Annotated in this window: 190 protein-coding genes, 1 tRNA gene and 4 pseudogenes (1 of these 195 running past the window's edge); 112 read left to right on the top strand and 83 right to left on the bottom strand. The window is 68.5% G+C overall.

All coding sequences use genetic code 11. From position 1 onward, the window contains the following. The first annotated feature begins 231 nt into the window (after window positions 1-231). Both JHL17_RS23060 and JHL17_RS23055 read left to right on the top strand, forming a co-directional pair. Window positions 232-510 carry a hypothetical protein gene (locus JHL17_RS23060; RefSeq protein WP_200196735.1) on the top strand — a complete coding sequence of 93 codons (279 nt, stop codon included), beginning with the start codon at window positions 232-234 and terminating at the stop codon, window positions 508-510. Continuing rightward, window positions 492-953, top strand: a complete 462-nt coding sequence (locus tag JHL17_RS23055) for a hypothetical protein (protein ID WP_200196734.1) — start codon at window positions 492-494, stop codon at window positions 951-953. The genes JHL17_RS23060 and JHL17_RS23055 overlap by 19 nt, the downstream gene beginning before the upstream one ends. 646 nt (window positions 954-1,599) lie before the next feature. On the opposite strand, the gene JHL17_RS23050 is transcribed toward JHL17_RS23055, so the two are convergent. Further along, the gene (locus JHL17_RS23050; RefSeq protein WP_200196733.1) at window positions 1,600-2,556 is read right to left on the bottom strand and encodes an alpha/beta hydrolase family protein; all 957 of its coding nucleotides are present in this window, start codon (window positions 2,554-2,556) and stop codon (window positions 1,600-1,602) included. A gap of 138 nt (window positions 2,557-2,694) precedes the next feature. Between JHL17_RS23050 and JHL17_RS23045 the strand changes: the two genes are divergently transcribed. Continuing rightward, entirely contained in the window at window positions 2,695-3,306 is a 612-nt protein-coding gene (locus JHL17_RS23045) for a TetR/AcrR family transcriptional regulator (RefSeq protein WP_200196732.1), read from the top strand. Between the two features lie 210 nt (window positions 3,307-3,516). On the opposite strand, the gene JHL17_RS23040 is transcribed toward JHL17_RS23045, so the two are convergent. The 3 genes from JHL17_RS23040 to JHL17_RS23030 form a co-directional block, all read right to left on the bottom strand. After that, window positions 3,517-4,650 carry a glycosyltransferase family 9 protein gene (locus JHL17_RS23040; RefSeq protein WP_200196730.1) on the bottom strand — a complete coding sequence of 378 codons (1,134 nt, stop codon included), beginning with the start codon at window positions 4,648-4,650 and terminating at the stop codon, window positions 3,517-3,519. Further along, a complete protein-coding gene (locus JHL17_RS23035) occupies window positions 4,647-7,313 on the bottom strand; it encodes a tetratricopeptide repeat protein (RefSeq protein WP_247893745.1) in 2,667 nt (888 codons plus the stop codon). The genes JHL17_RS23040 and JHL17_RS23035 overlap by 4 nt, the downstream gene beginning before the upstream one ends. 581 nt (window positions 7,314-7,894) lie before the next feature. Next, the gene (locus JHL17_RS23030) at window positions 7,895-8,731 is read right to left on the bottom strand and encodes a MarR family transcriptional regulator (protein ID WP_200196727.1); all 837 of its coding nucleotides are present in this window, start codon (window positions 8,729-8,731) and stop codon (window positions 7,895-7,897) included. 1,084 nt (window positions 8,732-9,815) lie between these two features. Here JHL17_RS23030 and JHL17_RS23025 point away from each other — a divergent pair. From JHL17_RS23025 to JHL17_RS23010, 4 genes are all read left to right on the top strand, one after another. Then, window positions 9,816-10,763, top strand: coding sequence for a replication initiator protein A (locus JHL17_RS23025; protein WP_200196726.1), 948 nt, complete (start codon window positions 9,816-9,818; stop codon window positions 10,761-10,763). A gap of 255 nt (window positions 10,764-11,018) precedes the next feature. Continuing rightward, window positions 11,019-12,041, top strand: a complete 1,023-nt coding sequence (locus JHL17_RS23020; RefSeq protein ID WP_200196725.1) for an AAA family ATPase — start codon at window positions 11,019-11,021, stop codon at window positions 12,039-12,041. Next, the gene (locus tag JHL17_RS23015; protein ID WP_200196724.1) at window positions 12,031-12,885 is read left to right on the top strand and encodes a ParB/RepB/Spo0J family partition protein; all 855 of its coding nucleotides are present in this window, start codon (window positions 12,031-12,033) and stop codon (window positions 12,883-12,885) included. The genes JHL17_RS23020 and JHL17_RS23015 overlap by 11 nt, the downstream gene beginning before the upstream one ends. Before the next feature lie 170 nt (window positions 12,886-13,055). After that, entirely contained in the window at window positions 13,056-14,594 is a 1,539-nt protein-coding gene (locus JHL17_RS23010; RefSeq protein WP_200196723.1) for an ABC transporter substrate-binding protein, read from the top strand. An 89-nt stretch (window positions 14,595-14,683) separates the two neighbouring features. On the opposite strand, the gene JHL17_RS23005 is transcribed toward JHL17_RS23010, so the two are convergent. Then, complete coding sequence (locus JHL17_RS23005; RefSeq protein WP_200196722.1) at window positions 14,684-15,379, bottom strand: glycine-rich domain-containing protein; 696 nt, start codon at window positions 15,377-15,379, stop codon at window positions 14,684-14,686. 142 nt (window positions 15,380-15,521) lie between these two features. Beyond that, window positions 15,522-17,561: an ATP-binding response regulator gene (locus JHL17_RS23000; protein WP_200196721.1), complete on the bottom strand. Its 2,040-nt coding sequence runs from the start codon at window positions 17,559-17,561 to the stop codon at window positions 15,522-15,524. 250 nt (window positions 17,562-17,811) lie between these two features. On the opposite strand from JHL17_RS23000, the gene JHL17_RS22995 reads away from it, so the two are divergent. Further along, window positions 17,812-20,928 (top strand): response regulator, encoded by a 3,117-nt coding sequence (locus tag JHL17_RS22995; protein ID WP_200196719.1) that lies wholly within the window; start codon window positions 17,812-17,814, stop codon window positions 20,926-20,928. A 372-nt stretch (window positions 20,929-21,300) separates the two neighbouring features. Here the strand turns inward: JHL17_RS22995 and JHL17_RS22990 are convergent, their stop codons facing one another. The 7 genes from JHL17_RS22990 to JHL17_RS22960 all read right to left on the bottom strand — a co-directional run bounded on the left by JHL17_RS22990 (window position 21,301) and on the right by JHL17_RS22960 (window position 28,694). Then, a complete protein-coding gene (locus JHL17_RS22990) occupies window positions 21,301-22,656 on the bottom strand; it encodes an AAA domain-containing protein (RefSeq protein WP_200196717.1) in 1,356 nt (451 codons plus the stop codon). Then, window positions 22,653-24,083, bottom strand: a complete 1,431-nt coding sequence (locus JHL17_RS22985) for a hypothetical protein (protein WP_200196715.1) — start codon at window positions 24,081-24,083, stop codon at window positions 22,653-22,655. Before JHL17_RS22985 ends, JHL17_RS22990 begins: the two co-directional genes overlap by 4 nt. Continuing rightward, window positions 24,076-25,185, bottom strand: coding sequence for a hypothetical protein (locus JHL17_RS22980; RefSeq protein WP_200196712.1), 1,110 nt, complete (start codon window positions 25,183-25,185; stop codon window positions 24,076-24,078). Before JHL17_RS22980 ends, JHL17_RS22985 begins: the two co-directional genes overlap by 8 nt. Continuing rightward, the gene (locus tag JHL17_RS22975; RefSeq protein ID WP_200196711.1) at window positions 25,182-26,021 is read right to left on the bottom strand and encodes a hypothetical protein; all 840 of its coding nucleotides are present in this window, start codon (window positions 26,019-26,021) and stop codon (window positions 25,182-25,184) included. The genes JHL17_RS22980 and JHL17_RS22975 overlap by 4 nt, the downstream gene beginning before the upstream one ends. A gap of 111 nt (window positions 26,022-26,132) precedes the next feature. Next, entirely contained in the window at window positions 26,133-27,437 is a 1,305-nt protein-coding gene (locus tag JHL17_RS22970) for a DNA methyltransferase (protein ID WP_200196709.1), read from the bottom strand. 43 nt (window positions 27,438-27,480) lie between these two features. Then, the gene (locus JHL17_RS22965; RefSeq protein ID WP_200196707.1) at window positions 27,481-28,077 is read right to left on the bottom strand and encodes an RES domain-containing protein; all 597 of its coding nucleotides are present in this window, start codon (window positions 28,075-28,077) and stop codon (window positions 27,481-27,483) included. Beyond that, a complete protein-coding gene (locus tag JHL17_RS22960) occupies window positions 28,074-28,694 on the bottom strand; it encodes an antitoxin Xre/MbcA/ParS-like domain-containing protein (protein ID WP_200196705.1) in 621 nt (206 codons plus the stop codon). Before JHL17_RS22960 ends, JHL17_RS22965 begins: the two co-directional genes overlap by 4 nt. A 317-nt stretch (window positions 28,695-29,011) precedes the next feature. On the opposite strand from JHL17_RS22960, the gene JHL17_RS22955 reads away from it, so the two are divergent. From JHL17_RS22955 to JHL17_RS22945, 3 genes are all read left to right on the top strand, one after another. After that, window positions 29,012-29,707: a hypothetical protein gene (locus JHL17_RS22955; RefSeq protein ID WP_200196704.1), complete on the top strand. Its 696-nt coding sequence runs from the start codon at window positions 29,012-29,014 to the stop codon at window positions 29,705-29,707. A gap of 166 nt (window positions 29,708-29,873) precedes the next feature. Continuing rightward, entirely contained in the window at window positions 29,874-30,767 is an 894-nt protein-coding gene (locus JHL17_RS22950) for an SMP-30/gluconolactonase/LRE family protein (protein WP_200196702.1), read from the top strand. 39 nt (window positions 30,768-30,806) lie between these two features. Then, the gene (locus JHL17_RS22945; RefSeq protein ID WP_200196700.1) at window positions 30,807-31,757 is read left to right on the top strand and encodes a LysR family transcriptional regulator; all 951 of its coding nucleotides are present in this window, start codon (window positions 30,807-30,809) and stop codon (window positions 31,755-31,757) included. A gap of 26 nt (window positions 31,758-31,783) precedes the next feature. Here JHL17_RS22945 and JHL17_RS22940 read toward each other — a convergent pair whose 3' ends face one another. Beyond that, window positions 31,784-32,863 (bottom strand): tartrate dehydrogenase, encoded by a 1,080-nt coding sequence (locus tag JHL17_RS22940; protein WP_200196698.1) that lies wholly within the window; start codon window positions 32,861-32,863, stop codon window positions 31,784-31,786. 128 nt (window positions 32,864-32,991) lie between these two features. Here JHL17_RS22940 and JHL17_RS22935 point away from each other — a divergent pair, with 128 nt between their 5' ends. The 6 genes from JHL17_RS22935 to JHL17_RS22910 all read left to right on the top strand — a co-directional run bounded on the left by JHL17_RS22935 (window position 32,992) and on the right by JHL17_RS22910 (window position 40,169). Then, a complete protein-coding gene (locus JHL17_RS22935; protein ID WP_200196696.1) occupies window positions 32,992-33,906 on the top strand; it encodes a LysR substrate-binding domain-containing protein in 915 nt (304 codons plus the stop codon). A 169-nt stretch (window positions 33,907-34,075) separates the two neighbouring features. Then, window positions 34,076-34,612, top strand: a complete 537-nt coding sequence (locus JHL17_RS22930) for a formate dehydrogenase subunit gamma (protein ID WP_200196694.1) — start codon at window positions 34,076-34,078, stop codon at window positions 34,610-34,612. After that, the gene (locus tag JHL17_RS22925) at window positions 34,609-36,189 is read left to right on the top strand and encodes a formate dehydrogenase beta subunit (RefSeq protein ID WP_200196692.1); all 1,581 of its coding nucleotides are present in this window, start codon (window positions 34,609-34,611) and stop codon (window positions 36,187-36,189) included. The genes JHL17_RS22930 and JHL17_RS22925 overlap by 4 nt, the downstream gene beginning before the upstream one ends. A 24-nt stretch (window positions 36,190-36,213) precedes the next feature. After that, on the top strand, window positions 36,214-39,069 hold the full coding sequence (gene fdhF / locus JHL17_RS22920) for a formate dehydrogenase subunit alpha (RefSeq protein WP_200196690.1): 2,856 nt from the start codon (window positions 36,214-36,216) through the stop codon (window positions 39,067-39,069). Window positions 39,070-39,089: 20 nt separating this feature from the next. Beyond that, window positions 39,090-39,917: a formate dehydrogenase accessory sulfurtransferase FdhD gene (gene fdhD / locus JHL17_RS22915; RefSeq protein WP_200196688.1), complete on the top strand. Its 828-nt coding sequence runs from the start codon at window positions 39,090-39,092 to the stop codon at window positions 39,915-39,917. 24 nt (window positions 39,918-39,941) lie between these two features. Further along, window positions 39,942-40,169: a formate dehydrogenase subunit delta gene (locus tag JHL17_RS22910; RefSeq protein ID WP_109446480.1), complete on the top strand. Its 228-nt coding sequence runs from the start codon at window positions 39,942-39,944 to the stop codon at window positions 40,167-40,169. A gap of 5 nt (window positions 40,170-40,174) precedes the next feature. Here JHL17_RS22910 and JHL17_RS22905 read toward each other — a convergent pair whose 3' ends face one another. Further along, a complete protein-coding gene (locus tag JHL17_RS22905) occupies window positions 40,175-40,924 on the bottom strand; it encodes an SDR family oxidoreductase (protein ID WP_200196686.1) in 750 nt (249 codons plus the stop codon). 160 nt (window positions 40,925-41,084) lie between these two features. On the opposite strand from JHL17_RS22905, the gene JHL17_RS22900 reads away from it, so the two are divergent. Next, the gene (locus JHL17_RS22900; RefSeq protein ID WP_200196684.1) at window positions 41,085-41,825 is read left to right on the top strand and encodes an HAD-IA family hydrolase; all 741 of its coding nucleotides are present in this window, start codon (window positions 41,085-41,087) and stop codon (window positions 41,823-41,825) included. Here JHL17_RS22900 and JHL17_RS22895 read toward each other — a convergent pair. The 3 genes from JHL17_RS22895 to JHL17_RS22885 are packed head-to-tail and all read right to left on the bottom strand — an operon-like array spanning window position 41,792 to window position 45,073. After that, the gene (locus tag JHL17_RS22895; RefSeq protein ID WP_200196682.1) at window positions 41,792-42,736 is read right to left on the bottom strand and encodes an AraC family transcriptional regulator; all 945 of its coding nucleotides are present in this window, start codon (window positions 42,734-42,736) and stop codon (window positions 41,792-41,794) included. The genes JHL17_RS22900 and JHL17_RS22895 overlap by 34 nt on opposite strands. A 26-nt stretch (window positions 42,737-42,762) precedes the next feature. Then, window positions 42,763-43,524, bottom strand: a complete 762-nt coding sequence (locus JHL17_RS22890) for a class I SAM-dependent methyltransferase (protein ID WP_200196680.1) — start codon at window positions 43,522-43,524, stop codon at window positions 42,763-42,765. Window positions 43,525-43,564: 40 nt separating this feature from the next. After that, complete coding sequence (locus JHL17_RS22885) at window positions 43,565-45,073, bottom strand: L,D-transpeptidase family protein (RefSeq protein ID WP_247893744.1); 1,509 nt, start codon at window positions 45,071-45,073, stop codon at window positions 43,565-43,567. A 369-nt stretch (window positions 45,074-45,442) separates the two neighbouring features. Between JHL17_RS22885 and urtA the strand changes: the two genes are divergently transcribed. The 7 genes from urtA to JHL17_RS22850 all read left to right on the top strand — a co-directional run bounded on the left by urtA (window position 45,443) and on the right by JHL17_RS22850 (window position 52,007). Then, window positions 45,443-46,753 carry an urea ABC transporter substrate-binding protein gene (gene urtA / locus JHL17_RS22880; RefSeq protein ID WP_200196676.1) on the top strand — a complete coding sequence of 437 codons (1,311 nt, stop codon included), beginning with the start codon at window positions 45,443-45,445 and terminating at the stop codon, window positions 46,751-46,753. Between the two features lie 166 nt (window positions 46,754-46,919). Then, a complete protein-coding gene (urtB, locus tag JHL17_RS22875) occupies window positions 46,920-48,542 on the top strand; it encodes an urea ABC transporter permease subunit UrtB (protein ID WP_200196674.1) in 1,623 nt (540 codons plus the stop codon). Between the two features lie 3 nt (window positions 48,543-48,545). Beyond that, complete coding sequence (gene urtC, locus JHL17_RS22870) at window positions 48,546-49,694, top strand: urea ABC transporter permease subunit UrtC (protein WP_200196672.1); 1,149 nt, start codon at window positions 48,546-48,548, stop codon at window positions 49,692-49,694. A gap of 3 nt (window positions 49,695-49,697) precedes the next feature. Further along, window positions 49,698-50,444 carry an urea ABC transporter ATP-binding protein UrtD gene (gene urtD, locus JHL17_RS22865; RefSeq protein WP_200196670.1) on the top strand — a complete coding sequence of 249 codons (747 nt, stop codon included), beginning with the start codon at window positions 49,698-49,700 and terminating at the stop codon, window positions 50,442-50,444. A gap of 14 nt (window positions 50,445-50,458) precedes the next feature. Next, window positions 50,459-51,154: an urea ABC transporter ATP-binding subunit UrtE gene (gene urtE / locus JHL17_RS22860; RefSeq protein ID WP_200196669.1), complete on the top strand. Its 696-nt coding sequence runs from the start codon at window positions 50,459-50,461 to the stop codon at window positions 51,152-51,154. Between the two features lie 115 nt (window positions 51,155-51,269). After that, window positions 51,270-51,665, top strand: a complete 396-nt coding sequence (locus JHL17_RS22855; protein ID WP_200196667.1) for a COG4315 family predicted lipoprotein — start codon at window positions 51,270-51,272, stop codon at window positions 51,663-51,665. A 189-nt stretch (window positions 51,666-51,854) separates the two neighbouring features. Next, a complete protein-coding gene (locus JHL17_RS22850; RefSeq protein WP_200196665.1) occupies window positions 51,855-52,007 on the top strand; it encodes a hypothetical protein in 153 nt (50 codons plus the stop codon). Between the two features lie 26 nt (window positions 52,008-52,033). On the opposite strand, the gene JHL17_RS22845 is transcribed toward JHL17_RS22850, so the two are convergent. Together JHL17_RS22845 and JHL17_RS22840 are read right to left on the bottom strand one after the other, a co-directional pair. Then, the gene (locus JHL17_RS22845; RefSeq protein ID WP_200196663.1) at window positions 52,034-52,915 is read right to left on the bottom strand and encodes a 5'-nucleotidase, lipoprotein e(P4) family; all 882 of its coding nucleotides are present in this window, start codon (window positions 52,913-52,915) and stop codon (window positions 52,034-52,036) included. A 154-nt stretch (window positions 52,916-53,069) separates the two neighbouring features. Continuing rightward, window positions 53,070-53,702, bottom strand: coding sequence for a glutathione S-transferase family protein (locus JHL17_RS22840; protein WP_200196661.1), 633 nt, complete (start codon window positions 53,700-53,702; stop codon window positions 53,070-53,072). A 110-nt stretch (window positions 53,703-53,812) separates the two neighbouring features. Here JHL17_RS22840 and JHL17_RS37230 point away from each other — a divergent pair. The 4 genes and pseudogenes from JHL17_RS37230 to JHL17_RS22830 all read left to right on the top strand — a co-directional run. Continuing rightward, window positions 53,813-53,941, top strand: a pseudogene (locus tag JHL17_RS37230) (helix-turn-helix domain-containing protein); the annotation flags it as partial. Window positions 53,942-54,109: 168 nt separating this feature from the next. Continuing rightward, window positions 54,110-54,211, top strand: a pseudogene (locus JHL17_RS37225) (LysR family transcriptional regulator); the annotation flags it as partial. Between the two features lie 97 nt (window positions 54,212-54,308). Further along, window positions 54,309-54,719, top strand: a complete 411-nt coding sequence (locus tag JHL17_RS37220) for a LysR substrate-binding domain-containing protein (RefSeq protein WP_247893753.1) — start codon at window positions 54,309-54,311, stop codon at window positions 54,717-54,719. 154 nt (window positions 54,720-54,873) lie between these two features. Beyond that, window positions 54,874-55,662, top strand: coding sequence for a transporter substrate-binding domain-containing protein (locus JHL17_RS22830; RefSeq protein ID WP_200196659.1), 789 nt, complete (start codon window positions 54,874-54,876; stop codon window positions 55,660-55,662). A 49-nt stretch (window positions 55,663-55,711) separates the two neighbouring features. Here JHL17_RS22830 and JHL17_RS22825 read toward each other — a convergent pair whose 3' ends face one another. After that, window positions 55,712-56,707 (bottom strand): formylglycine-generating enzyme family protein, encoded by a 996-nt coding sequence (locus JHL17_RS22825; protein WP_200196657.1) that lies wholly within the window; start codon window positions 56,705-56,707, stop codon window positions 55,712-55,714. Between the two features lie 265 nt (window positions 56,708-56,972). Here JHL17_RS22825 and JHL17_RS22820 point away from each other — a divergent pair, with 265 nt between their 5' ends. From JHL17_RS22820 to JHL17_RS22785, 8 genes are all read left to right on the top strand, one after another. After that, window positions 56,973-57,494, top strand: coding sequence for a ferritin-like domain-containing protein (locus tag JHL17_RS22820; RefSeq protein WP_200196656.1), 522 nt, complete (start codon window positions 56,973-56,975; stop codon window positions 57,492-57,494). Window positions 57,495-57,764: 270 nt separating this feature from the next. Next, the gene (locus tag JHL17_RS22815) at window positions 57,765-58,550 is read left to right on the top strand and encodes a hypothetical protein (protein WP_200196655.1); all 786 of its coding nucleotides are present in this window, start codon (window positions 57,765-57,767) and stop codon (window positions 58,548-58,550) included. Between the two features lie 72 nt (window positions 58,551-58,622). Further along, window positions 58,623-59,123, top strand: a complete 501-nt coding sequence (locus JHL17_RS22810) for a PaaI family thioesterase (RefSeq protein WP_247893743.1) — start codon at window positions 58,623-58,625, stop codon at window positions 59,121-59,123. Between the two features lie 182 nt (window positions 59,124-59,305). After that, window positions 59,306-59,770, top strand: coding sequence for a 50S ribosomal protein L13 (rplM, locus tag JHL17_RS22805; RefSeq protein ID WP_200196653.1), 465 nt, complete (start codon window positions 59,306-59,308; stop codon window positions 59,768-59,770). Window positions 59,771-59,772: 2 nt separating this feature from the next. Continuing rightward, window positions 59,773-60,261 (top strand): 30S ribosomal protein S9, encoded by a 489-nt coding sequence (gene rpsI, locus JHL17_RS22800; protein ID WP_247893742.1) that lies wholly within the window; start codon window positions 59,773-59,775, stop codon window positions 60,259-60,261. 133 nt (window positions 60,262-60,394) lie between these two features. Continuing rightward, window positions 60,395-61,459: an N-acetyl-gamma-glutamyl-phosphate reductase gene (gene argC / locus JHL17_RS22795; RefSeq protein ID WP_200196651.1), complete on the top strand. Its 1,065-nt coding sequence runs from the start codon at window positions 60,395-60,397 to the stop codon at window positions 61,457-61,459. Between the two features lie 177 nt (window positions 61,460-61,636). Beyond that, entirely contained in the window at window positions 61,637-62,173 is a 537-nt protein-coding gene (locus tag JHL17_RS22790; protein ID WP_200196650.1) for a gamma carbonic anhydrase family protein, read from the top strand. 170 nt (window positions 62,174-62,343) lie between these two features. Then, a complete protein-coding gene (locus JHL17_RS22785; RefSeq protein ID WP_200196649.1) occupies window positions 62,344-62,955 on the top strand; it encodes an OmpA family protein in 612 nt (203 codons plus the stop codon). 129 nt (window positions 62,956-63,084) lie between these two features. Here the strand turns inward: JHL17_RS22785 and JHL17_RS22780 are convergent, their stop codons facing one another. Then, window positions 63,085-63,774 carry a pyridoxamine 5'-phosphate oxidase family protein gene (locus JHL17_RS22780; RefSeq protein WP_200196648.1) on the bottom strand — a complete coding sequence of 230 codons (690 nt, stop codon included), beginning with the start codon at window positions 63,772-63,774 and terminating at the stop codon, window positions 63,085-63,087. A 121-nt stretch (window positions 63,775-63,895) separates the two neighbouring features. Here JHL17_RS22780 and pdxR point away from each other — a divergent pair, with 121 nt between their 5' ends. The 3 genes from pdxR (at window position 63,896) to JHL17_RS22765 (ending at window position 68,439) form a co-directional block, all read left to right on the top strand. Then, the gene (pdxR, locus tag JHL17_RS22775; protein ID WP_247893741.1) at window positions 63,896-65,482 is read left to right on the top strand and encodes a MocR-like pyridoxine biosynthesis transcription factor PdxR; all 1,587 of its coding nucleotides are present in this window, start codon (window positions 63,896-63,898) and stop codon (window positions 65,480-65,482) included. A 168-nt stretch (window positions 65,483-65,650) separates the two neighbouring features. Next, window positions 65,651-66,079: a DUF2946 family protein gene (locus JHL17_RS22770; RefSeq protein ID WP_247893740.1), complete on the top strand. Its 429-nt coding sequence runs from the start codon at window positions 65,651-65,653 to the stop codon at window positions 66,077-66,079. 164 nt (window positions 66,080-66,243) lie between these two features. Further along, the gene (locus tag JHL17_RS22765; protein WP_247893739.1) at window positions 66,244-68,439 is read left to right on the top strand and encodes a TonB-dependent receptor; all 2,196 of its coding nucleotides are present in this window, start codon (window positions 66,244-66,246) and stop codon (window positions 68,437-68,439) included. A 71-nt stretch (window positions 68,440-68,510) separates the two neighbouring features. Here the strand turns inward: JHL17_RS22765 and JHL17_RS22760 are convergent, their stop codons facing one another. The 5 genes from JHL17_RS22760 to JHL17_RS22740 all read right to left on the bottom strand — a co-directional run bounded on the left by JHL17_RS22760 (window position 68,511) and on the right by JHL17_RS22740 (window position 74,979). After that, a complete protein-coding gene (locus JHL17_RS22760) occupies window positions 68,511-70,046 on the bottom strand; it encodes an AMP-binding protein (RefSeq protein ID WP_200196646.1) in 1,536 nt (511 codons plus the stop codon). A gap of 51 nt (window positions 70,047-70,097) precedes the next feature. Further along, on the bottom strand, window positions 70,098-71,861 hold the full coding sequence (locus tag JHL17_RS22755; protein WP_200196645.1) for an ABC transporter permease subunit: 1,764 nt from the start codon (window positions 71,859-71,861) through the stop codon (window positions 70,098-70,100). Beyond that, entirely contained in the window at window positions 71,858-72,955 is a 1,098-nt protein-coding gene (locus JHL17_RS22750) for an ABC transporter ATP-binding protein (protein ID WP_200196644.1), read from the bottom strand. Before JHL17_RS22750 ends, JHL17_RS22755 begins: the two co-directional genes overlap by 4 nt. Window positions 72,956-72,980: 25 nt before the next feature. Then, window positions 72,981-74,093 (bottom strand): ABC transporter substrate-binding protein, encoded by a 1,113-nt coding sequence (locus JHL17_RS22745; protein WP_200196642.1) that lies wholly within the window; start codon window positions 74,091-74,093, stop codon window positions 72,981-72,983. 109 nt (window positions 74,094-74,202) lie between these two features. Continuing rightward, entirely contained in the window at window positions 74,203-74,979 is a 777-nt protein-coding gene (locus JHL17_RS22740; protein ID WP_200196640.1) for an enoyl-CoA hydratase-related protein, read from the bottom strand. Window positions 74,980-75,179: 200 nt separating this feature from the next. Here JHL17_RS22740 and JHL17_RS22735 point away from each other — a divergent pair, with 200 nt between their 5' ends. The 16 genes and pseudogenes from JHL17_RS22735 to JHL17_RS22665 form a co-directional block, all read left to right on the top strand. After that, complete coding sequence (locus JHL17_RS22735) at window positions 75,180-76,064, top strand: IclR family transcriptional regulator (protein WP_200196639.1); 885 nt, start codon at window positions 75,180-75,182, stop codon at window positions 76,062-76,064. A gap of 104 nt (window positions 76,065-76,168) precedes the next feature. Continuing rightward, window positions 76,169-76,627: pseudogene (locus tag JHL17_RS38020) on the top strand (extracellular solute-binding protein); the annotation flags it as partial. Then, window positions 76,596-77,675, top strand: coding sequence for an ABC transporter substrate-binding protein (locus tag JHL17_RS22730; protein ID WP_345773863.1), 1,080 nt, complete (start codon window positions 76,596-76,598; stop codon window positions 77,673-77,675). The pseudogene JHL17_RS38020 and the gene JHL17_RS22730, both read left to right, overlap by 32 nt. Beyond that, window positions 77,672-80,140, top strand: a complete 2,469-nt coding sequence (locus tag JHL17_RS22725) for an ATP-binding protein (protein ID WP_200196638.1) — start codon at window positions 77,672-77,674, stop codon at window positions 80,138-80,140. The genes JHL17_RS22730 and JHL17_RS22725 overlap by 4 nt, the downstream gene beginning before the upstream one ends. Window positions 80,141-80,150: 10 nt before the next feature. Beyond that, a complete protein-coding gene (locus JHL17_RS22720; RefSeq protein WP_200196636.1) occupies window positions 80,151-81,503 on the top strand; it encodes a sigma-54-dependent transcriptional regulator in 1,353 nt (450 codons plus the stop codon). A gap of 178 nt (window positions 81,504-81,681) precedes the next feature. Next, on the top strand, window positions 81,682-83,037 hold the full coding sequence (locus JHL17_RS22715) for an extracellular solute-binding protein (protein WP_200196634.1): 1,356 nt from the start codon (window positions 81,682-81,684) through the stop codon (window positions 83,035-83,037). An 86-nt stretch (window positions 83,038-83,123) separates the two neighbouring features. Beyond that, complete coding sequence (locus JHL17_RS22710) at window positions 83,124-84,836, top strand: ABC transporter permease (RefSeq protein WP_200196633.1); 1,713 nt, start codon at window positions 83,124-83,126, stop codon at window positions 84,834-84,836. Window positions 84,837-84,850: 14 nt separating this feature from the next. Beyond that, window positions 84,851-85,972: an ABC transporter ATP-binding protein gene (locus JHL17_RS22705; RefSeq protein WP_247893738.1), complete on the top strand. Its 1,122-nt coding sequence runs from the start codon at window positions 84,851-84,853 to the stop codon at window positions 85,970-85,972. A gap of 12 nt (window positions 85,973-85,984) precedes the next feature. After that, window positions 85,985-86,677 (top strand): phosphoglycolate phosphatase, encoded by a 693-nt coding sequence (gene gph / locus JHL17_RS22700; protein ID WP_200196631.1) that lies wholly within the window; start codon window positions 85,985-85,987, stop codon window positions 86,675-86,677. Further along, window positions 86,671-87,243 (top strand): histidine phosphatase family protein, encoded by a 573-nt coding sequence (locus JHL17_RS22695; RefSeq protein ID WP_200196630.1) that lies wholly within the window; start codon window positions 86,671-86,673, stop codon window positions 87,241-87,243. The genes gph and JHL17_RS22695 overlap by 7 nt, the downstream gene beginning before the upstream one ends. A gap of 486 nt (window positions 87,244-87,729) precedes the next feature. Continuing rightward, window positions 87,730-89,958 (top strand): TonB-dependent receptor plug domain-containing protein, encoded by a 2,229-nt coding sequence (locus tag JHL17_RS22690; protein WP_200196629.1) that lies wholly within the window; start codon window positions 87,730-87,732, stop codon window positions 89,956-89,958. Window positions 89,959-90,192: 234 nt separating this feature from the next. Beyond that, window positions 90,193-91,857, top strand: coding sequence for a hypothetical protein (locus tag JHL17_RS22685; protein ID WP_200196628.1), 1,665 nt, complete (start codon window positions 90,193-90,195; stop codon window positions 91,855-91,857). A gap of 20 nt (window positions 91,858-91,877) precedes the next feature. Then, entirely contained in the window at window positions 91,878-93,554 is a 1,677-nt protein-coding gene (locus tag JHL17_RS22680) for a hypothetical protein (RefSeq protein ID WP_200196627.1), read from the top strand. Between the two features lie 188 nt (window positions 93,555-93,742). Further along, the gene (locus JHL17_RS22675; RefSeq protein ID WP_200196626.1) at window positions 93,743-94,612 is read left to right on the top strand and encodes a hypothetical protein; all 870 of its coding nucleotides are present in this window, start codon (window positions 93,743-93,745) and stop codon (window positions 94,610-94,612) included. Window positions 94,613-94,642: 30 nt separating this feature from the next. Beyond that, window positions 94,643-94,978 (top strand): DMT family protein, encoded by a 336-nt coding sequence (locus tag JHL17_RS22670; protein WP_200196625.1) that lies wholly within the window; start codon window positions 94,643-94,645, stop codon window positions 94,976-94,978. Window positions 94,979-95,150: 172 nt separating this feature from the next. Then, window positions 95,151-95,372 (top strand): annotated as a pseudogene (locus JHL17_RS22665) (transposase); the annotation flags it as partial. Between the two features lie 10 nt (window positions 95,373-95,382). Here the strand turns inward: JHL17_RS22665 and JHL17_RS22660 are convergent. Continuing rightward, a complete protein-coding gene (locus tag JHL17_RS22660) occupies window positions 95,383-96,072 on the bottom strand; it encodes a GntR family transcriptional regulator (protein WP_200196623.1) in 690 nt (229 codons plus the stop codon). A 223-nt stretch (window positions 96,073-96,295) separates the two neighbouring features. Between JHL17_RS22660 and JHL17_RS22655 the strand changes: the two genes are divergently transcribed. Genes JHL17_RS22655 through hydA form a run of 6 tightly spaced genes read left to right on the top strand, consistent with a single transcriptional unit; the run spans window position 96,296 to window position 102,613 of the window. Continuing rightward, window positions 96,296-97,312, top strand: coding sequence for an ABC transporter substrate-binding protein (locus tag JHL17_RS22655; protein ID WP_200196621.1), 1,017 nt, complete (start codon window positions 96,296-96,298; stop codon window positions 97,310-97,312). 45 nt (window positions 97,313-97,357) lie between these two features. Next, window positions 97,358-98,164 (top strand): ABC transporter permease, encoded by an 807-nt coding sequence (locus JHL17_RS22650; protein WP_200196620.1) that lies wholly within the window; start codon window positions 97,358-97,360, stop codon window positions 98,162-98,164. 4 nt (window positions 98,165-98,168) lie between these two features. After that, window positions 98,169-98,987, top strand: coding sequence for an ABC transporter ATP-binding protein (locus JHL17_RS22645; RefSeq protein ID WP_200196619.1), 819 nt, complete (start codon window positions 98,169-98,171; stop codon window positions 98,985-98,987). Continuing rightward, window positions 98,984-100,342: an amidohydrolase family protein gene (locus tag JHL17_RS22640; RefSeq protein WP_247893737.1), complete on the top strand. Its 1,359-nt coding sequence runs from the start codon at window positions 98,984-98,986 to the stop codon at window positions 100,340-100,342. The genes JHL17_RS22645 and JHL17_RS22640 overlap by 4 nt, the downstream gene beginning before the upstream one ends. A 57-nt stretch (window positions 100,343-100,399) precedes the next feature. Continuing rightward, on the top strand, window positions 100,400-101,146 hold the full coding sequence (locus JHL17_RS22635) for a maleate cis-trans isomerase family protein (RefSeq protein WP_247893736.1): 747 nt from the start codon (window positions 100,400-100,402) through the stop codon (window positions 101,144-101,146). Between the two features lie 30 nt (window positions 101,147-101,176). Beyond that, the gene (hydA, locus tag JHL17_RS22630) at window positions 101,177-102,613 is read left to right on the top strand and encodes a dihydropyrimidinase (RefSeq protein WP_200196617.1); all 1,437 of its coding nucleotides are present in this window, start codon (window positions 101,177-101,179) and stop codon (window positions 102,611-102,613) included. Between the two features lie 87 nt (window positions 102,614-102,700). On the opposite strand, the gene JHL17_RS22625 is transcribed toward hydA, so the two are convergent. Genes JHL17_RS22625 through JHL17_RS22615 form a run of 3 tightly spaced genes read right to left on the bottom strand, consistent with a single transcriptional unit; the run spans window position 102,701 to window position 106,028 of the window. Then, window positions 102,701-103,444, bottom strand: a complete 744-nt coding sequence (locus JHL17_RS22625; RefSeq protein WP_247893735.1) for a GntR family transcriptional regulator — start codon at window positions 103,442-103,444, stop codon at window positions 102,701-102,703. Continuing rightward, window positions 103,441-104,832: an amidase gene (locus tag JHL17_RS22620; protein ID WP_200196615.1), complete on the bottom strand. Its 1,392-nt coding sequence runs from the start codon at window positions 104,830-104,832 to the stop codon at window positions 103,441-103,443. The genes JHL17_RS22625 and JHL17_RS22620 overlap by 4 nt, the downstream gene beginning before the upstream one ends. After that, window positions 104,829-106,028, bottom strand: coding sequence for an MFS transporter (locus tag JHL17_RS22615; protein ID WP_200196613.1), 1,200 nt, complete (start codon window positions 106,026-106,028; stop codon window positions 104,829-104,831). Before JHL17_RS22615 ends, JHL17_RS22620 begins: the two co-directional genes overlap by 4 nt. A gap of 26 nt (window positions 106,029-106,054) precedes the next feature. Between JHL17_RS22615 and JHL17_RS22610 the strand changes: the two genes are divergently transcribed. After that, entirely contained in the window at window positions 106,055-106,408 is a 354-nt protein-coding gene (locus tag JHL17_RS22610; RefSeq protein ID WP_200196611.1) for a hydroxyisourate hydrolase, read from the top strand. 6 nt (window positions 106,409-106,414) lie between these two features. On the opposite strand, the gene JHL17_RS22605 is transcribed toward JHL17_RS22610, so the two are convergent. The 4 genes from JHL17_RS22605 to JHL17_RS22590 form a co-directional block, all read right to left on the bottom strand. Continuing rightward, the gene (locus JHL17_RS22605; RefSeq protein ID WP_200196609.1) at window positions 106,415-107,251 is read right to left on the bottom strand and encodes an ABC transporter permease; all 837 of its coding nucleotides are present in this window, start codon (window positions 107,249-107,251) and stop codon (window positions 106,415-106,417) included. Between the two features lie 15 nt (window positions 107,252-107,266). Further along, window positions 107,267-108,124, bottom strand: a complete 858-nt coding sequence (locus tag JHL17_RS22600) for an ABC transporter permease (protein WP_200196607.1) — start codon at window positions 108,122-108,124, stop codon at window positions 107,267-107,269. A 207-nt stretch (window positions 108,125-108,331) separates the two neighbouring features. Beyond that, a complete protein-coding gene (locus JHL17_RS22595; protein ID WP_200196605.1) occupies window positions 108,332-109,378 on the bottom strand; it encodes an ABC transporter substrate-binding protein in 1,047 nt (348 codons plus the stop codon). A gap of 46 nt (window positions 109,379-109,424) precedes the next feature. Next, window positions 109,425-110,543, bottom strand: coding sequence for an ABC transporter ATP-binding protein (locus JHL17_RS22590; RefSeq protein WP_200196603.1), 1,119 nt, complete (start codon window positions 110,541-110,543; stop codon window positions 109,425-109,427). Window positions 110,544-110,747: 204 nt separating this feature from the next. On the opposite strand from JHL17_RS22590, the gene JHL17_RS22585 reads away from it, so the two are divergent. Continuing rightward, on the top strand, window positions 110,748-112,199 hold the full coding sequence (locus JHL17_RS22585; RefSeq protein WP_200196601.1) for an amidase: 1,452 nt from the start codon (window positions 110,748-110,750) through the stop codon (window positions 112,197-112,199). Window positions 112,200-112,381: 182 nt separating this feature from the next. Here JHL17_RS22585 and JHL17_RS22580 read toward each other — a convergent pair whose 3' ends face one another. Then, window positions 112,382-113,032 (bottom strand): DsbA family oxidoreductase, encoded by a 651-nt coding sequence (locus JHL17_RS22580; RefSeq protein WP_200196599.1) that lies wholly within the window; start codon window positions 113,030-113,032, stop codon window positions 112,382-112,384. Between the two features lie 342 nt (window positions 113,033-113,374). Beyond that, window positions 113,375-113,995 (bottom strand): FMN-dependent NADH-azoreductase, encoded by a 621-nt coding sequence (locus JHL17_RS22575; RefSeq protein WP_200196597.1) that lies wholly within the window; start codon window positions 113,993-113,995, stop codon window positions 113,375-113,377. A gap of 140 nt (window positions 113,996-114,135) precedes the next feature. On the opposite strand from JHL17_RS22575, the gene JHL17_RS22570 reads away from it, so the two are divergent. Then, on the top strand, window positions 114,136-114,480 hold the full coding sequence (locus JHL17_RS22570; protein ID WP_345773860.1) for a winged helix-turn-helix transcriptional regulator: 345 nt from the start codon (window positions 114,136-114,138) through the stop codon (window positions 114,478-114,480). 80 nt (window positions 114,481-114,560) lie between these two features. Here JHL17_RS22570 and JHL17_RS22565 read toward each other — a convergent pair whose 3' ends face one another. After that, entirely contained in the window at window positions 114,561-115,514 is a 954-nt protein-coding gene (locus JHL17_RS22565) for a LysR family transcriptional regulator (RefSeq protein WP_247893734.1), read from the bottom strand. A 106-nt stretch (window positions 115,515-115,620) separates the two neighbouring features. Between JHL17_RS22565 and JHL17_RS22560 the strand changes: the two genes are divergently transcribed. The 4 genes from JHL17_RS22560 to JHL17_RS22550 all read left to right on the top strand — a co-directional run bounded on the left by JHL17_RS22560 (window position 115,621) and on the right by JHL17_RS22550 (window position 118,328). After that, a complete protein-coding gene (locus tag JHL17_RS22560; protein ID WP_200196594.1) occupies window positions 115,621-116,385 on the top strand; it encodes an SDR family oxidoreductase in 765 nt (254 codons plus the stop codon). 63 nt (window positions 116,386-116,448) lie between these two features. After that, on the top strand, window positions 116,449-116,904 hold the full coding sequence (locus JHL17_RS38015) for an oxidoreductase (RefSeq protein WP_425599643.1): 456 nt from the start codon (window positions 116,449-116,451) through the stop codon (window positions 116,902-116,904). Further along, window positions 116,874-117,548 (top strand): oxidoreductase, encoded by a 675-nt coding sequence (locus JHL17_RS38010; RefSeq protein WP_425599644.1) that lies wholly within the window; start codon window positions 116,874-116,876, stop codon window positions 117,546-117,548. Before JHL17_RS38015 ends, JHL17_RS38010 begins: the two co-directional genes overlap by 31 nt. 27 nt (window positions 117,549-117,575) lie before the next feature. Then, window positions 117,576-118,328, top strand: coding sequence for an SDR family NAD(P)-dependent oxidoreductase (locus tag JHL17_RS22550; RefSeq protein ID WP_200196593.1), 753 nt, complete (start codon window positions 117,576-117,578; stop codon window positions 118,326-118,328). Between the two features lie 420 nt (window positions 118,329-118,748). Here JHL17_RS22550 and JHL17_RS22545 read toward each other — a convergent pair whose 3' ends face one another. After that, window positions 118,749-119,054 (bottom strand): helix-turn-helix transcriptional regulator, encoded by a 306-nt coding sequence (locus JHL17_RS22545; protein ID WP_200196591.1) that lies wholly within the window; start codon window positions 119,052-119,054, stop codon window positions 118,749-118,751. Window positions 119,055-119,434: 380 nt separating this feature from the next. Between JHL17_RS22545 and JHL17_RS22540 the strand changes: the two genes are divergently transcribed. After that, entirely contained in the window at window positions 119,435-120,661 is a 1,227-nt protein-coding gene (locus JHL17_RS22540; protein WP_200196589.1) for an efflux RND transporter periplasmic adaptor subunit, read from the top strand. Between the two features lie 12 nt (window positions 120,662-120,673). Further along, entirely contained in the window at window positions 120,674-123,871 is a 3,198-nt protein-coding gene (locus tag JHL17_RS22535) for an efflux RND transporter permease subunit (RefSeq protein WP_200196587.1), read from the top strand. 124 nt (window positions 123,872-123,995) lie between these two features. Here JHL17_RS22535 and JHL17_RS22530 read toward each other — a convergent pair whose 3' ends face one another. Then, complete coding sequence (locus tag JHL17_RS22530; protein ID WP_200196585.1) at window positions 123,996-124,448, bottom strand: DMT family transporter; 453 nt, start codon at window positions 124,446-124,448, stop codon at window positions 123,996-123,998. Between the two features lie 198 nt (window positions 124,449-124,646). Here JHL17_RS22530 and JHL17_RS22525 point away from each other — a divergent pair, with 198 nt between their 5' ends. Both JHL17_RS22525 and JHL17_RS22520 read left to right on the top strand, forming a co-directional pair. Continuing rightward, window positions 124,647-125,375 carry a helix-turn-helix domain-containing protein gene (locus tag JHL17_RS22525; protein WP_200196583.1) on the top strand — a complete coding sequence of 243 codons (729 nt, stop codon included), beginning with the start codon at window positions 124,647-124,649 and terminating at the stop codon, window positions 125,373-125,375. 150 nt (window positions 125,376-125,525) lie between these two features. Next, window positions 125,526-125,966, top strand: coding sequence for a response regulator (locus tag JHL17_RS22520; RefSeq protein WP_200196581.1), 441 nt, complete (start codon window positions 125,526-125,528; stop codon window positions 125,964-125,966). 49 nt (window positions 125,967-126,015) lie between these two features. Here the strand turns inward: JHL17_RS22520 and JHL17_RS22515 are convergent, their stop codons facing one another. Continuing rightward, window positions 126,016-126,810, bottom strand: a complete 795-nt coding sequence (locus JHL17_RS22515) for an aldo/keto reductase (protein WP_200196580.1) — start codon at window positions 126,808-126,810, stop codon at window positions 126,016-126,018. A 4-nt stretch (window positions 126,811-126,814) separates the two neighbouring features. After that, complete coding sequence (locus tag JHL17_RS22510) at window positions 126,815-127,444, bottom strand: hypothetical protein (protein WP_200196578.1); 630 nt, start codon at window positions 127,442-127,444, stop codon at window positions 126,815-126,817. 335 nt (window positions 127,445-127,779) lie between these two features. Between JHL17_RS22510 and JHL17_RS22505 the strand changes: the two genes are divergently transcribed. After that, window positions 127,780-128,796: an ABC transporter substrate-binding protein gene (locus tag JHL17_RS22505; protein ID WP_200196577.1), complete on the top strand. Its 1,017-nt coding sequence runs from the start codon at window positions 127,780-127,782 to the stop codon at window positions 128,794-128,796. A gap of 245 nt (window positions 128,797-129,041) precedes the next feature. Here JHL17_RS22505 and JHL17_RS22500 read toward each other — a convergent pair whose 3' ends face one another. The 9 genes from JHL17_RS22500 to JHL17_RS22460 form a co-directional block, all read right to left on the bottom strand. Further along, window positions 129,042-131,780 (bottom strand): ATP-binding protein, encoded by a 2,739-nt coding sequence (locus tag JHL17_RS22500; RefSeq protein ID WP_200196575.1) that lies wholly within the window; start codon window positions 131,778-131,780, stop codon window positions 129,042-129,044. 93 nt (window positions 131,781-131,873) lie between these two features. Then, window positions 131,874-133,850, bottom strand: a complete 1,977-nt coding sequence (locus tag JHL17_RS37215; RefSeq protein WP_200196573.1) for a methyl-accepting chemotaxis protein — start codon at window positions 133,848-133,850, stop codon at window positions 131,874-131,876. 53 nt (window positions 133,851-133,903) lie between these two features. Next, window positions 133,904-134,980 carry an ABC transporter ATP-binding protein gene (locus JHL17_RS22490; protein WP_200196572.1) on the bottom strand — a complete coding sequence of 359 codons (1,077 nt, stop codon included), beginning with the start codon at window positions 134,978-134,980 and terminating at the stop codon, window positions 133,904-133,906. Then, window positions 134,977-137,166 carry an ABC transporter permease gene (locus JHL17_RS22485; RefSeq protein ID WP_200196570.1) on the bottom strand — a complete coding sequence of 730 codons (2,190 nt, stop codon included), beginning with the start codon at window positions 137,164-137,166 and terminating at the stop codon, window positions 134,977-134,979. Before JHL17_RS22485 ends, JHL17_RS22490 begins: the two co-directional genes overlap by 4 nt. Before the next feature lie 300 nt (window positions 137,167-137,466). Further along, on the bottom strand, window positions 137,467-138,522 hold the full coding sequence (locus tag JHL17_RS22480) for an ABC transporter substrate-binding protein (RefSeq protein WP_200196568.1): 1,056 nt from the start codon (window positions 138,520-138,522) through the stop codon (window positions 137,467-137,469). A 155-nt stretch (window positions 138,523-138,677) separates the two neighbouring features. Then, complete coding sequence (locus JHL17_RS22475; RefSeq protein WP_247893733.1) at window positions 138,678-139,427, bottom strand: response regulator; 750 nt, start codon at window positions 139,425-139,427, stop codon at window positions 138,678-138,680. Between the two features lie 220 nt (window positions 139,428-139,647). After that, entirely contained in the window at window positions 139,648-140,553 is a 906-nt protein-coding gene (locus JHL17_RS22470) for an SDR family oxidoreductase (protein ID WP_200196567.1), read from the bottom strand. Window positions 140,554-140,566: 13 nt separating this feature from the next. Beyond that, window positions 140,567-141,307 carry an SDR family oxidoreductase gene (locus tag JHL17_RS22465; RefSeq protein WP_200196565.1) on the bottom strand — a complete coding sequence of 247 codons (741 nt, stop codon included), beginning with the start codon at window positions 141,305-141,307 and terminating at the stop codon, window positions 140,567-140,569. Window positions 141,308-141,341: 34 nt separating this feature from the next. Further along, window positions 141,342-141,554, bottom strand: a complete 213-nt coding sequence (locus JHL17_RS22460; protein WP_200196564.1) for a tautomerase family protein — start codon at window positions 141,552-141,554, stop codon at window positions 141,342-141,344. A gap of 242 nt (window positions 141,555-141,796) precedes the next feature. Here JHL17_RS22460 and JHL17_RS22455 point away from each other — a divergent pair, with 242 nt between their 5' ends. The 8 genes from JHL17_RS22455 to JHL17_RS22420 all read left to right on the top strand — a co-directional run bounded on the left by JHL17_RS22455 (window position 141,797) and on the right by JHL17_RS22420 (window position 149,742). Beyond that, window positions 141,797-142,717, top strand: coding sequence for a LysR family transcriptional regulator (locus tag JHL17_RS22455; RefSeq protein ID WP_200196563.1), 921 nt, complete (start codon window positions 141,797-141,799; stop codon window positions 142,715-142,717). Window positions 142,718-142,901: 184 nt separating this feature from the next. Then, window positions 142,902-143,567 carry a GntR family transcriptional regulator gene (locus JHL17_RS22450; RefSeq protein WP_345773862.1) on the top strand — a complete coding sequence of 222 codons (666 nt, stop codon included), beginning with the start codon at window positions 142,902-142,904 and terminating at the stop codon, window positions 143,565-143,567. Between the two features lie 66 nt (window positions 143,568-143,633). After that, complete coding sequence (locus JHL17_RS22445; RefSeq protein ID WP_200196560.1) at window positions 143,634-144,500, top strand: transporter substrate-binding domain-containing protein; 867 nt, start codon at window positions 143,634-143,636, stop codon at window positions 144,498-144,500. A gap of 301 nt (window positions 144,501-144,801) precedes the next feature. Continuing rightward, the gene (locus JHL17_RS22440; RefSeq protein ID WP_200196558.1) at window positions 144,802-145,467 is read left to right on the top strand and encodes an amino acid ABC transporter permease; all 666 of its coding nucleotides are present in this window, start codon (window positions 144,802-144,804) and stop codon (window positions 145,465-145,467) included. Between the two features lie 12 nt (window positions 145,468-145,479). Then, a complete protein-coding gene (locus JHL17_RS22435; RefSeq protein ID WP_200196557.1) occupies window positions 145,480-146,145 on the top strand; it encodes an amino acid ABC transporter permease in 666 nt (221 codons plus the stop codon). A 26-nt stretch (window positions 146,146-146,171) separates the two neighbouring features. Further along, entirely contained in the window at window positions 146,172-146,951 is a 780-nt protein-coding gene (locus JHL17_RS22430; protein WP_211113520.1) for an amino acid ABC transporter ATP-binding protein, read from the top strand. 34 nt (window positions 146,952-146,985) lie between these two features. Next, window positions 146,986-147,909 (top strand): aminotransferase class IV, encoded by a 924-nt coding sequence (locus JHL17_RS22425; protein WP_200196555.1) that lies wholly within the window; start codon window positions 146,986-146,988, stop codon window positions 147,907-147,909. Window positions 147,910-147,966: 57 nt separating this feature from the next. Further along, window positions 147,967-149,742 (top strand): chloride channel protein, encoded by a 1,776-nt coding sequence (locus JHL17_RS22420; protein ID WP_200196553.1) that lies wholly within the window; start codon window positions 147,967-147,969, stop codon window positions 149,740-149,742. 57 nt (window positions 149,743-149,799) lie between these two features. Here the strand turns inward: JHL17_RS22420 and JHL17_RS22415 are convergent, their stop codons facing one another. Further along, entirely contained in the window at window positions 149,800-150,822 is a 1,023-nt protein-coding gene (locus tag JHL17_RS22415) for a CorA family divalent cation transporter (RefSeq protein ID WP_345773859.1), read from the bottom strand. A 186-nt stretch (window positions 150,823-151,008) separates the two neighbouring features. Further along, on the bottom strand, window positions 151,009-152,685 hold the full coding sequence (locus tag JHL17_RS22410; protein WP_200196551.1) for an FAD-dependent oxidoreductase: 1,677 nt from the start codon (window positions 152,683-152,685) through the stop codon (window positions 151,009-151,011). A gap of 334 nt (window positions 152,686-153,019) precedes the next feature. On the opposite strand from JHL17_RS22410, the gene JHL17_RS22405 reads away from it, so the two are divergent. From JHL17_RS22405 to JHL17_RS22390, 4 genes are all read left to right on the top strand, one after another. Then, window positions 153,020-153,799 (top strand): amino acid ABC transporter substrate-binding protein, encoded by a 780-nt coding sequence (locus JHL17_RS22405; RefSeq protein ID WP_200196549.1) that lies wholly within the window; start codon window positions 153,020-153,022, stop codon window positions 153,797-153,799. A gap of 128 nt (window positions 153,800-153,927) precedes the next feature. After that, window positions 153,928-154,587 (top strand): amino acid ABC transporter permease, encoded by a 660-nt coding sequence (locus JHL17_RS22400; RefSeq protein WP_211113518.1) that lies wholly within the window; start codon window positions 153,928-153,930, stop codon window positions 154,585-154,587. Next, a complete protein-coding gene (locus JHL17_RS22395; protein WP_200196544.1) occupies window positions 154,584-155,351 on the top strand; it encodes an amino acid ABC transporter ATP-binding protein in 768 nt (255 codons plus the stop codon). Before JHL17_RS22400 ends, JHL17_RS22395 begins: the two co-directional genes overlap by 4 nt. Window positions 155,352-155,515: 164 nt before the next feature. Beyond that, window positions 155,516-158,890 carry a PAS domain S-box protein gene (locus JHL17_RS22390; protein ID WP_200196542.1) on the top strand — a complete coding sequence of 1,125 codons (3,375 nt, stop codon included), beginning with the start codon at window positions 155,516-155,518 and terminating at the stop codon, window positions 158,888-158,890. 9 nt (window positions 158,891-158,899) lie between these two features. On the opposite strand, the gene JHL17_RS22385 is transcribed toward JHL17_RS22390, so the two are convergent. Then, a complete protein-coding gene (locus JHL17_RS22385; RefSeq protein WP_200196540.1) occupies window positions 158,900-160,324 on the bottom strand; it encodes an aminotransferase-like domain-containing protein in 1,425 nt (474 codons plus the stop codon). A gap of 208 nt (window positions 160,325-160,532) precedes the next feature. Between JHL17_RS22385 and JHL17_RS22380 the strand changes: the two genes are divergently transcribed. Then, complete coding sequence (locus JHL17_RS22380) at window positions 160,533-161,351, top strand: DMT family transporter (RefSeq protein ID WP_486598859.1); 819 nt, start codon at window positions 160,533-160,535, stop codon at window positions 161,349-161,351. Window positions 161,352-161,360: 9 nt separating this feature from the next. Here JHL17_RS22380 and JHL17_RS22375 read toward each other — a convergent pair whose 3' ends face one another. Beyond that, window positions 161,361-162,833 (bottom strand): L-lactate permease, encoded by a 1,473-nt coding sequence (locus tag JHL17_RS22375; RefSeq protein ID WP_200196536.1) that lies wholly within the window; start codon window positions 162,831-162,833, stop codon window positions 161,361-161,363. Between the two features lie 171 nt (window positions 162,834-163,004). Then, window positions 163,005-163,226, bottom strand: a complete 222-nt coding sequence (locus tag JHL17_RS22370) for a hypothetical protein (RefSeq protein WP_200196534.1) — start codon at window positions 163,224-163,226, stop codon at window positions 163,005-163,007. A 78-nt stretch (window positions 163,227-163,304) separates the two neighbouring features. Here JHL17_RS22370 and JHL17_RS22365 point away from each other — a divergent pair, with 78 nt between their 5' ends. From JHL17_RS22365 to JHL17_RS22355, 3 genes are read left to right on the top strand one after another with little or no spacing between them, the layout of a single operon-like run. Further along, the gene (locus JHL17_RS22365; protein ID WP_200196532.1) at window positions 163,305-163,628 is read left to right on the top strand and encodes a hypothetical protein; all 324 of its coding nucleotides are present in this window, start codon (window positions 163,305-163,307) and stop codon (window positions 163,626-163,628) included. Next, window positions 163,625-163,864, top strand: a complete 240-nt coding sequence (locus JHL17_RS22360) for a hypothetical protein (protein ID WP_200196530.1) — start codon at window positions 163,625-163,627, stop codon at window positions 163,862-163,864. The genes JHL17_RS22365 and JHL17_RS22360 overlap by 4 nt, the downstream gene beginning before the upstream one ends. 4 nt (window positions 163,865-163,868) lie before the next feature. Further along, complete coding sequence (locus tag JHL17_RS22355; protein WP_200196528.1) at window positions 163,869-164,225, top strand: hypothetical protein; 357 nt, start codon at window positions 163,869-163,871, stop codon at window positions 164,223-164,225. A gap of 30 nt (window positions 164,226-164,255) precedes the next feature. Here JHL17_RS22355 and JHL17_RS22350 read toward each other — a convergent pair whose 3' ends face one another. The 7 genes from JHL17_RS22350 to tauA all read right to left on the bottom strand — a co-directional run bounded on the left by JHL17_RS22350 (window position 164,256) and on the right by tauA (window position 171,404). Continuing rightward, window positions 164,256-165,065 (bottom strand): transglutaminase-like domain-containing protein, encoded by an 810-nt coding sequence (locus JHL17_RS22350; RefSeq protein ID WP_200196526.1) that lies wholly within the window; start codon window positions 165,063-165,065, stop codon window positions 164,256-164,258. Window positions 165,066-165,225: 160 nt separating this feature from the next. Next, window positions 165,226-166,623, bottom strand: a complete 1,398-nt coding sequence (locus tag JHL17_RS22345; protein WP_200196524.1) for an aminotransferase family protein — start codon at window positions 166,621-166,623, stop codon at window positions 165,226-165,228. Window positions 166,624-166,850: 227 nt separating this feature from the next. After that, entirely contained in the window at window positions 166,851-167,639 is a 789-nt protein-coding gene (locus JHL17_RS22340) for an SDR family NAD(P)-dependent oxidoreductase (RefSeq protein ID WP_200196522.1), read from the bottom strand. 14 nt (window positions 167,640-167,653) lie between these two features. Next, window positions 167,654-168,421: a sulfite exporter TauE/SafE family protein gene (locus tag JHL17_RS22335; protein WP_200196520.1), complete on the bottom strand. Its 768-nt coding sequence runs from the start codon at window positions 168,419-168,421 to the stop codon at window positions 167,654-167,656. A gap of 22 nt (window positions 168,422-168,443) precedes the next feature. Beyond that, window positions 168,444-169,325 (bottom strand): ABC transporter permease subunit, encoded by an 882-nt coding sequence (locus JHL17_RS22330; RefSeq protein ID WP_247893732.1) that lies wholly within the window; start codon window positions 169,323-169,325, stop codon window positions 168,444-168,446. Continuing rightward, window positions 169,322-170,146 (bottom strand): taurine ABC transporter ATP-binding subunit, encoded by an 825-nt coding sequence (gene tauB, locus JHL17_RS22325; protein WP_200196518.1) that lies wholly within the window; start codon window positions 170,144-170,146, stop codon window positions 169,322-169,324. Before tauB ends, JHL17_RS22330 begins: the two co-directional genes overlap by 4 nt. Before the next feature lie 250 nt (window positions 170,147-170,396). Next, window positions 170,397-171,404: a taurine ABC transporter substrate-binding protein gene (gene tauA / locus JHL17_RS22320; RefSeq protein WP_200196516.1), complete on the bottom strand. Its 1,008-nt coding sequence runs from the start codon at window positions 171,402-171,404 to the stop codon at window positions 170,397-170,399. A gap of 292 nt (window positions 171,405-171,696) precedes the next feature. On the opposite strand from tauA, the gene JHL17_RS22315 reads away from it, so the two are divergent. Further along, window positions 171,697-173,196 carry an aminotransferase-like domain-containing protein gene (locus JHL17_RS22315; RefSeq protein WP_211113517.1) on the top strand — a complete coding sequence of 500 codons (1,500 nt, stop codon included), beginning with the start codon at window positions 171,697-171,699 and terminating at the stop codon, window positions 173,194-173,196. 117 nt (window positions 173,197-173,313) lie between these two features. Continuing rightward, a complete protein-coding gene (locus JHL17_RS22310) occupies window positions 173,314-173,784 on the top strand; it encodes a cupin domain-containing protein (protein WP_200196514.1) in 471 nt (156 codons plus the stop codon). Between the two features lie 15 nt (window positions 173,785-173,799). Here JHL17_RS22310 and JHL17_RS22305 read toward each other — a convergent pair whose 3' ends face one another. The 12 genes from JHL17_RS22305 to glmU form a co-directional block, all read right to left on the bottom strand. Continuing rightward, entirely contained in the window at window positions 173,800-174,504 is a 705-nt protein-coding gene (locus tag JHL17_RS22305) for an SDR family NAD(P)-dependent oxidoreductase (RefSeq protein WP_200196512.1), read from the bottom strand. Between the two features lie 15 nt (window positions 174,505-174,519). Then, window positions 174,520-175,284 (bottom strand): 2-keto-4-pentenoate hydratase, encoded by a 765-nt coding sequence (locus tag JHL17_RS22300; RefSeq protein ID WP_200196510.1) that lies wholly within the window; start codon window positions 175,282-175,284, stop codon window positions 174,520-174,522. A 66-nt stretch (window positions 175,285-175,350) separates the two neighbouring features. Further along, window positions 175,351-176,580, bottom strand: a complete 1,230-nt coding sequence (locus tag JHL17_RS22295; protein ID WP_211113516.1) for a sialidase family protein — start codon at window positions 176,578-176,580, stop codon at window positions 175,351-175,353. Window positions 176,581-176,617: 37 nt separating this feature from the next. Then, window positions 176,618-178,033 (bottom strand): sodium:solute symporter family protein, encoded by a 1,416-nt coding sequence (locus JHL17_RS22290; protein WP_200196507.1) that lies wholly within the window; start codon window positions 178,031-178,033, stop codon window positions 176,618-176,620. Between the two features lie 116 nt (window positions 178,034-178,149). Next, window positions 178,150-179,052: a dihydrodipicolinate synthase family protein gene (locus JHL17_RS22285; protein ID WP_200196506.1), complete on the bottom strand. Its 903-nt coding sequence runs from the start codon at window positions 179,050-179,052 to the stop codon at window positions 178,150-178,152. A gap of 45 nt (window positions 179,053-179,097) precedes the next feature. Then, window positions 179,098-180,234: an iron-containing alcohol dehydrogenase gene (locus JHL17_RS22280; RefSeq protein ID WP_200196505.1), complete on the bottom strand. Its 1,137-nt coding sequence runs from the start codon at window positions 180,232-180,234 to the stop codon at window positions 179,098-179,100. Between the two features lie 12 nt (window positions 180,235-180,246). Then, complete coding sequence (gene pdxA, locus JHL17_RS22275; RefSeq protein ID WP_200196504.1) at window positions 180,247-181,281, bottom strand: 4-hydroxythreonine-4-phosphate dehydrogenase PdxA; 1,035 nt, start codon at window positions 181,279-181,281, stop codon at window positions 180,247-180,249. Then, window positions 181,278-182,477, bottom strand: a complete 1,200-nt coding sequence (locus JHL17_RS22270; RefSeq protein WP_247893731.1) for a four-carbon acid sugar kinase family protein — start codon at window positions 182,475-182,477, stop codon at window positions 181,278-181,280. Before JHL17_RS22270 ends, pdxA begins: the two co-directional genes overlap by 4 nt. A gap of 299 nt (window positions 182,478-182,776) precedes the next feature. Beyond that, entirely contained in the window at window positions 182,777-183,565 is a 789-nt protein-coding gene (locus JHL17_RS22265; protein WP_200196503.1) for a FadR/GntR family transcriptional regulator, read from the bottom strand. Window positions 183,566-183,807: 242 nt separating this feature from the next. Beyond that, window positions 183,808-184,548, bottom strand: a complete 741-nt coding sequence (locus JHL17_RS22260) for a DUF6683 family protein (protein WP_200196502.1) — start codon at window positions 184,546-184,548, stop codon at window positions 183,808-183,810. 181 nt (window positions 184,549-184,729) lie between these two features. Further along, window positions 184,730-186,556 (bottom strand): glutamine--fructose-6-phosphate transaminase (isomerizing), encoded by a 1,827-nt coding sequence (gene glmS, locus JHL17_RS22255; protein ID WP_200196500.1) that lies wholly within the window; start codon window positions 186,554-186,556, stop codon window positions 184,730-184,732. 56 nt (window positions 186,557-186,612) lie between these two features. Continuing rightward, window positions 186,613-187,965: a bifunctional UDP-N-acetylglucosamine diphosphorylase/glucosamine-1-phosphate N-acetyltransferase GlmU gene (gene glmU / locus JHL17_RS22250; RefSeq protein ID WP_200196498.1), complete on the bottom strand. Its 1,353-nt coding sequence runs from the start codon at window positions 187,963-187,965 to the stop codon at window positions 186,613-186,615. 763 nt (window positions 187,966-188,728) lie between these two features. On the opposite strand from glmU, the gene JHL17_RS22245 reads away from it, so the two are divergent. Next, window positions 188,729-190,081: an FkbM family methyltransferase gene (locus JHL17_RS22245; protein ID WP_200196496.1), complete on the top strand. Its 1,353-nt coding sequence runs from the start codon at window positions 188,729-188,731 to the stop codon at window positions 190,079-190,081. An 8-nt stretch (window positions 190,082-190,089) separates the two neighbouring features. On the opposite strand, the gene JHL17_RS22240 is transcribed toward JHL17_RS22245, so the two are convergent. After that, window positions 190,090-190,983: a DUF3108 domain-containing protein gene (locus JHL17_RS22240; RefSeq protein ID WP_345773858.1), complete on the bottom strand. Its 894-nt coding sequence runs from the start codon at window positions 190,981-190,983 to the stop codon at window positions 190,090-190,092. Between the two features lie 204 nt (window positions 190,984-191,187). On the opposite strand from JHL17_RS22240, the gene JHL17_RS22235 reads away from it, so the two are divergent. The 4 genes from JHL17_RS22235 to JHL17_RS22220 all read left to right on the top strand — a co-directional run bounded on the left by JHL17_RS22235 (window position 191,188) and on the right by JHL17_RS22220 (window position 193,311). Then, window positions 191,188-191,262: transfer RNA gene (locus tag JHL17_RS22235), tRNA-Val, on the top strand. 197 nt (window positions 191,263-191,459) lie between these two features. Further along, window positions 191,460-191,624 (top strand): sugar tyrosine-protein kinase, encoded by a 165-nt coding sequence (locus JHL17_RS22230; RefSeq protein ID WP_200196494.1) that lies wholly within the window; start codon window positions 191,460-191,462, stop codon window positions 191,622-191,624. A 195-nt stretch (window positions 191,625-191,819) separates the two neighbouring features. Then, window positions 191,820-192,704 (top strand): pantoate--beta-alanine ligase, encoded by an 885-nt coding sequence (panC, locus tag JHL17_RS22225; protein WP_200196492.1) that lies wholly within the window; start codon window positions 191,820-191,822, stop codon window positions 192,702-192,704. Window positions 192,705-192,855: 151 nt separating this feature from the next. Then, window positions 192,856-193,311 carry a flagellar basal body-associated FliL family protein gene (locus tag JHL17_RS22220; RefSeq protein ID WP_247893730.1) on the top strand — a complete coding sequence of 152 codons (456 nt, stop codon included), beginning with the start codon at window positions 192,856-192,858 and terminating at the stop codon, window positions 193,309-193,311. Between the two features lie 76 nt (window positions 193,312-193,387). Here JHL17_RS22220 and oxlT (JHL17_RS22215) read toward each other — a convergent pair whose 3' ends face one another. Continuing rightward, the gene (gene oxlT / locus JHL17_RS22215; RefSeq protein ID WP_200196490.1) at window positions 193,388-194,695 is read right to left on the bottom strand and encodes an oxalate/formate MFS antiporter; all 1,308 of its coding nucleotides are present in this window, start codon (window positions 194,693-194,695) and stop codon (window positions 193,388-193,390) included. Between the two features lie 364 nt (window positions 194,696-195,059). Here oxlT (JHL17_RS22215) and JHL17_RS22210 point away from each other — a divergent pair, with 364 nt between their 5' ends. Next, window positions 195,060-195,704: a thiamine phosphate synthase gene (locus JHL17_RS22210; RefSeq protein ID WP_200196488.1), complete on the top strand. Its 645-nt coding sequence runs from the start codon at window positions 195,060-195,062 to the stop codon at window positions 195,702-195,704. 163 nt (window positions 195,705-195,867) lie between these two features. Next, window positions 195,868-196,557, top strand: a complete 690-nt coding sequence (locus JHL17_RS22205; RefSeq protein WP_200196486.1) for a GntR family transcriptional regulator — start codon at window positions 195,868-195,870, stop codon at window positions 196,555-196,557. 51 nt (window positions 196,558-196,608) lie between these two features. Here the strand turns inward: JHL17_RS22205 and pyk are convergent, their stop codons facing one another. After that, entirely contained in the window at window positions 196,609-198,072 is a 1,464-nt protein-coding gene (pyk, locus tag JHL17_RS22200; protein WP_200196484.1) for a pyruvate kinase, read from the bottom strand. Window positions 198,073-198,271: 199 nt separating this feature from the next. Here pyk and JHL17_RS22195 point away from each other — a divergent pair, with 199 nt between their 5' ends. The 3 genes from JHL17_RS22195 to JHL17_RS22185 all read left to right on the top strand — a co-directional run bounded on the left by JHL17_RS22195 (window position 198,272) and on the right by JHL17_RS22185 (window position 201,501). Continuing rightward, window positions 198,272-199,066: an NUDIX hydrolase gene (locus JHL17_RS22195; protein WP_200196482.1), complete on the top strand. Its 795-nt coding sequence runs from the start codon at window positions 198,272-198,274 to the stop codon at window positions 199,064-199,066. A gap of 142 nt (window positions 199,067-199,208) precedes the next feature. Then, on the top strand, window positions 199,209-199,775 hold the full coding sequence (locus tag JHL17_RS22190) for an NAD(P)-binding domain-containing protein (RefSeq protein ID WP_200196480.1): 567 nt from the start codon (window positions 199,209-199,211) through the stop codon (window positions 199,773-199,775). Window positions 199,776-199,782: 7 nt separating this feature from the next. Beyond that, on the top strand, window positions 199,783-201,501 hold the full coding sequence (locus JHL17_RS22185) for a pyruvate, phosphate dikinase (RefSeq protein ID WP_200196478.1): 1,719 nt from the start codon (window positions 199,783-199,785) through the stop codon (window positions 201,499-201,501). Between the two features lie 199 nt (window positions 201,502-201,700). Here JHL17_RS22185 and JHL17_RS22180 read toward each other — a convergent pair whose 3' ends face one another. Then, a complete protein-coding gene (locus JHL17_RS22180) occupies window positions 201,701-202,630 on the bottom strand; it encodes an arginase family protein (protein WP_200196476.1) in 930 nt (309 codons plus the stop codon). A 73-nt stretch (window positions 202,631-202,703) separates the two neighbouring features. Then, window positions 202,704-203,159: a CBS domain-containing protein gene (locus JHL17_RS22175; protein WP_200196474.1), complete on the bottom strand. Its 456-nt coding sequence runs from the start codon at window positions 203,157-203,159 to the stop codon at window positions 202,704-202,706. 381 nt (window positions 203,160-203,540) lie between these two features. On the opposite strand from JHL17_RS22175, the gene JHL17_RS22170 reads away from it, so the two are divergent. Continuing rightward, window positions 203,541-203,762 carry a hypothetical protein gene (locus JHL17_RS22170; protein ID WP_200196472.1) on the top strand — a complete coding sequence of 74 codons (222 nt, stop codon included), beginning with the start codon at window positions 203,541-203,543 and terminating at the stop codon, window positions 203,760-203,762. A gap of 90 nt (window positions 203,763-203,852) precedes the next feature. Here the strand turns inward: JHL17_RS22170 and JHL17_RS22165 are convergent, their stop codons facing one another. Continuing rightward, window positions 203,853-204,296 (bottom strand): GNAT family N-acetyltransferase, encoded by a 444-nt coding sequence (locus tag JHL17_RS22165; RefSeq protein ID WP_200196470.1) that lies wholly within the window; start codon window positions 204,294-204,296, stop codon window positions 203,853-203,855. 475 nt (window positions 204,297-204,771) lie between these two features. On the opposite strand from JHL17_RS22165, the gene oxlT (JHL17_RS22160) reads away from it, so the two are divergent. The 7 genes from oxlT (JHL17_RS22160) to JHL17_RS22130 all read left to right on the top strand — a co-directional run bounded on the left by oxlT (JHL17_RS22160) (window position 204,772) and on the right by JHL17_RS22130 (window position 212,067). Beyond that, a complete protein-coding gene (gene oxlT, locus JHL17_RS22160) occupies window positions 204,772-206,076 on the top strand; it encodes an oxalate/formate MFS antiporter (protein WP_200196469.1) in 1,305 nt (434 codons plus the stop codon). Between the two features lie 278 nt (window positions 206,077-206,354). Further along, window positions 206,355-207,098: a sulfite exporter TauE/SafE family protein gene (locus JHL17_RS22155; protein ID WP_200196467.1), complete on the top strand. Its 744-nt coding sequence runs from the start codon at window positions 206,355-206,357 to the stop codon at window positions 207,096-207,098. 226 nt (window positions 207,099-207,324) lie between these two features. After that, complete coding sequence (locus tag JHL17_RS22150) at window positions 207,325-208,356, top strand: 2-dehydropantoate 2-reductase (RefSeq protein ID WP_200196466.1); 1,032 nt, start codon at window positions 207,325-207,327, stop codon at window positions 208,354-208,356. 76 nt (window positions 208,357-208,432) lie between these two features. Further along, window positions 208,433-208,915, top strand: a complete 483-nt coding sequence (locus JHL17_RS22145; RefSeq protein ID WP_200196464.1) for a CBS domain-containing protein — start codon at window positions 208,433-208,435, stop codon at window positions 208,913-208,915. Window positions 208,916-209,065: 150 nt separating this feature from the next. Continuing rightward, window positions 209,066-210,235 (top strand): Re/Si-specific NAD(P)(+) transhydrogenase subunit alpha, encoded by a 1,170-nt coding sequence (locus JHL17_RS22140; RefSeq protein WP_200196462.1) that lies wholly within the window; start codon window positions 209,066-209,068, stop codon window positions 210,233-210,235. A 13-nt stretch (window positions 210,236-210,248) separates the two neighbouring features. Next, window positions 210,249-210,668 (top strand): NAD(P) transhydrogenase subunit alpha part 2, encoded by a 420-nt coding sequence (locus JHL17_RS22135; RefSeq protein WP_042704241.1) that lies wholly within the window; start codon window positions 210,249-210,251, stop codon window positions 210,666-210,668. A 4-nt stretch (window positions 210,669-210,672) separates the two neighbouring features. Then, complete coding sequence (locus tag JHL17_RS22130; protein WP_200196460.1) at window positions 210,673-212,067, top strand: NAD(P)(+) transhydrogenase (Re/Si-specific) subunit beta; 1,395 nt, start codon at window positions 210,673-210,675, stop codon at window positions 212,065-212,067. Between the two features lie 199 nt (window positions 212,068-212,266). Here JHL17_RS22130 and uraD read toward each other — a convergent pair whose 3' ends face one another. Then, window positions 212,267-212,779 (bottom strand): 2-oxo-4-hydroxy-4-carboxy-5-ureidoimidazoline decarboxylase, encoded by a 513-nt coding sequence (gene uraD, locus JHL17_RS22125; RefSeq protein ID WP_200196458.1) that lies wholly within the window; start codon window positions 212,777-212,779, stop codon window positions 212,267-212,269. 8 nt (window positions 212,780-212,787) lie between these two features. After that, window positions 212,788-213,705, bottom strand: a complete 918-nt coding sequence (gene puuE / locus JHL17_RS22120; RefSeq protein ID WP_200196456.1) for an allantoinase PuuE — start codon at window positions 213,703-213,705, stop codon at window positions 212,788-212,790. 383 nt (window positions 213,706-214,088) lie between these two features. Here puuE and uraH point away from each other — a divergent pair, with 383 nt between their 5' ends. Next, window positions 214,089-214,439 carry a hydroxyisourate hydrolase gene (gene uraH, locus JHL17_RS22115; protein WP_200196454.1) on the top strand — a complete coding sequence of 117 codons (351 nt, stop codon included), beginning with the start codon at window positions 214,089-214,091 and terminating at the stop codon, window positions 214,437-214,439. Between the two features lie 123 nt (window positions 214,440-214,562). Next, window positions 214,563-215,393, top strand: the 5' portion of a protein-coding gene (gene gcl / locus JHL17_RS22110) for a glyoxylate carboligase (protein WP_200196452.1). 939 nt of this gene lie beyond the right edge of the window; only the first 831 of its 1,770 coding nucleotides appear in the window; its start codon is at window positions 214,563-214,565; its stop codon lies off the right edge, out of view.

Raw genomic sequence — 215,393 nt, 5'->3', positions numbered from 1 at the left:
GCAACTTGAACGAATCACAGGTCGGCGAAATTACGCAACTTTATTTCCGGTCAGCCTCTTAGGGCGCGATCAAAATTGCCACCTTTTGAACAACCAGACTTCGCTAGCGATTGGGAATCCGCAGCCCACGAAAAGGTTGAGGCTGCCATTCACCTATTGCAAATCAAGAAGTTCTCGGCAGCATACGAGTCGGCAGGAGTTGCAATAGAGTGTGCATTGAAAGCTCGCATCATGAAGCACGAGCGCCTAAATTGCTGGCCAGATAAGAGTTCCAGGCGCGATTTATACATTCATGATCTGAACGGGTTACTAAAGAAAGCAGGGCTTGATGCAGAAATCCTAAGAGAAATATCAAATGCGGCGCCACTTGGTGTTGCATGGATGATCGTCAAAGATTGGACAATCGATGTTCGTTACGCAAAAAATGTGCGCCTACGAGACGCACGTGATATTGTGGAAGCGGTTTCGTCGAGAGAATCGGGGCTGGTGAAATGGATTATCGGACCGTAACACTCGATAAGGATCGGGAGGCTGCCGGCCGCACCATCCTTAAGCTTGCTGATGAAGTCGGCTTTGAAACTCAAGCAGCGGCTTGGCTGCATCTTGCCGAACCCAATGCTTGGCGGTTTTACCTCATAACTTCAATGATAGATGAGAAGGGGCCGAAGTGGATTTATGAAAGGCTTCTAAAATTTTTCGCTAAAGTAGGTCTGCCGAAAGGAATAACTCCTCTTGATATTTACATAGGAAGTCCGAGCGACAAGTTATTTTCGCAACTTCCTTTTTCCCTCGATTTTGAGGATGAGGAGGGAGGCCTATGTGAAATCTCTGATCCTTCCGGAAACCCAGATTTTCTATTGGATAAGGGATTCTTCTACAGGCTGCGCAAACAGAAGATTATCGCCCGCCCCAACCAGTTCGACCTTAGGGTCAGACAACGTCTCGCAGCATAGCAGTGATATACTCTGATACGGCCGCCCTTAGGGCGGCCGTTTCCATTTGCGTACTGAGTGCGTCAGCACGCGCCACGGCCCATGTAGCGGGTGGCTGGAGGGGTGTGGATGGTAGAGGGATCGGCGCTCGTGACTTCTGTAGAAATTTACCGGGATGGCGAGCGCCCGCCTTATGTTCCAGGCGGTTCGCCCCTCGGTGGGGCATCGGCATGGTCGTAATAGCCATCCAAAGATCATAAACTACATTCATTGGACCGATCCCCTTCAAGATCCTCTGCTTTGCCATCTTCCATGTGAAGGTGATCCGGGTCAAAGGACGGTTTTTCTGAAAAGCGACAGGGTCGGCCTGTTCGGGGGTGAGGGATCCGATGTCCGCCCGGCGTTCGGCGTGGCGCCGCTTTCCACGGTTCGATCGCCGCTTCGCTGACCTGGAGTGTGAGGCTGCCACGCTGGCGCAGGACAGCGTCATACTCGGTTCAATTCGTCACTTTGCACTTCGGCCGGGGAATAGGATGGCGACGGGTGGCATTGGCCTTGTGCATCATAGCCGGCAACCGGATTGGGATGGCGGCTTTGACCTACGACACCCACCCCATTCGTGCAACAGGGCGGCGGGCGCCGCACCCCGCATTTCTGGAAGAAGTCGTTATCGGGTCTCGACGTGACCGAGCCGTCCTGCCTCACCATTGAGCGAGGCCTGAGCCTTCTCCCAGGCATCGCTGCCCGGATGAAGTGCCGACCACAGCCAAGCCCAGGTCATGCGCTGCACGAAGGCAACCCGCTCCGGGTTCTCGTCGGTCGTCTCGCCCGCGTCATAGCCGGCAACGCCGCCATAGCCGTGCTCGGCGTCGGTTACCGCCAAGAGGCTCTTGGGAGCCGGGCTCAGGCGGTAGGCATCGCTGCGCCAGTCCGCGTGGGTTGAGAAGTTGGGGTTGAAGTCCCTGTCCCCCGCCACGACGAGAGCGGGTGCCTTCATCGCGTCAAAGCTATTCTTCGTCAGTGCCGGGTAGCGCTGCCCGACTGGCCCGTCCAGGCGGGCGCCGAGACCGGGGGCACCGATGAGGACGCCCACCTTGATGCGGTCGTCCCGCAAGTCCAGCGTTTCTTCCCCATCGATGTCATGAAGTTGCATGCCGAGCAGCATGCCTGCGGTGAAACCGCCCAACGAGTAGCCGGCGACGGCGACCTTCTCCCGATCGAGACGTCCGGCCAGGCCGGGTACCGCCTTATCGATCAGGGCGAGCCGATCGAGGATGAGAGCCATATCCTGCGCCCGCGAGCGGTAGAACAGAGGGGCTTCGGGCGTATCCGGACTCAATGTCGTGGAGTTGAGGTGCGTCGGCTGGATAACGACAAATCCATGCGAGGCCCAGAATTCCGAAAGTGGAAGCATGCCCCGGTTGGACGACAGATAGTTCGATGCTCCGTGGCCATGCGACAGGAGGATAATAGGCAACTTGTCTCCCGTCGTCGGGGCGGACACCCGCAGTTCGATATCGGCATAGCGCTGAGGTGCCGGGATCGTAATCGGCGTCACGGCCATGAATGGGGTTTGCGCGGCGACCGGGATGAGGGCGGCATCCTTGATGAGTTTGTCGGCCATGATTGTTCCTTTCGATCTGGAGGCCGCGTCGCGATCGCGTTGGGGCCTGTTCAACATCGTGCCGTTCGGCTAAAGATAAGCGGAACGTTCTTCCGCTTTATACGGACGACCGTTCCGTTTAGCAAGGGGATTCCGGATATGAGCGTCAAGAAAAGCGAACTGGAGGTCTCGGCGACGGCCGAACGCCCTATGCGCGCGGACGCACGGCGCAATCTGGCGCTGGTCGTGGAGACAGCGCGCGATGTGTTCGCGAGCGCCGGAGTGGATGCTCCGATGCGCGAGATCGCTGAGAAGGCGGGCGTGGGTGTCGGGACGATCTACCGGCATTTTCCGCAACGCTCCGACCTGATTGCCGCGGTATTCCGCCACGAGGTCGATGCCTGCGCCGACGCAGCGTCGGACCTTCTCCAGCAGCATCGACCCGGGGAAGCGCTTGACCGCTGGATGCAGCGTTATGTCGACTTCCTGATCGCCAAACGCGGTCTGGCTTCAGCACTCTACTCCGGCGGACCGTCGTTCGAATCCTTGCCCGCCTATTTCGACAGTCGCTTCGAACCCGCGCTGCAATCGCTTCTGGATGCGGCCGCCGCTTCGGGCGAGGTGAGCGCCGATGCCCGACCCTACGATCTGCTTCGAGCTGCAGCCAGCCTCTGCGCGCCATCCAATAAGGGTGATCCCACCATGGCGCGTTGGCTGGTGGCGCTCCTTATCGATGGTCTGCGCTACCGTGCGCCGACACGCACCACCTGACGCTCAAGTAACACCGAACTGCCTACTCGAGATACACGCCAACGCAAGACATGCTTGAGCCGGACAGTCCCGTTTCCCTCTCTCGGCTTTCCAATTCGAAAGCAACTTTTGCGTTTTATCGCTGCGCCACAAGATCAACCGTTGATGCCGCCGGGATGCGTCTTCGAATAGGCATCCGGCGACCGCGGAAGACGTGGTTGATCGGGCCGGTCATCCCCGCCCTCCTCTGTTCGCGGCCAGCAGGGCCACGATCCGCCAGGCGGCGTCGGCCGGGTCGATGGCGGCGATGCAGTGGGCGTCGGCCGCCAGACAGGACGTGGCACAGGGCGCCACCGCCGCCTCGGGCCGCAGGACCAGCGCCCGCTCCTCCCGTCCGCCGGTCCAGGGACGAAAGCGCTCGGGCGCATGGATGTGGTTGGGATCGCCGCCTGGGGGATGGCAGGAGAACACCGCCACCGGCACCCCGGCCGCCGCCGCGAGATGGGCGGGGGCGGAATCCATGGTGATCGCCAGCGCCGCTTCCGTCATCACCGCGGCGGCGACGCGCAGCGGGGTGGCGCCGGTCAGGTCGATGGTCCGCCCCGGCAGCGCCGCCGCCAGCAGGTTGGCCGCCGGCCGCTCCGCCAGGGTGCCCAGCACGGCGATCCGCGCGTCGAGCGTGCCGGCGACGGCGGAGACCACGGCGGCCAGCCGCTCGGCCGGATAGTTGCGGCGCGGGCTGGCCGCTCCCGGCGCCACCGCGATCAGCGGCCGGCCATCCGCGGACCCGAGAAGCCGGCGCGCCTCCTCCCGATCCTCCGCCGTCAGCGTCAGCTCCAGCGGCCCCAGATCCGGCGCGGCGCCGAGCGCATCCAGCAAGGCGCCGTTCTGCTCCACTTCGTGCCGGCCGGGCGGCGGGTCCAGCGCCAGCCCATAGGCGCGGTCGAAGCCCCGGTTGCCGTCGGCCTTCCACGGCGTGACCCGCTCGGAGAAGCCGGCGACCAGCCGCGCCCGGCTGTTGGCGGCGAGCGTCGTCGCGCCATGCCGGTCGAAGTCGTAGCGCGGCACCAGCGCCAGATCGAAGCCGGCGCGATAGCACTCGGCGAACAGCTTCAGCCCGTCGGGGGTGATGCCGCGGAAGTCGATGCCGCCGCCTTCCTTCGGCCGCGCCGCCACCACCCCGTCGACCCAGCGGCAGGTGACCGCCAGATCCGCCACCGCCTCGCGCACCGCCAGCAGGATGCGCGCCTGGGGGGCGGCGGCGCGCAGGCCGCGCAGGAAGGGGGTCGCCATCACGAAGTCGCCGGCCTCGTCCAGCTTGACGACCAGGATGCTGCGGACGGCGGCGAGATCGCGGACGCTCATGCCCGCCCCTCCCCTTCCCCGGCATCGATGGCCGCCACATCGAAGGCAACCGGCGGCAAGCCGGCGCACCAGCGGCGCCACGCGGTGCGATAGCCGGCCTCGACCGCGCGGGCATAGCCGGGCTCGTCCATCAGGGCCGACCGCCGCATCCGCCCGCGCAAGTTCTCCCGCTGCTCAGCGAGGAACGCGCGGTCGGTCGCCAGCCGGAGACCCTGCGCCAGATACGCCTCGTCGTCCGCCGTCACCAGTTCCCCCATGCCGACGGCAGCGAGCAGGGTCGCGCCCCACCGGCCGATCTTGGTCGGCCCGGTCTGGTTCAACACCGGCACCCCCATCCACAGCGCGTCGCAGATCGTCGTCCCGCCATTGGCGAAGACGGGGTCCAGCGCCACGTCGATGGTGACGTAATCCTGATAGGGGTCGGGCGTGATGCCGCGCAGCTCCAGCCGCTCCGCCTCGATGCCTTGGTCGGCGAAGCCGGCCAGCAGGCGGCGGTCGGCGCCGCCGCCGCTGCCCAGTCCCCGCCATTTCAGCACCAGCCGGGCGGTCGGCACCGCCGCCAGCAGCCGCGCCCACAGGGCGATGGTGGCGCCGTTCACCTTGGTGATGTTGTTGAAGGAACCGAAGGTGACATGGCCGTTGCGCTCGAGCGGCGGCCGGTCGGGCGGCGCGAAGCCGGACTCCGCCGGGCGGTAGCACAGCACGCAGCCCGGCAGCCGGATCAGCCTCTCCACATGCAGCGCGTCCGCCCCCGGCGGCGCCAAGCGGGGATCGGCGATCTGGTAATCGACGGCGCCCAGCCCCGTCGTGTTGGGATAGAGCGGCAGGCTGACCTGCAACGGCGCCGGACGGCGCGCCACCAGCGGCATGCGGTTGCGCGACATGTGGCCGCCGGCATCGACCAGGATGTCGATGCCATCCTCCCGGATCCGCCGGTCGAGGTCCTCGTCCGACAGCGCCGCCACGTCGCGCCAGCGGTCGGCCGCCGCCTGGAAGCGCCCGGTGGTCGCGTCGCGGCTGCGGTCGTTGTGATAGCAGGTGACCTCCACCGCCCGGCGGTCGTGCCCCTCGATCAGCGGCAGCAGGAAATGATAGCCGGGCCCCGGATAGCGCTGGAAATCCGGCGACAGATAGCCGATGCGCAGGCGCCGCTCCGGATCGCGGCTCCTCCCCCTGTGCGGCACGGCGGCGACGGCCGGCAGATGCCGTTCGAAGGCGCGATGCTCGCGGAAGACCTCCACCGGATCGGCCTGATCGTCGAAGCACAGGCAGAACAGCAGGTTGGAACGGATCGCCGCATCGCCCGGCGCCTGGTCGAGCGCGGCGCGGAAGGCCGCCACCGCTTTCCCGTGCAGCCCCAGCGCCATCCAGGCGACGCCGAGGTTGGAGTTGGCGAGCGCCAACTGCCCCGGATCCTGGTCCCCACCCGTCAGCCGCCGCGCCCGCTCGAGCGGCGGGATCGCCTCTTCCGCCGCGTTGGCATCCAGCCGGTGGGTGCCGACATTGACCCAGGCGGCCATGTCGTCGGGCTTCAGAACCAGCGCCCGCCGGTGCCAGGACAGCGCCGCGTCCGGCTGCAAGGCCAGTTGGAAGGCCGATCCGGTATTGGCGGCCAGCGCCGCATCGTCGGGCGCGACCCGCACCGCGCGCAGGACCGCCGGCACCGCTCCCTCCAGCCCCAAGGTTGCCCGCGCCAGTCCCAGCCCCGACAGGGCGAGCCCCGATGCAGGAACCAGGACCAGGGCATGGCGGTACAGCCGCTCCGCCGCCGCCGTCCGCCGGCCATAGAGCCGGCCGGCCAAGGCCAGCACCACCTCCGCCGCCATCGGATCCAGCCGCGCCAACCGCGCCAGCCACAGCGGATCCGCCGTCGGACGGGTCTCCGCGATGCCCAGACTCCGCACCGCCGCCATATGGCCGGGGACCAGCGCCAGCAGCCGGCGGGCCACCGTCAGGGCACCCGCATCGTCGCCTGACCCCTGACGGATTTGCATGCATTGTTCCAGCGGCTCCGCCATCTGCGGCGCCAGGTCGGCCAGCGCGCGGAAGGCCGCCACGGCCCCATCCGCCCGGCCGGCGTCGCGCAGGGCGGCCCCCCGGTTGAAGGCCGCCAGGATCCGCTGCGGCTCCGTCACCGCCGCCCGCCCATACCAGGCCGCCGCGGGCAGGAACAGCCCGCCATCGTACAGGGCGTCGCCCAAGGCCGCCGCGCTCTCGGCGTCCGCCGGCTCCAGCAGCATCGCACGGCGGAGCGCCTGCGCCGCCTGACCATGTTGGCAGAGCCGCGTCCGCGCCGCCGCCTCCATCCGCGGCAGGGACGGGTCGAGCGGCGCCAGACGGGCGGCGTCGCGGAAGGCCGTCGCCGCCGCCTCCCACCGCTCCGCCGCGTCCAGCAGCCGGCCCAGATTGGCATGGAAGATCGGCTGGCGCGGGTCGGCCTTCACCGCCCGCCGGATCCGTTCGATCCCCTCCTCCACCGCTCCCGTCTGCGCCTTGATCAGGCCCGACAGATGCAAGGCGTCCGCCTGCTTCGGCAGCCGCTTCAGCACCTGGTCGTAAAGTGTCGCCGCTTCGGCCAGCTGCCCGGTCTGATGAAGGGTGACGGCACGGGTCAGCAGCGCCTGTGCATCGGCGGGTCCCGTCGGGCGATGGTTCGGTTTCATCCGCTGTCGGCGCTTTCTGATGGTCCGGCGGATAATGCTGGCCGGTCGGTGCCGATTGCAACAGCGGCGGTCGTCCAGCCGGCGCCCGGGCTGTCGCTGCCTGGGCAAGCGCCAGGTCGCGCTGCCGCCCCGCCAATGCCGCTTCGCGGGCACGGGTGCGGCGGCGCTGCTCTTCGGTGCGGGCGCGCAGGGTCTGTTCCTGGCGCAGCCGGGCGGCCAGCCGGCGCAGATCGTCGGCGGCGCGGCTTTCCGCTGCCGGCGGCAGGGCGCCCAGCGCCTCGCGGAAGTCGCCCAGCGTCGGAAAGCGGCTCCAGCCGCTGCGGAAACCCGCCCACACCGCATCGAAGGCGGCCAGCCAGCGGTCGGCCGGCCACTCCGCCATCGCCCGCACGTCGGCTTCCAGCAGGTCGGCGTCGGGCAGTTCCAGCGTGAAGCGGTCGGCGAGCTTCTCCAGCCCGATCAGCACATTCTCGATGCCGATCGGCGGGGTCAGCGCGCCGATCGCCTGCTCGACCCGGTCGGCCAGCGCACCGATCTCGCCGGGCGCCAGATCCTGCGTCTCGAAGCGCAGGTCGGCGGCCTCAAGCCTGGCCAGCGAGGCGAAGGCGCAGGGCAGCGAGGGTTTCACGGTTGCGTCCGACGGCATCGGACGCGGGGCCGGCACGCAAGGGGCTTGAGCGACGGTCATGGCGGGGTTCCCGGCGGTGTTGGGGTGCGGTGGAATGGACGGACGGCTGAGCGGCAGCTGGTTTGCCGGCCTGTTCGGCGGCCGGTTCGGCGGGGGCCACCAGCTCACGGGCGATCCAGCGCCGCCAGGCGGCCCCCGGATCCGGCGGACGATAGCCGTTGCGCCGATGCGCCTTGCGGCACCAGGACACGAACTTGGCGGTCACCCGGGCGGCATCGACCTCCGGACGCTCCGCCACCGCCCAGGCCAGATCGGCGGCCTCCGGCTGCCAGTCGGCCGGCAAGGCCTCGTCCTGCCGCTTCATGCTTCCGTCGGCCATGCTCCCGACCACCATGCCCCCACCCGGCGAGGAGAAGGAGGATTCAGGATTCTGAGAGTCCAAGGAGAAGCCGGCTGGCGAACCGCTGCTGTCAGCCGGCTGACAGGACAGGACGGCGGTGACGCCCTCCATTCCCGCCAGCTGATAGGCGAAGCCGCGCAGGCCACGCCGCGGCTTGGCGCAGACCAGCGCCGCCGCCGAATCCTGCAGGGCTTTCTCCTGCAGGCCCTTCAGCACGGCATTGAACCAGGCGCGGCTTTGCCCCAGCTCCTCGGCCAGCTCGCCTTGCGTGGCGGTGCAGACACCGTCGCGATCGGCATGGGCGTAGAGCGCGGACAACACCGCGATGTCGGCGGCCTGGATTCCGGATACGGCGATCCAGCGCCTGTACATGTCGATGTATGGCTTCATTGCGATACCCGTCTGTCGGTCGATCCGTGGACGGGCGGAGACAAGGGGCGAGCGTCAACGGATTCGCTGTGAATCCGCTTGGCTTTGCGGGCCTGCCCTGCCATCATGGAGTCGCCAAACAGCCAGATGTGGGGTGCCCGGGTTTCCCTCGGTCTCCTCCGTCCGACACGAAGGGCCCGGAGCAATCCGGGCCTTTTGTGTTTGCGGAGGTCGGTCCTCCGTTACGTCATGCCGCTCTCCTCAGTGAAGCACGGGTGCAGAATCCCGTGGCGCCAGCCGGAAACCGGCAAGGGCGCGTGTCGATGGCGTGAGGGCGGTTTTCGCCCTTTTTTGAAATGTGTACGTGCCGTTGCGCGTCTGTCCATGGTCTTGGGAAAATGGCCGGCCGACGGCATTTCGAGGACGCAAGCCGGGATTCCCATGGCGGAATCAAGCACTTGCCACGAAGCTCCGTCGGCCGGCCGGGTGCAAGTGTCGCCGTTATGCCGAGAGATTCGGGTCCGAACGTCGTCGTTGTGCCGAAAGATTCTTGAGGTCCGCCTGCTTGCGGCTGCCGGGTCGCGGCGTCGAACGTCGCCGTTCTGCCGAATGATGGAGCGAATCCTCCCCCTCCCCCACCGCGGCCAGGGTGGAATCGGCAGGGAATCGGGCGAGAATCGGCCCTTCGACGGATCGTCCGAACGTCGCCGTTCTGCCAGTCGAAGGCCATCCTAGGGGGTATCGGGCCGGGAATCGGGCGGGAACGGAGAGTGAAATCCCATGGAAAACAATGGGTTGGTCAGGATGACTCCTGCCCCGTCCTCCTCCGGCACGGCAGAACGCAGACGTTGGCGCCGCCATCGAGCGTTGGTCGGGCCGCCAGACTGCCGTCTTGAGCCGGCTCCGCGATCTTTGGCCGCCACCGCCCGCCGCAGGCCGGTCGAACTGGCAGAACGGCGACGTTCGGCCGGTCAATCCGCCACGTCCGCGAGAATCTTTCGGCAGAACGGCGACGTTTGGCCCGGCAGTGTGGAACGGAGCGGCGGGCTCGTGGATTATGGGTTCGAACCATTTGGAGCCGCACAGGACCCGCGGGAGAGATCGTATGACCCAGACCATCAACGCCGAGCTGCTCGACCGGCCGCTGCAATTGGCTCTGCGGCTCGATTCCCCGCTGACCGGCGATGTCCAGAACGACCGCCACATGATGGTCTACAGCCTGTTCGGCCTGTCGAAGGACAAGGCGGAATCGCTGCCGACCTATGATGACGGCAAGGTGCGGATTGAGGTGCGGGCGCCGAAGAATGTCGGCGTCGCCACGATCTGGGACAAGGCGGTGCTGCTCTACGCCATCTCGCTGCTGCGCGAGAAGATGGAATCCGGCAAGGGCCCGTCCAAGCTGGGCGAACTGCACTTCACCACCAGCGACCTGCAGCGCATCGTCGGCAAGACCGCCGGGGGCAGCGCCTACGACAAGATCGAAGGGGCGCTGGAGCGGCTGCAGGGCACGCAGATCAAGACCAACCTGGAAACCGGCGGCGAGGGCGAGAGCGGCGCCTTCTCGTGGATTTCCGACTACAAGCTGCTCTACCAGCGCAAGAAGGATGGCGAGCGGGCGGTGCGCGGGCTGAAGCTGACGCTGTCGGGCTGGGTCACCCGCGCGGCGCTGGGCCACAATCTGCTGAGCTACGACGACCAGTATTTCGCGCTGAAGCCGGTGGAGAAGCGCCTCTACGAGATCGCGCGCGCCCACCTTGCCCGCGGCCATGCCTTCTGGATGGCGCTGGAGCCGCTGCGCAAGCGCGTCGGCTCCGACAACGACCTGCGCAAGTTCAAGAACGCGCTGAATCCCGTCCTGGCTGCCGACCGCATCCCCGGCTACGGCGTGCGCATCGTCGAGACGGCGGAGTACAAGGAGACGATGAAGGCGCGCGGCGCCGTTCTCGGCCGCGTGCTGAACGCCGACCTGCCGGTCCTGTTCTGGAAGAAGAGCCAGGGCCAGCCGGAGAACTGGATCGACGCCCCCAAGGTGGAGTACGACGAGACGGTGTGAGAATCGCCCTCTCCCGCCTCGGGAGAGGGAGGGGACCCACGAAGTGGGGAGGGTGAGGGGAAGCCCAAGAATCCTGAACCGCATGGTTCCTTGCAATACCCCTCACCCTCCCCACCGCTTTGCGGCGGGCCCCTTCCCTCTCCCGGGGCGGGAGCAATATGCCGCGTCCCTGCCCGTTCGGTAGACACCCGTTGCCGGAGTCGCGACGACTTGATAGGGTCGCTGCCGACCGGTGCCGGGGCAGGAGGACGGGGCGTGACAGGGGAACAGTTGAAGGCGTTGCGGGAACGGCGCGGCCTGACCCAGACGCAGATGGCGGCGTTCGTCAACGAGTTGACCGGCCGCAAATACGACAAGCAGCGGCTCAGCAAATGGGAAACCGGCAAGGAGGCCCTGCCCCGCGACGTGCTGGGCCGGCTGCTGCTGCTCGATCTGGAACGGCCGGAAAGTCCCCTGCCCCGCCGCGGCACCACCGTCGCCGTCGGCCTGCAGAAGGGCGGCACCGCCAAGACCGCGACCTCGATCAACCTCGCCTTCATCCTGGCGCGGGCCGGCAACCGCGTGCTGCTGGTCGATGCCGACCCGCAGGGCAACGCCACCGTCCATGTCGGCGTGCCGCAGGCTGACATCGTCGCGCTGACCGAACAGGGCAAGGTCCTCTACCACGCGCTGATGGGCAAGACGCCGCTCGACGCGGTGATCCGCCCCACCGGCGTCGAGGGGCTGGACGTCGTCCCCTCCAGCATCGCGCTGGCGAGCGCCGACACCGAGTTGCCGGGCAATCTGACCAACGCGCAGACCGCGCTGGCCGAGATGCTGGACGGCGTGCGCGAGCGCTACGACGTGATCGTCATCGACTGCGCCCCCAACCTGGGCGCGGTGACGATCAACGCCCTGACCGCCGCCGACTATGTGCTGGTGCCCTGTCAGGCGGAACCGCACGCCATCCTCGGCGTCAGCGCCTTCCTCGACACCGTCGCCAAGATCCAGCGCCGCCTCAACCCGCGGCTGGAGGTGCTGGGCATCCTGCCGACCATGGTCAACCCGCGCCAGACCCAGGACCGCTCCTCGCTCGACGACATCCAGCGCCTGTGGGGCGACAGCCGCCGCGTGTTCCCGCCGGTGCCGCGCGCCACCATCTACGCCCAGGCGGCCGGCGCCAACGTCATCACGCTGGATGCCGACATCGGCGCGCCGGGGGTGGAGAGCTATGCCGCCATCGCCTCGGCTCTGCTGACCGCGATGGGCCGTTTGCAGGAGACCGTCGATGCCGCCTAAGAAGCTGACCCGGCAGACCGCCGCCACCGTGCTCCAGGCCAAGGAGGCCGGCTTCGCCGCCGAGACCGACCGCATGTTCGGGCTGAGCGGCATGCTGCCCCGGCTGGTCGAGGTCGACCTCGATGCCGTCGAGACCAATCCCGGCCAGCCGCGCACGGTGTTCGACGACGAGTCCCTGCGCTCGCTGGCGGATTCGATCGCCCGCCACGGGTTGCAGCAACCTGTCCTCGTCCAGGAAGCCGCGGAGAAGGGCCGCTACCGTCTGGTCGCCGGCGAGCGGCGGCTGCGCGCCCACCGGCTGCTCGGCCGCGGCACCATCGCCGCGATCATCACCAAGGGCCGTCCGGAAGAGATTGCGCTGATCGAGAATGTCCAGCGCGTCGACCTTGACGCCATCGACCTCGCCCGCGGCCTGTCGCAGCTGATCGAGGCGCATGGCTATACCCAGGCCGAGGTGGCGGCGGCTCTCGGTTGTTCGGAGGCCGAGGTGTCCAAGCGCCTGAAGGTGCTGCGCCTGCCCGACGACATCCTGGCCGACTACCGCGCCAACCCCGAGGCGGTGTCGCGCTCCGCCCTGGTCGAGCTGGCCTTCGTTGAGGACGAGGCGGAGCTGCGCCGGCTCTGGCAGACGGCGCGCACCGGCGGGCTGACCGTCGGCGCGGTGCGGGCCGCCCGTCCGGCGGCGTCCAGTTCGGCGGAACCGATGCGGGTGCTGGGCAAGGCGATCAACCGCATGGACAAGGACCTGGCCGCCATCGACACCGTCGCCCGGGCCTTGCAGCGCGAGCACCGCGAGCGGCTGCAGGCGCTGCGCGACCGCATCGACGCCCTGCTGAACGCCTGACCACCGGCTGCGGCTTTCGAACGCGAAAGCCCGCCCCGGTTGCACTGCAATGAAAACGCATCCACGGGTTGCTTTCGAACGCGAAAGTGTTTGGCGGTCGGGCAGGGTGACCGCCTGCCCCGCCGCGTGTTAAGGATGATCGGCAAGATCATCGAGGTTACGGATCAGCGATGCCGGCGGTGCAGAGACGACATTTCCTTGGCCTGCTCGGTGTGGCCGGTCTGGCCGGGGCGCTGCCGCGGCCGGCGGCGGCGGCCGGCGCGCTCAGGATCGGGCTGAAGTCCCTGCCCGGCATGCTCAACCCGCTGACCGTCAGCGATCTGGTCGCCCGTCAGGTCCTCGGCTCGATGTATGAGAGCCTGACCGCGGTCGATTCCAAGGGCAGCATCCTGCCCGGCCTCGCCACCGCCTGGGAAGCGTCGGACGACGCCCGGCGCTGGCGGCTGACCATCCGCGACGGCGTCGTCTTCCACACCGGCCGTCCCCTGACCGCCGCCGCCGTCAAGCGCAGTTTCGAAGCGGCGCTGGGCGGCGACGGCGCCAATTTCGCGGTGCTGGCCCTGTCCAAGGTGCGGGGCTTCCGCGAGCTGCGGGCGAAGACCGCGACCGAGCTGTCCGGCATCACCGTGATCGACGACCGGACGCTGGAGGTGGTCTGCGACGAGCCCTGCGCCATCTTTCCCTTCGCCCGCCTCAACATCGTCGACGTGGAGGCGGCGGAGCAGGCCGGGCCCGACTGGTTCCGCCGCCTGTCGGCCGGAACCGGGCCCTACCGGCTGGCCCAGTCGAACGACGGCATCCGCATCGATGTGGAGGCCGATCCTGGCTGGCGTGGCGGTACGCTGCCGTTCGACCGCGTGTCCTTCCTCGCCACCGGCATCGGCAACGACGGCATCACGCTGTTCAACGACAGCCAGGTCGACTTCACCTTCGTCGATACCGACGCGCTGCGCGGGGTGATGGACGATCCCGGCTTCAAGCGGTCGCTGTCGAACGTGCCGCGCATGCAGATGCGGGTGGTGGCGCTCGACCCGCGCCGGGTGAAGGCCTTCGCCGATCTGCGGGTGCGCCGGGCGATGTCGCTGCTGATCGACCGCGCCGCCATGGCGGAACGCTTCTTCCGCGGGGTGGCGACCGTTCACAACGGCATCGTGCCGCCGGCCCTGTTGGCGAACGAGAGGCTGGAGCCGCTGGCCTACGACCCGGCATTGGCGAAGCGGCTGCTGGAGGAGGCGGGCTATCCGGAGGGGCGCGGCATCGAGCCCTTCCAGGTCACGGTCGTGCCGGAATACCGGCGGGAGTTCGTCTATTACGTCTCGCAATGGAACAACGCCGGCATCCCGGCCAAGCTGGTGATGGCGCCGCGGCAGGAGTTCATCGCCCGCTCCCGCCGGCGCGATTACGACGCCTTCCTCTTCGGCTGGACCGCCACCTACCCCGACCCGATGAACTTCCTGGACGAGCTGTTCAGCAGCCGCAGCCGCTTCAATCCCGTCGGCTGGTCCAGCGCGCCGTTCGACGGCCTGATCGAACAGGCGATGGCCAGCCCGGAGCCCGGCCGCCGCGCCGAGCTCTACAAGGACGCCGAGTGCCTGGTGATGAAGGATCTGCCGGTGATCCCGCTGGTGGTGCCGGACTATGTGGCGCTGCGCGGCAATGTGCTGAGCGACAACTTCATCACCCCGTTCGGCGGCCTGAATTTCGCTTGAGCCGGCGGCCGGGCAGGGTGGGTCTGGCATGAAAAAAGCCCCTGTCCGTTGCCGGACAGGGGCTTTTCGTCACGACCGACGCGTTGGTGTCAGGCGGCGCCCTGCGACCGTGCTTCCCGCAGGCAATCGGCCGGCTTGGCTTCGCGGAGGCAATCGGCCTTCGCGGCCTCGCGCAGGCAGTCGGCGGCCTTCGCCTCGCGCAGGCAATCGGCCGGCTTGGCTTCCCGGAGGCAGTCAGCCTTCGCGGCCTCCCTCAGGCAATCGGCAGCCTTCGCCTCGCGCAAGCAATCCGCCGGCTTGGCTTCACGGAGGCAGTCAGCCTTTGCGGCCTCGCGCAGGCAATCGGCAGCCTTCGCCTCACGCAGGCAGTCGGCCTTCACGGCTTCCCGCAGGCAATCCGCCTTCGCGGCCTCGCGCAGGCAGTCGGCGGCGGCGAACAGGCCGGCGCTGTCGGTGCGGGCGGCGGCCATGCGTTCGGCCGGGACCGTGACGCCGTTGTGATGGAGGTATTCGCCATAGACCGCCTCGCAGAAGCGGAAATAGGCGCGGGTGTCGGCGACGATGAATTCGTGCCACAGGTCGTCGCAGGCGGCGGATTGCGGGACGATGTCGCGCTCCGGATGCTCGGCACAGGCCAGAAGGAAGGCCTTCAGCTGGCCGAGCGCGATCTCGGACGTGCGGCGGGTCATCCCCGCGGCGATCGCGCGGTCGACCACATAGCCGAAATCGAAACCGGCGATGATGTCACGGGCACGCAGGGTGTCGGTCGTGTTGGCGCCGCGCATGGGATCCTCCGAGGTTGGCTCTTTTCGCCCCGGGACGGGGTTGCAGGACGGTCCGTGGGCGATGCCCGTATGTTGTGCCACAGCACAGCGGGATATGTGAGATTATTTTAGGTCCTAAGCATTGGCTCCCGGACCGATGACCTCAGTCGGTCGCCGTCTTATGCGGAGCGGCGGCATCGCCCCGGACCGCCGCCGGAACCGCCGCCGGCCGCGCCGCCGTCATCTGCTCCACCAGCACCGACAGGCGGTCCGGCATGATCGGCTTGGCGGCGACGACGACGCCCATCTCCGCCGCGCGGGCGGTCACCGCGCCGTCGAGCCGGCCGGAGATCAGCACGGCGGGAATGCGCAGGCCGAGCCGCCGCCAGACCGTCTCGATGAAATCCAAGCCGTTCTCGGTGGCGGACAGATGGTAATCGGCGATCACCGCATCGGGCCGGACGGTGCCGTCCTCGACCGCGCGCAGACCCTGGGCGACGGTGGAGGCGCCGGCGACGCGATGCCCGGCGCTGGTGAGGAACATCGAGATGGCCGACAGCACGAACTGGTCGTCGTCGATCACCAGGATCGCGATCTCGGCCTCCCGCGCCGGCGCGTCCGCCAGCGTCGCCACCGCCGCGCGGTCGGCAAGGGGAGGGGCAACGGGAGCGGAGGGGGCAGGGGCGGCGACCGGAGCCGGCACCACCGCCGGCCGCGGCTGGCGCCCAGGCGGCGGCGCAGGCGGCGGCACGGAAGGCAGCGACGGCACGGCCTCGGCCGCCGCCGCGACCCCCGGCAGGGCCGGCTCCACCGGCGCCAGCGGCACGGTGACCGAGAAGACCGAGCCCTTGCCCGGCGTGGAGCGCACCTTGACCGGGTGGTCCAGCACCGTCGCCAGCCGCCGGACGATCGACAGGCCGAGCCCGATGCCGTTGTCGCGGTTGCGCTCCGGGTTGCCGATCTGGTGGAACTCCTCCCAGATGGCGTCGAGACGGTCCTCGGGAATGCCGATGCCGGTGTCGCGCACCTCGACGATCAGGGTGCCGGCCGATTCCAGGCAGGCGACCTGCACCTGTCCGGCCGGCGTGTAGCGGATGGCGTTGTCGATCAGGTTGCCCAGCAGCCGCAGCAGCAGCACCCGGTCGGTCAGGACCGGCGCGCGGTATTGCGGCACGAAGAAGGACAGCCCCTTGTTGCGGGCGACCGGGCCGTACTGCGAATCCAGCGCGTCGAACAGGTCGGCGACCTCATGCACCGCCATGTTGGCGGCGACGCCGCCGGCATCCAGCCGCGACACCTCCAGCAGCTCGTCCAGCAGCTGCTTCAGCGTCATCACCACCTGTTCGATCTTGCGCGCGGAGTCCGCCACCTTGGGATTGGGGGCGGTGGCGCGCAGCATGGCGGTCAGCATCAGCAGCGACTGGGCCGGCTGGCGCAGGTCGTGGCTGGCGGCGGCCATGAACTTGGCCTTCGACGCCACCGCCTGCTCCGCCCGCTCCTTGGCGACCTGCAGGTCGATGGCGTTCTGGCGGAAGGTGTCGAGCGCCTTGGCCATGCGGCCGATCTCGTCGTCGCGGTGACGCACCGGCACCGTCACCGTCACGTCGCCGGCCGCCAGATCGGCCATGGCGCGGGTCATGCCGGCGATGGGCAGCGTCACGCCGCGCGTCGCCCAGATGACGCCCAGCACCACCAGCAGCAGCGTCACGGCGCCGACCCCGCCCAGCACCAGCACATGGTGGCGGATGGCCGCGTCGGTCGGCGCGGTGTCCAGCCTGACCAGCAGGGTGCCGATGTTGCGGGCGGTGCCGTTGCGGTCCTGGCGGGTCAGCGGCACCGCCGCGGCGGTGGCGGCCGCGTCGTCCTCTCCCTTGGCGCCCGCACCGGCCCCCGGCTTGCGGTAGGTGATGAAGCGTTCGCCATGCGTGCCCAGGATCACCGCCTCGGCGAAGCTGTCGATCGACCGCAGCGGGGTCAGCGCCGTCATCGCCTCTTCCGGGTCGAGATCCCACAGGGCGTTGGTCACGTCGTCCAGCACGATGCGGGTCGCCATCTCCGCCCGGATCGCCAGCTCGGCCCGCGTGCTGCGCACGTCGGCCTGGATCAGCACGACCAGCGGCACGGCGACCAGCACCGACACCAGCAGCACCGCCGATGCCGTGGTCCGGGCGACCAGGTTCCGTGAGAAGATCTTCAAGACCATGCCGAAGCCTGCGAGAACACGACGACCACGAACAATTCGCCCCGGCATCCTAGCCGAATCGCCCGGCAAACACGACAGCCGCGTAATGCCGCCGTTCCCGCCGCCGCCGGGGACAGTAGTAGGAAAAAAGGCGGTATGGCTGATTCGAATCGTTTCTTCTTCTTGTTTGATTGCCTGTGTAAAACTTCGCGCGGGATGTCGGCGTGACGGGGTTGAAGCGGAACCGGTACTGCTGCTGGGGGGCGGATCCATGGGAACGGGTATCATCATCGCCCTGACGCACGGCATCGGACTGATGGCGCTGGTCCTGCTTGCCTACCGCTACGTGCTGCGGCGGTTCGGATCCCGGCGCACCGCCTTCGCCCTGCTGTCCGGCCTGCTGTTCGGGGCGGCGGCTGCGGTTTCGATGCTGGACGCCTATCCGGTGTCCGGCGGCATCCTGATCGACCTGCGCAACGCGATGATCGGCTTGGCCGCACTGTTCGGCGGTTGGCCGGCCGCCCTGCTGTCGGCGGCGCTGGCCGGCGCGGTCCGGCTGTGGCTGGGGGGCGTGGGCGCGCCGACCGGCATCGCCGGCATCCTGCTGACCGCGCTGGTGGCGCCGCTGCTCGCCCGTCCGATGGAGCGCCTCGCGTCCCGCGACCGGGGCCGCGGCCGGGGACAGGCGACGAGGCAGGGCGCCGGGCCCAGGACGGAGCCAAGGACGGGAAGGGGTGCCTTCGGCTTCGGGCTGCTGGCGCTGTTCGGGCTGGCGCTCGCCCCGCTTCCGCTGCTCGCCACCCTGCTGCTGCCCGACCTGGACCTCGCCCTGCGGGTGCTGGAGGAGGCGGCGCTGCCGATGGTCGTCTTCCTCTCGCTCGGCATCGGCCTGCTCGGCACCATGCTGGCGCGCGAGCACCGGCGCTTCGCCGACGAAGCCGCGCTGGAGGAGAACGGGGCGCTGTTCCGTGCCGTGTTCGACAGCTCCGCCGACGGCCTCGCCATCATCCGGGTCGGCGCCGACGGCGGGTTCACCCTGCATCGCGCCAACGATGCCGCCGTCCGGATGATGGGCGACCGGGCGGCGGAGGCGGAGGGCCGGCCGGTCGACGCGCTGCTGCCGCCGGACCTCGCCGCCAAGGTGATGGCGGACCTGCAATCCTGCATCGATGCCGGCGCGCCCACCCGCTTCGAGGAGCAGCACACCCACGGCGGCGTCACCCGCTGGTGGGAGGTGTCGCAGGTGCCGATCCGCGACGAGGCCGGCGCCGTCGTCATGCTGTCGGTCGGCGCCCGCGACATCACCCGGCGCCACGAGGCCGAACGGGCGATCCGCGCCAGCGAGGCGCGCTACCGCCTGCTGGCCCGCAGCGTCACCGACATCATCGGCCGCATCGGGCTGGACGGGGTGCGGCGCTTCTGTTCGGAGGCGACGCGCGACGGGCTGGGTTGCCCGCCGGCCGAGCTGGTCGGCCGGCCGCTGGTGGAGCGGGTGCATCCCGACGACCGCGACGCGGTGGCCGCCGGGCTGGCGCGGCTGACGCCGGAGCGTCCGACCCTGAAGACGACCTACCGGCTGCGCCATGCCGACGGCCGCTGGGTGTGGATCGAGGCGGCGGTGCGGCTGGTCACCGACGACTGGGGGGCGCCGCAGGATTACGTCAGCGTCGAGCGCGACGTCACCGCCCGCAAGTTCATGGAGGCGGAGCTGCAGGACGCCCGCCAGGCGGCGGAGGCGGCCAGCCGCAGCAAGACCGAGTTCCTGGCGAGCCTGAGCCACGAGCTGCGCACGCCGATGAACGCCGTCATCGGCTTCGCCGACCTGATCGCGCGCGAGGCGGAGGGGCCGGTCGGCAACGCCCAGTACCGCGACTTCGCTGTCAACATCCGCGACAGCGGCCAGCATCTGCTGGAGCTGATCAACGAGATCCTCGACAATGTCCGGGCCGAGGCCGGGCAGCTGGTTCTCGACGACGAGCCGGTCGACCTCGACGCGGTCGCCACCTTCGCCGTCCGGCTGCTGACCCCGCGGGCCGCCCGCGCCGGCATCGCGCTGGACGCGCGGGTGGAGCCCGCCGCCCGGCACCTGCGCGGCGACGAGCGGCGCATCCGCCAGATCCTGCTGAACCTGCTGTCCAACGCGGTGAAATACACCCCCTCCGGCGGAACGGTGTCGCTGACCGCCGGCCCGGCGCCGGACGGCGGCCTGCTGCTGGAGGTGCGCGACACCGGCGTCGGCATCCCCGAACAGGATCTCGACCGCGTCCTGCTGGCCTACGCCCGCGTCGCCACCCCCGAGAACCGCCAGACCGAGGGGGCCGGGCTGGGCCTGCCGCTGACCCGCCGTCTGGTGGAGCTGCATGGCGGCACGCTGACCCTGGCGAGCCGGGTGGGGCAGGGCACCACCGTCACCATCCATTTCCCGCCCGAGCGGGTCGCCAACGGGATCGAGGGCGGGATCGATGACGGGATGGACAGCCCCGCCCGGTCGCCGGCCGGCCGGTCGGGCCTGTCGATCCTGATGGTGGATGACGACCACAATATCCGGGAGAACGGCACCGCCCTGCTGCGCAGCTGGGGCCACCGGGTGATCGCCGCCTCGGGCGCCGGCGAGGCGCTGGTGGTGCTGCGCGGGCCGGAGCCGCTGGACCTGCTGTTCAGCGACATCGTGATGCCGCCGGGCATGAACGGCGCCGAGCTGGCGCGCGAGGCGCGGCGCCTGCGCCCCGACCTGCCGGTTCTGCTGGCCTCGGGCTTCGCCGCCCATGCGGTGGTGGCCGACGACGTGGCGATGGGTGGCTACGACCTGATCGCCAAGCCCTACGAGCCGGCCGAGCTGCGCGACCGGCTGTCCCGCCTGCACCCGCCGGCGCCGCCCGCCGCCGGGGCGGCAGCGGAGCCAGCGCCGGCCGTCGCCGCCGCGGTGCTCCCGCCTCCATCACCGCCCCCGCCGCCGCCGCCCGCCTCCGCCTCGCCGGATTCCCTGCGTGTCCTGGTGGTGGAGGATGTCGAGATGAACCGCCTGCTGGCCGTCACGCTGCTGAAGCAGGCCGGCCACAGCGTCGCCGCGGTCGAGGACGGCGCCCAGGCGGTGGAGGCGGTGAAGCGCGAGGCTTTCGACGCCATCCTGATGGACCTCAACATGCCGGTGATGGACGGGCTGGAGGCGACGCGGATCATCCGCGCCATGCCCGGCCCGGCCGGCCGTGTCGCCATCATCGCGCTGACCGCCAACACCTTCCCGGACGACATCGCCCGCTGCTACGAGGCCGGCATGGACTGCCATGTGCCGAAGCCCATCGACCGCGCCCTGCTGCTGAGCGAGGTCGTCCGCTGCGTCGCTTCGCGCCGCGCGGTGGGGGCGATGGGGGGCGGGGTGGAGGGGTAGGGGGTGAGAGAGGAGGCTCCACCCTTTTTTCGATCTTGGTGTGGCCGTGGATTCCGATGGGAAAAGATGAGCGGGGCACAGACGCGGGGTGGTGCTCTCTCCTATTTCGCACGACAAATTCCCGAGTGGTGATTCTCTGGCGACAATCAGTGGGATCGAATGGCTATGATCGGCTCAAGCCTCCCCAGATAACCAGAAATTTTAATGATTGGCGAACTTTAAGGGAGCTATACATTTTGCCGGAGCGAGCATCAGAAAGCTCTATTGAGTAATTGTAGTTAGCGCATCCATGACTTTGTGAAGCTATGCTTGGATGCCGTCATGCTCTGGCTGGAGCGCCGCATGAGATACGGCTCATTTCCAGGCTGCAGATTAAGCAGCGTTAGATGGCGCGAGTCCGTGAACAGCGGGGAACATCCGGTTAGCCCCCGATAGTGCTGCCAAAAGGGTTAAGTGGGCGCGCCACCCTTGGTACTCAGGGTCCTCGTCGATCCCGAGGGCACGATTACCGGCGGGAGCAAACCGGGTCAGCTGCTCGATGATGCCTTGGCGACCAAAAATCCAGCAGCCGATCCGGTGGCGCGACAGCATCACACATAGGCGCCCAGCGTCCAGATGGAAGGCTGTCGCATCAGCACGCCCCGACAAGGGATGGTGCACGAACATGAAGGGCCGTTCGATTCCCTGGAAGCGGTTAGCGGTTTCAACGAAGACGTCCGCCATTCCATATCCCAGGCGCTCGCGGACCGCATTGACCTGACTAACATGAGCGCAGACGACGCCGATATCTCTAGGCGTCACCTCTGAGACGCGTCCGTCGTCACTCTTCTGGGCGCGGCGCTGGAGCAGACGCCGGATCGACTCGACAAGCTCCTGGGCCAGTTCGCTGTCCGCCTCTCCTGTGATCTGTGGTGGCAGTTCTACCATGACGATGGAGGCGCCGGCTGCGACCCCATCCAAGGCGGCGTCGAAAGGCATGATACCGGCTATATCGAAGCGGACCGACCGATCCCGGCTCATCGCGCGGAATGGCATGTCGGGATAAAACGCCGGCTGGATGATGCTGACCGTATCTTCGTTTAGCCGGCGCGAGACTGGCAAGGCGAGTTGCAAGATCGTAGGGTGGCGCTTGATCAATGCCGCGGGGCATGAGACCTGCGGGCCGGCCGGATCGCAGCGCCAGCGCTCAATCTCGCAATTCACAAACGGATCGATCTGGCCGGGATCGCCGATCAGTACGTGGCGTGGAGCCAAGTTCGAAATTAGCTGAAATTTGTAGTCTGGCAACTGGAAAGCTTCGTCGACGATCTGAATGTCGAAAAGTGGTTCCTCAGTGTCGGTCCATGACCACTTTGACGCATTGCCGATGGTGATAGAGGGCCCCTGCGGCAGATCCTCAATTTTATGGATCACTACAAGCCTCGCTTGCTGACGTAGATCATCCGGCAGGTTGAGCCCCTCTTTGGCGAACATGTGGATGGGTACGCCTCGGGCGTTCGTGACCAGCCGGCGTGTCAGGTCAAAGGCTTGTTCGTTCGTCTGGGTGACAACCATGCAACGCTCATGCAATAGCGCTGCACTCTGCAGCGCTACCCGCTGGGCCACACCGGTCTTGCCCGCCCCAGGCGGGCTGCGAAGGATAAGGGCGGGGACGCCCTGCCATTGGCTGGCGAGGACGTCGTCGAGGGCCGTATTGGCGGCGGCTTCAGGATCGGGCGTCACGCTCATGTCAGGTCCTCGACGGCCGCACGCAGGTTCGCCGGCATCGCGCGCCGGCTGGGGGTCGCCGCCGGAAGGACGTCGCTGTGGGTCCATGGCGCATGCGTCAGCCGCGTTTTCATCTGGCCGAGCGCACGCCCCAGGCCCCGCCAGTCCGGCCCGCCCGGCCCAAAGTCCAGGGTCGGGCCCGCCGACATCTTCTTGGCGGCGTTTTTCCCCTCGCCGACCCGGCCCGTCACCCAGGTGAACGGCCCGTTCCTTTCGATTCCGGTGATCTGCAGCGAGAGTTTGCGCCCGTCCATCAGCCAGAGCTTATCGCCAGGACGCAAGTGCAGGCCGTCCTGGCGGCTGGTGAGCACCAGGTCGTATTCGAACCACCTCGGCCCGAGGTGGTGTTCGCGAACATCGGCCAGTTGACCGCGCAAGACGCCGCCTTTCACGACGCCGCGTTCGCGGGCGGCACGATCATGGCGCAGCATCCCGGCTTTGACGTTCTCGATGGCGCGCTCGCGGGCGGCAATCTTCATGGCGCCGACTTTGGGGGAATCGCGGTAGGGCAGGCGGTGGCCCTGGTCGCGAGCGAGCATGAACCGGGCGAACTCGCCGCTTTCCTGCTCTGCCAATTCTTCCAGCGCCGGGTTCGCCTGCCAGCGCGGCGCGCTCAGCAAGGCCATCGCCCGCTGGGTCGCCGTGTAGATCGGTCGAATGACCCCTTCGAGCATCTGCTGGATGCGGGTCTGGTGGAACGCGCGCTCTGCGTCGGAACCGGCATTGTGGAAGTCGGTGATTGCCGGCTGCAGGTGCAAACGGTCGAACTGCGGGTCGGTTTTCACCCCCATCGGCGTCGCCTCGGCCGTGGCGACCGCGGCATAGATGTCCCGCCCCGGTGGCGGCTCGATCCAGGTCAGGAGGGCCAAGAGGTGCTCGTCTTCGGCTTCCTGCTGGCCGGTGGCATAGTGCAGACGCAGCGCGCCCGACGCGCTGATCAAAGCCTGCTGGCCGGCAACTGGTGAACGCTCACCGGCATAGGTCCAGAGGTTGCCGAGCCGCTGGATGTCGGCCTCGTCGGTAAAGCGCAGGCGATCGGCCAAGGTGTCCAGGTGGCCGAGCGCGCCAGCCGACGAGACCCAGATCTGCGGGAACGTGCCCTCCGCGCGGCACTGCGCGTAGTATTCTTCGAAGAATGGCAGCAACCAGCGCAGTAGGGCGTACTGGTCATCGCGGCGGCGGGGATCGGCGACGACGCGGATCCGGGCGGGCTCGCCGAAGCGGCCGAGGGCGGCCGCATGGACAGACGTGTCTTCGCCGGCCATCGACAGCAGGGTAAGGATCCGGGCGTGCGGCTGGATCACCATTTGGCGTTGGGAGACGATCGGCACGGCTTGGCCGTTCTGAAGGGCGCGCAGGCGGGCGGCGACGTGGAGAAGGTCAGCCATTGGCAATCCGATCGAGCACGAGGCCGGCGTCCCGCAGGCCTGCCGCCAAGCGGGCTTCGGCCTCGTTGTCCGGCGGACGGCCGCGGCCGTCCATAAGGTCGATCGCCCGCGAGATGGAGCCCGCTGCGGCCAGCTGTTCAGCGGCGAGGTCGCCCAGGATGATCGGCTGGCCGGCCGCCAGCGCCTGGGCACGGCATCGCTCCCAGAGCGCACAGTGCTCCTTGCAGTTGGAGCGATAGTTGTTGGGTAGGCGATCGATGACGCGGGGATCGGCCAAGGTCGCACCGACCGGTAGCAGGCGCTCCACCTCTTCCAGGTCCGCCGGCGCGGTCGAGAGCGCGCGCACGAGCGAGGCCAGCTCAGATTCCGCCCGCATCGCCGGGAAGAGCCGCGGATTGAACGAACCCGGCGCGCGCAGGACCATGTCTACACGGTCTTCCGCCATCTCCGGGTCGCCGCCGCGGCGAGCGATGTGCTGCCGAAGCGCCAGGGTCCCGACCGCGGCTTCGCGGCAGGCCGAGCGGATATCGGACTTGTCGGTCTTGCCGCCACGGTCGGCGAAGGATTTGATCACGCCAATCCGATAGGAGCGCTCGGCGTCACTCGCGACCATGTAGGCGAGCTCAACAGGATGAGAGACCCCAACGATATCGAGTGGCATCCGCGGGTTAAGGATAAGGTTCGGCGCGCGCGGATCGCCATTGTGTTTCATGTCGATCAGCCGCTGCGTTTCACTCACGCGGCGGTTTCGCGCCACGGGGTCTTTTGTGCCGGGGGCCATGTCCTCCACCGAGGTGATCTTCACCTCGGCTTGGGTCAACAATCCCTTTTCGCGATAGGCCGTCAGGAGGGAGGAGCCGCCGTTGCCCAGCAGGCGCCGCTCGTAGCCCTGGGTCACCGTCATGGCGAAGGGCGACATGATGTCGGGTTCGGCCTTGAAGACCGACTTGATCACCTCGCTCGGGGTGAGCCCGACAATGACTATCGCCCGCAAGCGGGTGCAGGCCGTGTTACGCGCCACGCTCTCGATACCCCGCGCACCGACCTCCACGGCCGCAAGGCCGCCGCGCAGGTTGGCCAGGCGAACGTTCTCCGGCGTCACCGAATGGACCTTTCAGCGACCGCTGTATCGATCACCACCGGACGGCCCCACAGGCGGATCTGCGGGCCACTAGCCGCCAGCTTAGCGGCGGCCTCGCGCCGTTCCTCCAGGTCGGGGGCCTCGATCAACATTAGCTCCGCCTGGGCGGCGTCGACGGTGCGCGCAGGATCGATTGGCTTGCCGTAGTCGATCGATCCTGGGATCGAACGGGCGAAGGGGAAGAGCAGGCGCTCGACCAGCTTGGCCTCACCGGCGCCGACTTCGCGAAGGTGCGCCAAGCGGCCGGCAAGGCTGATGGCGATCCGCAGATTGTCGGTCCGGATGCTGCGCGCACCGATAATGCGACGCTCAAGATCCCAGGACGAACTAGAGAGCAGTCGCGGGATGGCCGTCAGCTGTTGGGCGCTGATCGCTGGCACAACCCAGGCGGGGCGCGCGGCGATGTTGCGACGCGCGGCGTTCTCCTCGTCGCGCCGGAGGCTGGCGAACCGCGACGGCGACGGTCGGACCCCGGTCAGCGCCGCCGCCAAGTCGGCAATCAGCGCAGGCGCCGCCGGCACGCCGAGATCATCGAGCGCATCCAGCGCCAGTTCGCGCAGGGGCTTGCCCGGCTTGCGCGCCCGCGGGGTGGCGATTTCGCGAGCCTCGAGCTCACTGAAGCGCAGCGCCTCTGTGAGCCTCTGATATTCTGCGGTGAGCTCGGCGATCTTCTCCTGGGCGCGTTCACGTGCAGCCGTATTGCCCGCCGCTAAGGCCTTCGTCAGTTCGGCATAAGCCGCCTGCGAGCGCGAGGCGTTCCGCGCAAGCCGTTCAGCGATGGGCACCGTGCGAGACATGATTCACATATAGCATTCCACGCTTTTCCATGCAATACCACGCTTGCCCGCGGTCGTCCGTGCCTAGCCGCCGCAGGATATCCACGCCTTCCCAGCCGCCCGAGCTATGGTCTATTTGGTGAAGCAGAGCACCGATTCGGTGGCACCAGACGGGCGCACATAGGACCGCCGGCCCGGGTTGATGTCGGACATGGAGCGCAGGTGGAAGGCCTTGCTCTGTCCAAGCGTCAGGCCGTGATACGCGCCGATCTCAGCGATGATCTTGGGCAGATCGTTGTGGATGTCCTTGTAGTAGGAATCTTGCACCACCAGGACCCCACGTCCGCCCGGCTTGAGGCCAAAGGCCAGCCGCTTCATCGAGCGAGACATCTTGTCGAAGTAGTCGAGATGGGTGCGATAATAGTAGCCGCCCGAGGCCTTCGAGGGGTGGGACTTCAAGGCGTCGAGGAAGCTGAGGCACGTCTCGCCCCAGCCCTCGTCAACCTCGATTTCCACGCCTGGGACCTGCGTCGAACCAATCATTTGGCGACCCAGGGCGCGCTCTGTCGTCTTCAGCAACGGCGCCAGCACTGCGAGTTCGATGCGCGTCGCGGCAGTGTAATCGATCCGCGTGCAGTACGGCGGCGATGTCAGCACGAAATCGACGCTGTTGGCGGCGAGATCCATGGAGACTGTATCCGACAAGCTGACCCGACAATCCCCGGAGTGAGGAACCTTTTTCAGGCGCAGGTCCGCTTCGCGCTTCTCCGCCAGGGCCGCGGTCATGCCGCGGACATTGCCGCCGAAGCCGCGTGCGATAGTGGCCTGGGTTGCTGAAATCCGGGCCTCATCAGCCTTGGGCGCGCGCAGCCAAGTGGGGTTTGACGACCGGAAGGGCGCCACCAGCCGGCGGCAGGCGGCGAACAAGGCCACATAGAGCGTCGCCGCCGTTCCCGAGATCCGATCGAGGTGAACCCCGTCCGGCGACTTGGTCATGCTGCCGATCAGGCTGCGGCGGATATTCTGTTCGATGCCCCGGACAAACGCGGCGGTCGCAGGATCGAACCAGCCGAGGAGCGCATCATCAGGCTGCAGCGCTGGAGGCGCCGAGCGGGTGTGGGACAGGATCGTCGCGGCCAGGGGCCGAAGGTGGTCGGCCTCGCTAGGGGGCAGCAGGCGGGCGCGCGCGACGATGATCATTACTGGGTTTAGATCGATCCCGATGGAGTTCAGGCCGAGCGACGTCGCCGTATAGGTCGTGGTGCCGCTGCCGTTCCACGGATCCAGCACGACGGCGCTGCGTGGCAGCTTGGCGCTCTGCAACAGCTCGCGCGCAAACAGCTCCGAGTAACCGGCGTAGTAGGGGAAGAAGCCCTCCCAGCCAGTCTGAAGGCGCTTGTTGCGCTTTGGCGAAACGATGCGAAGCCGCTTGACCATCAGCAGGCTCCGGGATGGGCGGGAGGGCAGTGAGATCGCCTGATCATGGCGCATAGCCCCGTTGGCGGCGTAGCGTGATTCCCAGTCGGGTGATCTCGGCCGGCAGCAATGCGGCCTGCAGCAGGCCGATCGGGACCGTTCCCGATAATGCGGAAAAGGCGCGATCGTAGATGGCGACGCAGGCGCCGGTAGTCAGGCGCGAGTTGAACAGGATAGCGTCGACGTCCGTCATCTGATCATGGACAGCTTGAGAGAAGGTCTGGCCGACCGCGTGGTCGCGAGCCCGACTTGCGTCGGTGTCGACGCCCAGTTCGTAGGCCGCCGCCCCTCGCAGGTCGAGCAGCGTGAGGTCACGGCTGGAGCTGATGGCGGTTAGGCACATCTGCTCCAGGTGAGGTCGATAGAGATAGCGCCGTGACTTGCCTTCAAAGCGGTCCCGTACGACGGCCTCGGCGAACGCAGTGGGGAAGTTGTCCGCCGCGTAGAGCACGCGGAAGGAGTCGGTCGGGCTGGAGTAACGGCTCGAGCCGAACCCGGCGCCAGCCGGCGTCGCCCGGTGCCTTGTGGGCAGGATACGCGGCCAGTCGGAGAGACGCGCGGTGATCACCCGGTCACGAAGTTTGGACGCAACGAGCTTCACGTGTAATCAAAGGCGCCTGCCGCCGCGCTCACGACGCCACGAACGTTGCCGGCATGCAGGGCGTCGATTGGGGCCTTGCCGTCCGTTATCCGATTGGGCGCGATCAACCACTCCCACGTCTCTTCAGCTGAGGCGAAATGCTCCGCCACCTCGGCGAGACCTTCCACAGGCCGGCACCGATCAAACTGCCGAAGGGGATATACGAAGTTCCGCAACCCCTTTCGCAGGGCGATGACCTTTCCGGCCTTACGCCAGTTGTCAAGGGTGCCCCGCGCGATGCTGAGCCTCTGGACTAAATCTCCAGCCCCGACGAGTTCGCTCTCGACCCAGTCGGCCGTTTCATCGTCGACGGTGATTGCGTCCAGAAGCCTGCCGCCCTCCGCCGCCGAGACGACCGGGCCGACACCGTCGCCCTGTAGTACACTGTCTTCGGAAGAGGTCGACGACGACAATGATTTCGATTCTCGCCGACGGATCGCCTTCGCGACGGCCGGCACAGCCACCTTCAGCGTCGAAGCCAATTCGACAAGGTCATGCATGGGCATGCGCTCGACCTTGCTTTCAATCGCCTTGGTCAGGGCGGCCCGCGTAAGATGGGATGGCTTCGATGGTCTCATTACGTGCCTCCTGGTACAATGTAAGCGGATTAGGCAGAATAGGCAACTCCTGCACTGCAAATTAGCTTCGTTGAAGGTGGTTGGCTGAGGGGATTATCGATACCCGCCACTATCTCGTCCTATAGCTCTGAACGTCCAATTCCTACCGGAGCCTGATAGTTAGGTCTCCATAGGAAGCGGCCTTGGCCAAAATTCCAATTCGGGCCAAAAACGGGTACTCACATATCCCTTCTGCACCCGAAATTCTAAAAAACTCCCAAAAAGGATCAAAATCCTATATTCTCTCCGCAATGTCCACCCTCTTGCGGAGCCACCCCATGCCGATCGACACCCGCACCCTCGCCAACGACCATTTCCCCTGCTGGGCGAAGGAGCCCCCGGTTCCCTCCGAAGGCGCGCTGGTCCCCGGTTCGCAGTTCCATGAGGAGCAGTGGATCATGGCCGCCGGCATGCTGTCCCGCGGCAGTTCCTTCCTTCATGTCTCCCGCGCCATGGGCTGCAGCCGCACCACCCTGTGGCGCGCCTATTACGGATCCAAGGATTTCCGTCACAGGGTGTGGTGGGAGCGGCAAGCCTTGAACCGCGAGGCCGAGCTGCGGCTGTCCTCGCTACGCATCCTGGTCGCCGAGCAGATCGAGCGGCTGGTCGCCGCCGGCGATCCCTCCACCGTCCGCTGGCTGGCCGAACGCCTCGGCCTCTTCGCCGCCCTCGACCTGCCGGCAACCACCCGGCAAGCCGCCCAGCCGGACCATCCGCCCGCCCCGAAGCCGGCCCCCAGGCCCGACGATCCTCCCGCCGTCACCGTCCCCGAACTCGACGACGACATCCCCGGCGCGCTGCGCGAGCGCACGCCGCCCGATCCGCGCGCCGTCGCCGCCATCGTTGCCAGCCCGGAAGGCGAAGGCCCCAAGGGCGTCTTCCCCTGGACCCTCAACCAGCATGAGCCCTATCCCAACCTCAACCCCGGCCCGGTGAGCCGCCGCGCCGCCGGTCCCTTCACCCGTCCCCGGTAAGAGGCCGGCCGGCAGATGCAACATCCGCCGGGATCTGTTCCACGCCGTTCCATCCCCCTGTCGGCCATCCCACCACCAGACGAGGCCACCGAACGCACCAGCACGCTTGATCGCACGGCCGAACTGTCCGACCCTGCGGGGCCATTCGCCTGTCGAGGATCCCGCGATGACCGCCGGCCCAGCCTTTACCTGTGTGCTCGATGCCCGTGCCAAGCTGGGGGAGGGGCCGGTCTGGTCGGTGGACGAGCAGGCGCTCTATTGGGTCGACATCAAGGGCCGGGCGCTGAACCGCTTCGATCCGGCCACCGGCGCCAATCGTGCGATGGCGCTGCCGGAGGAGATCGGCTGCGTCGCCCCGCGCAAGGGTGGCGGCTTCATCGCCGGCCTGCGCTCCGGCCTGTGGCAGCTGGACGGGGAGGGCCGGCCGGTGACCTGCCTCGCCGCCAATCCGGAGGGTCAGGGCGCCAGCCGCTTCAACGACGGCAAGACCGACCCCGCCGGCCGCTATCTCGCCGGCACGCTGGACGAGCCGAAAGCCGGCGGCAAGGCGCATCTCTACCGCTACGACCGCCACGGGCTGGCGGTGCTGGCCGGCGGGCTGCTGACCTCCAACGGGCTGGCCTTCAGCCCGGACGGGCGCACGCTCTACCATGCCGACACCCCGACCTTCACCGTCCGCCGCTACCGCTACGACCCGGCGACCGGCGCGATCTCCGACGGCGAGGTCTTTTTCCGGCTGGAGCCGAAGGACGGCGACCGCGGCCGGCCGGACGGGGCGGCGGTGGATGCGCAGGGCTGCTACTGGTCGGCGCTCTACGAGGGCGGGCGGGTCGCGCGTTTCTCGCCGGACGGGGGGCTGCTGTCGGAACACCCGGTGCCGGCGCGCTGCCCGACCATGGTGGCCTTCGGCGGCCCCGACCTGCGCACGCTCTACGTCACCACCGCCAGCGCCGGCCGGCCGGCGGACGAGCTGGAGCGGCTGCCGCAATCCGGCGGCCTGTTCGCCATGACGGTCGAGGTGCCGGGCCTGCCGGTGCCGCCCTTCGATCCGGCGGCCTGACGGGCGGGAAGGGGAGCCGGGGCAGGGGAGAGGTCATCGATGTTCCGCAAGTTCGTCTATCTGCTGGCGCTGGCGCGCGAGAAGCATTTCGGCCGGGCGGCGGAGAGCTGCCACGTCTCGCAGCCGACCCTGTCCAACGCCATCCGCCAGCTGGAGGAGGAGCTGCAGGTCCCCATCGTCGAGCGCGGCCAGAAGTTCGAGGGCTTCACCCCGGAAGGGCTGAAGGTGCTGGAATACGCCCGCCGCATCGTCGGCGAGCGCGACAATTTGCGGCACGAGCTGCTGGCGCTGGCCCAGGGCGTCACCGGCCATCTGCGGCTCGGCGCCATCCCCACCGCCTTGCCGGCGGTGCCCCATGTGCTGACGCCCTTCACCACCCGCTTCCCGCATATCCGCTCCACCGTCGTCTCGCTCAGTTCGCGCGAGATCCAGCGCGGGCTGGACGAGTTCGAGCTGGACGCCGCCGTCACCTATCTCGACAACGAACCGCTGAACAACGTCCGCACCCTGCCGCTCTACACCGAGCGCTACCACCTTCTGGCCCGCCGCGACGAGCTGGCGGACGCGCTGATCGCGCAAGGGGCGGTGCCGTGGGAGAAGGCGGCGGCCCTGCGGCTCTGCCTGCTGACTCCGGACATGCAGAACCGCCGCATCGCCGACACCGCCTTCCGCATGACCGGGCGGACGGTCGAGCCGGCGATGGAGACCAACTCCATCGTCACCCTCTACACCCTGGTGCGCGCCGGCACCTGCGCCAGCATCGTCCCCGGCCAGCTGCTGACCTTCGTGCCGCCGCATCCGGACATCGTCGCCCTGCCGCTGGTCGACCCGGATCTGAGCCATGTCGTCGGGCTGGCCTATGCCGACCGCGACCCGCCGCCGCCGCTGGCCAAGGCGCTGGCGGTGGCGGCGGCGGACGCCGACATCGCCCAGCGCATGGCGATCAGCGTGGCCGACGCCATGATCCCCTGGCGGGTGGCGATCCGTTGAGCGGCGGCCGGCGGGCGGAGCGCAGCCTACAGCGCCGCGGCGATGGCCTGTCCGACCTCGCCGGTCCGCGCCGTTCCGCCGACGTCGGGCGTGCGCGGCCCGTCGGCCAGCACCGTCTCGATGGCGGCCATGATCGCGTCATGGGCGGCGGTGAAGGCGGCGTCGCCATTGCCGAGGAAGTCGAGCATCATGGCGCCCGACCAGATCATCGCGACCGGGTTGGCGATCTGCCGGCCGTAGATGTCCGGCGCCGAGCCGTGCACCGGCTCGAACAGCGAGGGGAAGCGGCGCTCGGGGTTCAGGTTGGCGGATGCCGCCAGCCCCATCGTGCCGGTGCAGGCCGGCCCCAGGTCCGACAGGATGTCGCCGAACAGGTTGGAGGCGACCACGACGTCGAAGCGGTCGGGCTGCATGACGAAGCGCGCCGACAGGATGTCGATGTGCTGCTTGTCCCAGGCGACCTCCGGATAGGCCTTGCCCATCTCCGCCACCCGCTCGTCCCAATAGGGCATGCTGATCGAGATGCCGTTGGACTTGGTGGCGGCGGTCAGCTTGCGGCGCGGCCGGCTTTGGGCCAGCTCGAAGGCGAATTTCAGGATGCGGTCGACGCCGTGGCGGGTGAACACCGCCTCCTGCAGGACGAACTCGCGCTCGGTTCCTTCGAACATCCGGCCGCCGACCGAGGAATATTCGCCCTCGGTGTTCTCGCGCACCACGAAGAAGTCGATGTCGCCGGGCTTGCGGCCGGCGAGCGGGCAGGGCACGCCGGGCAGCAGCCGGACCGGGCGCAGGTTCACATACTGGTCGAACTCCCGGCGGAACTTGATCAGCGATCCCCACAGCGAGATGTGGTCGGGCACCTTGTCCGGCCAGCCGACCGCGCCGAAGAAGATGGCGTCGAAGCCCTTCAGCGTCTCGAACCAGTCGTCCGGCATCATCCGGCCATGGTCGAGGTAATAGTCGCAGCTGGCCCAGTCGAAATGGGTGAATTCGATCGACAGCCCGAACTTCGCCGCCGCCGCCTGCACCACCCGGATGCCTTCCGGCAGCACTTCCTTGCCGATGCCGTCGCCGGCGATCGCGGCGATCCTGTAGGTCCTGCTCATTCGTCCCTCCCATCGATTGCGGCCCGCCCCCGCTCCCGCTCTGGGCATGATCGGACCGGCGGCATCCAGCATAGCCGCTGCCGCGGCGTTGATAATGCCCCGCTCCATGCACCCGGAATTCACGGATCGTGAACGACGAGCCGCACATCCGCGACCTGCGCGTCTTCTGCCTCGTGCTCCGCCGCAACGGCTTCGCCGCCGCCGCCGAGGCGCTGGGGGCGTCCCCGGCCTATGTCAGCAAGCGCATCCAGGTGCTGGAAGCCAGCCTGGGGGTGAAGCTCCTGCACCGCAGCACCCGGCGCATCGCCGCGACCGAGGCGGGGGAGCGGGTCCACCGCTGGGCGCAGACCATCCTCGCCGACATGGACGGGCTGGTGGAGGAGGTGGCGGCGACCAAGCTCAACCCGCGCGGGCTGGTCCGCATCAGCAGCAGCCTGGGCTTCGGCCGCGTCCATGTCGCCCCGGCCCTGGCGGCGCTGGCCGATCTCTATCCAGAGCTGGAGCTCCGCTTCGACGTCTCGGACCGCCTGACCGACCTCGTCGGCGAGGGCATCGACCTCGACATCCGCATCGGCAACACGATCGCGCCGCAGCTGATCGCCCGCCGGCTCGCCGGCAACCGCCGCATCCTCTGCGCCGCCCCGGCCTATCTCGAACGGCGCGGCGTTCCGCTCCGGCCGGACGATTTGACGGAGCACGACTGCCTCGTCATCAAGGAACGCGACCATCCCTTCGGCCTCTGGCGGCTGAGCGGCCCGGAGGGCGACGTTTCCGTCCGCGTCGCCGGGTCGCTCTCGTCCAACCATGGCGAGATCGTCCACCAATGGGCGATGGCCGGGCGCGGCATCATGCTGCGGTCCCTGTGGGATGTCCGCACCGCGCTGTCCAGCGGCGCGCTGGTGCCGCTGCTGCCCGCCTACAGCCAGCCGGCCGACATCTGGGCCGTCTATCCCGCCCGCCTGACGAACTCCGCGAAGCTGCGGGTCTGCGTCGAATTCTTCGAGCGGCATTTCCGCGGCATCGGGCTGGAGGGCGCTTCTTGATAGCCAAAAGCTATCAGCCAATCAGAAAATACAATTTGCTGGTATACCGTATCCTCCGCCACTGTGACGGTACCGGACGACGAGAGACGGCCGGAAAAAACCCAGCAGTACCAAGCCAGAACGACGCCGACCCCAAGTGCGGCGCGGACGATCGCAAGGAGGGACACCCGTGAACGCTTGCCATCCGTGGAGCGCTGAGCGCGCCATGACGATTGTCGAAGACAATCGGCATCTGCGCGGCGCCCTGCTGCCGATCCTCCACGCCCTGCAGGAAGAATTCGGCTACATCGACGAACAGGCCATCCCCCTGCTGGCGACGGAGCTGAACCTCTCGCGCGCCGACGTGCATGGCGTGGTGTCCTTCTACCATGAATTCCGCCGCGAGAAGCCCGGCCGCCACATCATCAAGGTCTGCCGGGCCGAGGCCTGCCAGTCGATGGGCGCCAACGCGCTGGTCGACCACATCAAGACCCGGCTGCAGGTCGATTTCCACGGCACCACCGCCGACGGCGCCTTCACGCTGGAACCGGTCTTCTGCCTCGGCAACTGCGCCCTGTCCCCCGCGGTGATGATCGACGAGAACCTGCACGGCCGGGTCTCGCTCGACCGCTTCGACGAACTGGCGGCCGAGACGCGGGCCAACCCGACGGCCCATCAGCAAATCCCCCGTGCCCTGAGCCACTCCCATAAGGGTCACGCGCAATGAGCGGCCATCTGATCACCGTCTTCGTCCCGCGCGATTCCGCCGCCCTGTCGGTCGGCGCCGACGCCGTGGCCGCCGCCATCCGGGCCGAGGCCTCCTCGCGCGGGCTGCCGCTGCGCATCGTCCGCAACGGCTCGCGCGGCATGCTCTACCTGGAACCGCTGGTCGAGGTGGAAACGCCGGAAGGCCGCGTCGCCTATGGCCCGGTCACCCCGGCCGACGTCCCCGGCCTGTTCGACGCCGGTTTCCTGACCGGCGGAACCCATGCGCTGGGCCATGGCCTGACCGAGGAAATCCCCTATTTCAAGAAGCAGGAACGGCTGACCTTCGCGCGCTGCGGCATCATCGACCCGCTGTCGGTCGAGGACTACCGCGCCCATGGCGGCTTCCGCGGCCTTGAGAACGCGCTGGCGATGACCCAGGCGGACATCGTCAAGATGGTGACCGACAGCGGCCTGCGCGGCCGCGGTGGTGCCGGCTTCCCCACCGGCATCAAGTGGAACACGGTGATGCAGGCCAAGGCGGACGAGAAGTTCGTCTGCTGCAACGCCGACGAGGGCGACAGCGGCACCTTCGCCGACCGCATGATCATCGAAGGCGACCCCTTCTGCCTGATCGAGGGCATGACCATCGCCGCCATCGCGGTGGGGGCGACCTCCGGCTACGTCTACATGCGCTCGGAATACCCGCACGCCACGGCGACCCTGCGCCACGCCATCAAGCTCGCCTATGACGAGGGCTGGCTCGGCGACAACATCCACGGCACCGACCGCACCTTCCACCTCGACGTCCGCGTCGGCGCCGGCGCCTACATCTGCGGCGAAGAGACCGCGATGCTGGAAAGCCTGGAAGGCAAGCGCGGCATGGTGCGCGCCAAGCCGCCGCTGCCGGCGCTCGAAGGCCTGTTCGGCAAGCCGACCGTGGTCAACAACGTGCTGTCGCTCTGCTCGGTGCCGATCATCCTCGACAAGGGCGGCGCGTATTACCGCGACTTCGGCGTCGGCCGGTCGCGCGGCACGCTGCCCTTCCAGCTGGCCGGCAACCTCCGCCAAGGCGGCATCGTCGAGAAGGCCTTCGGCATCACCCTGCACGAACTGCTCTATGATTTCGGCGGCGGCACCATCACCGGCCGGCCGATCCGCGCCGTGCAGGTCGGCGGCCCGCTCGGCGCCTACCTGCCGCCCTCGCAGTTCGACCTGCCCAAGGATTACGAGGCCTTCGCCGCGCAGGACGCGATGGTCGGCCACGGCGGCATCGTCGTCTTCGACGACAGCGTCGACATGGCCCAGCAGGCCCGCTTCGCCATGGAGTTCTGCGTGGCGGAATCCTGCGGCAAATGCACCCCCTGCCGCATCGGCTCGACCCGCGGCATGGAGACGCTGGACAAGATCATCGCCGGCAAGAACGTCGACGCGAACCTGGACCTGCTCGCCGACCTCTGCGACGTCATGGTGGACGGCTCGCTCTGCGCCATGGGCGGCATGACGCCCTATCCGGTGCGCAGCGCGGTGAAGCACTTCCCGGAAGACTTCCGCAAGAAGCAGCACGCCGTCCGCGTCACCCACATCGCCGCCGAATAACGAGCGACCCCAGGAGCACCCGAGATGACCCTCATCCACGAGACCGACTACGGCACTCCCGCCCGCGTCTCCGAGACCCTGGTGACGCTGGAGATCGACGGCCGCAGCATCACCGTTCCCGACGGCACCTCCGTGATGCGCGCCGCGATGGACGCCGGCATCACCGTGCCCAAGCTGTGCGCCACCGACAGCCTGGAGCCCTTCGGTTCCTGCCGCCTCTGCGCGGTCGAGATCGAGGGGCGCCGCGGCACCCCGGCGTCCTGCACCACCCCCGTCGCCCCCGGCATGAAGGTCTACACCCAGACCGACAAGCTGGCGAAGCTGCGCCGCGGCGTGATGGAGCTGTACATCTCCGACCATCCGCTCGACTGCCTGACCTGCGCCGCCAACGGTGATTGCGAGTTGCAGGACATGGCGGGAGCGGTGGGTCTGCGCAACGTCCGGTACGGTTTCGACGGCGAAAACCATCGCGCCGCCGCCAAGGACGAGAGCAACCCGTACTTCACCTTCGACGCCTCCAAGTGCATCGTCTGCTCGCGCTGCGTCCGCGCCTGCCAGGAGACCCAGGGCACCTTCGCGCTGACCATCGACGGCCGCGGCTTCGCCTCGTCGGTGTCGCCGGGCGCCAACGAGAGCTTCATGGACAGCGAGTGCGTGTCCTGCGGCGCCTGCGTCCAGGCCTGCCCGACCGCGACCCTGACCGAGAAGTCGATCATCGAGCACGGCCAGCCCGAGCACAGCGTCATCACCACCTGCGCCTATTGCGGCGTTGGCTGCTCCTTCAAGGCCGAGCTGCAGGGCACCACGGTGGTGCGCATGACCCCGTGGAAGGACGGCGGCGCCAACGAGGGCCACTCCTGCGTCAAGGGCCGCTTCGCCTGGGGCTACGCCACCCACAAGGACCGCATCATGAAGCCCATGGTGCGCGAGAAGATCACCGACCCGTGGCGCGAAGTGTCGTGGGAGGAGGCGATCGCCTACGCCGCCGAGCGTCTGAAGGCGGTGCAGGCCAAGTATGGCCGCGGCTCCATCGGCGGCATCACCTCGTCGCGCTGCACCAATGAAGAGGTCTATGTCGTCCAGAAGATGATCCGGGCGGCTTTCGGCACCAACAACATCGACACCTGCGCCCGCGTCTGCCATTCGCCGACCGGCTACGGCCTGTCGCAGACCTTCGGCACCTCGGCCGGCACCCAGGATTTCCGCAGCGTCGACAAGTCCGACGTCATCCTGGTCATCGGCGCCAACCCGACCGACGGCCACCCGGTGTTCGGCTCGCGCATGAAGAAGCGCCTGCGCGCCGGGGCCAAGCTGATCGTCGTCGATCCGCGCCGCATCGATCTGGTGCGCAGCCCGCACGTCCAGGCCGAATACCACCTCCAGCTCCAGCCCGGCACCAACGTCGCCGTGGTCAACGCCATCGCCCACACCATCGTCACCGAGGGGCTGGTCAACCGCGCCTTCGTCGAGGGCCGTTGCGATCCCAAGGAGTTCGCGAAGTGGGAGGCGTTCATCGCCGAGCACCGCAACTCGCCGGAATATCTGCAATCGCGCACCGGCGTCCCGGCCGATCAGGTCCGCGCCGCCGCCCGCCTCTACGCCACCGGCGGCAACGCCGCGATCTATTACGGGCTGGGCGTGACCGAGCACAGCCAGGGTTCCAGCACGGTGATGGCGATCGCCAACCTCGCGATGGCGACCGGCAACATCGGCCGCGAGGGCGTCGGCGTGAACCCGCTGCGCGGCCAGAACAACGTGCAGGGCTCCTGCGACATGGGCTCCTTCCCGCACGAGCTGCCGGGCTACCGCCACGTCTCCGACGACGTCGTCCGCCACGAGTTCGAAACCGCCTGGGGCGTCACGCTGGATCCGGAACCCGGCCTGCGCATTCCCAACATGTTCGACAGCGCGCATGACGGCAGCTTCCGCGGCCTGTTCGTCCAGGGCGAGGACATCGTCCAGTCCGACCCCAACACCAACCACGTCACCTCGGCGCTGGAAGCGCTGGACATCGTCATCGTCCAGGACCTGTTCCTGAACGAGACGGCGGCCTTCGCCCATGTCTTCTTCCCCGGCACCTCCTTCCTGGAAAAGGACGGCACCTTCACCAACGCCGAGCGCCGCATCAACCGTGTCCGCAAGGCGATGCCGTCGAAGGTGGGCCGGGACGAGCATTGGGTCGCCTGTGCGCTGGCGACGGCGATGGGCTACCCGATGCACTACGAGACCACCGCGCAGATCATGGACGAGATCGCCCGGCTGACCCCGACCTTCCGCGGTGTCAGCTTCGAGAAGCTCGACCGTGTCGGTAGTGTCCAGTGGCCCTGCACCGGCTTCGAGGACGACGACACCGGCATGGCGATCATGCATGAGGAGAGCTTCGCCCGCGGTCTCGGCCGCTTCGTGATCACCGAATATGTCCCGACCGACGAGCGGACCACGCGGATGTACCCGCTGGTGCTGACCACCGGCCGCATCCTCGCCCACTACAATGTCGGCGCCCAGACCCGGCGCACCGCCAACGTGGCTTGGCATCCGGAGGACGTGCTGGAGATCAACCCGGTGGACGCCGAGATCCGGGGCGTCAAGGACGGCGACATGGTGTCGCTCGCCAGCCGCATGGGGGCGACGACGTTGCGCGCCGTCATCTCCGACCGCATGCCGGCCGGCGTCGTCTACACCACCTTCCACCACCCGGTGACCGGTGCCAACGTCATCACCACCGAGAATTCGGACTGGGCGACCAACTGCCCCGAATACAAAGTGACGGCGGTGCAGGTCGCCCGCAGCAACCAACCGTCGGACTGGCAGGTTGACTATGCGAAGAACGACGTCGAGCGCAAGCGCATCGCCGCCGCCAACGTGATCGCCGCCGAGTGACGGCCTGAGGAGTGGGAAGCATGACCGCGATGCCTTCTGGGTCCATCCGTCCTGACGATACCGCCATGTGCTCCATCGCCGTCACCGGCACCGGCTTTTCCGCCGGTGTCGGGGTGGAGGAGGGCGCGGATGTCGAATGGCAGGTGCCGGAGGAGACCGCGGTCGCTTTCGAATACAACGGCCGCTCCCATGCCGTGATGATGGCGACCCCCGCCGATCTGGAAGACTTCGCGCTGGGCTTCAGCCTGGCCGAGGAGATCGTCGGGACCGCCGCCGACATCGAGAACATCGCCGTGCGGGAAACCCCGCTGGGCTTCGTCGTCAACCTGACGGTCGATCCCCTGCGGCTCCTGCGCGGAAGTCTGCGCAGCCGCTCCATGGAGGGGCGGAGCGGCTGTGGCCTGTGCGGCGTGGACAGTCTTGTCCACGCCGTTCGGGAGCCCCGCAAGATCGAGACCGCGCTGGAGGTCGAGCCGGCCGCCGTGGCCGCCGCCTTCCGCGCCCTGCCGGACCACCAGCCGATGAACCGGGCCAACCGCTCGGTCCATGCCGCGGCGTGGTGCGCGCCGGACGGCGCCATCCGTCTGGCCCGCGAGGATGTCGGCCGCCACAACGCGCTGGACAAGCTGATCGGTGCCGTCGTCCGCTCGGGCGCCGACCCGGCCACCGGCTTCGTGGTGATGACCAGCCGCTGCAGCTTCGAACTGGTGCAGAAGACCGCCGCGGTGGGCATTCCGCTGCTGGCGACCATCTCGGCCCCGACGGCGCTGGCGCTGGAACTGGCGCGCAACGCCAACCTGACCCTGGGTGCCTTGTCGCGCCGCGACACCGTCATCCTATTCCGCTGATTTAACCCCCTTCCGGAGACACCGATGAGCCACACGAACCACGCCAAGGATCTGGTCCGGATGGCGAACCAGATCGCCGTCCATTTCGCCACCTACCCGCATGAGGAGGCGGTGACGGAGACGGCGACCCACATCCGCAAGTTCTGGGATCCGCGCATGCGCGCCGGCCTGTTCGCCCATGTCCAGTCCGGCGGCGAAGCCGACCTGCACGAGGTGGCGCGCGGGGCGGTCGGGGTGCTCCAGGCCCGCTGAGGCCGTCAGCCGAAGCGGGCATTGTACAGGGCGACCGCATCGGCCCCCGCCGGGAAGTGGAGCCGGCCGGTTGTGTCGTCGATGGCGGCCGACACCGCTTCGGCGACATCGGTTTCCGTCGTCGTCGCCGCCGGGCTGGCATAGGCGTCGAAGATCGGCGCCGCGAAGTCCCGATAGGCCGGCGGGATCAGATCCTGGATGACGATGCCGGCATTCCGGCTGAAGGCGGTGGTCGGGCTGTATCCCGGCTCCACCAGTTTCGCCCGGACGCCGAAATGGCCGAGTTCATGGGCAAGCGAACCGGTGAAGCCCTCGATCGCCTGCTTGCTGGCGGTGTAGGCCGCCGCCAGGGGCAGGGCGGCCAGGGTGACCGACGAGGTCACGTTCACGATGACGCCGGACCGGCGCTCGCGCATCTGCGGGATGACCGCATGGCACATCGCCATCACGCCGAAGGTGTTGGTCTCGAACACCTTGCGGACATGGGCCATCGGCGTCGCCTCGAAGGCGCCGACCACGCCGATGCCGGCATTGTTGACCAGCACGTCGATCGGACCGGCGGCCTCGACGGCGGCGGCGATGCTCTCCTCGCTGGTGACGTCGAGCGGCAGGATGCGCAGCGCGTCCGACGCTGGCAGAAGCTCCGGGTCCGGCCGGCGCATGGTGGCGACCACCCGCCAGTTCCTCGCCAGGAAATGCCGCGCCATCTCCAGGCCGAAGCCGGAGGACGTGCCGGTGATCAGGATCGTTTGCATGGGGACCTCCCGTCGTTTCGAACGGTCCCTTGAATAGGCGCAGCGGCCCGCACACTCCATAAGCGGTCGTCCGGGATCCTTTTCCAACTGTCCATACCATGCACCCGATGATAGTCATGCCGACCGGGCCAACCAGCATGGGCATGACCGGATGCGGACGATGGACGAGGTTCTTTTCGACGCCATTCTCTTCGACATGGACGGGACGGTCCTGAACTCGATCAAGGCGGCGGAGCGCATCTGGACCGCCTGGGCGCTGCGCCACGGCATCGACGTCGAAGCCTTCCTGCCGACCATCCATGGCGTCCGGGCGGTCGAGACCATCCGGCGGCTCGCTCTCCCCGGCATCGATCCGGAGGCGGAGGCCGAGGCGATCACCCTGGCCGAGATCGAGGATGTCGAGGGGATCGAGGAAATCGCCGGTGCCGCCGGATTCCTCGCGGCACTGCCGGCGGAGCGCTGGGCAATCGTGACGTCGGCGCCGCGCACCCTCGCCTTGCGCAGGATCGCCGCGGCCGGCTTGCCCGTACCGCCGCTCCTGGTCGGCGCCGAGGATGTCGAGCGCGGCAAGCCGGCCCCCGACTGCTTCCAACTGGCGGCCGAGAGGCTCGGCACGACGGCGGACCGTTGCCTCGTGGTGGAGGATTCCCCGGCCGGGATCGCCGCGGCGGTCAGTGCCGGCGCCTCGGTGCTGGTGATCACGGCGACCCACCATGCCGCGGCGGGTGCCGCAGCCGTGGATGCCGGACATGCCGCCATCCGGGACTATCGCGATCTCGCCGTGGACCGGCTGCCGGACGGATCGCTTTCCATTCGTCCCGCCGGGGAAAGCGTCCTGCCGTCCAACGCCTCCCCGGTCGGGTTCTCCTACGGATTGCCGGCGTCGTCGGCGAGGGCCTGACCGGTGCCGCCCGCGGCACCGCTGCGGGCGAACTGGCCGGGCGGGCAGCCCTGCCGCTTGCGGAACGCCGTGCTGAAGGCGCTGGCGGATTCGTAGCCGACCTCCTCGGCGATCCGGTCGAGGGATTTCGCGCCGCGGACCAGGGCGTCCTTCGCCAGCGCCATCCGCCAGCGCGCCAGATACTCGATCGGGCCGCAGCCGAGCACCTCGCCGAAACGGGCGGCGAACGCCGACCGGGACTGTCCGGCGATCTTGGCGAGGCCGGCGACCGTCCAGTTCTCCCGCACGTCCCCGTGCAGGGTGCGAAGGACGCGGGCAAGGGCCGGGTCGCGCAGACCGCTGAGCAGGCCGCTTCGCACCCCGTCCGCCGCGAGGCCGCGCCAGCGTAGCGCCTCGACCAGCAGAACCTCGAGCATGCGCTGGAGGATCAACTCCCTGCCGGGGTCCTGCTGCCCGCATTCCTCGACGATGAGGTCGATCACCCGGCCGAAGCGGTCGGTCCTGCCTTCGTAGGCCGGGATATGGATCATGCGGGGGAGCAGCGTCAGCAGGAGCGGCGCGTTCACCTGTTCGATCTGGAAACTGCCGCCCAGCGCCTCGAACTCCGCCTCACCCTCCTGGTCGCCATGCCGGACCGGCCGGTCCGTCGGTTCACGCGGCACGCAGGCGATGCCCGGCTGGCTGCTCAGCGTGAAGGCGGGGGTGGAGGGCAGAAGAAGGAAATCGCCCACCGCGATCCGCAGCGGCGTCCCGCCTTCGAAGGACACCCAGCATTCGCCCTTCAGGATCAGCGTGAAGCCGGGCTTGTGAAGGGCGGGATAGCCGATCCCCCAGCGTCCCCTCCCGGTGATGGGCTTGGACACCGCCGCGGTCGGCCTGAGCAGGGCGATGATGTCGGAAAGCGGATCCATTCAGGACGATCTGAAGGCGGTCTTCGTCAGACCTTGCGGTAGGCGAACATGACCGTTTCGTAGGGAAAGGCGATCTCGGCTTGGTCCGCCAGTTCAGGCGTGCGGGCGATCAGCGCGCGGGTGTCGCGCTCGACCTCCGCCTGCTGGTCGGGCGGCAGCGCGGCGATGAAGCTGACCGACATCGTCCGCTTGACGATGACGTCCTCCGGGCTGCCGACATGGGCATGGCGGACGTTCCGCTCGTCGATGGCCTCGAAGCCCGGCGCGGGGAAGACCCGGCGCCAGTCGCCGGTTCGATAGCGCGGGGTGTCGCCCTCCCGGGGGTCGGTGATGGCGGTCAACGCCGCGACCCAGGGCACGCTTTCATCCCGGACATTCCAGATCAGTCCCAGCGTGCCGCCCGGTTTCAGCACCCTCCGCATTTTCTGCAGGGCGGCGGCGGTGGCGAACCAGTGGAAGGCCTGCGCGCAGACCACGGCATCGACGGAACCGTCGGGCAGGGGGATGGATTCGGCGGTCCCCGCCAGGACAATGATATCGGGAAAGGCCGGAACGAGCTGCTCGCGCATGCCGACGACCGGCTCGACGGCGGTAATCTCGCCGCCGCACTGCTTCAGAACCGCGGTGAATTTGCCGGTGCCGGCACCGATCTCCAAGACTTTCCGGCCGGGACCGACGCCCAGCACGTCGCGAAGCCAGACGGCGGCTTCGGCCGGGTAGCTGGGGCGGCCTTTGACATAGGCCTTGGCACCGGTCTCGTAGCCGCTGGAAGAGTGATGAACCGACATGTCGACCTCCAGTCTTCCAGCGTACTGCGAGAACCGGCCCTCACATCCCCGTCGATGCCGGCAGCGGCTTGGCCGGTGCCGGCGCCGAAGCCGATGACAGCGGCGTCGGCGCATGGGCGGTTGGGACCGGCAGCGGTGCCGGCTTGGACAGCGGGCGCGGCGTCGACACCGGTGTCACCGGGTTGGCGCCCGCTGCAGGATTGGCGGACATCGCCGGGGCTGCCGAACCCGACTGGCCGGACGGCGTCGCCAGCGTGGGCGGATCCTCGTAGATGTCGGGATGGACGCGCACCACGCCGGCGGTGTCGACCGACGCGTTCCAGTAGACGAAGCGCACGGGGATGGCGTTCGGCAGCCGGATCGTCTTGGTATCCCCGGTGTCGAGCTGCTGGCCGATGGCGCCCGGCGTCACCTTCGCCGCGCTCAGCAGCGTTTCCGCCATCATCCGGGCATCCTCCAGCCGCACACAGCCGGAGCTGGCGGCGCGCAGGTCGCGGCTGAACAGCCGGGGATCGTTGGTGCCGTGCAGGAAGATGCCTTCGCCGTTGGTCAGGTTGAAGCGGAAGCGGCCCAGCGCGTTGTCGTCGCCCGGCTTCTGGACGATGCGGACACGGCCGGGATCGACCGACCACCAGTTGACCGACTGGGTGCTGGCGACCTCCGACCCGTCCAGATAGACGACGGCGTTCTTGATGCCGGTGGTGCCCTTCTTGCGCAGGGCCGGCAGCTTGTCTTCGCTCAGCACCGTCGGCGGGACGGTCCAGGTCGGGTTGATGGTGACGCTGGTGACCTTGTCCTGCAGCAGCGGCGTCTTGCGCGACGGCCGGCCGACCACCGCCCGCATGGTGAAGGTGGGGCGGCCATGCTCGATCAGGGTGACGGACTGGCCGGGCAGGTTGACCAGGATGCTGGTGTCGGGGATGGAAGCCTGCTGCGCCCGCATCGCCGCGGCGGCGCGGCGCAGAAGCGCCACGGTCTGCGCCGGAGTGCGGTCCATCGCCTGGCGCGTCACCTCGCCGACCTTGCCGTCGGGCTGCAGACCCTCGGCGAGCTGGAAGGCGCGGACCGCGGTCTCGACATCGTCGTTGAAGCTGTCGGTCCATTTGTCGGCGGGCAGGAAGCCCAGCTCGATCAGCCGGCGCGACAGCTTGCCGACGCGGTCGGCCAGCGGCGAGCGCACGGAGATGACCACCGGCGGCGCCGGCTCCACCGGTTCCAGGCCGGGCAGGGTGGGGGCCTGCGCCTGCTGGACGTCGGCCGGCGGCACGTCCATCGCCGGAGCGATGCTCTCGACCATGCCGCCGTCACCCTTCTTGACAACAGCGCCGTAGCCGATGCGCGTGGCCTGCGCCTTGGGCGCGTTCTGGATTTCCAGGGCGCGCTGTTCCAGCGCCGCGGCCCAGCCGGCGATCAGCGGCGGCTTGGCCGCGTGCGCAGCCTCCTTCGGCGCTGCGCCCAGCGCCGGACCGCTCAGGACGACGCCGGCCAGTCCGCCGACCATCAGCAGGGCGGCGGAGCGTCGGGAGATCGGGTGGCGGACATCATGCATGGCGACTGGACCGGACCGTGAACGGAAAGGATCGAACGCTGCAACCTTCGACAAGCCCTTCGTGATTCGCAAGCGACATTTGGTGACGACAGACCTGCTGTTCACACTGTTGCTCCCTTGCATCGCCGCCCCACCCGCTGTGAGCTGTCATCGTTACACGCGCTCGTCCAACGGTTGGACGCCATGGCGGCGGTTTTATTCCGAAGCTTCACAGGTGTTACCGCCACGAGGGCGGGGTCCCACGTGCCGCCTTGAGACCGTATGTGTCATTTGACGTAGATACCGCCTTTCGCATGCGCGGTAGCCTTTCTTCCGACGATGTGGCGAAGCCCCGGAGCAACCGGGGCGCCAAAGGAAGGGGGCAACTTCATGCGGACCAAGCAACTGACGTCGAGCTTCGGGATCGGCGCGCTGGCCGGTCTGGCCATGGGCGCGATGGCGTCCTTCGCGATGCCCGCCCAGGCGGCGGACGACACCATCAAGGTGGGCATCCTGCATTCCCTGTCCGGCACGATGGCGATCAGCGAGACGACGCTCAAGGACGTCATGCTGATGCTGATCGACGAGCAGAACAAGAAGGGCGGCCTGCTGGGCAAGAAGCTGGAGCCGGTGGTGGTCGATCCGGCCTCCAATTGGCCGCTGTTCGCCGAGAAGGCGCGCGAGCTGATCAGCAAGGACAAGGTGTCGGCCGTGTTCGGCTGCTGGACCTCGGTCAGCCGCAAGTCGGTGCTGCCGGTGTTCGAGGAGCTGAACAACATCCTCTTCTACCCGGTCCAGTATGAGGGCGAGGAGTCCTCCCGCAACGTCTTCTACACCGGCGCCGCCCCGAACCAGCAGGCGATCCCGGCTGTCGACTACCTGATGCAGAAGGAGAAGGTCCAGCGCTGGGTGCTGGCCGGCACCGACTACGTCTATCCGCGCACGACCAACAAGATCCTCGAGGCCTACCTGAAGGGCAAGGGCGTCAAGCCCGAGGACATCATGATCAACTATACGCCGTTCGGTCATTCCGACTGGCAGTCGATCGTGGCGGACATCAAGAAGTTCGGCTCGGCCGGCAAGAAGACCGCCGTGGTCTCCACCATCAACGGCGACGCCAACGTTCCCTTCTACAAGGAACTGGGCAACCAGGGCGTCAAGGCGCAGGACATCCCGGTCGTCGCCTTCTCGGTCGGCGAGGAAGAGCTGGCCGGCATAGACACCAAGCCGCTGCTCGGCCATCTGGCCGCCTGGAACTACTTCCAGTCCGTCGAGACTCCGGCGAACGCCGAGTTCATCAAGGAATGGAAGGCCTACACCAAGAACGACAAGCGCGTCACCAACGACCCGATGGAAGCCCACTACATCGGCTTCAACATGTGGGTGAAGGCGGTCGAGGCGGCCGGCACCACCGAGCCGGACAAGGTCATCGACGCCATGGTCGGCGTGTCGGTCCCCAACCTGACCGGCGGCTATTCGGCGATGCTGCCGAACCACCACATCACCAAGCCGGTCCTGATCGGCGAAGTGCAGGAGAACGGCCAGTTCGACGTCGTCTCCAAGACCTCGGGTCTGGTCCCCGGCGACGAGTGGTCGGACTTCCTGCCGGACAGCAAGGACCTGATCGCCGATTGGCGCAAGCCGATGTCCTGCGGCAACTTCAACGTGAAGACCGGCAAGTGCGGCGGCAAGGGGTCGTGAGGGTCGCGTTCCTTCTCTGATCTGAGTGGTTGTGACGCTTGCCCCCACCCTAACCCTCCCCCGCTGGGCGGAGGAGGGAATCTCACCCTCCCCTGCGAAGCGGGGGAGGGCTGGGGTGGGGGCAAGCGTCGCTCGTTTGTAAGCCCCCTGCACCGAAGGACCCCCGATGCGACGCGCTCTCCGCTGGCTGATGGCTGTCTGTGTGGTGGCCGCCACATCGACCGCCGCCTTTGCCGCCGACCTCCGCCCGCTTGTCCAGGCCCTGGGCAGCGGCGGGTATTCCGGAACCGAAAAGGCACTGGCACAACTGTCGGAGGCCGGCGACCCGGCCGCCGTGCCGGCGATCGAGGCGCTCCAGGCCGGCGACCTCTATGTGCGCAAGGCCGACGGCACCGTCGTCGTCGCCCGCAAGGCCGGCGACGCTTTCACCCTGACCGACCCGCTGACCCGCGCCGCCCTCGGTGAGGCGCCAGCCGGCGCGGTCGAGAAGATCCGCATCAACAATTCGCTGCGCCGCGCCATCAGCGCCTCGCTGGGTGCCCTCACCCTGATGAGCCCCGATGCCGGCGTCCGCCGCTCCGCCGCCGACGCGGTGTTCAAGAGCCGCGACGCCTCGGCGCTGGAGACGCTGAGCGCCGCCATCGCCAAGGAGCAGGACAAGGGCGTCCGCGCCGCCATGGAACAGGCGCGCGCCGCCATCCTGCTGACCGGCGAGGCCGCGTCGAAGATGACCGACGCCGACATCCAGTCGGCGACCGACACGCTGACCGCGCGCGGCGACCGCGACGCGCTGGTGCTGCTGAACATGGTCGCCGGCTCCGGCGCGTCGGACGTCACCAAGAAATTGGCCGCCGCCGCCGTCTCGACCCTGGAACAGAAGCTGGCCTTCTGGGCCGCGCTGCAAAATCTCTGGTACGGGCTGTCGCTGGGCTCGGTGCTGCTGCTGGCCGCCATCGGGCTGGCCGTCACCTTCGGCGTGATGGGCGTCATCAACATGGCCCATGGCGAGATGGTGATGATCGGCGCCTACACCACCTTCCTGGTGCAGGAGTTCTTCCGCGCCCACGCTCCCGGCCTGTTCGACCTGTCGATCCTGGTGGCGCTGCCCGCCGCCTTCCTCGTCTCCGGCGGCGTCGGCATCGTCATCGAGCGCAGCGTGATCCGCTGGCTCTACGGCCGGCCGCTGGAAACGCTGCTCGCCACCTGGGGCCTGTCGCTGGCGCTCCAGCAGGCCGTCCGCTCCATCTTCGGCCCGACCAACCGCGAGGTCGGCGCGCCGAGCTGGATGTCCGGCGCCTTCGAGCTGGGCGGCCTGACCATCACCTACGGCCGGCTGTGGATCGTCGTCTTCGCCTTCGCCGTCTTCGCGGCCCTGCTGGTGGCGCTGAAGCGCACCTGGTTCGGCCTGTCGATCCGGGCGGTGACGCAGAACCGGCCGATGGCCAACGCCATGGGCATCCGCACCGCGCGGGTCGACGCGCTGACCTTCGGTCTCGGCTCCGGCATCGCCGGGCTGGCCGGGGTGGCGCTGAGCCAGATCGACAATGTCAGCCCGAACCTGGGCCAGGGCTACATCCTCGACAGCTTCATGGTCGTGGTGTTCGGCGGGGTGGGCAACCTGTGGGGCACGCTGGTCGGCGCGCTGACGCTGGGGACCATGAACAAGTTCCTCGAACCCTATGCCGGGGCGGTGCTGGGCAAGATCCTGGTGCTGATCTTCATCATCCTGTTCATCCAACGGCGTCCGCGCGGCCTGTTCGCGCTGAAGGGCCGCGCGGTGGAGGCCTGACCGATGCTGCTGCGCTTTTTCCTGATGGGGCTGGACCGCAAGGCCGGGATCGTCCTGGCGATCCTGGCATTCCTGGCGGTCGTCGTGCCGGCGATGACGCTGTGGGTGCCGGCGGACTCGCCGTTCCACCTGTCGATCTTCACCGTCTCGCTGCTCGGCAAATACCTGTGCTTCGCGCTGCTGGCGCTGGCGCTCGATCTGGTGTGGGGCTATTGCGGCATCCTGTCGCTCGGCCATGCCGCCTTCTTCGCGCTCGGCGGCTACGCCATGGGCATGTACCTGATGCGGCAGATCGGCCCGCGCGGCGTCTACGGCAACCCGCTGCTGCCCGATTTCATGGTCTTCCTGAACTGGAAGGAACTGCCCTGGTATTGGTTGGGCTTCGACCATTTCTGGTTCGCCGCGCTGATGGTGCTGGTGGTGCCGGGCGCGCTGGCCTTCGCCTTCGGCTGGTTCGCCTTCCGCAGCCGCGTCACCGGCGTCTACCTGTCGATCATCACCCAGGCGCTGACCTTCGCCCTGCTGCTGGCCTTCTTCCGCAACGACATGGGCTTCGGCGGCAACAACGGCCTGACCGACTTCAAGGACATCCTCGGCTACGACATCCAGGCCGATACCACCCGCGTCGCGCTGTTCGTGGCGACGGTGGCGGCGCTGGCGCTTTCCTACATGATCGCGTCCGGCGTCATCGGCTCTAAGCTGGGCAAGGTGCTGGTGGCGCTGCGCGACGCCGAGAGCCGCGTCCGCTTCATGGGCTACGACACCGAAAGCTACAAACTGTTCGCCTGGACCCTGTCGGCCTGCATGGCCGGCGTGGCCGGCGCCCTCTACGTCCCGCAGGTCGGCATCATCAACCCGTCGGAATTCGCCCCGGCCAGCTCGATCGAGGCGGTGATCTGGGTCGCCGTCGGCGGACGCGGCACGCTGGCCGGCGCCATCCTGGGTGCTGTTCTGGTCAACATGGGCAAGAGCTATTTCACCGGCGCCCTGCCGGAGCTGTGGCTATTCGCCCTTGGCGGCCTGTTCGTGGCGGTGACCCTGTTCCTGCCCAAGGGCCTGCTGGGGCTGGGCGCGCAGTTGAAGGCGAAGCTGCCCGGCCGCAAGGCCTCCACCCTCCCCAACGCCCAGCCTGCCGACCAGAAGGGAGCCTGACCCATGAGCGCGGAATCGACCCTCCTCTATCTCGACGGCGTGTCGGTCAGCTTCGACGGTTTCAAGGCGCTGAACAGCCTGTCGCTGGTGATGATGCCCGGCGAGATGCGGGCGATCATCGGCCCCAACGGCGCCGGCAAGACGACGATGATGGACGTCATCACCGGCAAGACCCGCCCCGACACCGGGACCATCCTGTTCGAGGGCGACACCGACCTGACCCGCCTGCGCGAGGCGGCGATCGCCAACCTCGGCATCGGCCGCAAGTTCCAGCGCCCGACCGTCTTCGAACCGCACACGGTGTGGGACAACCTGGAACTGGCGCTGAAGGCGCCGCGCCGGCCGCTGAAGACGCTGACCTACGCCATCAGCCGTGACGACCGCTCGCGGATCGAGGAAATCCTCGACATCACCCGCCTGTCGGCCCTGCGCAGCCGGCAGGCCGGCAGCCTGTCGCACGGCCAGAAGCAATGGCTGGAGATCGGCATGCTGCTGGCCCAGGACCCCAAGCTTCTGCTGGTCGACGAGCCGGTGGCCGGCATGACCGACGCCGAGACCGAACAGACCGCCGAACTACTGTGCAGCATCGCTGGCAAGCATTCGGTGATCGTGGTGGAGCATGACATGAGCTTCGTCCGCGCGCTCGGCGTCAAGGTGACGGTGCTGGCCGAAGGCTCGGTCCTCGCTGAAGGCTCGCTGGACGCGGTCAGCGCCAACAGCCAAGTCATCGACACCTATCTCGGCCGCTGACGGGAGACCCCAGGATGTTGGACGTTCGTTCCCTCGATCTGCATTACGGCGCCGCCCAGGCCCTGCGCAGCGTTTCCATGAAGGCCGAAATCGGCAAGGTCACCTGTCTGGTCGGCCGCAACGGCGTCGGCAAGTCCAGCCTGCTGCGCGCGATCGTCGGGCTGAAGCCGGTATCCGGCGGCTCCATCGGCTGGGACGGCGCCGACGTGACGAAGATGGCGCCGGCCGACCGGGCGCGGCGCGGCATCGCCTATGTGCCGCAGGGGCGCGAGATCTTCCCGTTGCTGACGGTGCGGGAAAACCTGCTGACCGGCTACGCCCCGCTGCCGCGCGCCCAGCGCTCGATCCCCGACGAGGTGTTCGAGCTGTTCCCGGTGCTGAAATCGATGCTGGACCGCCGCGGCGGCGACCTGTCGGGCGGCCAGCAGCAGCAACTCGCCATCGGCCGCGCCCTGGTGACCCGTCCGCGCCTGCTGGTGCTGGACGAGCCGACCGAGGGAATCCAGCCCTCCATCATCAAGGACATCGGCCGGGCGATCAGCTATCTGCGCGACAAGGGCACCATGGCGATCCTGCTGGTCGAGCAGTATTTCGACTTCGCCCGCGATCTCGCCGACGACTGGGTGGTGATGGAGCGTGGCGAAGTGATGCTGTCCGGCCCGCGCAGCGGCCTGGACGAGCAGGAGGTGCGCAAATATCTGACGGTATAATCCCGATGACGGCCCCTCTCGGACTTTGAGCGGCGGAATATCCGCGTCTTCCCTGCGTCCTTGATCCATCTGGTCCGCTGTCCCGGTGGACCGGGTTTTGGGGAGGAACCACGCAATGAAGTCCGCGCTCCGTATCACCGTCATCGCCGTCGGCCTGGGGGCTGCCCTGGCCGGCGTTCCTGCCTTCGCCCAGGACAAGGAACCGGCCATGACGGGGAAGACCGCGATGGGTCCCGTCCTGACCGACGCGAAGGGCATGACGCTCTACGTCTTCGACAAGGACAGCGCCGGCAAGTCGGCCTGCAACGGCCCTTGCGCGACCAACTGGCCGCCGCTGATGGCCCCGGCCTCGGCCAAACCGATGGGCAAGTACAGCGTCGTCACCCGCGACGACGGAAGCCGGCAGTGGGCCTATGATGGCAAGCCGCTCTATGCCTGGGCCAAGGACGCGAAGCCCGGCGACACCACGGGTGACGGCGTGAACAACGTCTGGCACGTGGCGAAACCGTAACGCCCATCCCTCCTCGCGGTGTCGTGGCGGTTGGCGTTCGCCGCCCCGACACCGCGTTCGCAGGATGTATACTTATCCGGTCGAGGTAATGCGCAAACGTCGACTTCGCGGGCGGCGCTCTTTAAAGGTCGTTAAGGATCGAAGCCGCATGATGGCCTCAACGTCATCTTGCTCATGGAGCAGCAGGCCATGTCGATCTACAACGCCACCTCGTTCGAAGCCACCCCCTCCGCTGAACCGAAAATCCGCAAGATGCGCGGTCTGCCGCGCCTTGCCGTGTGGACGGTGATGATCGGCACGCCGTGGGTGCTGATCGTGGAAGCGGTGCGCCTGATCTTCTGAAACAGGCGCCCCGCTCATTTACTGTATTATTGGGCCGGCATCACCCAGGGTTCCAGCGCGCCGATCTTCTTGGCCCGCTTCTCGTCGGCCGACAGTTTGAAATTGTGACCATAGGGCGCGCTCTCGAATGAGCCGTAGCCGGGGTTGGCCAGCATCAGCCAGTCGCGCCCGAAATGCTCCTTCGCCGCCTCGTAGGCCTTCAGCCGTTCCGCGTCGCTGCCGTTGGAGGCGTCGCTGAAGTCACCGAAATTGTCGCCGAACAGCAGGACGATCCTGTACTCCTTGGCGATGTAGGCGCGCCGCGTGCTCTTCGCAGACCCCCAGTCCGGCTTCTCCTTCGACATCAGGAAGGTATCGACATTCCCACCCATCGGGAAGCCCAGCGCCTGCGCGTTGCGGCGGGTCGGCTCCTCCTGGTCGGCGTTGCGGTTGGTGACGTAGAAGACTTTGACGCCCTTCGATTCCGCGTATTGGGTGAACTCCACTGCGCCCGGCACCGCCGTCGCCTTCTCCGCCTTTACCCAGGCGTCCCAGGTCTTGGGCGAGAAGTCGCCGTTGCTGGTGACGAGGCCGGCCTGATAGGCCGAATTGTCCATTGCCGTCTCGTCCAAGTCCAACACCACGGCCGGCGGCAGGTCCTGGTAAGCACCGGTCTGCTCGGTCGCCGCGGTCCAGGTCTTGTCGGCCAGCGCCTTGTCCAGCTGGATTTTGCCCAGCGCATAGACCGCCAGCGCGTTCGCCTTGTATTCGACCGAGCGCTGCATCCACAGCTCGGCGTTCAACAGATCGTTCTGGGGCACGGGGCCTTGGGGAGCCGGATCGGCGGCCAGGGCAGGCCCGACCAGGAGAGACAGGGCAACCGCACCGGACAGCAACGACCAGCGCCCGGAACAGGCGGAATAGCGCATCGACACACCCATCCATCAAGTGTCATGGAACTGTCATCGAAGCACAGATTCGGGTGCTTGGCGACGGTCCCGTGACGCTTGCGTCACGGTATCTCGGTACGCTTGCGTCACGACATCTCAGTGCGCTTGCGTCACGCGATCCCGATGCGAAGCTTCAGGCGGGTTGGGGAATGGCGCTCCGCGGCATCGGGGTCAGAGACGGGATCGCCTCCACCCGCTCCAGCCAGCTGCGGACCGCCGGATAGAGAGCGAGCGGAATGCGTCCCTCGGGGGCGCGGGCGACATAGGCGTAGCAGGCGATGTCGGCGATGGTCGGCCGCTCCGTCGCCAGCCAGTCGCGGCCCGTCAGATGGCCGTCCATGAAGCGCAGGACGCGCTCGGCGATCCTCTGCGCATCGGCCCACGAACCATTCCCTCTCCACAGCGTCAGGATGCGCGCCAAGGCCGGTCCGAAGCGCAGGTCCCCGGCCGCGACCGACAGCCAGCGCTGCACCTGCGCCGCCTCCTCCGGTGCCTTCGGGTTCCACAGGCCTGAGTCGTCGTAACGGTCGGCGAGATAGACCAGGATGGCGATGGAGTCCGGCAGGACGAGGTCGCCGTCGACCAGCACCGGGATCTGACCAAGCGGGTTCAGGGCGAGGAAATCGTCCGATTTCCGTATCCCGGCATCGGCCTCGACATAGCGGTAGGGCAGGCCGAGGATGTTCAGGAAGGCTTCGACCCGGTGGGCATGCCCCGACAGCGGCGTGCCGTAGAGCGTGATGGTGGGTTCGGCGCTGTTGCTCATCGAAGAGTCCCTCTCGTTTTTGGGCCGTGGATCCCGACAGCCAACCACTTGCACCTCACTGCAGGAATCCGGTTTGATCGAAAGGCAGCATTTCGGAAATCGGAAGAATCGTGGACCGGTTGGACGAACTGGCGATCTTCGTCGCGATCCTGGAGGCCGGCAGCCTCGCCGGGGCGGCCAAGCGGCTGCGGCGGTCGGCGCCCGCCGTCACCCGCGCGCTGTCGGGGCTGGAGGAGCGGCTGGGCTTGCGGCTGATCGAGCGCACCACCCGCAACCTGGTGCCCACCGACGCCGGCCGGCGGCTTGCCGAGCAGGCGCGCCGGCTGCTGGCCGATTACGACGAGGCGCTGGCCGCCACCGGCTCCGACCGGCCGTTGCGCGGGCGGCTGCGCGTCACCGCACCGGTGATGTTCGGACGCAAGCATGTGACGCCGCTGGTCCTCGACTTCATGCGGGACTTCCCCGACATCCGGGTCGAGCTGGTGCTGTCCGACGGCAACCTCGACCTGATCGAGGAGGAACTGGACGTGGCGGTCCGCATCGGCCCGTTGCCGGCCTCCGGCCTCCGGCCTCGTCGCCCGTCGGGTCGGTCAGGTCGCGCGCTATCTGGTCGCCAGTCCCGGCTATCTGGCGCGGCACGGCACGCCCGCGATGCCGGAGGATCTGGCCGGCCACGACCTCATCCTGACGACCGCCCGGCCCGGCCCGCCGGACTGGCGTTTCCTGGTCGATGGGCGGGAGCGGGTGTTGCGGGTCGTCCCCAGGCTGGCCGTCAACCATATCGAGCCGGCTCTGCTCGCCGCCCGCGACGGCCACGGCATCGCCCGCCCGCTGTCCTATCAGGCAGCCGACGACCTCGCCGCCGGAACGCTGGTCCGCCTGATGCCGCATGCCGAGCCGACGCCGCTGCCGGTCCATGTGGTGGTGCCGACGGCGCGGCTGATGCCCGGCCGGGTGCGGGCCTTCCTCGACCATGCTGTACAAGGCCTATCGGCGCTGGCGGTGCTGCGCGTCTGACCGTGGAGCGAGGCTCGGCGCAGGTCCATTGCCTTTTCCGGCCGTGCATTCGCCGTGCCGGGCGTCATACTGGCTTACTCCCGTGATGGAGGGTGGCCGAATGCCGGCCGCAGCGAAGAAACGACCGGAAACAAACCAACGACAGGGGTTCAGGATGAGGGCATTCTTGACGGCTGCGGCGATGATCGCTGCGACCATGACTGCGACCATCGCCGCGGTTCCGTCGGCCGAGGCTGCCGACGGCGCGTTGCAGGCGATCCGCCAAGCCGGGGTGATCCGCGTCGGCACCACCGGCGATTACAAGCCCTTCAGCTACAAGGGGGCCGACGGCGCTCTGGTGGGGGCCGACATCGAGATGGCGAAGGAACTCGCATCCACGCTGGGCGTCCGGGTGGAGTTCGTACAGACCAGTTGGAAGACGCTGATCGACGATCTCAAGGCCGAGAAGTTCGACGTCGCGCTGGGCGGCATCACGGTCAACCCCGACCGTGCCGCGGTGGGCGATTTCTCGGTTCCCAACGTCAGCGACGGCAAGCGCCCGATCGCGCGCTGCGCCGACAAGGAGAAGTTCACGACCATTGAGAAGATCGACCAGCCCACCACCCGCGTCGTCGTCAATCCCGGCGGCACCAACGAGAAGTTCGCCCGCGCGAACTTCACCAAGGCGCCGATCGAGGTCTGGCCCGACAACAGGACCATCCATGCGCAGATCGCCACCGACAAGGCCGACGTCATGGTCACCGACGGCATCGAAGTCGACATGCAGGCGAAGCTGAACCCCGGCGTGCTCTGCGCCGTCCCGGTCGCCAGCCCCTTCACCCATTTCGAGAACGCCTATCTGCTGCGCAAGGATCCGGAGCTGAAGCAGGCCGTCGATGCCTGGATGACCAAAGCGTTGTCCAGCGGTCTCTGGAAAGCCAAGCTCGACGCCGCCATGCAGTGAGCGGGCGCCGGGACCGGCGCGGGGGAGGACATGACGATGCGTCCGCGGTCTACGGATCGCGGGCGACGCGGAGGCCGTAGGCGGCATAGCCGATCTCGGCCCCGTCCGCCCGCCGCACGGCCGAGCGGACATAGCGCGGGTTGCTGTGCCACGACCCGCCGCGCATCATCCTGAGCGAACACGCTCCACCGGCCGGGCCGGAATAGGCCGAACCGTCGGCCGGTGCGTCGCGATAGCCGTCCGCCGCGCAGTCCTCCACCCATTGCCAGACATTGCCCAGCATGTCGTAGAGGCCGAAGCCGTTGGGCCGGTAGCTGCCGACCGGTGCCGTGAACAGGGCGCCGTCTCGGCAGTTCGCGACCTCCCAGTCGGTGAAGCGGTCCTTGGCGCTGAGGTCGGCGCCGTTGGCCGCGTCGCATCCCTTGGCCGGATCGTCGCCCCACCAGCGGGTGGTCCTCGTGCCGGCGCGCGCCGCATATTCCCATTCCGCTTCCGTCAGCAGGCGGTAGGGCTTGCCGGTCCGCCGGCCGAGCCAGTCCACATAGGCCTTGGCGTCGTGCCAGCTGATGCAGACCGCCGGGTCGCGGTTCGTCTGGTCGAAGCCCGGCCGCCGCCAGGAGAAGTGCCAGCGCGGCAGCAACTCGGTCTCGCCGGCATAGCCGCGGCAGACCGTCCGGGGCCGGTAGCCACTGTCCTGGATGAAGCGGGCATATTCGCCGCGGGTCACCGGGTATTTGCCGACGGCGACCGCATGCCGGATCGACACCGGGCGTTGCGGCGATTCCTCCGGAAAGCGCTCCGTCTCCGTCACCGGCGCGCCCTGGAGATAGCGGCCGGCGGGGATCGTCACCAGGATGGGCGCGTCGGGATGGTCCCAGACCTCGTCTGCCGGACTGTTCGCCTGCCAAGCGTGGAAGGTCTCCAGCCGCTCGGCGCGCCAGCCGGTCAGATCTTCCGGAACGGCCCGGCGCCAGCCGGCCAGGGCGGCCAGCATCAGGACCAGGGCGACCACCGCGCCCAGCGAGCTGGGCAGGGTGAGGGGCATGGCCGAGCCCCGGGCGGAGCCCTCGACGGAGCCGTGTCTTGCGGATGTGCCGGTGCGGATCATGCCGCCATTTCCCCGCGGCACGCGGCGCCCGGCAACCACGCGTCCGTGTCCCGGTCGGGGCACTTCATGACGGTACCGAAGGCCGGCAGGCGAGGTTTTGCACCTTTGCGTTATGGCGGAAGCGGTGAGGGTCGAAGACGGTATCCCGCTGTTGGTGCGGGCAGACGTTCAACGGAGCGTTGATACCTCAAGGAGGATACTCATGGCCGCCTATTCCGCGGACCTCACACGCGCCCTGTTCGTCACCGGCCTGCGCAACGCCCATGCGGTGGAACAGCAGGCGCTCGCCCTGATGGACCGCCAGCTCGACCGTTTGGTGAATTATCCCGAGGTCGCCGACCACCTGCGCATGCACCGTGGCGAGACCGAGTCCCAGATCACCCGCATCGAGCAGATCCTGGACCAGCTTCAGGAAACCCATTCCGGGCTGAAGGACACCGCCCTGTCGATCATGGGCAATCTGGCCGCACTCGGCCACAGCTTCGCCGAGGACGAGATTCTCAAGAACTCCTTCGCCAACTACGCCTTCGAGAATTTCGAGGTGGCGAGCTACCGGTCGCTGCTGACCGTGGCGGATGCCGGCAATTTCGCCTTCGCGACGCCTCTGCTGCAGACCTCGTTGCGCGAGGAGGAGGCGATGGCCTCCTGGGTGATCGAGAATGTCCCGACGCTGACGCTGAAATACCTGTCGCTGAAGGCTGGCGGCGAGACCGCCGGCCGCTGACGCCGGATCGGCACGCGTGACAACGGCCGGGGCAGATATGCTCTTCCCCGGCCGCTCTCTTTGCGCCGCGTCTCCCGGCGCCACACGCCATTCAGACGTCGTAGATCGGGCTGGCGGTCTTCCTGTTGGCGCCGCCGTCGCCAAGCGACCGCCACCCGCCATCATTCTGCTGCAATGCAGCATCCGCGTCCTGTCCGGATTTTGCCCGGTGACGAGCCGGGGGACTTTGCCGTAAGAAATTGGGCGGGTTTCAAAACGGATGGCTCCCCCGTGCTTCGATCGGTTTCTCTCTGCCTGTTCATCGCCGCGGCCGGCGGTCTCGCGGGCTGCACCTCCGACTATTCTCCCAACACCTACGCCTCCAGCGCGGTCCAGCAGGCCAACAAGGTGGAGCCGGGCATCGTCGTCGGATTCCGCCAGGTTGCGATCAGCGCCAACGGCACCGTCGGTGCCGTCAGCGGCGGCGCGGCCGGCGGCATCCTGGGCGCGCAGGTCGGGACGGGCGGCATCAATTCCGCGCTCGGCACCGTCGGCGGCACGGCGATCGGCGGCCTGCTGGGCACGGCGATGGAGCATATCGCCGGCGACACCAACGGGTGGGAATACATCGTCCGCAAATCCAACGGCGAGCTGCTGTCACTGACCCAGAAGGAACCGCAGCCGCTGCCGATCGGCCAGAAGGTGCTGGTCATCACCGGCAGCCAAGCCCGCATCGTCCCCGACTATTCGACTCCCGGCGAGCCGGAGGCCCCCAAAGCCGATTCGGCCAAGGCCGAGGCGTCCAAATCCGATGCCCCAAAGCCCGAAACGCCGCGTCCCGACGCACCGAAATCCGACATCAAGGCGGTGCCACTCGCTCCGCCCAGCGAAGCCACCCCTTCCGAATCCGCCGCCGGCACTGCCCAGTCCACCGGTGGCGGTCCGGTCCGTCTGACCGCGCCAACCGACAACGCGCCGCCGCCGGAGATCGCCACGCCTGCCGCAGCGTCCGTCACAACCTCCGCCGCCACCCCGGCACCCGCCGCCGCACCTGTGGAGCCGAAGCCCGCCGAATAGCTCCATACTTGTCCGAATGGACGGTATGGCGCACAGTCCGGTGATCCAACCGAGATCACCGGCCGAGGGTCCATGTCCGCCGTCGATACGTCCGCCGCAACCACCCCCGTCCCGGCCATGGGCCGGGAGGAGTTGGAGAATCTGATCCGCGAGGGGGTTCCCCTGGTCGGGAACTTCGGCATCGTCGTGGAAAGCCTGGGCGCCGGCACGATCCGTCTGCGCCTGCCCTACAAGGACGATTTCGTCCGGCCCGGCGGTACCGTCACGGGTCCGGCGATGTTCGGGCTGGCCGACGTGGCGCTCTATGGTGCGGTGCTGAGCCTGATCGGCCGGGTCGAACTGGCGGTGACCACCAGCATGACCATCAACTTCCTGCGTCGCCCGCCGCCCGTCGCCATCATCGCCGAAGCGCGCGTCCTGAAGCTGGGCAAGCGGCTGGCCTACGGCGAGATCCTGCTGTTCTCCGAGGGCGATCCGGAGCCGGTCGCCCACGTCACCGGAACCTACTCGATCCCGCCGCATGACCCCGTCACCGTTGCGGTATCCCATTACCGCAGCGACGTGACCCCATAAAAGATCGTTCTATTTCAATGGGTTTGCGTCTCGGGTATTTGGATACCGTGACTGCAAGCCATTGATATTAGACGGAAATTTTTCCGTTGACAGAGGCCCGTCCCGACCCGTAGAAAGCCGTCCGCTTCGGCGCCCCGGATTCGGCGGCCTGCCGATCCGTATTCGAAGAAACGAGTGTGGCGATGAAGACCTTCAATCTGAAGCCGACCGAGATCGAGAAGAAGTGGTACGTCGTCGATGCCGACGGCCTCGTTCTCGGCCGGCTTGCCAGCATCCTGGCGAACATCCTGCGTGGCAAGAACAAGCCGACCTACACCCCCCACATGGATTGCGGCGATCACATCGTCGTCATCAATGCGGAGAAGGTGAAGCTGACCGGTAACAAGCGCGACGCCGACATCTTCTACTGGCACACCGGCTATCCGGGTGGGATCAAGGGCCGTTCCAAGGGCCAGATCCTGGACGGCAAGTATCCGGAGCGCGTGATCGAGAAGGCCGTGGAGCGCATGGTTCCGCGCGGTCCGCTCGGCCGCCAGCAGATGACCCACCTCAAGGTCTACAAGGGCGCCACGCATCCGCACGATGCGCAGCAGCCGGTCGCCCTCGACGTCGGCGCCCTGAACCCGAAGAATAAGCGGAGCGCGTAAGCATGGCTCAGGTCACCACCACCCTCTCCAGCCTCAAGGAACTGACGGGCGCCGCCGCCACCGCGACCGTCACCGAGGAGCTCGCCGCTCCGAAGCTGGACGCCCAGGGCCGCGCCTATGCCACCGGCAAGCGCAAGGACGCCGTCGCCCGCGTGTGGATCAAGCCGGGCTCCGGCAAGGTCACCGTGAACGGCCGCGACCAGTCGGTCTATTTCGCCCGTCCGGTTCTGCGCATGATGATCGCCCAGCCGTTCGGCGTCACCGAGCGTTCGGAGCAGTTCGACGTGGTCGCCACCGTCGCCGGCGGCGGTCTGTCGGGCCAGGCCGGTGCCGTCCGTCACGGCATCTCCAAGGCCCTGACCTACTTCGAGCCGTCGCTGCGCCCGCCGTTGAAGGCCGCCGGTTTCCTGACCCGCGACGCCCGTACGGTCGAGCGTAAGAAGTACGGCCGCGCCAAGGCCCGCCGCAGCTTCCAGTTCTCGAAGCGCTAATCCCTACACGGGCCCGCGGCTTTACGGTACAAGCGAGGGGCGCCCCGAAGGGGGCGCCCCTTTCTTTTTGCCTTTTTGGGCAAGCCCATCCGAACGTCAACGTTCCTCCCGTCAAGCGAAGGACATCGGTTCCATGGCCTCGATCAGCACTCCCGGCGGCTCGAAAATCCGCGTCGGCATCCTGGGCGCTTCCGGTTACACCGGCGCCGAACTGGTGCGCATGCTGCTGCGCCACCCGAATGTGGAGATCGCCGCGCTGACCGCCGAACGACAGGCCGGCAAGCCGATGGCGGAGGTGTTCCCGCATCTCGGCGGCTATGGCCTGCCCGATCTGGTGAAGATCGAAGAGCTGAAGTGGGATGGCCTGGACTTCGTCTTCTGCGCCCTGCCGCACGGCACGACGCAGGAGGTGGTCGCCGGCCTGCCGAGCGGGCTGAAGGTGGTCGACCTGTCCGCCGATTTCCGTCTGACCGATCCGGGGGAATACGCCACCTGGTACGGGCATGAGCATCGCGCCGTCGACCTGCAGAAGGAGGTCGCCTACGGCCTGACCGAGTTCAACCGCCAGGGCGTGCGCAAGGCGCGGGTGGTGGCGAATCCGGGCTGCTACCCGACCTGCTCGCTGCTGCCGCTGCTGCCGCTGCTGCTGGAAAACCAGATCGAGCCGGGCGGCATCATCATCGACGCCAAGTCCGGCGTGTCGGGCGCCGGGCGCGACGCCAAGCAGGCCAACCTATTCACCGAGGTGTCGGAAGGCTTCAACGCCTATGGCGTCGGCCACCACCGCCACATGCCGGAGATCGAGCAGGAGCTGCGGCTGGCCGCCGGCCGCCCGGTCACCGTCTCCTTCACTCCGCATCTGGTGCCGATGAACCGCGGCATGATGGCGACCATCTATGTCCGCATGGCCGACGGCGTCACCGCCGACGACCTGCGCGCGACGCTGGCCGCCCGCTATGCCGACGAGCCCTTCGTCGGCGTGACCCCGGCCGGCGTGGTGCCGGCGACGCGCCATGTCCGCGCCTCCAACCACAACCTGATCGGCGTGGTCGCCGACCGCACCCCGCGCGGCGCCATCATCGTGTCGGTGATCGACAATCTGGTGAAGGGTGCGTCGGGCCAGGCGATCCAGAACATGAACGTCATGATGGGATTGGGGGAGACGACCGGCATCGATCAGGCGCCGCTTTTCCCGTAATCGGGTACCGCGAAAGGATAGGCAGGGGGCTGTGACAGCGTTGTGGCCTCCTGTCCGCACTGTTGCACAGAGGCACCAATCGGGATTTGCTTTGGCCTGTCAATGCGAAATCAGGTGGTGCCTCAAGCCTTACGGTGCTTCAATCCGGCCCGTCATGCACGACTTCGGTACGACCTGATGACTGGCCTTGTCCGCGCCTTCAACGGCATCCTGCCCACCGTCGACCCGACCGCGTTCATCGCGGAAACGGCGGCGGTGATCGGCGATGTCGTGATCGGGGCGAACAGCAGCATCTGGTACGGCTGCACCGTGCGTGGAGACGTCAACGAGATCCGAATCGGCGCTCGCACCAACATTCAGGACGGCACCGTGATCCATGTGGCCTCCGAAGGGCAGGGCACCTACATCGGTGACGACATCACCGTCGGCCACATGGCGTTGCTGCACGCCTGCACGCTGGAAGACGGCTGCTTCATCGGCATGAAGGCCTGCATCCTTGATGGGGCCTATGTCGAGTCGCGGGCGATGGTCGCAGCCGGTGCTCTGGTGACGCCCGGAAAGCGGGTGACGTCCGGATTCTTGTGGGCCGGCAGCCCTGCTAGACCGGTTCGCGAGCTTACGGAAAAGGATCTCGCGGTTTTTCCTGTGCTCAGCCACCGTTATACGGATTTGGCGGAAACATACCGGAAAAGCTGCTATGGAAGTGGAGCATAGGTCAAGGTACAGGTACGGTTTGGCCGAACGGCTGAGGTGTCGGAACATCGCCGCACACCACATGTTGGGAAGGTCGCTGCCGCGCTTGCACGTTGGCTGATGCTTCGATTGATACGTTCATCCCCCGCAGGCACTCTGATGGGGAAGGGTTCTGGAAGGGAGTGAAGACAATGAAGACTATTGTTCGCGCGGGTCTGGCTGCCATCCCGGCCGCCATCGTCGCTTTCGGTCTGTCGGCGGCCGCCAATGCCCAGGACGCGAGCCTGGTCGGCAAGGGCACCCAGTGGTGCAACCCGGTCATCGGCTGGACCGGTCAGGTTGCGGAAGGCGTCGCCGCCCGCACCGCTGACGGCGGCTATGTGATCCATCAGGGCAGCTATCCGTGCCCGCCGGCCGCCGCCGCTCCGGCTCCGGCCGCCGTCGCCGCGGTCCAGAGCGAATATCTGGTGTTCTTCGACTGGGATAAGTCGAACATCACCCCGGCCGCCGATCGCGTGATCGGTGACGCGGTGTCGGCCATCCTGAAGAACGGTGGCGCCAAGATCCACGTCGTCGGCCACACCGACACCTCGGGTTCGCCGGCCTACAACCAGAAGCTGTCGCTGCGTCGCGCCGACGCGGTCAAGAAGGCCCTGGTCGCCAAGGGCGTCCAGTCCGCCAACATCACGACCGAAGGCAAGGGCGAGAGCCAGCTGCTGGTCCAGACCGGTCCGAACGTCCGCGAGCCGTCCAACCGTCGTGCGCAGATCCTGCCGCGCCTGCTGAACGCCCCGTCGTCCTAAGGACGGTTGGCAGGGGGCCGCTCCGGGGGTATCGGAATGGCCTTCCCGCCTGCGGGAGAAGCCGCAAGAAAAAGGCCGCGCCGGGGTTCCCGGTCGCGGCCTTTTTTCGTTCTGACGGTCTTTCGGTGCTCAGTCGGCGATCTGGGCCGGATCCTGTTCCGGCTCGCCGGCAATCAGCCGCAACGGCACCACGCCCGTCCATACCGGGTGGTCCATGTCCTCCGGATCGTCGCCGGGCGGACCGGACCGCCGCTTGGCCGACGCCTCGGCGATCGGGAAGGCCAGCACGGCGGTCGCCTTCAGCTCCTGCGGATTGGGTGCCCGCACCTTGGCGGCGCGGCCGGGTTCGATCTTCTCCATCAGCGCGTCGAGCGCCGCGCGCTTCTCCGCCTCCTCCGACACCAGCCGTGGCCGGCCGAACAGCATGACCGAGCGGTAGTTGACGGAGTGATGGAAGGCCGACCGCGCCAACACCCAGCCGTCGATCAGCGACAGCGTGATGCAGGCCTCGCCTCCCTCCTGCAGCCGCCGGAGCATCCGGCTGGAGGAGGCGCCATGGATCATCAACTCCTCCCCCACCCGCCAGGGGATCGTCGGAATCACCATGGGGGAGGGCGTGTCCCGGCCCTTGATGGCGTCGTCGACGAAGCCGACGTGGCAGATCGGCGCCTCGTCGATGATGGCGTGAATCAGGGCAAGGTCGTGGTTGACGCGGTCGCCCAGCCGCACCGGCCGGGTGCGCGCGGTCTGGGGCAGGGCGGTAGGGGATTCGGTAGCAGGGGATTCGGTGGCAGGGAGATCGGCGGGAAGGCTGGTCATCGTCGTGCTCATGGCCGGAACTGTTGCGATGGCCCAGAATGGCCGGCAGAATGGCTCCTTCTAAAGGTCCAGAATGTCGATTCCATAGGGACCAATTTTCCCATACTCCCGGAGGATCGCCATGGCCCGCCCGGCCGGCCCGGTTCTGTCCAGCCTCGGACCGGTGACGCTCGACCGCGCCGGGGCGGAGCCGCTGCACCGCCAGCTCTACCGTGCATTGCGTCAGGCGGTGCTGGACGGCCGGCTCCGTCCGGGGGAGCGCCTGCCGCCCAGCCGGACGCTCGCCGCCGACTGGGGGCTGTCGCGCAACACGGTGGTCACCGCCTATGATACGCTGCTGGCGGAGGGTTACGTCACTGGTCAGGTCGGCGCCGGTACCTTCGTCGCCGCCTCGTTGCCCGATGCGGCTCCCGGCGGTGGTCCAGCCCGCGACGAGGCCCGGCGCGGCGTCGGCCTGTCCGGCCGCGGCCGGGCCCTGGCCGAAGCGCCGTCCATCGCCCGCGACCGGGTGGGGCGACCCTTCGCGCTGGGAACTCCGGATCTCGGTGCTTTTCCCTTCGCCCTGTGGGCGCAGCTTCTTGGCCGCTGCTGGCGTCATGGCGGCCGGGCGCTGGCGACGGAGCCGGACCCGCTGGGCTACGTCCCCCTGCGGGCGGAGATCGCCGCCTATCTGCGCGCCGTCCGCGCCGTGCGCTGCGAGCCGGAGCAGGTCGTCATCGTTTCCGGCGCGCAGCAGGGGTTGGCGTTGATGGCGCAGCTGCTGCTCGACCCCGGCGACGAGGCCTGGGTCGAGGAACCCGGCTGGCCCGGCAACCGCGCCGCCCTGCTTGGGGCCGGGGCGCGGCTGGTTCCGGTGCCGGTGGATGGCGAGGGCATCGATGTCGCCGCCGGTATGGCTGGCGGGGCCGGCGCCAGGCTGGCGCTGGTCACCCCTTCCCACCAATTTCCGCTGGGCGTGACCATGAGCCTTGCCCGCCGCCTGCGCCTGCTGGACTGGGCGGCGGCGCGCGACGCCTGGATCGTCGAGGACGATTACGACAGCGAATTCCGCTATGCCGGTCCGCCGCTGGCCGCCCTTCAGGGATTGGACGGCGCCGGCCGGGTCGTCTATGTCGGCAGCTTCAGCAAGGTGATGTTCCCGGCGCTCCGGCTCGGCTATGTCGTGGTTCCACCCGATCTGGTGGAGCCGGTGCGCGCGGCGCGGCGCCATTTCGACGGGGGGACCAGCGTGGTGCCGCAGGCCGCCCTGCACCGCTTCCTGGCCGACGGCCATTTCGCCTCGCATCTGCGCGGCATGCGCTCCCTCTACGCCGCCAAGCGCGGTGCCATCCTGGCCTCGATCGCCGATGCCTTCGCCGGCCTTGCCAGCGCCGAGGCGGGGGAGGCCGGCATGCATGTCCTGCTGCGCCTGCCGCCGGACTGCCCCGACCATGTGCTGGCCGAGCGGGCGGCCCGCATCGGCCTGACCACGCCGTCCCTGTCCGGCTACTATCGCGCGGCCGATGCGACCGCCGGCAACGGCCTCCTGCTGGGCTTCGCTGCCCATGACCCGGCGGCGCTCGACCGGGCGGTGCGGGATCTGGCGCGGCTGAGCCAAGCTGTTGTTGCGGACGCCATTCGCTATCGGGCACGCGAATGTCTGAGCTTGCCTCCATGTGACTTCCCTCATGGCCGGGTAGTGGTCGGCAACGGACCGCAGGTGAAATGACGAAGGCCGCACGGGCGCGCCATCGCGGCGTGGTTGGACCGATCCGGCTTCCGGCGAGGTTGGGACGGTTCGGTGGAGAGTTCCCTGCGCGCAAATGCCGCTCATCCCGACTGCGGCGCGTCGGCTAATGTGCCGCGCCTGGATCGTGTCGGTGCGCACGACCCAGGGATGAACCAGCGGACCGGCATGAGCGCGACCCAGGACAGGATGCGACCCACGCGACGGGCCGGCCTTGCGGCCGGCGCGATCGCGTTGCTGTTGCAGATCGTCGCCTGGGCCTGGATGCCCGCCATGATCGCACCCGCAGAGGCGGCCGACGGCGACCGGATCGTCATCTGCACACCCGATGGGTTCAAGACCATGGTGTGGGGTGATCACGACGCAGCCAGCGATCCTGCGGCAGGGAAGGACGACTCGGCGATGTCCGGCGGCTCCTGTCCGCTTTGCCCGCTGGTCGGCGGACTGGCCATGCCGCCGCCGGATGTGCGGGTGATGCCCGCAATGGCCAGGCGCCAGGGTTCCACACTGCTACCCGGGGATCTGATCGCCGCCGGCTGGTTCCTGTCCACCCTTCAGGCCCGCGGGCCGCCGGCCTGAGGCCAGGATGCGGGACCGCTGCGCGCCAAGGATCGCGCATCCGGCCGCCATCGCCATCCATTCCGGCTCCCAGCTTTGCACGACGTCCGCGATAGCCGTCCATTATGGCCGTCCGTCATGATGGTGCCGCGTCGTGCCCGGCTGGCTTCAGATCGAGACTTGTCATGACGTCGCGTTTTGCCGCGGCCGACGCTTTGCGTGCGGCCCTGTTGTCGAGTGCTGCCCTGGCCGGCCTGTTTTCCACCGCCGCCTTTGCCCAGACCGTCGAAACCCTGCCTGGGATTTCCGTGTTCGCCAGTCCGGACGATGGCGCCTTGCTGTCCGGCTCCTTGCTGTCCGGCGATGGGCTGGGCGAGGCGGGACTGGCCGCCCGCCGGGTTTCCACCGCCGACACCGCAGCCCTGCTGCGCGGGTTGGCCGGGGTCAGCCTGAACGGCAACGGCGGCGTGTCGAGCCTGCCGGCGCTGAACGGGCTGGGCGCCGACCGCGTCAACGTCCTGGTCGACGGCGCGCCCATCGCCCCTGCCTGTCCCAACCAGATGAACCCGGCCCTGTCCGCCATCTCCCCCATGCGCGTTTCCAAGGTGGAGGTGCTGGCCGGCATCACGCCGGTCAGTGCTGGCGGCGACAGCCTCTCCGGTACCATCTCGGTCGAGAGCGCCCCGCCGGTCTTCGCCGCACCGGGTGAAGCCGTGCATACGGAAGGCAAGTTGTCGGCCTTCTACCGCTCGAACGGACGCAGCGTGACGGGGGCCGCCGAGGCGTCCGTCGCCAATGACGGTTTCAGCCTCGGCTACAGCGGCTCCTGGAGCCGGGCCGAAAACTACAAGGCCGGCAACGGCCGGACCGTCCGCTCGACGCTCTACGACGTGCAGGACAATGCCGTGACGGTCGGAGCACGCCGTGATGGGCATAAGGTCACGCTGCAGGGCGGCATCCAGACCATGCCCTACCAGGGCTTTCCCACCCAGCGCATGGACCTGACCGACAACCGCAGCGCCTTCCTCAACGGCCGCTATGAAGGGATCTTCGACTGGGGAACGCTGGATGCGCGCGCCAACTGGCGGCGCACCCGCCACACCATGAACTTCCTGGAGGACAAGGGCGGCACCGCCGGCGGCGGCATGCCGATGGACACGCTGACCACCGACGCCGGCTATTCGGTCAAGGCGACGCTGCCGCTGTCGGACCGCGACACTCTGCGCGTCGGCACCGAGTTCCGCCATACCGGCCTGGACGACTGGTGGGACCCGGTGGCGGGCAGCATGATGATGAGCCCGCTGACCTACTGGAACGTCAAGGACGGTACCCGCAACCGCGTCGGCAGCTTTGCCGAGTGGGAGGCCAACTGGTCACCGGCCTGGACGACCCTGCTCGGCCTGCGCAACGACGTGGTGTGGATGGACACCGGCGCGGTGCAGCCCTATTCCTGGCAGAACGCCACCGGCATGGGCATGATGGCGATGGCCAACCCGGATGCCGCCGACGCCCGCGCCTTCAACGCCCGCGGCCATGCCCGCACCGACGTCAATGTCGACGTGACGGCGCTGGTCCGCTACACCCCCTCCGACACCAGCGCGATCGAAGCCGGCTACGCCCGCAAGACCCGGTCGCCCAACCTCTATGAACGCTACGCCTGGGGCACCGGCGGCATGTCGAGCAGCATGAACGGCTGGTTCGGCGACGCCAACGGCTATGTCGGCAACCTCGACCTCAAGCCCGAGGTGGCCCACACCGTCAGCACCACCCTGTCGCTGTACGACGCCACCCGCAAGGCGTGGGAGGTCAAGCTCACGCCCTATTACACCTATGTGCAGGACTTCATCGACGTCGAGCGGATCGGCACCCTGGGCAACGGCTTCGTCAAGCTGCGCTTCGCCAACCATGACGCCATCCTCGTCGGCGCCAATCTGTCGGCGGCGGCCAGGGTCTACGAGGACGAGGAGATCGGCGCCTTCCGCCTGTCCGGGGTGGCCGGCTGGGTGCATGGCCGCAATCTCGACATCGGCGACGCGCTGTACCACATGATGCCGCTCAACGCCCTGCTGACGCTGGAGCACCGGCGGGGCGGCTGGAGCAGCGCCGTGGAGGTGCAGGCGACCGCCCGCAAGGAGCGGGTGGAGGAGGCGCGCAACGAGCCGAAGACGCCGGGCTACGCCCTGGTGACCCTGCGCACCGGATACGAGTGGGGCGACATCCGGATCGATGCCGGCATCGAGAACCTGTTCGACCAGCATTATCTCCAGCCGCTGGGCGGCGTCGACTATGCCGACTACAGGGCCGGAGGAAGCCGGGGAACGGTCGGGGCGCTGCCGGGGGCGGGCCGCTCCTTCATCGCCGGCATGACGGTGAAGTTCTGAATCGGGCGGTCGGCCGCGCGCCGGGCGGCTCCGCCATCGACGGCCGCCGATGACGGCCGCCGAACCCGGCCTCAGCGCGCCGCCTGCCGGTCCCAGCTGTCATGCACGGCCGGCGACAGGCGATGCTTCATGATGCGCTGGCTGGGTGTGCGCTCGAACTCCTCCACCAGCGCGATGTAGCGGGGGTTCTGGTAGGGGGCGAGCTGGCGGCCGAGCCAGTCGGACAGGGCGGGGACGTCCACCGCGGTCCCCTGCTTCGGCTTCACGAACAGCTTGATGTCCTGTTCGCCGATCTCCGCCTTCACCCCGATGACGGCGCAGTCCTCGATGGCGGGATGGGTGGCGGCGATGTGCTCGATCTCCCAGGCGGAGACGTTCTCGCCCTTGCAGCGCATGCTGTCGGTCATCCGGCCGTGGAACAGCAGCGTGCCGTCCGGCAGCAGGGATCCGAGGTCGCCGGTGTGCAACGCGCCGCCGCGCAGGGCCTTCGCCGTCGCCTCCGGATTGCGGAAATAGCCGGCGAACAGGGCGCCGGGCCGGTCGGTGCGCACCACGATCTCGCCGCGCTCGCCGTGGGGGACCGGGGATCCTGCCTCGTCCAGCAGGTCCACGGTGAACCAGGGCATCGGCCGGCCGACCGCGCCGACGATGCCCTCGTCGTTGCAGGTGGTGATGCTCGACGCCTCGGTCATGCCATAGCATTCGCGGATCTGCACGCCGAACCGCTTCTCGAACGGCGTCCAGGTCTCCTTCGGGCAGCCGCCGCCCCAGGCGATGCGCACCGGATGGTCGCGGTCGCGCGGATCGGGCGGCTGCTTCAGCAGGATCTGCAGGATGCCGCCCAGGTAATGGATGTGGGTGGCCCCATACTCGCGCACCTGGTCCCAGAAGCGGCTGGCGCTGAAGCGGTCGACCATCGCCAGCGACACCTTGGCGATCAGCGGCAGCACGATCATCTGCGCGCCGCCGATGTGGTAGAGCGGCTCCCACAGGAACAGCACGTCGCCGTCGCGCGCGGCGGACACCCGGGCCACCGCCTCGCCCGCCAGCCGCATCATGCGGTGGGTGACCTGCGCGCCCTTCGGCCGGCCGGTGGTGCCGGACGTGTACATGATGGCGAACAGGCTGTCGGGGCCGGGAAGCGCCCCCTCGAACCGGGCGCCGGTCTCCAGCATCGGCTCGAGCCGCAGGGTGTCGTCCGCTCCGCCGCCGGCCAGGACCAGCGGCTTGCCCGACAGGTCGGCGCCGCACTCCGCGATGACCGGCACGAGGTCGGCGTCGGCCAGCACCGCGGCCGGATCGGAATGCTCCAGGATGTAGCGCAGCCCGTCGCCGCGCTGCTGGGCGTTGATGGGAACCCACACCAGCCCGGCCTTGGCGAGGCCGAACAGGGTGGACAGCACCGCCGGGCTGTTGCGCAGCATCAGCGCCACGCGGTCGCCGGGGCGCAGCCCCATCCGCCGAAGCTCCGCCGCCATGCTGTCGGACTGGCGGTCGAGCGTGCCGACGGTCAGCGGGATGCCGTTGTAGCGGGCGAACGGACGCTCGCCGTCGGTCCGCGCGGCCTGGCTCAGCAGGCCGGCGAACCCGGTGTCGAAATCGGACATGGTCGGGGGATCTCGGCTCGGAAAATCTCGGGATGGAGGAAGGGCGGCGGCTCAGCGGCCGGAACGGCGCAGCCGTTCGGCGATCAGCAGCAGCGCCATGACGATGACGAAGACGACGACCGACACCGCGGCCAGGGTCGGGTTCAGCTGCAGGATCATGTCGTCCCACATCTGCTTGGGCAGCGTGGTCTTGACGCCGCCGCTGACGAAGATGGCCACCGTCAGCTCGTCGAAGGAGGTGATGAAGGCGAACAGGAAGGCCGCCACCAGGCCGCCGCGGATCAGCGGCACGGTGACCCGCATCAGCGTCTGCACCCGGTTGGCGCCGAGCGTCGCCGCCGCCTGGTCGAGGCGCCAGTCATGGCCCTTGACCACCGCGGCGATGGCGACGAAGGCGAAGGGCAGGGCCAGCACCGTGTGGCCGATGACCAGCCCGAGGTCGGTGGCGACCAGGCCGATCTGGGCGAACAGATAGAAAAGGCCGACGGCGATGACGATGCGCGGCACGATCATCGGTGCCAGGAACAGGGCGAAGATGGCGCCGCGCCAGCGCGAGGTGGAACGGGCGAGCGCCAGGGCGGCCAGTCCGGCGACCAGCGTCGCCAGGACGGCGGTGGCGAAGGCGACGCCGAAGGAGCGCAGCGTGGCACCGAGCCAGAGGTCCGAGCCGAAATAGACCTCGAACCATTTCAGGCTGTAGCCCGGCGGCGGGAAATCGAGGAAGGGCGAGCTGGTGAAGGCGATCGGCACGACCACGACGGCCGGCGCCACCAGGAAGACCAGCACCAGCGTCGAATAGATCGCCGGCAGCCGGCCATGGCCGCGTTCGCCGAGGATCGGCTGCGTGAGGCGCGCGGCGCCAGCAGTCGCTGCGGCCAGGACCGACAGGACGCCCTGGCCGGCTTTGCGCAGGGGGCCGCCACCCTTTTTGCGCCGGCCTCCCTCGCCGGACAGGGTGGACAGGCCGAAGACGCGGTCGTAGACCCAGCAGGTGACCAGCGCGGCCGTCAGCATGAAGGTCGCCAGCGCTCCGGCGAAGGCCCAGTTCAGCATCTCCTGGATCTGGATGATGATGAGCTGGGCCAGCATGGTCTGCTGCGGTCCGCCCAGCAGGGCCGGCACGATGAAGAAGCCCAGCGAGGAGATGAAGGTCAGCAGCCCGGCCGCGGCGACGCCCGGCAGCGACAGCTGGAAATAGACCATCCAGAAGGCATGGCCGGGCGCCGCTCCCAGCGTTTCGGCCGCCTGCACCAGCCGGCGGTCGATCCCGGTCATCACCGGCAGCATCGTCAGCACCGCCAGCGGCAGCATGGCATGCACCATGCCGACCATCACGCCGAACTCGTTGTGCAGCATCTCCGGCCGCGGCAGGCCGCCGGCCGACAGGATGCCGCCGATGACGCCGGTGCGTCCCAGGATCACCATCCAGGCGAAGGTCTTCACCAGATAGCTGGTCCAGAACGGCACCATCACCGCCAGCACCATCGTGCCGCGCCGGCGCTCCGGCAGCTGCGCCAGCCAATAGGCCAGCGGATAGCCCAGCAGAAGCGAGAACAGCGCCGTCAGGCCCGCGATGCGGAAGGTGCCCATCAGCACGCGGAAATAGACGCCGGTGTCGACGATGCGGGCGTAATGCTCCCCCGTCCAGGCGCCGGTGTCGGCGTCCTGGACGCTGAGCCCGAGCAGGCGCAGGACCGGGTAGAGGAAGAAGACGGCCAGGAAGGCGATGCCGGGCGCCGCCAGCCAGAGCGGGCCGAAGCGCAGGCGTTGCCGCAGGCCGCCTTCGGCGGAGCCGTGCAGGAGGACGGCGCTCATGACACCAGCACTCCGGCATCGCTGCGCCAGCGCACGGCGACCTGGTCGCCCAGCGGCGGCGGCGACATGCCGCGGCGCAGCCGCACGGTGATGGTCGACCGGTCGCCCAGCGCCACCAGCACGCGGGTTTCCGAACCGGCATAGACGGTGTCGACCACCCGGCCCGACACCTCGTTGTCGCCGTCTCCCTCCAGGTCGAGCTGTTCGGGACGGACGATCAGCGATGCCTCGCCCTGGCCGTCGGCGGCGTCAGCGGCGGCGCCGATCGCGGGGGACAGGCGGAAGCGCCCGCCGCCGGTCACCAGGATGGGCCGTCCGCCCTCGTCCCGCTGGACGGTGCCGCGGAAGATGTTCGACACGCCGATGAAATCGGCGGCGAAGGCGGTCTTGGGCCGGGCGTAGATGTCGTGGGGCGTGCCGATCTGCTCGATGCGTGCATGGTTCATCAGGCAGATGCGGTCGGACATGGCCAACGCCTCTTCCTGGTCATGGGTGACGTAGATGATGGTCGCGCCGGTCTCGCGGTGCAGCCGCTTGATCTCGTACTGCATGTGCTCGCGCAGCTTCTTGTCCAGCGCCCCCAACGGCTCGTCCATCAGGATGACGGAGGGCTGGTAGACGAAGCAGCGGGCCAGCGCCACCCGCTGCTGCTGGCCGCCCGACAGCTCCTTGGGGAAGCGGTCGCCGAGATGGCCGAGATGGACCATGTCGAGCGCCTCCCGCACCCGGCGGTCCAGGTCGGCGGCGGCCACCCCCCGCATGCGCAGGGGGAAGCCGATGTTCTCCGCCACCGTCAGGTGGGGGAACAGGGCGTAATGCTGGAAGACCAGCCCGATGTCGCGCTTGTGGACGGGGGTGCGGGTTTCGTCGCGGCCATCGATCAGGATGCGCCCGCCGTTGGGTTCCACCAGCCCGCAGATCATCTGCAGAAGCGTGGTCTTGCCCGAGCCGGAGGGACCCAGCAGCGTCAGGAATTCGCCTGCCGGAACCTCCAGCCGGGTCGGCTGGAGAGCGACGACGGTTCCGTAGCTCTTGGTGAGGCCGTCGACCAGAAGCTTGCAGGCGGGAGGGGCCGTTCCGTGGGAGGGGAGCATGGCGGCGGGTCTCCTGTGATGGTCGTCAGCCGAGGATCCAGGCGTTGAAGCGTTCGCTCATCTTGGAGCGGTTGGCGCCCCACCAGTCCTCGCGGGCAATGGTCATCGTCTTGAGATTCTCGGGGAAGGTGGGCAGCGCCTGCGCCCGCTCCTTCGGGATGGCGTCATAGGCCTTGAGGTTTGTCGGGCCATAGGCCAGCACCTCGGTGAAGACCGCTTGGCGCTGCGGATCGGCGCAGAACTTGATGAACTTGCGCGCGGCGTCGGCGCGCGGGTTGCCGCGCGGAATGCCCCATCCCTCGATCGAATAGAGGCCCTGGTTCCACGAGATCCTCACCGGCGCCCCGCCGTCGATGGCGGCCTGGGCGCGGGCGTTCCACAGGGCGATCATGTCGACCTCGCCGCTCTGGATCAGCTGGGTGGACTGGGCGCCGCCGGTCCACCAGGCGGCGATGTGCGGGCGGATGCGGTCCAGGCTCTTGAACGCACGCTCGACGTCGAGCGGGTAGAGCTTGTCCAGCGGCACCCCGTCGGCCAGCAGCGCCTGCTCCAGCGTGTCGATCGGATTCTTGCGCAGCGAGCGGCGGCCGGGGAACTTCTCGACGTTCCAGAAGTCGGCCCAGCTCTGCGGCGGGTTGGAGGGGAACTTGTCGGTCCGGTAGCCGAGGATGGTCGAATAGACGTCGGTGCCCATCCATTGGCCGGTCAGCGCGTCGGGCATCAGGCCGGGTGCGTCGGCCGCGGCGAAATCCAGCGGCTCCAGCAGGTTCTGGTGGGCCAGGATGTCGCGGGCGGACAGGGTCAGCGTGCAGACGTCCCAGCTGTAGGACCTGGTTTCCACGATCGCCTTGAACTGGGCGGTCGGTTCGGCCTCGCGGGCGACGTTGATCACCTTGATGCCGGTCGCCTGCTCGAACGGATCGTAGAAGGCCTTGCGGAAGGCCGGGCTGTAGGGACCGCCCGGATCGGCGACGGTGATCTGCGTCGCCTGCGCCAGCGCCGGACGGCTCGCTCCGGCCGCCAGAACCGCCGGCAGGGCGGCGGCGAGGGCGGTGCCCCCCGCCCCCGTCAGCGCGGTGGCGAGAAGGCCGCGGCGGCCGATGCGGCGGCCGATGATGGAATCGTCGTTCTTGTCCATGTTCGTGTTCCCTGTTCGCTGGCCGGGTCTTGTGATCGCCCGGTTGATGGAGCGTGGATCGGTCGGGGCAGGGACGGCGCCGGCCATCCCCGTTGGAGGAGCGCCGTGTTCAGGCGGTGGTCTTGCGCGCGGCGCGCTTGGCCAGGAATTCCTCCATCATGCGGGCCGGTTCGCCCGACGCGTAGGCCTCGCGCTGGATGCGCACGCCGGCGGCCAGGCAGTCGCGGAAGCCGGCCTCGGTCATCTCGCGGAAGCGCTGCTTGTCGAGACGCATGGCGACCGGCGGCTTGGCGGCCAGTTCGCCGGCCAGTTCCAGCGCCTCGGCCATCACGCGGTCCTGCGGGACGAGGCGGTTGATGAGGCCGATGGCGTGGCATTCCTCCGCGTCCATCAGACGGCCGGTCAAGGTCAGGTCCATGGTCCGCGCCAGCCCGATCATCTCCTTCATGATCCAGGGGCCGGTGGTGCTGGCGATCCCGGAATTGATCTCGGGCTGGCCCATGCGCACGCCGGGATGGCCGACGCGCAGGTCGCCGAGCAGCGCCACCTGGAAGGCGGAACCGGCGGCGACGCCGTTCAGGGCCACCACCAGCGCCTTCGACAGGGTGCGCATGCGGTGGTAGAGCCGCTCCCACTCCGCCACCCATTCCTCGGCGCGGTCGGCGTCGAAGCTCTTGGTTTCGTTCAGATCCTGCCCGGCACCGAAGGCGCGGTCGCCGGCGCCGGTCAGGATGATGGCGCGGACGGACTCGTCGGCCTCCAGACGGTCGAAGGCGACGATCAGGTCGTCGCGCATCGCCTTGTTCCAGGCATTGAGGACTTGCGGACGGTTCAGCGTGACGATGCCGACCGGGCCGCGGGTCTCGGTGAGGATGAAGTCGGTCACTGGTGCGCTCCTGTCGAACGGCAGGGGAGCCCGGCCCGGCGGAACGTCGCCGACAGTCTGGGCGCCCCGCGGAAACGAGGGGTCGAAGGGGGATCGCGGAGGCGTGTATTGCATAACAATACTTTGTATTGATTAGCTTGGCTTGCTTTCGTTACGCTGTCAACGGTATCTCTCACCGCGCACAGTCAGGACCGACCGACATGGCACCGCGCCGATCCACCTCCTCCGCGTCCAAGGCAGGCGTTCCCGCCGACACCGGCATCGACACCGGCATCGACACCGGCATCGCGGCGAACGCTCCAACCGAAGGCGCCGGTTCCGAAGGCCGGACCGCCGATCCCTTGATGGTGATGTCGGTGGACAAGGCCTTCCGCGTGCTGCACGCCTTCGATTCCACCCGGCCGTCGATGAGCCTGACCCAGGTCGCCGCCGCCGTCGGCATGGACAAGAGCGCGGCGCAGCGCTTCACCTACACGCTGGAGAAGCTGGGCTACCTGCGGAAGGATCCGGTGACCAAGCGGTTCGAGCTGACCATCCGCAGCCTGGACATCGCGCATCACTATCTGCACAGCAACGCGATGCTCCAGCGCGCGATGCCGTACCTGATGCATCTCAGCAAGACGACGGAAGAGACGATCAACCTGACCATGATGGACGGGACGGAGATCGTCTTCGTGTCGCGCTTCATGAGCCGGCACGTGCTGAACACCGACGTCATCGTCGGTACGCGGATGCCGGCCTTCTGCACCGCGCCCGGCATCGCCATCCTGTCGCGCCTGCCGGCGGCGGAGGCGGCCGCCCTGATCGACCGGATGGATCTGAAGCCCTACACGCCCACCACCACCTGGAAGCGCGACGAGCTGCTGGCGAAGATCGCGAAATCGGCGGTCAGCGGCTACGCCACCGCCTTCGAGGAGTTCTACCACGGCGACCTGTCGGTCGCGGCGGCCATCACCGGATCGGGCGGCATGCCGGTGGGAGCCCTGAACATCGCCGTTTCCCGCGCGCGCTTCACGCCGGAGGAGATGGAGGAGCGCTTCGCCCCGCTGGTGGTGGCGGCGGCGGGGTCGGTCTCGCAACGATAGAGACCGTCCGGCATTTGCCGGGGCCCCGATGCCGCATGGGTCTGGACAATCGCGTCGGGCTGTGAGGTGCTGGGCGGTTCCGGGGCGTTGTCGGCGGAGACGGCATGGGCGGTGGTCGGCGTGGTGCGATTGCATCTCTGGCGCGGGTCTTCCGGCAGGGCGGACGCCGCGCGGGCTGGCTGGCGGCCGTCATGGTTTTGCTGGCGCCGGCGATCGCGGCTGCGGCCGGCCGGAGCCTGCCGGGCGCAGGGCCGGAGACCGTCATCGTCCTGACGTCGTTTCCCGCCGGCTTCTACGAGCCGGTCCGCGAGGCGTTCGAACGCGCCCATCCCGGCCGGCAGCTGCGCGTGATCAACACCAAGACCACCGCGGCGATCACCCGGCTGCAGGACCGCGCGGGCGAGGACGCCGATGTCTTCTGGGCGTCCGCCCCCGATGCCTTCGAGGTCCTGAAGGCGGCGGGTCTGCTGGCCCCCATCGCGCCGCGGCCGACCGGCGCCCCCGCGACCGTCGGCAACCAGCCGGTCGACGATCCGGACGGCACCTATCTCGGCTTCGCCCTGTCCGGCTACGGGCTGGTCTGGGATCAGCCCTATCTCGACCGGCACGGGATCGCCGCCCCCCCGGGGATGGGAGGATCTGCGGCGGCCCGGCTATGCCCGGCACCTGGGCATCACGGCGCCGTCGCGATCCGGCACCATGCATCTGATGGTGGAGACGGTGCTGCAGCTCCAGGGGTGGGAGCGCGGCTGGGCGACCTGGCTCGAGATCGCCGGCAACCTCGCCACGGTGACGGCGCGCAGCTACGGCGTGGTGGAGGGGGTCGCCAAGGGCCGCTTCGGCATCGGGTTGACCATCGACTTCCTGGGACAGGGGGCGGGGCCGGGAGCGGAGCAGGCGGCGGAGCCAAGTCAGGAGCCGGGCAAGCAGATGGGCCGGGATTTGGGAGAAGGACCGACGGATGACGGCGGCCTGCGCTTCGCCTATCCGGTCGACAGCGTCTTCCTGCCGGCCAGCGTCGCCATCCTGCGCGGTGCCCCCAATCTGGCGGGGGCGAACGTCTTCGTCGATTTCCTGCTGTCGCCGGCCGGGCAGGAGCTGATGCTGCGTCCCGACATCGGCCGGCTGCCGGTGCGGCCGGACGCCTATGCCGGCGCGCCCGCCGGCTACCCCAACCCCTATGCGCGGGAAACCGGCGACGACCTCTTCCTCTTCGACCGGGCCCTGTCCAGCCGCCGCTACGAACTGGTCAACCTGCTGTTCGACGAGTTGATCACCTTCCGGGTGAAGACGCTCAACCGTGTCTGGCAATTGATCCACGAGGGCGAGGCCCGTCTCGCCGCCACCCCCGATCCGGTGGCGCGCGACCTGCTTCGCGCCGCGCGACGGGCCGCCACCGAGGTTCCGGTCACCGCCGCCCGGGCCGCCGATCCGGTCTTCTCCGCCGCGCTGCGCCGACCGGCCCGCGGCATGCCGGTCTCCGCGAGGCAGGGGGAGCTGGAGGCGGACTGGCGGGCCTTTTCCAAGGACCGGCTGGACGCGGCGTTGTCGGCGTCCGAACGCGCCCTGGTCATCCTGCGCGTGGCGGCCGGAGAGGGGAGCTGGCCATGAGCCTCCTGCCGGCCGGTGGGGCGGGGCCGCTGCGCTTCGGCATCCGGCTTCGCCTCTTCCTCGCCTTCGTCGCCGTCGCGGTCCTGTCGGTGGCAGCCTGCGCGCTGGGCTGGCTGTCCTACGACCGGCTGGGCGGCACGCTGGACGAGTTCGCGGAAAGCCACTTGCCGGCCCTGGGCCTCGCCGCCAAGCTGGCGGAGGAGGGGGGAGCGATCATCGCCACCGCTCCGATCCTGGCCGGCAGCCGGACGGAGGCCGAGATGGACGCGATCCGCGATGCGCTGGGCCGCCGCCTGGCCGCGCTGCGGACGCTGACCGGCGCCATCGAAGGCGGCGTCCCCGGCCTGCGTCCGGTGGTGGACGCGCTGGGCCGCAACCTGTCGGAGCTGGACGGCACGGTACGCCACCGCCTGGAGCTTGCCCGCCGCAACCAGGAGGCCATCGAGCGGCTGCGCTGGCTCCACGCCGATTTCCTCGACGAGATCGAACCCCTGGTGGCCGATGCACGCTTCAACATCCAGAGCGCCCTGGCCTCGGTGGAGAGCGGCAGGCCCTCGGCCGATGCCGTCCGCATCCTGCGGGAGGAGAACCGCCGGAGCGAGGCGGTGCTGCAGATCGGGGCCAACGGCAATCTCGCGGTCGGGCTGATCGCGCGGGCGGCGACGCTCGCCACGCCCGAGATGCTCGACGACAACGCCGGATTTCTCGACGAGACCGCCGGCCGGCTGCGGCGCGACCTGGCGGCGCTGGCCGATTGGTCCGACGGCGTCTCGCTGGGGCAGGTGGTGGGCCAGCTTCTCGGCCTTGCGCGCGGGGCGGACGGCGGCGTGCCGGCGCTGCGCCGGGAGGAGCTGGAGACCGCCGCCCGCGGGCAGGCGCTGCTGGCCGAGAACCGGGAGGTCGTCGCCCGGCTGAACGGCCTGATCTCCCGGCAGGTCCAGGCGGTGGAGACCGATTCCCGTGCCGCCGCCGCCCGCTCCGCCCGGGCGATCGCATTCGGACGCTCCGCCCTGCTGGCGAGCGCCGTGGTCAGCCTGCTGGTGGCGGTGCTGGTGGCGTGGCTCTACGTCAACCGCAACCTGATCACCCGGCTGACCCGGCTGGGGGACGCGGCCCGCGCCATCGCCGCCGGGGACCTGAAGGCGGACATCCCGCTGGGGGGCGACGACGAGCTGTCGGACATGGCGGCGGCGCTGCTGGTCTTCCGCGACACCGCCATCGCGGTGGAGGAGGCGAACGCCCAGGCGATCATCGACAACGCCCAGGCCGGGCTGGCGATCACCGACGCGGAGGGGGTGATCGAATTCGTCAACCCGCTTGCCGCCGCCCTGATCGCGCCGCCGCCCGCCGGCCCGGCGGAAGAGGGCGGGGAAGCGCCCCGTCTCGCCGACCGGCTCGACGCGGAGGGTGCCGCCCGCGTCGCGGCGTACTTCTCCCGGATGGCCCCATCCCAGACGGCGGGGGGGTACGGGGACGGCGCCGCGGCGGCCTTGTCGATCCTGACCACCGGGCGGCGTCCGGACGGCGGGGCGGTGCCGGTGCAGGTCGGCGTCCGACCCTTCTGGCGGCGCCAGCGGCTGCGGTTCATCGTCACGCTGACCGACATGACCGAGCGCCTGGAGGCACAGCGCATCCTGGAGCGCAGGGTGCGGGAGCGCACCGCCGACCTGCGGGCCACCAACGGCCGGCTGGAACAGGCCATCGCCGAGCACCGGCGCACCGAGCGCGAGCTGCGCGAGGCGCAGGCGGAGCTGGTCCAGGCCGGCAAGCTGGCGGCGCTCGGCCAGCTCGCCGCCGGTGTCGGGCATGAGCTGAACCAGCCGCTCGCCGCCATCCGCTCCTACGCCCACAACGGCCGCAAGCTGATCGAGCTCGGGCGGACGGAGGAGGCGGACGGCAATCTCGGCAAGATCGCCGACCTGACTGCCCGCATGGCGAACATCACCAACCACCTGAAGCGCTTCGCCCGCCGGCCCGACACCCGCCTGGGCGCGGTGGAGCTGGAACCGGTGATCCAGGGCGCCCTGTCCCTGTTCGGCAACCGGCTGCGCGAAGAGGCGGTCGCGGTGGCGGTCGAGTTGCCGGACGGCGGCCCGCCCTTGCGGGTCCGGGCCGAGGAGGTGCGGCTGGAGCAGGTCCTGGTCAATCTGCTGAGCAACGCGCTGGACGCCGTGGCCGGCGTCCCGGTCCGCCGCATCCTGATCCGCGCGGAGGCATCGGGCGGCGGGCAGGACGGGCAGGCGGACGGCGTCCGCATCGAGGTGCGGGACAGCGACCCCGGCATCGCCGCCGGGACGGTCGGGCAGATCTTCGATCCGTTCTTCACGACCAAGCCGGTGGGAACGGGGCTGGGGCTCGGCCTGTCGATCTCGTACAACATCGTCCGCGACTTCGGCGGCGTGCTCTCGGTGGCCGGGAGCGGCCCCGGCGGAACCGCCTTCGTCCTCACCCTGACCCGTGCGTGAAAGCCCCGCCATGACCGTCCTGCTGATCGACGACGATCCGGAAGTGCTCGATTCCAGCCGCCAGACGCTGGAACTGGACGGGCTCGCCGTCGAGGCGGTGACGGAGGCCGCGGCGGCTCTGGCGCGGCTCGGCTCCTCCTGGCCGGGGATCGTGGTGACCGACGTGCGCATGCCCGGAATGGACGGCTTCGCCTTGCTCGACCGGGTGCGCGCGGCGGACCCCGAGATTCCGGTGGTGCTGGTCACCGGGCACGGCGACATCGCCATGGCAATGCGCGCGGTCCGCGAGGGCGCTTACGACTTCATCGAAAAGCCGGCCGACCCCGGCCACCTGGTCGAGGTGGTGCGGCGCGCCCTGGCCCACCGTGCGCTGGTCCTGGAGAACCGCCGCCTGCGCGCGCAGCTCGCCGGCGGCGGGTCGGAAGGGCGGATCATCGGCCGGTCGTTGGCCATCGAGCGCCTGCGCGCCGCCGTGGCGAACCTCGCCGACGCCGAGGTCGACATCCTGCTGTTCGGCGAGACCGGAACCGGCAAGGAGCTGGCCGCCCGCAGCCTGCACGAGGGAGGCCGGCGGCGCGCCGGGAACTTCGTGGCGCTGAATTGCGGCGCCATGCCCGACACCATCATCGAGAGCGAGCTGTTCGGCCACGAGCCGGGCGCCTTCACCGGCGCGCAAGGGCGGCGGATCGGCAAGCTGGAGTTCGCGGCCGGCGGCACGCTGTTCCTCGACGAGATCGAGAGCATGCCGATGCATCTCCAGGTCAAGCTGCTGCGCGTCCTGCAGGAACGCGCGATCGAGCGCATCGGCGGCAACCGGACGATCCCGCTCGATCTGCGGGTGATCGCCGCCACCAAGGTCGATCTGCTGAAGCTGGCGGGTGAAGGCAGGTTCCGCGAGGATCTCTATTACCGCCTGAACGTCGTCACCGTCCCGCTGCCGTCCCTGCGGGAGCGGCGGGAGGACGTGCCGCTGCTGTTCCGCCATTTCCTGGACGCCGCCGCGGCCCGGTCGCGCCGGACGGTGCCGCCGCTCGACGCCGCCACCCTCGCCCGCCTCTGCGCCCACTCCTGGCCCGGCAATGTCCGCGAACTGCGCAACGTCGCCGAACGGGTGGCGCTGGGGCTGGGAGACGGCCTGACCTCCGCCGCATCGATGGTGGTGGGTGCGGCGGCGGGAACGGCCGAGATCGAACCGCTGGCCGACCAGCTCGACCGCATCGAGAGGCAGTTGATCGAGGAGGCGCTGGCCCGCTGCGGCGGGCGCGTCGGCGAAACGGCGGAGCGGCTGGGGATCACCCGCAAGACCCTGTATCTGAAGATGCGCCACCACGGCCTGAGCCGGGACGATTTCACGGAGGAGTGAGCGGAGGGCTTCGGGAATACGGCCTCGGGACTGTTCCCGGCGTTACCCGGCCGTCCGCGCCGATGTTCCCATCCTGACCCATCGATGTCGCGCAAAGCCGGACCGGACAAGGGTCGACCGTCTGGCATGCGGATTGCTGAACAAGCCAGCATAAGACATCAAGGGAGGGACAACACCGATGCTTCGTACCACGCGCACCCTGCGCAACGCCGCCGCCGCCCTGGTCGTGCTGCTGCTGTCCGGCACCGCCGCCTTCGCGCAGGACGCCGGCGGCAAGCTCGTCATCGTCACCTCCTTCCCCAAGGACATGACGACCGCCTTCCAGCAGGCCTTCCAGAAGGCGAACCCCAAGGTCACGGTCGAGATCCTGAACCGCAACACCAACGCCGGCGTGAAGTATCTGCAGGAAACCGCGTCGAACAACGGCGTCGACCTGTTCTGGGCCTCGGCGCCCGATGCCTTCGAGGTGCTGAAGGGCGCCGGGCTGCTCCAGCCCTACAAGCCCAAGGTGGAGGGCATCCCCGAGAAGGTCGGCGCCTATCCGGTCAACGATCCGGAGGGGATGTATGCCGGCTTCGCCGCGTCCGGCTACGGCATCATGTGGAACACGCGCTACATGAAGGCCAACGACCTGCCGATCCCCAAGGAATGGGCCGACCTGACCAAGCCGGTCTATTACGACCACGTCGCGATTTCCGCCCCGTCGCGCTCCGGCACGACGCACCTGACCATCGAGACCATCCTCCAGGGCGAGGGCTGGGAGAAGGGCTGGCGCACCAACAAGGAGATGGCCGGCAACTACCGCACCATCACCGAGCGCAGCTTCGGCGTGCCGGACGGCGTGAATTCCGGCGCCTTCGGCGTCGGCATCGTCATCGATTTCTTCGCGCTGTCGTCGCAGGCCTCGGGCTTCCCGGTGGAGTTCGCCTACCCGACGGTCACCACTATCGTCCCGGCCAATGTCGGCGTCGTGAAGAACGCCCCCAACAAGGCCGCCGCCGAGGGTTTCGTCGATTTCCTGCTGTCGCCCAAGGGGCAGGAGGTCCTGCTGGAACCGGCGATCCGCCGCCTGCCGGTCAACCCGGTCACCTACGAGAAGGCGCCCGCCGGCTATCCCAACCCGTTCAAGGACAAGTCGCTGGGCGCCCAGGTGAACTTCGACGTGAACGTCTCGCAGGCCCGCTACAACGTGGTGGACGCGCTGTTCGACCAGCTCGTCACCTTCCAGCTCGACGACCTCAAGGCGGCGACCCAGGCCATCCACAAGGCCGAGGCGGCGCTCGCCAAGAAGCCGAACGACAAGGCCAAGGCCCTGCTGGGCGAGGCGCGCGACCTCGTCGCCGCCATGCCGGTGACGGCGGAGCAGGCCGCCGACCCGCAGCTGGCCGGCGCCTTCACGGTGGAGCGCAAGTCGGCCAAGGACGCGGTGCCGGAGCGCCAGGCGCAGGTCGAGCAGAAATGGGCCGCCTTCGCCAAGGAGAACTACGCCAACGCCCGCAAGAAGGCCGACGAGGCCTTGGCCCTGGCGCGCTGACGCCCATGCGCTGACGCTGGCTGCGTCAAGCCTAGGGGGCGCTTTCCGGGCGCCCCCTCCTTTCTCCTCAGCCGACAGGCCTTTCCATGACGTCACTTGCGCTCACGCGCGACCGCATCGCGCGCGTGCGGCCGGGGCCGGCGCTGGCCGCGCTGCTGATCGCCGCTTTCCTGCTGCTGTTCCTCGTCGTTCCGGTGGTCCAGGTCATCTTCGTCGCCTTCCAGGACAAGACGACCGGCGCCTTCACCCTGGTGAACTTCGCCGACTTCTTCCAGAACGCCCTGTTCATGCGGTCGTTCGGGAATTCCTTCTACGTCTCGGCGATGTCGGTGGTGGTGGCGAGCCTGCTGGCGCTGCCGCTGGCATATCTGACCACGCGCTTCGAGTTCCGCGGCTCGGTGCTGATCCAGAGCCTGGGCATCATCCCGCTGATCATGCCGCCCTTCATCGGCGCGGTGGCGATGCAGCTGCTGTTCGGGCGCAACGGCTCGGTCAACCTGCTGCTGCGCGACCATTTCGGCTTCTCGATCCCCTTCATGGAGGGGCTGAACGGCGTCATCTTCGTCCAGAGCATCCATTACTTCCCCTTCATCCTGATCAACCTGTCGGCCAGCCTGAAGAACATCGACCGGGCGATGGAGGAATCGGCGCAGAATCTCGGCTGCCACGGCTTCCGCCTGTTCCGCCGCATCGTCTTCCCGCTGGCGATGCCGGGCTACGTCGCCGGCGCCTCGCTGGTCTTCATCAAGGTGTTCGACGACCTCGGCACGCCGCTGCTGCTCAACGTCAACGACATGCTGGCGCCGCAGGCCTACCTGCGCATCTCCTCGATCGGCATCGCCGACCCGATGGGCTACGTCATCTCGGTCGTGCTGATCGCCTGCTCGCTGCTGGCGCTGTGGGTATCGGCGCTGGCGATGCGCGGCAAGGACTACGCCACCGTGCAGCGCGGCGGCGGCGGCCTCGCCAAGCGGCGCCTGAAGCCGCTGGAACTGGTGGCGGCCTACGGCATCGTGCTGCTGATCCTGGTGCTGGTGCTGGCGCCGCATGTCGGGCTCGGCCTGCTGTCCTTCGCCACCATCTGGTCCTTCAGCCCGCTGCCCGACGCCTTCACGCTGAAGCACTACCACACCGTCTTCTCCGAGAGCGGGCAGTACATCACCAACACGCTGCTCTACGCCTCGCTGGCGGCGCTGCTCGACGTGGTGATCGGCACCGCCATCGCCTATCTCGTCCTGCGCACCAAGCTGCCGGGCCGGCAATGGCTGGACTACATCGCGATGGCGGCGCTGGCGGTGCCGGGCGTCGTGCTCGGCATCGGCTATCTGCGCAGCTTCTACGGCGTGCCGATGCCCTTCACCGGCCAGCCGCTGTCGAACTTCTGGCTGATCCTGGTCTTCGCGCTGGCGATCCGACGGCTGCCCTACGCGCTGCGCGCCTGCACCGCCGCCTTGCAGCAGGTCAGCTCCTCGCTGGAGGAGGCGGCCGAGAATCTCGGCGCCACCAAGCTGCGCACCGTCGGGCGCATCGTCGTGCCGCTGATGTCCGGCGGCATCCTGGCCGGCTTCGTCACCAGCTTCGCTACCGCGGCGGTCGAGCTGTCGGCGACCATCATGCTGGTGCATTCGCAGAGCGACGCGCCGCTGGCCTACGGCCTCTACGTCTACATGCAGTCGGCGGCCGGGCGCGGTCCGGGGGCGGCGCTGGGCATCTTCGCCGTCATCATCGTCGGGCTTGGCACCTACCTGTCGCACGTCGTCATCGAGCGCGGCCGCCGCGACCGCAGCCAGGACCACTGAGGGGAACCATCGTCATGAACCACCAGTTTTCCCCGGCCGCCCTTGCCGCCCAGATCGAGAGCGTCGGCGTCGACATCGAGGGCGTCAACCTGTCCTACGGCAGCAACCATGTGCTGAAGGACGTGAACCTCGCGATCAAGCCCGGCGAGTTCTTCGCCTTCCTCGGCCCCTCGGGCTGCGGCAAGACCACGCTGCTGCGCCTGATCGCCGGCTTCAACACCGCCCAGCGTGGCGAGGTCCGCATCGGCGGGCGCGACATCTCCACCCTGCCGCCGCACCGGCGCGACGTTGGCATGGTGTTCCAGAGCTACGCCCTGTGGCCGCACATGACCGTGCGCCGCAACGTCGCCTTCGGGCTGGAGGAGCGCCGCGTCCCCCGTGCCGAGATCGAGCGGCGGGTGGATGCCGCGCTGGAACTGGTCGGGCTGAAGCATCTGGCCGACCGCCGCCCCTCGCAGCTGTCGGGCGGGCAGCAGCAGCGCGTCGCGCTGGCCCGCACCATCGTGATCGAGCCGAAGATCCTGCTGCTCGACGAGCCGCTGTCGAACCTCGACGCCAAGCTGCGCGTGCAGATGCGCCAGGAACTGCTGAGCCTCCAGCGCAAACTCGGCCTGACCACCATCTTCGTCACCCACGACCAGGAGGAGGCCAACACCATCTGCGACCGCATCGCGGTGATGGAGGACGGGCGGGTGCAGCAGGTCGGCACCCCGCAGGATCTCTACGACCATCCGGCGAACCTGTTCGTCGCCGGCTTCCTCGGCACCGCCAACGTGCTGGACGGCACGGTGCGGGACGACGAGGCCGGGGGCCGCGCCTTCGTCGGCAACGGCTTCACCCCGGTGGCGCTGCCGGCGGCAGAGGCCGGAACCGGGGCTGGGGGCAAGCTGATGTTCCGGCCGCAGAACCTCGCCATCCGTGCCGACGGCCAGCCGCCGGCACCCGGAAAGGCCCGGCTGACCGGCACCGTCCGCCACCGCGAGTTCCTCGGCGCCTCCATCCGCTATGCGGTGGATGTCGGCGGGCAGCTGGTTCAGGTGGACGTGCCGCATCAGGCGGGCGATGCTCTGCTCCCCCCGGATGCCCCGATCATCCTCGACCTCGCGGCCGACAAGGCCCGCTTCCTTCGCCAGTAAGGTGCCGCAATCGTGACCGATACCGCCGACAGCCTCAACCGCCCCGCCATCCGCGCCGTCGCCTTCGACCTCGACGGCACGCTGGTGGACAGCGTGGCCGACCTGATGCATGCCTCCAACGCCCTGCTCGCCGAGCTGGGACGGCCGCCGGTCGACCTGCCGGCGGTGCGTTCCTTCGTCGGCGACGGGGCACCCAAGCTGGTGGAGCGCGTGCTGGCCGCCACCGGCGGCATCCCGGCCGCGGAGGAGGCCGCCCGCTGCCTCAGCCGCTTCCTGTCCATCTACGAGGCCGACCCCAGCGCCCACAGCGTGCTCTATCCCGGCGTCGCCGGGACGCTGGACGCGTTGGCGAAGTCCGGGCTGCGGCTCGGCGTCTGCACCAACAAGCCGATGGGGGCGACGGCGCGGCTGCTGGACGACCTGGGCATCGCCGGCTTCTTCACGGCGGTGGTCGGCGGCGACAGCTACCCGACCCGCAAGCCTTCGCCGGAACCGGTGCTCGGCCTGCTGGGGCGGCTGGGGGTCGGCCCGGCGGAAACCGTCTTCGTCGGCGACAACGAGCACGACGTCGCCGCCGCCCGCGCGGCCGGGGTGGCGCGGGTGCTGCTGGTGCCCTACGGCTACGCCCGCGTTCCGCTCGACGGCCTGCCGCACGACGGCATCCTCGACGGCTTCGCCGACCTGCCGGGACGGCTGTCATGTTGAACGCCGTGATCTTCTGCCGCCACGGCGAGACGGAGAGCAACCTCGGCGGCTGGCTCGCCGGGTCGCGGGACGTGTCGCTGACCGACCGGGGACGGGCGCAGGCGCGGGAGGCCGCCGTGGCCCTGCTCGCCGAAAGCCGGGCGGTGCCGGTGGTCTACAGCAGTCCGCAGCGACGGGCGCTGGAGACCGCGGGCATCCTGGCCGAAGCGCTGGAAGCTCCCGTCGTGCCGGTGGCCGGGCTGGAGGAGCGGCGCTGGGGCGATCTGGAGGGCGGCGCCATTCCGGCCGACCTGCTGCGGGAGGAGGTGCCGAACGGCGAAAGCCTGTCCGGTTTCCGCTCCCGCGTCACGGCGGCGCTCGACGGCCTGCCGGCACCCGCCGACGGCCGTCCGCCGCTGATCGTCGCGCATGCCGGCACATGGCCCGTGCTCTGCCGATGGCTGGGCCTGCAATCCGCGCTGCTGTGGCCGCCGAACGCATCCCCCGTCTTCATGGCGCGGCAGGCGGGACTGCCGGGGGACGGCGAGCCGGCCATCCCCATGGACCGGCCTTCGTCGCTGCTATAGCTCCCGCGGGCGGCTCCTCAGTCCGGGAGCGGAGAGCCGGCGGTCGCGGCGGCCGGAGCGTCCGCGCCGCAGCCGTTGGGGGTCAAGGAACAACGGAACGGAAACCCTAGGTAAGTGTCCTGATTGATGTCTCGGTGGGATCTGCCGCGGCCCCAGGTGCCGTTGCGGAACATCGGGCAGAACGCCATCGAGGCGCGGAACCTCATCGCGTTCCCATGCTGGCTTTAGCGAAAAACGTCGGACTTTCAAAACGGTATGGCATACGTATTCTTCGGGCAATCAGCGAATTCCCACTGCGCCCCACTATGAAGGCCCGACTATCCCCGTCGCCTGATGCATTTGGCGGCGGGTAACTCTGCTGTTGAGCCGGTGCCAACAGGCGCCGCTTCAGTGCGCATCGCACACGCAAGATATTGCGAATAACTCGCATTAGCGCTAATCAGAGAGCGCCAGGTGTCGACCCCCCTTTTTGAAACAGGTGTTCCCATGCCGCACGCAAGCAGGCTGTGGGCGCACCGGGTCCATGCCCGGCGCCGCTTCACGACGATTCGCCATTGGCCGAAAGCCATCGCTCCCACGGCCTTGGGCCTATTCATCGGCGTTCTTCCCGCCCAAGCCCAGGACTCATCCTCCACCCGCCTGCCGTCGATCACCGTCACCGGCTCGGCGCCGGCCGGCGAGGCCATCCGCCTGGATCAGGTGGCGCCCAGCGTGACCGTGACGCGGGAGGAGTTCGACACGCTGCCCAACGACCGCGTCAGCGACATCGTCGGGCGCCTGCCGGGCGTTGTGGTGTCCGGCCCGCCGGGCGAAAAGAAGACCTTCTCGCTACGCGGCCTGCCGACCGACTACACCCGCGTCAGCGTCGACGGCATCCAGATGCCGGCGCCCAGCCGCAGCTTCGAACTGATGAACATGTCGTCCTTCCTGGCCGGGGAGGTCACGCTGCTGCGCAACCCGTCGGCCGAGCACGACGCCGAAGGCATCGCCGGGCGGATCGCCGTCACCACGCGCGCCATCCCAGACGAGCCCACCGGCGAACTGCGCGTCGGCTATGGCGGGCTGGACGGAGTGAACGGAACCGTCAAGGCGGGCGGCGGCGCCTATGGGCGGCGGATCGACCGCTTCGGCCTGCTCGGGTCCGTCTCCTACGAGGAACGCCGGCTCACCAAGACCAAGCACAACAGCGAGTTCACCTACTCCGGCGGCCCAGGCGGCCAGGGGTTCCGCCGCAACGAGGAAGAACCCAAGGACGTCGACAATCTCGACGCGGCGCTGGACCTCGCCGGCTTCTACGACGGCGGCGAAATCCATTTCAAGCCGATGCTGCTGCGCGAAACCTCCGACATCGACAAATGGCGCGACCAGTACCGCCGCGTCACCGGCCAGTTCCAGGACCGCGTGCTGACCACCGGGCGCGAGGAGGCGACCAACGTCGGCGCGACGCTCGACCACACCCACCGTTTTGCCGGCGGGGTATCGTTGCGGAACTTCGCCAACCTGTCCACGGCCAGTTACGACACCCGCAACCGCGAGGTGACGCTGACCCCGGCGCTCGCCTTCGGCTCGGCCACCGGAAGCGAGTCCGATTATGACGAGCGGACCGTCCAGGGCGGCAGCACGCTGACGGTGCCGCTGAGCCTGGGCGTGCCGCAGGTGCTCAAGGCCGGCGTGGTGGTCCGTTCGGCCAAGCGCACCAGCGACGGCGAAACCTACACGCTGAACGCTGCCGGAACACGCTCGCAGACCGCCGCCAACCGCCTGACCTCGCGGCAGTCCGACTACGAGATCGAGGAGCGCTACTACGCCGCCTTCGTCCAGAACGAGGTGACGCTGGGCGCCCTGACCCTCACGCCCGGCCTGCGGGTGGAACGGGTGACCGACAAGCTGAGCGGCTACAACGGCCGCTTCGACACCGACGCCACCGACCTGTTCCCCTCGCTGCCCATCCGCTACCGGCTGAACGACGCGATCGTGCTGCGGGGGGCGCTGTCGCGGCAGATCAACCGGCCGAAATTCGAGGACATGGCGCCGGGCATCACCGTGCGCGGGTCGCGCACCATCTACGGCAACCCCGACGTGGCGCCGACCCGGTCCTGGAGCGTCGATGCCGGAGCCGAATATCACGGCGACGGCTTCTTCCTGGCGGCCAACCTGTTCCATCGCCGGGTGCGGGACGTCATCGAGGCCGACGAGGTCAACAGCACCACGCTCCGGATCCGCAACGTCGGCGACGGCTATGCCCGCGGGCTGGAGCTGGAGCAGCGTTTCAACCTGGCCCTGCTCGGCATCGAGGCGCTGCGGCCGCTGACCTTCTTCGCCAACCAGACCTTCCTGAAGACCGAAGTCAACGATCCCAACACCGGCAAGCGGCCCTTCGCCGAGACGCCGGACATCACCGCGAACATCGGCCTGACCTGGAACGATCCCGACACCGGCACCGTCCTGTCGGCGACCCTCAACGCCAGCACCGAACGGCTGGTCGTCAGCAACGAAGGGGCGGGGCAGATCCGCCGCAAGACCCGCCGGGCCGAGACCTTCGTCGATCTCTACGCCGAACAGCGGATCGTCGAGGGGTTCAGCCTGTTCGCCAGCGCCGAGAATCTGACCGACAAGGCGCGCAGCGAGTATGAGGTCACCAATGGCGTGCTGTTGCGCGAGGCGGTCATCGGCAGTGGGCGGACGGTGATGGTCGGCGGCCGCATGCGGTTCTGAGCGGCCTACATCTCTCTCCGCATATCGGAGCATGAATTGCGATTGACAGTTATTCGCAATTCATGCTTTTTTTTGGCGGGGACGTGACCTGACGACCCTGGGCAAGATGATGAGGATGGACCGGCGCGCACCGCGGCCGTGACCGTTGGAGACACCTGGCAATCCGTCACTCGGACGCCGCGGTGCAAGCCCGTCTTTGCACAATCGATGACATCACTGGATATTTTTGCACGGGTGGAAGTCAAATCCACCCTGGAGCTGGGCGGCTGGCTGTGGATCGGCACTGCCGCCGGTCTCCTGCGCTGGACCCCGGAATCCGCCGTCACTGCCGAGCCGGTCCCCGGCTGGCTGGATGTCGAGGTGCAGGCCCTGGCGGCCGACGGCGACAGTCTGGTCGCCGCCACCTACGGGCCGGACGGCGCCGCAATCGCCCGCTGCGACGCCGATGGCGTTACGGGCGAGCGGATCGCCCCGCCGCCGGGCGAGAAGGTCAAGACGCTGGCGGCCTGCGGCGGCACGCTGTGGATCGGCACCAAGCGCGGCGTCTTCCGCCATGACGGACAGGGCTGGAGCCATGTCTTCGGCGCCGAGATCCTCGCGGCCGGGGGCAAGGCCGAGATCCTGCGGCTGTGGCACCGGGGCGGCCGGACCCTGGTCGGTTCGGTCAAGAAGCTGGCTCCCGACGACCGTCCCGCCCTGATCGAAAGCGTGGACGACGGCGACAGCTGGACGGTGCTGCCGCAACCCGACTATCAGGATCTCGTGCTCGCCGCCGCCGGCGGGTCGATCATCACCCGCTGGCGCGGGGCGCGGCCGATCGACAAGCGCGCCGGCTACAAGAAGCACCCGATCACCGCCGGGCTGATCGCCGAAGACGGCACCACTGCCGTGGTCGACGGCGACAAGCTGGAGATCGCGCGGCCCGGCGCCGCCAAGCTCGCCGCCTATCACCCGGCCATCGCCGAGGCGGAACATCTCCACCTCGTGCCCGGCGGCGCGGTGGTCGCCGGCGCCCAGGGGGCCTGGCGGTTCGAGCCGGCCACGGGCACCCTGACCGACCTGCTGCCCGCCCACGGCCTCGACCGCCGGCCCGGCAAGCTGAAACGCCTGTTCCTGCTGGACGGCGCGCTGCTGGGGACGACCACCTTCGGGACCTTCCGGTCCTTCGACGACGGTGTGTCGTGGGAGCGTGCGGATTCCGAATGGTGGGTGCTCGACGCCGAGCACGCCGCGCGCGGCGCCGCCGGACGCTGGTGGATCGCCTGCCAGCGCGGGCTGTTCCGCACCGACGACCGGGGCGGCCGCATCGACTATCACAAGATCAAGGTGGACGGTCCGCATTACGCGGAATTGCGCGCCTTGGCGGTGGCCGGCGACCGGGTGGCGATCGGCACCAAGCAGGGGCTGTTCGTCAACCGCCCGTCCGAGGATCCCGAGCGCTTCGTCCGTGTCGAGGCCTTCGGGGCCGAGGCGGTCGAGGCGCTGGCCTGCGATCGCTCCGACGGCACCCTGGTCGTCGGCACCGCGGCTGGGACGCTGTGGCACTGGGACTGGGCGACGGCTCCCCAGGCCCCGGCCGGGATGCCCATCGGCGAATCGGCGATGCTGGCCGGGAACGGCGTCGCGTGGCTCGCCTGCGGCGACCGCCTGACCGAGATCCGCGGCCGCGCCCTGACCGATGCGACCCCACCGGACGCCAGGGGCGGCATCCATCTGACCGAGGCCGGCGACCGGCTGTTCGTCTGGGATGGGCAAGGGGCGTGGATGCGCCACCGGGAGGGACGGGACTGGACCGCCGTGGCCGGCTGGCCGATCGGCGTCCGCCATGTCGCCATCGATGCCGCGCGCGGCGTCGCCCTGGCGACCGACCGTGCCCGCCTTTTCCGCATCGCGCTGTGAGCCGCAAGGAATCCCCTGTGATGGACGATTTCACTCCCTACCGGCGCCCCGAGGTCAAGGGCGCCATCCTCCACCGCGACGCGCTGTGGCTGGCGACGCTGGGCGGCCTGTTCCGCTGGCGCGACGACCGGCTGGAGCCGGTTCCCGGTTTCGCCGGCCGGCCGGTGCGGGCGCTGGCCGCCGCCCCGGACGGCGTGCTGCTGGCGACCGGCGAACGCGGCGCCCCGCTGCTGGTCTGCGACGAGAGCGGCGCCATCCTGCGCCGGCTCCCCGATCTGCCGGCGCCCGAAGCCAAGTCGCTGCTGGTCCAGGACGGCGTCGTCTTCGCCGGCGGCAAGACCGGCATCTGGCGGCTGGACGGCGAAGACTGGACGGCGGTGCGCTCCGGCCGCCCCTATGAGGTGATCGGACTGGCCGGCGAACCGGGCCGCATCCTGGCCTTCGTCAAGAAGCAGGGACCGGGCCGCGACCCGGCGCTGGCCGTGTCGGTGGATGGCGGCGACCGCTGGCGCCATGTCTACGAAGGCTCCTACGCCGACCTCGCCCGCGCCGTGGCCGGCGACCTGATCGTCACCCAATGGGGCGGCCCGCACCGGCTGGGCGACGCGGTCGTTCCGCGCAAGGAACCGGTGACCGCCGCCGCCGTCGGCGCCGGGACGGTGGCGCTGATCGGCGGCAGCAAGCTGGAACTGCTGCATGGCGGCCGCTGCCACATGGAGATGAAGCATCCCGCCTTCGCCGAGGCGGAAATCCTGCTGCTGCTGGGCGACCATGCCCTGGTGGCGGGCGTCCAGGGCGCGCTGCTGGTCGATCTGTCGACCGGGCTGTTCCGTGACTTGTTCGGCGACCTGTCAGGCGGGGCGGCAGCGGACCCGTCCTCCGCCAAGGTCAAGAAGCTCTTCGCGCTCGACGGCGGCCGATTGCTGGTGACCGCCAGTTTCGGAACCTTCCTGTCGGAGGACGGCGGCTCGGGCGTCTGGCGTCCGGTCCATGCCGACTGGAGCGTGCTCGACGCAGCGGGGGTCGCCCGGGCGCCGGACGGCGTGTGGTGGCTGGCCGCGCAGCGCGGCCTGTTCCAGAGCCCCGACAACGGCGCGAGCTGGAAGCACGTCAAGGTGACCGGCCGGCCGCACGGCTTCGCCGAGCTGACCGGCATCGCCTTCGCGGGCGGACGGCTGGCGCTCGCCACCAAGGCGGGGCTGTTCCTGTCCGGCTCCGGCGGGCCGAAGGACCTGCGGGCGCTGCCCGCCTTCGGACGGCAGTTGATCGACGGTCTGGCGGTCGATGGCGAAGCCCGGCTGATCGTCGCCAGCGAGCGGGTGTTGTACCGCGTCGATCCACTCGACGGTACGGTCGAGCGGCTGGCCGATCTGCCGCCCGGCACCGAGCCGCTGGCGACGGCGGACGGGCGGATCTGGCTGGCCGGCAAGGCCGGCCTGTTCCGCCTCGACGGCGGCACGCCGGTCCTGGTCGAGGCGGTGGCCGGGCCGGGCGAACTGCACGCCTCGGTCGGCGACGGCGGGCTGCTGGCGTGGCGTGGCGACCGCGCGTGGCTCGCCGCGCCGGGGGCCACGCCGGGTGCCGGGGACTGGCGCGACGTGCCGGATTGGCCGCTCGGCGTGAAGAGCGCCGTTCCGGCCGCCGGATCGGTGATCGCCACCGACCGTCAGGCCATCCACCGGCGTCCGGTCGCCTGACCGCAAAGACTCCGCCGGTCCGTCCGGCGGAGTCGCTTCCAGCCCATCGGGTCCCCATGCCCCCTTCCGCCTGTCCCGACGCCGCCGCGACGCCGCCCGGCACCCCTCCCTCCGCGCCTTCCTCCCAGCCTCCCGGCCAACCCCCTTCCGGGGCCTCCCCGCCCGCCATCCCACGCCTGCTGTCCCAGATGCTCGGCACCCTGCTCGGCATCCGCTGGCTGATCGCCGCGCTGCTGCTGGCGCTGACCTTCAAGGCGGCGGTCGCCCCCAGCTTCTCCTGGATCGCCAAGGAGGGCATCGGCGCCGTGCAGACGGCCGGGGCGACCGTCGCCACGGTGATCGCAACCGTCGGCGTGCCCTTCCTGCTGGTCGCGCTGGCCGGGGGGCTCGCCGAATTCGCCGAGCGGATCGGCTCCAAGGCGGTCGAGCAACGGCTGATCATCGTGCTTCAGCGCACCTATCTCGACCGTCGCCGGGGCGAGAGCCAGGCCCGCGACGTCACCCAGATTCTCTACGGCAGCGAGTTGGCGAAGAAGGGTTTCGAGGTCATCTACAAGGATGCCTGGCGGCTGACCGCCGAAATCGGCGCGATCATCCTCTGGCAATTGTCCATCGGCCCGGACTGGCTGCCGGCCCTGCTGCTGTCCATCCTGCCGGCATTGCTGATCGTCTGGCTGGTCGGCCCGGCCATCCAGCGCCTGAGCCGTCTGGTCCTGGCCACCCACCGTGTGCTCGCCGCCCGCACCAAGCGTCTGCACAGGGAGCGGTTCGAGCGGTCGCAGGAGCGGCTGTTCCGCTCGGTGATGCATCTGGAGGTGCTGCGCTGGCTGGCCGACCGGGGCATGGGGGCGGTGTTGTGGATCAGCTTCGGACTGTTCGTCGGCGTCTCGCTGGCTTTCGACCTCGGCCTGATTCCCAGCAGCGGCGACGTCGCCACCGCGTCGAGCTTCGCCGTCAACCTCGCCCTGCTCGCCAAGCCGCTGGGCGACATCGGCAAGGTCTACACCAAATGGCGCGAGGCGATGCCCGCCGTGATCCCGGTCTACGGCCGCGCCTGATCTCCCCTGTCAGCTTTCCCGGAAATCGCGATGACGACCATCCTGCTGCTGTGCTGCTCCAACCTGTTCATGACCGCCGCGTGGTACGGGCATCTCAAGCATCCCGGCGCGCCGCTGTGGAAGGTGGTCCTCATCAGTTGGACCATCGCCTTCGTCGAATACTGCTTCGCCGTGCCGGCCAACCGGCTCGGCTACGCCTCGGGCTTCAGCGCCGGACAGCTGAAGGTGATCCAGGAGGTGGTGACGCTGCTGACCTTCGCCGGCTTCGCCGCCCTTTATCTGGGAGAGGCGCTGAAATGGAATCACCTCGCCGCCTTCGTCTGCCTGATCGCCGCCGTCGGATTCATGTTCTCCGACCGCTTTTGACAAGGCCGTCGTCCAGCGGGTTGAGTTGCAGGGGAACACAAAGTCTCAGCAAGAATCGAACCTCGGCACTCCCGCTGTCTTCGCGCACTGTTTCGGTGGAGGATACCCACGCGATACGGCGAACCGCCCCGGGCTTCCCGGAGGCCCCGTCTTCTGAGAGACTGGGATCGACATGACGGAGCAAGCATCACCCAAATATGCCCCTGAAGTCCGCGAGCGCGCGGTTCGGATGGTGTTCGAGCACGAAGGCGAACACGCGTCGCAGTGAGCTGCGATCACTCCGATCGCCGCGAAGATCGGCTGCAATCCCGAGACGCTGCGGACCTGGGTCCGGCAAGCCGACCGTGACCATGGCAAGCGGGCGGGGCCGACGACGGACGAACGGGAGCGGGTCTGTTCCGCTGCTACTCACTTCCCCCGTTCAACGCCTGGAGGACGGCGTCCGCGGTGCGGCGGCTGTGGTCTGCCAGCAGGCTGCCGGCCGCCGCGGCGTCACGCCGCCGGAGCGCGGCCATGAAGCCCTCATGCTCGTCCAGCGACCCCCGCCAGCGCTCCGCATCGTAATTGGCCAGGGAGCGCGCCCGGAGGATCTTCGCGGTGAACCCGGCGTAGCTGGCTTCCAGGGACGGGTTGCGGGCCATCGCGACGATCCGGGCGTGGATCAGGCGGTTGGTGGCGAAGTAGGACGGCCGGTCGCCGGCCTCGAACCGGGCGTGAAGCTGGGCGTGGAGCCGGTCCAGTTCGGCGAATTCCTCCGCCGTGCCCCGTCGGCAGGCGAGTCCGCCCGCCAGTGCCTCCAGCGCCTCCATCACTTCGAAGACGGCGCCGATCTCCACGGGATCGATGGGCGTTACCACCGCACCGCGACGCGGGCGAAGCTCGACCAGCCCTTCCGCCGCCAGGACGCGCAGCGCCTCCCGCAGGGGCGTGCGCGAGACGCCGAGCTGTCCGCAGAGCTGGACCTCCGCCACCCGGCTGCCCGGCCGCAGTTCCCCGGCGAGGATCATCGCGCGCAGCTCCGCGACGGCGCCGTGATGCAGCGTTTCGCGGCGGATCGGCCCGGTGGCGGCCTTGACGGTGTTCACGGTGTCCATGGTCGATCCGGAGGGCTTGTTTTGCTGAATGATTGTGCATCGGTGTGTGAACGATGCCATGCGCTTAAAAACAAGGCAAGAGCGACGAGCGGAACTCTTCACCAAAAAACAAAACTAACATATTGAAATATATATATAAAATCAAAATCACCATTTTGTATACATTTTGGCATGCGGTTTGCGACTGGTGGGGATATCGCAATCGAATCAGGGAACCCTGCCCATGTCGCTTCGATCCTTCACGTTCGGTGCCCTCGCCACGGTGGCCCTCGCCCTGTCCGCGGCCGCCGCGCCTGTCCAAGCCGCCGACATGGAAGAGGTGAAGTTGGGCTTCGCAAAATGCGCCCACTGCCTGCCGATGGCGCTGACGCCCGATCTGGCGAAGGGCGTGAAGATCGAGGCGATCAACTTCAACTCCGGCAACGACGTGCTGACGGCGCTGGTGTCCAAGAGCATCGACGTGGCGCAGGTCACCTACCTCCACTACATCACCGCCCTCGACAAGGGATTCGACGTGGTGGCGATCTCCGGCCAGGTGAATGGCGGATCGGAGATCCTGACCGCCAAGGGCATCGAGCTGAAGCCGGACGACTGGGCCGGGCTGAAGGCGCTGATCGCCGACCGCAAGGCGAAGGGCGAGCCGCTGCGCGTCGCCGCCTCGCGCGGGAACGCGCAGGACATCCACATGCGCGGCGCCTTCCTGAAGAACGGGATCGACGCCAACAAGGACGTGCAGTTCATCAACATCCCGAATCCGTCCGACCATGCCGCCGCCCTCCAGCGCGGCGAGGTGGACGTGATCTGCACGGTCGAGCCCTTCGCCTCGCAGATCCGCGCCAGCGGGGCCGGCCGGCATTTCACGCTTCCCTACGACCAGGCCGCCGGCAACCTGACCAACCTGATCGTCACCCGGTCCGACGTGATCAAGGAGCATCCCAAGGCGGTCGAGGCCACCGTCGCGTCGGTCGTCGCGCTGGTCGACAGGCTGAAGGCCGACAAGGCCGCCTGGATCGAGACGATCAACAAATACACCGGCATGGACAAGGCGGTCGCCGCCGAGGCGCTGAAGAACGCAGCTCCCGACTATGCCATGCACAAGGACAGCACGCTCGCCATCGCCGCGATGATGCGCGACCTGAAATACATCAGCCACGACGTCTCCGCCGCCGCCGAGAAGAACCTCGACTACAAATTCCTGGAGGCCGTCACCGGCAAGCCGAAGAGCGATCTGGGATTCTGATCCACAAGCGCCTGCGGGCAGGTGTTTTCGACGGGAGGCCGGTTCATGACGGCGCTATGGAAATCCTGGGAACGGGCGGTCGTTCCCCTCTTCATCCTTGTGGCCTGGGAGATCGTGTCGCGATCCGGCCTGCTGCCGGCGGCGCTGCTGCCGCCGCCGACGGTGGTGCTGCATGCGTGGGGCGACTGGGTGTTCGGCTTCGACGAGACCGCGCAGGGCAACAGCGGGCGCTGGCTGGCCGATGCGCTGTCCAGCGCGGTGCGGGTCGCCGCCGGCTATGGCATCGCGGCGGTCAGCGGCATCCTGCTGGGCATCGCCATCGGCTGGTGGCGCTGGGTCGAGCGGACGGTGGAACCGACCATCCAGATGCTCCGCCCGGTCCCGCCGGTGTCGTGGATCCCGCTGGCGATCATCTGGTTCGGCATCGCCAACAAGCCGGCGATCTTCCTGGTCTTCCTCGGTGCCTTCTTCCCCGTCCTGATGAATACCATCCACGGGGTGAAGACGGCCGACCGCAACCTGATCCGCGCCGCCTCGATGATGGGCGCCACCGAGCAGCAGCTTCTGCGCCATGTGGTGTTCCCGGCGGCGCTGCCCAGCATCTTCGCGGGCCTGCGCATCGGCATCGGCGCCGCCTGGATGCTGACGGTCACCGCCGAGATGGTCGCGGTCAAGAGCGGGCTGGGGTACGTGCTGTGGGACAGCTACTACTTCCTGCGCTACGACCTCGTCCTCGCCTCGATGGCCAGCATCGGCCTGCTCGGCTATGCGACCGACGGCCTGATCAAGCTCCTGATGTCCGCGGCGCTGCACTGGCAGCACGGATCCACCCTGCAAAGCCGCGAGGGCTGACGCCATGGCCTCCATCGAGCTGAAGAACATCACCAAGATCTTCCGTGACGCCAAGCGCAAGCGCGACCTGCTGGCCATCGACGACGTCAGCCTGACGGTGGAACGCAACCAGTTCCTCTGCCTGCTGGGGTCGTCGGGCTGCGGCAAATCCACGCTGCTGAACATGATCGCCGGCTTCGAGAAGCCGACCGGCGGCAGCGTCACCGTCGGCGGCAAGCCGGTGGACGGGCCGGGCGCCGACCGCGGCATGGTCTTCCAGCAGGCCAACCTGATGCCCTGGCTGCCGGTGTGGGAGAACGTCGCCTTCCACCTGCGGCTGAAGGGCTGGCGCAAGGCCGACCGCCGGGCCGCCGCGCAGGAATACATCGACATGGTCGGGCTGCAGGGCTTCGAGAACCACTATCCGGCGGAGCTGTCGGGCGGCATGAGCCAGCGCGTCGGCATCGCCCGCGCCCTGCTGCTGAACCCGCAGGTCATCCTGATGGACGAGCCGTTCGCGGCGCTGGACGCCCAGACCAAGATGGACATGCAGGAGGAGCTGGTCGCCATCTGGCAGAAGCAGCGCTGCACCATCGTCTTCGTCACCCACAGCGTCGACGAGGCGCTGGTGCTGGGCACCCAGGTCGCCGTGCTGACCAGCCGGCCGGGCCGGGTGCGCGAGCTGATCGACCTCGACCTGCCGCGACCGCGCGACATCACCGGCCAGCAGTTCAACGACCACAAGCGCCACATCCTGAACCTGATCCGCGAGGAGGGCATGCAGCAGCGCAGGGAAGCGAAGGCGGACCCGGTTCCGGCCGGGCGGCAGGGCGCCGCGGCATGACCCCGATGCAGCCCGAGCCGCCGCCCGCCCCACCGCTCGACCTGCTGCTGACCGGCGTCACCGCGATCACCGGCGACCCGGCACTGGGCATCGTCGAGGACGCCGCCATCGGCATCCGCGACGGCCGGATCGCCCATCTGACCGCCGCCTCCGCCGGGCTGCCGGCGGCGGCGCGCACGCTGCATCGTCCCGGCCGGCTGGTGACGCCGGGCTTCGTCAACGCCCACCTGCATGCGGTGCTGGTGATGGTGCGCGGCGTCGCCGCCGACCTCGGCTTCGCCCCGTCCTACACCCCCGGCGTGCCCAAGGGCACCGACGCCACGCCGGAGGAGGCGCGGGCGCTCGCCCGGCTGGGCGTGGCCGAGGCGCTGCTGTCCGGCTCCACCCTGGTCTGCGACCATTTCGTCCATGCCGAGGCGACGCTGGAGGCCGTGGCCGAGCTGGGCTTGCGCGTCCATGCCGGCTGGCGGGTCCATGACGTCGATTTCGCCCGCGTGCCGCAGGGGGAATGGTGCTTCGATGCCGGGATCGGCGAGGATCTGCTGGGTCGGACGCTCGACCTGCACGACCGCTGGCACGGCGCCCTGAACGGCCGCATCGCGGTGCAGATGGCGGCCCACGCACCCGACACCTGCTCCCCCGGTTTCCTGCGGACGCTCGCCGCCGAGGCATCGGCCCGCGGCATGCGCGTCAACACCCATCTGGCGCAGAGCCGGGTCGAGGTGGAGCGTGTCCGCGCCTCGACCGGCCTGTCACCGGCGGCCCTGATGGAGGAGGCCGGGCTGCTGAACGACCGGCTTCTCGCCACCCATTGCCTGTATGTCGATGCCGACGACATCGCCCGGCTGGCCCGCGCCGGCGCCCATGCGGTGCATGTGCCCAAATGCAACGCAGCGTCGGGCAGGCTGGCGCCGACCCCGGCCCTGAAGGCGGCGGGGGTCAATCTGGCGCTGTGCACCGACACCCAGCATGGCGACATGGTGGAAACGATGCGCTGGGCGCTCGCCACCGCCCGTATCGGCCAGGGCGGCGTCACCGCCGACTGGCAGCCGGCCGACGTCTTCCGCATGGCGACGCTGGGCGGGGCCGAAGCCGTCGGCATGGCCGACCGCATCGGTACGCTCACCGTCGGCAAATGCGCCGATCTGGTGGTGTTCGACAGCCGCCGCCCGCATCTGCGCCCGCAGACCAACCCGCTCGGCACGCTGGTCCACACCGGCCAGGGCCGCGACGTGGAGATGGTGATGGTCGACGGCGAGACGCTGGTCGAGGACGGCCGCCTGCTGCGCGCCGACCTGGAGCGGATCTGCATCAAGGCCGACGAGGCCGCCCGCGCGCTGTGGGCGCGGGCCTGAACCCCAAAGACAGAAAACCCCAAAAACAGAAAACGCCCGAAGCGATAAGGACCGAACATGAACACGCCCGACCTGACCAAGCGCGTCCTGCTGGGGATGCTGACCCCGTCGTCCAACACGGTGCTGGAACCGGTGACCTCCGCCATGCTGGGCGGGCTGCCGGAGGTGACGGCCCATTTCGGCCGCTTCACCGTGAAGGAGATTTCGCTGCGCGCCGCGGCGCTGGACCAGTTCACCGACGCGCCCTTCCTCGACGCCGCCCGGCTGCTGGCCGACGCGCAGTTGAACGTCATCGGCTGGAACGGCACCTCGGCCGGCTGGCTCGGCTTCGACGCCGACGTGAAGCTGTGCCGGACCATCGAGGCGGAGACCGGCATCCCGGCCTGCACCTCCATGCTGGCGCTGAACGAGATCCTGGAAACGACGGGGCGCAGGCGCTTCGCCATCGTCAGCCCCTATCTGGACGAGATCCAGGAGCGGATGGTCGCCAACTACAACGCCGCCGGCTTCGAGGTGGTGGCGGAGCGGCATCTGAACGACCGCGGCAACTTCTCCTTCTCCGAGATCGGCGAGGAGAGGATCGAGCGGATGTGCGCCGAGGTGGCGGAGGCGAAGCCCGACGCCATCGCCATCATCTGCACCAACATGCGCGGCGCCCCGGTGGCCGAGCGGGTGGAGAAGGCGCTGGGCATTCCCGTCTACGACACCGTGTCCACCGTGGTGTGGAAGGCGCTGCGCATGACCGGCATCGATACGCGCCGCGTGCAGGGCTGGGGCAGCCTGTTCCAAGAGCTGCACGGCTGACGGCCGATGGCTGAAACGGGGGAGGGGAGCATGGAGTTCGATCTGGTCATCCGCAACGGCACGGTCGCCACTGCGTCGGACGTGTTCAAGGCCGACATCGGCGTGCGCGGCGGGACGGTCGCGGCGCTGGGCGTCGGCCTTGCCCCCGGAACCGAGGAGATCGACGCCGCCGGGCTGCTGGTCCTGCCGGGCGGGGTCGACGGGCACGTCCATTTCGACCAGCCGACCGGCGACGGGTCGGTGATGGCCGACGATTTCCTGACCGGCACCCGCTCCGCCGCCTTCGGCGGCACCACCACGGTTCTGCCTTTCGCGTGCCAGGAAAAGGGCCGGTCGCTGCGCGAGGCGGTGGACGACTACCACCGGCGGGCCGCCGGCAAGCCGGTGATCGACTACGCCTTCCACCTGATCGTCACCGATCCGACCGAGCAGGTGCTGGGTCAGGAGCTGCCGGCGCTGATCCGCGAGGGCTACACGTCCTTCAAGATCTACATGACTTACGACGCGCTGAAGCTGAACGACCGCCAGATCCTGGAGGTCCTGGACATCGCCCGCAGCGAGGGCGCCATGGTGATGATGCATGTGGAGAACGCCGACTGCATCGCCTGGCTGACCGACAGGCTGGAGCGCGCCGGGCAGACGGCCCCCTTCTTCCACGGCGTCTCCCGCCCGCGCGTGGCGGAGCGCGAGGCCACCCACCGGGCGATCTCGCTGGCGGAGCTGGTGGACGTGCCGATCCTGATCGTCCATGTCTCCGGCGCCGACGCGGTGGAGCAGATCCGCTGGGCGCAAGGACGCGGCCTGCGGATCTATGCCGAGACCTGTCCGCAATATCTGTTCCTGACCGCCGACGATCTGGGCGGGGAGGGGTTCGAGGGGGCGAAGTGCATCTGCTCGCCGCCGCCGCGCGACGCCGCCAACCAGGGGGTGATCTGGGACGGGCTGACTGGCGGCACCTTCCAGGTCTTCTCGTCGGACCATGCGCCGTTCCATTTCGACGGCCCCGGCGGCAAGAAAATCCATGGAGAGACGGCCCCCTTCCGCTGCGTGCCCAACGGCATTCCGGGGGTGGAGACGCGCCTGCCGCTGCTGTTCTCCGCCGGCGTGATGACCGGGCGGATGGAGCTGACCAAATTCGTCGAGCTGACCGCCACCAACCCGGCCCGCATGTACGGGCTGCATCCGCGCAAGGGCACCATCGCGGTGGGATCCGACGCCGACATCGCGCTGTGGGACCCGGCGCGGCGGGTGACCGTCACCAACGCCATGCTGCACCACAATGTCGACTACACCCCCTATGAGGGGATGGAGGTCACCGGCTGGCCGGTGGCGACGATCTCGCGCGGGACGGTGGTGTGCCGGGACGGCGCGCTTCTGGTCGGACCCGGCCGCGGTGCGTTCCTGCCCTGCGGCCTGCCGGCCCCCGCTCGCCCCAAGAGCGCCCCGGCGCCGGTTTTGGGGTTTTGATACACTCCCTCTCCCCCCCGGGGAGAGGGTCGGGGTGAGGGGGATGCACGGGATGGATCCTCGGTAAAGGTCCGCCGCGCATCCCCCTCACCCTAACCCTCTCCCCGGGGGGGAGAGGGGATTTCTGGGCGAGGCGCAGGCGGCGGCGACCACCTCGCCGGTGCGGCCGACATGGTGGATGAACAGGTGCTGGGCCGTCGCGCCGTCGCGGGCCTCCATCGCCGCCAGGATCTCGCGGTGCTCCAGCACCGATTCCTTCCAGCGACCCTGGGCGCCGAGCGCGAAGTAGCGCGCCCGCGCCAGCCGGCCGAGCAGCCGGTCATGTGCATCCACCAGCGCCGGATTCTTGGCGCCCGACACGATCAGCCGGTGGATCTTCTGGTTGATCGAGAAATACTCCTCCAGCGCGCCCGCTCCCTGCAAAGCCTCGATCCTGTCCTGGAAGCCGCGCAGCCGGCGCAAATCGGCGGCGGTCATCCGTTCGGCGGCCAGCTTCGCCGCGAAGCTCTCGATGCAGCCTTCGGCCTCGAACAGGTGGATCAACTCGCCGGCGTCGAGCGGAGCGACGATGGCGTTGCGGTTGGGGCGCAGCATCACCAGCCCGTCGGCCGCCAGCAGCTTCAGCGCCTCGCGCAGGGGGGTGCGGGAGATGCCGAGCTTCTCGCTCAATTCCGGTTCGATCAGGCGGGCCGAGGGCGGCAGCTCGCCATAGATGATCATGGAGCGCAGGCGGTCCACCGCCATCTCCGCCAGCGGCGGCGGCGGCACCGTTCGGCGGCGCCGGGGAGCGGCTTCGAAAGAGTCGGCGGGACCGTCGTTTTCCATGCTCATCCGGAATGTCCCTGCCCGCCGGCGGCGAGCACCGTTTCGGCGAAGGCGGCGAAGCGCAGCACCCGGCGGTCCAGCCCGCGGGGGGCGACGACCTGCAACCCAACCGGCAACCCGTCGCGGCCGGTGCCGCAGGGCAGGCTGAGGGCAGGACCCTTCGCGTGGTTGAACAGCGGGGTGAAGACGGCATGCGCCCGCGGCGGCACCGCCTGCCCGCCGATGGTCTCCGGCCCCAGCCGGTCGAGCGGCCAGGCGACGCAGGGCGTCGTCGGGCCGATCAGCAGGTCCGCATCGATGAAGAAGGCGGCGAGCATGCGCGCGATCTCCACCCCCAGAAGCTGCGCCGCCGCGACTTCCGCCCCCGTCAGGCTCAGGCCGCGGTCGATCTGCGCGGCGATGTCGGGGTCGAACAGGGCCGGGTCGCGGCGGAAGGCGTCGCCGTAGAGCGCGGCCAGCCCGGCATGTTGCAAGGGCATCAGTGCCGTCTCCGTCACCCCGGGCGGCCAGGAGGGATCGTGCCGGACGATGCGTGCGCCCGCCCGTTCCAGCGCCTCGACCGCGCGATCCACCGCCTGCCGTACCTCCTCGTCCACCGGCGCGTCGAGGCCGAAGCGCGGGCTGTAGGCGACGGTCAGGCTTTCGGACGGGCGGGAGTCCGCCGCGGCGACGGCAACGGAGTCGGGATCGCGCGGGTCGGGGCCGCACAGCGCCTCGAACATCAGCGCGGCGTCGGCGACGTCGGCGGCGATCGGGGCCATCACGGCGATGCCGGTGAAGGGTTCGGGAAAGCCGGGGCCGTAGGGGATGGCGCCGAAGGAGGGCTTGAACCCCACCGCCCCGACATGGGCGGGCGGGCGGCGGCTCGACCCGCCGGCATCGGTGCCGAGCGCCAGCGGCACCAGCCCGCCGGCTACCGCCGCCGCCGGTCCGCCGCTCGATCCGCCGGGGGTCAGGCTCGGGTCCCGCGGGTGGCGCGTCGGCCCGAACAGCGGGTTGGTGGTGACGCCCTTGCAGGCGAATTCGGAGCTGTTGGCCATGCCGACGATGATGGCGCCGCCCCTGCGCAGGCGCTCCACCGCGATGGCGTCGGCGGGGGCGTGGAAATCGGCGAACAGGCGCGACCCCTGGGTGACGCGGCGGCCGGCGACCCAGATGGTGTCCTTGACCGCGACCGGGACGCCGGCCAGCGGCGGCCTTTCCCCGGCGGCCAGCCGGCGGTCGACGGCCTCCGCCTCGGCCAGCGCCCGGTCTTCGTCGACGGTGACGAAGGCGTTCAGCGCCGGGTTGCCGGCGGCGATGCGGGCGAGCGTCGCCTCGGTCTCGGCGCGGGCGCCGCTGCGGCCGGCGCGCACGGCTTCGGCGATGGCGGCGGCGCGCAGGCACGGGGTCATCGCTTGTCTCCCAAAAGGCTGAGCCCGGCCAGCGCCGCCAGCAGCCCGACCACGACATAGCCGGTGGCGAGGTCGCTGAGCGCGGCGACGGCGACCAGCAGGATCGGGCCGGCGATCAGCCCGGCGAAGCCGCCGACCATCACCGCGCCGGTCGCCTCGCCGATGCGGCCGAGGGGTGCCAGCCGGGCGATCTCCGCCAGGAAGACGCCGTTCCAGCCGCTGGCGGTCAGCCCGAACAGGAAGGTCGTCACCGCCAGCAGCGGGAAGGGCAGGGCGGCACCGGCAAGCCCCAGCAGCACCGACGCCGCGGCCATGCCCAGCCCGAGCAGACCGACCAGCCGGCGCGGGGCCATCCAGCGCGAGGCGACGACTCCCCAGCCGAGCCGCCCAACCAAGCCGCCGGCCTGACCGGCGGCCAGCGCCAGCCCGGCGGGGACATGCCCCAGCCCGAGTTCCGTCACCGCGAAGACGACGAAGAAACCGTTCAGCGTCAGCTGGCTCGCCGAATAGGGAAAGGCGGCCAGCGCCATCCGGCGCAACGCCGGGTCGTCGCGCAGCAGCCGCATCGCCGGACCCAGTCCAAAGCCGGCCGCGGCGTCGCGGGTCAGCGGGTCGTAGGCCGGTCGCAGCCGCTCGAAGATCGGAACGCAGGCGAGCGCCAGCGCGGCGATGGCGACGTAGCCGGCGCGGGGATCGGTGACGGCGGCGAGCACCGGCAGCGCCAGCGACCCGGCGATGGCACCGATCTGGTTGCCGGTCTGACGGACGGAGAACACCATCGGCCGGTCGGCCTCGCGCACCAGCCGGCCGAGGATGGTGGCGCTGGCCGGCGTCTCCGGTCCGCAGGCGAGACCGATGGCGATCCCGGCCGCCAGCAGCGCCATCGCGCCGTTGCCGAGCGTTGCGCACAGCATGGCGGCGGCCACCGCCACCGCGCAGAAGCTGGCGACCCGGAAGGACCCCAGCCGTCCGGCCAGCACGCCGCCGACCAGCGAGGCCGCCATTCCGACCGCGAAGCCGGTGGTGGTGAACAGGCCCAGCCCGGCGGGATCGATCCCCATGCGCGGCGCCAGCACCCCCGGCGCGAACAGGGCCAACGCGACCAGCGCCTGGAGGCCGGTCATGCCGATCAGCGCCGGCAGCAGCGGCGGCAGGGCCGGGGGGACTGGCGCCGGGGCCGTCGTCTCGGCTAGCATTGCGCTGAACGGGCGTGAGGGGCGGCATGGCGGGCGGGATTTCGATACACGGCGTCGACGTGGCGCGCGGCGTCGCCGCAGAGGGCATGCGGGTGGAGCTTCATGCGCTGACGCCCGAACGCCGGCTGCTGGCGGCGGGAGACCTCGGGGCCAACGGCCAGCTCGACCATCCCACCGTCCGCGGCGAGGGCGTCGCGGAGGGGCCGCACGAGGTGCTGTTCCATGTCGGCGACTGGCTGCGCGCCGCCGGCTATGCGGAGGAGCAGGCCCGCTTCCTCGACATCGTGCCGTTCCGCTTCGTCGTGACCGACCTCGACCGCCATCTTCATCTGCCCTTCAAGTTCACCCCCTACGGGGTTTCCCTCTTTCTCGGTGTGTGACGGGGGTCAGGTCAACCTTTTGGAGAGACCGGCGACCCTTTCCATCACCAGCATCAGGGCGATGGTGAGGACGATCAGGATGCCGGACAACGCCGCGACGGTGACGTCGAGCCGGCCTTCCAGATCCTGCCACATGCGGATCGGCAGCATGTCGGTGGCGGCGTCGCGCAGGAACAGCGAGACCGGGACGTTGTCGAAGGACGCCATGAAGGCGATGAAGCCGCCGGCCATCACGCCCGGCCGGATCAGCGGCAGGGTGATGCGGCGGAAGCCATACCAGCGCCCGGCGCCGAGGCTGGACGACGCCTCCAGCAGCGACGGGTTCATCTGGGCCAGCGACGCCACCGTGTTGCGCACCACGAAGGGAACGGAGACCACGGTATGGCCGATGACGAGCGTCAGCGGCGACACCGGCACCCCGACCATCGAGAAGAACATCAGCGACGACAGGCCGAAGGCGAGCGCCGGCAGCACCAGAGGCGAGAGGAACAGGCTGTCCAGCACCTTGGCGGTCAAGGTCGGCGAGCGGGCGATGCCCAGCGAGGCGGCGACGCCGAGCAGGATCGACAGGCCGGTCGCCCAGGCCGCCACCTTCAGGCTGTTCATCATGGCGAACTGGAGCTGCCAGGCGTTCCACAGCTCGGCGTACCAGCGCAGCGAATAGCCGGGCGGCGGGAATTTCAGGGAATAGCCGCTGGTGAAGGACACCCAGATCACCACCACCGTCGGGGCGACCAGCAGGACCAGCGCGGCCAGCGCGATGGCGGTCATGACGATGCGGAAGCTGAGCGCGTCGAGGTCGATGCGGCGGCCGGGATTGGTGCCCGGATTGGTGTTGGACATCGCTGCCTCCCCGGATCAGGCGTTGGCGTAGCCGCGCGACAGGCGGCCCAGCGCGTTGAAGATCGACACCACCACCAGCACCGACACCAGGAAGACGATGGAGATCGCCGCGGCGAAGGGCCAGTTCTGCAGGGTGGAGGCCTGCTGGTAGATGTACATCGGCATGAACAGCATCTGGCCGCCGCCGATCAGGCTCTGGGTGATGAAGGCGGTGATCGCCGCGGCGTAGGTCAGCAGGCAGCCGGCGACGATGCCCGGCAGCGACAGCGGCAGGATCACCTTGCGGAAGGTCCGCCAGTGGCCGGCCCCCAGCACCGACGAGGCGTCGGCGAAGTTCGGGTCGATGCGGCCGAGCGCGGTGACGATGGGCAACACCATCAGCGGCATCTGCACCTGCGCCAGCGCCACCACCACCCCGCCGTCGGTGTAGAGGAGCTTCAGCGGGGTGTCGATCAGCCCGAGCCAGGCCAGCGTGGCGTTGACGATGCCCTGGCGGCCGAGGATGACCACCCAGGCGAAGGTGCGCACCACCACGCTGGTCAGCAGCGGCAGCAGCACCAGCAGCATGATCAGCCCGCGCGCCCAGCCGGGGGAGCGCTGGTGCAGCCACGCCACCGGATAGCCCAGCAGCAGGGTCAGGGCGGTCACCTTCACCCCCAGCCACAGGGTGGATCCCAGCACCCCCAGGCTGAAGCGGTCGCCCAGGAAATTGACGTACTGGGTCAGCCCGTAATGGCCGCCCTGCGGATCGGTCTGGAAACTCAGCGCCAGCAGGATCGCCAGCGGGGTGACGAAGAACAGGACGAAGCCCGCCGCCAGCGGAGCCGCGAGCTTCAGGTCGTAGGTGGTGACGTCGCGCAACGTCGCGGCCATGGGGCGGCTCCTTTGGAAAAGCGCTCTTCTACCCGGCTCCATCCCCTCTCCCCCCCGGGGAGAGGGTTAGGGTGAGGGGGATGCATGGCGAGGATCTCCGGCCAGGGAGGAGCGTTGCCGGACGCTTGCTGCGCCACGCCACGCGTCCCCCTCACCCCGACCCTCTCCCCGGGGGGGAGAGGGGGAATCCCCCGGATCCGGCAAGGCTCAGACGCGGATTTCGCGGTTGAAGCGTTCGATCCAGGCGCTGCGCTGCTCGTTGATCTTGGCCCAGTCCTGGAACACGAACTTCTTCGCGATCTCGGCATGGTCCTTGGCCAGCGTCTTCGCCAGCTCGCCCTTGATCGCGACCTTGGTGTTGGTCGGGACGATCAGGTACGGCTCCTCCATCAGCGTCGCCTGGACCTCCGGCGACAGGGCGGCTTCGATCAGCTTGAAGGCCAGCTCCCTGTTGGGGGAGTTCTTGACGATGTGGATGGTCGTCTTGAAGGCGATGGCGCCTTCCTTGGGGATGACGAACTCGACCGGCACGCCGCGCGCCTTCAGGATCTGGATGGCGTTGAAGTTGCCGGGGGAGATGTCGATCTGGCCCTGCTGGAACAGGGTGGCGAGCTGGCCGGGGTTGGCGGCGACGGCGGCGAGGCTGGGGCGCAGCGCCTCGATCGCCTTGAAGGCCGGGTCGATGTTGGCCTCCGACCCGCCATGCATCTTGGCGAGTTCGACCATGAAGCCGGTGCCGAGCGTCGAGTTCAGGTTGGTGATGCCGACGCGGCCCTTGAACTCCGGCCGCCACAGATCGGCCCAGGAGGTCGGCGGAGTCTTCACCGTCTCCGGGTTGTAGGTGATGCCGACCACCTGGAAGAAGGGCGCCGGACCCATCGGCACCTGCGCCGCCGGGATCAGGTCCTTGTAGTAGGCGCTCTTCTCCACCGGATAGGGTTCGACCAGATCCTGGGCGACGGCCTGGAGCGCGGGACCCGGATCATGCAGCATGACGTCGATCGGCGGGTTGGACCTGGCGGCGTTCACCTTGGCGATCTGGTCGACCGACAGCATCGGGTCGAGCACCATGTCGGCGTTGCCGGTCGCCTTGCGGAAGGCGGGGACGAGCACGGCGCGGTGCGCCTCCTCCCAGCTGCCGGTGAAGGTCGCGAAGACCAGCGGGCGCGCCTGCGCCCAGGTCAGGCCGGGGAAGGCGTGCATGGCACCCAGCGTCAGCGCCGTCTGCATCAGGTTGCGGCGGGTCAGCAGCATCGTTCACTCCTGAAAGGGGGGAGGAGGTGGGTGGATTCGAGGGGTTTCAGGCCGCGGCGAAGACCGAGGCGAGGCGGGGGGCGACCGGGGCCAGCCGCACCGGGGTGCCGGGTGCCAGCAGGTCGGCGCGCTGGATGCGCGGTTCCGACACCTTGACGGCGGTGCCGTCGCCGACGCGGATCTCGTGGACGACGGTGGCGCCCAGCGGCAGCCCCATCTCGACCACGCCGTTCAGCGTGTCGCCGTCGCCGGCCGCCGGAGCGACGCTGAGATGCTCGGGGCGCAGGCAGACGGTGACGCGGGCGCCGGGCCGCAGATCGCCCTTGGGCGCGCGCGTCTCGATCAGCCCACCGGCGTCGAGCCGCACCCGGCCGGCGGAGCGGTCGCAGTCGAGCAGCACGCCGCCCAGCAGATTGGCCGAGCCGACGAAGGTGTTGACGAACAGGCTGTCGGGGGCGTCGTAGATCTCGGTCGGCGGGGAGAACTGTTCCAGCCGGCCCTGGCTCAGCACCGCGACGCGGTCGGCCATCGACAGCGCCTCCTCCTGGTCGTGGGTGACGAGGATGGTGGTGATGCCGGACAGGCGCTGGATGCGTTTCACCTCGATCTGCATGTCGAGGCGCAGGTTCTTGTCGAGCGCGGCGAAGGGTTCGTCCAGCAGCAGGATCGACGGGTTGACCGCCAGCGCGCGGGCCAGCGCGACGCGCTGCTGCTGGCCGCCGGACAGCTGGCGCGGGGCACGGTCGCCCAGATGGCCGAGCTTCACCAGATCCAGCATGCGCTGCGCCTCGCTGCGCTGGGTGGCGCGGTCGGCGCCGCGCGCGTCCAGCCCATAGGCGACGTTCTCCGCCACCGTCATGTGCGGAAACAGCGCGTAGTTCTGGAAGACGATGCCGACCGACCGGCGGTTGGGCGGCAGGCCGTCGATGCTCTGCCCGCCGACCATCACATGGCCCTTGGTCTGGGCCAGAAAGCCGGCGATGATCCTGAGCAGGGTCGTCTTGCCGCAGCCCGACGGGCCGAGCAGGGCCACCAGCTCGCCGCCGCGGATGTCGAGCGTCACCCCGTCGACGGCGAGCGAGGCACCGTAACGCTGGGTGATCCCGTCCAGAAGGAGCGTCTGCCCGCGTGGGGACGCCGGGCCGTTGGGCGAAGCGTTGACCATGGCTGCACCATCCCTTTCGCGTTGCCGTTCTTGCGCCTCCTTCTTTAGCAAACGGCATGCCGTTTTCTGTGTTATCCATATATTACAATATGATAGACATGTTTTAGAGAAAGTCGTCTGTGTCCTGGAAAACGGCTGTGCCGTCATCTTGAGCGGCGGCCGGATGCAGTTGCCGCTTTCGGCGCCATTGCGGGGGATTGATCGATGTCTGTGCAGAGCGACGGGGTGTGGCGGGACGGCGCGGCGGCCCTGGCGGCGCGTCTGGCCGGGGGCGAAGTTTCGGCGCGGGCGGTGACCGAGGCGCATCTGGAGCGGATCGCCGCCGCCGATCCCGGCCTCCGCGCCTTCCTCACCGTCGCGGCGGACGAGGCGCTGGCCCGGGCCGGGGAGCTGGACGCCGCGCTGGCGCGCACCGGCCGGCCGGTCGGGCCGCTGCACGGCCTGCCGGTGGCGGTCAAGGATCTGACGGACACCGCCGGCATCCGCACCACCTACGGGTCGGAACTCTATGCCGACCATGTGCCGGCGGCGAACGACGTCGCGGTGGCCCGGATCGAGGCGGCCGGCGGGATCGTCATCGGCAAGACCAACACGCCGGAGTTCGGCTTCGGCGCGATCTGCCGGAACCGGCTGGCGGGGCCGACGCGCAACCCGTTCGACACGCGGCTGACGTCGGGCGGGTCGAGCGGCGGGTCGGCGGTCGCCGTGGCCGCCGGCATGGCGCCGCTGGCCCACGGCACCGATTTCGGCGGGTCGGTGCGGGTGCCGGCGAGCTTCTGCGGCGTCGCCTCGATCCGGCCGACGCCCGGACTGGTCCCGGCGCCGAAACGGGCGCTGGGCTGGGACACGCTGGCGACGCATGGGGCGATGGCGCGCGACACCGCCGACTGCGCCCTGCTGCTCGGCGCGATGGCCGGGATGGATTTCGGCGATCCGACGTCGCTGCTGCCGCCGTTGCGCGACGGTCGCGACGGGGAGGCGGAGTCCCGGTTGGGAGCGACGGCCGATTTCGGCGTCGCCGCAGTCTCGCAGGCGGTGCGGGAGCGCTTCGCCGCGGCTGTCGCCCGGCTGGAGGACGTGGCGGGGCCTGTCGTCCACCGCCATCCCGACTGCGGCGACGCCATGGCGATTTTCCGCACGCTGCGCGCCGCGCAGATCCGCCACGCCTATGGCCCGCTGCTGGACAGCCATGGCGACCGGCTGACCGACACGGTGCGCTGGAACATCGAGGCGGGACGCGGCATCACCGCGGATGCCTATCTGGACGCGCAGGCGGCGCGCACCGCGCTGTACCGCCGCTTCGTCGCGCTGTTCCGGGACATCGACGTGCTGGTCGCCCCGGCCTGCGGCGTGCTGCCCTGGCCGAACGAGGACGGCGAGGTGACGGCCATCGACGGCAGGCCGGTGGAGACGATCCTCGACTATCTCGGGGTGACCGCCATCGTGACGCTGATCGGCTTTCCGGTGCTGACGCTGCCGGTGGGGGAGGCGGGCATGCTTCCCTTCGGCGTGCAACTGATCGCGCGTCCCGGCGAGGAGGGCCGGCTGATCGGCCTGGGCCGGCGATTGGAGCGCGACGCCGGCTTCGTCCATCGCTGGCCGCCGTCAGCGGTCGTGGGTGTTCACCATGACTCTGCCAGGCCCGAACAGCCCTGATGAATGTTTGTGTTTAGCGCTGGTGCCTGAAGATGCAGGCGAATGGCGGCGATGGGGGCCACCGGCACTTCGCGTGTCGGAACCCTGCGATGAAGATCGGAGTTGCGCCCGAAGGGTCGCGAAAGCTTCTCCGTCAATAAGCTTGATAGGCTGAAGTCGGGTGTTTTGCCGCGGCGGTGACCCTACCGCTGCGAGCTGGACGCGGCGACAGCGGCAGCCTGACGGATGGCCCATTCAAGCTCGTCTTCGCTGCGCCCTCCGTTGACGGCGATGCGCCCGCCGAAGACGAAGTGAGGAACCGACCTGACCCCAGCCGCCGTCGATTGGGCCGCCTCCTGCTCGACACGCCCGTGCTGCTCGGGATCGAGCGCTATCGCACGGACTTCCTCGCGTTCGAACCCATAGGCCACGGCGATATCCGCGAGGACATCGGCGTCCGAGATGGTCTTTGCTTTCACGAAATGGGCGTCGGTGATCGCGACCGCGAGCCGGTGCTGCGTCCCCCGCGCCCGCGCCGCAAGGATCAGCCCGTGCGCCGCCTGCGTCCTGTACGTCCAGAGCTGGCGGCTGAGGTCGAGGTCGAGGCCGGACGCCCGTGCTTCCGCCTCGGGCCGGGCGAAGGACGCCTTCGGATCGGTCACGCCGTAGCGCGAGCGGAGAAGCTCGGGAATGTAGAGGCCCTCCGCCGGCGCATCGGGAAGCAAAAGCACCGGATGCTGACGGATGTCCACGTCCAGCTCGGGGAATCGGTCCGCCAGGACCTTATCGAGACGGTGATGCCCGATGATGCACCAGGGATAGGTGATGTCGGTGTAAAGATCGATTTGCAGCATCCTATCCTCCTTCCGGTCGTTGAGCCGGCAAGTCTTGGATAAATCCGAGCACACGCTCGTCAGAGCCAGGGGCTGCCCGCCGGGCTGGTCGGGATGGCGGTGAGGCCATCCGTGCCACGAGCCGGTTGATGGGCCATCTGCCCTCAGACGTGATCGGCGATCCCCGGCGCAGCCTGCAGGTATTCCCTGGCTGCGGCCTGATCGATCAGGGATTTTGCAAGGTTCCCACGGGACAGCGTCATGCCGAGCTTCTCATCTTCCTTGTGGTCTTTTGTCTTGGACCAACCGCTCCAGCATGTGGACATGCATGGACGCATGCCCGAGCAGTCGGCCGGCCCGTCTTCAGGCGGCCTTTTCCAAGACCGAGCGAACCTGGGCTTCGGTGGCGGCGATAGCGGCCTTGGCCGCCTCAGGCCCGTAGACGGTACCTTCCACGCGGACGATTTCGATGTCGGTCAGGCCGATGAAGCCTAGGAGGTGGCGAAGATAGCCGGTCTGGAAATCGAAGGGGGCGTAGTCGCCTTGCGAGAAGACGCCGCCTGCGGCCGTGACGAGATAGACCTTCTTGCCGGTCAGCAATCCCTGCGGGCGGCCGGCTTCGCTGAAACCGAACGTCACGCCCGGCCAGGTGATATGATCGAACCAGGTCTTGAGCTGGGACGATGGGCCGAAATTGATCATGCCCGAACCCAGGACGATCACGTCGGCCGCCTTCACCTCATCGACGAGTTGCTGGGCAAGGCCGACCGCCTTGGCCTGCTCGGGCGTGCGCGCCTCGGGGGCTGCGACGCGGCCGTGAATATAGGCCTCCGCGATATGCGGCGGCGGGTTGGCCGTGAGATCGCGAGTCACAAGGGTGGCGGCCAAGCGAAGCTTGAGGCCTTCGGCGATCTCGGTCGCGAAGCGGGTGGACAGGCTTTCGGCGCCGCGAGGGCTTGAGGTGACGAGGAGGATGTTGGTCATGGTTGCTCCGACGTGACCAGGGTAGTTAACTCTTGTTACCAACGCTATTAAGGTAACTGCCCTGTCCCTCGCAAGAAGGCACTCCAATGACACTTAGTAACATTGATTTTCCTATCCCCCGAAAAGGTGACGACTGCCGGATGGTTCGGGAAATCCTCGATCTCATCGGCGACAAGTGGAGCCTGTACATCATCGCGACGCTCAAAGAAGGACCGGTTCGGTTCAATGAGCTGCGGCGTCAGATCGATGGCATATCGCAGCGGATGCTGACGATCACTTTGCGCGGACTGGAACGGGACGGGTTGGTGAAGCGGACAATGTTTCCCACCATTCCGCCGCGCGTGGAGTATGAGTTGACGGAGGTAGGACGGACGCTCCTTACGCCCGTGATGGCTCTCGTTACGTGGGCGGGAGCCAATCAGGAGAACATCCAGGACGCCCGCGTCCGATACGATGCAAGCTCCATATCCGGCGATTCCGCATAGGGTTCGGCATTCGTCCGGCCGATACAGTTCGATGGGATTGAGGTCGGGGATGTCGTGCGGCGGGTACAGGGTCCGGGCGCTCATGGCGCCGTGTGCGGCACGGCCTGCAGGCACGCGTCCCATGGCGGCGGCGTCGGAAACACCTCGTCGAGGAATGCGAGGAACGCCCGGACATTCGGGCTGGCGCGCCGGCTTTCCGGCCACAGCGCGGTGATGGCGAAGCGGTCGACCGCGAAGGCGGTGAGGATGGGGACAAGCTGTCCGCGGGCGACATACGGAGCGGCGATGTAGGTCGGCGAGATGCCGATGCCGCCCCCGGCGGCCAGGGCCGATGCGACGGCGTCGCTGACGTCGATCACCAGGCCGGGCGCCGGCGTGATCTCGACAATGCGGTCGCCGATCCGAAACGGCCAGCGGAGGGCCTGGCCGGAACTCTGGTAGCGGAAGTTCACGCAGTCGTGGTTCACCAGCTCGTCCGGATGCTGCGGTATCCCGCGCCGGGCGAGATACTCGGGCGACGCGAAGGCGCAAACCCGATGCGAGGCGAGCCGGCGCGAGATCAGGCGCGAATCCGCGAGATCGCCGACCCGGATCGCGATGTCGATCCCGGCCTCGATGATGTCGAACACCTGGTCTCCGAGCCGCAGGTCGACCGCCAGTCTGGGGTAGCGTGCGCGAAAGCGCGGAAGCGCCGGTGACAGGACATGGACGCCGATCGGCAGGGGGGCCGTGACCTTCAACGTGCCCGACGGCTCGGCACGGGCGGCCATCGCGGCCTGCTGGATATCCTCGGCGTACTGCAACAGGCGCAAGGCGCGCTCATGCAGGTCGCGTCCTTCGGCCGTCAGGGTCAGGGTCCGCGTGGTGCGCGTGAACAGCGACAGGCCGAGCTGCTGCTCCAGCCGCTGAACGCTCTTGCTGATGGCCGATGGCGACACCGACAGCGCACGGGCCGCCGCCGTGTAGCTGCCCAACGACGCGGCGCGGGCGAAGGCAATGAGGCCGGTCAGCCTCTCCAGACCGATATGTTCCATCATGGAATGAGTAAAGCGAAACCAGGCGCAATTATCAACCTGAACTCTCTGGGATAGGGTTCCTTCAACAGCCCCGCCGGGGCGCCTCGCCATACAGGAGCCCATCATGTCCCAGACGCCTTCGGTCGCCCTGCCGTCCCCGTCGCTCGGCCTTTCCTCCCTCCGCGACCGCATGGTCGTCGTCGTCGGCGGCACGTCGGGAATCGGCCTGTCGGCCGCGATCCAGGCGAAGGCCGTCGGCGCCAAGGTCATCGTCATCGGCGTCGACCGCGACCGCGCCGCCCGGGCGGCCGCCGACCATGGGTTCGACGGCTGGCGCGCCGCCGACGTGACGGACAGCGCGGCCGTCGAAGCGGCCCTGGCCGACATTCCCCAGGTCGACCATCTCGTGCTGCTGGCCGGGACCTTCGTCGCCGGCAAGGTCATGGACGCCGACGTCGCCTTCCTGCGCCGGGCGTTCGAGGAACGCATCTGGGCGGCGGTGACGACGATCCGCGCCCTCGGCGACCGTCTCGCGGCGGACGCCTCCATCACGCTGGTGTCCGGCGTGCTCGCCGACCGCCCCAACGCCTACGGCACCGCCATCCTGGCGGCGGCGTCGGCCGCCATGGAGGCCTTTGCCCGAGGGCTGGCGCTCGAACTGGCGCCGCGCCGCGTGAACACCCTGTCTCCGGGAACCACCGACACGCCGCTGCTGCAGCGGACCCTCGGCGCCGGGCGCGACGCCTATGTCGCGGGCCTGAAGGAGAAGCTGCCGCTCCGCCGCCTGGGAACCCCGGAAGAGGTCGGCGCGGCGGTGGTCTTCCTGATGGGCAACGGCTTCATGAACGGCGAGACGCTGCACATCGACGGCGGCGCCCGCCTCGTCTGACCTTCCGCCAAGACGGAACATCCGGTGCGCCGGGCTGCCTGCCGGCGCCACGAGGGACGATCCATGCCGACACTCTTCGACCCGATCAGGCTGGGCAGCATCACGGCGCCCAACCGCATCCTGATGGCCCCGATGACCCGCGCCCGCGGAACGAGGGGCCATGTGCCGACGCCGATGATGGCCGACTATTACGCCCAGCGCGCCTCTGCCGGCCTCATCATCAGCGAGGCCATCGGCATCACCCCGCAGGGGCTGGGCTGGCCCTACGCCACCGGACTCTGGTCGGCGGAGCAGATCGCCGGGTGGCGCCGCGTCACCGGGGCGGTGCATGCCGCCGGTGGGCGGATCGTCGCCCAGCTCTGGCACATGGGCCGGGTGGTCCATCCGAGCTTCCTCGGCGGCGCCCAGCCGGTTTCCTCCTCCGTCACGACGGCACCCGGCCATGCCCACACCTACGCCGGCACGCGGCCTACGCGGCGGCGCGCGCCCTGCGCCGCGATGAGATCCCCGGCATCCTGACCGACTTCCGGACGGCCGCCCGCAACGCGATCGAGGCCGGATTCGACGGTGTCCAACTCCACGCCTCCAACGGCTACCTCATCGACCAATTCCTGCGCGACAGCGCTAATTTCCGGGACGACGCGTATGGCGGCCCGATCGCCAACCGGGTGCGCCTTCTCCGCGAGGTGACGCAGGCTCTGGCGGATGCCGTCGGCGCCGACCGGACCGGGGTCCGGCTGTCGCCCAACGGCGAGACCCAGGGGGTGCGCGACAGCGATCCGCTGCCCGTGTTCATCGCAGCGGCGGAGGCGCTGTCTTCAATCGGGATCGCCCATCTCGAACTGCGGGAACCGCCGCTCGACGGCACCTTCGGCGTCGGCTACCTGCCGCCGCTGGCGCCGCTGATCCGTCCGGCCTTCAAGGGACCGGTGCTGCTCAATTCCGATTTCAGTGCCGCGCGGGCTCAGGCGGACCTGGATGCCGGCATCGGCGACGCCGTGACCTTCGGCCGCCCCTTCATCGCCAACCCGGACCTGCCGCGTCGGATCGCCGAAGGCCTGCCTCTGGCCGCCGACGACCGCGCGACCTGGTTCACGCAGGGCGCGGACGGCTACCTCGACTATCCCCCGGCGGGGGCCTCCGCACGGCTGCGGAGCGCCTGACCCGCCTCCTCATGCAAGGACAGTATCATGACGCAAGCGCTTACGGGCAAGGTTGCCCTCGTTACCGGCGGTTCGCGGGGAATCGGCGCCGCCATCGTCCGCCGGCTCGCCGGCGACGGCGCGGACATCGTGTTCAGCTACGGCTCGTCGAAGGAGCAGGCCGAGCGGATGGTCGAGGAGGTCGAAGCCCTCGGCCGCCGGGCCGTCGCCATCAGGGCCGACCAGGCCGTCGGCCAGGAGGTCGAGGCCCTGGTGAGGGCGGCGCACGCGGCGTTCGGCCGGCTCGACATCCTGGTCAACTCGGCCGGCGTGTTCATAACGGGCGTCGCCGGCGATCCGGCAACCGACCCGGCGGCTCTCGACCGCCAGTTGGACATCAACCTGAAGGCGGTGGTCGGTGCCGTCCGGACCGCCATTCCCCTGCTGGGCGACGGCGGCCGCATCGTGTCGATCGGCACGGCCGGCGCCAGCCATCGCGCGGCCTTCCCAGGGATCGCGGATTACGTCGCCTCGAAAGCGGCGGTCGCGGCCTACAGCCGCGGCTGGGCGCGTGACCTCGGCCGGCGTGGGATCACCGTCAACGTCGTCCAGCCCGGCCCGATCAACACCGACATGGCCCCCAAGGACGGTCCTGTCGCGGACCTCTTGAAAGGCATGTCCGCGCTCGGCCGCTACGGCGAGCCGGAGGACGTTGCCGCAGCGGTCGCCTTCCTTGTCGGGCCGGAGGCCACCTACATCACCGGCGCGACGCTGACCGTCGATGGTGGGCTGTCGCTGTGAACGCCCCATCCCCGTGAACACACACTGCCGGTACCCGGTTCGGTCCGTCGCAGGCCGCGCTGCATCAGCCTTGTGAACGGGCCGGGAACGGCGATCCAGGCAAAGAACCGATCCGCTCGGGAGCCGGATTGTACGCCATCGTCGATGCACAGGTCTTTTTTGAACGCGGCCGGTACGGGCGCCGGCTACCCTCCTGCCCGGAAACGTCACATGTCGACTAGCGGGCCGATGTCGATGCCGTCGAGGTTGGTCGAAGACGACCTCGCCGGGCGACTTTCGATGATCAATCGAACTTTGTGGAACTTGCCAAGTTTCACGGCGGCCTTATCCTGGTTACCAGTCAAGTCGCTGGTTGAAGCCCACAGTGCGGAGCGCCATCGCGTATGACATCTGCCCCCTTGCGCCCTTACCGCAGTCCCGTTACGCCGCCGCGGCGCGATTCCGGCTCCGCCGATATGCCGAGGGGGCGACCCCGAAACGGGCACGAAAGGCGGTCGCAAAGTGCTGGGAGGAATTGAAACCGCAGGAGAACGCGATCTCGGTGATGCTTCTGGCCTCGTCCGTCAGCAATGTCCTTGCGGTTTCAAGCCTTTTCTGCAGAAGCCACCGGTGCGGCGGCATGCCGAACGCCGCTTTGAACAAAGAGGTGAGGTGAGACCGCGAGATGCCGATGGAAGACGCCAAATGCTTAACTTTGATGTTGTGCGCGATATCGGCTTCGATCATCTCGATTGCCGTGCATAAGTGTTCGTTTAGCGTCGCGTCTGCTTTTGGCATGATTTGAGAGATAATTGGTTATTTTCACGTTCGGCGCAGTTTTGCCGGACGGAAGATACGCTTTCGACAAAATAACGGACAGATCGCCTAGCTTCGTTTCAGTCGTGCCGTTACGGAATAAATCGCGGGTTTTTTTGTGCCTGCTCCTTCATGGGAGGGCACGGCACCGGCAAGCCGAACAGATCCAACTGGAAAGGATTCATGATGATGGACGTCATCACCCTCAAGGATGGAGCGCAGACTGCGTATCGTGACTGGGGCGAGGCGCGTCCCATCCCGGTCTCCCACGGCTGGCCGCTGTCCGGCGACCCAACGGGTGGGAGCGTGCGATGATCGCGGCGACGGCGTGCGATACCGCCCCGGTCAGGCCGCTGGCTGCCGGTATCGGCAGACTGCTCCTGGCAGTCACCGCGGCCGCCGGGCTGTGGCTGGCCGGCGCGGATGGCAAAGGCCCGCTCCCGGCCCATGCCCAGGCGGCCGGGGCAGGCGCACCGCCGGTGACGGTCAGCCGGCCGCTGCGCAAGGACATCGTCGAGTGGGATGAATTCACGGGCCAGTTCCAGGCCGTGGACTCCGTGGTGATCCGCGCCCGGGTCAGCGGCTATCTCGATTCCGTCAATTTCCGTGACGGCCAGATGGTCAAGGCCGGCGACCTGCTGTTCGTCATCGATCCCCGCCCCTTCGAGGCGACGCTCGCCTCGGTGAAGGCCGAGTTGCAGCAGGCCGAAGCCAAGCTGGACCTGTCGAACCGCCAGCTGGCCCGTGCGGCCGAACTGCGGCGCAGCGACAATGTCGCCGCCAGCGTCTTCGATGAGCGGAACCAGCAGGTCCGCGTCGACGCCGCCGGGGTCGAGGTCGCCAAGGCCGCCGTCCGCACCGCGGAACTGAATCTCAGCTTCACCCGCATCCTGGCGCCGCTTGCCGGCCGCATCAGCCGGCGCGAGGTCAGCGTGGGCAATCTGATCGCCGGCGGCGAGGCCGGCGCGGCGACGCCGCTGACCACCATCGTTTCCCTCGACCCGATCTACTTCGCCTTCGACATGAGCGAGGCCGACTTCCTCGCCTATGTCCGTGCCGCTCAGAACGGGACCTTGCGCTCGCAACGCGACGGCGGCATCGAGGTCGAAGCCCGCCTGTTCGACGAGCGCGACTGGACGCTGAAGGGCACGCTCGATTTCGTCGACAACCAGGTGAATGCCGGGTCCGGCACCATCCGGGCACGCGCCGTCTTCCGCAATCCCAACGGCGTCCTGACGCCCGGACAGTTCGGGCGGCTGCGCCTGCCGGGGTCCGACCGCTATACCGCGACCCTGATCCCGGACCAGGCGGTGGTCAGCGACCAAGCCAACAAGATCGTGCTGACGGTCTCCGACGACGGCACGGTGGTGCCCAAGCCGGTTCGGCTCGGCCCGATCGAAAACGGTCTGCGCATCGTTCGGTCTGGGCTGGCGGACACCGACCGGGTGATCATCAACGGTCTGGTCCGCGCCCGGCCCGGCGCCAAGGTGACGCCGCAGGAAGGATCGATCGAGCCGCCAAAACCGCCGGCCGGCTGAGGGGCGACCGTCATGAACATCTCGCACTTCTTCATCAACCGGCCGATCTTCGCGGCCGTCCTGTCCATCGTCATCACGCTCATCGGCCTCTTCGCCTACCTGACCCTGCCCGTCGCGCAATATCCCGAGATCGCGCCGCCGACCATCGTGGTGAACACCACATATCCCGGCGCCTCGGCGCAGGTCGTCGCCGACACCGTTTCCGCTCCGATGGAGCAGGAGATCAACGGCGTCGAGAACATGCTCTACATGACCTCGCAGGCGACCAGCGACGGCCGCCTGCAACTGACCATCACCTTCAAGCTCGGCACCGATCTCGACACCGCCCAGGTGCTCGTGCAGAACCGCCTTGCCGTCGCCGAGCCGCGGCTGCCGGAGGAGGTGCGGCGCATCGGCGTGACCGTGCGCAAGAATTCGCCCGACATGCTGATGGTGATCCACCTGAACTCCCCAGGCGGAGAGCGCGACCAGCTCTACATGTCGAACTACGCGCTGCTGCAGATCAAGGACGTGCTGGCGCGCCTGGACGGCGTCGGCGACGTGCAGGTGTTCGGTGCCCGCGATTATGCCATGCGCGTCTGGCTCGACCCCGACAAGGTGGCGGCCCGCGGGCTCACGGCCGGAGACGTCGTCCGCGCCATCCAGGCGCAGAACGTCCAGGTGTCGGGCGGTGTCATCAACCAGCCGCCGGTTCCGACCCCCGGCGCGTTCCAGCTGAATGTCGAGACGCTGGGCCGCCTGACCGATGCGCGCGACTTCGGCAACATCATCGTGAAGACCGACGGCAGCGCCGTCACCCGCCTGCGCGACGTGGCCCGCGTCGAGCTCGGCGCCCAGGACTACAACCTGAACGCCTATCTCGATCGCCAGTCCGCGGTGCCGCTGGTGGTCTTCCAACGGCCCGGCTCCAACGCCCTGGAGACCGCCAACCGCATCCTGACGACGATGGAGGACCTCTCCAAGAGCTTCCCCGCCGGCATGCGCTACGATGTCGTCTACAACCCTACGGAGTTCATCGCCCAGTCGGTCGAGGAGGTCTACAAGACGATCTACGAGGCCGTCATCCTGGTCGTCGTCGTCGTCATCCTGTTCCTCCAGTCCTGGCGCGCCTCCATTGTTCCCATTCTGGCCATTCCGGTCTCGCTGGTCGGCACCTTCGCCGTGCTGGCGGCCCTGGGCTATTCGCTGAACACCCTGTCGCTGTTCGGTCTGGTGCTGGCGATCGGCATCGTGGTCGACGACGCCATCGTCGTGGTGGAGAATGTGGAGCGCTTCATCAGCCGCGGCATGAAGCCCAAGGATGCCGCGCACGAGACGATGAACGAGGTCGGTGGGGCGCTGATCGCCATCGCCCTGGTGCTGACCGCGGTGTTCGTTCCCGCCGCCCTGGTCAGCGGCATTTCCGGCCAGTTCTTCCGGCAGTTCGCGGTGACCATCGCGAGTGCCACGGTGATCTCCTGCCTCGTGTCGCTGACCCTCAGCCCGGCGCTCTGCGCCCTGCTGTTCAAGCCCCACCAGGAACACCCGCCCAAGCCGTCGCTGCCGATGCGGCCGGTCGCCGCCTTCTTCCGCGGTTTCAACGCCGGGTTCGAGCGGCTGTCCAACGGCTATGCCGGACTGACGCGGCGGCTGGTGCGGTTGCCCTTCATCGTCCTGCCGGTCTATCTGCTGCTGCTCGGCGTCACCGGCTGGCAGTTCAACCGGGCGCCGACCGGCTTCATTCCCAACCAGGACCAGGGTTACCTGATCACCGTGATACAGCTGCCACCGGGCTCTTCGCTGGCCCGGACCGACGAGGTGGTGCGCAAATCGGTGGACGTGCTGCTGAAGACACCCGGGGTCATCCATGCCGTTCCCTTCGCCGGCTTCGATGGCGCCACCTTCACCAACGCGCCGAACGCCGGAGCGATCTTCGTGACCCTCGCCCCCTTCGAGGATCGCATCAGGGACGGTCATTCCGCCGACGCGGTCCTGGCCGATCTGAGGAAGCGGCTGGCCTCCATCGAGGACGCCTTCATCATCACCATCCCGCCACCGCCGGTCCGCGGCATCGGCAATTCCGGCGGCTTCAAGATGATGGTGGAGGACAAGCGGGGCCGCGGCCTGCCGGCGCTCGATGCGGCGGTGACCGAGCTGTCCGCCGCGGCCAACAAGATCCCGGGGCTGGTCGGCGTGTTCACGCTGTTCAACACCAAGACCCCCAAGATCTACGCCGACATCGACCGCCAGCGGGCGGAGATGCTGGGGGTGACCGCCGATCAGGTGTTCGAGGCCTTGCAGATCTATATCGGCTCGGCCTTCGTCAACGAGTTCAACCTGCTGGGCCGCACCTACCGGGTGACCGCGCAGGCCGACGGCCGTTTCCGCCAGAACCCGCACGACCTCGCCAACCTGAAGACCCGCAACGAGCGCGGCGAGATGGTTCCGATCGGTGCGGTGGCGGCGCTGACCGACATCACCGGCCCCTACCGCGCCGCCCGCTACAATCTCTATCCGGCGGCGGAGCTGCAGGGCAACACGTTGCCCGGCTTCTCCACCGGCTATGCCCTGGCCGCCATGGAGAAGGCCGCCGCGGAAGTGCTGCCCGACGGCTTCGGTTTCGAGTGGACGGAGTTGGCCTATCAGGAGAAAGCCGCCGGGAACAGCGGCCTGATGGTCTTCGGGCTGTCGGTGCTGTTCGTCTTCCTGGTGCTGGCGGCCCAGTATGAGAGCTGGACCATGCCGCTGTCGGTCATCCTGATCGTGCCCATGTGCCTGCTGGCGGCGGTGACCGGCCTGATGATCCGCGGCATGGCCGTCGACATCCTGGCCCAGGTCGGTTTCGTCGTCCTGGTCGGCCTTGCCGCCAAGAACGCCATCCTCATCGTCGAGTTCGCCCGTCAGAACGAACTCTTCGAAGGGAAGAACCGCTTCGAGGCGGCGGTGGAGGCGGCCCGCACGCGGCTTCGCCCGATCCTGATGACCTCGCTCGCCTTCATCCTCGGCGTCGTGCCGCTGATGATCGCGCAGGGAGCCGGAGCGGAGATGCGGCAGACCCTGGGCACCGCGGTGTTCATGGGAATGCTGGGGGTGACCATCTTCGGCCTGATCTTCACCCCGGTGTTCTATACGGTCGTCCGCCGCCTGTTCAGCCGACCGCTGGCAGTCAACCAGCATCCCGCCGTCCCCGAAGAGGTCGGTATGAAGGCGCGGCATCAGCCTGGGGAATGATGGTCGGTCAGGGGAGGGCGGGGCCGATGGCGGCGGCCCCGCCGGCCCTCAATTCCGGCGGACCGGCGAGGCGTCGTGGCGCTGCTGCTGCGGGCACCCGAGGGGCGGTGCGGAACCGGGGACGTCACGACCGGATCAGGACGACGCCGAGGATCAGCGACGCCGCGCCGGCCAGACGGGTGGGGCTGACCGGGTGTTGCGAAAGCCCGAGCAGGCCGAAATGGTCGAAGGCGAGGGAGCCGAGCATCTGGCCGACGACGATCAGGGCAAGCACGGTCGCGGCCCCTAGGCGGGGAACCATCAGGATGGCCGTTCCGATGAACAGCGCGCCGAACAGCCCGCCGGTCCAGGACAGCCAGGACGTGACCCCGCCGACGCCGTCGGCCAGCCGGGGGCCGGGGGCGGTCAGCGCCACCGCCAGCATCGCCAGCATGCCGACGAGATAGCTGACGAAGCCGGCCCACCAGGGCGATCCCAGTTGCGCCCGCAGATTGGCGTTCAGGACCTGCTGCAGGGCGACGCTCACCCCGGCGCCGATCACCAGGAGATACGAGAAGACGGACAGGGCGGCGCTCATGCCGGACTCCTTCAGGTTTGCAGGACCGAGGGTCCGCAGGGTTGGCATCCCTGCGGCGGTTTCCAGCCGATGGATAGCAGGCCGAGGCGTCCGCGGTCTGGAACGGATGTGACCGGCCGGCAGCCGGCACGCTTCGCTGGCGGATGACCGCGCGGTCGGCGATGCTGTGCGGGCATTTGCGGATGGGGGGACCGTGTCATGGCGACGTCGCTGCGGTTTGCCGGAGGCACGAAGCCCGACGGTGCCTGGCATTATTGGCGGCCGTCCGGCAGCGGCATCGTCGAACTCGGCATCGTCCGTGGACGGGACGTGTCGCTGCCGCCGCATTTCCATGACGAGGACCAGTTGACCTTCGTCCTGTCCGGACGGCGCCGCTTCGTGATGGGCGGCGCGCTGTTCGACGTCGGCCCGGGCGAGGGCGTGGAGATCCCGGCCGGGACGCCGCACCGGTCGCTCGCCGAACCGGCGGATGTCGTCTGCCTCAACATCTACACCGCGCCGGGGGCTTGCGAGGCCACGGCGCTGTTTTCCGGACTGGTCCGGCTGTGGCGACCGCGGACGTGCATCGACTGGCGGGATCTCACGGCGGCCGTCGAGGATTTCCGGGTCGGGGCGGCCATGCCGCCGCATCCGGCCGATAGCGCCGGCGTCCGGTGGGAAACGGTGGGCGAGGCGGCCGATCTCGCCGGCATGAGCCGCGAAGGCTTCTCGCGCCGGTTCCGCCGGCTGTACGGCATGCCGCCGCAGATGTTCCGGCTGTCGGGAAAACTGAACGAGGCCCGCCGGCTGCTGCGCGTCGGGCAGGCGGTCGCCGATGTGGCGGCCGAGACCGGCTTTTCCGACCAGAGCCATCTCGGCCGCTGCTTCCGGCGCGCCTTCGGGGTCACGCCGGGACGGTATCGCCGGGGCATCCCGCAAACGCCATGAGGACGGCGCCGGTGCGCGAAAAGGGTGCGATCGGCCCGGTGGGATAGGGAGGCCGAAATGCCACAGTGGATCGCTGTCTCCCGGTGAGCGGAGGCAATTCCGTCATCGAACCGCCATGTGAAGGGGGATCGCATTGACGGGAGGTGAGGAATGGCCGACTGCCTGGACATTCTGGTGGCCGAGGACGATCCCTGCATCGCCGCGATGCTGGCCGATATCCTGGACGACCTGGGTCACCGTGTCGTTGCCGTGGTGGACACCGCCGAGCGCGCGATCGACTTCGCCGTCGGGAAAGCCGTCGACGTGGCGGTCATCGACGTCTGGCTGGCCGGCGGGTCCAATGGCTTGACCGCCGCGCGGCACCTGACCGACCGGAACGGCATTCCCGTGATCGTGTGCAGCGGGCATGCAGCCGCGCAGGACGCGCGGGCCGCCGGTGCCGTCGCCTTCCTGGAAAAGCCGTTCCGGATCACCGACCTGGAACGCGCCTTGGAACTGGCGATGGAGGCCGGCGCCCTGTCCGGCGCCGCGGCGGTCGCGGCGAAGGCAAGGATGGCGGCGGCCCTTGCGCCGCCACCTGCCGGGCGCTGAGCCGCACTTCCAAGAGCGCCGCGATCTTCCGCCGCCCTGGCCCAGGAGCCTACGGCAGCGCGGCGGCGAAGCTGGCGGCGTTCGCTTCGAGATGGGCGACCTTGCCGGTTCCGGTGAGGACGATGCCGTCGGCGAGATGGCGGCCGATGAAGGCGAAGGCGGCACGGGCGGCGTCCCCGCCTGCCGCCGAGCCGGCAGCCGATCCGGCCGGCGCGCCGACCAGCGAGCCCATGGCGAAGGGACGGTTGACGATCGCCCGCAGGCCCGCCTGCGCCATCAGGGGGAGCAGTGGCAGCATCCTGTCGTCGGCGCTGTTGAAGGGGAATTGCAGATAGGAATAGAGCCCCGTCTCGATTGCCCGCCGCCCGGCCTCGACCGTCGCGATGCTGGCGCCGAATCTCGTCACCCCCGCCGCCCTGGCATGCCCGATCGCGGCGACCACGTCGGGGCTGTCCACCAGCTCGGCGGTCGTCTTGTGGATCTGCAGGACGTCGATCCTTTGCAGGAGGGTCAGGCTGCGGTCGATGCTGCGCCGCAGGGCGTCGCGGCCATGGTCGACGAAGGTCGTGGCGCCGTCCGCATCCCAATGCTCGCCGGCCTTGGTCATCACCGTCAGGGCGGAGCGTCGCGGTCCCGGGAGGCCGGCGAGGAAGCGGCCCAGCACGGCCTCGCTGGTGCCGTAGGCCGGGGCGGTGTCGAGGGTGCGGATGCCGAGTTCGAGCGCGCGGCGGAGAAGGGCCTGCGCCTCCTCCTCGCCGGGCACCCCGGTCGGGCGCACGCCCCAGCTCCGGCCGATGGACAGCAGGCCGAGGCCCAGCTCGAGCCGTGTTTGAACAGTCTTCATGGCGTCATGCCCGTGGTTTCGGGTGGAAGAAGGATTGCGGGCGCAGAGGGGCTTCGCCGAACAGGCCGAAGGCCTGGATGACCATGCCGGTCGGCACGGTGAGGCCGCGGGCGACGCCGCTGCCCTTTAGGACGCCGCCCCGCCGGTCCGGGTCCGGGTCGCGGTGGCTGCCGCCGGACTGAAGGCGGCAGTCCTGCATCCGGATCGGGCCGAGCACCTGCGCCCCGTCGCCGATGTGGTTGGCGAGGGCCAGCGAACCGCCGCCGAGCAGCCGCGCGTGGCTGCCGATCTCGATGAGGCAGCCGGGGTGGTCGGCCTTGATGGTGAAGCCGCCCTCCTCGCCGATCTCGGTTTCGGCGCCGATGGTCACCCGCCCGCCGGCGGCGACGATGCGCGTGCCGGGGAAGAGCCGGGTGCCGCTGCCGACGGTCACCTCGCCCCCCTCCGTCGCCTGGATGATCGTGCCGGGCCACAGCGTGACGCCGCCTGCCAGGGCGACGCCCGGCGAAACCAGCGTCGAGAACGGGTCGAGGACGAGAACCCCGTCGTCGGCGAGCGCCGCCACCGCCTCGACGGACAGGAAGCCGGCGCGTTCGCGAGCCCGGTCGACGGCGCCGAGGAGAGCCTCAACCATGATCGGTGCCATGGCCGCCGGCCCTCCCACGAGTCGCGGCGGCCGGCGCCGGCCGGCTTCCGTTAACAGTGTTTCGCCGGTTTCCCATGATGGTGACATCCGCCATTCATTCGGTCCTTGTATGAACAATCGAAAAGAAAGGCGTCGGAAACGATGCCGCCTGGACGATCGAAGGGAGATCGAAGGAAGGTAAAAGTCTATCTTGTATCTTCTTCATCGTTGATACCGCTTTTTTCCTGAAACGCAAAGCGTTTTGGATAATTTGGTATCATCAGAGAAAACAAAAACGCAGTTTTTACCGGAGGATTCTTTCCATGGTCAGTGCGGTTTCTACGATGAAGTCTGTCGGGTTCGGCATCGGCGCGCTGGTTGCGCTTGCCGCGAGCCCGGCCTATGCGCAGGGAAGCGTCACTGTCCTGTGCGGCGTGCAGGAGGAATGGTGCAAGGCCATGGCCGTCGCCTTCGAGAAGAAGACCGGCATCGGCGTCGCCATGACCCGCAAGAGTGCCGGCGAGGCGCTGGCCCAGATTCGCGCCGAGGCGGCAAACCCGAAGATCGACATCTGGTGGGGCAGCTCGGGCGACCCGCATCTCCAGGCTGCCGAGGAAGGGTTGAGCGTCGCCTATGACAGCCCGCAGATGAAGGATCTGCAGTCCTGGGCGCAGAGCCAGTACAAGCAGTCGCAGGGCCGCAGCGTCGGCATCTACGCCGGGGCGCTCGGCTTCGTCTACAACACCGAGATGCTCGCCAAGCGCGGCATCCAGCCGCCGAAATGCTGGGCCGACCTGCTGCGTCCGGAGTTCAAGGGCGAGATCCAGATGCCCAATCCCAGTTCGTCCGGGGCGGCCTACACGGCGTTGGCGACCCTGGTGCAGATCTTCGGCGAGGATGCCGGCTTCGACTATCTGAAGAAGCTGAACGAAAGCATCAACCAGTACACCAAGTCCGGTGCCGCCCCGGCGGCTGCGGTGGCGCGGGGCGAGACGCTGGTCGGCATCTCCTGGGTTAACGACAGCGTCATCCAGAAGGTGAACAAGTTCCCGGTCGACATCTCGACCCCCTGCGAGGGGACGGGCTACGAGATCGGTTCGATGAGCATCCTCAAGGGTGCCAAGAATCTCGAATCGGCCAAGAAGTTCTATGACTTCGCCTTGACGCCCGAGGCGCAGGATTACGGTGCCGTCAACTTCCAGATGACGCCGTCCAACAAGCAGTCGGTGTCGCCGCCCGATGCGCCGAAGTTCGAGGATGTCCGGCTGATCGACTACAACTTCCAGAAATACGGCATGGTCGAGGAGCGCAAGCGGCTGCTGGGCCGTTGGGAATCCGAGATCAAGTCCGTCGCCAACTGAGCGAAGGGTCCGGTTCGAAGAAGCCCGCTTCTCCCGGTGCCGTTCCAGGCGCCGGGGGAAGCGGGCTTTTTTCGTTTCATGCCGGAAACTCCGGGTCACACACATCCTGTGGAGCCGGCCTGGATCCCCTCTCCCCCCCGGGGAGAGGGTTAGGGTGAGGGGGACGCATGGCGGGGACTCCCGAGAATCCATCCTGTGCATCCCCCTCACCCCGGCCCTCTCCCCGGAGGGAGAGGGAGGATCCGTCACCCCCGTGCCGACAGGACCGACGGTTCCGGCCGGCCGCGTGCCGGGACGGGCTGTGTGCCGTCGCCGCCTCTTCCGAGGATGTTGCGGAGCTGCGCGGCGAGTGCCGATTTCTGGTAGGGCTTCTGGATGAAGTGGATGTCGAGCGGCAGGCTGGCGCTCTCCACCAGGAAATCCCGCGCGTAGCCCGAACAGAACAGCACGTGCAACGACGGCTGCCGGACCTTGGCGACGGCGACCAGGGCAGGGCCGTTCATGCCGCCCGTCAGGATGACGTCGGTGAACAGCAGGTCGAACGCCGTGCCGTCCAGCAGCACCAGCGCCTCTTCCGCCGAGGCCGCCGGCACCGCCCGGTAGCCCAGCGCCGTCAGCATGTCGACCGCCGTCAGGCGGACGGCGGGGTCGTCCTCCACCACCAGGATGCGCTCCGGACCGCCCTCGACGGCGCCGGGGTCGCGCGGCGGGGCCAGCGTCTCCGGCAGCATGCGGGCGCGCGGGAAGGCCATCGCCACCAGGGTGCCGATTCCGGGCTCGCTCTGGATGTCGACCTTGCCGCCCGACTGGCGGACGAAGCCGTAGACCATCGACAGGCCGAGCCCGCTGCCCCGCCCGAAGCGCTTGGTGGTGAAGAAGGGTTCGAAGACGCGGGACAGCACGGCGGGCGGCATGCCGCTGCCGTCGTCGCGGACCGAGAGGACGACCGCGTCGCCCTCCTCCTGCTTGGCCGCCTCGGTGGCGATGACGATGGTGCCGCCCTCGGCCAGCGCGTCGCGGGCGTTGACGACGAGGTTGAGCAGGGCGTTCTCCAGCTGGCCGGGATCGACCAGGGCGGGGGGCAGCCCCGGCGCCAGCGCCGTCTTCAGGACGATGCCGTTGCCCAGCCCGTAGGACAGCAGGTCGAGCATCCCTTCGACCAGCTCGTTGAGGTCGACGGCCTGCGGCTGCAGCGCCTGCTGCCGCGAGAAGGCGAGCAGCCGCTGGATCGTCGTGGCCCCCCGCTCGGCGGCGTCGAGCGCCCGCAGCGCCTTGCCGCGCACCGGCTCCTGCTCCGATGTCTCGTCGTGGATCATCTGGAGATTGCCCATGATCGCGGCGAGCAGGTTGTTGAAGTCGTGGGCGATGCCGCCGGTCAGCTGGCCGACCGCCTCCATCTTCTGGGCGTGGCGCAGCTGCTTCTCGATATCCTTGCGCTCGGTCAGGTCGGAATAGGTGGTGATGAAGCCGCCCGACGGCATCGGGCTGCTGTGCAGCTCGACCACCCGGCCGTCGGGGAAGTGATGCTCGCAGCGCAGCGCCTGTTCGGTGCGCAGCCGGGTCAGCGCGTCGAGATCGACGCTGCTGCCGTCGAGCATGCGGATGCCGACGCCGCGCCGCAGCAGGCTGCGTTGCAGCTCCGCCAGATCGCGCCCGGCGACTTCGGCCGGGGTGAAGCCGTTGAGGTCGAGGAAGCGCGGATTCCAGGTAACCAGCCGGCCCTTCTCGTCGAACACCGACAGCCCGTCGTTCATGTTGACGAAGACGGCCTCCAGCATGCGCGAATTCTCACCCAGCTTGCGGGCCAACTGGTCGCGCTCGGCGACGTTCTCCTTGAAGACGCTGAAGGCGCGGGCGAGGTCGCCGATCTCGTCCGGCCGGCCGGTGGCCGGGACGCTGACCAGCCGGTCGCCGCCGGCCAGCGCCGACATCGCCCGCGTCACCGCGCGCAGGTTGCCGGCGACGTCGCGCATGACGTAGACCGCCGCCGCGAAGGCCGCCAGCGCGCAGAGCGCGCCCAGCGCCAGGATGCTGGCCTTGCCCGAGGACAGGGCGGAGAAGGTGGCGTCGCCCCGGCTGCGCGCCGCCGTCTGCATCGCGCTGGTGACGCTCTCGACCTCGCGGTTCAGCTGGACCGACAGGGTGTTGGCGGCGGCGACCAGGAAGCGGCTGCGCTGCTCGATCCCGAGCTGCCGGTTGCGGATGTCGAAGACCGCCCCCTGCGCGTCGAGCACGGCCAGCAGCTGGTCGAGGGAGGGGGCCATGATCGCCAGCGCCGGGACCGCGGTGTCGATCGCGCGCAGGCCCTGCCGGTCGGCGTCGAAGCCGGCGCGCCAGCGGGCGAGGTCGGTCGGGCTGGTCGTGGTCAGGGCGGCCGAGACGGCATCGCGCGTGCGGTCGGCCAGCCGCAGGACCGAGAAGGGCAGGGGCGGCGTTCCGGCCCCCTCGAAGCCGGGAAAGCCCGGATGCTCGAAGGTCCTGGCCGCCGCGCCGGCCAGAGTCTCGCCGAGGATGCGCTGGCGTTCCAGCCCGAGCCGGATCGCCGACGCCTCCGCCCGCACGGCGATGGCCTCGCCGGTGACGTCCATCAGGTTGCGCAGCGTGCCGTCGAGCCGGCCGGCGAGCCGGACCAGCGACGGCACGTCGGACGGGACATGCAGGGAGGCGCGCTCCAGCCCGGGCAGCCGGTTGACCAGCCCGGTCAGGTCGGCGAGCTTGAGTTCGAGCTGGCCGCGCTCCTCGTCGAGACCCGGGGTGGCTTCGATGGCGGCGATGAAGGGGGCGCGGGACGCCAGACCGGTGCTCAGCTCCGCCATCCGCATCGCCAGCGCGATGTTGCCGAGCCCCTCGCGCTGGAGGGACAGCAGGGCGCGTTCGGTCTCCCCCAGCCCGAACCAGCCGACCCCGCCAACCGCCGTCGTCAGGACCACCATGATTCCGAAGGCGGCGAGCAGCCGGCCGCGAACGCTAACGGGGGACAGCATGCGTCTGACCATCGGGCTGGAGGCTACCGCCGGCCGCCCTGCCCGCGCCAGCGGGAAAAGAGGCGGACGGAACGGGGACGCCGGCGGGCGTCATCACGACGCCTTCAGGCCGGTCACGAACAGTCCCAGCTCGCGGTCGAGCTGCGCGAAGAGCGCCAGCATCCGGTCGGCGCTGCCCGCCGCCATGCCGGCCGCCTCGCCGGTCTGCCCGGCCTCGGCCGATACGCTGCCGATGGCTTCGGTGATCTGGCCGGAATGCCCCGCGGCGATGGCGACGCTGCGGGCGATCTCGTCGGTGGCGGCGCTCTGCTGCCCGACCGCCGCCGCGATCGCCGCGTTGGTGCCGTCGATGTCGGCGATGGTGCGGACGATCGCCTCCAACGACTGCCGGGTATCGGCGGAGGCGCCGCGGATCGCCGCGATCTGGGCGGCGATCTCCTCCGTCGCCCGCGCGGTCTGGCCGGCCAGCGCCTTGACCTCGCCGGCGACCACGGCGAATCCCTTGCCGGCGTCGCCGGCGCGGGCGGCCTCGATGGTGGCGTTCAGCGCCAGCAGGTTGGTCTGCACCGCCACCGCGCCGATCAGCTCGCTGACCTCGCCGATCCGGACGACGCAGTCCTGCAGGACCCCGATCTGCCGGGTGGTGTGCGCCGCGTCCTCCACCGCCCGCCGGGTGACGCCGGTGGAGGCGGTGACCTGCGCCATGATCATGGCGATGGAGCGCGACAGCTCGTCCGCCGCCGCGGCGACGGTCTGGACGCTCTCGTTCGCGTTCCTGGTCGCCGCCAGCGCGTCGGTCAGGCGCGACGAGGTCCGCTCCGCCGTCTCCGACAGGCCGCGGGACGACGTGCCGACCTCCTTCGCCCCGTCCCGCACTTCGGCGATGACGTGGTCGACGGTGGCCTGGAAGCTGTCGGCCAGCGCCTCGCGCTCCTGCCGGCGCTCGGCCGACTGGCGCCGGCGCAGATCCTCCGCCTCGGCACGGGCCTGTTCGATGGCGGCGGCATTGTCGCGGAAGACCGCCAGGGCGCCGGCCATCACCGCGATCTCGTCGCTGCCGCCGGCCGGGATCGCGGCGGCGAGGTCGCCCTCGGCGATCCGCTCCATGGCGCCGGTCAGCCGTTCCAGGCGGCGGGCGAGGTTGCGGCGGACATAGAGCCAGGCGATCAGCAGGCCGACCAGGGCGCTGGCGCCGACGGTGGCGGCCAGCAGTGCGTAGCCCTGCCGGATGGCGGCGTCGGCGGCGCCGGCCGATGTCTGGGCGTCGGCCTTGGCGCGGTCGACGAGGCCGGCGACCGCCTCCTTGAAGCCGGCGGTCAGCCCGCGGTTGGCGTCGAGCAAGTCGGCCACCGATTTGGCGGCGGCGAAGCCGGCCTGGCGGATCGCGAAGACGCCGTCCTTGCCCTCGGCCGCCGCGACCAGGGCCGTCAGCGCCTCCGGCAGGGGCGCGCCGCCGGCGTCCTTCCGGATCCGGTCGGCGGCGCGGTCGAAGCGGGCCTTCCAGTCGCGCAGGTCGCGGGGATCGTCCAGCATCAGGCTGGTGCTGAGGATGCCGTGCAGCAGGTTCGCGTCGGCCGCTTCGCCGCTGGCCTTCGCATGGGCATCGTCGAGCTGGCGCTGCAAGGGGGCACGCCGGGCCTGTGCCGCCAGCCGCGCCTCGCTGGCGCCGTTCAGCCGGTCGAGATTGTCGATCAGTGCCGCCGCCGGCCGGTCGATCGGGGCCATGTCCACCCCGGCGGCCCGCAGCGCCTCGGTGGCGCCGCGCAGGGACTGGAGGCGCGACGCCAGCTCCGAACCGGCCACGCCGCGCTCCATCTGGTTGCGGACGCCGGCAAGCGCCGGCGCGGCGGCGGAGACCTCGGCGCTCTGCTCCGACAGGCGGAGCGCCAGCTCGACGACCGGCAGGCTGGCGGTCATGATACGGTCCATGCTGCGCGACACCCCGTCGAACGCATAGAGCGCGATGCCTCCGGCCAGGAAGGTCGTGGCGGCCACGGCCGCGATGGCGGCGCTCAGCCTGAAGCGTATCCCGAAGCGCGTCCGCCGGACCGGGGTTCCCTCTCGTTCCACCTCGACCTCCCTGTTCTCGCCCTGGTCTCAGCTCCGCCCACAGCTCCGGCGCGTCAACGCGCGACGGCCGCGATGCCGTCGCCGGTGAAGGTCGCGAGCGCGGTCGCACCGGCCGGCACCGGGCTGGCGACGTTCGGATCGACCACGAACAGGTCGCCGAACTCGCTGGTCAGCCCGTATTCCATGTGCGAGCCGAGATAGGTCGCCTTGCGGACGGTGACCGGGATGCCGTCGCCGGCGCTGTCGGCCGACCCGGTCCGCAGGCGGATCGCGTTCGGCCGGATGGCGAGCAGAACCTCGCCGGCCGGCAGGCCCGGATCGGGGACCGACAGGGTCAGCCGGCCGAGCGCCACCGTCGCCGTTCCGCCGCTGCGCCCGACCAGCTCGCCGTCGATCAGGTTGGCGCCGCCGATGAAGTCGGCGACGAAGCGGTTCTTCGGCCGGCGGTACAGCTCGTCCGGCGTGCCGGTCTGGGCGATCACCGACTTGTTCATGACGATGATGCGGTCGGAGACGGCCAGCGCCTCCTCCTGGTCGTGGGTGACGTAGACGGAGGTCAGGCCGAGCTTCTGCTGAAGCTCGCGGATGTCGTCGCGCATCTTGCGGCGCAGCTTGGCGTCGAGGTTGGACAGCGGCTCGTCGAACAGCAGCACCTCCGGCTCCAGCACCAGGGCGCGGGCGACGGCGACGCGCTGCTGCTGGCCGCCGGACAGTTCGCTCGGCAGGCGCTGGCCGTAGCCGCCGAGCCCGACCAGCTCCAGCCCCTCGGTCGCCTTGGCGGCGGCGTCGCGCTTGCGCACGCCGCTGACCACCAGCCCATAGGCGACGTTGTCGGCCACCGTCATGTGCGGGAACAGGGCGTAGGACTGGAACACCATGGTGACGTTGCGGTCGGTGGCCGGCAGCCGGGTGACGTCCTTGCCGCCGATCAGGATCGTCCCGCTGCTCGCCATCTCCAGCCCGGCGATCATGCGCAGCGTGGTGGTCTTGCCGCAGCCGGACGGGCCGAGCAGGGTGACGAGGTTGCCCGCCTCGATGGTGAAGCTGACGTCGTCGACGGCGGTGGTGTTACCGTAGCGGCGGCTGACGTTGCGGAACTCGACGCCCGCGGCTTTGCTGGCGATGCTCATACCGGCTTCTCCTGAAGCGTGACGGGGGTGGCGGCGCGGCGGCCGATGCGGCGCTCGCCGACGGCGAACTGGATGAGCGCGATGACGACCGACATCAGCACGATCAGCGCCGAGCTGTAGGCGATGGCGAGGCCGAAATCGCCCTGCTCGACCCGGCCGACGATGTAGGCGGTGGCCAGTTCGTATTTCGGGCTGACCAGGAAGATGACGGCGCTGATCGAGGTGATGGCGCGGACGAAGCTGTAGACCAGCGAGGCGACGATGGCCGGGCGCAGCAGCGGCAGGATCACCCGGCGGATCGTCTGAACGCTGCCGGCGCCCAGCGTCAGCGAGCATTCGTCGAGGCTGCGGTCGATCTGCGACATGGCGGCGACGCCGGCCCGGATGCTGACCGGCATGTTGCGGAAGACGAAGCAGATGATCAGGATGGTGATGGTGCCGGTCAGCTCGATCGGTGGCTGGTTGAAGGCGAGGATGTAGCTGATGCCGATCACCGTGCCGGGGATGGCGAAGCTCAGCATCGTCAGGAACTCGAAGGCGCCGCGGCCCTTGAAGCTCTGGCGCACCAGCAGATAGGCGGTCAGCAGCCCGACGGCGGCGGTCAGCGGCGCCGACAGGGCGGCGACCTCGATCGTCGTGAACAGCGAGCCCCAGGCCCGGCCCGACCAGATCAGCCCGCCCGGACCCCAGCTGAGGTCGAAGGCCGCCAGGTAATGGCGCAGGGTCAGGCTGTTGTTGCGTCCCCAGTTCTCGGTGAAGCCGCCGAACAGGATCAGGCCGTAGAGCACGAAGGTGAAGGCGGCCCAGGGCAGCGCGGTGGCATAGGCGGCGATCTTGATGCCGCGCGGAAGCTGGGACGGGATGCCGTTGTCGCCCTTGCCGCCGACCGTCGCGTAGGATTTCTTGCCGAGCCATTGCCGCTGCACCCAGAAGGCGCCCAGGCACAGGCAGAGCAGGATGATGCCGAGCGCCGCGGCGCGGCCGGGATCGTTCTGGGCGCCGACCACCGCGAAGTAGATCTTGGTCGACAGCACCTCGAAATTGCCGCCGAGGATCAGCGGGTTGCCGAAATCGGCCAAGCTCTCGATGAAGCTGATCAGGAAGGCGTTGGCGACGCCGGGACGCATCAGAGGCCAGGTGACGGTGCGGAAGGTGATCCAGCGGCTGGCCCGCAGGGTCTGCGCGGCCTCCTCCAGCGACGGGCCGATGCCCTGGACGACGCCGATCATCACCAGGAAGGAGATCGGGGTGAAGGCCAAAGTCTGGGTCAGCAGCACGCCCGGCAGCCCGTAGATCCAGCGCGAGGCCGGCAGGCCGAACCAGTCGGACATCGCCAGGGTGACGGTGCCGTTGCGCCCGAACAGCAGGATGACGGCGAGGCTGATGACGAAGGGCGGCGTGATGATCGGCAGCACGGTCAAGACGCGCAGCAGCTTCTTGGCGCGGAAGCCGGTGCGCACCGCCACCAGGGCGAAGGCCAGCCCGAGCAGGGTGGTGGCGATGCCGGTCATCACCGCCAGGAAGACGCTGTTCCACACCACGCCGCAGGACTTCGCCTCGGTCAGGCAGGACAGGCGCCAGATGTCGGGGGCCGCCAGCCGCGCGCCCAGCGCTGCGGCCGAAAAGCCGCCGCTGCCGGTGTCGCCGGCGCCGCTCAGCACATAGCCGACCGGCAGGAAGACGAAGGCGGCGATGGCCGCCAGCACCAGCCCGATGGCGCCCGCGGTGAAGCGGTCGCCCTTCATGAAGCCCAAGCCGGCGAAGCCGTTGGTCATCAGGAACAGGAAGGACAGCGCGGTCAGCGCCGCACCGGCGCCGAAGCCGCCCTGTCCAAGCGCCAGCGGACCGAACAGGGCGCCGAGCCATCCCGAGGCCCAGCCGTCGAGGCCGATGGCGAAACCCTGCACCGTGATCCAGGCCAGCCCGAAGGCGCCGCTCGCCAGCAGGACCGCCGGCCGGCGGGCGCGGAGTCCGGGCAGCGCGGTGACGGCAAGCGCCAGCAGGAGCGGCAGGGCGATGGGAAGAAGCCACCAGCGCCCGTTTGTCAGCCCGTCGATCAGGGCGGAGCCGGCCGGGCCCGGGGACGGCGGTGCGAGGGCGGGCTGGGTGCCGCTGCCGGCGAACCAGGGCAGCAGGGCGAAGCCCACCCACCCCAGCGCCAGCCATATTGCTGAGCGAGGACGCATCACATCACCTGCGGATTTTGACGGACCGGGCACGGCCGGGCCATTTTGTGGGCAGAGCGGTCGCCTGTGGGCTCCCTCTCCCGTCCCGGGAGAGGGAAGGGGCCCACCGCGTAGCGGTGGGAAGGGTGAGGGGTTAGGCACGAAGCCATGCGGTTCGGGATTCTCGTGATCCCCTCACCCTCCCCACGCCTTCGGCGCAGGTCCCCTCCCTCTCCCGGGGCTCTCAGCGGATCTTCGATCCGCCTGACGCCGTCAGCACAAACATCGTTTGTGCGAGAGGCGGGAGAGGGCCGTAGAACGTTACCGGGCGACGGACTTGATTTCCGCGTCCCAGCGCGACAGCAGGCGCTTGCGTTCCTCGGCGGTGCCGTATTTCTGGAAATTATAGTCGATCAGCCGGATCTCTTCGAGATTCGGCGCTTCCGGCGGGACCGCCGCCTTCCGGTTGGACGGCATCTGGAACTGCTTGGTCTCGGCTCCGGTGGCCTGGCCTTCCGGCGACAGGGAGAACTCGTAGAAGGCCTTGGCGGCGTCGAGGTTCTTGGAGCCCTTGATGATGCTGACCGACCCGATCTCGTAGCCGGTGCCCTCGCAGGGGGCGGAGACGTCCACCGGGAAGCCGTTGATCTTCTGGTTGATGCCGTCATGCATGAAGATGATGCCGACCAGCGTCTCGCTGCGCGCGACGGCGGCGGCCGGCGCGCTGCCGGACTTGGTGTACTGGTTGACGTTCTCGTTCAGCTTCTTCAGGTAGTCGAAGGCCTTCTCCTCGCCGAAGATCTGCACCAGGGTCGCCAGCGCGGTGTAGGCGGTGCCGGACGCGTTGGGGTTCGCCACCTGGATCTCGTCCTTGAACTCCGGACGCAGCAGGTCGGCCCAGCATTTCGGGGCCTGGATCTTGCGCTTGCCCAGAAGCTCGGTGTTGTAGGTGAAGCCGAGCGCCCCGGCATAGATGCCGATGCTGCGGCCCTGCGACTGCTTGTACTGGCTCTGCGCCCAGGGCTGCAGCTCCTTGTACTGCGGGCTTTCATAGGCGAGGGTCAGCCCTTCCTCCGCCGCCTGGAGATGCGGGTCGCCGGGGCCGCCCCACCAGACGTCGGTCTTCGGGTTGGCGGCTTCGGCGCGGATCTGGGCCAGCGCCTCGCCGGCGCTCTTGCGGCTCATGGCGACGGCGATGCCGGACTTCTTCTCGAAGGCGACGGCGATGGCCTTGCACCACTCCTCCTGCACGCCGCAGAGGACGGTGAGCGTCCCCTGCGCCTTGGCCGGAGCCGGCGTGACGGCGAAGACGGCTCCGGCGGCGAGGGCGCCCAGGCCGAAGCCGGCCGACTTGATCCAATTGGCTGCGGATTTCATGGAACGCTCCTCCCAGGAGGTCGAGATGGTTTTTTGCTCAGGACGGGTTTGTTCGTCCAGCGAGCGTACGCGGCCAGCGTGAATGACGGATTTCACCGCCACGGGGAGGAGGCTGTAATCTTGTTAACGGAACCGGCATCCGCAGGGGATGCCCGTCAATGCCCGAACGCCTCGATGTCGCAGTCGAAGACGTAGCCGAGGCCGCGTTCGGTGCGGATCAGCCAGGGCTGCTGCGGGTTGCTCTCGATCTTGCGGCGCAGGCGCAGGATCAGGACGTCGATGGTCCGGTCGAAGACGTCGTCGCGGGCGTGGTGGGTCAGGTCGAGGATCTGGTTGCGGCTGAGCACCCGCCCATGGGCACGCACCAGCGCCACCAGCAGGTCGAACTCGGCCACCGTCAGGGACACCGGCTTGCCGGACGGGTCGAACAGCCGCCGCCCGTCCTCGTCGAGCGTGAAGCCGGCGAAGCGGTAGCCGCGCTTGCAGGGCGCCGGGACGGGAACGCTCTCGCGGGCGGTGCGGCGCAGCACCGCCTTCACCCGCGCGATGAACTCGCGGTTGTTGAACGGCTTGACGATGTAGTCGTCGGCGCCGACCTCCAGCCCCATGATGCGGTCGATGTCGTCGCCGCGCCCGGTCAGCATGATGATCGGCACGTCCATCGTGCCGCGCAGCTGGGCGGCGATGGAGATGCCGTCACGGTCCGGCAGCCGCAGGTCCAGCACGATCAGGTCGAGCCGGCCGGATGCCAGCACCGCCATCAGCGCCGCCGCGTCGGGACAGAGGATCGTCTCGTAGCCTTCGCCGGCCAGCAGGTCGGCGACCATCCGGAGAACCGCCGGATCATCGTCGACGACCCCGATCGTCAGGCGCCTGCCGCCATTCGGTGACGTGTTCGATGACATCCTGCCCGTCCGCTGATGAGGGCGCAGGATCGCATTCCTTCCCGCCGGGATCAACAGGTCTGGCCGGAGGTCTGCGGGAGATCCGGCCGGGGACGGCGGGATGGTGTCAGGCTCGGCGGCGGTCCACGGGCGCGCGGTGATGGTCCGGATTTCCGGCACTTGCCGTGGTGCCCGGTGACGCCATTCGGAAGAACGGCCGTCGCCGGGTACGATTCATGCGTCAGGTCGCATCGACGTCCTTCGGCCGCATCAGGTCGGCCAGCCCGACCCGCCGCAGGAATTCAGCCCGCACCCGGTCGATCACCGCATAGGAAACCGCCGATCCGTCATCGGCCGGATCGACGACCACGCGGAACGGCCTCTTTCCGAAAGGCGCGTTCACCAGGGCGACCGCGGCCTCGGCGACGAGGTCCGGTTCCGCGTCGTCCGGTACGGTCCTGGCGAGCGCCGCGAGGATGTTCTCGGCGAAGCCGGGGGGAAGGCCGGCCTCGTACTCCGCCGCCCGTGCCGTGTCGGAGGGCGACCCGGCATGGGCGAAATGGTTGGTTCCCTTGGTAAAGGCGCCGGGGACGAGGATGGAGGTCTCGATGCCGAAGGGCGCCAGCTCGCGGGCGTAGCAGACCGCGAGGGCATCCATGCCGGCCTTGGCAGCGAAATAGGGGCCGAGCATCGGCGGGACGCCGCCCGCCGCGCTGCTGCTGCCGATCCAGATCACCAGACCCCGCCGCGCTTCGCGCATGTGCGGAAGGGCGGCCCGGTTGACCCGCTGGGCGCCGAGGACGTTCACGTCGTAGAGGTCGGCGAGGTCCTCAGGCGTGAACGCTTCGCTCGGCCCCCAGACCATATGGCCGGCATTGTGGACCAGGACGTCGAGCCGGCCATGCTCCGCGATGATGGCGGCGATGGCCGATTGCGCCGACGCGTCGGATCGGACGTCGAGTTCGACGGTCCGAAGATCGACCCGATGCCGTTCGGCATGGGCCGCGACGTCCTTCACCCGTTCGGCATTCCTGCCGCCGAGGCCGCGCATGGACGCGTAGACCGTGTGCCCCGATGCCGCCAGGGCGTCGGCCATCAGGCGGCCGAAGCCACTCGATGCGCCGGTGACGAGAATCACCTGCTTCATGGTGTCTGCTCCCTCAAACCACGCCGCCATTCGCGCGGACGATCTGGCCGTTGATCCAGCCGCCGTCCGGTCCGACCAGCAGCGCGACGACGCGCGCGATGTCGTCGACCTCGCCCAGGCGGCCGAGCGGATTCATCCCCTTGATGCGGTCGAGCGTCGCCTGATCCTTGCCGTCGAGGAAAAGCTCGGTGGCGACCGGCCCGGGCGCCACCGCGTTGACCGTGATTCCCCGCGATCCCAGTTCCTTCGCGAGGATATGGGTCAGGGCTTCGACCGCCGCCTTGGTGGCCGCATAGACGCCGTAGGCCGGCTGGTAGAGTCCGACGACGCTGCTCGAGAAATTCACGATGCGGCCGCCGTCCCGCAGGCGGTTCGCCGCCTCGCGGAGGCCGTTGAACGTTCCCTTGAGGTTGATCGCGATGGTCCGGTCGAAGGCCGTTTCGTCCATCTGCGCCACGGGGGCCAGCGTCATGATGCCGGCGTTGTTCACCAGCACGTCGACGTCGCCATAGGCCGCTTCGGCGGCGTCGAACATCCGCTTCACCGCCTGCGGGTCGCCGACATCGGCTTGGCAGGCGATGGCGCGACCGCCGGCCTTCTCGATTTCGTCCACCAGCGTGGCGGCTGCGCCGGCACTGCCCGCATAGTTGATGACGACCGCGAAGCCGTCGCTCGCCAGCCGGCGGGCGATGGCGGCCCCGATGCCGCGGGAAGATCCCGTGACGATCGCCGCCCTGTTCGTCGATGTGATCATTGTGCTGCTCCTTTCCGCGGTGTCGTTGCCGGCATCAACCCTTTGCCCGGTAATCGTCGGGGATGATGAACACCTCGTCGGCGCGGGCATAGCCGCCGTCCTTGACCTCTTCGATCAGGACCATGGTGTGCGGGCGGGCGGCCTCGGAGAAGTATTCGACGAGCAGCGCCGTCGTCCGGTGGACGATCTCCTCCTTCTGGGCCCGGGTCAGGGCGGCTTCCGGAACCTTGAAATTGACGAAGGGCATGGTCTTCACTCCTGCCGGCTGGTTGAACTGGCGAATGGAACGGTGAGGCGGTCGACGGGAGGGGGAGTCCAAGTTCGCTCCCGGAACGCACGGCCCCCCTTGCTCGCAGGTCTCTCGACATCCCGGGTCCCCCATCGGCCGTTGTTCTCGACGACGAAGGTAGCTGTTCTGGAAAGTGGCAGTAGGAAGCCCGTTTCAACATCACCATTTCAGAAGCCATAACAATCGGCCCTGAGGGGATCATGGATCGCATCGACGTCATGCGGCTCTTCGTGAGGATCGTCGAGCGCGGGAGCTTTGCCCAGGCAGCGCGGGACCTGCAGGTGCCTCGTCCCACCGCGACCCATGCGATCCAGCGCCTGGAAGCGGATCTGGGAGTCCGTCTGCTCGAACGGACGACGCGGACCGTGAAGCCGACGCTCGATGGCGCGCTCTATCACGAACGCTGCGTCCGGCTGCTGGCCGACCTGGACGAGGTGGCGAGCGTCTTCAGGAGCGCCGAACCCCGGGGGCCGCTTCGCGTCGATATGCAGGGGACGATCGCGCGGTTTTTCGTCCTGCCGGCCTTGCCGGAGTTCATCGCGCGCTATCCCGGCATCTCGCTCAGCCTCAGCGAAGGCGACCGGATGGTCGACCTCATCACCGAAGGCGTCGACTGCGTCGTGCGTGCCGGCGAATTGTCCGACTCATCCCTGATCGGCCGCCGCATAACCATGTTCGAGCAGCTCACCCTGGCGAGCCCGGCCTATCTCGAACGCCACGGCGTCCCGTCGACGCCGGACGATCTCGCCGGCCACCGGATGGTCGCCTACACCGCCTCGGCGACGGGGCAGCCCTATCCGCTCGAATTCATGAAGGACGGCAGGACATGGGAGATGGCGCTGCCCCATGATGTCGTCGTCCGGGGTGCGGAAATCTACACCGCCTCCGGCATCGCCGGGCTCGGTTTGATCCAGGTCCCCCGCTATCGCGTGGAGCACCAGATCGCTGCCGGGCATCTGGTTCCGGTGCTGGACGCGTTCCCGCCGCCGCCGATGCCCGTGTCCGTGCTCTATCCGCAGAGCCGGCACCTGTCGTTGCGGATCAGGGTCTTCATCGACTGGCTGGCCGGTGTCTTTCCGCCGGCTGCGGCGGAGCGGGGATGGTCGCCGGGAACGGCCTGAACGCATGGCGGAGTTTTGCGCTCGGAGCGGAAGCATGGCTCCCCCGCCGTTTTCCTTCGATCCCGAAACATCACCGTTGACTCGTCATGTCTGTGCGCGCAGATTGTCAACAATCGATCATTGACGGTGAGGGCGCATGTCCGGCGGAGCGAAAGACAGGGCCGGGGGATCGGTCTTGGCGCGCGTGCCGAAATCGACCTTTCGCGCCCACATCGCCGACGGGTTGCGGGCGGCGATCCTGAACGGCGACATCGAACCGGGAGCCCAGGTCGTCGAGACCACGCTTGCCGACCAGTTCGGGGTCAGCCGCGGCCCCCTGCGCGAGGCGATGCGGCAGTTGATCGACGAAGGGCTGCTGGTCGCCGTGCCCTATACCGGGACCCATGTCGTCGGTCTGTCCGTCGACGACGTGCGCGAGATCTACTCGATGCGCGTCACCCTGGAGATCTTCGCCTTCGAGCAGATCTGGGCGCGGCGGGACCAGGCGTTCCGCCAGGGCCTCGTCGCCCGCCACGACGCGCTCACCGCCTGCATCGACGCCCAGGACGATGCGGCCAGCATCGTCGCCGAACTGCAACTGCACGGTTTCGTCTACGAGGCGACCGGGCACAAGCTGCTGATCAGGACCTGGGACAGCATCCGCGGGCGCCTGCAGCTCTATTGGGCGGCGCACCACCGCGCGCACGGCATCCGCGGCCCGCGCCGCGATGGCCACGACCGCTATGTGGAGATGGCGCTTTCCGACGACCTCGCCGCGCTGAAGGTGGAAATCACCGACCACATGGCCCGCGGCGGCCGGCAGACCGAGGAGTTCCTGCGTGGCCGGCCGGTAGGCGCCGTCGCGGATTAGAAGCCCGCGATCCCAAGCGGAAAGACAGAAGACAAAAGACGACACGAAAGACAGAGGAGGCTTACGATGACCATCGACCGGGGGACCACCGACCGGGGAACCATCGACCGGAGAACCCTGCTCGGCCTTGCCGCAGGCGCCGCTTTCGGCCTGTCGGCACTGCCGGCTCTTGCTGCCTCGCCGTCCACGCTGGACACGGTCAAGGCCAGCAAGCGCCTGCGCATCGGCGTGACCTCGGCCGAGCCCTGGTTCTTCAAGGATCCGATGACCGAGACCTGGACCGGCGTCGGCGTGGCGATGGGGCAGCGGCTGGCCGCCAGCCTCGGCGCCACCCTGGTGCCGGTCGAGACCTCCTGGGCCAACGCGGTGGGGGCGCTCCAGGCCGACCAGATCGACCTGATGTTCGTCCTCGACCCGACGGAGGAGCGCCGTAAGGCCATCGATTTCCCCGAGTCCCCGCTGTTCTACTATGCGATGGGCGCGCTGGTCGCCGGCGATTCCCCCATCAAGGCCTGGGCGGACATCGACAAGCCGGGGCTGCGCATCGGCGTGACGCTCGGCACCTCGCTCGACAAGAACGTGACGGCGATGGTGAAGCAGGCCGCCATCAACCGCTTCTCCAACAACGACGAGACCATCGCCGCCTTCGCGGCCAAGCGCATCGACGTCGCCGTCCAGTTCCATCCGGCGCTGGTGGTCCAGCAGACCCGCCTGCGCCTGGGCAAGGTCATCCTGCCGGAACCGGTGGAGCCGGTGGCGACCAGCGTCGGCCTGCGCAAGGAGGAGAACCCGGCCTTCCGCGACTGGCTGGACGGGCAGCTCAAGACCCTTTACGCCGAAGGCGTCCCCGACCAGGTGTTCGCCTCTTATCTGAAGTCCAAGAACGTCGACGCATCGAAGATCCCGGGCCTGATCAAGGAAGCCTGGCACTGACGGTCCGCGCAGGGCTATCGCAATTGTCTCCCTCTCCCGCCTCTCGCACAAACGAAGTTTGTGCTGACGGCGTCAGGCGGATCGAAGATCCGCTGAGAGCCCCGGGAGAGGGAAGGGGCCCATGCGGAGCATGGGAAGGGTGAGGGGTTATCCAAGGAACCATGCGGTTCGGGATGCTTGGCCCACCCCTCACCCTCCCCACTTCGTGGGTCCCCTCCCTCTCCCGGGACGGGAGAGGGCCATTGTCGCCAAATGCGTTGATCCCGCGTTTGCCACAAAAGGACATCGACGAGGACGCCGCATGACCTACCAATGGGATTTCTCGCCGATCCTGGCGCGATGGCCGATGCTGCTCGACGGCCTGTTCAATACGGTCAAGATCGCCGCGGTAGCCATCGTCCTCGGCGTCCTGGTCGGGCTGGTTCTGGCGCTGCTGCGGCTGTCGCCGCGCCGATTCCTGCGCCTGCCGGCGTCGGTCTTCGTCGAGTTCTACCGGAACACGCCGCCGATCGTGCATTTCTTCTGGTTCTTCTACGCGCTGCCGGTGGTGCTGAACATCAGCCTCGATCCGTTGGTCGCCGCGGTGCTCGCCCTGTCCACCCAGTCCGGCGCCTTCTATGCCGAGGTGTTCCGCGGCGGCATCCGGTCGATCGAGCGCGGACAGTGGGAGGGGGCGAGGGCGCTGGGGATGAGCCATGCCCAGCTGATGCGGCGCATCGTCCTGCCCCAGGCGGCGACGCGCATGTTCGCCCCCTTCGTCGAGCGCTCCTTCGAACTGATCAAGACCACGGCGCTCGCCTCGACGCTGGCTTACGGGGAGCTGCTGTACCGGGCGATGATGGTGAACAGCGAGACCTTCCGGCCGCTGGAGGTCTACACCGCCGTGGCCCTGCTCTATCTGGTCCTGCTGGTCTCCTGCAGCGCCCTCGCCCGGGTCGCCGAGGCGCGGCTGACGGCCTACCGCTGAGGAGACGGAGAGATGGAATACAGCTTCGACATCGCGCTGGTGGTCGAGACCTTCCCGATCCTGATGCGCGGCTTTGTCGTGACGCTGGAGTTGTGGCTGCCCAGCCTCGCCATCGGTTTGGCCGCCGGCTTCCTGCTGGCGCTCGCCCGGCTCTCGGGCAGCCGCCTGTTGCGCGGCGGCAGCCTGGTCTACATCGAGCTGTTCCGCGACACGCCGGTGCTGATCCAGCTGATCTGGTTCTACTACGCCTTCCCCATCATCATCGGGGTGCAGCTTTCGCCCTTTGCGGCGGCGCTGCTCGGGCTGGCGCTGAACACCTCGGCCTATGGGGCGGAGATCTTCCGCGGCGGCATCCAGTCGATCGCCCGCGGCCAGTGGGAAGGGGCGAAGGCGCTGGGCATGCGTCATGCCGACGTGCTGCGCCGGATCGTCCTGCCGCAGGTCTTCAAGCTGATGCTGCCGGCCTTCACCAACCGCGCGGTCGAGGTGGCGAAAATGTCGTCGCTGGCCTCCGTGCTGTCGGTCCATGAGCTGATGTACCAGGGCCGGCTGCTGAGCTCGACCTATTACCGGCCCTTCGAAATCCTCACCACGGTGGCGGTCGTCTATTTCGTCCTGATCTATCCGGCCACCTTCCTCTCGATGACCCTCGAACGCCGCATGGCCGGCAAGGGATGACGGCCATGCAAGCGGAGACAGTTTCCATGCCAGAGCCCATCCTTCAGGTGTCCGGCCTGCACAAATGGTTCGGTGCGCTGCATGTGCTGCAGGGGATCGATTTCTCCGTGGCGGCCGGCGAGCGTGTCGCCATCATCGGCGGCAGCGGCTCGGGCAAGAGCACCTTCCTGCGCTGCCTCAACTTCATGGAGATGCCGACCTCCGGCCGGATCGCGCTCGACGGCACGCCGCTCGGCCGCGTGTCCGCCGGCAAGCCGGACACGGTTCGTTATCCCGAAGGCGAGCTGTGCCGGGTTCGCGAGCGTGTCGGCATGGTCTTCCAGCAGTTCAACCTGTTCCCGCACATGACCGTGCTGGAGAACGCCATGGAAGGGCTGGTGACGGTCAAGCGGATGAAGAAGGCGGAGGCGCGCGAGCGCGCCCTGCGCGAGCTGGACAAGGTCGGGCTGGGCGGCAAGACCGACGTCTATTCAGGGCGGCTGTCCGGCGGCCAGCAGCAGCGGGTGGCGATCGCCCGCGCGCTCGCCATGGAGCCCGAGATCCTGCTGTTCGACGAGCCGACCTCGTCGCTCGATCCCGAGCTGGTCGGCGAGGTGCTGCGGGTCATCCGTCAGCTGGCGGAGGAGGGACGGACCATGCTGCTGGTCACCCATGAGCTGGGCTTCGCCTATCATTTCGCCACCAAGGTGATCTTCCTCGCCGACGGCGTCTTCCACGAGGTCGGGACGCCGGACGAGGTGCTGAAGCATCCCAGGCAGGAGCGCACGCGCGCCTTCCTGGAGCGCTTCACCGAATTCTCCTTCTGATCTTCCTTCCGGTTATCCGGGAAAGGGCAATGCGATGGTTTCGAACAGCACGGTCAGCCAGACCAGTTCGCAGGGCTATGTCGACGACACCCGCAACGACGACGTCCTGATCTATGTGAACGGCGGGCTCTTCAAGCGCGACGAGGCGAAAATCTCGGTCTTCGACGCCGGCTTCGTGCTGGGCGACGGGGTGTGGGAAGGGCTTCGGCTGGTCAAGGGCCGCATCCTGGCGCTCGACGATCATATGGACCGGCTCTACGAGGGCGCCAACGCCATCCAGCTCGACATCGGCATGACGCGCCAGGAACTGGTCGCGGCGATCCAGGCGACGCTGGATCGCAACGGCATGACCGACGGCGCCCATATCCGCCTGATGGTCACCCGCGGCCGCAAGAAGACGCCCAACCAGGATCCGCGCTTCGCGCTCGGTCAGGCGACCATCGTCATCATCGCCGAATACAAGGCGCCGAAGCCGGAATCGAAGGCCAAGGGGCTGACCCTGTTCACCTCGACCATCCGCTGCAGCGGGCCCGACGTCTTCGACCTGCGGCTCAATTCGCACAGCCGCCTCAACTTCATCCAGGCGCTGATCCAGGCGATCAATGCCGGCGCCGACGAGGCGCTGATGCTCGATCCCCACGGCTTCGTGGCGAGCTGCAATTCCACCAACTTCTTCATCGTCCGCAAGGGCGAACTCTGGACCTCCACCGGCCGCTACAACTTCAAGGGCATCACCCGCGGCAAGGCGATCGACCTCTACCGCAAGGATGGCGGTACGGTGCGCGAGCACGACTTCACCCTGGCGGAAGTCTATAGTGCCGACGAAGCTTTCGTCACCGGCACGCTGGGCGGCATCACGCCGGTGGTGGGGATCGACGGCCGCCGGATCGGCGACGGCAAGCCGGGGCCGGTCACCGCGCACATCGCCGAGCTCTACGCCCTAGCGATGCTCGGCTGACGGCGGGACTTTCCCGAACCGGCAAAACCCCCGTCGCGGGAGGCGGCACGGAGACGCATGTTCCAATCGCTGAGAGCCAGGCTGTCCGGTCCGGACCAAGGCCCGGGCATCCGGGCTCCGGCCTGGCTGCGTGCCTTCGTGCGCGGCGACGAGATCTGGCTGGTCGTGCTGGCGGCCGGGATCGGGATCGTCGCCGGCTGCCTGGTCGCCGCCATCGTCCGGGCGGTGCAGTCCTTCCACCACGTCCTGTTCGCGGTGGAGGGGTACGACGTCAGCGGTGCCGCCGCCGTCGATCCCTGGCGGGCGGCGCTGGTCCCGGTCGCCGGCGGCGTCCTGATGGCGGCGCTCGGCTGGCTGCTCGGCCGGCTTCCCCGCGTTTCCATCATCGATCCGGTGGAGGCCAATGCGCTGCATGGCGGGCGCATTCCCATCCACGGCAGTCTGCTGCTGGTCCTGCAGACCATGCTGTCCAACGGCTTCGGCGCCTCGGTCGGCATGGAGGCCGGCTATGCCCAGGCCGGCGCCATGGTGGCGTCCAAGCTCGGCCGCATCTTCCATGTCCGGCGCGCCGACCTGCGCACGCTGGTCGGCTGCGGCACCGCGGCGGCGATCGCGGCGGCCTTCGACGCGCCGCTGACCGGCGCCTTCTACGCCTTCGAACTGGTGATCGCCAGCTACTCGATCTCCACCCTGGCCCCGGTCGGCGTCGCCGCGATGACCGGCGTCGGCGTCATGCGGCTGATCCTGCCCCAGCCGTCGCTCCAGGTCGGCTTCGCCGGCAGCCTGGGGGCGGCCGACTATGTGCTGGTCTGCCTGATGGGCGTGCTGTGCGCCCTGCTCGGCATCGCCATGATGCGGACGGTCGCGCTGGTGGAGGCGCTCTTCAACCGGAGCCGCATCCCGGTGTGGGCACGCCCGGTCGCCGGCGGCGGCTGCATCGGCCTGTTGGCGCTCGCCACGCCGGCGGTGCTGTCGTCGGGTCACGGCGCGCTGCATGTCGGCTTCAATGCCTATTACACCGCCCCGGTCCTGCTGGCGCTGATCGGGCTGAAGGCGCTGGCCTCGGCGATTTCCATCGGGTCGGGCTTTCGCGGCGGCCTCTTCTTCGCCTCGCTGTTCCTGGGGGCGATGCTGGGCAAGCTGGTCGCCATCGGTTGGATGCTGGCGGTCGGGCTGGCCATCCCGGCGGTGGTGATCGGCATCATCGGCATGTGCGCCATGGCCACCGCGGTGCTCGGCGGGCCGCTGACCATGGCCTTCCTGGCGCTGGAGGTCACCGGCAGCCTGCCGTTGACCATCGCGGTGCTGGCCGCCGCGGTGGTGTCGTCGCTCACCGTCCGGCGGGTCTTCGGCTATTCCTTCGCCACCTGGCGCTTCCACCTGCGCGGCGAGTCCATCCGCAGCGCTGCCGACATCGGCTGGATCCGCGAGCTGACGGTCGGGCGCATGATGCGCAAGGACGTCCGTACCGTGCGCGCCGACCAGACGCTGGCCCAGTTCCGCCGCAATTTCCCGCTGGGCGCGACCCAGAGGGTGATCGTCGTCGACCATGCCGACCGCTATGCCGGCATCGTCTTCGTGTCCGATGCCCACCGCGAGACGGTGGAGACCACCGAACTCGCCGATCTCATCCGCCTGAAGAGCGAGGTGCTGCTGCCCAACGTCAATGTCCGCGAAGCGATGAAGAGCTTCGCCGCGGCGGAGAGCGACGTGCTGGCGATGGTCGACGGCACCGACCGGATGCGGGTGATCGGGCAGCTCACCGAACAGCACGCGCTGCGGCGCTACAACGAAGAGCTGGACGGGCGGCTGCGCGAGGGCGGCCTGCTGTGACCGCCATGCCGGCAGGCGCGGCGTTCTTTCGTCCTGCCTCGATCGACGTCTCTACGATCAGCGCCTGGGCCGCAGGAAGAACAGCATGAGCGCGCCCGACAGGACGATCAGGAGCATGACCCACCAGAAGGCGATGTGGTCGCCCTCGATCCCCGCCACCCCGGGCACGCCGGCCACGTTCATTCCGAAGATGCCGGAAATCAGCGTCATCGGCGTGAAGATCACCGTCACCACCGCCAGCACGTGCAGGCTGTGGTTCTGCTGGTCGGCGACGCGCGCCAGAAGCTCGTCCTGCAGGACCTTGGCCCGGTCCTGCAGGGCCTCGACGTCGTAGAGGACACCGGCGAATTTCTCGGTGGCGTGGCGCAGATAGGTGTCGTCGTCGTCGCTGACCCAGTCGAAGCCGCTGTTGCCGAGCCGCGCCAATGCCTGGCGCTGCGGCGAGACGTGGCGCCGCAGCTTGACGATGAGCTGGCGGATCTGTCCCAGCCGCTTGCGGGCCTGGAGGAAGCGTTCCGCCAGGATGATGTCCTCGACGGTGTCGACGTCCTTCTCCACGCTGGCGGCGACGTCGCTCAGCGTTTCCGCCAGATGCCCGACGAGATCGGCCATCATCTCGCTGGTGGTCGCGTAGCGGGCGCCGTCGTTGAGCGCCTTGCGCAGCCGGTCCACCGCCTTCAGCGGATGGCGCCGGCAACTGACGATCCGCCGGCCATCCATGAACAGGCGCAGGGTGCCGATGTCCGACGGTTCGAACTTGAAGTCGTAATGCATGTCGCTCAGCACGGCGACGAAGCCGTCGTCCAGCCGTTCCAGCCGCGTCCGGTCGTCATGCGCGTCCAGCAGGATTTCCGAGACGAAGGGATCCAGCCCGCTCTGCCGTTCCAGCCAATGCCGGGCGCGGACGGAGACCAGGTTGAAATGCAGCCAGAGCACCCCGTCCGTCCGTTCCTGCACCATCGCGATGTCGTCGAACGACAGGCGGACCATCTCGCCGTCGGCGGCCAGGAAGTAACCGCAGATCAGGTCGGTTCCGCTGGGGACCGTCACGGTGCCCGACACATGCCCAATTGCTGCCACCGGGGCCTCTGCTCGATAAGGATGGTCTTCGGGATGGGGCAGGGCGTACCGGCCACCGTCGCGACGGGGTACCATAGCCAAACTCGCAGGGATTTCCTGCGGCGCGATTTTGAATGTTTTGTTTCATCTCCCATCCCGGAACTTGGGAAGCGGGCTCCTTCTTTCTGAAACGGGTTCGGCTTCGGGTCAGCGGAGCCGGGCGAGCAGGCCATGGATCTGCGCGACCACCGCGGCGCCTTCCCCCACCGCCGCGGCGACGCGCTTGGTGGAGCCGGCCCGGACGTCGCCGACCGCGAAGATGCCGGGCCGGCTGGTCTCCAGCGGCAGGCGGGAGGCGCCGTCGCCGGCCTCGGAGCCGGTCAGCACGAACCCCTTGCGGTCGAGCGCCACGCAGTCCTTCAGCCAAGCCGTGTTCGGGTCGGCGCCGATGAACAGGAACAGGTGGCGGATCGAGAGCTGCCTCCGCGCGTCCGTCGCGCGGTCGCGCAGCGTGACGGCGGTCAGGCCTTCCGCGCGGTCGCCCTCCGTCGCCGCCACCTCCGAACCGGTGTGCAGCACCACGTTGGGCAGCGCCATGATGCGGTCGATCAGATAGCGCGACATCGACTGTTCCAGCCCGTCGGCGCGTATGATCAGGTGGAGCGTCGCGACATGGGGAGCGAGGAAGACGACCGCCTGGCCGGCGGAATTCCCGCCGCCGACCAGGGCGACCTCCTGGCCGGCACACAGCTTCGCCTCGATGGGGGAGGCCCAATAGGAGGCACCCGTCCCCTCGACCCGTTCCAGTCCCGGGATGTCCGGCCGGCGGTAGCGGGCGCCCGAGGCGACCACGACGGTCCGCGCCCGGACGATGGATTTTCCGTCCGAATCACCGCTCTGCACGCCGTCGTGACGGATGCGGAACGGACCGTCGCCGCCGCAGTCGATCTCTCCGACCTCGACCGGGATCGCGATATCGGCGCCGAACTTCTGCGCCTGGTTGAAGGCGCGGCCGGCCAGCGCCTGTCCGGAGATGCCGGTCGGGAAGCCCAGATAATTCTCGATGCGCGCGGAGGCTCCCGCCTGTCCCCCGATGGCGCGGCTGTCGAGGACGAGGACGGACAGCCCTTCTGATGCGGCATAGACGGCGGTCGCCAGCCCGGCCGGCCCGGCGCCGACCACGGCGACGTCGTACAGCTTGCCGGACTCCAGCCCGGCGGTCATGCCCAGGGCAAAGCCGGCCTGGGCATCGGTGGGGCGCCGCAGCGTCGTGCCGTCGGGGCAGATCATCAGCGGCAGGTCGTCTTCCCGGAGCGCCGCGCGTTCCACCAGGGCTTCCGCCTCGGCATCCCTGCCGGGATCGAGGACCGAGCAGGGATGCCCGTTGCGGAGCAGGAAGCCCTGGAGCCGGACCACGTCCGGGGCGTCCGCCCGCCCAACCAGCACCGACCCGGCATCCGCCGATTCCAGAAGTCCGACCCGGCGCAGGATCAGCGCCCGCATCACCGTCTCGCCAATCTCCGCCGAGCCGACCAGCAGGGCGCGCAGATGGGCGGTATCGCAGGGAAAGGCCGAGCATCCATCGGGACCGGCGGTTCCGGCCGCCAGGGAGGGGCGGTCGCCGAGCTGGCTGAGTTCGCCGGTGAATTGGCCGGGGCCGACCGGCGCGATCGCCGTCTCGTGCCCCAGCCCGTTGCGGTGGCTGGTCTCGATGATGCCGTCCAGCACGAACCAGGCCGGCGGGTGGCGGTCGCCGACTGCAAACACCGGTTCGCTGGGGGCGAAACGCCGGATCCCGGAGCCGGCGAAGCGCCGGACCGTTTCCAACTGCCCGGCATCGAGCGTCGGGAACATCTGCCGCCTGCGCGTGTCGATCACGGTCATGGGACCCTCGCTGGGAGAACTCGCCGGACTGGCCGGCCGGATGTCGCGGATCCTACAGGTCCGGCCGCATTCGGCCCATCATACGAGGGTCTGGCATCGGATGGCCGGAAGCGCAGTTGGGGGAATGCTACGCATGGGCCGCAGATTTTCCAACATGATCTGTTCGTAGTACGTTTTTATATACAGTTGATCTGCGCTAAATAGGTATCTTATTCCCTTGTTAGAGTATATTCTTCCCTGTAGCGTGACTGGAACCGCAGCACGACAAGGGCGGCGGACCAACCCGACTCCAACCAACCCAACATCCCATCCAATGAACACCGGGCATCAACCGATGAAATGGCTGAAATCGTTTCTCGTCGTCGGCCTTCTGCAGGTCGCCGCCGTCTCCTCCTCCGCCGCCTGGGCCCAGGCCGACCTGGACCGCATCAAGGCCGACGGCGTGCTGAAGATCGGTACCGAGGGCACCTATGCCCCCTTCACCTACCATGACGCCTCCGGCGCCCTCGTCGGCTTCGACGTGGAGATCGGGCGCGAGGTCGCCAAGCGCATCGGGGTGAAGGCGGAGTTCCTGGAGGGCAAGTGGGACGGCCTGATCGCCGGCCTGGACGCGCGCCGCTACGACGCGGTGATCAACCAGGTCGGCATCACCGAGGCGCGCAAGGCCAAGTATGATTTCTCCGACCCCTACATCACCAGCCGGGCCGTCCTGATCGTGCGCGGCGACAATGACCGCATCAAGAGCTTCGCCGACCTGAAGGGCAAGAAGTCGGCCCAGTCGCTGACCAGCAACTTCGGCAAGCTGGCCGAGGCGTCGGGCGCGCAGCTGGTCGGCACCGACGGCTTCGACCAGTCGATCCAGCTCGTCCTGAACGGCCGGGCCGATGCGACGGTCAACGACAGCCTGTCCTTCCTGGACTTCAAGAAGCACAAGCCCGACGCCAGCGTGAAGATTGCCGCCACCCAGGACAATGCCGACCAGTCCGGCATCATCGTCCGCAAGGGAGAGGCCAAGCTGGTCGCCGCCATCAACGAGGCGCTGGCCGCCATAAAGGCCGACGGCACCTACACGACGATCTCGCAGAAGTATTTCGGCGCCGACGTTTCCAAGTGACGGTTTCGACCTAATCTCCCGTCTCGCTTCACTGCCCGCCGCAATGCCCTCTGCCCTCTCCGGGCCGGGGGCATTGTCGTTCCATCTTCACGAGAGGCACCTTCCCCGTGCTGCACTGGCTTACCCTGATGACGGACTCGCTTCCGTCGCTGCTGTGGGCGGCGCTGGTCTTCACCGTTCCGCTGACCCTGGCCTCCTTCGCGCTGGGCCTGATCGTCGGGCTGGTGGCAGCGGTGGTCCGGCTGTTCGGGCCGGCACCGCTGGCCGCCGTCGTCCGCTTCTATGTCTGGATCATCCGCGGCACGCCGCTGCTGGTGCAGCTCTTCCTGATCTTCTACGGCCTGCCCAGCGCCGGCATCGTGCTGGACGCCTTCCCGGCCGCGCTGATCGGCTTCACGCTGAATGTCGGCGCCTACACCTCGGAGATCATCCGCGCCGTCATCGGCTCGGTGCCGAAGGGCCAGTGGGAGGCCGCCTATTCCACCGGCATGAGCTGGTCCCAGGCGATGCGGCGCACCATCCTGCCGCAGGCCGCCCGCGTCGCCGTGCCGCCGCTGTCCAACAGCTTCATCTCGCTGGTGAAGGACACCTCGCTCGCCGCCGCCATCACGGTGCCGGAGCTGTTCCAGGCGGCCCAGCGCATCGTCGCGACGACCTACGAGCCGCTGATCCTGTATGTGGAGGCGGCGTTGATCTATCTGCTGCTCAGTTCCGTGCTGTCGGCCCTGCAGGTCCGGCTGGAACGGCGGTTCGGCGAGTATGGCGGTTTCCTGGAGGCGAAGTCTTGATCCGGCTGACCAACATCGAAAAGCGCTTCGGCGACCTGACCGTGCTGAAGGGCGTGTCGGTCACGGTGGCGGAAGGCCGCGTCACCGCCTTGATCGGCCCGTCCGGCGGCGGCAAGAGCACGCTGCTCCGCTGCATCAACCTGCTGGAGATCCCGACCTCCGGCACCGTGCGCATCGGCGAGGAGGAGTTGACCTTCCACCCCGGCGGCAAACCCGGCTGGAAGGACATCCAGCGGCTGCGCAGCCAGACCGGCATGGTCTTCCAGAACTTCCAGCTCTTCCCCCACCGCACAGCAGTGGAGAATGTGATGGAAGGGCTGGTGACCGTGCAGAAATGGCCGGCCGAAAAGGCGCGCGACCGTGCCATGGCCCTGCTGCGCAAGGTCGGCATGGACCACAAGGCCGACGCCTGGCCGGCGACCCTGTCGGGCGGGCAGCAGCAGCGCGTCGCCATCGCCCGCGCACTCGCCCCGTCGCCGCGGGTGCTGCTGTGCGACGAGCCGACCTCCGCCCTCGACCCGGAGCTGTCGGGCGAGGTGGTGGAGGTGCTGGGCACGCTGGCCGCCGAGGGGACCACCATGGTGATGGCCACCCATGACCTGCGCCTCGCCTCGCGCATCGCGCATGAGGTGGTGTTCCTCGACGGCGGACATGTGGTGGAGGCCGGCCCGTCGCAGGCGCTGTTCACCCACCCCACGCGCGAGCGCACCCAGCGCTTCATCGCCACCCTGACCCAGCAGGTGCAGCAGGGGGAGGGAGTATGACGGGAGCGGAATCAAGGTGCCTTCGACCGTTCGGGCCTGACGATTGGATAGCTACCGTGCTGCCTCGCGGTCGTGTGATAAGGATTTCGATCCGACGCTGATTGTTCGATTGTCTTGATGAACGCTCAAGCTTATCCGATTTCCATCGACGTCGGACGGCGTCGGTGAGCCAGCCATCCGACGCGACATCGTCGCCCGTCTTTTCGGCCGGGGAGGGCGAGGTGGGCGCCTTCATGCGCAGCCATGACTGGGCGGCGACGCCGCTCGGTCCGCCCGAAGGCTGGCCGCAGGAGCTTCGTGCCGTGGTCCGCCTGATGCTGCGGTCGCGGCAGGCGATGTTCATCGGCTGGGGGCCGGACATCACCGTCCTGTACAACGACGCCTATCTGGACATCCTGGGACCCCGCCATCCGCAGGCGTTGGGACGGCCGATGAGGGAGGTCTGGCCCGACGCCTGGCCGCAGGTCCTCGATTTCGTCCGCCGCACCCATGACGGGCAGGCGTTGCTGCACGAAGACCTTCCGGTCCCGCTTGAACGTCGGGGAGCGGTCGAGGAGCGTCATTTCACCTTTTCCTACACGCCGATCACCGACGAGGCCGGACGGACCGGCGGCTTCCTCTGCATCGTGGCCGAAACGACGTCGGCGGTGCGGAGCCGGCGGCGCATGGCCTTCCATGCCGAGTTGGAAAGCCGGCTGCGGGACTTGACCGATCCGGTCGAGGTGGTGGCCGTAGCGGCGGAGACGCTGGGGCGTCATCTGGGCGCCGGCCGCGTCGGCTACGGCGCCATGGATGAGAGTGAGCGCTTCTTCACCACGGAGCGCAGCTGGACCGACGGCACGCTGCCGCCCCACCTCGGCACCCATGACCTGCTGGCCTTCGGCGAGCCCGTGCTGGCGACGCTGCGCAAGGGGGAGGCCCTGGTCGTCGACGATGCGGCCGGCGATCCGCGCACCGTGATGCCGGAGCTGCGGGCGGCCTTCGCCGCCCTGGAGTTTTCCGCCGTCGTCACCGCCAGCCTGGTGAAGCAGGGGCGGATGGTGGCGGCGCTCTACGTCCACTGCCGCCAGCCCAGGCATTGGCGCGACGATGAGGTGGACCTGGTCAAGGAGGTGGCGGAACGGACCTGGTCGGCGGTGGAGCGCGTGCAGGCGGAGGAGGAGGTCCGGCGCGCGAATCAGCGGCTGCATGCGGAGGGGGAGCGGTTGCGCGCCCTGTTCCGGCAGGCGCCGGGCTTCATGTATGTCTGGCGCGGACCGGACCATGTCTACGAGATGGCGAACGACGCCTATTTCGACCTGATCGGCCGCCGCGACATCATCGGCAAGCCGGCGCGCGACGCGCTGCCGGAAATCGTGGGGCAGGGATTCTTCGAACTGGCCGACCGTGTCTATGCCACGGGCGAACCCTTCGTCGGCGAAGGGATGCCGGCGCGGCTGGCCCGGCGGCCCGGCACGCCGCTGGAGGAGCGCTTCGTCACCTTCGTCTTCCAGCCGATCCGCGACGAGCAGGGCCATGTCACGGGCATGTTCGTCCAGGGCAGCGACGTCACCGGAATGAAGCGGACCGAGGAGGCGCTGCGCGAAAGCGAGCAGCGGCTGCGCATCGCCCAGGATGCCGGTGGGGTCGGCACCTTCGAGCTGCGCGCCGACGGGCTGCTGGCGGTATCTCCCGAATTCTGCCGGCTGTGGGGCATCGATGCACGTCCGCTGGTCCGTCTGGAGGATCTGGTCGCCCTGATCCATCCGGAGGACCGGCCCAACTTGAATACGCTCCGCCCCGGGCAGGTGCCGACGGACGGGCTGGGCTATGTCGAATACCGCATCGTCCGGCCCGGCAGCGGCGAGATCCGCTGGATCGCCCGGCGCGCGCAGGCGACCATGCAGACAGGGGGTGAGAGCGAGGGGGCAGCACGGATTCTCGGCGCCTGCTACGACATCACCGACCGCAGGCGTGCCGAAGATGCCCTGCGTGCACTGAACGCGACGCTGGAGCAGCGCGTGGCGGAGCGGACGGCAGACCGCGACCGCATGTGGCGGCTGTCGACCGACATCATGCTGGTGGCGCGGTTCGACGGCACGATCGCCGCGGTCAACCCGGCCTGGACCTCCGTGCTCGGCTGGCGGCAGACCGAATTGCAGGACGCGGTATTCCTTGATTTCGTCCATCCCGACGACCTCGCGGCGACGGTGACGGAGGTCGGCCGGCTGGAGACGGGCCTGACCACCATGCGGTTCGAGAACCGCTATCGCCACCGGGACGGGTCCTACCGTTGGATCTCCTGGACAGCGGTTCCGGACGAGCGCTTCATCCATGCGGTGGGGCGCGACGTGACGGCGCAGAAGGAAGCCGCCGCCGCGCTCGGCCGGGCCGAGGACCAACTGCGCCAGGCGCAGAAGATGGAGGCGGTGGGCCAGCTGACCGGCGGCGTGGCGCATGATTTCAACAACCTGCTCCAGGCGCTCAGCAGCTGCCTGACCATGATCGGCCGCCGCAGCACGCAGCCGGGATTGGCGCCGTTGCTGGAGGCCGGCATGCAGGCGGTCGACCGCGGCGCCAAGCTGGTCCAGCAGCTGATGGGGTTCGCCCGCCGCGACAGCCTGCGCCCGGAGCCGATCGACGTGCGCGAGCGGGTTCACGGGATGGCCGGCCTGCTGGAACGTGCCTTGCGCGCCGACATCCGGCTGGAGACCCGCTTCGCCCCCGGCCTCCGCCCCATCGAGGTGGATCCGACCCAGTTCGAGCTGGCGCTGATCAACATGGCGGTGAACGCGCGCGACGCGATGCCCCAGGGCGGTACGCTGACCATCGAAGCGGACAACGAGACTCTCGGCCCCGGCAATGCGTCAGGGCTTGAGGGGGAATTCCTGCGGCTGACGGTCGGCGACACCGGAACCGGCATGGCGCCGGAGGTGGTGGCGAAGGCCTTCGATCCCTTCTTCACCACCAAGGAGGTCGGCAAGGGGTCCGGCCTCGGCCTGGCGCAGGTCTATGGGCTGGCGCGGCAGGCGGGGGGCACCGTCTGGATCGAAAGCCGGCCGGGCGAGGGTACCCGCATCGTCCTGCTGCTGCGCGCTTCGGAGAGCCTGCCCCGCGCACCGGCCGTCGGCACCGACGCCGCCGCCCCAGGCGTCGCGGGGATGCGCGTGCTGATGGTGGAGGACGATCCGGTCGTCGCGTCCTCCGTCGCGGCGGCGCTGGAGGATGCCGGCTGGACCGTGCTGCGCGCCGGCACGGCCGACGAGGCGCTGCCGCTGCTGGCCGGAGACGAGCGGATCGACCTGCTCTTCTCCGACGTGGTGATGCCGGGCCGGCTGAGCGGCATCGATCTCGGCCGCGAGGCCGGCATCCTGCGCCCCGGACTGCCGGTGCTGCTGACCACCGGCTACAGCGAGGACGTGGCCCGCACCGGGGGCATCCCGGTACTGTCGAAGCCTTACCGGATCGACACCCTGCTGCAGGAACTGCACAAGGCGGTGGCCGCCGCAGCACCGGCCGGCGCGGGCGGCGGCGGCCATGGCGGGGGTAGTGGGGGATGATCGCCGGCGCTACCGGGACGGCTGGGAAACCGTACCGGGCCCGCTTGCCTTCATCGCGCGGGCCAGCACGTCGAAGATGCGCGGATCACCCATCTGGGCGACGTTGAAGCGCATATAGCCGGATGCCGACCGGGAGACGCTGAAGACGTCGCCGGGAGCGAGCACGACGGACTCGCGCAGGGCGGCGCGTGCCACTTCGGCGGCGTCCCGGCCGTCCGGCAGGCTGCACCACAGATAGAAACCGCCGCGCGGCATCAGCCAGGGCCGCAGGCCAAGCGCTTCGAGCCTGGCCGCGGTTTCGCGCCGAACCCGTGCCAGCCGCCGGCGAAGGCCGTCGAGATGCTTGCGGTAGCTGCCGTCGTTCAAGGTCGCGTGGACGAGTTCGGCCGCGACCGGGCTCGGACCGCCGAAATTCGTCGCGACCTGGAGGTCGACCAGCGCCTCCACCCAGTCCGGCCGGGCCGCGATGTAGCCGCAGCGGATCGAGGCGGAAAGCGTCTTGGAGAAGCTGCCGATCCGGATGACCCGGTCCAGTCCGTCGAGGGTCGCCAGCCGTGGCGACGGCTCCGGTTCGAAGTCGGCGAAGATGTCGTCCTCGACGATGGTGAAGTCATGGGCGGTGAGGTCGTGGGCGGCCGCGGCGCAGAGGATCTGGTGGGCCGTCTGCGGCGACAGCGTGGCGCCGGTCGGGTTGTGGAGCGCCGAATTGGTGATGTAGAGGCGCGGTCGATGCGCCGACAGCAGCCGGGCGAACAGGGCGGCGTCCGGGCCGGTCCGGCCATAGGGCACGCCGACCGCCCGGGCCTGATGGGCGCGCAGCAGGGCCTGGAAATTGAAGTAGCAGGGATCGTCGACCAGCACCGTGTCGCCGGGCCGCAGCAGGAAGCGGCAGATCAGGTCGATCGCCTGGGTTCCGGAATTGGTCAGCAGGATCTGATCGGCAGCCGCCGCGATCCCCTCGTCCGCGAACCGCCGCGCCAGCAGCCGGCGCAAGGGGAGGGATCCGCGCGTGCCGCCATAATCCGCCAGCAGGCCGTCATCCGCATGGGCGAGATGGCGGATCGCCCGGCGGATCGCCGCGTTCGGCATCCAGTCGGCCGGCAGCCATCCGCATCCTGGCTTCAGCATGTCCGGCCCCGCATCGAGCGACTGCCGCGACACCCAGAAAGGATCGATCGCGCGGTCGAGCCTCGGCTCCGCCTCGGCCAGGGCGAGCGGTGGCACGGCGCCGGAAACATAGAAGCCCGATCCCGGTCGGGAGCGGATCACGCCTTCGGCCGCCAGCCGGTCATAGGCTTCCACCACGGTCGACGGCGACACCCCCATGGTGGTGGCGAAGCTGCGGATCGAAGGCAGCTTCTCCCCGGGAGACAGCGCGCGGCTCGCCATCCTGCGGCGGATCGCGTCCATCACGTCTCCGGTGCGCGTTCCCATCCCGCTCGTCCCCGCCCTGCCTGTCATGGCCTGTGTCGATAGCAAGTGTACTGCTTTGGAGTCCAGTACAGTTCGGTGAAATTGTATGGGACTGTCGCTGTCGCCGCCAAGGCCCGGCGCTTTAGGATCGCGGCAGAATGATCGGATTGCCGGGAAGGAAGACGGGATGCAAAGGTCGACAGCGGGGTGGGGCAGCGGGTTTGTCGGCGTGCTCATCTTCAGCGGTTCGCTGCCGGCGACGCGCGTCGCGGTCGGCGGTTTCAGCCCGTTGTTCCTGACCGCGGCGCGGGCGGTGATCGCCGCCGCCTTGGCGGCGGCACTGCTGGCGCTGCTGCGGCAGGCCCGGCCGGCGCGCCGCGACCTCCCCTCGCTCGCCATCGTGGCGCTCGGTGTCGTCGCCGGCTTTCCCCTACTGACCGCGCTGGCGCTCCAGCACATCACCTCGGCGCAGTCGATGGTCTTCATCGGCCTCCTGCCGCTCGCCACCGCCCTGTTCGGCGTGCTGCGGGGACGGGAGCGGCCACGGCCCGCCTTCTGGCTGTTCGCGACGGGGGGAAGCCTCACCGTCGCCGGCTTCGCCCTATGGCAGGGCGGTGGCGCGTCATTGGCCGGCGATCTCCTGATGGTTTTGGCGATCCTGCTCTGCGGGCTCGGCTATGCCGAGGGGGCGACCCTGTCGCGCCGGCTCGGCGGCTGGCAGGTGATCTCCTGGGCGCTCGTGCTGGCGTTGCCGGCGATGGCGGCGGCGGCGCTGGCGACGATGCCGGACGATTGGACCGGCATCGCCGTCCCGGCCTGGGTCGGGCTGGGGTATGTCTCGGTGTTCAGCATGCTGGTGGGATTCTTCTTCTGGTATCGCGGGCTGGCGCTCGGCGGCATCGCCGGCGTCGGGCAACTGCAGCTTCTCCAGCCCGCCTTCGGCCTGATCCTGGCGGGGCTGCTGCTGCGCGAGCCGGTCGCCTGGACGATGATCGCCGCGGCCGGCCTCGTCGTGCTGTGCGTCGCGGGGGCGAAGAAGTTCGCCTGAGCGGCGTGGCTACGCCAATCCGCGGGCCTGGAGTCCGGCCATCAGGACGATGACGGCCAGCAGGGCCAGGACGGTGGCCAGCCCGATCGGCAGGGCGCGGCGGTAGATCGCCCCCTCCGCCCGCTCCAGCCCGACCAGACCGGCGGCGAGCACGATGCGGCCGGGGGTGAGCATGGTGCAGATGCTCCCCGAAACGGTCTGGATCGCCGCGATCAGGATGGGCGGCAGGCCGCTTTCGGCGGCAAGGCTCAGCTGGATGTTCATCATCAGGGCGTTGGAGGCGGTGTTGGAGCCGGTCAGCATCCCGGCGGCGGCGCCGAAGACCGGGCTGGCGAGCACGGCGAAGGGGCCCGCCACCGCGCGCCAGGCGTCGCCGAACATCGCCGCCCCGCCGGAGGCAGCCATGAAGGTGGCGAACTCGACGAAGACCAGCGTCGCCGCCATCGGCACCAGGGCGGCGCGAAGGGCGCCCAGGACCAGGGTCCGGGCACCGGCGCCCGGCAGGCCGGACAGCAGGATGCCGGAAATCAGCACCAGCCATGTCGCCGGATGGCGCAGCACGGCCAGCGGGGCGAGGCCGCCGAATGGGTCCAGCACCAGCCACCGCCCGGTCCAGTCCGACAGCGGCGGCAGCAGGCGGGTCGCCATCAGCCCGGCGATCAGCAACCCGTAGGGCCAGAGCAGCCCGGCGAGCCTGCGGATATCGGCGCCGCTGCGCAGCAGGCGCGGCCCCTCGACCGCGAGCAGCAGGACGGCGGTCGCCAGCCCGCCGCCGAGCTCGGGGGCGACGAAAACGTTGGTCAGCCAGATCAGCCCGGCGAGGCAGAGGAGGAGGGCGGCGTCGGACGCGCGCTCGCGCAGGCTCGACCGCAGCCCGCAGGACCGGATCAGCCCCCAGAACACCGGGAGAAGGCAGGGCAGCACGACGGCCATCAGCAGGGCGCTGGCCGTTCCGAGTTCGGTGAAGGACACGCCGATCAGCTCGGCCCCGACCCGGCTGCCGACCCCCATGGCGCCCCAGGCGGCCAGGACCTGGCTGAACAGTCCGAGGGCGGCGGACTGGACCGGCGGCAGCCCGAGATGGCGCAGCATGGCGAGGGCCACGACCAGCCCGACGCCGAACCCGGTCACCGATTCCGCGAAGGGACCGACCAGGAAGCAGGCGACGAAGACGGCGCGCCGGCGGTTTTCCTGCACGACCGCCGCCGGACGGATGCCGCGCGCCTCGAAGGAGCGGTGGAACAGCAGGCCGGCGGCGATGATCGACATCGCGTGCCACGCGAGCCACGCTCCTTCCCCCGCCTTGACCGCCGCCATGCCCAGCGCCGGACCGACCGACGGCTGCGCCACGATCATCGGGGTGACCATGGTGGCGAACGCCAGCGCCATGCCGGCGATCCCGGCCGACAGCAGGCTGACACGGCGGGAAGCGAGCAGCAGGATCGTGCCGACGAGCGGCATCATATGGAAGGCGAGGGTCATGTTCGGGCAGACACGGGGCCGGAGGGAGAATGCCGGCGCGCAGCGTGGCCGGGGCCATTGGATACTAGTATATCTGAGGCAGTGCAATCTTTCCGCGCCCTGTCGGGCTCGCCTGCGTCACTGCGCGTCGGCACGCGGCCGATAAATCCAGGCCGTCCACGGGCCGGTCAGTCAAAGAGGATATGGAATCCGATCCGAAAAAGCGATTGCTGCGCGGCGATATACTTTAAAAATACGGGCCGGAAAATGAAAAACAGGCACGCCTCGAATCACAAAAACAATAAAAACCGGACCATGCTCGCGATGGTCATTGAGAATCTTTGTGGGGATTACCATTTGTAAACGACGGTAATCACTCCAGGCTTGTGCATTTTTCGGGGATTGCGGGCTCAAGACTCTTCCTGGCGTGACTCGATCGGACGGCACGGCCGCCCTCATCGCCGCGAAACCGGCCTTATCGGAGACCATCCCATGAATGCCAGGACAAGGCTTGCCTTCTTCATTCTGAAAACCCATGCCGGCTGGATCGTCCGGGCGGATGGGTTCGTCTATCCTCCCTGCGCCGACAAAGCCGACGCGCTCGCCAAAGCCATTCGCGAAGCAAAGGCGGCGGAGCGGCTTGGCTTCGCCAGCGTGGTGCTGGCCCAATCGGCTCCGGGAGAAAGCTGCACCGTCTGCTGGTGCTGTGCGGGGAGCGGCGGCGCGTCGCCAGCGGTCGGGGAAACCTCGTATCCGGCGGTTCCGGCCATGGCAGGCGCTTTGCCGCCCATTCCGCAACCGGAGGAACGGCCATGACGCCCGCGTTCCAGTCCATCGAGGGTCGGCGCCCCGATGGTGCCGACGTGCTGCGTGAACAGCTGCGCTGGACGACCGCCGAACGCCGCTGGCGTCGGGCGCCGCATGGGATATCGGCCGACCGGCTTCCCCCTGCCTTTTCGCCGCCGGGCCGTACCGGCCTGCAGCGGGGCGCCGTGTTGACCCGTCTCACCATGGCCTGCGCCGCCGGCGCGGCCGCCATCAAGGAACAGTGACCTCATGAGCCTTTCAGCCCATTACATCGTGTCGTGCCGAACGGACGGCTGGTTCATCGGGTTCGAGGGGGAGCGCTACGGCCCCTTTCCCAACGGACGGGTCGGCGCCCTCATCGCCGCGGTGCAGGCCGCCAACCATGCAGGAAAGGACGGCCACGACGCCCGCGTGTCGCTGCGGACGGCGAAGGGCGGCACCGACACCGTCTGGGTCTTCGGAACGGACAGCTATCCGTCTCCCTGGGTGGAGGATTTGCATCGGATCGCGCAGCTGCCGCCAACGCGCGGCCGCACCGGTGCCCTCGTCCGTTCCATGGCGCTCGATGCCAAGGCTTCGGACACCCCGGCGGCCGGCCGCGCGTGACCCCCGGCCTGATCCCGGCGCGGGCACGGATCAGGCGGTCACCTCGTCCGTCCAGACCCGGAATTCCGTCAGCGTGTTGGGGCCGAAGGTGTGGGTGAGCGGCACGTCGGCGGCGTCGCGGCCCTGCGCGATCAGGATGCGGCCGATCCGCGGAGCGTTGTTGCGCGGGTCGAAGACATGCCAGCGTCCGCCGAGATAGACCTCCATCCAGGCGGCGAAATCCATCGGCGCATAGGGCGGCGGCAGGCCGATGTCGCTGATGTAGCCGGTGCAGTAGCGCGCGGGAATGTTCATGGCGCGGCAGAAGGCGATGGCGAGATGGGCGTAGTCTCGGCAGACCCCATGCTTTTCGGCATAGGTCTGCGCCGCGGTCCTCGTCGGGCGCGAATGCTCGTAGCCGAAGGTCACGTGGCTGTGAACGAAGTCGCAGATCGCCTGCACCCGCGCCCAGCCCGGCGGCGTGCCCGCGAACAGCCGCCATGCCTCGTCCGACAGCACGTCGGTCTCGCAATAGCGGCTGCCCAGCAGGAACAGCAGCACATCGGCCGGCAACTCGTCCACCCGGTGCTGGACGGCACCGGGTTCGAACGGATCATGCGCCCCGCTGTCCCGGATGATGCTGTCGGCACCGATGGTGACGAGACCGGCGGGCGCGACCAGCCGGCTGCACCAGTTGCCGAAGCTGTCGCGGTAGCCCTGGATCGGCACCGGTACGTTGGTGACGATGTGGTCGGGCCTCTCCAGGTCGCCGACGCGCGTGTAATGCACGTTCAGCATCACGATCATGGGCGTCGGGGCGGGAAAGCTGAAGTTCAGCTGGTAACCCAGGCGTATGCGCATGAGGGCCCTCCGATGAGAAAGCGTGCCGGCGACGGCGCGTGACGGTGCCGACCCTTGGTTGGAGGGGATCGGGGAACGGGCTATGGCCTCATGTTCGGCGATCGGATCGCTTCGGACCGGGTCCGATCCCGCACGATCCGATCTCATTGACCACGCAGGCTTATTTGAACACGCGGGACAGGGCGCCGTCGATAGCCGCGACGATGCGGTCGATGTCGTCGGCGCCGGCGATCAGCGCCGGGCTGAGGCACAGCGTGTTGTTCAGGCCGGGCAGCGAGCGGTTGGTGGCGCCGATGATGACACCGTTCGCCATGCAGTCGGCGACGACCGCCTGCACCAGCCTCTCCTCCGCCGGTTCCTTGCTGGCCCGGTCCTGCACCAGTTCGACGCCGCAGAACAGCCCCTTGCCGCGCACGTCGCCGACGGCGCGATGACGCTCCGCCAGCTCCCACAGGCCGGAGAGCAGCCGCTCGCCCATCCCTTGCGTGTTGGCGAGGAGATTCTCCTCCTCGATGATGCGCATGTTCTCCAGCGCCGCCGCCGGGCCGGCGACGCAGCCGCCGAAGGTCGAGATGTCGCGGAAGAACGACATCGGGTCGGCCGGATCGTCCTTGAACAGCTCGAAGATCCGCTCGGTCGTCACCGTGCAGGAGATCGCGGCATAGCCGGACGCCACCCCCTTCGCCATGGTGACGAAGTCCGGCTGCACGCCGTAATGCTGGTAGCCGAACCAGGTGCCGGTGCGCCCGAGGCCGCAGACCACCTCGTCGATGTGCAGGAGTACCTCGTGGCGGCGGCAGATGTCCTGCACCTTCTCCCAATAGCCCTTGGGCGGGGTGATGACGCCACCGCCGGCGGTGATCGGCTCCAGGCACAGGGCGCCGACGGTGTCCGGCCCCTCGCGCAGGATCACCGCCTCGATGGCATCGGCGGCCAGTTCGCCGTAATTCTCCACCGCGCCGTACTGGCTGCGGTATTCCAGGCAATGCGGCACCTCGACGAAGCCGTCGGGAAAGGGGCCGAACTGGGCGCGGCGCTGCGCCTGTCCCGCCGCCGCCAGGGTGCCGAGGGTGGTGCCGTGATAGTCGCGCTCGCGGTAGAGGATCTTGGACTTGGCGCCGCCATGGTGCCGGTGCGCGATCTGGCGCACCATCTTGAACACCTTCTCGTTCGCCTCCGAGCCGGAGTTGGAATAATAGACCCGGCTCATCCCCGGCATCTTGGCGATCAGCTTCTCGGCGAAGCGGGCGCCGGCGATCGACCCGGCGGAATTGGCGAAATAGTTCAGCTTGACCAGCTGGTCGCGCACCGCGTCGGCGATGCTGGCCCGGCCATAGCCGACATTGACCGTCCACACCCCGCCAGACACCGCGTCGAGATACTCGCGCCCGGTGGCATCCCACACCCGCATCCCCTTGCCTTCGACGAAGATGCGCGGATCGGTCGTCTCGAACCCCTTGTGCTGGGTCAGATGGTGCCAGACATGGGCGCGGTCGGCCTCGATCACGTGCCGGATGTCGTTGACGCGTGACTCGTCGTTCCGAAGGACGTCATCCATCGGTCATCTCCTCGGGTGGGATGCGGGTGTGGTTTAAGGAAGCGTCAGGGCAATCGCATTCGGCAAATTCGATCCGGTGCCGGGGAAACCCGTCATTCCCGCGAAGGCGGGAATCCAGCCATCTCAGCCGCTTTGCACGAGAGTTTCCTGGAACCCCGCCTTCGCGAGGATGACGGAAGTCCCGTCATGGGAATTTTGCTTTCAAATGCGATTGCCCCGGGGAAGCGTCAGGCAGGCGTGTCGCGGTGGATCTTGAACGGCGACCAGGATTGGCTCACCGGCATGATTTCCACGCTGTTGATGTTGACGTGCGGCGGCAGCGAGACCACCCAGCGCACCGTCTCGGCGATGTCCTCGGGCTGCAGCGGATCGGCCCCGGCATAGAGCGCGTCGTAGGCGGCCTTGTTGCCGCCGGTGCGGACCAGGGTGAACTCGCTTTCCGACAGGCCGGGCTCGATGGAGGTGACGCGCACCCCTTGGGCCGACAGGTCGGAGCGCAGGCCGAGCGAGAACTGCTTCACGAAGGCCTTGGTGCCGCCATAGACGTTGCCGCCGGGGTAGGGCCAGTTGGAGGCGACGGAGGCGAGGTTGACGATCAGCCCGCGCTGCGCGATCAGCCGGTCCAGCAGCAGCCGGGTGATGGTCACCAGACCGGTGACGTTGGTGTCGATCATCGTCCGCCACTGCTCCAGGTCGCTGTCCTGCGCGGCCCCGGTGCCCAGCGCCAACCCGGCATTGTTGACCAGGACCGAGATGTCGGCGAACGCCGCCGGCAGGGAGTCCAGGGCGGCGCGGGTCGCCTCCTCGTCGCGGATGTCGAAGCACAGCGGATGGACGACGTCCGGCCCGCCCAGCGCCTCGACCAGGGCGTCCAGCCGGTCCCGGCGCCGGCCGGTGGCGACGATCCGCCAGCCTTCCGCGACCAGCCGCCGGGCGATGGCGTCGCCGAAACCGGAGGTGGCGCCGGTGACGATGGCGGTCTTCGGAGCGAAGGTTTTCGGGGCGAAGTTCGACATTCTGCGATGTGTCCTCATGACGGAGTGTAGCTCAGGCCCAGCGTGACGGCGGTCTGGATCAGGCCCGCCACCGCCACGGCGACCAGACCCCCGGAGGCCAGCCGCCGCCAGCCGTCGAAGCTGAGGCGGGCGGCCAGCATCCGGCCGGCGGCGAAGCCGGCGAGCGTGGGAGCCGTATAGGCCGCCAGCAGCCCGACCACGCCGGGGTCGATCGCCCCCACCATAGCACGGCCGGCGAGGCTGAGCGCGTCGACCGCGCCGAAGAACACCGCCAGCGTGCCCTTGATCGTCCGGCGGTCCCGCCCACCGGCCAGCAGCCACGCCGCGATCAGCGGCCCGCCGACGGCGAAGGCGGCCAGCAGCACGCCGACGACGAAGGCGATGCCGGCGCCGATCGCCCGGTGCCGCAGCCAGGGCGGCGGCTCGCGCACCAGGGCGACGCAGGCCGCCACGAAGACGGTCGCCGCGATCAGCACCCGCGAGGTCCCGTCGTCGAGCCCGGCGGCGATCAGGCTGCCGCACAGTGCGCCGGCGAAGCCCATCGCCAGCAGCAGCCCCGCCACCGCCCAGTCGACCGCCGCCTGTCCGCGGTCCAGCAGCAGGAATCCGGTCAGCAGCAGGTCGCTGACCAGGATGAAGGGGATGCCGGCGGCGGGCGAGGGCAGGACCAGCAGCCCCAGCGCCGCGATCAGGGCGTATCCGAACCCCGTCACCCCGCGGAAGGCGGCGGCGAGGAAAGTGACGCCTCCGAAGAGGATCATCGACATCGGAGCGATCGACATCTGGCTTGCGACCTTCCCGGCGTCAGACCTTGCCCTTCCAGGGCACCAAGCGGCGTTCGAGCCAGCGCATGCCGAATTCGAACAGAGTGGCGAAGGCGCCGATCACGAAGATGCCCATCAGCACGATGTCGGTGCGCAGGAAGTTGGAGGCGTTCAGCACCATCTGCCCGATCCCGGTGGAGGCGGCGACCATCTCGGCGGCGACCAGCGTCGTCCAGCCCACCCCCATGCCGATGCGCAGGCCGACCAGGATGTCGGGCAGGGCCGCCGGCAGCACCACATGCACCACCACCTGCCAGCGGCTGGCGCCCAGCGCGCGGGCGGCGTTGACCTGATCGGCCGCCGCCGCCGACACGCCGGCCCGGGCGGCCAGCGCCACCGGGGCGAAGCAGGCGAAGAAGATCAGCAGGATCTTCGACGTCTCGCCGATGCCGAACCAGATGATGACCAGCGGCAGGTAGGCCAGTGGCGGCAGCGGCCGGTAGAACTCGATGAAGGGGTCGAGCGCCGCGCGCAGGGCCGGGCTGAGCCCGGTCGCCAGCCCCACCGGGATGCCGACCAGGGCGGCCAGCACGAAGGCGCTGACCACGCGCAGCAGGCTCATGGCGATGTGTTCGGCCAGCGGGGCCCCGTCGATCCGCCCGTCCACCGCGTCGAGGAAGGCTTGGAAGACCGTTCCGATCTTCGGCAGGAACAGCGGCTTCACCACGCCCTGGCTCGTCAGCGCCGCCCACAGGGCCAGGGCCGCCAGGACGGCCGCCATGCTGATCAGCGCCGGCTGGGACCGGAAGCCCTGCATCCGGCGGCGCAGCCGGCCCAGCGGCACCAGCCCGGTGGGAATGCCGGCAAGGCCCGTGCTCAGGCCCTTGGCGGATTGCGGCCGTTCGGTAGCGGTGGGTTTCATGCGGCTTCTCCTGTGGCGGCGGCGCTGCCGCTGTCGCTGCGGTCATGCCCTTGCTCGCTTCGCTCGTGGATGAAGCCCAGCACCCGCTCGCGCATGGCGATGAAGTCGGGGGAGGATTTGACCGTCCGCGCGTCCTGCCCGGCCAGGAAACGCCGGCTGAACTCCAGCGGGATCGTTTCGGCGATCCGTCCGGGGCGCGGGGTCATGATGACCAGCTTGGTGGCGAGGAAGATCGCCTCCTCCACCTCGTGAGTGATGAAGAAGGCCATCTTCCGCGTCTCCGCCCAAACCCGCAGGATCAGCTCCTGGATCTGTTCGCGGGTGAAGGCGTCGAGCGCGCCCAGCGGTTCGTCCATCAGCAGCATGCGCGGGTCGGCGGCCAGCGCGCGGGCGATGCCGACGCGCTGCTGCATGCCGCCCGACAGCTCGTAGATCCGCTTGTCGGCGGAGGACGCCAGCCCGACCAGCTCCAGCATGTTGCGGGCGCGCCGGGTGCGTTCCGCCTTGCCCATGCCCTGCATCTTCAGGCCGAAGGCGACGTTGTCGACCACGCTCAGCCAGGGCATCAGGGCGTGGCGCTGGAACACCACGCCGCGGTCGGCCCCCGGCCCGGTGACCGGCTTGCCGTCCAGCAGGATTTCCCCGTCTGTCGGCGGCAGGAAGCCGGCGATGCAGGACAGCAGGGTCGTCTTGCCGCAGCCCGACGCGCCGAGCGCCACCACGAACTCCCCCGGTTCGATGGTCAGATCGACCCAGGACAGGGCGACGGTGGCGCTCTCCCCGCCGCCATACTGGACGCTGACATTGCGGACTTCGAGCATGGCTGGCTTCCCGGCTTGAGGGGAGGTGGGTGGGTGGACTAGGGCCATCGCTTTTCCGGTTCGAGCGATGACGGTCCGCTTCGGAAGCCCTTCTCCCCCTGCGGGAGAAGGGTTGGGATGAGGGGGAAGACGGCTGAAAGCCGTCGGAAGTATTGGATTTGCAACCCCTCACCCCAACCCCTCTCCCGCAGGGGGAGAGGGGCTTTGGCCTAGAATAAACCTCGAATGCGATTACCCTGGAACTGCCCAATTACTTGGCCGCAGCCTTGACCACGTCGGCGGTGACGAAGGGGCCGTAATCGGGGGCCAGTTCGGTGACGCGGCCCTGGCTCTTCAGGAACTCGGCGGTCGATTTCAGCGCTTCGGCGGCGCCACCGCCCAGCCACTCCTTGGACGCCTGCTCCTCCAGGGTCGGGAAGCGGTAGGCGGCCAGACCGTCCGGCACGTCGGCCGGGGCGGCGCCCGTCCATTTGGCGATGGCGGCGGCTTGCGGCGACGTCGCGGTCCAGCCGTCGCCGGTCTTGGCGTAATCGGCGTCGGCGGCGGCCAGCAGCTTCACGAAGGTCGTCATGAAGTCGGGGTTGGCGGCCATGAAGGCCTTGGTGGCGATGATGCCGTCGAAGGTCGCCTTGCCCTTCTTGGCGAAATCGCCGGCGCTGGCGATGACGGTACCGTTTTTCTTCGCCGTGGTCAGGACCGGCGCCCAGATGAAGGTGGCGTCGATGTCGCCGCGCTCCCACGCCGCGGCGATCTCCGGCGGGCGCATGTTCAATAGCTTGACGTCCTTGCCCGACAGCCCGGCCTCCTGCAGCGCGTACATCAGCTGGTAGTGGGAGGTGGAGACGAAGGGAACCGCGACCGTCTTGCCCTTCAGGTCGGCGATGGACTTGATGCCGCTGCCGTTGCGGACGACCAGCTGTTCGGCGTTGGCGATGTCGTCGAGGATCCAGAACAGCGTGATGGGAAGCCCCTGCGAGGCCGCTGCGGCGATGGGGGAGGATCCGGCCTCGCCGATGTCGACGTTGCCCGACGACATGGCGCGGATGACATCGCCGCCGCCGCCGAACTTGACCCACTTCACGGCATAGCCGGTCTTCTTCTCGAGATCCCCGCTTTCCATCAGGACGCGGATGGGGGTCATCATGTCCTGATAGGCGAAGGTGACGGTCTTCTCCGCGGCAACGGCCGGGGCGGCGGTGCCGAACAGCGCGCCGATGGCGACGAAGGCGGTGGCGAGCAGGGTCTTGCTGAAGGTCATGGCGGGTCTCCGTCCAGGCCGATCGATCCGATGCGGCCATTGGACCCGTCCTCGTCTCCCGCCGAAAGGTCCAGATCCCCCCGGTTTGCGGCGGGCACTGGTCCAGCGTCCGTTGCGCTGCCGCATCCCGCGCCATGTGGCGCCCCTTTGGGCAAACGCCCGCCCGTTCATCGCCGCACCCGTCATGCCGCCGGGGTTTCGGGCCTCCGCCGGCCGGCACCCTTCTTGCTATTCCGCATACCGGGGCAGGCAGGCATCACGCGATGGCCAGGAGAAGAAGGACGGTTGCACCATGCAGATCGACACCGCCTGGCGGCTTCTTTTCGGCACGATGGAGCGCGACCCGCAGGGGTTGAGCGCGCGTGTCCGCGGCATCGTCGCGGAAGCCATCGAGACCGGCCTGCTGGCGCCCGACATGCGGGTCCCGTCGAGCCGCAGCCTCGCCGAGGCGTTGGGCATTTCGCGCAACACCGTCAACGCCGCCTACCAGACCCTGATCGACGACGGCCTGCTGGTCTCGCGCGAGCGCAGCGGCTGCTTCGTCGCGTCATCGGACGACCGGCCGGCGTCGGGGCCGGCGGATGCCCGACATGGCGATGCCCAGGCCGCGGCGGACAGGGCCGGCGGCTGGGCGGCGCGCTTCGCCATCCGGCCGTCGCGGCTGCCGCAGATCACCAAGCCGCGCGACTGGATGGACTATCCCTATCCCTTCCTGTTCGGGCAGTTCGATCCCAGCCTGTTCCCCACCAACCCGTGGCGGGAGAGCGTCAAGGCGGCCTCCAGCGTGCAGGAGATCACCCGCTGGGCCCGCGACATGATCGACGACGACGATCCCGACCTGCTCGACCAACTGCGCCACAAGGTGCTGCCCCGGCGCGGCATCTTCGCCGGTCCAGGGGAGATCATCGTCACCATCGGCTCGCAGCATGCGCTGTCGATGCTGGTCCAGCTGCTGGTGGGCCGCGACACGCCGGTCGGCATCGAGAATCCGGGTTATCCCGACATGCGCCACATGGTCGGCATGGCGACCGCCGACATGCGGCCTCTGACCTGCGACGGCTTCGGCGTCGTGCCCGACGCGGTGTTCGCCGGGCGGCGGGTCGCCTTCGTGACGGTGGGGCACCAATGCCCGACCACGGCGGTCATGCCGGTCGGGCGGCGGCGCGAATTGCTGGAGTCCGCCTGCCGCCACGATGTCGTGCTGGTCGAGGACGATTACGAATCCGACCTGTCGGTCGAGGGCGATGCCGACCTGCCCTGCCTGAAGAGCCTCGACCGGGCGGACCGCGTCATCTACACCGGCAGCTTCTCCAAGATCCTGGCGCCGGGCCTGCGCATCGGCTACGTCGTGGCGCCCAAGCCGGTGATCGACGAGCTGCGCGTCCTGCGCCGTCTGATGCTGCGCCACCCGCCGACCAACAACCAGCGCAGCCTCGCCACCTTCATCCAGCTCGGCCATTACCGCCAGCATCTGCGCCGGACCGCCGCCGTGCTGGAGGAGCGGGCCGGGCGGATCGCCGACCTGCTGCCCGAGTGCCTGCCCGGCTTCCGCTTCCGCCGGGATTTCGGCGCCAAGAGCTTCTGGATCGAAGGTCCGCCCGGCCTGGACAGCCGCGACCTCGTCCGCAAAGCGCGCGAGCAGGGCGTCCTGATCGAGGCCGGCGACATCTTCTTCCTCGACCCCGCCGAGGGGCGCCGGTATTTCCGCCTCGGCTTCACCTCCATCGCCACCCACCGGATCGAACCGGGTTTGCGGCGATTGGGGGCGGTGCTGCGGAGCGGGGCGGCCTAGATTCGATGCCGGGGATCGGGGCAGGTCGCCTTTGACAGGATCGGTTCGGTGGTGCAACCATTCGTGTCAGCGTTGCCGTCGATCTTGCGACGCTCCACGGATCAGAAAGCACCCTTGATGAAGTTCCGCGTGTTGTCCGGTGCCGGCCTTATCCTGTTGTCGGCAGCAATGCCCGCGGCTGCAGCGGGTGCGGATACCCCCTCGAAGCCGATGGCAGTGAGCTGCACCGTCCTGCTGCCTCCGGCGCCAGTTCCGGGCTTGCCCGGAACGCTGCGCATGGTGGAGAAACTGACGGTTCCGCCCGGCTCCGACGCCCATCGTCACAAGCACGACATCGACGAGATGATGGAGGTGGTGAGTGGAAGCGGCCGTCTGTCGATCGACGGCAAGCCCGACGTCGTGCTCAAGCCCGGGGTCGTGGTGGAGATAGCGCCGGGCAAGCTTCACCAGCAGCACAACGACAGCGACGCCGAGCCGCTTATTTATACCGCCACCTTCATCGGCAAGGCGGGTGCGCATATGCTCACCCGTTATACCGGCGAGCGGGATCGGACCGCGGGCTGTCCGCACAGCTTGCCGAAGACGTGACATGGCTGGATCCGGCTAGAGCGAGGCTCCGCCGCAGACCAGGATCTGCTGCCCGGTGATGGCGGCGGCGGAGTCCGACAGCAGGAAGGCGGTCAGCGCCGCAACCTCCTCCGGCTTGACGAAGCGGCCGATCGGCGGGAGCTTCGGCGGCAGGCCGGTGCGGTTCGGGTCCTTCAGCATCGGGGTATCGGTCGCTCCCGGCGCCACCACATTCACCGTGATGCCGCGCGGCGCCAGTTCGAGCGCCCAGGAACGGGCGAGGCCGACCATCGCCGCCTTGGTCGCCGCATACTGGCCGCGGCCGGCGGCGCCCTGGGCGGTGCGGCTGCCGATCAGGACGACGCGGCCACCGTTTGCGCTGCCTTCCGGCATCCGCGGAACCACATGCTCGACAAGCTGCGTCGCGGCCTCGACATGCAGGCGCCACATCGCTTTTGCGTCCTCCCCGGCCAGCTCGCCGAGCTTGCCGACGCGCATGACACCGGCGGCATGGACCAGCGCATCGACCGGCGGCAGTCCGGCAAGGGCATCGGCCAGGGAGGCCGGTGCCATCAGGTCGGCGGCCGTGAAGCGCAGATGCGGGTGGGCGATGGCGGGGGCCGACCGGCTCATCCCCTCGACCAGCCAGCCCTCCTGCAACAGCCGCTCGGCGATGGCGGCGCCGATGCCCGAACTGACACCGGTCACCAGGGCGCGCCGTTGCCGCAGATCCGTGTTCATCTCGGCGATCCTCCGTCAGGCCACGGTCAGCGCGATGCGGCCGAGGCCGGGGAAGTCGGCGACGGCGCGGCTTCCGGGCTTGATGAAGAGGGTGCCGGTGCAGGACCCGGTGGTCACCGTGTCCCCGGCATGCAGCCCGCCGAACGGCCGGGCACCGACATTGGCGAGCCACGCCAGCAGGCGGATCGGGTCGCCGGCCTTGTTGCCGCCCACCACCTCGATCCTGCGCTCGCCGTCGATGTCCAACGTCAGGGGCTGGCTCACCGGATCGATGCGGCGCCAGTCGGCAGCAGCCGGACCGACGATCAGCGCTCCGTGATTGGCCTGATCGGCCAGCGAGGCGAGCGGACCCTGCGAGCCGTATCCGGCGAAGCGGGTATCGCAGATCTCGAAGGCCGGATGGACGGAGCCGATGGCGTCCAGCACCTCCTCCCGCGTCCACGGTTCGTCACGGGCCGGCAGGTCGCTCTTCAGGCGGTAGGCGATCTCCGCCTCGATTCCGATGACGCGGAACATGCTGGCCGGCAGCGTCCCGGTCTCGAAGAACAGCGTCTCGGCATGGATGGGGGCGCTGGACGGCTCGGCGTCGGGAGCGGAGGCGCCGACCTTCCAGGCGGTGACGGGGCCGATGCGGCGGGCGACTTCCGTCTGGATGGCGTAGGCGCCGGCCTTGTCGGCGGGCGTCGCCGCGGGGGGCAGCGCTTCGAGCGGGCGGTTGTCGCGGCGTGCGGCGAGCAGCGCCGCAGCGGCCTCACGAACGGCCTCGGCGGTCATGGTCATGGGACAAGTCCCCGGAAAATGAGGAATAGAGCGGGCGGGGACGCCGGCTGACGCCCCCATCGCCGGTCAGCGGCCGCCGCCCACCCAGTCGGGCGAGACGCGGCTGTATTTGATGGCCTGCCGGAAATAGGTGAAGGCGACATGCAGGTCGCCATCCGCCGTCTGGGTGACCGACGGATAGGAGAATTCCCGGTTCAGGCTGTCCTTGGAATTGTTGGTCATGCAGTAGCCGTCGCCGACCTCCAGGTTCCGGCGCAGTGGCCAGGTCACCCCGCCATCCTCCGACAGGGCCAGCGTCAGCGGCGCGCGGGGCGCGCCCCAGAAAGCCTTGCGGGCCGGCGCCTGCGCCGGAGGGGCGGCGACCGCCGCGGCAGCGCCGCCGGCCGGAACATCGTCCTCGATCTCGTCATAGAGCGAGGCGCGGCGCTCGGTGGCGTTTTCCGCACTGGATTCGTTGAAGACGATGGCGAGCCGGCCGTCGGCCAGCGCCGTCACCTGGATGGAGGAGTTGTTGTTGGGCAGCTCGGTCGGAACGGGCGCGCTCCACGTCCGGCCATTGTCGGTGGAGACGCTGCGATAGACATGGTCGGCCCAGCGGCTGCGGTAGAAGGCGGCCAGCGTGCCGTTGCGCAGGGGAACCACGCTCATGTGGACGCAGCCGACGCTGCCCGGCACCGCATGCTCGGTCCAGCTTTCGCCGCGGTCGCTGGAGATGCGCACCGCGCTGGTGTCGTTGTCGCCCACCCATTTCTCGCCCGGCGTGCCGTGGCAGAGGAAGGTCGGCAGCAGCCAGTCGCCGTTCGGCAGCACCACCACCGGCTGGCGGATGAAGATGCCGTCGCCATTCGTCCCTTCGAACAGGGTGCGGATCGGACCCCAGCTGTGCCCATGGTCGGCGGAGTTGCGGCAGCGGACGACGGCGGTGTCCTGGTTGCCGGAGATTTGCGCGGTGTAGAACAGCCACAGCGTGCCGTCCGGCGCGGGGAACAGCACCGGATTCTGTTCCGAGCGGGTCGGGTCGTCCGACAGCTTGACCGGGTCGGTCCAGCGCTCGCTGCCTTTGGCCAGCCGCGAGAAGTAGATCGAGATGTCGGGAATGCCTTCCTGGGTGCCGCCGAACCAGACGCAGCCGAGATCGCCGTTGCCGAGCACGGCGATGTTGGCGGCGTGGTTCTGCACGCAGGGCGACGGCAGATAGGAATCGCGGCGCCCGGTGTCTCCTTCCGTGGGCGCGATGCGCCCGCGGTCGGTGGTGGAGGGCAGGCGGGAGGATGTGATGGTCGAGGATGTGGTCATGGCGGTCACATGAAAACTGGGGCAGGGGGGCGGAGCGTCATCGTGCGTCGGCTTGCGGAGGGGCTGCGACCATCGCCGGGGCGCTGCGGCCGCGGACCAGCCGCTCCACCGCCATCACCAGCATCGGCGTCAGCAGGGCGACATACATGTTGTCGATGCCGTAGGGGTTGCCCATCACGTACCAGACGGTGGTGCTGACGGTGGCGCCCAGCAGGCCCAGCGTGGCGCCGAGGTTGCTGGCGAACAGCGGCAGGAAGAAGCCGATCATCGCGACGACCGTGATCGACAGGCGCAGCGCCCGGGTGAAGAAGGACAGCTTCAGGATTTCCGGCACGAAGAAGACGAAGATCAGCGGCAGGAAGCCGATGATCAGCGACAGGATGCGGGTGGTGCGGAATTCCTGTTCCGGCGTCGGCTTCTTCCACGGCACGTAGAAGTCACGCACCGCCAGCGAGGCGATGGCGAGCGCCACGGTGCTGACGCTGACGAAGACCGAGGCGACGAGCGAGGTGGTGACGACGGCGGCCATCAGCGGATGCATGGCGTCGAGGAACACCGGCAGCGCGTAGAGGCTCTTCATGTCGGGATGGAGGTAATGGGCGGTGACGCCGATCAGCGCCAGCATGATGCCGAGCGGCAGGCAGAAGATGGCGGCGTAGAAGGCGGAGCGCTGGGCTTCGCCGGCGCTGCGGTTGGACGAGATCGCCTGGATGACGAATTGGGTGGAGAAGATGGCGCCGACGGTGCCGATGACCCAGGCGAAGATCGTCGGCAGGCCGATGGTGCCGTCGATGGTGAAGTAGTGGGCCGGCAGCTTCTCGACCATCGGGCCGATGCCGCCGCTGAGCGACAGGGCGGTGCCCAGCAGCAGGGCGATGCCGATGAGCTTGATGGCGCTGTGCAGGACGGTGACGTAGGCGATGCCCTTCAGCCCGCCGAACACGTAGTAGAAGGTGCTGACCACCGCGATGATGACCATCGCCCAGGTCAGGTTGAGGTTCATCACCGTGGACAGCGCCGCGGCACCGCTGATGTAATTGCCGACATTCACCAGCAGCAGCGCATACATCATGATGATCGACACCGTCCGCATGGTGGAGGTGCCGTAATACTTCGCGATGGCGGCGGAGATGGTGTATTCGCCCGAGCCGTAGATGCGCTTGGCGAAGAACAGGCCGAACAGCAGGAAGCCGATCGAGGCGCCGAGCACCGACCAGGCCGACGCCATGCCGGAGCTGAAGGCCTCCTGCGCGGTGCCGACGGTGGACTTGGCGCCGATGAATTCGGACATCAGCAGCACGCCGACGACCGCCGCCGGCATCGACCGCGCGGCGTTCATGAACTCGCCGTTGTTGCGGCTGCGCAGCCGGATCGTCAGCCAGGAGGTGAAGAGGATGTAGAGGACGACGATCCCCAGGATGAGCGCACTTTCTCCACTGGTGAAATGGTTCATGGACGGGTCTCCCTAACGGGCGGATGGATCCGCCTTCAGTGTTGTTCAGGGCGGTGTTGTTCGGGGATTTGGCGCCGGCCTTGTATCGTCACGGCGCCATGCGGCGTGGAACAGCGTCACACCGCTTCGGCATAGCGGGCCGCGATGGCCTTGACCTGGGCGTCGACCTCGTCGGCGATCAGCACCGGGGCGCGGCTGAATCCGACCTCCGGCATGGCGCTGCGGAGCGCGCGCTTGACCATCGCCGGCGGGAAGCCCAGCGCGTAGAGCTCCTTGCGGAGCGTGCTGAAATGGGACTGGTGCGCCTCGGCCGCGGCGGCGTCGCCGGCCACGAAGGCGGCGTGGATGCCGTTGAGCGTCACCGGCGCGATGTTGCCGAGGCCGGAGATGCAGCCGGCGGCACCGTTGCGCAGGCCGTGCAGCACCAGCGAATCCGGGCCGACCAGCACGTCGAAATCGTCACGGCCGCGCGCGACGGCGAGGAAGCCGTCCAGGCTCTCCTGCGAGCCGGCGCTGTCCTTGATGCCGATGATGTTCGGGTGGTCGGCCAGGATGCGGGCGGTCTCCGGCTCCAGCGTGTTCCCGGTGCGGGCGGGGATGTTGTAGAGATAGACCGGAACCGTCAGCGCGTCGGCGACGCGGCGGTAATGCTCCACCAGTTCGGCCTGGGAACAGGCGATGAAGGACGGGGTGATGGCGGAGACCGCCTTGACGCCCAGCTTCTCGACCGCCTTGCCCAGCGCGATGGTCTGGTGGGTGGAGATCTCGCCGATATGGGCCAGCACCGGCACCTTGCCGGCGGCGGCCTCGACGCAGGTCTCCGCCACCGCCAGCTTCTCGTCGAAGGACAGGGCGTAGAATTCGCCGTTGGTACCGGCGCAGAAGACGCCGTTGCCGGCGGACGCCTGCCGCTTCACCTGCCGTCGCAGCGCTGCGATTTCGACGCGCTCGTCGTCGTCGAAGGGGGTGACGATCGCGACGAAGGGTCCGCCGATCTTGGGGCCGCTGGTGTTGCTCATGAACTTTGACCTTTCAACGAACGGGATGGGTGTCGCGCCGCGCCGTCAGGCGGCGGCGCGGTACATGCCCAGGATGTCCTCGCGGCTGAGGTCGCGCGGGTTGTTGTCGAGCAGCCGGCGGATGGCGTGCGCCTCCTCGGCCATGCGCGGCAGATCGGTCTCGGGCACGCCGAACTCCGACAGACGCATGGTGCAGCCGAGCTCCAGGCACCAGCCGTAAGCGGCCTCGAACACCGCTGCGGGATCAGTGGCGGCCGGCAGGCCGAGCGCTTCCAGCACCGCGGCGGTCTTGGCCGGGACGGCCGGCGCGTTGAAGGCCAGCACATGCGGGAAGATCAGCGCGTTGGCGGCGCCATGCGGGATGTGGTGGCGGGTGCCCAGCGGGTAGGCGACGGCATGGCCGGCCGCCGTGTTGACCGGACCCAGGCAGATGCCGCCATAGAAGGACGCCAGCGACAGGCCGGCCCGCGCCTCGCGGTCGCCGCCGTCGGCGATGGCCCGCGGCAGGAAGCGGCCGACCAGCCGGATGCCCTCCAGCGCATAGAGGTCGATCAGCGGATGAGCCTTGCGGTTGGTGTAGGCCTCGACGCAATGGGCCAGCGCATCGACGCCGGTGGCGGCGGTGACGGCGGCCGGCACGCTCAGCGTCAGGTCCGGATCGACCACCGCGACGTCGGCCAGCATGTGGACGCTCTGCACCGCCAGCTTGCTCATCGTCGCGGGATCGGTGACCAGGGCGCGGGTGCCGACCTCGCTGCCGGTGCCGGCGGTGGTCGGGACCTGGACCAGCGCGGCGCGCTTGCCCGTCACCTTCTCCGGCCCGACGACGTCGCGGATGGTCTGGCCGCTGCCGGGCAGGACGGCGGCCAGCTTGGCCAGATCCATGGCGCTGCCACCGCCGAAGCCGATCACCACCTGCGGCTCGACCCGTTCTGCGACGGCGAGCAGCGCCTCCAGGTTGGGGACGTCGGGTTCGGGCTTGATGTCGGCGAAGACGGTGACGGCGCCTTCCAGCCCCAGCCGGTCCACGCGGGCGGCGTTGAAGGCGTCGGCGACCACCAGGATGCGGGTGAGGCCGCGCTCGCGCACCCAGCGGCCGGTCTCAGCCGCCGTACCGGCGCCGAAGACGACGCGGGGTGGGCGGAGCAGGTCGATGGGCGTGGTCAGGTCGATGGTGCTCATTTTCCAGGTTCCTCAGGCGGCGACGCGCACGCGGGCGGCGGCCAGCTTTTCGGCGTAGTCGATGGCCTCAATCAGGCTCAGCTCGTTGGCGATGCCCTTGCCGGCGATGTCGAAGGCGGTGCCGTGGTCGACGGAGGTGCGGATGATCGGCAGGCCGAGCGTGATGTTGACGCCGCTCAGCGCATCCCAGGTGCCGGTTTCCGGATTGACGTTGAAGCCCAGCAGCTTGACCGGGATGTGGCCCTGGTCGTGGTACATGGCGACCACCGCGTCGTACTGGCCGGCGCGTAGCTTGACGAAGATGGTGTCGCCCGGCACGGGCCCGATCACGTCCAGCCCGTCGGCGACGCATCGCTTGATGACCGGCTCGGTCACTTCGATGTCCTGGCGGCCGAACAGCCCGCCTTCGCCGGCATGGGGATTCAGCGCCGCGATGGCGATGCGGCGGCGCGGCAGGCCGAGCCCGGCCAGCGTCTCGTCGGTGCGGTCGATGACGTAGCGCAGCCGTTCCGGCGTCAGCTTCTTCGGCACGTCCTCCAGCGCGATGTGGGTGGTGACGTGGCTGACCCGCATGTTGCCGTGGGCCAGCATCATCACCGAACCGCGGGCGCCGGTCAGTTCGGCCAGCAGGTCGGTGTGCCCGGCATAGTGATAGCCGGCCTTGTTCATCGCCTCCTTGTTCAGGGGGGCGGTGACGATGCCGTGGATGCGGCCGGCTTCCGCCAGACGCACCGCACGTTCCACCGCCAGATAGGCGAAGCGGCCGCCGTCGACCGACAGCACGCCGGGACGGATTGGCTCGCCTTCCGGCCCCGCCTGGAGGCAGGCCAGCGCCGGCCACTCGCCATCGACGTCGGTGACCTCCGGGAAGTCGAGGTCGCTGCCGAGCGCGTCGCGCGCCGCGTGGAGGGCGGGGTTGCTGCCGATGACCAGCAGGCGCAGCGTGCCGTCGGCCAGCCGGTCCTTCAGACGCGCGCAGGCCTTCACGATGATCTCCGGCCCGACGCCGGCCGGATCGCCCATGGTGATGGCCAGATGCGGTGTCATGCTTGTTCTCCCTGATGAAGCGGCGCATCCAGCGCGAGCAGCCGGCGCAGCAGCGCCGGGTCGCCGAAGGCTCCCGATTTAGAGATGACGCGGACTCCGTCGAAGCGGCCGCCGCGCAGGATGGAGCAGGGCACCCCCGGCCAGACATGGCCGTCGAGGTCCAGCCGGTCGGCTTCCAGCGCCAGGCAGAGGCCGCGCAGGGTCTCGCCGCCCGCCACCAGCAGCGTTCCCGGCGGGTCGAGCCGGCGGACCAGCCGGGCGAATTCCCGTTCGATCCGCTGCGCCGCGTCGGCCCGCGCCAGCCCGTCGGGCAGGGCAAGGGTGGCGAGCGCGAGGCCGTCGCGGTCCAACCGCTGGGCCAGCACCGCGGCCCCGGTCGGGCCGCCGTCGGGCAGCGCCAGCACATGGTCGGAACAGGCGTCGAGCTGGGCCGCCATCGCCGGATGGTTGGTGCCGAACAGCCCCAGGATCGGGCGCGGCAGCCGCAGCGGAGCGCCGTCGCCGGAGACACCGCCCATCTGCCGGGCCAGGGCGCCGGCCAGACCGCTGCTGCCGCACCACAGCACCCGGCCGGTCAGCGCAAGACCCGCAGCGGCGATGGCGTCGAGATCGGCGTCGGCCTCCGCATCCCACAGGCTGAGGCCCGCGGGCACCGGCTCGCCGGGGCAGCGGGGCTGGACGGCCTGGCCCTCCCGCTCCAGATCGGCGCGCAGGTCGCTGGCCGCGGGCGTCCAGCTGCGCCCGTCATCCCCGCGGGCGAGCTGGAGTCCGGCGCGGGTGATGCGGCCCTGATAGGGGAAGGCTGGGGCGACGATGATGTGGTCGGGCGCCGTGGCGGCGATCCAGGCGGCGATCTCCGCCCCGGCATGGCCGCGCAACAGGCTGTCGAGCTTGGCGTAATGGAGCGTGCCGGGGACGCGCGGCAGACCGGCGGCGATGGCGGCCACCCGGCGCCGTGCCGCGTCGCGCGTCGCCTCGCGGGTGCCGCTGTCGAAAGCGAGTTCGTTCGGCAGGACGGGGTAGGGCAGGCCCTGCCAATAAACGGGAATCGGACCGGTGAGGACGGCGAACTGGGCGGCGGTGTCGAGCGCCCCGGTCAGGTCGTCGGCGATCAGGCACGGGCGCCGCGGCGCCGGTGATCCGGTCGCCGCCCGGATGCCGTTCGGCGACCCATCCTGTGGAACCATGCTGTCCATGGGTGATCCCCATCCTTCGAGCGGCGGCCACCGCAAGGCGATGACATGCAGCCGGGCGCTCCCGCCGCCCTTGATGATGTCCCATTCCATCACAGCGCTGCGGAGATATCAATATGTTGTAATCTTGTCTAATCGAAAATGCTGCGCTTGCGGAGTTTTTGCGCCTTACATGTTTACAGGATTATGGCAGAGCATCCAAAGCGCAGTGCCCCGCAGCCGGAAGAGGCCGCAGGGCGAAGCGAGCGGGAGCGGGAAAGCGGGCTCGGCTGGCCCGGCAGGGAGAAATTCAGGGGAAGGTTCTACAGGGAAAGATCCAGGGCGCGTCCTTCGAACACACGGTCGCGCGACCCTTCCAGATGCCGGCGCATCCGCATGCGGGCGGTTTCGCCGTCCCGTTCCCGGATGGCGTCGAAGATGCCGAGATGCTCCTCGTACACGCCGGACAGGCCCGAACTGGGACCCATCAGCGACACGCTATGGAACTTCATGCCGACGGAGATGTGGTCCTTCAGCGCCTGCATCGACGACATGTAATAGTGGTTGTTCGTTGCCTCGGCGATGGCGGTGTGGAAGGCATAGTCGGCATCCTCGCGGTGCCGGTGCGCGCGGGTCGCATCGCCCATCAGGTTGAGCGCCGCCGCGATCCTGTCCAGGGCGTCGTCGTTCCAGCGCAGGGCGGCATGATAGGCGTGGTCCGGCTCGATGGTCAGCCGGAACTCGTAACAGCGCTGGATGTCGGCGATCGTCTCCACCGGGGCGTAGCCGAGCACCGGCTGGCTTTCCTCCGCCGCCACCCGGACGAAACTGCCGGCGCCCTGGCGGGAATAGATCAGCCCGTCCGTCCGCAGCCGTTTCAGCGCGTCGCGAACCACCGGTCGGGACACCTGAAAACGGGCGGCGAGTTCGTTCTCGCCGGGCAGCCGCTCGTCGGGCTGGAAATCGCCGGCGCTGATCTGGGCAAGCAGCAGCTGGTAGACCCGGGTAACGAGCGGCGTCTGGCGCGTACGGAGGACCTGCGCTCCTTCCCCGCCATCGTCAGCCACCGCGCTGGCCACCTGGTTCGCCGAACCGTCGCTTTCCGCTCGCATCCTGTCGCTCCGATCCATTGCCCGTCAGCCCTCTGTTGTCGGGTATTTGTAAACATGTAAGCGCCATGTTGCCAGCTTTTCAATGGGGGCGGCTTTGCCCGATTCGGCAATGCGGCGAGGACCAGCAGAGCGTGGTTGCGGCGCCGGTCGCTGACGGGGGTCTTGAGGAAGGGGGTGGCGAACACTGCGCCATGGCACTTCCGGCTTGGCCGGGGAGACCGTCCCATCTTGCCTGGCAGGCCTCAGCCGGCTGGGGCGAAGCCGGCCTCGGTCAATTTCAGTCGCCGCAGATCGACTCCCATCTCGGTGCGGAAGCGGGCAACGGCCGCATCGCCCAGCCGGCGCGCGGTGGCGCTGTCGCCGCGCTTCATGGCATCCATATAGGCGGCGTGCTGGATCAGGAAGTTCAGCATCAGCACCTCGGACAGTTCCTGGCGCTGGGCCTCGTCGAGCCGCACATATCCGGGGTTGGAGGCGATCGTCGGCCGGATCTGGTCGCGCACGGCCTGGGCTTGGGCGCGGTTATTGTCGGCGCCGTTCGCCATCGCCCAGTTGAGGATCCAGTAGCTGGCCATGCTGTCGGCCATGTCGCCCGGGCGCAGGCCGTCACCGGCAACGATCTCCGCCCAACTGGCCACCGGATCGTGTCGGGCCATGGCCTCGGCAATGCGCCTGCCGCCCTCTTCGCCGGCTTGCTTGCCCATCCAGTCGGCGAACTGACGACGCACGCGGACGCTCACCGCCGGCGAGGCGCGGTAGGTCGTGGCGGCTGCCGGGTCGGTAGGGCGTGCCGGCTGTTGCGCCGATTGCGTCTTGCCGCCGCGACCGGACTTGATCGCGCTGTCGACCCTCTGCCTGTTGAGGATGTCGGACATCACGTAATTGTTCGGAAGCACCGTCGGCATGTCCTGAGCGGCGGCAGGCGCCGCCCAGGGCAAGGCAAGCATCAACAGAACGGGCGTGAATAGACGAGCGAGGTGCATGGGCCGGCATCCTTCCATGCTCCGCCGCCGATCTAATGTGGTGGACAGGCGACGGCGGGCGGAAAGCGGTGGATTGTTCCGCCGCCTTCCATGACTTTCCAGTTCGCCGACGTGGTAATCATCTGGTGGAGGCCACCCCCGGCATGGGAGGCACTGTCTTCCCTTCCTGCACTCTGCGCCCTCACTCCACCGTAACGCTCTTCGCCAAGTTCCGCGGCTGATCCACGTCCGTCCCCTTCAGCACGGCGGTGTGGTAGGCCAGCAGTTGGACCGGGATGGCGTAGAGCAGCGGGGCGACCAGCGGGTCGCAGGCCGGGAGTTCGACCGACCAGCGGACCTTGTCCTTCAGCTTGTCGATGCCCTTCCTGTCGGCCAGCAGCAGCACCTTGCCCGACCGCGCGCAGACCTCCTGCACGTTCGACACCACCTTCTCGAACAGGGCGTCGGACGGCACCAGCACGATCACCGGCACATTGTCGTCGATCAGGGCGATGGGGCCGTGCTTCAGCTCGCCGGCGGCATAGCCTTCGGCGTGGATGTAGCTGATCTCCTTCAGCTTCAGCGCACCTTCCAGGGCCAGCGGATACATGGCGCCGCGGCCGAGATAGAGCACGTCGCGGGCTTCCGACACCTCCTGCGCCAGCTCCTTCAGCCGCTCGTCATGGGCCAGAACATCGGCGGCGCGGGCCGGCACCTCGCGGAGCGCGTGGGCGATCTGCTGCATGCGCTCCTGGTCGATGGCGCCACGGGCGCGGCCGACGGTGACGGCAAGGCAGGCCAGCGTGGTCAGCTGGGTGGTGAAGGCCTTGGTCGAGGCGACGCCGATCTCCGGTCCCGCCATGGTGTAGAGCACGGCGTCGGATTCCCGTGCAATGGTGCTTTCCGGGGCGTTGACGATCGACAGGATCTTCTGGCCCTGGCGCTTGCAGTAGCGCAGCGCTTCCAGCGTATCCAGCGTCTCGCCCGACTGCGAGATGAACAGCGCGATGCCGCCCGGTGGCAGCGGCGCCTCGCGGTAGCGGAACTCCGAGGCGATGTCGACCTCGACTGGAATGCGGGCCAGCGTCTCGAACCAGTATTTGGCGACGAAGCCGGCGTAATAGGCGGTGCCGCAGGCGACGATGGTCAGCTTGGACGCGCCGGCGAGGTCGAAGGGGAAGTCCGGCAGGGTGAAAGTGCCGGTTTCCGGGTTGATGTAGGCGTTCAGCGTGTCGCCGATGACCTGCGGCTGCTCGTAGATTTCCTTGAGCATGTAGTGGCGGTAGCCGTCCTTGCCGATCAGGGCGCCGGACACCGCCGTGGTCTTCACCGGCCGCTCCACCACCGCGTCGGCGGCATCGTGGACGATGGCGGCAGTGCGGCTGACCTCGACCCAGTCGCCGTCCTCCAGATAGCAGATGCGGTTGGTCAGCGGCGCCAGCGCGAAGGCGTCCGATGCCAGATACATCTCGCCGTCGCCATAGCCGATCGCCAGCGGCGTGCCGTGGCGGGCGCCGATCATCAGCTCGTGTTCGCCGGCGAAGATCAGCACCAGGGAGAAGGCGCCGGTGAAGCGCTTGAAGGCGGCGGCCGAGGCCTGGACCGGCGTCATGCCCTGCTGGTCCAGGTAATAGGTGACGAGGTGGACGATCACCTCGGTGTCGGTGGCGCTTTCGAAGACATAGCCGTGGCCGGTCAGCTCGTCCTTCAGCTCCTGGTAGTTCTCGATGATGCCGTTGTGGACGACGGCGACGCGCTTGGTGGCATGCGGGTGGGCGTTGTTCTCCGTCGGGCCGCCATGGGTCGCCCAGCGGGTGTGGCCGATGCCGACGGTGCCGGACAGCGGCTGGTCGCGCAGCTTCATGTCCAGGTTGGCCAGCTTGCCCTCGGCGCGGCGGCGCTCGATGTGGCCGTTCACCAGGGTGGCGACGCCCGCGCTGTCATAGCCGCGGTATTCGAGCCGGCGCAGGCCCTCCACCAGCCGGGGGGACGCGTCGTGAATGCCGTTGATGCCGATGATGCCGCACATGGACCTGATGCTCCTGAAAAAAAGATGCCGACCGGAGAAGAAGACCCGAACCGACCTTACGCCTTTTTCGCTTTCTCGTTTTGCTTCCGTTCGCGGAAACGCTTCGCCCACCCGGCGTAAGCCTTCTGGCTGCCGCGGGCGACCACCAGCGCGTCGGACTCCACCGCCATCGTCACCACGCTGCCGGCGCCGACGATGGCGCCGTCGCCGATGACGACCGGGGCGACCAGCGCGCTGTTCGAGCCAATGAAGGCGCCGGCGCCGATCTCCGTCCGGCTCTTGGAGAAGCCGTCATAGTTGCAGGTGATGGTGCCGGCCCCGATGTTCGCCTTGGCCCCGACGCGGGCGTCGCCGATGTAGGTCAGGTGGTTGGCCTTGGCGCCGGCTTCGATCACCGCGTTCTTCACCTCGACGAAATTGCCGATATGGGCATCGGGGCCGATCTCGGCGCCGGGGCGCAGCCGGGCATAGGGGCCGATGACGGCGCCGCTGTCGATGCGCACGCCTTCCAGATGGCAGTAGGGCTTGATCTCCACCCGGTCGCCGACGGTGACGCCGGCGCCGAAGAAGCAGCCGGGCCCGACCACCACGTCGCGGCCGAGTTTGGTGTCGACGCTGAGGAAGACGCTGTCGGGGTCGATCAGGGTGGCGCCATTGTCCATCGCCGCCTTGCGCAGCCGGCGCTGCAGCAGCTTCTCCACCTCCGCCAGCTCGGCGCGGGAATTGACGCCGACCACCTCGGCCGGGGCGGCTTCCACCACGGCGCAGGCCATGCCGGCGCGGCGCGCGATCTGGACCACGTCGGTCAGGTAATATTCGGACTTGGCATTGTCGTTGCCGACGCTGCCGATCAGGTCGACCATGCGGGCGCCGTCGAACGCCATCAGGCCGGCGTTGCACAGGGTGACCGCGCGCTCCTCCTCGCTGGCGTCGAGATACTCGACGATCTTCTCCAGCCCGCCGCGGGCGTTCAGGATCAGCCGGCCATAGGCGCCGGGATCGGTGGGCCGCATGCCCAGCACCACCACCGCCGGGTCGGCCGCCTGCCGGCGGGCCTGCACCAGTGCGCGCAGCGTATCCGGCGTGACCAGCGGCGTGTCACCATACAGCACGATGACGTCGCCGGTGAAGCCCTCCAGCAGGCCGAAGGCGGCGCGCACGGCGTCGGCGGTGCCGCGCTGCTCATGCTGGACCGCGGTGGGGTAGGGGGCGACGGCGGCGGCGACGCTGTCCATGCCGGGGCCGACCACGACCACGACATGGTCGGGGTCGAGCGTCTTCACCGCGGCCAGCACATGCCCGACCATCGGCCGGCCGGCAACCCGGTGCAGCACCTTGGGCAGATCGGATTTCATGCGCGTGCCCTTGCCGGCGGCGAGGATCACGCAGGCGAGCGGACGATGGGCCATGGTGGTGTTCCTGGTCGAGCCTGTGTGGGACGGAAAGCTGGTCGATGAGGTGCCGTACTTGAGCCGGGAAAGGTTAAGACATCACTGCCGGGAAGGAGGAGGCCTCTTTCGGAATTGCCACTGAACCACCCGCAATTCCGGGAGTGGTGTGCCACAGGAAGCCGTGCAAGCCCAAGTCAACTTTTGTTTCAATCTGCAATGATTAAATGTTTCCAAGGGGTTTGCCTGTTCAACTTTCCCAAGCTTCATGTCGTTGATTTTCCGGATTCGCGGTGGCCGGGCTCTCCAGAGCCCAACGCCCCGCCCGCGCCAGCAGTGAGGCAGGGGCTTGCCGCTAGCTATGAAAACGTAACGCTTCAGTTCCGGATGAGGATTGCGTGCCGAGTGTACGGCGTTGGAAAATCCTATTCTGTTCTAGGGCTTATCGGAGGCCGGGTTAACCAGTATTGTCACGGAAGTAGCGTTTCCCCGCCACCCCGTCAACTCGACCTTTAGGTCTGCGTGGCACGGTACCCACAGCCGGGTATTGGGCTTTTTCTGGGTAGCCTGGAGCGCGGAGCGGGCATAATCGTCCCACCGTATCTTGCTGGGGTCCGATGACCTCCGGCCATCGTAGAGCGTCAGCGCCGCAGCCCGGAGCATATGCGCGACGGTGAGCGGAACGTTGCAGTCTTCCATCAAGGCGTGGCGATAAGCACTTCTTTATCGAAGACGGGCACCGTAAACTGTCGTTCCTGCATGGTACCGTATTCGAGTGAAACCAATGAACAATATTGAGATGGCGCTGAGCTCCATGCGATCAGGAGATCTTGGGGCGGCGGAAAAATATTTGAAAGAGGATTTGAGAGAGAAGGGCGAGAATGCTGACGCTTTTTCTCTCCTTGCTGTGGTCGCGCACCAGGGCGGCAACCTTTCGACCGCGATCACTTATACGATGAAGGCGCTTTTGCTTGATGAAGGCCATAGGATTTCGCGAGCAAACATAAAAAAGCTTGTTCAATATCATAAGGATGAATGTTTAAAAGTTGCCCGCCAGTTTAGAGCAGAGGAGCGCATTTCGGATGCTATGTATATATTTAGGCTTGTTGCGGAATATTTTCCAGAGTCTCTGAATGCTCAAGTTAGTATTGGTGACTGGGGTAATGACAATGCAGGATTTATCAGTCATTTTCCATATTCGCCTCGCGCATCTTTTAGTATTAAGCCCTCTTCTGGTCTGAGGCAGCCGTTCACTTATCGTGGGGGCGACACCTTCCATGTAGAGACCGCATCTGGCATCTTTCCTGTCAAATTTAACGATAAAAACAAGCAATTCTCGAGCGTCACCGAGACAGATCCTCATAAATTCTATGAACCGGAGATATTGACGCTGATCGATGAATTTCTTCCTGAAGATGGCACTATGTATGACATTGGTGCGAACTGGGGGCATATCTCAATATTTGCAGCAACAAGACCAGGATTTTCGGGGTCGGTATTTGCGTTCGAGCCCGATGCGGAAACATATCAAGATTTGTCTTCAGTCGTTCAACAAGCCGGGCTTCAGTCAAAGATCCACTGCTTGCGCGTTGCGGCTTCTGATCGAGCGGGAGAAGCAAGCATTTATAGAGCAAACAACAATCACTCGGGGCTTACAAGGCTGACAAGTGAAGGGAATTCTTTGATAGCTGGTGTCGAGTGGATGAAGAGCGGAAGCTGCACGACCTGCCGAGTGGATGACGTGCATGGAACCGGCCGCGTGGACTTGATCAAGATTGATGCAGAGGATCATGAACTTGAAGTTCTATCCGGCGCAACGCGGACTATCGAAAGAGACCAACCATTCGTAATAATGGAAAACTGGATATCCGTAGATAAGTCTGAAACCACGATCGCCCCTCTCAAGTTGTTGAGTTCATACGGATACGTGCCATTTGTGCCGGTCTGGAGTGGTTTGGACAGGAGAACCGGCGGGATATATTATTCTCTTCTCCGGTCGCGAGTTAAGGATCCTGATGCTGCATTTCATCTATTTTCCATCGACGAGAATACGCGGTTCTCGCTGTGGCCGGCAGTCAATATCTTCGCTGCTCACAGAAGCCGCATCTCCGATGTGGCTGTCAAAGCGTTCAGCTGATCGGATTTTCAAGGGATCGTAGGTAAGTCCCCGAGGGTTGCCGGGTCGGCCCGGCGGTCCGCCGATGGCGGAGTGACGCCGGTCAGATGCACCACCACGCTGCCGAAGTCGCTGTCCGTCTCCAGCCTCACCGGCAGGGGCGGATAGCCGGCGGCGACCGGTGCCAGCCAAAGCTGCACCGGCGGCCGGTCCGCCGGGTTGCTCCGCTGCCAGAACCGGCCGGACGGCGACGACTTGGCGTAACCGGCCACCGGCTTGTAGGTCACCCGGCATTGCTGGGCGACGCCGGAAAAGATCGAGTAGCGCGAGGGATCGACGACACGCCGCCCCACCTCGCCGAACACCATGTCGTAGCGGCGACGGCCGTCGAAAACCGGCAGCGACCGGTCGCAGCCCCCGCCGGCCCCCACGGCGAACAGCAGGTCGAGCACGGCGGTCAGCGGATCCAGCGTGTCCCGCTGCAGCGCCGGGGGCACCGGCTCCCGCTCGTCGCTCTCCGGCGGCGGCGAGACGCTGGCCGAGACCTCGCCCTGCGGTCCATAGGTCAGGGTGACGTCGCGCGGCTCGCCGCGGAACCGGCTGGTCTGCCGGTGGCTGGCCGGTCGCAGGTCGCCGCCCCGGACTTGGCCGTCGCTCTGCGAGTCCGTGCGCCAGCTGAACAGCCGCCCGATGGTGCCGCCGGTCACCGCCGACACCGCGATCCGGTACCGGTCGCCGGTCACCTCCAGTGTCGCGTCGACGTCCAGCGCGGTGACGCCGCCGACGAAGACCCGGTAGGTCGCCTTCGCCGGCTCCGCCAGCGCCATGGCCGGTGCGAGGGGAAGCAGGGGAAGCGACAGGCCGGCTGCCATCAGGGCCGTCCGGACAGGGGAGGAGAGGCGGAAGGGGCTGGGCTGGGGCACGGTCCAGGGCTCCTGCGGTCGGCGGATGGTTTTTTAGATGGGGATGAATCTGGTGCTTGACACCCGGCGGGGAAGGCCGTAGAAACCCGCCCACCGCAGCGGCGGGGCCGGCGAAAGACGGTCGTGACGCTTCCGGAACGGTGAAATGGGCATCCGGATGGACCGTCCAGGATTACCGGTTCGGGGTAAAGAGTTTCAGGGTTCGGGCGCGTAGCTCAGCGGGAGAGCATTCGCTTCACACGCGAAGGGTCACAGGTTCAATCCCTGTCGCGCCCACCATCACGAAAAAGGCTCCGGACGAAAATCCGGGGCCTTTTTCAATTCCGGCGATCGTTTTCCCTGCGCCGCAGCCTCGCCGGTCATGGGCCGATCATGATCAGCGAGAGCGCGGTCGATTGACGCAGATCAGCCCTCTTCGCGCCGCGATGCGATAGACAGGGGGCATCCTTGTCACCCGCTTCGGAAAGCCAGATCACATGGACGATACCCGTATCGCTTTGCTCTCCCTCGGCCTGCTGGTCGCGGTCCTCGCCGTCATCATCGGTTCGGTGATCTTCGTCCCGTCCTTCACCGCGCTGCTGGCCACGCTGCTGGCCTGGGCGAATCTGGCCTATCTGGTCGGCATCACGATCAAGCGGTGATTGCCAAGCGGTGATCGCCAAGCGCTGAGCCGGCGCGCTGATCGGAAACCGCGGCGGGAAGGGGGCTCCCTGACTCCGCCGCGGCTGCCGAACCCCGATGTTCGGGCAACAGTCTGTCTTGCAGAAAGCTTTTCTGGACAGGAACGGTCCGGCGGGTTATCCAGCGCCCGTTCTCGAAGCGCAGGGACCGCCGCCATGACGCCGATCGCCGCCGACCCATCCTCCCGTCCGCTGCCGATCCTGAGGACGGTCGAGGACCTGCGTGCCCAGGTCGCGGTCTGGCGCCGGGACGGGTTGACCGTCGCGCTGGTGCCGACCATGGGGGCACTGCATGACGGGCATCTGGGCCTCGTCCGGCGCGGTTGCGAACTGGCCGACCGGGTGATCGCCAGCGTCTTCGTCAACCCGACCCAGTTCGCCCCCCACGAGGATTTCGACCGCTATCCGCGGGACGAGGGCGGCGATGCCGCCAAGCTGGCCTCGGCCGGCTGCCATGCGCTCTATGCGCCGACGGTCCGCGCCATGTATCCGCAAGGCTTCGCCACCGCCATCTCGGTCGGCGGCCCGGCGGAAGGGTTGTGCGGCGCCTTCCGGCCGCAGATGTTCGGCGGCGTGGCGCTGGTGGTGACCAAGCTGTTCCTGCAGGCCCTGCCCGACGTCGCGGTGTTCGGCGAGAAGGATTACCAGCAGCTTATGGTGATCCGCCGCTTTACCCGTGACCTCGACATTCCCGTCCGCGTCGAAGGGCTGCCGACGGTACGCGAGGCCGACGGACTCGCCATGTCGTCGCGCAACGCCTATCTCGACGCCGCGGAACGCGCCGGCGCGCCTGAACTGTACCGGGCGCTGACCTTGGCCGCCGATGCCCTGGCGCGGGGGGCGGAGGCCGACGGTGTCCTGACCGGCATCCGCGGCCGTATCGCCGAAGCTGGGTTCGGCACCATCGACTATGTCGAACTGCGCGATGCCGAAACGCTGGAGCCGGTGACTTCCGTCTCCCGTCCGGCCCGCCTGCTGGCCGCCGCCTGGATGGGCAAGGCCCGGCTGATCGACAATGTGCCGGTGATCCCCGCCGCTTGACCGGCCGGGGAGTGGCTGCAGAGTGGCCGGGAAGTGATGATGCCGGCCAGATCGGCATTTGACCGATATTTGTTGCGTGCCTAGCATCCGTCCCGTCGGGCACGGCCCCGGCGGGTTTCGTGGCTCCCGCGATGGGGGCGGAAAGGCGATCTTGCGGCTCGTTCGTCGCAACCGGCAGGGCGAAGCGGTTTCCCTGATGCCGCTCGTCCTGACCGGCATCCTGCTGACGCTGGCGGCGCTGGGCGTGGGTGGTGCGGTGGTCGCCAGCCGCAACCGTGCACCGACGTCCCAGGGGCACCAGGGGGCCGACAAGAAATACGCGGCGTTGCCGTTGATGACCTTCAGCCTGGGCGGCAACGACGCCCGGATGGTCGACGTCAAGGTCCTGCTGGAGATCGACCCGTCGGTGGACGGCAAGGTGGCCGACCCCTATGTCCCGCGCATCTCCGACCAGTTGTCCGACCGGATGCGCCAGATCGATCCGAAGCAGCTGGCCGGCGCCGACGGGGCGATGCTGATGAAGAGCACGATCGCCGGGGTGCTCGACCGCGAACTGCGCGGTGTGCGGGTGAAGGACATCCTGCTGGACCGGATGGTGGTCAGGTGAGCCGAGCAGCCCGGAAAAGGCCGCCGGCCCGGACGCGCCCGATTGGACGCATCCCGGGGGCGAGCGGCTCCTGATTTCAGTCGGCCAGCCGCGTGGTCAGGCGCGGTGCGGTGCCGCTGGCCGCCGCGACGTAGCGGGCGCGCAGCGGCTTCAGGACGAACAGCGCGAGGAAGGCGGCCAGCGCGTTGACGATGGCGACGCTGTAGAAGACCGTCTGCCAGCTGCCGGTCGCCTCCACCATCAGGTTGCCGACGGGAACCAGCAGGGCGGCCACCCCCTTCGCGGTGTAGAGCATGCCGGCGTTGGTGGCGGCGAAGCGCGAACCGAAGGTGTCGCCGCAGCAGGCCGGGAACAGGCTGAAGATCTCGCCCCAGGCGAAGAACACCAGGCCGGTCAGGATGACGAAGGCCACCGGGTCGGCGCCATAGGCGCTGAGCGCCATCACGCCGACCGCCTCGATGGTGAAGGCGATGAACATCGTGTTCTCGCGCCCGATATGGTCCGACACCCAGCCGAAGAAGGGCCGCGTGATGCCGTTCATCACCCGGTCGATGGACAGGGCGAAGGTCAGGGCCGGCAGGGTCAGGCCCAGGATGCTGACCGGGGCGTCGATCAGGCCCATGTCGGCGGCGATGGGGCCGAGCTGGGCGGTGACCATCAGCCCGCCCGCGGCGACCATGGTGAACATGCCGTACATGATCCAGAAGACGGGCGTGCGCAGCATCTCCTGCGGGGTGTAGTGGCGGCGCTGCGGGGCGGTGGCGCCGCGCGCCTGGCCGTAGCCCAGCTTGGGCGGGTCGGCCATGAACCAGGCCAGCACCAGGATCACCAGCCCCTGGCCGAGGCCGAAGGTCATGAAGGTGGTCTCGAAGCCGGAGGTCTCGATCATCGTGGCGATCGGCACGACCGTCAGGGCGGAGCCGGCGCCGAAGCCGGCGGCGGTCAGGCCGGCGGCCAGGCCGCGGCGGTCGGGAAACCATTTCAGCGCATTGCCGACGCAGGTGCCGTACACACCGCCGGCGCCGATGCCGCCGATCACCGCGGCGAGATAAAGCAGGGTCAGCGAATCCGCCACCGCGTTCAGCGCCCAGGACAGCGCGCACAGCGCGCCGCCCACCAGCACGACGATGCGCGGGCCGAATTTGTCGACGAACCAGCCCTCCACCGGCACCAGCCAGGTTTCGGTGACGATGAAGATGGTGAAGGCAACCTGGATCGCGGTGCGGCCCCAGCCATGCTTGTCGTCGATCGGCTCGACGAACAGGGTCCAGCCATACTGCAGGTTGGCGATCATCGACATGCAGACGATGCCGATGGCCAGCTGCATCCAGCGCCCGCCCCAGGGTGCGACCTGGGCCGTGTTGCCGTGCGTCTCACGCACCATATGCTTCCTCCCGCTTGCACCCGACATGTTCTGTTCGGCGACATGTTCTGTTCGGACTGCCGGACCTTTTGATTGATACGGCCGTGTCATTCGTCTCTGCCGTCCGGCCCGAGAAAAGGCTGTGGGAGGGGGCTGCGTCACCAACTTATAATTGCTGGCATGCCATATGCCCCATGCCCGCTTTCACGATCATCAGTTTGACGGACTATGTCAATACGGACCATCTGCGAACCACGCAACATGCATGCGAACTGTCCATGTGAATCCGCTGGATTTCCGTGGAATGGGAAAAGCCACAATCGGCGGCTGGCCGGAAGCGCGGCAGTTTGCGAGGATGCAAGGCCCGATGAATGGATGCGGACCGATGCCACTGCCTGAACCGTCGCTGCTGGTCGTCACCGACCGGCGGCTGGCCGACCGGCCGCTGCCGGAAATCGCGGATTGCCTGTTCGCGTCCGGCCTGCGCTGGCTGTCGTTGCGGGACAAGGACTTGCCGGATGCGGAGCGGTTGGAGCTGGCCCGCGCGCTGATGGCCCGCGCCCGGCCTTGGGATGCCTGCGTCACCCTGCATGGCGACCCGACGCTGGCGGCGGCGGCCGGCGCGGATGGGGTGCATCTGCCTTCCGGCGGCGATCCGGCGGCGGCGCGCGCATTGCTGGGCAGGGACGCGTTGATCGGGCTGTCGGTTCACGACTCGGACGGCGGGGCGGCGATTGAGCGGGCAAGCGGGCAGGTCGATTACGTCACCCTGTCTCCGGTCTTTCCCTCGGCCAGCAAGCCGGGCTACGGACCTTGCCTCGGCACCGCAGGGGTGCGGCACTGGGTCGGCCGGGGCGTGCCGGTGATCGCGCTCGGCGGCATCGACCGGGCGGGCGCAGTGGCTGAATGCCGGGCGGCCGGTGCGGCTGGCGTGGCGGTGATGGGGTTGGCGATGCGCGATCCGCAAGCGCTGGCGCCGCTGCTTGCGGCATTGGGGCCGGCCGGAAACGCAGCGCAGCGTTGCGGCTGACCGCGGGCGTGGTTTACGCCTGCCCCCCTGGACATTTCAACGCCTTGCATGCATCTGGTATGTAGGATACGAAAAAGCCGAAGGTCCCGGTCGGGGGCCCGACCGGGTGCGCCCAGACAGCCGGCGAGACATACAGCCGGCGAGACATGAGGACATCGACTCCATGACCTTTCCTGCTCTCAACGTCCAGCCCCTCGACACCGGAACGACCTTCCGCAGTCAGGTCTATCACGCGCTGAAGCAGGCGATCACGGAGATGGACATCTACGACCACGACCGCGAGATCCGGCTGGACGAACGGCAGCTCAGCGACAAGCTCGGCGTCAGCCGCACGCCGATCCGCGAGGCGCTGACCCTGCTGGAGCAGGAGGGCTTCATCCGCCTGCAGCCGCGCCGCGGCATCTTCGTCATCCGCAAGACCAAGACCGAGATCGTCGAGATGATCCAGGTCTGGGCGGCGCTGGAAAGCATGGCCGCCCGCATGGCGGCGGAACACGCCCCGGCGGAGGAGATCCACAAGCTGTGGGACCTGTTCGGCAGCTTCGAGCAGCGCAGCCCGAAGGACAATGTCAGCGAATATTCCGACGCCAACATCGCCTTCCACAAGAGCATCATCCAGCTGAGTGGCTCGAAGCTGATCCAGGACGTCACCGACAACCTGTTCATCCACATGCGGGCGATCCGCAAGCTGACCATCGGCCAGGAGGACCGGGCCGAGCGCTCCATCCACGACCACCGCGCCATCATCAAGGCCCTGGAGACCCGCGACGCCGACCTTGCCGAGAGGCTGGTGCGCGAGCACACGATGGGGCTGGCCGCGCATGTGGAGAAGCACTGCGACTTCCTGGAGTGAAGAGCAGCTTCCCGAAGTGAGGGAGGGAGCCGGCCTGCGGCCCCCCGCACGTCAGGCCGTCACTGCCTTCTGCGCCGCTTCCACCTTCGGCACGTCGTCGCCGTCGATGGTCACCACCCGCAGGGCGTTGGTCTTGCCCGGCGTGCCGAAGGGAACGCCGGCGGTGACCACCAGCGACTGGCCGGACTTGCCGATCCCGGCATCCGCCGCAGCGGTCAGCGCCCGCCCGACCATCTCCGAGAAATTGGCGACGTCGTCGGTCAGCGCGGCGTGGACGCCCCAGGCCAGCGACAGCCGCCGTGCCGTCGCCTCGTTGTTGCTGAGGCCGAGGACCGGCACGCCCGGCCGCTCGCGCGAGGCGCGCAGCGTGGTCGATCCGGTGGTGGTGTAGGTCACGATGGCGGCGGCGCTGATGGTTTCCGCCACCTGTCGCGCCGCGGCGGTCAGCGCGTCGGGGACGGTCGCCTCCGGGCTGGGATGGTCGGCGTCCATGATGCGGCGGTAGAGCGGGTCGCCTTCCACCCGGCGGACGATGCGCTCCATCATCGCCACGGCCTCGACCGGATAGCGGCCCGATGCGGACTCGGCGCTCAGCATCACCGCGTCGGCCCCGTCATAGACGGCGTTGGCGACGTCGGAGGCCTCGGCCCGGGTCGGGGTCGGTTCCGACACCATGGATTCCAGCATCTGGGTGGCGACGATCACCGGCTTGCCCATGGCGCGGCTGAGACGGATCATCTTCTTCTGCAGGCCCGGCACGTCTTCCGGCGGCAATTCCACGCCGAGATCCCCGCGCGCCACCATCACCGCGTCGGACAGCTCGATGATCCGGTCCAGCGTCGGCAGGGCCGCCGGCTTCTCGATCTTGGTCATCACATGCGCCCGGTCGCCGATCAGCTCGCGCGCTTCCAGGATGTCCTCCGGCCGCTGGACGAAGCTGAGGCCGATCCAGTCCACCCCGAGGTCGAGCCCGAAGGCGAGGTCGCTGCGGTCCTTCTCCGACAGGGCGCTGAGCGCCAGCGCCGCACCGGGGACGTTGACGCCCTTGCGGTCGGACAGGGTGCCGCCGGCAACCACCTCCGTCTCGGCGAAATCGGCGCCGCAGTCGAGCACGCGCAGCCGGATGCGCCCGTCGTTCAGCAGCAGGTCCAGGCCGGGCTCCAGGCTGGCGAACACCTCAGGATGGGGCAGGCAGACGCGGCGGCTGTCGCCCGGCCGGCGATCGAGGTCGAGGCGGAAGCGGTCGCCGATGGAAAGATCGACCGGCCCGAAGCCGAAGGTGCCGACCCGCAGCTTGGGACCCTGGAGGTCGAGCAGAACGCCGATCGGCCGGCCCAGCGTCCGCTCGGCGGCACGGATGCGGGCGTAGCGCTCCGCATGCTCGGCCTGGGTGCCGTGGCTGGCGTTCAGGCGGAAGACGTTCACGCCCGCCCGGGCCAGGGCCGTGATCTGGCTTTCGGACGAGCTGGCGGGACCCAGCGTGGCGACGATCTTGGTGCTGCGGTTGAACGGCATGACGACAGCCTTCCTCCGCCCGGCCCTTTGCGAAAAGGGGCGGGACTGGCGAGTGATGGTGAGCGAAGTTCGGTGTTGCCGGGATGCTGGAAGTCTTAGGCCGGACGGTCAAACGGCTCCCGTTCCTAATTCCGCATCGTGAGAGTGGTTCCTCCCTCCGCCCATGGACAGGCGGATACCCGGTCGGCGACACTGGGACATGCCCGAGACCGCGCTCCGAAGCCCCGTTCCGCCCCATCCGGCCGCCACGCTGATCCTGCTGCGCGACGGGCCGGAAGGACTAGAAGTGCTGGTGATGGAACGCCATGCCGGTCTCCGTTTCGCGCCCGGCGCCACCGTCTTTCCCGGCGGCCGGCTGGAGCCGGCGGACCATGATCCGCTCTGGCGCGCCCGCTGGCCGGACGGGGAGCCGCCGGCCGATCTCGCGCATCGGGTCGCCGCCGTGCGGGAGTGTGCGGAGGAATGCGGCATTCTGCTGACCCAGGATCCACTGCCGCCCTCGTCCCTGGCCGGGTTGCGCCGTTCTCTTGCGGCGGGAGAGGGCTTCGCCGACGCGTTGGCCCGTGCCGGAGCCGCCCCGGCCTTCGACCGCATGGCGGTGATGGCGCGCTGGGTGACGCCGGAGACGCTGCCGCGCCGCTTCGACACGCTGTTCCTCCTGGCCCCGGCGCCGGACGGGCAGGAGCCGAAGGGCGACGGCGGGGAAGCCGTCGGCACGCTGTGGGCCTCCCCGTGCCGCCTGCTCGCGGAGGAGGAGGCCGGACGGTGCCGGCTGGTCTTCGCCACCCGCATGACCCTGCTGCGGCTGGCGGGCTGCGCAGACACCGCGGCGGCGATGGCCTGTGCCGCGATTCCTCTCGGACCGCATGCCGGATTGCCGCCGCCGATCCTGCCGTGCCTGGTGGACACGGCGGCCGGACCGGTCTACCGGATTCCGGCCGGCTGCGGCTTTTCGCCACTGGAGACTGCGGCCGAACATGTTAGGCTCGGGTAAGATTAGGAAAGCCGGGGCGGGTTTCCGCGATGTGAAAATTGCGCGAAGGTGCTATTGTGCGACGCGGAACGCGCAATCATTCTTCATGCCGACGCTCGGCGCCGGATGACGGCGGTGGGGCGGAGGCAGTGAGGATCGCGCAATGGATGTCGGGTTCGTCGGGGGCGGGGGGATGGCCGATGCGATCATGGGCAGGCTGCGGGAGGCCGGACATCGGCTGCACCGTCACCCCCATGGCCGCGGCGTCTTCCGCGACCGGGCCGGAAGATGCGATGTCGTGATGATGCTGTTGCCGGATGCACGGTCGGTCGAGGCCGCCCTGTTCGCCGACGACGGCTTCGCCGCCGCCTTGCCGCCGGGCGCGTTGGTGATCGACCTGTCATCCCTGTCACCGGCCGCCGCCATGGGCAATGCCGCGCGATTGGCCGATCTGGGCGGCCTGCTGGTGGATGCGCCGATCGCCTCCAGCCTTGCCCGGGACCTGCCCGTCGACCTTGGCGGCAGCGATGAGGCATGTGCACGGGCCGAAGCTCTGCTCCGGGTGTTCACCGATCGCGCCGTCCATGCCGGCGGCCCCGGCGCGGGGCAACGGGCGCGTCTTGATCGAAAGCCGGATGGCGACGGTGACGATCCGGATGGACTGCACCGGCTGCTGCGCCTGATGGCCTTCGACGGCCCCCCTGAACCTTTGTCGCCGAACCTGAGTTGAGCGCATCATGACGACGACCGCAGTCCGCGAGACCATTCCGATGCACCGTCCCGACGCCTCCATTCCGGCGGTTCCGGTACCCATGGTCGTGCCGGACATGGTCGTCGCCTTCGGGGCCGGGCTGGCCAACGGCCCGGCCGAGGTGGAGCGCCTGGGCAACAAGGGCGCGCGGCTGGTGGAGATGGCGGCGCTCGGCATTCCGGTCCCGCCGGGCTTCGTCATCGCCGCCGAGGCCGGGCGGGGGCTGGATGGCGGCAACGCGCTGCCGGCCGGGCTGCTGGCACGGATCGACGACGCCATCGCGGCGCTGGAGCGCCGGGCGGGCGCAAGGTTCGGCGATGGCGGCCGTCCGCTGCTGCTGTCCGTCCGCTCGGGCGCGGCGGTGTCGATGCCCGGCATGATGGACAGCATCCTGAACCTGGGCCTGAACGACCTGACCGTGGCGGGGCTGGCGGCGACGTCGGGCGATGCGCGCTTCGCCCATGACTGCTATCGCCGTCTGGTGCAATCCTTCGGCTGCGTCGTGATGGGCGTGCCCGGCCACCGGTTCGAGGCGCTGCTGGACGAGCACAAGGAGGAGCACGGGCTGCAGCGCGACGGCGATTTGACGGCGGAGGATTGGCGCATCCTGCTGCCGCGCTTTCTCCGGCTGGTGGAGACGCGCTGCGGCCGTCCCTTTCCGCAGGATCCGGCGGAGCAGCTGCGTCTGGCGGTGGCGGCGGTCTTCCGCTCCTGGATGAACCCGCGGGCCGTCGCCTTCCGCGCCCTGCACTGCGTGCCGGAGGATCTGGGGACGGCGGTGACGGTGCAGGCGATGGTGTTCGGCAACCGCGGGCCGGAGTCCGGCACCGGCGTGCTGTTCACCCGCGACCCCTCCAGCGGTGCCCCCGGCCTTTGCGGCGAATTCCTGGCCGATGCCCAGGGCGAGGACGTGGTGTCCGGCACCTGCGACCCGGATCCGCTGAGCGCCGATCAACCCAACCCCGACCGTTCGATGGAGCGTCGCCTGCCGGCGGCATATGCGGAGCTCTGCGCGGTGGCCGGGCAACTGGAACGCGCCTTCGGCGACATGCAGGACATCGAATTCACGGTGGAGGGCGGACGCCTGTTCATCCTGCAGTCGCGCAGCGGCAAGCGTTCCTCCGAAGCGGCGGTCCGCATCGCCGTCGACATGGCCGAGGAGGGGATCATCAGCCGCGACGAGGCGGTGCGCCGCGTCGATCCGCAGGCCTTGGACGAGCTGCTGCGCCCGACCCTGACGCCGGAGGCGCTGGATGCCGCGATCGCCACCGGCCTGCCGGCGTCGCCGGGGGCGGCGACCGGCCGGGCCGCCTTCACCACGCAGGATGCGGTGCGGCTGGCGCGCGGCGGAGCGCCGGTGATCCTGTGCCGGCCGGAAACCTCGCCGGAGGACATCCACGGCATGCAGGCCGCCGTCGGCATCGTCACCGCGCGCGGCGGCTTCACCAGCCACGCCGCCACCGTCGCCCGCGGCATGGGCCGCCCCTGCGTCTGCGGTGCCCGTGCGCTCCGCATCGACGCGGAGGAGGGGGTGATGCGGGTGGGTGCGGTGACGATTCGTACCGGCGACCTGCTGACCATCGACGGCAGCAACGGCGCCGTGGTGGCGGGCGCCGCGCCTCTGCAACGACCGGAACCGGACGGCGTGACCGCCCGGCTGCTCGAATGGGCGCGGGAATGCGGGGTGGGGCTGGCGGCCGATTGAGGGGAGCGGATGAAAGGCGCTTGCCAGCGTCCCGTCCGGCGGGCCGCTGGCGAGGTCGACTGGCGGACGCTCCTTATACCGGATTCGGAAAGTTCTGACTTTTCGAACCCGGTATCGCCCGCGACTGCGGGCGCGCGCCGCTAGGCGCGAAGCCTGCGTGGCGTATGAACGCAGCGGTCAGAATTTTTCTGACCGCGTATTATGCCCGCATCAGCGCCGTCAGATGCGCCGCGCACCCTTCCGCCAAGCCCGCGGCGTCATAGCCGCCTTCCAGCGCCGACACCACCCGGCCGCCGCAGACGCGGTCGGCAAGCTCGACCAGTTTGCGGGTGACCCATTCGAAATCCTCATCGGTGAAGCCGAGCTGGGCCAGCGGGTCACGTTTGTGGGCGTCGAAGCCGGCGGAGATCAGCAGCAATTCCGGCTGGAACGCTTCCAGCGCCGGGAGGATGGCACGCTCCATCGCTTGGCGGAATTCGACGGAGCCGCTATAGGGCTCCAGCGGCAGGTTCAAAATGTTGTCGTCCACCCCGCGCTCCCACGAATGACCGGTTCCGGGATAGAGCGGCGACTGGTGGGTCGAGGCGAAGAAGAGGTCGGGATCGTCGGCGAACATCGCCTGGGTGCCGTTGCCGTGATGCACGTCGAAATCGACCACGGCGACGCGCTTCAAACCATGGATCTTGCGGGCATGCTCCGCCCCGACGGCGATGTTGTTGAAGACGCAGAAGCCCATGGCGCGAGCCGGTTCGGCATGATGGCCGCAGGGGCGCACCGCGCAGAAGGCGTTGGTCGCCTCGCCGGCCAGCACGGCGTCCACCGCGGCGCAGACCGATCCGGCCGCGCGCAGGATCGCGCCGCGGGACCCCGGCGACAGCAGGGTGTCGCCGTCCAGCCGCTGGTAACCGTCGGCGGGCACCGCGTCCAGCACGGCGTCGACATAGCTGCGGTCATGGACGCGCGACAGTTGCTCGACGTCGGCTTCGGGGGCGGACCGGCGTTCCAGGTCGCGGAACTCCGGCCGGTCGAGCACCTGCCATACCACGGCGAGCCTTTCCGGTGCCTCCGGATGGCCGGGGCCGGTGTCGTGCGCGAAGCAGTCGTGATGGGTGAAGATCAGGGTAGTCACGGTGCGGCCTCTCCCATAGGAAAGGCGCCGCCGGACTTGCTGGGCCGGCGGCGCCGCGTTCGGGTGGGACGGATCAGTGGGTATAGGCGGTGGTCGCCGCCGGCTCCGCGACCGAGGCGACGGTGCCCTCCAGCTCCTGAAGATGCAGGCGGGTGAAGTCGCGCGCGCTGACGACGCCGACCAGATGGCCGTCCTCCAGCACGGGAAGATGGCGGATGTGGTGCTGCTCCATCAGCTGCAGGGCCTGCTTGACGCTGTCGGATGGGGAACAGGTCACCGGCTGGCGCGTCATCAGCTGCGAGACCGGCATGGACAGCAGCGAACCACCGCGCTCAAGCAGGGCATGCACGACGTCACGCTCCGACAGGACGCCGGCCAGCGTATTGCCTTCGGTGCGGCAGACGTCCTTGACGACGAGGGCGCTGATGTTCTCCGTCTTCATCAGGCGGATGGCATCGGCGACCGTGGCGCTGGTCCGCACGGCGACGACGCGGGATTCCTTGGTGCGCAGGATGTGTTCGACCTTCATGGCGTGGCTCCTGAACGGCTGGCGGCTGGCGATGGAATCGTCGGTTGGGCGGCAGGGCGCCCGGCCGGGCGTCGTGCTGTGAATATGGTATGCCAGATACAGTACGCCACGCAAACAGTTTCAGCATCGGCGCAGGTGATGGTGCAGCGCATTCACGGCCGAAGCTGTTGGAGCCGTAGCACCAAGGTACCAGAGCCAGACTGTTGACGGAGCGGTATGTTTGATATGCGTGCGGTATGGGAGAGGTATGCGGTATTCGCATGACCGGCATCATGTACCTTGTATACCAAAAAACTTGAAGCACTTATTGCAGTGCGTCATAACGGAACTGTCACGCCGAAGCCGACCAAACAAAAAAGCACCCACCGAGCCACTGGAGCGATGAACATGTTGGAAATGCTGGTTCTGGCGCTTGTGCTGTCCGTCTTCGGCGGCACGGTCCATTACATCCTGTCGATGCAGATCGCCAGCGCGGGCAAGTCGCAGCGCGATTTCTCCTCCGCGCCGCTTCGCCTCGCCAATCCGACCGAAAGCGATCTCAAGGAACCGGAAGACGAACTGCCGCCGGGTCCCGCCTGGGCGAGCTTCCCGCGCGCCTTCTGATTTTCGGCCCCACGGGATCAGCGGAACAAGGAAAAGACGGCCTTCCCAGGCCGTCTTTTTTTATATCCCGATCCGCGATGCTCCGTTCGCTCAGGTGAGCGGCAGGACCAGTTGGAAGCTTTTGATGGTCATCCGCTTGCGGTGGTAGAAGCGGTGGGCTTCGCCGCGCTGGATGCCGGAAATGATCTCCATCTGGGCGCAACCGCGCTCCCGCGCCTCGTTGGCCAGCCAGTCGAACAGCTTGTCGCCCAGCCCGTAGGAACGCTTGGCGGCGCTGGTCACCAGATCTTCGACATACATATAGCGGCCGCGCGACAGGGTCTCATGCACGCGAAAGCCGCCGCAGCCGGCGATCTCGCCGTCCAGCCGCAGAAGGGCGAGGTTGTAGCCGTCGTCCATCTGGCGGCGAATTTGCGCGCGGTACGCCTCGGGGTCGGTCATGTGGGTCCGCAGCTCCTTCATGATCGGATAGCTGGCGGCGATATCGGCATCGTCACGCGCCACGACGATCTCGATGTTCTGCTGCTGGTCCATGGCGGTCGACTCCTTATCAATATGGGTTCTGCCGGGAAGGGCATCGGCGCCAGCGACGTGTCCCTGGCTCTGGCATACCATATGCCAATAGATTGCCCGGCAGAAAGCTGCCCTGCCACGCTTTCCGCGTGCCGGAAAACCAAAAGCTGGATGGCGATACCGGCACTCACGCGAATGCAGCCCGCGGAAACAGTTCGCCCGTTCCACTAATCGCTTGTCAGGCGTTCGGCATCTGGTATACCATATTGATAATTCCAGACCGGATCAGGACCGCACGGTCTGGCGGGGCTCGAAAAATCGATCCTCAGACGGTGGAACGCCCCGAGGCCGCATCCTCGCCGCGCCGCCACCGACAGCAAACAACCGCATCAAAATCTAAAGCATCCAATAAGACACCCAAAGAAAACGCCTAAAGCATCAAAACAGAAGCGACGCCCGAACCGGCAGAGAACCGCTTCCTAGGAGGAGATAGAAGATGCAGCATACGAATTCGGGGGCGCAGGGAGCACCGCTCGGCGGCCGCTGGATGCAGTTGGTTATCGGCGTCATCTGCATGTCGATGATCGCGAACCTGCAATATGGCTGGACGCTGTTCGTCAACCCCATCGATGAAAAGTACCATTGGGGTCGTGCCGCCATTCAGATCGCCTTCACTATTTTCGTCGTGACCGAAACCTGGCTGGTGCCGGTCGAAGGCTGGTTCGTCGACAAGTTCGGTCCCCGCATCGTCGTCGTGGTCGGCGGCATCCTGTGCGCGCTGGCCTGGGTCATCAATTCCTTCGCCGACTCGCTCGCTCTGCTCTATATCGGCGCGGCCGTGGGTGGCGTCGGTGCCGGCGCCGTGTACGGCACCTGCGTCGGCAACGCGCTGAAGTGGTTCCCGGACCGCCGCGGCCTGGCTGCCGGACTGACCGCCGCCGGTTTCGGTGCCGGCTCCGCCCTGACGGTCGTGCCGATCGCCAACATGATCCAGACCTCCGGCTTCGAGCAGACCTTCCTGGTGTTCGGCCTGGGCCAGGGCCTGATCGTCTTCGCGCTGGCCTGGTTCCTGAAGGAAGCCGATCCGGCCCTGTTGCCGAAGACCAAGAGCAACATCGCTCAGAGCCGCCGCAACTACACCCCGCAGGAGACGCTGAAGTCGCCGGTCTTCTGGGTGATGTACCTGATGTTCGTCATGGTCGCCGCCGGCGGTCTGATGGCCACGGCCCAGCTCGGCCCGATTGCCAAGGACTTCCACCTCGACGGCATGCCCGTCAGCATCATGGGCCTGACCCTGCCGGCCCTGACCTTCGCCCTGACCATCGACCGCGTGCTGAACGGCGTGACGCGTCCCTTCTTCGGCTGGGTTTCGGATCACATCGGCCGTGAAAACACGATGTTCGTCGCCTTCGCCATCGAAGCGGTCGGCATCCTGGCGCTGAACCAGTGGGGCCATCACCCGGTCGCCTTCGTCGTCCTGACCGGTCTGGTGTTCTTCGCCTGGGGCGAAATCTACAGCCTGTTCCCGTCCTGCTGCGCCGACAGCTTCGGCTCGAAGTTCGCCACCACCAATGCCGGCCTGCTCTACACCGCTAAGGGCACCGCGTCGCTGGTCGTTCCCTTCGCCAACATCATCGTGAGCTCCACCGGCAGCTGGCAGGCGGTGTTCTTCTTCGCTGCCGCGGTCAATGCCATCGCCGCCTTCATGGCCCTGTTCGTCCTGAAGCCGATGCGGGCCCGTCAGATCGCCGAGGACACCACCCAGCCGATCGGCAAGCTGGCGGCCGAGGGGGCGGATTGAATGGAAGATGGAGCCTCGGTTGACCGGGGGGCCAACCGGGACTTCAGATAAAGGCGGAATCGTCACCGTCTGAGCGACACGACAAACCGGCATCGGGACCACCGCAATTGGTCCCGATGTCGGTTTGTCGCGTTTTGGGGGATGAGAGCGCGCACCGCATCGCGCGTCCCGCATCTCCCCGCTCAACTCCGTCGCGGCAGAGAACCGTCGGAGACTGATATTCTGTATACAGAATACGGCTGATCTCGTCAACACCGATCGGAAGGGGTGGATCGATCATGTTGGGACTCCTTGTGCTGATGCTGGCCGCCTTCATGTCGGGGGCACTGAACGCCGTCGCCGGCGGCGGCGCCTTCATCACCTTCCCGGCCCTGCTGTTCGCCGGGGTGCCGCCGGTCGCCGCCAACGCCTCCAGCACCGTCGCGCTGTTTCCGGGACAGGCGGCCAGCAGCTGGGCTTATCGGCGGGAGATCGCGGCCGGCGGTCAGGTCAACGTCCCGGTCTTCGCGGCGCTCAGTCTCGTCGGTGGATTGGCCGGCGCGCTTCTTCTTCTGCTGACGCCGAATGCGATGTTCGCCCGCTTCGTGCCCTGGCTGCTGCTGTTCGCCACGGCCGTCTTCGCCATCGGCGCCTATGCGCCTGGCATCGTGTCCCGGCTGCGGCTGGGCGGACGCAGCGTGTTGGTGGTCCAGTTCCTCATCTCGATCTACGGTGGCTATTTCGGCGGCGGCATCGGTTTCCTGATGCTGGCGGCGCTGACCCTGTTCGGCCTGCGCGACATCCATGCCATGAACGGACTGCGGCTTTTGCTGGCGATGCTGATGAATGCCGCCGCCGTCGGGACTTTCATCATCGCCGGAGCGGTGTCCTGGCCGGAGACGCTGGCGATGGCAGTGGCCGCAATAGCCGGCGGCTATGCCGGCGCCATCGGGGCCAAGCGGGTCGATCCGAAGCTGCTGAAGACCTTCGTCGTCCTCATCGGCGCGGTGCTGACCCTGTACTTCTTTGCGAAGGGAGCCTGAACCGATCGGGGTGTAAGCCACGCCCGCAATCTCAACCGAGCCCCCACATTCCGCATTGACATACGGTATGTGGTATACCAAACTCCAGACACAGTTTGCGCGACAGACTGTTGGATGCCGCTGCAAAGCAACCGGTCAGCCGATGGATGCGGCCGGTGTGGGCAGGCTGGCGTCGTCCAGCCCCACAGCATTCAAAAAGCGAAATCGGGGGAGAGGGGAATCCGGCATGAAGATCTGCATCTACGGATCCGGGGCCATCGGCGGCTACCTCGGCGTGCGCCTGCACCAGGCCGGCGCCGAAGTCAGTCTGGTGGCGCGTGGCGCGCATCTGGCGGCGATGCGCGAGAACGGCGTCACCTTGTTGATGGGGGAGGAGAAGACCGTCGTCCGCCCTCGCTGCACCGACAACCCGGCCGAACTCGGCCCGCAGGATTACGTCATCATCGCGCTGAAGGCCCACTCCGTCCCCGGTGTCGTGCCCGCGATGCAACCGTTGCTGGGGGACGACACCGCCGTCGTCACCGCGGTCAACGGCATTCCCTATTGGTATTTCTACGGTACCGGCGGTGAATTCGATGGCCGCACGCTGGAGACGGTCGACCCCGGTTCGGTCCAGTGGAACGGGCTGGGGCCGCAGCGCGCCATCGGCTGCGTCGTCTATCCGGCGACCGAGGTGGTGGAACCCGGCGTCATCCAGCATGTCTACGGCGACAAGTTCTCGCTGGGCGAGCCCGACGGGTCGAAGTCGGGCCGCGTCGTCGCCTTGTCGCAGGCGATGGAGGCCGGCGGCCTGCGCGCACCCGTTCTCGACCGCATCCGCGACGAGATCTGGCTGAAGCTGTGGGGCAACCTGTGCTTCAACCCGATCAGCGCGCTGACCCACGGCACGCTGGAAGTCATCTGCGGCGACACCGACACCCGGGCCGTCGCCAAGGCGATGATGCTGGAAGCCAAGGACATCGGCGACAAGCTGGGCGTCCATTTCCGCGTCGACGTCGAACGCCGGATCAACGGCGCTGCCGCCGTGGGCGCGCACAAGACCTCCATGCTGCAGGATCTGGAGCGCGGCCGGCCGATGGAGATCGATCCGCTGCTGTCGGTGGTCCAGGAGATGGGCCGCATGGTGGGCGTGCCGACGCCGACCATCGACGTGGTGCTGGCCCTGGTGAAGCAGCGGGGCGAGACCGCCGGCTGCTACAGCCGGCCGCGGCCCGCAGCGGTTGCCGCTCCCACCCCCGAAGTGGTGGCGGCCCGATAAGCAATGCAGGTGATGCGGCCGGCGCGAACTCGGACGGGTTTCCGGCCGGCCGCTTCGAACACGGGGGTGGAGCGTCATGAAGGTCGAGGACATTCTCCGCAAGAAGGGTACGCGCATCGGCATGGTGCGCATCAATGAAACGGTGACCACCGCGCTGCGCCTGATGAAGGCGGAGAACACCGGCGCGCTGGTGGTCAAGGACGTCTGCCGCACCGAAGGCAACACGGTGGTCGGCGTCATTTCCGAACGCGATGTCGTCCGCGCGCTGGTCGACCGCGGGCCGGCGATCCTGGAGCAGCCGGTATCGGCGCTGATGACGCGCGATCCCTATTGCTGCAGCCCGTCCGATCCGGTGCGCCATGTGCTGAGCCTGATGGACCAGCACGGCATCCGTCATGTCCCGGTGCTGGAGGGGACGACCCTGGTCGGCGTCGTCAGCGTCCGCGACCTGATCCGCCGCCAGTTGGAAGAGCTGTCGGGCGAGGGTTTGCCCGTCGCCGCTGCGGCGGCCGCCACGGCCGCGGAGAGCTGGGACTTCCCGGTCGTCGCCAACCAGTGAGTGCTGCGGGTGGGGCCGGCACGCATCCGCCGCCCCATCTGATCTGCCGCTTCGGCGCTTGCCCGCCCTGATCCGACCCTGGCCCGGCCCTGGCCCGGAAGCGGGCCGATTATTGCCCGCCGCCATGGCCGGCCTTCGAAAGCAAACGACATGAAGATCGCGATACCCAGGGAGCGCCGCCCGGGCGAGCGCCGCGTCGCCGCGTCTCCCGAAACCGTGAAAAAATTAAAGGCCCTCGGACTGGACGTGGTGGTCGAAAGCGGAGCCGGCCTCGGTTCCAGCATCACCGACGCGGCCTACGAGGCGGCGGGGGCCGCCATCGCCGCCGACCAGGCATCGGCACTGGCCGATGCCGACATCGTGCTGAAGGTGCAGCGGCCGCTGATCGCCGGCGAAGGGGATGTCGATGAGTTGGCGCTGCTCCGCAAGGGCGCGTTGCTGTTCGCCATCCTCAATCCCTACAACAGCCGCGACCATGTGAAGGCCTATGCCGATGCCGGCGTGAACGCCTTCGCCATGGAGTTCATGCCGCGCATCACCCGCGCCCAGGTCATGGACGTGTTGTCCTCCCAGGCCAACCTCGCCGGCTACAAGGCCGTCGTCGATGCGGCCAGCGAGTATGGCCGCGCCTTCCCGATGATGATGACCGCCGCCGGCACCGTGCCGCCGGCTAGAGCCTTCATCATGGGCGTCGGCGTTGCCGGCCTCCAGGCCATCGCCACCGCCAAGCGGCTCGGCGCCATCGTCTCGGCCACCGACGTGCGCCCGGCGGTGAAGGAGCAGGTGCAGTCGCTGGGCGGCAGCTTCGTCGCGGTCGAGAATGACGAGTTCAAGCAGGCGGAGACCGCCGGCGGCTATGCCAAGGAGATGTCGGACGACTACAAGCGCCAGCAGGCGGCCTTGGTCGCCGAGCACATCAAGAAGCAGGATCTCGTCATCACCACCGCGCTGATCCCCGGCCGCAAGGCGCCGATCCTGGTGACGGCGGAGCATGTGGCGTCGATGAAGCCGGGGTCTGTGATCATCGACCTTGCGGTGGAGCAGGGCGGCAACGTCGAGGGCTCCAAGCTGGGCGAGGTGGTGACCACGGCCAACGGCGTGAAGATCGTCGGCCATGCCAACTACGCCAGCCGCATCGCCGAGAGCGCCTCGCTGCTCTACGCCAAGAACCTGCTGGCGCTGCTGACGGCGCTGCATGGAAAAGAGACCGGTGTCGCCGTCAACTGGGACGACGAGATCGTCAAGGCCATCGCTCTGACCCGCGACGGCGCCGTCGTGCATCCTGCCTTCGCGGACGCCCGCGAAGCGCAACCCGCGTGAGGAGGCGGATCCCATGGAACACCCGGATCCCGCAAGCAACATCGCCGCGTTCCGCCAGACCCTGGCGGCGCTGACCAACCAGGTCGACGCGCTGGCCGTGCAGGTGGCGCAGCTGTCGCCGGTCCCGGTGACCGAGGCGGCCAGCCACGGCAGCTTCTTCGTCACCGGCCTGACGGTGCTCGTGCTCGCCTGCTTCGTCGGCTACTACGTCGTCTGGCGCGTCACCCCGGCCCTGCACTCGCCGCTGATGGCCGTCACCAACGCCGTGTCGTCGGTGATCATCGTCGGCGCGCTGGTCGCCGCCGGCCCGGCCGGTTTCGGCTTCTCCAAGGTCCTGGGATTCCTCGCCGTCATCCTGGCGTCCGTCAACATCTTCGGCGGCTTCCTGGTGACCCAGCGCATGCTCTCCATGTTCAAGAAGAAGGGCAAGTAAGACCATGGAAACCTTGTCGGCCCTTCTCTACCTCGTCGCCTCCATCTGCTTCATCATGGCGCTGCGCGGGCTCAGTAGCCCGGAGACCTCGCGCCAGGGCAACATCTACGGCATGGTCGGCATGACCATCGCCATCCTAACCACGCTGGCTTCTCCCATCGTCCAGTCCTATTGGATGATCGTGCTCGGCATCGCCATCGGCGGCGCCATCGGCTATGTCGTCGCCAAGAAGATCGAGATGACGGCGCTGCCGCAGCTCGTCGCCGCCTTCCACTCTCTGGTCGGCCTCGCTGCCGTCTTCGTCGCGCTGGCCGCCTTCTACTCGCCGGAGGCCTACGGCATCGGCGTCCGCGGCGCCATCGCCAAGGGCTCGCTGATCGAGATGGCGCTGGGCACCGCGGTCGGCGCGATCACCTTCACCGGCTCCATCGTCGCCTTCGCCAAGCTCCAGGGTCTGGTCACCGGCAAGCCGCTGGTCTTCCCGATGCAGCATCCGCTGAACGCGGCGCTCGGCGTGCTGACCGTCATCCTGATCGGCTGGCTGGTCCAGTCGAACGCCGACGCCGCGATGTGGCTGATCGTCGTCGTGGCGCTGGCGCTGGGCTTCCTGCTGATCCTGCCGATCGGCGGCGCCGACATGCCGGTGGTCATCTCGATGCTGAACAGCTATTCGGGCTGGGCGGCCTGCGGCATCGGCTTCACCCTGCAGAACAACCTGCTGATCATCACCGGCGCGCTGGTGGGGTCCTCGGGCGCGATCCTGTCCTACATCATGTGCAAGGGCATGAACCGCTCGATCTTCAACGTCATCCTCGGCGGCTTCGGCGGCGAGGCGGCGGGTGCCGCGGCCGGCGCCAAGGGTCCGCAGGGTTCGGTCAAGGCCGGCTCGGCCGAGGACGCCGCCTACATCATGAAGAACGCCCAGTCGGTGATCGTCGTGCCGGGCTACGGCATGGCGGTGGCCCAGGCCCAGCATGCCCTGCGCGAGATGGCCGACAGCCTGAAGCACGAAGGCGTGGACGTGAAATACGCCATCCACCCGGTGGCGGGCCGCATGCCCGGTCACATGAACGTGCTGCTGGCCGAGGCCAACGTGCCCTACGACGAGGTGTTCGAACTGGAGGACATCAACCGCGACTTCGGCACGGCGGACGTCGCCTTCGTCATCGGCGCCAACGACGTGACCAATCCGGCCGCCAAGACCGACCCGTCGAGCGCCATCTACGGCATGCCGATCCTGGATGTGGAGAAGGCCAAGACGGTGTTCTTCATCAAGCGCGGCATGGCCGCCGGCTATGCCGGTGTCGAGAACGAGCTGTTCTTCCGCCCCAACACCATGATGCTGTTCGGCGACGCCAAGAAGGTCACCGAAGAGGTCGTCAAGGCGATGGAAGCGTAACTGATACTTTTGCAGGAAAAAGCGCGCTGCTCCGATGGGGCGGCGCGCTTTGTTTTTTGGGAGAGACGTAGGCTGACGATGCCCCCACCCTGACCCTCCCCCGCTGGGCGGGGGAGGGAATTGGACCTTTGTCGGCGTTCGGCGGCAGTTCCTCCCCCGCCCAGCGGGGGAGGTTAGGTGGGGGCAATCGGAGCCGACGCTATCCCACCACCAGATCATCCAGCCGGAAGCCGGCGATCTTGTAGATTTCCTCCAGCGCCCGGCCGAACTCCACCTCAGGCTCGTTCGCCACGCGCTCGCGCATCGCCGCCAGGATCTCCTGCTTGCTGCTGAAGCGTACCGCCATGATGAAGGGGAAGCCGAAGCGTTCGCGGTAGGCCCGGTTCAGCTCGCGCTGCTCCTGGGCCTCCGCCTCGGTCAACTCGTTCAGGCCGGCCCTGGCCTGCTCGGTCTGCGAGAAGGCAGTCAGGTTGGCCGGGCGGCTGGCACGGTCGGCGAGGTCGGGGTGGGACAGGATCAGCGCGCGCTGCCGCTCCGTCCCCGCCGCGCGCACGATGCCGGTCATCGCCGCGCGCAGGGCGCCGGCATCGGCGAAGGGGCGCTTGTCCCAGGCGGCCTCGGCCACCCAGGGGCTTTCCTCGAACACCGCGCCCAGCGCCGCGACGAAGGCGGCGCGGTCCATCTGGTTCAGGTCGTCAAGGCTGTAGGGCATCTGCGCTCTCACTTCGCGGTGTAGGGGTGTTCGGCGATCCAGTGGCGGGCGATGTCGAGCCGGGTCGCCACCCATGCCCTGTCATGGCCGCGCACATAGTCGAGGAAGCGCGCCAGCGCCGCCGCGCGGCCGGGCCGCCCGACCAGACGGCAGTGCAGCCCGATGGACATCATCTTCGGCGACGTCTCCCCCTCGGCATAGAGCGTGTCGAAGCTGTCCTTCAGGTAGGCGAAGAACTGGTCGCCGCTGTTGAAGCCCTGGTTCGTCGCGAAGCGCATGTCGTTGGCGTCGAGCGTGTAGGGCACGATCAACTGCGGCCGGCCATGGCTGTCGTCCCAATAGGGCAGATCGTCGGCATAGGAATCGGCGTTGTAGACGAAGCCGCCCTCCTCGGCGACCAGCCGCCAGGTGTTCGGGCTGCACCGCCCGAGATACCAGCCGAGCGGGCGTTCCCCGGTCACGCGGGTGTGGACCTCGATGGCGCGCAGCATGTGCTCGCGCTCCACCTCGGCCGGCAGATGCTGGTAGTCGATCCAGCGCCAGCCATGGGTGGCGATCTCCCAACCGGCGGCCTTCATCGCGGCGACCACCTCCGGATTGCGCTCCAGCGCCATGGCGACGCCGTAGACGGTGACCGGCAGGTTGCGTTCGGTGAACAGGCGGTGCAGCCGCCAGAAGCCGGCGCGCGAGCCGTATTCGTAGATCGACTCCATGTTCATGTGGCGGGCACCGGGGATCGGCTGGGCGCCGACGATCTCCGACAGGAAGGCCTCCGACGCGGCGTCGCCGTGAAGGACGCAGTTCTCGCCGCCCTCCTCGTAATTGATGACGAACTGCACCGCCACCCGGGCGCCGCCCGGCCAGTTGGCCTGCGGCGGCGTGGCGCCATAGCCGATCATGTCGCGGGGATAAGCGGTGCCGGTCATCGTCGTCTCGCCCTTTTCGCGCTGCGGTCGAAGCGGGACCTACGCTAAGCCATTGGCGGCAGGGGGTTCAACCGGCCGATTGGCGTCCGGCGGCCGAAGACAGTTTCCGGATCTGGACGGGTGGGCAGGGCAGGGCGGATGCGCTTAAGCTGTCAGTCGTGAAATGTCGTCGGCTGACGATGCCCCCACCTAACCTCCCCCGCTGGGCGGGGGAGGGACTGCCGCCGAACGCCGACAAAGGTCCAATTCCCTCTCCCGCCCAGCTCTCGCACAAAGCTTCGCTTTGTGCTGACGCGGCAGGCGGACCATAGGTCCGCTGAGAGCGGGAGAGGGTCAGGGTGGGGGTATCGTCGGACGACGCCTGAAAAATGGAGACCGCACCCATGGGCCGCCTGACCACCCACGTCCTCGACATCGCCGCCGGCCGCCCGGCGCCGGGCCTGCGCATCCGCCTGACCTCGCTCGACACCGGCGCCGTTCTCGGCGAGTTCACAACGAACGCCGACGGCCGGCTCGACGCGCCGGCCCTGCAGGGCGAGGACTTCAAGATCGGCCGCTACGAACTGCTGTTCCTGGCCGGCGACTATTTCCGCCGCATCGGCGTGATCTCCGGCGATGGCCCGGACTTCATCGACGAGGTGCCGCTCCGCTTCGGCATCAAGGATGTCACCCAGCATTACCATGTGCCGCTTCTGGTTTCGCCCTGGGCCTACTCGACCTATCGCGGCAGCTGACGCCCTTCTCCTTTCGGTGCCGCTTTCCAGCCTGTGGAAAAGGCAACCCGTTGATTTGCCGTACCCACCATCCGCGCGCTTAGCTGTCTTCAGGAACAATCGCGTTTGGTGAGGAGTCGAGCGATGGCGAGAATGACGGCGGCGGAAGCGGCGGTGCGGGTGCTGGAGCGGGAGGGCATCGACGTCTGCTTCGGCGTCCCCGGCGCCGCGATCAACCCCTTCTACGCGGCGATGCAGCGGCGCGGCACGATGCGCCATGTCCTGGCCCGCCATGTCGAGGGCGCCTCGCACATGGCCGAAGGCTACACGCGGGCCAAGGCCGGCAACATCGGCGTGTGCATCGGTACCTCCGGCCCGGCCGGCACCGACATGATCACCGGCCTCTATTCGGCGATCGCGGACTCGATCCCGATCCTGTGCATCACCGGCCAGGCGCCGCGCGCCCGCCTGCACAAGGAGGATTTCCAGGCGATCAACATCGCCGACATCGCCAAGCCGGTCGCCAAATGGGCGGTGACCGTGCTGGAGCCGGCGCAGGTGCCCTACGTCTTCCAGCAGGCCTTCCACCTGATGCGCTCGGGCCGCCCCGGCCCGGTGCTGATCGACCTGCCGATCGACGTCCAGATGGCCGAGATCGAGTTCGACGACGAGACCTACGAGCCGCTGGCGGCCTACAAGCCCTCGGCCACCCGCGCCCAGGTCGAGAAGGCGCTGGCGATGTTCGCGGCGGCGGAACGGCCGCTGGTGGTCGCCGGCGGCGGCATCGTCAACGCCGATGCGTCGGACAAGCTGGTCGAGTTCGCGGAGCTGCTCGGCGTGCCGGTGATCCCGACGCTGATGGGCTGGGGCACCATCCCCGACGACCATCCGCTGATGGCCGGCATGGTGGGCTTGCAGACCGCCCACCGCTACGGCAACGCCACCATGCTGAAGTCGGACTTCGTGCTGGGCATC

Origin of the sequence: Azospirillum endophyticum (assembly GCF_016595245.1) — a bacterium.
Taxonomy (GTDB): domain Bacteria; phylum Pseudomonadota; class Alphaproteobacteria; order Azospirillales; family Azospirillaceae; genus Azospirillum; species Azospirillum endophyticum.
Note: the sequence above shows the minus strand (reverse complement) of the source record. Positions and strands in the feature narration are given on the sequence as shown.

Bases quoted from the DNA above. Each gene is read 5' to 3' on its own strand.
- JHL17_RS23060 (WP_200196735.1), top strand. From the start codon at position 232: ATGAAGCACGAGCGCCTAAATTGCTGGCCAGATAAGAGTTCCAGGCGC.
- JHL17_RS23055 (WP_200196734.1), top strand. From the start codon at position 492: ATGGATTATCGGACCGTAACACTCGATAAGGATCGGGAGGCTGCCGGC.
- JHL17_RS23050 (WP_200196733.1), bottom strand. From the start codon at position 2,556: ATGGCCGACAAACTCATCAAGGATGCCGCCCTCATCCCGGTCGCCGCG.
- JHL17_RS23045 (WP_200196732.1), top strand. From the start codon at position 2,695: ATGAGCGTCAAGAAAAGCGAACTGGAGGTCTCGGCGACGGCCGAACGC.
- JHL17_RS23040 (WP_200196730.1), bottom strand. From the start codon at position 4,650: ATGAGCGTCCGCGATCTCGCCGCCGTCCGCAGCATCCTGGTCGTCAAG.
- JHL17_RS23035 (WP_247893745.1), bottom strand. From the start codon at position 7,313: ATGAAACCGAACCATCGCCCGACGGGACCCGCCGATGCACAGGCGCTG.
- JHL17_RS23030 (WP_200196727.1), bottom strand. From the start codon at position 8,731: ATGAAGCCATACATCGACATGTACAGGCGCTGGATCGCCGTATCCGGA.
- JHL17_RS23025 (WP_200196726.1), top strand. From the start codon at position 9,816: ATGACCCAGACCATCAACGCCGAGCTGCTCGACCGGCCGCTGCAATTG.
- JHL17_RS23015 (WP_200196724.1), top strand. From the start codon at position 12,031: ATGCCGCCTAAGAAGCTGACCCGGCAGACCGCCGCCACCGTGCTCCAG.
- JHL17_RS23010 (WP_200196723.1), top strand. From the start codon at position 13,056: ATGCCGGCGGTGCAGAGACGACATTTCCTTGGCCTGCTCGGTGTGGCC.
- JHL17_RS23005 (WP_200196722.1), bottom strand. From the start codon at position 15,379: ATGCGCGGCGCCAACACGACCGACACCCTGCGTGCCCGTGACATCATC.
- JHL17_RS23000 (WP_200196721.1), bottom strand. From the start codon at position 17,561: ATGGTCTTGAAGATCTTCTCACGGAACCTGGTCGCCCGGACCACGGCA.
- JHL17_RS22995 (WP_200196719.1), top strand. From the start codon at position 17,812: ATGGGAACGGGTATCATCATCGCCCTGACGCACGGCATCGGACTGATG.
- JHL17_RS22990 (WP_200196717.1), bottom strand. From the start codon at position 22,656: ATGAGCGTGACGCCCGATCCTGAAGCCGCCGCCAATACGGCCCTCGAC.
- JHL17_RS22985 (WP_200196715.1), bottom strand. From the start codon at position 24,083: ATGGCTGACCTTCTCCACGTCGCCGCCCGCCTGCGCGCCCTTCAGAAC.
- JHL17_RS22975 (WP_200196711.1), bottom strand. From the start codon at position 26,021: ATGTCTCGCACGGTGCCCATCGCTGAACGGCTTGCGCGGAACGCCTCG.
- JHL17_RS22970 (WP_200196709.1), bottom strand. From the start codon at position 27,437: ATGGTCAAGCGGCTTCGCATCGTTTCGCCAAAGCGCAACAAGCGCCTT.
- JHL17_RS22960 (WP_200196705.1), bottom strand. From the start codon at position 28,694: ATGAGACCATCGAAGCCATCCCATCTTACGCGGGCCGCCCTGACCAAG.
- JHL17_RS22955 (WP_200196704.1), top strand. From the start codon at position 29,012: ATGCCGATCGACACCCGCACCCTCGCCAACGACCATTTCCCCTGCTGG.
- JHL17_RS22950 (WP_200196702.1), top strand. From the start codon at position 29,874: ATGACCGCCGGCCCAGCCTTTACCTGTGTGCTCGATGCCCGTGCCAAG.
- JHL17_RS22945 (WP_200196700.1), top strand. From the start codon at position 30,807: ATGTTCCGCAAGTTCGTCTATCTGCTGGCGCTGGCGCGCGAGAAGCAT.
- JHL17_RS22940 (WP_200196698.1), bottom strand. From the start codon at position 32,863: ATGAGCAGGACCTACAGGATCGCCGCGATCGCCGGCGACGGCATCGGC.
- JHL17_RS22925 (WP_200196692.1), top strand. From the start codon at position 34,609: ATGAGCGGCCATCTGATCACCGTCTTCGTCCCGCGCGATTCCGCCGCC.
- fdhF (WP_200196690.1), top strand. From the start codon at position 36,214: ATGACCCTCATCCACGAGACCGACTACGGCACTCCCGCCCGCGTCTCC.
- fdhD (WP_200196688.1), top strand. From the start codon at position 39,090: ATGACCGCGATGCCTTCTGGGTCCATCCGTCCTGACGATACCGCCATG.
- JHL17_RS22910 (WP_109446480.1), top strand. From the start codon at position 39,942: ATGAGCCACACGAACCACGCCAAGGATCTGGTCCGGATGGCGAACCAG.
- JHL17_RS22905 (WP_200196686.1), bottom strand. From the start codon at position 40,924: ATGCAAACGATCCTGATCACCGGCACGTCCTCCGGCTTCGGCCTGGAG.
- JHL17_RS22900 (WP_200196684.1), top strand. From the start codon at position 41,085: ATGGACGAGGTTCTTTTCGACGCCATTCTCTTCGACATGGACGGGACG.
- JHL17_RS22895 (WP_200196682.1), bottom strand. From the start codon at position 42,736: ATGGATCCGCTTTCCGACATCATCGCCCTGCTCAGGCCGACCGCGGCG.
- JHL17_RS22890 (WP_200196680.1), bottom strand. From the start codon at position 43,524: ATGTCGGTTCATCACTCTTCCAGCGGCTACGAGACCGGTGCCAAGGCC.
- JHL17_RS22885 (WP_247893744.1), bottom strand. From the start codon at position 45,073: ATGCATGATGTCCGCCACCCGATCTCCCGACGCTCCGCCGCCCTGCTG.
- urtA (WP_200196676.1), top strand. From the start codon at position 45,443: ATGCGGACCAAGCAACTGACGTCGAGCTTCGGGATCGGCGCGCTGGCC.
- urtB (WP_200196674.1), top strand. From the start codon at position 46,920: ATGCGACGCGCTCTCCGCTGGCTGATGGCTGTCTGTGTGGTGGCCGCC.
- urtC (WP_200196672.1), top strand. From the start codon at position 48,546: ATGCTGCTGCGCTTTTTCCTGATGGGGCTGGACCGCAAGGCCGGGATC.
- urtD (WP_200196670.1), top strand. From the start codon at position 49,698: ATGAGCGCGGAATCGACCCTCCTCTATCTCGACGGCGTGTCGGTCAGC.
- urtE (WP_200196669.1), top strand. From the start codon at position 50,459: ATGTTGGACGTTCGTTCCCTCGATCTGCATTACGGCGCCGCCCAGGCC.
- JHL17_RS22855 (WP_200196667.1), top strand. From the start codon at position 51,270: ATGAAGTCCGCGCTCCGTATCACCGTCATCGCCGTCGGCCTGGGGGCT.
- JHL17_RS22850 (WP_200196665.1), top strand. From the start codon at position 51,855: ATGTCGATCTACAACGCCACCTCGTTCGAAGCCACCCCCTCCGCTGAA.
- JHL17_RS22845 (WP_200196663.1), bottom strand. From the start codon at position 52,915: ATGCGCTATTCCGCCTGTTCCGGGCGCTGGTCGTTGCTGTCCGGTGCG.
- JHL17_RS22840 (WP_200196661.1), bottom strand. From the start codon at position 53,702: ATGAGCAACAGCGCCGAACCCACCATCACGCTCTACGGCACGCCGCTG.
- JHL17_RS22830 (WP_200196659.1), top strand. From the start codon at position 54,874: ATGAGGGCATTCTTGACGGCTGCGGCGATGATCGCTGCGACCATGACT.
- JHL17_RS22825 (WP_200196657.1), bottom strand. From the start codon at position 56,707: ATGCCCCTCACCCTGCCCAGCTCGCTGGGCGCGGTGGTCGCCCTGGTC.
- JHL17_RS22820 (WP_200196656.1), top strand. From the start codon at position 56,973: ATGGCCGCCTATTCCGCGGACCTCACACGCGCCCTGTTCGTCACCGGC.
- JHL17_RS22810 (WP_247893743.1), top strand. From the start codon at position 58,623: ATGTCCGCCGTCGATACGTCCGCCGCAACCACCCCCGTCCCGGCCATG.
- rplM (WP_200196653.1), top strand. From the start codon at position 59,306: ATGAAGACCTTCAATCTGAAGCCGACCGAGATCGAGAAGAAGTGGTAC.
- rpsI (WP_247893742.1), top strand. From the start codon at position 59,773: ATGGCTCAGGTCACCACCACCCTCTCCAGCCTCAAGGAACTGACGGGC.
- argC (WP_200196651.1), top strand. From the start codon at position 60,395: ATGGCCTCGATCAGCACTCCCGGCGGCTCGAAAATCCGCGTCGGCATC.
- JHL17_RS22790 (WP_200196650.1), top strand. From the start codon at position 61,637: ATGACTGGCCTTGTCCGCGCCTTCAACGGCATCCTGCCCACCGTCGAC.
- JHL17_RS22785 (WP_200196649.1), top strand. From the start codon at position 62,344: ATGAAGACTATTGTTCGCGCGGGTCTGGCTGCCATCCCGGCCGCCATC.
- JHL17_RS22780 (WP_200196648.1), bottom strand. From the start codon at position 63,774: ATGACCAGCCTTCCCGCCGATCTCCCTGCCACCGAATCCCCTGCTACC.
- pdxR (WP_247893741.1), top strand. From the start codon at position 63,896: ATGGCCCGCCCGGCCGGCCCGGTTCTGTCCAGCCTCGGACCGGTGACG.
- JHL17_RS22770 (WP_247893740.1), top strand. From the start codon at position 65,651: ATGAACCAGCGGACCGGCATGAGCGCGACCCAGGACAGGATGCGACCC.
- JHL17_RS22765 (WP_247893739.1), top strand. From the start codon at position 66,244: ATGACGTCGCGTTTTGCCGCGGCCGACGCTTTGCGTGCGGCCCTGTTG.
- JHL17_RS22760 (WP_200196646.1), bottom strand. From the start codon at position 70,046: ATGTCCGATTTCGACACCGGGTTCGCCGGCCTGCTGAGCCAGGCCGCG.
- JHL17_RS22755 (WP_200196645.1), bottom strand. From the start codon at position 71,861: ATGAGCGCCGTCCTCCTGCACGGCTCCGCCGAAGGCGGCCTGCGGCAA.
- JHL17_RS22750 (WP_200196644.1), bottom strand. From the start codon at position 72,955: ATGCTCCCCTCCCACGGAACGGCCCCTCCCGCCTGCAAGCTTCTGGTC.
- JHL17_RS22745 (WP_200196642.1), bottom strand. From the start codon at position 74,093: ATGGACAAGAACGACGATTCCATCATCGGCCGCCGCATCGGCCGCCGC.
- JHL17_RS22735 (WP_200196639.1), top strand. From the start codon at position 75,180: ATGGCACCGCGCCGATCCACCTCCTCCGCGTCCAAGGCAGGCGTTCCC.
- JHL17_RS22725 (WP_200196638.1), top strand. From the start codon at position 77,672: ATGAGCCTCCTGCCGGCCGGTGGGGCGGGGCCGCTGCGCTTCGGCATC.
- JHL17_RS22720 (WP_200196636.1), top strand. From the start codon at position 80,151: ATGACCGTCCTGCTGATCGACGACGATCCGGAAGTGCTCGATTCCAGC.
- JHL17_RS22715 (WP_200196634.1), top strand. From the start codon at position 81,682: ATGCTTCGTACCACGCGCACCCTGCGCAACGCCGCCGCCGCCCTGGTC.
- JHL17_RS22710 (WP_200196633.1), top strand. From the start codon at position 83,124: ATGACGTCACTTGCGCTCACGCGCGACCGCATCGCGCGCGTGCGGCCG.
- JHL17_RS22705 (WP_247893738.1), top strand. From the start codon at position 84,851: ATGAACCACCAGTTTTCCCCGGCCGCCCTTGCCGCCCAGATCGAGAGC.
- JHL17_RS22695 (WP_200196630.1), top strand. From the start codon at position 86,671: ATGTTGAACGCCGTGATCTTCTGCCGCCACGGCGAGACGGAGAGCAAC.
- JHL17_RS22690 (WP_200196629.1), top strand. From the start codon at position 87,730: ATGCCGCACGCAAGCAGGCTGTGGGCGCACCGGGTCCATGCCCGGCGC.
- JHL17_RS22680 (WP_200196627.1), top strand. From the start codon at position 91,878: ATGGACGATTTCACTCCCTACCGGCGCCCCGAGGTCAAGGGCGCCATC.
- JHL17_RS22675 (WP_200196626.1), top strand. From the start codon at position 93,743: ATGCTCGGCACCCTGCTCGGCATCCGCTGGCTGATCGCCGCGCTGCTG.
- JHL17_RS22670 (WP_200196625.1), top strand. From the start codon at position 94,643: ATGACGACCATCCTGCTGCTGTGCTGCTCCAACCTGTTCATGACCGCC.
- JHL17_RS22660 (WP_200196623.1), bottom strand. From the start codon at position 96,072: ATGGACACCGTGAACACCGTCAAGGCCGCCACCGGGCCGATCCGCCGC.
- JHL17_RS22655 (WP_200196621.1), top strand. From the start codon at position 96,296: ATGTCGCTTCGATCCTTCACGTTCGGTGCCCTCGCCACGGTGGCCCTC.
- JHL17_RS22650 (WP_200196620.1), top strand. From the start codon at position 97,358: ATGACGGCGCTATGGAAATCCTGGGAACGGGCGGTCGTTCCCCTCTTC.
- JHL17_RS22645 (WP_200196619.1), top strand. From the start codon at position 98,169: ATGGCCTCCATCGAGCTGAAGAACATCACCAAGATCTTCCGTGACGCC.
- JHL17_RS22640 (WP_247893737.1), top strand. From the start codon at position 98,984: ATGACCCCGATGCAGCCCGAGCCGCCGCCCGCCCCACCGCTCGACCTG.
- JHL17_RS22635 (WP_247893736.1), top strand. From the start codon at position 100,400: ATGAACACGCCCGACCTGACCAAGCGCGTCCTGCTGGGGATGCTGACC.
- hydA (WP_200196617.1), top strand. From the start codon at position 101,177: ATGGAGTTCGATCTGGTCATCCGCAACGGCACGGTCGCCACTGCGTCG.
- JHL17_RS22625 (WP_247893735.1), bottom strand. From the start codon at position 103,444: ATGAGCATGGAAAACGACGGTCCCGCCGACTCTTTCGAAGCCGCTCCC.
- JHL17_RS22620 (WP_200196615.1), bottom strand. From the start codon at position 104,832: ATGACCCCGTGCCTGCGCGCCGCCGCCATCGCCGAAGCCGTGCGCGCC.
- JHL17_RS22615 (WP_200196613.1), bottom strand. From the start codon at position 106,028: ATGCTAGCCGAGACGACGGCCCCGGCGCCAGTCCCCCCGGCCCTGCCG.
- JHL17_RS22610 (WP_200196611.1), top strand. From the start codon at position 106,055: ATGGCGGGCGGGATTTCGATACACGGCGTCGACGTGGCGCGCGGCGTC.
- JHL17_RS22605 (WP_200196609.1), bottom strand. From the start codon at position 107,251: ATGTCCAACACCAATCCGGGCACCAATCCCGGCCGCCGCATCGACCTC.
- JHL17_RS22600 (WP_200196607.1), bottom strand. From the start codon at position 108,124: ATGGCCGCGACGTTGCGCGACGTCACCACCTACGACCTGAAGCTCGCG.
- JHL17_RS22595 (WP_200196605.1), bottom strand. From the start codon at position 109,378: ATGCTGCTGACCCGCCGCAACCTGATGCAGACGGCGCTGACGCTGGGT.
- JHL17_RS22590 (WP_200196603.1), bottom strand. From the start codon at position 110,543: ATGGTCAACGCTTCGCCCAACGGCCCGGCGTCCCCACGCGGGCAGACG.
- JHL17_RS22585 (WP_200196601.1), top strand. From the start codon at position 110,748: ATGTCTGTGCAGAGCGACGGGGTGTGGCGGGACGGCGCGGCGGCCCTG.
- JHL17_RS22580 (WP_200196599.1), bottom strand. From the start codon at position 113,032: ATGCTGCAAATCGATCTTTACACCGACATCACCTATCCCTGGTGCATC.
- JHL17_RS22575 (WP_200196597.1), bottom strand. From the start codon at position 113,995: ATGACCAACATCCTCCTCGTCACCTCAAGCCCTCGCGGCGCCGAAAGC.
- JHL17_RS22570 (WP_345773860.1), top strand. From the start codon at position 114,136: ATGGTTCGGGAAATCCTCGATCTCATCGGCGACAAGTGGAGCCTGTAC.
- JHL17_RS22565 (WP_247893734.1), bottom strand. From the start codon at position 115,514: ATGGAACATATCGGTCTGGAGAGGCTGACCGGCCTCATTGCCTTCGCC.
- JHL17_RS22560 (WP_200196594.1), top strand. From the start codon at position 115,621: ATGTCCCAGACGCCTTCGGTCGCCCTGCCGTCCCCGTCGCTCGGCCTT.
- JHL17_RS38015 (WP_425599643.1), top strand. From the start codon at position 116,449: ATGCCGACACTCTTCGACCCGATCAGGCTGGGCAGCATCACGGCGCCC.
- JHL17_RS22550 (WP_200196593.1), top strand. From the start codon at position 117,576: ATGACGCAAGCGCTTACGGGCAAGGTTGCCCTCGTTACCGGCGGTTCG.
- JHL17_RS22545 (WP_200196591.1), bottom strand. From the start codon at position 119,054: ATGATCGAAGCCGATATCGCGCACAACATCAAAGTTAAGCATTTGGCG.
- JHL17_RS22540 (WP_200196589.1), top strand. From the start codon at position 119,435: ATGATCGCGGCGACGGCGTGCGATACCGCCCCGGTCAGGCCGCTGGCT.
- JHL17_RS22535 (WP_200196587.1), top strand. From the start codon at position 120,674: ATGAACATCTCGCACTTCTTCATCAACCGGCCGATCTTCGCGGCCGTC.
- JHL17_RS22530 (WP_200196585.1), bottom strand. From the start codon at position 124,448: ATGAGCGCCGCCCTGTCCGTCTTCTCGTATCTCCTGGTGATCGGCGCC.
- JHL17_RS22525 (WP_200196583.1), top strand. From the start codon at position 124,647: ATGGCGACGTCGCTGCGGTTTGCCGGAGGCACGAAGCCCGACGGTGCC.
- JHL17_RS22520 (WP_200196581.1), top strand. From the start codon at position 125,526: ATGGCCGACTGCCTGGACATTCTGGTGGCCGAGGACGATCCCTGCATC.
- JHL17_RS22515 (WP_200196580.1), bottom strand. From the start codon at position 126,810: ATGAAGACTGTTCAAACACGGCTCGAGCTGGGCCTCGGCCTGCTGTCC.
- JHL17_RS22510 (WP_200196578.1), bottom strand. From the start codon at position 127,444: ATGGTTGAGGCTCTCCTCGGCGCCGTCGACCGGGCTCGCGAACGCGCC.
- JHL17_RS22505 (WP_200196577.1), top strand. From the start codon at position 127,780: ATGAAGTCTGTCGGGTTCGGCATCGGCGCGCTGGTTGCGCTTGCCGCG.
- JHL17_RS22500 (WP_200196575.1), bottom strand. From the start codon at position 131,780: ATGCTGTCCCCCGTTAGCGTTCGCGGCCGGCTGCTCGCCGCCTTCGGA.
- JHL17_RS22490 (WP_200196572.1), bottom strand. From the start codon at position 134,980: ATGAGCATCGCCAGCAAAGCCGCGGGCGTCGAGTTCCGCAACGTCAGC.
- JHL17_RS22485 (WP_200196570.1), bottom strand. From the start codon at position 137,166: ATGCGTCCTCGCTCAGCAATATGGCTGGCGCTGGGGTGGGTGGGCTTC.
- JHL17_RS22480 (WP_200196568.1), bottom strand. From the start codon at position 138,522: ATGAAATCCGCAGCCAATTGGATCAAGTCGGCCGGCTTCGGCCTGGGC.
- JHL17_RS22475 (WP_247893733.1), bottom strand. From the start codon at position 139,427: ATGTCATCGAACACGTCACCGAATGGCGGCAGGCGCCTGACGATCGGG.
- JHL17_RS22470 (WP_200196567.1), bottom strand. From the start codon at position 140,553: ATGAAGCAGGTGATTCTCGTCACCGGCGCATCGAGTGGCTTCGGCCGC.
- JHL17_RS22465 (WP_200196565.1), bottom strand. From the start codon at position 141,307: ATGATCACATCGACGAACAGGGCGGCGATCGTCACGGGATCTTCCCGC.
- JHL17_RS22460 (WP_200196564.1), bottom strand. From the start codon at position 141,554: ATGCCCTTCGTCAATTTCAAGGTTCCGGAAGCCGCCCTGACCCGGGCC.
- JHL17_RS22455 (WP_200196563.1), top strand. From the start codon at position 141,797: ATGGATCGCATCGACGTCATGCGGCTCTTCGTGAGGATCGTCGAGCGC.
- JHL17_RS22445 (WP_200196560.1), top strand. From the start codon at position 143,634: ATGACCATCGACCGGGGGACCACCGACCGGGGAACCATCGACCGGAGA.
- JHL17_RS22440 (WP_200196558.1), top strand. From the start codon at position 144,802: ATGACCTACCAATGGGATTTCTCGCCGATCCTGGCGCGATGGCCGATG.
- JHL17_RS22435 (WP_200196557.1), top strand. From the start codon at position 145,480: ATGGAATACAGCTTCGACATCGCGCTGGTGGTCGAGACCTTCCCGATC.
- JHL17_RS22430 (WP_211113520.1), top strand. From the start codon at position 146,172: ATGCCAGAGCCCATCCTTCAGGTGTCCGGCCTGCACAAATGGTTCGGT.
- JHL17_RS22425 (WP_200196555.1), top strand. From the start codon at position 146,986: ATGGTTTCGAACAGCACGGTCAGCCAGACCAGTTCGCAGGGCTATGTC.
- JHL17_RS22420 (WP_200196553.1), top strand. From the start codon at position 147,967: ATGTTCCAATCGCTGAGAGCCAGGCTGTCCGGTCCGGACCAAGGCCCG.
- JHL17_RS22410 (WP_200196551.1), bottom strand. From the start codon at position 152,685: ATGACCGTGATCGACACGCGCAGGCGGCAGATGTTCCCGACGCTCGAT.
- JHL17_RS22405 (WP_200196549.1), top strand. From the start codon at position 153,020: ATGAAATGGCTGAAATCGTTTCTCGTCGTCGGCCTTCTGCAGGTCGCC.
- JHL17_RS22400 (WP_211113518.1), top strand. From the start codon at position 153,928: ATGACGGACTCGCTTCCGTCGCTGCTGTGGGCGGCGCTGGTCTTCACC.
- JHL17_RS22385 (WP_200196540.1), bottom strand. From the start codon at position 160,324: ATGGGAACGCGCACCGGAGACGTGATGGACGCGATCCGCCGCAGGATG.
- JHL17_RS22375 (WP_200196536.1), bottom strand. From the start codon at position 162,833: ATGACCCTCGCCTTCCATATGATGCCGCTCGTCGGCACGATCCTGCTG.
- JHL17_RS22365 (WP_200196532.1), top strand. From the start codon at position 163,305: ATGAATGCCAGGACAAGGCTTGCCTTCTTCATTCTGAAAACCCATGCC.
- JHL17_RS22360 (WP_200196530.1), top strand. From the start codon at position 163,625: ATGACGCCCGCGTTCCAGTCCATCGAGGGTCGGCGCCCCGATGGTGCC.
- JHL17_RS22355 (WP_200196528.1), top strand. From the start codon at position 163,869: ATGAGCCTTTCAGCCCATTACATCGTGTCGTGCCGAACGGACGGCTGG.
- JHL17_RS22350 (WP_200196526.1), bottom strand. From the start codon at position 165,065: ATGCGCATACGCCTGGGTTACCAGCTGAACTTCAGCTTTCCCGCCCCG.
- JHL17_RS22345 (WP_200196524.1), bottom strand. From the start codon at position 166,623: ATGGATGACGTCCTTCGGAACGACGAGTCACGCGTCAACGACATCCGG.
- JHL17_RS22340 (WP_200196522.1), bottom strand. From the start codon at position 167,639: ATGTCGAACTTCGCCCCGAAAACCTTCGCTCCGAAGACCGCCATCGTC.
- JHL17_RS22335 (WP_200196520.1), bottom strand. From the start codon at position 168,421: ATGTCGATCGCTCCGATGTCGATGATCCTCTTCGGAGGCGTCACTTTC.
- JHL17_RS22330 (WP_247893732.1), bottom strand. From the start codon at position 169,325: ATGAAACCCACCGCTACCGAACGGCCGCAATCCGCCAAGGGCCTGAGC.
- tauB (WP_200196518.1), bottom strand. From the start codon at position 170,146: ATGCTCGAAGTCCGCAATGTCAGCGTCCAGTATGGCGGCGGGGAGAGC.
- tauA (WP_200196516.1), bottom strand. From the start codon at position 171,404: ATGACCTTCAGCAAGACCCTGCTCGCCACCGCCTTCGTCGCCATCGGC.
- JHL17_RS22315 (WP_211113517.1), top strand. From the start codon at position 171,697: ATGCAGATCGACACCGCCTGGCGGCTTCTTTTCGGCACGATGGAGCGC.
- JHL17_RS22310 (WP_200196514.1), top strand. From the start codon at position 173,314: ATGAAGTTCCGCGTGTTGTCCGGTGCCGGCCTTATCCTGTTGTCGGCA.
- JHL17_RS22305 (WP_200196512.1), bottom strand. From the start codon at position 174,504: ATGAACACGGATCTGCGGCAACGGCGCGCCCTGGTGACCGGTGTCAGT.
- JHL17_RS22300 (WP_200196510.1), bottom strand. From the start codon at position 175,284: ATGACCATGACCGCCGAGGCCGTTCGTGAGGCCGCTGCGGCGCTGCTC.
- JHL17_RS22295 (WP_211113516.1), bottom strand. From the start codon at position 176,580: ATGACCACATCCTCGACCATCACATCCTCCCGCCTGCCCTCCACCACC.
- JHL17_RS22290 (WP_200196507.1), bottom strand. From the start codon at position 178,033: ATGAACCATTTCACCAGTGGAGAAAGTGCGCTCATCCTGGGGATCGTC.
- JHL17_RS22285 (WP_200196506.1), bottom strand. From the start codon at position 179,052: ATGAGCAACACCAGCGGCCCCAAGATCGGCGGACCCTTCGTCGCGATC.
- JHL17_RS22280 (WP_200196505.1), bottom strand. From the start codon at position 180,234: ATGAGCACCATCGACCTGACCACGCCCATCGACCTGCTCCGCCCACCC.
- pdxA (WP_200196504.1), bottom strand. From the start codon at position 181,281: ATGACACCGCATCTGGCCATCACCATGGGCGATCCGGCCGGCGTCGGG.
- JHL17_RS22270 (WP_247893731.1), bottom strand. From the start codon at position 182,477: ATGGACAGCATGGTTCCACAGGATGGGTCGCCGAACGGCATCCGGGCG.
- JHL17_RS22265 (WP_200196503.1), bottom strand. From the start codon at position 183,565: ATGCGAGCGGAAAGCGACGGTTCGGCGAACCAGGTGGCCAGCGCGGTG.
- JHL17_RS22260 (WP_200196502.1), bottom strand. From the start codon at position 184,548: ATGCACCTCGCTCGTCTATTCACGCCCGTTCTGTTGATGCTTGCCTTG.
- glmS (WP_200196500.1), bottom strand. From the start codon at position 186,556: ATGTGCGGCATCATCGGCATCAACGGCATTCACGACGCGTCCCCCCGG.
- glmU (WP_200196498.1), bottom strand. From the start codon at position 187,965: ATGGCCCATCGTCCGCTCGCCTGCGTGATCCTCGCCGCCGGCAAGGGC.
- JHL17_RS22245 (WP_200196496.1), top strand. From the start codon at position 188,729: ATGAACAATATTGAGATGGCGCTGAGCTCCATGCGATCAGGAGATCTT.
- JHL17_RS22230 (WP_200196494.1), top strand. From the start codon at position 191,460: ATGGACGATACCCGTATCGCTTTGCTCTCCCTCGGCCTGCTGGTCGCG.
- panC (WP_200196492.1), top strand. From the start codon at position 191,820: ATGACGCCGATCGCCGCCGACCCATCCTCCCGTCCGCTGCCGATCCTG.
- oxlT (WP_200196490.1), bottom strand. From the start codon at position 194,695: ATGGTGCGTGAGACGCACGGCAACACGGCCCAGGTCGCACCCTGGGGC.
- JHL17_RS22210 (WP_200196488.1), top strand. From the start codon at position 195,060: ATGCCACTGCCTGAACCGTCGCTGCTGGTCGTCACCGACCGGCGGCTG.
- JHL17_RS22205 (WP_200196486.1), top strand. From the start codon at position 195,868: ATGACCTTTCCTGCTCTCAACGTCCAGCCCCTCGACACCGGAACGACC.
- pyk (WP_200196484.1), bottom strand. From the start codon at position 198,072: ATGCCGTTCAACCGCAGCACCAAGATCGTCGCCACGCTGGGTCCCGCC.
- JHL17_RS22195 (WP_200196482.1), top strand. From the start codon at position 198,272: ATGCCCGAGACCGCGCTCCGAAGCCCCGTTCCGCCCCATCCGGCCGCC.
- JHL17_RS22190 (WP_200196480.1), top strand. From the start codon at position 199,209: ATGGATGTCGGGTTCGTCGGGGGCGGGGGGATGGCCGATGCGATCATG.
- JHL17_RS22185 (WP_200196478.1), top strand. From the start codon at position 199,783: ATGACGACGACCGCAGTCCGCGAGACCATTCCGATGCACCGTCCCGAC.
- JHL17_RS22175 (WP_200196474.1), bottom strand. From the start codon at position 203,159: ATGAAGGTCGAACACATCCTGCGCACCAAGGAATCCCGCGTCGTCGCC.
- JHL17_RS22170 (WP_200196472.1), top strand. From the start codon at position 203,541: ATGAACATGTTGGAAATGCTGGTTCTGGCGCTTGTGCTGTCCGTCTTC.
- JHL17_RS22165 (WP_200196470.1), bottom strand. From the start codon at position 204,296: ATGGACCAGCAGCAGAACATCGAGATCGTCGTGGCGCGTGACGATGCC.
- oxlT (WP_200196469.1), top strand. From the start codon at position 204,772: ATGCAGCATACGAATTCGGGGGCGCAGGGAGCACCGCTCGGCGGCCGC.
- JHL17_RS22155 (WP_200196467.1), top strand. From the start codon at position 206,355: ATGTTGGGACTCCTTGTGCTGATGCTGGCCGCCTTCATGTCGGGGGCA.
- JHL17_RS22150 (WP_200196466.1), top strand. From the start codon at position 207,325: ATGAAGATCTGCATCTACGGATCCGGGGCCATCGGCGGCTACCTCGGC.
- JHL17_RS22145 (WP_200196464.1), top strand. From the start codon at position 208,433: ATGAAGGTCGAGGACATTCTCCGCAAGAAGGGTACGCGCATCGGCATG.
- JHL17_RS22140 (WP_200196462.1), top strand. From the start codon at position 209,066: ATGAAGATCGCGATACCCAGGGAGCGCCGCCCGGGCGAGCGCCGCGTC.
- JHL17_RS22135 (WP_042704241.1), top strand. From the start codon at position 210,249: ATGGAACACCCGGATCCCGCAAGCAACATCGCCGCGTTCCGCCAGACC.
- JHL17_RS22130 (WP_200196460.1), top strand. From the start codon at position 210,673: ATGGAAACCTTGTCGGCCCTTCTCTACCTCGTCGCCTCCATCTGCTTC.
- uraD (WP_200196458.1), bottom strand. From the start codon at position 212,779: ATGCCCTACAGCCTTGACGACCTGAACCAGATGGACCGCGCCGCCTTC.
- puuE (WP_200196456.1), bottom strand. From the start codon at position 213,705: ATGACCGGCACCGCTTATCCCCGCGACATGATCGGCTATGGCGCCACG.
- uraH (WP_200196454.1), top strand. From the start codon at position 214,089: ATGGGCCGCCTGACCACCCACGTCCTCGACATCGCCGCCGGCCGCCCG.